Consider the following 225,095-nt stretch of genomic DNA (forward strand, 5'->3'; position numbering starts at 1 on the left):
TGAGGTCAGCCCCGACATTGAGCAGCTGACGGGAACCCCTCCGTTGGCGCTGGAAGACTACCTGCTGCAGCGTTGACCCGAGGAAAGCCGGCGCCGGCACTTTGCACCAATTGAGTCACGGCGGCTTCCGGAATGACCGGTTGGTATCTACGCTCAAAACATGGCTGAGCACAATCTCGATCATGTTTCCCGGTTCCTCGACGAATGCACTCTGGCCGGGCTCGATGAGAGCGAAACCGTTCCCGCAGCCGATCTATACGGCATGTACATCATTTGGTGCGAAAACGACGGCCGGGAACCCGCGGCCGCGCAGCATTTCCATGCCGCAGTCCGGGACTCGGGACTGCTTGAATCGACGCGGCGCTCGGAGCGGGTTTACGAGGGGGTGTTTCCCACCGGGCCGATTCCGATTCAGTACATTATGGAGACGGACAAGACTCCCGCACGCAACACCAATCCGTTTCCCTTTGCCGGCTGAGGTTGCCCCGTCGGCGGGAAGATGAGTCCTTCGACGAAGGGCACGGCGTGGCGGCTGGCCGCAGCGGGGTCCGGGATTGGGTAGCGTGGGCACCATGACTTCTTACAACAGACTCGGCACATCCGGCCTGACCGTTTCCACCGTGGGACTGGGCTGCAACAATCTTGGACGCCCCGGCACCCGCACCGAAGAACAGGCGGGGACCGACGCCGTCGTCAACGCGGCAATCGACGCCGGCATTACGCTTTTCGACGTCGCTGACAGCTACGGTGCGGTCCCCGGCCTGAGCGAGGAAATGCTGGGCAAGGCCCTGGGTGGCCGCCGCGACGACATTGTCCTGGCGACGAAGTTCGGCATGGATATGAAGGGCGCCAACGGCCGGGACTTTGATGCCCGCGGTTCGCGCCGGTACATCGTTAAGGCTGCGGAAGCTTCGCTGCGCCGCCTGGGCACGGACTGGATTGACCTTTACCAGTTTCACACCCCGGACCCGCTCACGCCGATCGAGGAGACCCTCGCGGCTTTGGATGACCTGGTCACCAGCGGCAAGGTGCGCTACATCGGCCACTCCAACCGTGCCGGCTGGGAGATTGCTGAAGCGGAATTCACGGCACGGATGGGCGGCTTCACACCCTTCATTTCGGCGCAGAACCACTACAACCTGTTGGACCGGCGCGCAGAGCTTGAGGTTGTTCCGGCTGCGGAAGCCTACGGTTTGGGCATTCTGCCGTACTTCCCGCTCGCCAACGGACTGCTGACGGGCAAGTACAGTTCCGGTAAGGCTCCCGAGGGCAGCCGGCTGACCCACTCCCGGCAGAACCTGCTGGAAAAGGCGGATCTGGACCAGCTCGCAGAATTCGGTACCTTCGCCAAGGACCGCGGACTGACCGAAGTTCAGGTGGCCTTCTCCTGGCTGGCTGCGCAGCCGGCAGTTTCTTCAGTCATCGCCGGTGCCACCTCGGTGGAGCAGGTCCAGCAAAACGCTGAAGCCGCCTCCTGGGAGCCGTCGGAGAAGGACCTGGAGGAGCTGGACCGGATCTTCCCGCGGACGCCGAAGGTTGCCTTGTTCTAGTTCTCGCATCCCGTCGCCTTGGGTGCGCCGGAGGATCCGGAACGGCGGCAACGAAAATCCCTCGCTCGCAGAGCTCGCCGGGATTATTAAAGCCGCCTAACCCGGACCTCCGGCGTCATGCACAGCCCTGCCCACCCCGGTCGTCCGGGCGGGGTCAATCAAGGCCTGTTCAGGTGCCGCAAGTTCGTGCGTCGTGTGGGCTGGTTTCGTTCACGGCCCTTGCTGGCCCGGAGTCGAATGACCCGGATCTACGGTATGCCCGGGTTCTCGGGGAACGAAGATCCGTATTTTGGCGCCGTCGTCCTGTACCAGCGCACCAGCGGGCTGCCCACGTACCGCACCTATGAGTACAAAGTCCCCAGCCGAACCCGCGAAATTCAGGGTGAGCACGACATACGCGGTTAGCCGGAAATCAGCGGGAAGCAGAAACCATGCTGCGAGCAGGACAGCTCCCCACACGATGCACGGCGCCAAGGCTGCGATCACGAAACTTCGGTGGCTGAGGTACGCCCGGCTTCCTGTGGTGAGGAAGGGGAAAGCCATCCCGTAAAAGGGCCGAATACCGGTCAGAACATGTATTGCAACGCCGTGGGTCGCTTCGTGAACTGCCATATAAACGAGGACGGAAATCGCGGTCACTGCGATGGTGCCCCAAAGACTCCAGCCAGAGGTGAGAGGCAGAGCGAACACCAGAGCTGCGGTGCCGGCAGCAAGGACAATGAGAAGGAAGAATGACTGGGTGGCGAGCTGGAACTTCCGCTCGTTTTTGATATCGATGGTCTGGTGGAGGAGATAACCAGTCGGGAGCGCTGAAATCCCGCGTGCCTTGGCCTGACCTGTCATGTCTGTCCTCCGAGTCCGTCTTCTCCATGCTTGCAGCCGTTGCCGCGAGTGCAGCACACTGCAGCGCCCGCGGCAAGAGAGACTGGGGCAGGGTCCAAGGTGCTCCGGAGGGCCGTGGCATGGATTGACAGTCGTCCGTCAAGGCATAATCCTGCTAAACGGCCGGTGGATGTCCCGGCATGACGCGATCAGCAAAGACCGTGAGGCGAAGGGGGGGCAGCGTGGGAACAATCTCCCTGGACCTGTTCATGAGCATCGACGGCGTGTATCAGGGCCCTGGCAGCGCTGACGAGGACCCGTCTGATGGCTTCACCCTGGGAGGCTGGCAGGCAGCCTATTCGGACGCCGAGTCGGGCCGTGCGATTATGGCCGGCATAAACCGGATGGACGCGCTGCTGCTTGGGAGAAGAACCTACGACATCTTCGCCGGCTACTGGCCGCAGCGCGGAACTTGGAACCCCATTGCCAAGAAGTTCAACTCCATGGCCAAGTACGTCGTGTCCCGGACAATGGACGACGCCGGCTGGCAGGGGACGGCGGTCCTCCCGGAAGTTGAACAGGCAGCCGGCCTCAAGGATAAGTATGAGGACATCCACGTAGTGGGCAGCGGTGCCCTCGCCGGGTCGCTGCTGGACTCCGGCATCCTCGATCGACTCAACCTCTTCATTTATCCCTTGACGTTGGGTACCGGCAAACGGATCTTCTCGGCAGGAAGGAGTGTGCCGGCGGCATTCACGTTGGCCGGGACACCGGAGGCCTTTCCTTCCGGGGTGCTCCGCCTGATCTACGATCGCTCAGGTACCCCAGTCACGGGGATTACTGCGGGGGAGTAGGTCCGCTCCTGGCAGCTCATGCGCCATGGTTGGGTGCCTGCTGAGCCACTGCTGCAGCCCATTGCGCAGCACGCTCCAGTTCACCGTCCAGCAGTGGACCTTCGTAGCCGTGGACCCGGAACGATATTGCCTTTTCCGATGTGCTGAATCCCAGGGAACGCATCTCATGTCTCGCTGCTTTGGCCGCGGAACCGGGAAGCCGCGGCTTGTCGACCCGGGTGTCGAAGGCCGCGGCAGGGGTCCCACCCACGGGCCGCTCCAGCTCGCTGAGCCACTCCCGGATGCCGCGGGACGGTTGGTGCGGAGCCGCATGGGACTTGACCGCTTCATCCCTGGTCCCCGGCCGGGTCATGGAGAAGGCGTGGGTCGGCCCTCCGACCACCACGAGGTCGTATCCGGCGGCCGATTCAGGCGCCTCATCGGTGTCCGTCACGGTGACGTCCGCACCGGCGGTCCTCAGCGCTTCCGCGACTGCGCGGGCCACCTGCTCCGTGTTCCCCCAAAGCGACTCATAGACCAGAAGTACCCGCACCATTGCCTCCAGCTGCTCAGTTCACATGCGGGTCGCGTCCAGCCGCCCGTCCCGGAGAGTGCACCACACAGCAGCAGCCGCGACAAGAGAGATAGGGTCGGGGCGGGCGATAACTAAGGCTGTGAGTTACGCGGCAGCCACAGCCGCCACGTGAAACTTCTTGCCGTTCACACGCTCGTGACGCAATTGCACCCCGGGTTGGATGTAAGGCGTCCGCCGGTGCACCGCCGCCGCTATGCGGGCTTGGTCGCTTTGCCGTCAAGCCAGAGGAGCTCGGTCTCATCTCGGTGGGGGCCATCGGTCCCAACATACTTCGCTTCGATCTCCGGACCCTTCTTGATGACGTGGACCAGCGCCATGCCGTGACCGCGGCCCAACCCGTAGTCTGTTTTGAGCCACTCCAGGATCTGCCCAGCCTTGATGTCGCTGTGGTCGAGTCCCTTTTGTTTCGCCACATCGAGCACCTGACGGGGAGTAAGCCCCGTCTTGTCCTCAATGGCGTCGAGGTACGCCTGGAATGACATCGGGTTCTCCTTCGACTGGATTCTGGGGCGTGCTGATTCCAGCGTAGGCGCGCTGCCCTTCTCGGGGCAGACCCGGGCATTAACGCATAAGCGCCGGACGGACCGGGTTAGGTGTACCCGGCCATTAGGTTGGTAGCAGGCGGCTGATGGGTGGTTTGCCTCCGAGTGCGCTGTGGCGTCGTTCATTGTTGTAGTGCTCGAGCCATGGCGCAAGTGCCGCTGCCCGCTCGTCGTTGCTGGTGAAGATCCGTCGGTAGGCCCATTCGGTGGCCAGGGTGCGGTTCAGGCGCTCCACCTTGCCGTTCTGCCAGGGGCAGTGCGGTTTGATGAACTTCTGCGTGATGCCGTAGGCGGCGCAGAGATCACGCAGCGAGTAGCGGTAGGCCCAGGCGTTGTCGGTCATCAAGCGCTCGATCCGTGTGATGCCGTGTGAAGCGAAGTAGGTGATGGCCCGTTCCAGGAACCCCGCGCAGGTGTTTCCTTTCTCGTCGGGCAGGATCTCGCTGTAGGCCAGCCGGGAGTGATCATCGATCACGGAGTGGACGTAGTCGTAGCCGACTTTGATCTGCTTGCGCGCGTTCGTGGAGCCCATTTGCCGCCCGTGGGCCTTCCAGCCGCCGCCGTCGGGGATCTTGCCGAGCTTTTTGACGTCCATGTGCACCAGCTCGCCGGGCGTTTCGCGCTCGTACCGCACGGCAGTGGCCTTCGATGAGCGGATCACCTCTCCGGTGATCGGGTCGCAGTCACGCAGGAAGGCCGTGCCATGGCGGCGAAGGATCCGGGATACCGTTCGCGCCGGGACGCCCAGCATCGGTCCGAGCACGTCGGGCCCGGCGCGATGCTCAGCGCGCGCGGAGAGGACCTTCTGCTCAGTGTCGGTGCTGGTGCGCGTTGGCATCGTGTGCGGCCGGGAGGATCGTGTGGCCAGCCCTGCTTCGCCTTCAGCGTCGTAGCGGTCGATCCAGGTCTTCACGCACTTGCGTGAGACACCCATAGCGGCCGCGATATGGGCCTGTTTCCAGCCAGACTGGTGGCGATGGACGATCAGCAGCCGGCCATAAACGGTCAAACGGGCATTACTGTGGGACACGAGAACCTCCGGGTTGGAGTGGGCCTTTGACAAGCCACATCCCATCCGGAGGTTCTCCTTCGTTCAACCAGACACGCCGTTACCAACGTCCTGGCCGGGTACAGTTAGGCGGCTTTAATAATCCTTGCGAGCTCTGCGAGTACAGGATTTTCGTTGCCGCCGTTCCGGTCCGCCCGGCGCGGGCACTACAGCGAAAGAATTAGGAAGCGGCCTGAGCCGGTTCCTTCTCCGCATGGAACTTCTTGCCGTTCACGCGTTCGGACGCACCGACGCGGTCCAGGTACGGTGTGATTCCGCCCAGGTGCATCGGCCAGCCGGCGCCCAGGATCATGCACAGGTCGATGTCCTCGGGACCCGCCACCACGCCTTCGTCCAGCATGCGGCCGATCTCATCCGCCAGGGCATCCTGTGTGCGCCGCAGGACCTCTTCGGAGGTGGACGGTGTGTTGCCGAAGGCCAGCATCGCCAGCGTTTCGGCCGGAATGTACGGCTTTCCGTCCTCATCCTTCTGCCAGAGCGACTTGATGCCGGCGTCGATGATCTTCTGCGAGTTCTCCGACAGCCAGAACCGCTCGCCAAACGCTGCGTGCAGGGATTCCTGCACGTGCTGTCCCACCGGCAGGCCCACCAGGGCCAGCAGGGTGAACGGGGACATCGGCAGGCCCATGGGGCGCAGTGCGTTGTCCGCCGTCGCGGCGTCGGTTCCTTCGTCGAAGACGGCGGTGATTTCGCCGAACATGCGGCCCAGGATCCGGTTGACCACAAACGCGGCGTCGTCCTTGACCAGCACGGCCGTCTTCTTCAGCGCCTTGGCCAGGACAAACGCAGTAGCCAGCACGGCGTCGTCGGTCTTGGGAGCACGCACGATTTCCAGCAGCGGCATGACAGCCACCGGGTTGAAGAAGTGGAAGCCCACCACGCGCTCCGGGTGCTGCAGGTCAGCGGCCATCTCCGTCACGGACAGTGACGAGGTGTTGGTGGCCAGGATGCACTCGGGGGAGACCACGGCCTCCACCTCGGCGAACACCTGCTTCTTGACCGAGAGTTCCTCGAACACGGCCTCGATCACGAAGTCTGCATCCGAGAACGCTTCCTTGGAGACAGAGCCCGAGACCAGAGCCTTGGTGCGGTTGGCGGCATCGGGGGAGATGCGTCCCTTGGCCAGGAGCTTGTCCACCTCGGCATGCACGTAGCCCACGCCCTTGTCCACGCGTGCCTGGTCAATGTCCGTCATGACAACGGGCACCTTCAGCTGCCGTGCGAACAGCAGCGCGAGCTGGCTGGCCATCAGGCCGGCACCCACCACGCCCACCTTGGAGACCGGACGGGCCAGCTTCTTGTCCGGAGCGCCGGCGGGGCGCTTGCCGCGCTTCTGGACCAGGTCCAGGAACGCGTACACGGTGGAGTGGAACTGTGGGGTCTGCATCAGTTCAGCCAGCGCTTCGCACTCGGCGTCGCGGGACTGCTCGGCGGTCCAGTTCTTGCCGGCCTCCAGCAGGTCCAGCACCTTCGCGGGAGCCGGGGCTGCGTTGGAGGTACGGGCTTCCACCACGGCACGGCCGTGTGCGACGGCGGCGTCCCAGGCTTCGGGGGTGGCGGACGGATCCGCGGCGTTCGGCCGGGAGACGGTTTCTTCACCGGTGATGACGCGGGCGGCCCACGCCAGGGACTGCTCCACGAAGTCGGCCGGTTCAAACAGTGCATCGGCGATGCCAAGCTTGAACGCCGCCGGTCCGGAGAGGGTGCGGTTGTTGCTCAGGGGGTTCTCGATCATGACCTTGACGGCGTTTTCGGGTCCGATCAGGCGCGGCAGGATGTAAACGCCGCCCCAGCCCGGAACCAGGCCGATGAAGGCTTCCGGCAGGGCGAGTGCCCCGGCGCCGGTGGAGACGGTGCGGTACTGGGACTGCAGGGCAATTTCCAGCCCCCCGCCCAGCGCCACGCCGTTGATGAACGCGAAGCTGGGCACGCCCAGGGTGTGCAGCTTGCCGTAAACCTCGTGGCCCAGGCGGGCCATGGCCAGCCCGTCCTCGTAGGAAGCCAGCTTCTGGGTGGCGGACAGGTCTGCGCCGGCCACCAGGTAGTGCGGCTTGCCGGTGACGCCGACGCCGACAATTTCGCCCGCATCGGCGCGCGCCTTCAAGGAATCCAGGACTTCGCCCAGTTCCAGCAGGGTGTTGGGGCCCAGCGTGGTGGGGCGGGTGTGGTCGACATCGTTGTCCAGGGTGATCAGCGCAAAGGTGCCGGCGCCGCCGGGCAGTGCGATGTCCGAAACGTAGGAGTGGGTGACAACCTCGGTGGGAAAGAGGCCGGCCAGCCGCTGGTAATCGCTTGCAGTCATTACTTTGTGGCCTCCGTGGACTCGGTGTCGGTGTTGTAGTCGGGATGGTTCGGGTTTTCCCAGATGATGGTCGCGCCCATGCCCAGGCCAATGCACATGGTGGTCATGCCGTAGCGCACGGTGGGATCTTCTTCGAACTGGCGGGCCAGCTGGTTCATCAGGCGCACGCCGGAGGAGGCCAGCGGGTGCCCGACGGCGATGGCGCCGCCGTAGCGGTTGACCCGGGGGTCGTCGTCGGCAATGCCGTAGAAGTCCAGGAAGGAGAGCACCTGGACGGCGAAGGCCTCGTTGATCTCGAACAGTCCGATGTCCTCGATGGACAAACCGGTCTGCTTCAGGACCTTCTCGGTGGCCGGTACGGGGCCGTAGCCCATGACCTCCGGTTCGACGCCGGCGAAGGCGTAGCCCACGAGGCGCATCTTGACCGGCAGGCCGAGTTCCTCGGCGGCGTCGGCGGAAGCGAGCAGCGCGGTGGTGGCGCCGTCGTTCAGGCCCGAGGCATTGCCGGCGGTGACGCGTCCGTGGGCGCGGAAGGGGGTGCGCAGCTCGGCGAGGTCCTCAACCGTGGTTCCGGGACGGGGTCCTTCATCCACGGTGTTCAGCGTCCAGCCCGTGCCGGGCTTCTTGGAGGCGACCGGCACCAGGTCCGGCTGGATCTGGTTGTTGGCGTAGGCCTTGGCGAGCCGTTCCTGGCTGGCGGCGGCGTACGCGTCGGTGCGTTCCTTGGTGATGTCCGGGAAGCGGTCGTGCAGGTTCTCGGCGGTGTTGCCCATGTTCAGGGCGGCCGGGTCCACGATCCGTTCGGTGACGAAGCGCGGGTTGGGATCCGCATCCTTGCCCATCGGGTGGTTGCCCATGTGCTCCACGCCGCCGGCGATGACGACGTCGTACGCGCCGAAGCCGATGCCCGAGGCCGTGGTGGTCACAGCCGTCATGGCACCCGCGCACATGCGGTCAATAGCGAATCCGGGGACGGACTGCGGCAGTCCCGCGAGCAGCGCGGCGGTGCGGCCGATGGTCAGGCCCTGGTCACCGGTCTGCGTGGTGGCGGCGATGGCCACCTCATCAATGCGTTCCGGAGGAAGCGAGGGGTTGCGGCGCATCAGTTCGCGGATGCACTTGACCACCAGGTCGTCGGCGCGCATTCCCGCGTACATGCCTTTTTCGCCGGCTTTTCCGAACGGGGTGCGTACTCCGTCAACGAAAACTACGTCCCTGATCTGCCGTGCTCGGCTTTGTGGGCTCACGTGCAACTCCTCTTTGAGATATGAAACGGAACACTGTCCGGTGACCGATGTTACTCGTCAGTAACATAGCCTGCAACCACCATCCCGTCGACACTACCGACATACCGGCGGCCGGCGTAACGGATGTCCTTGCCGCACCGAAATGTCCTCATCTGTAAGCGATCGGTTGCCGGCTCAGCATTCGTCCAGACTTTTCACGTATTATCGTCGGACTATGGATGACCCTCCCTCACATAAACCCTTGCCCCTCCACGCTCTGACCGGACTTCCGGCCACAACCAGAGAGGGGCGCCCCAATGTATGAGCTGATCATGCTCGCGGTTGGCCTCGTTCTTACGGTCGGCACCGGGTTGTTCGTTGCCTCGGAATTTTCGCTGGTCAATCTTGACCGCAATGACCTGGAGGCACGGCAGGCACAGGGCGAAAAACGCCTCGGCCCCACCATCAACGCCCTCAAGATCACGTCGACGCACCTCTCGAGTGCGCAGCTGGGCATCACGCTCACCACGCTGTTGACGGGCTACACCTTTGAACCGGCCATCAGCTCCCTGCTGCGTGAGCCGATGCTGGCGGTCGGAATACCGGAAGCAGTTGTCGGCGGAGCAGGTGCCGTTATCGGCATCTTCCTGGCCACGGTGTTCTCGATGATTATCGGCGAACTCGTGCCCAAGAACTTCGCTCTGGCCCTTCCGCTGGCGACCGCCAAGGTGGTTATTCCGTTCCAGACCCTGTTCACCACGGTGTTCAAGCCTGTCATTCTGCTGTTCAACAACACCGCCAACGCGATCATCCGGTCCTTCGGCATTGAGCCCAAGGAAGAGCTTTCCGGTGCCCGGAGCGCCGAGGAACTGAGCTCCCTGGTCCGCCGCTCCGCGCTGGAAGGCGTCCTGGACCTGGACCATGCACAGCTGCTCAGCCGCACCCTGCGGTTCTCGGACCACACGGCGGCCGACGTCATGACTCCCCGGGTCCGGATGCGTTCGGTCGCAGCAACCGACACGGCCGAACAGGTCATCGAGGCAGCCGTTTCCACCGGTTACTCCCGGTTCCCGGTGATCGGCCGCGACTCGGACGACATCCTGGGCGTGCTGCACGTCAAGCAGGCCTTCGCCGTCGCGCTTCCCGAACGCAGCGGCATCACCGCCGGAGACCTCATGGTTGAAGCCCTCCGGGTGCCCGAATCCATGGGCGTGGACTCCCTCCTCGGGCTGCTGCGCCAGCAGGGCCTGCAGGTGGCGGTGGTCTCCGACGAGCACGGCGGAACCGCCGGCATCGTGACCCTGGAAGACCTCGTTGAGGAAATAGTCGGCGAACTGGAAGATGAACATGACCGCGCCCGCGTCGGCGTCGTCCGCTCCGGCCGCTCGCTCACCTTCGACGCGTCGCTGCGCCCGGACGAGCTGCGGGACCGCACCGGCGTCGTCGTGCCCGACGGCGAGGAATACGACACGCTCGCCGGCTTTGTCACCGACCGTCTGGACCGGATTCCGGAACTCGGCGACGAGGTAGCGCTCAAGAACGGTGTCCTGCGCGTGGAACGCGTGGTCGGAACCCATGTGGAGCGCCTGCGCTTCACCCCCACGGAGGGATCGCTGCCAAGCACCCACGACCAGATCATTGATGAGCTTACGAAGGACCTGGCATGAGCGAATATCTTCCCGGAATCATCTGGCTGTTTGTTCTCCTGATCGTCAACGCCTTCTTTGTCGGCGCGGAGTTTGCGGTCATCTCCGCCCGGCGCTCCCAAATCGAACCCAAGGCGGAAGCCGGATCCAAGGCAGCCAAGACCACCCTGTGGGCGATGGAACACGCCACGCTGATGCTCGCCACGAGCCAGCTCGGCATTACCGTCTGCTCGCTGGTCATCCTGAACGTCTCGGAACCGGCGATTCACCACCTGCTGGAAATCCCGCTGGGCCTGACCTCGCTGTCCGGTGAGGCCATTGGCATCATTGCGTTTGTGGTGGCGCTGCTGCTGGTGACGTTCCTGCACGTGGTTATTGGCGAGATGGTCCCCAAGAACATCTCCTTCTCCGTTCCCACCCGCGCCGCACTCATTCTGGCTCCTCCGCTGGTGATGGTGGCCCGGATCTTCAAACCGGTCATCTGGTCGCTGAACGGGATCGCCAACGGCGTCCTGCGCCTGTTCAAGGTGGAACCGAAGGACGAGGCCACCAGCGCCTACACCATGGATGAAGTGGCCACCATTGTGGAGCAGTCCACCCGCGAGGGAATGCTGGCCGACGCCAGCGGCACCCTCAGCGCGGCCTTCGAATTCACCAACAAGACCGTTGCCGATGTTGAGGTGCCGATTGACCGGATGGTGCTCCTGCCGGAAACCGCCACGCCCGCCGACATTCAGGAGGCGGTGAGCCGCCACGGCTACTCCCGCTACATCCTCACGGACGACGACGGTGACCCCAGCGGCTACCTGCACCTCAAGGACGTCATGGACCTGACCAAACCGGAGAAGTTCGCCGCTCCGGTACCTGCCAAGCGCATCCGCCGGCTGGCGTCGGCCTTTGTCGGCAGTGAGCTTGAAGACGCCCTGGCCATCATGCGCCGCACGGGTGCCCACGTGGCGCGGGTGTTCGACGCCGAGGGCAACACCACCGGTGTCCTGTTCCTGGAGGACATCATCGAAGAACTGGTGGGTGAGGTGCAGGACGCCACCACCGTGTAGCGTCCGGTATCCCAGCCAACAGGTTCCTGACACCGACACCGACACCGACCGACATGGATCTGATGCCGCCGGCCGCCTTCCCGGGCAGCCGGCGGCATCGGTGTTTAACGCACCGCAGCCGCAAGCGAAAGCATCTGTGGGGAAGTCCCGGTCCGGTGCGGAGCAGCCACCACTGGCATCCCGGGGCATAAAATCTGAGGATGCCGGAAACCGCAGACGTGATGGGATCCATCCTGGAAGTGTTGAGCTGGGCGGGTCTCGCCGCAGGCCTTCCGCTGGTGCTTATTGGCTGGATCATCGGCAGGCGCAGATGCGTATGGATCAGCACCACGGCCGAAGTCTTTGAAGCCGGAGGATTCAAGGGCCTTCGGTGGTCCGATGGCGAAGGAAGCCCCCGCCAGTCCCTGCACACCGCCGAACAGACCCGCGGGCTGGAGCCGGGAACGGAAGTTGCCCTGCACTATGACGCCTGCCACCCAGGCAAATGGGGCCTCGAAGAGCCCCGAAAGGAAAACCCTGTGCTCATTGTGGGGTGGACGCTGGGTGCGGTCGGCATAGCCAGCACGCTGGGAGGCTTCATCCTGATGCTCTTGTGATGCGGCCTTTCAAGGGCTGACCGCTCCTGCGCCTTCTGCTGCTGGAACTTATCCCCGGCGCTTAAACAGGCATCTGTTAGGCTCCCGAGCCATGGGCCCACGCACCGACATTGGCGGGTGGACGGCAATATGAACAGAGGCGGTGACCTGCAGTGAGTGAGCACCTGAGCAATAAGACCTCGCGTGCGAGGGATAAAAACGACTCGCCGGCGATCTGGTTCTTCGTGGCAGCGGTCTTCATTATCACGCTTCCGCAGATGGCCACCGGCGAGTGGCTTCCCCTGTGGGTTTCCATGGCCGCGGGTGTCCTGCTTACGTCTCTGGGATTTTGGTCTATGGCCCGTGGGCGGCGGGGCTGATAGGGATCAGGCGCGGTGAGGACTACTACGCGCTGCCGCAGCTCGCTCAACGGTACGACGCCGACACGCAGGGCCGCGCCGACCTGCCGTTTTATCTCGCCCTGGTCCGTGAACTGACCCCAGCCTCGGTGGCCGACGTCGGCGCCGGAACCGGACTGTTCTGCAGTCTTCTGGCAGGTTCCAACGTGAGGCTGACGATCACCGGCGTGGAGCCGCAGCAAACCATGCTCGATGTTGCCCGCCGGCAGCCGCTGGCAGACCGGGTTCAATGGATCCGCGGCACGGCTGCGGACCTGCCGAGGGACTCTTTCGGCCTGCTCTTCATGACCGGACACGTGGCCCAGTACTTTCTGGACGATGCCGCCTGGGCGGAGGTCCTGCGGCAGATTGTCCGGTCCTCGGTCCGACAGAAGACCACTATGGCCGGCGACCTTGTTACCCATGTGGACGAATGGACCATCGGAGAACAAGCCTTCACCACGCGCGAAACCCTCCGGTTTCCGGACGATGCCGCAATCCACCGTGGACTCGATGCTGCCTGCCTGGCGATCGAATGCTCCTGGGGCAACTGGGATGGTTCTCCCGTCACGGCGGAAAGCCCCGAACGGATCATCATGGCGCGGACTGTCTGATCTCCCAATCGCCGTCGTCCGTTTCGGCCGAAGACCCCAGGCTCATTAGAATGGATCGGTTCCCGCCCCGCCCAACGTTCAGAATTTTGGAGTCTGCTTTGTCCCGAGGAAAACACCATCCGCCGCGGCCCAAACCGGCCAACAGCGAAGGGATGCTGATTGCCAATGACCTGAAAAAGGACCGCGGCTGGACGGACATGCAGATCAAGACCTTCCTGCCCGAACCGGACCAGACCGCGCGCAACCCGTTTTCCCGCAAGGCCGCTCCCATGAAGCTGTACGCGCTGGAACGCGTCGAGGCCATCGAAGCCACGCCCGAATATCAAAAAGCACGGGAAGCATCACGGACCCGGCAGATTGCTGCCCGCACCCGTGCGCTGGCGAAAAAGAAGGAAGCCGTTGCCGCGGCTCAGGCACTGGAACTGACCATCGTTCCGGAACCCTGGCAGGAAATGCAGGACAAGGCGATTGCCCATTTCAACAGCAGGCTTCGCCGCAGCCAGTCCCCGGCCAGCCGAAGCACCTCCAAGGCTCGGTTGGACCGGCTGACCGTGAATTACCTGCGGCACAAGCAGACCTCCTATGAGGAGGAGCTGAAGGAGTTCAAGGGAGTCGTCGGCGTGGGGGAGGCTTACCTCGTCGTCCGCAACCGGATCCTGGACCTCATTGCGGACACCTACCCGCTGCTCCGCGATGAGTGCGAGCGGCAGAAGTTCGAAGCCCCTGAGCTGCCCGACGGCGTGCAGTTGCCGGACGGCCTCCAACTGCCGAATCCCACGCGCTAAGCGGACTGCCTCCACATTGACCCGTCCTCCAGCGGACCTGACTGCTTCTTGGCCCGCGCGCTCGGTTTGGATTCTTCGTGCAGATAACGGGGCCTGCTGAAATCTCTCGTGCAGATCCGGGGCTCAAAAGGCGTCAACCGGCTAGTTTGGGCCCGGGAGCTGCACGAAGGATCGGTGGACCCTGGGTTTGGGCCCGGGAGCTGCACGAAGGATCGGTGGACCCTGGGTTTGGCGCCGGGAGCCGCACGAAGAATCGCTGGACCCCGGCGGCCTGCACGGTCACGCGCTAAGCGGAAAGCAGGCTTATCATTTAGTTCCGCGGCCCAGAACTCGGTAATCTGAAAATGATGAGTATTGCTGAGTCCTCCCCACAAACCGCCCGTCCCGCCGGCAAGGACCTGAGCTCCAACGGCATGGTTCGTGTGCGCGGAGCGCAGGAAAACAACCTGCGCAATGTCGACGTCGAGATCCCGCGCGACGCGATCGTCGCCTTCACGGGGGTGTCCGGCTCCGGCAAGTCTTCACTGGCGTTCGGCACCATTTACGCCGAGGCCCAGCGCCGCTACTTCGAGTCCGTGGCGCCCTATGCGCGGCGCCTGCTCTCCCAGGGGCACACACCCAAGGTGGAGGAAATCACGGGGCTGCCTCCCGCCGTCGCGCTCCAGCAGCGCCGCGGCACCCCCAGCTCCCGTTCCACCGTGGGGACGCTGACCACCCTCTCCAACTCCATGCGCATGCTCTTCTCCCGCGGGGGCACCTACCCGGCGGATGCTGAACCGGGCAGCCTGGACTCGGACGCATTCTCACCCAATACGGCCGCCGGCGCCTGCCGGGAATGCTCGGGTCTGGGCATCGCCCACACCGTCACCGAGGACTCCCTGGTGCCGAACCCGAACCTGAGCATCCGCGACGGCGCCATTGCCGCCTGGCCCGGCGCCTGGCAGGGTAAAAACCTGCGCGACATCCTCATTCAGCTGGGCTACGACGTCGACGTGCCGTGGAAGAAGCTGCCCAAGAAGGACCGCGACTGGATCCTGTTCACCGAGGAACAGCCGGTCGTGATGATTACCCCGCAGCGTGACCGGGTCGCCAAGCCGTACAAGGGCCGGTTCTGGAGCGCCAAGTCCTACGTGATGCATACCCTGGCGGACTCCGGCAGTGAGCAGATGCGCAAGCGCGTGCTGGAATACATGGTGTCCGGCCCCTGCCCGGTCTGCGGCGGAGCGGGCCTGCGTCCCGAAGCGCTCGCCGTTACGTTTGCCGGGCGGAACATCGCCGAGCTGAACGGTGCCACCCTGGGCGAGCTGGCTGAAATCATCCGGCCGACGGCGGAGCTCAAGGCCGCGGGCACCGCGTCGCGGGCAGCAGCTTCCAACGAGGACACCGAAGTTGCCGTCACGATCACCCGCGACCTGCTGTCCCGGCTTAAGATCCTGATCGACCTGGGCCTGGGCTACCTGAGTCTGTCCCGGTCCACGCCCACCCTGTCACCGGGCGAGATGCAGCGTCTGCGCATCGCGACCCAGCTGCGCTCAGGGCTCTTCGGTGTTATTTACGTCCTGGATGAGCCGTCCGCCGGTCTGCACCCGGCCGACGCCGAACCCTTGCTGGCCGTGCTGCAGGAACTGAAGGAAGCCGGCAACTCGGTGTTCGTCGTCGAGCACAACATGGACGTGGTCCGCAGCGCGGAATGGATTGTGGACGTGGGGCCGCAGGCCGGCGACGGCGGCGGCACCGTCCTCTACAGCGGTCCTGTGGCGGGACTGGCGGACGTGGAAGAAAGCGCCACCCGCCCGTTCCTGTTCCGCGAGGCCGAGGAACCGGCCTCCGCGGGCCGCACTCCGGAGCGGTGGCTGAACCTCAAGGGCATCAGCCGGCACAACCTGAACGAACTCGACGCCGAGATTCCGCTGGGCGTCCTCACCGCGGTGACCGGCGTCTCCGGTTCCGGCAAATCCACCCTGGTCAGCCAGGTGCTGGCCGAAACCGTCGGCGTGCACGTCAACGGATCCGCCGCGACGGCTGCCGACCGGGCGGACGATCCGGATGCGGAAACGGAGGACGACGTCGATCCCGGCGCCACAGTGCGCGACATTGCCGGCCTGGAGCACCTGGACCGCCTGGTCAAGGTGGACCAGCGCCCCATCGGCCGCACGCCGCGCTCCAACCTGGCCACCTACACCGGACTGTTTGACGCCGTGCGCAAGCTCTACGCCGGCACTGACGAGGCCAAGGCGCGCGGCTACACCGCCGGCCGCTTCTCCTTCAACGTGGCCAGCGGACGCTGCCCCACCTGCCAGGGCGAAGGCTTCCTCGCCGTCGAGCTGTTGTTCCTGCCCGGCACTTACGGTCCCTGCCCGCAGTGCCACGGTGCGCGCTACAACGAGGAAACCCTCGAAGTCACCTACCGCGGCAAGACCATCGCCGACGTGTTGGACATGCGGGTGGAAACAGCTGCGGAGTTCCTCGCCGATGTTCCGGCGGCGGCGCGGAGCCTGCAGACCCTGCTCGACGTCGGCCTCGGCTACCTGCGTCTGGGCCAGCCGGCCACCGAGCTCTCCGGCGGCGAGGCCCAGCGCATCAAGCTCGCCACCGAGCTGCAGCGTGCCCGCCGCGGGCATACCCTGTACCTGCTCGACGAGCCCACCACCGGCCTGCATCCCCAGGACGTGCGCCTGCTGCTGGCGCAGCTGAACCGCCTCGTGGACAGCGGGAACACAGTGGTGGTGGTGGAACACTCCATGAACGTGGTGGCTGCCGCCGACTGGGTGATCGACATGGGACCCTCCGGCGGCGACGACGGCGGCCGGATCATCTGTGCGGGCACGCCGGCCGAGGTCGCCGCGTGCGATGCCAGCCGCACCGCTCCGTACCTCACTGCGGCGCTCAAGACGCTGGGATAGGCCTCAGGGGAGAGACGGACGTCTTCTGGCGCGTTTGGGGCCATGAAATATCCCGTGGATACCGCTAGAAACACGGCGGCGCTGATCAGATAGAAGTACCGGTTCTCTTCGGAATCGGACACTCCTGCCAGCAGCAGCCAGTTGATCGCCAGGACTGAAAATAGCACCGTAGAAAGCCTTTTGCCCCTGCTCCGTATCCGTCAGCAGCACCTTCTGCCGGACATGGGCATAAGGCGCCAGGACATATTGCACCAGGTCCCTGCCCAGTCCCGTGCGCTGGAATTTCGGATCAACCAGGACGTCCTGCAGATAACAGATCGAGTGCCCCTCGGAGATGACGCGGGCCAGACCAAGGGCAGCGGCCAGGTTGTCAGGTTCCTTGGTGTAGGCGCTCCAGCCCACTGCGTCGTATAGCCGCACGACGGCGTCAAGGGGCAGATCGCACCCGGCAACGTACTCGAGCGTCTGGTTTTCCACAGTGGATACCCGTTTCAATACCCCCCCATATCGTTCTTATCGCAAATGCGAAAGGGGTCCAGCCTAATCGCAGCAAATATTTTTTCCAATTTCCCAGTGTGGAGGTCAGCATTCTTCCCCCAATCCAGACACGCCGAACTTTTATCCCATCTCCCTTTCGCTCAAGCATTTGTGCCAGGGGATCAAGCCGGTTCGGCTCCGTATCGGTGAATTCGCACCGAACATGTTCGCGCCGGTTACGCTTACATCCCGCCAAGTCGCTTGATATTTTTGCTCCAGATAAAAGCAGGAATGAGCCCTATTGGGATTGATATGTCTGCTGCTCTATGCCTAGGGTGGAATTACTTCCGAAATACGGAAGGTTCTACTAAGCCAATATTCGGATGGAGTTAGTGTGCCGAAACAACCAATCGGGGAAAAGTTAGCCGCAAAAGCGGATGCTGCCTCACTGTTGGTACGCGTGGCACTTGCTGGGGCCTTGTCAATCGGACTTGTATCGTGCAGTGGCGACACCAGCGACCAGGCTGACGACGCGTCAACTCCTACCATCGCTCAGGCGACACCAGAGGCTGAACCCAGTCCTTCTGGGTCAGAGAATCTTATTACTGACCCCGTTGAGTATTACCGGGAAGACCCCAACAGAACGCCGGCCGTTGTTCGGGCATCTGAACTGATCGGTCAGTTTTCTGGGGTAGGTACACAAGATTTCACTGAGTTAGCTACAACGGAGTACAGCAACGTAACCATATTTGTGACGTGCGCCAACGACGCACCTTATGAAGTTCGATCAGGAACAGAAACCGATGCCGAGCAGTACTCGTACGGTAGCGATAGCTGCGGCCCGGGCTTTTTCAATCACGGAACAATTCCGTTCGACAAGGGCCCGATCGTGAGCTTACGCGTTGAAGTCCCTGAAGACACGGAATACACCCTAACGGTCTACGGCGGGCTGCCCTAGACCGATACGCGTTTTGTAGGCACGTTTCATTGGTGAATCCCGTGCCCGTTCTTTTGATGTGTTTGATCGCGGTGTTGTTGGTTATCTGGAGCCGCTCGTACGAAGTCAGCAGATTTCCTGGTCCTTTGGTGAAGGTGGACCAGCGGCCTATCGGCCGCACGCCCCGCTCCAATTTGGCCATCGACACGTCTGTTTGATGCCGTGCGCAAGCTCTTTGCCGGCACGGGCGAGACCACGGCGCCCGGTACAACGAGGAAACCCTCGAAGTCACCTACCGCGGCAAGAACATTGCCGACGTGTTGGCCATGCGGGTGGGAACTGCTGCCGAGTTCCTCGCCGATATTCCGTCAGCTGCACGGAACCTGCAGACCCTGCTCGATGTCGGTCTGGGTTACCTTCGCCTGGGCCAGTCGGCCACTGAACTCTCCGGGGGCGAGGCCCAGCGCATCAAGCTGGCCACCGAGCTGCAGCGCGCCCGCCGCGGCCACCCTGTACCTGCTGGACGAGCCCACCACCGGCCTGCACCCCCAGGATGTGCGGTTGCTGCGGGCATAGCTGAACCGGCTCGTGGACACCGGGAACACCGTGGTGGTGGAACACTCCATGAACGTGCCGCGGACTGGGTCATCGACATGGGACCCTCCGGCGGCGACGCCGGGTTAGGCTGTGACGTGCTTACCGACCCGCAGGATTTCCCTGCCACCACCCTGCTTCACGGCATCCGGCTTAGCGTGTTGACCGACGCCGACGCTCCCGCTCTCGCAGCTGCCTACCGGCGAAACCGGAACTATCTGGCGCCGTGGGAACCGCTGCGCCCGGACGCCTTCTTCACCGGGGAAGGCCAGCGCTCCGTCATCGAAGCCAAGCTGGCGCTGTTTCAGGCGGGGAGTGAAGTGCCCTGGGTCCTTGCCGATGGTGAACGGGTCATCGGAACCATCACACTGACCGGTATTGTCCGCGGACCGTTCCTCTCCGCGAATCTCGGCTACTGGATCGACGGGGAATACGCCAGACGGGGCCTTGGCACCGCGGCCGTGACCGCCGTCGTCGAAACGGCACGGGAACGTTTGGGCCTGCACCGGATCCAGGCCGCGACCCTGCTGCACAACGCCGCGTCACAGCGGATTCTGGACAAATCCGGGTTCGCGCAGATCGGTCTTGCTCCCCGATATCTGAAAATTGCCGGCCGATGGCAGGACCACCTTCTGTTCCAGCGGATCCTCGAGGCGGCCAAGTGATCCCGGCACTCCGGCCCGCGTTGATCACCACGCCCCGACTGGTGCTGGAACCGCTGGGTGTCCAGCATGCAGCGGAAATGGCTGACGTGCTCGCGGGAACGGCCCTTTACCGGTACATCGGCGGCGCGGCACCGACAGCGGAGGAACTGGCACGACGGTACGCCGCCCAAACCGTTGGCGGATCACCGGACAGGCGGGAGATCTGGCTGAACTGGATCATCCGGGACAACGGTGCGGCGTGCGGCTTTGTTCAAGCGACGGTGTCGCAGGAAATGGACGGGCCGACGTCGTATGTTGCGTGGGTGGTGGGCGAGTCGTTCCAAGGCAGGGGCACAGCCACGGCGGCAGCCCGGGCGATGCTGGGCTGGCTTCGGATTCATACCCCCGGACCGGTCGCCGCGTTCATTCATCCCGAAAACCACGCCTCAGCGGCCGTCGCGCGGAAACTTGGGCTTGCAGCAACCGGGCTGATCGATGAGGACGGCGAGGAACGCTGGGACGACGGCGCAATGCGCACTCATTAATGGAGCCGGCAGAAAAGCGCAATATGTTCAACGGCTTCAGCACCGTCATCGGTGGAAATCAGCGGGTCTTTTCGTTGCGCCTGTTCCCGAAGTGCACCGACACCTGCAAGGGTGCCTGAGGGGGACACCGCACGCACTATGAGGAGTTGTTGACAATGCTGTTTCCATTCACTCGACGGCTGGGTGCTGCCACCGCAGTTACCGCCGCCATCGCACTGACATTCGTTTCAATGGCCCCGGCTGCCGCCAAGCCCCCGCACCATGGCGGCAAGGACCAGACAACCACCGTCACGGTCCTGGGCACTTCGGACCTGCACGGCTACATCGAGAACTGGGATTACTTCAAGAACGGCGAGTACGACGACGCCGCCTCCAACGACGTCGGACTGGCCAAGATCTCCACCCTGGTGGACACGGTCCGGGCCGACCGTGGGAAAGCATCCACCCTGCTGATCGACGCGGGCGACACTATCCAGGGCACCTCGCTGACCGACTACTTTGCCAACACTGAACCGATTACCGAGACCGGGGAAATCCACCCAATAGCTGCGGCCATGAATGCGATGGATTATGACGCAGCAGCACTGGGCAACCATGAATTCAATTACGGGCTGGATCTGCTGAGGAAGTTTGAAAGCCAGCTGGACTTCCCGCTGCTCGGAGCAAATGCAGTGGATGCTCAGTCCGGAAAGCCGGCATTCACGCCGTACATCATCAAAACGGTGAAGACAAAGGGCAGCAAGCCCGTGAAGGTCGGCATCCTGGGCCTCACCAACCCCGGGGTGGCCATTTGGGACAAAAACAATGTCGACGGAAAGCTCACGTTCCCGGGAATTGTGGAACAGGCACAGAAATACGTGCCGAAAATGAAGGCACGCGGTGCGGACGTCGTGGTGGTCAGCGCCCACTCCGGAACCTCGGGAACCTCCTCCTACGGCTCCGAGCTGCCCCTGGAGAACGCGTCCACGCAGCTGGCCGAAACAGTCCCCGGCATCGACGCCGTCCTGGTGGGACACGCCCATCAGGAAATCCCGGAACGCTTCGTCACCAACAAGACCACCGGAGACCAGGTGCTGCTGACCGAGCCGCTGAACTGGGGCATGCGCCTGTCCGTCATGGACTTTGAATTAAAAAAGGTGCGCGGCCAATGGGACGTGACCTCGGCGTCGGCGTCTCTGCTGAATGCCAACACCGTTGAGGCGGATCCCGAAATTTCCAACCTCGTGGCCGAACAGCACCAACGGGTCATTGACTACGTCAATACGCCCATCGGAACGGCCACCGAGTCCATGCCTGCGGCAGAGTCGCGCTACCGCGACACGGCTGTCATGGACTTCGTGAACTCCGTTCAGGCCCAAGCGGTGGACCGGGCGCTCGACGGCGGCCCCAGCGCCGATCTGCCGGTGCTCTCGCTGGTGGCGCCCTTCAGCCGCACCGCGGAAATCCCTGCCGGTCCGGTGACCATCCGCGATCTGGCCGGGCTGTATGTCTTCCCGAACACCCTCTTCGGTGTCGAGATGACGGGTGCTCAGATCAAGGACTACCTGGAGTATTCGGCGAAGTACTTCGTCCAGACGGCGCCGGGTGCCGCAGTGGATCCCGCCACTCTGACCAACGCAGACGGCACCCCGGACTACAACTACGACATGATGTCCGGCGTTGATTATGACATCGACATCAGCCGCCCGGTGGGGGAGCGCATCGTCAACCTGAGCTTCAACGGTGCTCCGGTGGATCCGGCGCAGCGGTTTGCGGTAGCTACGAATAACTACCGGCAGTCCGGCGGCGGCAACTTCCCGCACATCTCCACCGCGCCGGTACTGGTGAACCAGCAGACGGAAATCCGCCAGCTGCTCATCGACTACGTGGTGGCCCAGGGAACCGTTGACCCGGCGGACTTCGCCGAGAACAACTGGCGCCTGGTGCGCGATGGGGTGCCCGTGTTCGACTAAGCCGCCGGGAATCTGATCTCAGCCGGCGTCGCTCTGCTCCAACCAGGACTTGAACCTGGAGTACAGCTGAGGGGTGTCCTGTTCCACGGCATCGGCTGTGGCGCCGGTCAGTCCCGACAGCCGGACACTAAACATGCATTCCCGTTCGCCCATCGGCGTGATCAGGTACTCCAGCTCACCGGCGGGCTCATTAGCCACCCGGTCATCCCATCGGGCATCAAAGGTCAGGACCAGCCGGTACGGGGCGTCGGCCACCTCGACTGACCCGACGATGAGGTTGTTGCCGTCCGCGTGCAGGGCATAATCACTTCCCGGCTCCATGGTTCCGCGCAGGCTGGAATTCCACATCCAGCTGCGCGGAACATTGGAGGCCGTCAGTGCACGCCACACGTCCTCGGGCGGGGAGGCCAAAGCCGTGGAGTAAATGGTTTCTGTGGATGCGGCGGAGGGCATGACGGCAAACCTTTCCAATCAGTAAGGGATTCCCAATTTGCAGGGGGCCTGAATCGGAGACCGGCGGAAAGGAGCGCAGTAACCTAATCGGGTGCGCTGAGACTAAGCCAGCGGGCCGCCTGGCACCAGCGCAGTATGCCGGATTGTTATGCCGGTTGTTACCGATGGCATGCGGTGCGCTAGCGCAGCAGAGAGCTGTCGGTGAGATTCTCGACCGGCTCCTGGCAATGCCGCCGGTGGAGGTGCCGACAATCCGGACCCGGGCTCCCGTGGTCAGCGCCGCGTTTTTGTTATTCGAGGGCAGGCACGGCGACATACTAGCCGCGGGTCATCTCCCCGGCGGCATTCCGTCAAAGATAACCGCATATACCTGCTTCCTCATAAATACAAAAGATGTCCGCACCAAATCGGAACCAATATTTCGCAAATGTCTCATTATGAAGGCTTGCATTCATCCCGGAATCCAAACAGGCCTTACCTTTATCCCGTCTCACTTTCACTCGCGTATTTGTACTAAGGGGATCACTTGACCAGGAAAAACAGGTGCGGAAATTTGCGGCAGGCGGCTGTGCTGGCCGTCAGCAGTGCGCTTCTGCTCACTCCCATGGCTGCTGTTGCGGCCCCGTCCCACGAACCGGCTCCAGGCAGCGGCACCGTTTCAGGTGCCCCGGACGCTGAGGGGCAGATGTCCCGGATCGATGACCGGCCTGACCAGGCTGCCGATGAGCGGCGGGCGCTGAACCAGCAGGCGGTGGAAAAGGTTATCCGCGGCGAGGCCCAGCCCAAGACCCGCGGCGGCTCACAGTCCGTGCAGGTGGCCCCGGGGCAATGGGCCGAGTACGGACTTGAAGACAGCGACCAGATCCTGTCCTTCCTCATCGGCTTCGGCGACCAGTCCGATCCGCGTTTCCCGAATTCTGCACCGGGACCTTCACAGAACCAAATTCCCGAACCGGACCGGAGCGCGGACAACTCGACCTATTGGGAGCCGAAGTTCGACCGCGAGCATTATCAGGACATGTTCTTCGATCCGCAGGAAGAGTCCATGAAGACCCTCTTCGAGGAGCTTTCCAGCGGCCGGTACACGGTGGACGGTGACGTCAGCGATTGGGTGACTGTGCCCTACAGCTCGGCCAGCTACGGCGAGACCGAGAGCCAGACGGACATGACCCGCTTCGTGCAGGACGCTGCAGACGCCTGGTACGACGCCCAGCTCGAGGCCGGCAAGTCGGCAGCCGATATCGAGACGTATTTGGCCACGTTCGATCAGTGGGACCGCTACGACTACAACAACAACGGCAACTTCGACGAGCCCGACGGCTACATTGACCACTTCCAGGCAATCCATGCCGGCGAGGGCGAAGAAGCCGGTGCGCCGTCGTCGGCCATCTGGTCCCACCGCTGGTCCGTGGGACAGGCGGGGCGCGGCACCCAGGGGCCGGCAATGAATCTCTACGGCGGCATCAGGATCGGCGATTCCAGCCTGTGGATCCGGGACTACACCACCGAGCCCGAAAACGGCGGACTGGGTGTTTTCGCCCACGAGTATGCCCACGACCTGGGCCTGCCGGACCTTTATGACACCGCCGGCGGTGACAACGGCACCGGCTTCTGGACTCTCATGAGTTCCGGATCGTGGCTGGGCCACGGCGACGGTTCCATTGGCACCACACCAAACCACATGGGCGCCTGGGAGAAACTGCAGCTCGGCTGGCTCGACTATGACGTTGCCGCCACCGGAAAGAAATCCACGCACATGCTCGGCCCGTCCTACCACGCGACCAAGAAGCAGCAGGCGCTGGTGGTCACGCTGCCTCGTGATGCGCAGGGCAACGGCCGGTATTACATCGCGGAGAATCGCCAGTACATCGGTTATGACACAACGCTGAAAACCGGCCCGTACAACTTTGGCTGGGCAGTCAGTGCGCCGGACACGGTGGAGCACTATCCGTACCAAAACGGGCTGCTGATCACCTACTGGAACGCCGGACAGCGCAACAACAACACCGCACAGCATCCCGGTGCGGGCCTGGTGCTTCCCGTGGATTCACATCCCCAGAGCCTGGTCTGGTCCGACGGCGCCTTTGCCCGCAACCGAATCCAGAGCTTTGATGCGACCTTCGGCAAGGAAGCGACCGACCCGATCAGCCTGCACCGCGAGACGGCGGCCGGCATGACCACACTCAACGTTCCGTCCCGGCCCGGCGTCGCCGTCTTCGATGACACCAACCCGAATGCCTACTACGATCCGGCCAACCCCCAGGCCAGCGTGGTGGTGGCCGGAACCGGCACCAAGATCCAGGTCATCCAGAGCAATCCCAAGGGAATGATGACCGTACGGGTTAACTAGGCGAAGACCGACGCAGCGACGACCAAGTAGGCGACGCGGCGCATCTGAGCCGGTAATGCAAAGGGCGTGGTCGGGGAATCCCGGGCCGCGCCCTTTGCCTTGCCGCGGGTTGCCGAAGCGGTCCGCCTGGTCCTACCGTGAACCCGCGGTGTCCTTTTCCTTCTCCACCAGCGGATCCGGATCCAGGAAGGCCACGGTGAGCACAGCGGCCGTCTGCTCCACCTGCCATTCCCGGGCGCCGAGGTTTCTCAGCGCTGAGCTGATGGTGTCCAGGTTGATCTGTGCCGGGGGACGCCAGGCGACGCGTCGGAGGGTATCCGGGGTCAGGAGATTCTCGATCGGCAGATTCAGCTGCTCGGCGACTGCTGCCAGGCGCGGCTTTGCCGTTTGGAGGCGGGCTGCTGCCTCCGGATCATTCTTGGCCCAGACCCGTGGAGGCGGCGGCGCATGGGTCGGGATGTGCAGCGGCGGCAGGTCTGTGGTGGACCGGGCTGCCGAAATGCAGCGCAGCCAGCGCGGTGCTTCCTTCTGCGCGGCTCGTCCGTGAAAGCCCGGAGTGCCCAGCAGCTGCGGAACCGTGGTGGGCATGGCCCGTGCCGCGGCCACAATGGCCGAGTCGGGAATGAGCCGGCCCGGTGCGGTGTCGCGGTTCTCTGCCAGGTGCTCGCGTTCGGTCCACAGTTCGCGGACTGCGGCCAGCTGCCGGCGGTCGCGCAGCTGGTGCATGCCGCTGGTGCGCCGCCACGGGTCCACGCGGGGGGCCGACGGCGGTGCGGTGCGGATGGCTTCAAACTCCTGTTCCGCGAAGGCGAGCTTCCCGGCGTCGTCGAGCACCTTGATGAGCTCAATCCGCAGTTCCGCGAGCACCTCAACGTCCAGGGCTGCGTAGCGCAGCCACGGTTCCGGCAGCGGGCGGGTGGACCAGTCGGCTGCCGAATGCTCCTTGGCCAGGGTGAAGCCGAGCAGGTTTTCGATGACGGCGGCCAGGCCGACGCGCGGCAGTCCCGCCAACCGTGCGGCGAGTTCCGTGTCGAAGAGCTTGTCGGGCCACATGCCCAGTTCGGACAGGCAGGGCAGGTCCTGGGTGGCGGCATGCAGGATCCATTCCACGCCCTGCAGTGCATCGTTGATGATGTCCAGATTGTCGAACGGTTCCGGATCGATCAGCCAGGTGCCGGAGCCTTCCCGGCGGATCTGGACCAAAAAGGCGCGCTGCCCGTAACGGAAGCCTGAGGCTCGTTCGGCGTCGACGCCGGCAGGTCCCGTGCCGGCCGCGAGTGCCTTGGCCGCCCGTTCCAGTCCGCGGGGCGTGTCAATGACGAGCGGCACCCCGTCCTTGGGTGCTTCCAGCAGCGGGAGCGCATCCGGCTCGGCGTTCGGGTCAGTGGAAGTGGTGTGCGTGGGGGAGCCGGGTATCTGCGCGGTCATAAGGACTCCAGTCTATCGAGTCCAGCGGTGCCGCAGTGACACACAGCGCCTCCGACCGGTTCGCCGGGCTCGATCAGGGCGTGTCGCCCTAGCTTCGGCGCACCCGGGGCAGCGGAGTCACGCCCTCGGGCAGGGGAGGGAGGCCGGCGAACGTGCAGACCATGTCCGACCAGGCCTCCAAATGTGCTTGGACGTCAGCGGCATCCGGAGTCCAGGAGGCACGCAGCTCAATATCGATGGCGTCGCCTCGTCCGGCCAGCGTTCCGTAGCTTTCCGAGAGGATGCGGGTGGCCGTTCCGCCGGCGTTGGAATATCCGGCATGGTGTTCCTGCAGGGCTTCCACCAGCCAGGTCCAGGCGACGGAGCCAACAAGTTCGTCGTTGCCCATATCCGGTTCCAGCTCGGCTCGGATGTAGGTCACGATTCGGAAGGTTCCGTTCCACACATCGGACCCCTCGGGGTCATGCAGCAGGATGAAGCGGCCTGCCGCCAGCTCGGTCTGCTCCGGAACGACGATTCCGGACGGCCCGTGGCCGAGTCCTTCGTCGCGTGCCAGCGGGCCGCTTGCCAGGACCTCGGCACCGAGCGACACCGCGAACGGCGCCAGCCGGGCCGGCGCCGGAATCTCGTTCAGGTGCAGCTCAGGACGGCACTGCGCACGCCGCAGGGAACCGAGGGCTTTCAGGAAGTCTGGGGGTACTTGTGATAAGTCACCGATTGCACTCACCTTCGCAGACTACGGGTGCGGGTCTGCGGCGGAGGTTGAGGCTCGCCGAAGTATCCCTTTTGTTACCTGCCCAGCTTCTTACGAGATCCAGCCTAGGCCGGGGGCTCCTGCTGCGGGAGGGTCCCGTGGTTTGACCGCCGGCCCGGAGAATTCTTTCTCACGAAATGCACCAACCCCGCGATGGCGGCAACAATCAGGACAACGATGACCAAGACTGTTATGTGCCAGAGCTGGATGGAATCCATGGTGTTCCTGCTTTCGCTGATCCGTGGGGCCGCGTTTCGTCCCACAGTAGCCCACGGCCGGTGCCGGGCCCTGCAGGCGGAGCCCGGCACCGGCCGGGGCAGGAATGCCGGCTCTAACCGGCCGGCAGCGTCCCGGGAGCCTCGGGGTCCGCAGCAACCTCGCGGGCAATCGCTTCAGCGAAGGCATCGACGTCGGCTTCAGAGGTATCGAAGGTGCACATCCAGCGCACCTCGCCGGTCGCCTGGTCCCAGTCGTAGAACCGGAACGAGGAGCGCAGGCGGTCCGCAACGCCGGCCGGCAGTTTGGCGAAGACAGCGTTGGACTCGGTGGGCTGGGTCAGCTCCACGCCGTCGATCTTCTCCACCGCTGCGCGCAGCCGCTGCGCCATGGCGTTGGCGTGGGAAGCCGACCGCAGCCACAAGTCGTCTTCATACAGCGTGACGAACTGGGCGGAAATAAAGCGCATCTTGGAGGCCAGCTGCATGTTCATCTTGCGCAGGTAATCCAGGCCGGGGGAGGCCTCCGGGTTCAGCGACACTATGCACTCGCCGTACATCATGCCGTTCTTGGTGCCGCCCAGGGACAGGATGTCCACACCGGCGTCGGTGGTCATGGCGCCCATGCCCACACCCAGCGCTGCGGCGGCATTGCCCAGCCGGGCACCGTCCATGTGCAGGAGCATGCCGTGCTTGTGGCAGTGCTCGGCGATGGCGGTGATTTCCTCCACCGTGTACAGGGTGCCGAGTTCGGTGGACTGCGTGATGGACACGGCCAGCGGCTGGGCACGGTGCTCATCACCCCAGCCCCAGGCTTCCTGGTCAATCAGCTCGGGCGTCAGCTTGCCGTCCGCGGCGGGGATCTGCAGCAGCTTCATGCCGCCGATCCGTTCGGGCGCGCCGTTTTCATCCACATTGATGTGGGCGGTGGAGGCACAAATGACGGCGCCCCAGCGCGGCAGCAGCGACTGCAGGGCAGTCACGTTGGCGCCGGTGCCGTTGAACACGGGGAAGGCACGCATCTGCGAGCCGAAGTGGAAGGCCAGCACCTCGCGGAGCTTGGCCGTGTAGACGTCTTCACCGTAGGCCACCTGATGGCCCTGATTCGCGGCGGTCAGTGCGTCCAGGATCTCGGGATGGACTCCGGAGTAGTTGTCGGAGGCAAACGCGCGGATGGATATGTCATGCAGGGGGGAAATGTTGGTCACAGTGTCCAGTATCTCTTACGGGGTGTTCGGTTTTTGTCCGGGGCTCAGAACCCCGGCTCAGGACTGCGGAACCAGCGAGATGCGCTGTCCGTTCAGCTGCGCGGCATCCTGGCAAAAGAGCCCGACAGCGGCGTCGGCCAGAGCCTGCACGTCGGTGTAGGTGCTGAAATCCCTGTCCGGTTCGGCCGAGCGCATGGCGTCGTCCACGAGGGCCTTGACCACGAACACGACGGCGGCCGAGTGCTGCGGCTGAGCGTTTTCCTTGGCGCCGGACTGCGCGCGGCGGAAGCCCTGCGCAATCGCCTGCACCCAGGCTTCTGCCGCGGCCTTGGCTGCGGCGTACCCGGCGCCTCCGGCGGTGGGGGAGTCCACGGAGGTGGAGGAAACGATGGCGAGCCTGCCGTCGTCGGACGCTGCCAGCTGGTCATAGAAACTGCGGCTGACGTTGCGCAGGGTCTGCAGGATGTTGGTCTGCAGGAAATCCCAGTCATCTTCCTTCTGGCCGGTTATGCCGCCGCCGCCGCGCCAGCCGCCCACCAGATGGATAAGCCCGTCGATGCCGCCGTACATTTCCTGCAGATCCTGGGAGAGGGCGTCCACGTCGCCGGGACGGGAAAGGTCGCAGGTGCGCAGATCGGCGTCGAGCAGGTCAAAGAGGGTGTTTTCGAGCCGGGCGGCGTCGCGGCCCACGGCCACTACCTTCGCTCCGGCCGCTTCCAGCGCTTTACAGACGGCGACGCCGGAGGCGGAAGCTGCGCCGGCCACCAGAACGGTACGGCCCCGCATGGACTGGTCAGAGGCGGACGTTCCGGTGGCCGGCGTTGTGCTCATTTAGTTCGAACTCCCTGTGATTCCCGACGTGGACTCGATGACCGGGGCCATCTTTTTGGACAGCGCTTCGTAGAACATGGACAGCGGAAATTCGTCGTCCAGCACCTGGTCGGTGAGCCCGCGCGGCGGCCCGTCCAGCGGCAGGGCGTCCGGACCCTTGGCCCAAACGGAGGCCGGGTTCGGCGTCAGCGTAGCGGACACCAGATCGTAGGCGGCAAACCAGTGGGCGGTCTTCGGCCGGTCAATGGAGCGCCAGTAGAGGTCCTCGATGTTCGCACCCAGGCGGACAACGACGTCGGCCACGTCTTCCCAGTCGATGCTCAGTTTGCCGTCGGTCCAGTGCAGGACGTGGTTCTGGTGCATCCAGGCGAACAGCAGCTGCCCTCCGAGGCCGTCATAATTGCGCACCCGGTTGCCTGTAATGGCGAACCGGAAGATCCGGTCAAAGATCACCGCGTACTGCACCAGCGTGGCATGTTTGCGGGCTTCCGGGGAAGCGTCCTCGTCCTTTTCGATCTTCACGGCTTCACGGAAGGCCGTGAGGTCGCAGCGCAGTTCCTCCAGGGAGTAGAGGAAGTACGGCATGCGCTGCTTGATCATGAACGGATCAAAGGGGAGGTCGCCGCGCATATGGGTGCGGTCGTGGATCAGGTCCCACATGACAAAGGTGTCCTGCGCCAGCTTCTGGTCATCCAGCAGCGCAGCGGCATCCGCCGGCAGCTGCAGCGAGGTGATCTCCGCTGCGGCGCGCAGGACCCGGCGGAAACGGGCGGCCTCACGGTCGGCGAAGATGGCACCCCAGGTGAAGGTGGGGGTCTCCCGGACGGCCACGGATTCGGGGAAGAGTACCGCGGAGTTCGTGTCGTAGCCGGGGGTGAAGTCCAGGAAGCGGATCGGCACGAAGAGCTTGTTGGAGTACTCGCCGGCCTCCAGCTCGCCGATGAACTCCGGCCAGACAACCTCGATCAGCACTGCCTCCACGAAGCGGTTGGTGGAGCCGTTCTGCGTGTACATGGGGAACAGGACCAAGTGCTGCAGGCCGTCCGTGCGGTCCAACTGCGGGGCGAATGCGAGCAGGGAATCCAGGAAGTCCGGTTCGCCCAGACCATCGGCAACCCAGCGCCCAAGGTCACTGACCACCAGGGCCAGGTATTCGGCGTCGTGCTCGAAGGCCGGGGCCAGTGCTTCCACGGCGGCGGCGATCACGGCAATGAGTTCTTCGGCTGCACTGCGGTTTTCCGGATCGACCGAGCCGTTCTTGTTCTGCAGCGGCTGCAGGTCGGTGGCGGCTTGCTTCAGTGCCTGCCAGGCCTCGGAGTTTTCCGGTGCACTCCCGGCGGGAACTGTGGCAAAGCCGGGGTGGGAAAGCGAGGGGTACGCGTGGACAGACATGGCTGCGACCTTCCGAAGGGAGGCCGCCCCGAATCAGTGGAGCGGCGGTGAAGTATTCCGTCGAGCATACTCACGAAAAACTAACGCTTACGCTGATTCGGTCCATAGATAAGCATGTCTTAGGCTCAAGCTGCTGCTGCACTGTGATGACCGTAACGTGTGCTGCGGGTCACAGCCTGTTTAGTTGTTCGAAGCAGGCTCCAGATTCACGGCGCCGTCCCGGATGACGACCTGCCGATCCGGGCACACCCGCTCCGTAAGGACAACCTCCTGGCCGGACGGGAACCGGACGGTGGTGTCACCCTCGGTGCAGCCGTATCCAAGGATGTGGACTCCGCCGTCCGATTCGACGGTGAAGTCCTGGTCTCCGGTGGACACAGTGACGTCTTCGGCCCCCTCGTTGCTGAAACTCAGGTCACCGTCCGAGGTGCATCCGGTGAGGGCGGCGGCCAAAGCCACCACGAAGAGCGTGCCAGCCCCAAGTTGCTTCACATATCTCATCGCGTCCTCCGCCGGCTCGAATTAATCCGTTTGGCAGCGAGCCTATACCCGGGTTTTGGTTTTCGCGCGGCAAACCGGTGCACCTGGTGTCCGGCCACCCGCCGAGTTTATGGGCGATGGTCGGAATGAGGATCGGCAGGTTGATGCACAGATGGAGGAGCATGCATGCCGGGAGATTCCGGTCAGCCGGAACGGCCGATCCCGCTGAGGGAAGCCATCTTGGCGCTGACCAGTTCACGCGCTGATGAATGAACGCCCGGACTAGTAACCGCGGCTGTTGGGGGATTCCGTACCGATGACGGTCAGCGACACCTCGGGGTGGTTCTTTTCCACCCGGCGCAGCGCCCAGATGTCGTTGAAGACAGCCACATGCGCGCCGTCCGTCCGCACCAGGACCTCGGCGCCGTGCACGTTGGACAGGATCTCGGCTGCGTCGGCAGTGGTGATCCTGGCCAGCGAGTAGGAGAGCTGCTCGTAGCGCATGGGGGCGTTGAAGTCCTGCGTCATGCGGTCCTCCACCACCTCGAACTGCATGGGGCCCACGGCGGCCAGCACGGGAGCCTGGTCTCCGCGCCGGTCCGAACGGAGCACCTGGATGATGCCTTCGTGCTCGAGCTGGTCAATGCCGCGACGGAACTGCTTGTAGCGGCTGGGGTCCTTGGACCGGGCCACGCGGAAGTGCTCGGGGCTGAAGAACGGAATCGGCGGGTACTCCACCGGCTCCTCCACATACAGGCTGTCGCCCACGCGCAGGGCGGAGGCATTGACGAGCCCGACGACGTCGCCCGGGTAGGCCTGGTCGATCACTTCGCGCTCACGGCCGAACAGGTGCTGGGCGTACTTGGTAGCGAAGGTCTTGCCGGTGTTGGAATGCGTCACCACCATGCCGCGCTCAAAGATGCCGGAGCAGACGCGGATGAAGGCGACGTGGTCGCGGTGGGCCTTGTTCATTCCGGCCTGGACCTTGAACACAAAGCCGGAGAAGGGGGCCTCGACCGGGCGCAGGCCGCCGTCCTTGTCTTCGCGCGGTCCTGCAGACGGTGCTAGATCCACCAGTGCGTCCAGGATCTGCTTCACGCCGAAGTTCAGTGCGGCGGAAGAGAACAGGATGGGGGTGGCCTTGGCGTCAAGGAACGCCTGCCGGTCAAAGTCGCGCCCGTCAATGACCAGCTCGGCTTCGCCCAGGGAGTCCTCCCACACGTCGCCTTCGCGGGCGAGGGCGTCTTCGGGGCTGAGGTGTTCTTCCTTGGCCAGCGAGGCGCCGGAGTTCTGCCGTTCGAAGTGGACGTATTCGTCCTTCTGCAGGTCCCAGACGCCGCGGAAGTCGCCGGCAATGCCAACGGCCCAGGTCAGGGGCATGGGGGTGAGTCCGGTGCGTTCGGTGATCTCGTCCATGAGGGCCAGGGGATCCAGGCCCGGGCGGTCCCACTTGTTGATCACGGTGATGATCGGCAGGTTGCGGGCGCGGCAGACCTCGAACAGCTTCATGGTCTGTGTTTCCAGGCCCTTGGCTGCGTCCACCAGCATGACGGCGCAGTCGACGGCGGCCAGCACACGGTAGGTGTCCTCGGAGAAGTCGGCGTGCCCCGGGGTGTCGAGCAGGTTGATGACCGTGTCCCGGTACGCGAACTGCAGTGCCGTGGAGCTGATGGAGATGCCGCGGTCCTTTTCCATCTGCATCCAGTCGGAGACCGTCTCGCGGCGGTTTTCCTTGCCGTTGGTGGCGCCTGCCGTGCCGATCACGCGGGCGTGCAGGGCCAGCGCCTCGGTCAGTGTGGACTTACCGGCGTCGGGGTGCGAGATCACGGCGAAGGTGCGGCGGCGGGTGGACTCGCGGACAATCGCCGCAGTCGCTTTGCCGGCCGGACTGGTGGTGGCGCTGACGGTGGGCTGAACCTGTAAGGACACTCCGCTGCTTTCACATGTGGTGGGATGCGGCCGCAGGGCTGGACACTCGCGGCTGTGCTGCCAGCAATGACAGCCTTTCCATTCTAGCCGTTCGTCCCCTGCCCTCCGGACGGCTGGAAAGCGTAAGGATGTGACGGACGCCTGGAATTCGAAGCCCGGTCATCCCCTCGGCCTCAGGCGAGGGTGGCGGACAGTGCGCGCTGAAGCCATGCCCGGTACGCGGGAACAGTCCACCCTGCGTCGGTGACCAGCGTGCGGTATGTCTGGGGATGACCCAGGGACCAGATGACGGCGGCAGCATCGGCGTCGGAGATCCCGGAGGTTAGCCCGCCGCGGGTGCGCAGGGCACCCGCGGCTTCTGAATACCGGGTCAGCCGCTGCAGAGCGCGGTCCTTCTGCAGCTCCCGGACCACCGGGTCCACTGCTGCGGCCTGGGCAATCACGTCCAGAACCGGACCAATGCGGTCATGAACATCCATAAACCAATCGGCGAGGACGGTGATCAGCGCGTCGAAATCTTCGGCTTCCGCTGTGCGCCTGCGCATCAGCTCCAGCACGCTCATCCGGGTGGGACCCGAGGCCGCCGCGTCCAGTACCGCTGACAGCACCGCGGCCTTGTTGCCCACCGAGTTGTAGACCGTCTGAATGGCAACACCACTTTCACGGGCAATCGCGTCGAGGGTTGTTGCCACGTATCCCTGCCGGATGAAGAGGTTGGAGGCGGTGGAGACGATGTGCGTCCGCGTCTGGGCTGCCTGTACGGTGCGCCGGCTGCTCCTCGGGGCAGCGGATCGGTTGCCGGCTGCGTCGGCGGCAACCGGTGCAGCACCGGGCCGGGGGTCAGCCGGGCCTGATTCAGGACGGGAAGAAACCATGTGATTAGACTATCCTTCCAGTGACTGGAACGTTATTCTTGTTTCATCCGCAGGAAGTCTCATTAGGAAGGGTCCTGCCGGGCAAGGGAGTCAGTTATGAACCCGGATATCCAGGATGTCGCCATCGTTGGCGGAGGGCAGGCAGCACTTGCCACCGGCTACCATCTGCAGAACTCCGGACTGCGTTTCAGCATTTTGGAACAGTCCGGCAGGGTGGGGAACAGCTGGCGCAGCCGGTGGGACTCCCTGCAGCTGTTCACCCCTGCCCGGTACAGCGCACTTCCCGGCTTGCCGTTCCCCGCACCCGGAGGGAGCTATCCGGCCAAGGACCAGTTCGCCGATTACCTCGAAAGCTATGCGCAGCGGTTCCGCCTGCCGGTCCGGACAGATCTCCACGTCGAGTCGGTGCGCCGGGCCGGCGGACAGTTCGAGGTCCGCACCAGTGAAGGAACGCTCCATGCCCGCACTGTGGTGGCGGCACCGGGGCACACCACCATTCCGCGGATCCCTGCACTGGCAGAAAAGCTGGATCCAGGAATCACGCAGCTGCACAGTTCCCGCTACCACGGGCCGGGCGCTCTGCCGGCAGGCGACGTCGTCGTGGTTGGTGCCGGAACGTCAGGGGCCCAGATTGCGCTGGAACTTGCCGGTGCCCGTCCCGCAGGAACCGTGTATCTGGCCGGTTCCCCCACCGCGCACATTCCCGACGCCGTGTTCCGGTTCGCCGGGCCGGTGTACTGGCGGCTGGTGAACTCGCTGCTGACTCTCGACACCAAACCCGGGCGCAAAGCCGCCGCCGGATTCCATGACCGGGGTTCGCCCCTCATTCAGGTGTCCATGCGCGACGTCGAGCGCGCAGGAGTCGTCCGGCTTCCGCGCTTCACGGGGGTGGCGGACGGGCAACCTATGTTCAACGGCGGCGACGCATCAGCCGACGCCGGAAACCGGGACCGAAGCCGGGACCGAAGCTGGGCTGGAACCGCGAAGCCGCACAACGTCCGAACCATCATCTGGGCGACGGGGTATCGCCCGGAGTTCGATTGGATCGAGGATCTTCCCCGGGACGCGTACGGCTGGCCGGCCACCGTGCGGGGTGCCGTGCCGGAGCTGCCAGGACTCTATTTTGTGGGTATGCCGTTCCAATACGCGCTGACGTCCGGCCTAATCGGAGGCATGGGGCGTGACGCGGCGCATGTCGTGGCACAGCTTCGGGCGCCGAAGGGCTAAACCTGGTGCCGGGGCCGACAGCCTTCCCTGTCTAGCCTTCCTGTCTAGCCTTCTTGTCTAGCCGTTCGGTGCCCGCTCCCCGGCGGGGGTGGAGCTGACGCCTGGTGCGCATACCGATGGTCTGGTGCCGTCCTCGCCGTCATGACTTAGTGTGGTTTGCGACACCATCGACCCGGCGCCTGCAACGGTCCGGTTCCCGCCTTCCATCGACGAAAGGCCTGTTCCCATGGCTGAAGCATTCATTATTGACGCAGTGCGCACCCCTGTTGGCCGGCGCAACGGAGGGCTGAGCAAAATCCATCCCGCTGACATGGCCGCCCATGTGATTGCCGAGACCGTCCGGCGCACCGGGATTGATTCCGCGGAGTTTGACGAGGTAATCCTGGGGGCCATTGACCAGGTGGGACCGCAGGCCATGGATATTGCCCGGACCGCCTGGCTTGCCGCCGGGCTGTCCGAACGTGTCCCGGGAACCACTGTGGAACGCCAATGCGGTTCAGGGCAGCAGGCTGTGTCCTATGCGGCCCAGGCGGTGATGAGCGGAACCAGCGACCTGGTCCTGGCCGGAGGTGTTCAGAGCATGTCCTCCGTTCCCATCGGCTTCGCGAATACGGCCGCGCGCGAACTGGGCTTTCCCGATCCCTTCACCGGGTCCACCGGGTGGGCCGAGCGGTACGGAGATCAAAAGGTCTCCCAGTTCATCGGCGCCGAGATGATGGCGGACAAGTGGGGCCTCACCCGCGCCGAAATGGAGGACTTCGCCGTCGAATCCCACGTTCGGGCGCTCGCCGCCCAGTCCCAGGGCCGGTTTGACCGTGAGATCCTGCCACTGAATGGAATCAGCGCTGACGAAGGGCCGCGGGAACCGAACCGCGCCAAGATCGAGTCCCTGGCGCCGCTGTCCGAGGGCGGCCGCCTCACGGCCGCCACGTCGTCGCAGATTTCCGACGCCGCCGCTGTGCTGCTGCTGGCCTCGGAGGACGCGGTGCGCCGCTATGGGCTCAAGCCCCGCGCCCGCATCCATTCCATTTCGGCCCGCGGCGACGATCCGATCATGATGCTCAGTGCCCCCATCGAAGCGACCCGGCATGCCCTGGGCCGCGCCGGCATGAGCCTGGAGGAGATCGACCTGCTGGAAATCAACGAGGCTTTTGCCTCGGTGGTGCTGGCCTGGCAGCGGGAACTCGATGTGGACCTGGACAAGGTGAATGTCAACGGCGGCGGCATCTCCCTGGGACACCCGATCGGTGCCACCGGCGCGCGGATCATGACCACCCTGCTGCACGAACTGGAACGCACGGGCGGCCGCTACGGACTGCAGACCATGTGCGAAGGCGGCGGGCAGGCCAACGTCACCATCATCGAACGGCTGGACGAGAACTTCCGGCTGTAGCGCGGCGTTTCTGCAGGAGGTTTTTCACCAGTGCGTCAACAAGGCAGGCCGCGGCAGCGCCGGCACCATAGGCCGGCAGGTCCCAGGGATTAAACGTGGTGCCAAACACCAGCCGCAGCGGCGGCCACTGCTCGCCCCACTGCGCCGGCCAGGGGGTGAGCTGGAACAGTTCAATACCCGCACAGAGCACGACGGCGGCAACGGCCACCGTGGTGCAGCGTGCCCGGGGTGCCGCGAAGGCCAGCACCAGGTAAATCAGCACGGCATATAGGACTCCCCCCGCGGCGTCGCCGGCTGTACCGGCCAGTCCCGTGCGCGCCCACAGCCCGGCGGCAACCGTTGCGGCTACTGCGGCAGCCAAGGAAACCCGCCGCACGGCCACCCGGCGCGGAGACGGTCGGGGCGGGGAAGGTGCTCGGTGAAGGGAGGGCATACCCGCAGGCTACCGCGCTCAGCTGCAGCGGTTCGTCCGTTTGGGGTGCCGCAACCTCAGACCAGCCCGGCAGACCAGCGCAGCCGCAGGCTCTCTTCCAGCTCCTGCTCGGCGATCCGCCGGGCTATCTCGGCCAGCTGATCCTGAAGCAGGGGAATCCAGCGGTTCTCCACGGCACGCTGGCGGGTCCGGGTGGCAAGCAGCTCGCTGGAGACCAGGAGCAGTGCCCTTTCGGCGCTCGCCGCCGCCACCGCGGACTGCAGGGCTTCCCGATGCGCTGCGGCGGCAAAAGCCAGGGCCGAACTCCCGCCCGTCGGCGACGATTCGGGCAGCAGGCACTCGGCACCCTGCGGATAGGAGATGCCCATGGCCCCGCCCCACCGGACCGTCACCCTGGCGGTCCCGTCCGGCGCTGCCTCCATGATCCGGTCATCACCGTCCAAACCGGCGGCGCGCTGCAACCACACCGCAGCCCGGCGAGCCTGCTCCTGCCAGGCCAGGCGGGCGGCATCCGCCTCTTCCTGGAGTCCGTCGATGGCGAGCCGCAGGATGCGCTGCTTGCGGTCCAGCAGCTCGGCTCCGCGGGTGGCTGTGGCCAGGCGGCGCTCGACGTCGGCCTTGTCGGCCCTGCTGCCGCTGCTGCGGAAACCGCTCATGGCCGGAACCCTCCCGCAACCGTGCTCACGACCGGGCACCGCCTTCGGGGACCGGCAGATACTTGTCCAGGAACTCGGCGGACAGCATGTTCAGTTCCCGCCGCGGCAGCAGCGACAAAGCCTGCCAGGCGCGCTCCATGGTTTCATCGAACGTCCGCAGCTCGTCCCTGCCCTGGTTGAGCAGGTCATGCTCCACCACGTTGCGGAACTCAATGTAGGCATTGTCGGTCTCGCTGAGAGCCGCTGTGCCCACCAGCTCGGCCAGCTCCGCGGCCGACCGGGCGCGGGCCATCGCAGAGAGGATCTGGGCGGCGACGTCGAGGTGATCCTCCCGGGTACGGCCCTTCCCGGCGCCGCTGCGCATCAGGCGGGACAGCGATGAGAGTTCATCCACCGGGGGGTAGATGCCCCGTGCATCGACGTCCGGATCCAGGACCACCTGACCTTCGGTGATGTATCCGGTGAGGTCGGGAACGGGATGGGTGATGTCTCCGGCCGGCATCGTCAGCACCGGCACAATGGTCACCGAACCCTCCCTGCCCTGAACCCGGCCGCAGCGCTCATAGAGGGTCGCCAGATCGCTGTACAAGTAGCCGGGATAGCCCCGGCGGGCAGGAATCTCCCGCCGGGCAGCGGAAACTTCGCGGACCGCTTCGGCGTAGCTGGTCATGTCCGACATGACCACCAGCACGTCCGAACCGTGGTCGTAGGCGAGGGATTCGGCCACGGTCAGGGCAATGCGCGGAGTCAGGATGCGTTCGATCACCGGATCATCGGCCGCGTTCAGCAGCAGCACCAGTTCACCGGCGGCGGAGCGTTCCTCCAACCGGTCCCGGATGAAGGCGATGTCCGCGTGCGTCATGCCCATGGCAGCAAACACCACACGGAACGCCCGGCCGGAGGAGGTGGTGGCCTGCGCGGCAATCTGCGTAGCCAGGGTGAGGTGCGGCAGGCCGGGAACCGAGAAGATCGGCAGCTTCTGCCCGCGCACCAGCGTGGTGAGGGCGTCGATGGCAGAGATGCCCGTGAGCACCGGATCCTGGGGAGGCTCGCGGTACACGGGGTTCAGCGGCCAGCCGCCCACCGGCGTCGGCGTTCCTCCCGTCACCGGGGGGCCGCCGTCGAGCGGTTCACCGCGCCCGTTGCACACCCGCCCCAGCCAGCCGGGACCCGCAGGCACCGCCAGCGGACGGCCGGAGAAACGGACCTCAATGCCGCCCAGTGACATGCCCTCGGTGCCCTCGAGCACCTGCAGGGTGGTTTCATCCCCGTCCACTTCCAGCACCAGGCCGTGCCGCTCGGGCTGCCCCGAGACCGCCACGGTGGCGAACTCGTCCCAGCCCACCCCGGCGGCGTCACCCAGCACCAGCAGCGGCCCGCGCAGCTCCCGCACGTCGCTGTGCCCGACGCGGGGGACAGACAGAGGGTCAGCCAGGGGCGACCCCGGGCCGGCGCCGGCAGGGTCGGGACCCTTAGCAGGCACCGGGTTCGCTGTGCCGTCATGTGCCGCCATCGGTGCCTCCTGAAGATTCCGTGCCGACTTTTGCGCGGTCCTGTCCGGCTCCGCCGAGTTGCTCCAGCTGGCGCAGAAACTCGCGCCCCTGCGCCCAAACGCCGTCGGCATCGGTGGGTCCGGTTGTCTCGCGCAGCCGCAGTACGGGCGTGAAGTCCACGCGTTCGACGTCGGCAGCCGGAACCCCGCGCGCCACCAGTGCCTGGCACGCATCCACCACGTCCAGCACAATCTGCAGCAGGGCCGAACCCTTCTCTGCCGAGGAGTAGCCGTCATTGGGGCTGAGCGCGTTCTGCAGCAGCACGCCGTCGCGCACCAGCCGCCCGCCCAGCAGCACCATCTGTTCATGCCCCGGAAGCGAAGCGGTGCCGATGATCTCGGCCAGCGCAGTGAGCCGGTCCGCCTCGGAGAGCAGCAGAGTGGCCGAAGCCCGGCGCTGGGCCCACAGCGGATCTCCGTTGGCTGTGTGCCAGCGGGCCAAAGCCTCCGCATCACGGGAGAAGGAACCCCGCCAGCTGACAGCCGGATAGTGCCGGGAGTAGGCAAGGTCGCGGTCCAGCACCCACAGCGAACGCACGAAGCGCTGGGTGTCGGTGGTCACCGGTTCGCTCATGTCTCCGCCGGGAGGGGAGACAGCGCCGATGACGGTGACCGACGCCGTCGCACCGCCCAGCGTGCGCACCCGGGCCGCCCGCTCGTAGAAGGCGGACAGTTCGCTCGCCAGTGAGGCGGGATACCCTTCCTCAGCGGGGAGGTCGCCGTTGCGGTTGGCGAACTCGCGCAGGGCTTCGGCCCACCGGGAGGTGGAGTCGGCAATGACGACGGCGTCGTACCCCATGTCGCGGAAGAATTCGGCCACGGTGACCCCGCTGGCAATGGAAGCCTCACGGGCCATCATGGGCATGTTGGAGGTGTTGGCTATGATCACGGTCCGGTCGATGAGTTTGCCTCCGGTCCGGGGATCGTCCAGATCGGAGAGCCCGTCCAGCACATCGGCCATTTCATTGCCGCGCTCGCCGCAGCCCACATAGACAATGACGTCGGCGTCGGACCACTTGGCGATCTGTTGCAGGGTGAGGGTCTTGCCCGTGCCGAAGCCGCCGGGGACGGCGGCTGCCGAGCCGCGGGGGAGAGGGAAGAGCAGATCGAGGACCCGCTGTCCCGTGTGCAGGGGCAACGCCTCGGTCAGGCGCTCGCCGAAGGGCCGGGCGGTGTGCACCGGCCACTGCTGGGCGAGAGGAACATCGACGCCGTCCACGCGTGCCACCGGATCCAGGGGATGAACGGGGCCGTCAGCGAGCCACTGGACAACGCCGGCGACGGCGGGAGGCACCATGACGCGGAACTCCACCGTCCCCACCCCGGGGACGGTGCCGATGATCTGCCCCGGCTGCACGGTATCGCCGACAGCCACCGAGGCGGTGAACTCCCATTCGGTTTCCAGTACTGCCGGATCTTCAGCGGAGGCCTGCCGGTCCTGGGTCAGCCACAGGGGAGCGGAGGAGAGCGGGCGCAGCAGCCCGTCAAACACCGTTCCCAGCAGTCCCGGCCCCAGCAGTCCGGAAAGCTGGTGGCCGGACCGTTCGGCCCGGTCGCCGGACTTCAGGCCGCCGGTGTATTCATACGCCTGAAGCGTGGCATTCTCACCGTTGATCGCCACTACCTGGGCGGAAATCCGCTCCGGACCGATGGCCACAATTTCCAGCATGGACAACCCCTGCAGCCCGGTGATCTCCACCAGCGGGCCGCTGACCCGGGTGATGGTACCTGTCTCGAGGCCGGAACTGCTGCCGGCGGTGCTCACTCTGCGTCCCATAACCGGTGCACCTCCCCGGCATGGTTCTCCAGCGCCTGTTCGGCCAGCGCGGGCAGCGAGAAGTCCAGGTGCCGGGACCCTGCCGCTGCCGTGACGCCTCCCTTATAGCTCTCGGTGACTGAGGCCATGGGCCCCAGGATGCTGTCAGCGCGTTCGGTGAGGATCCTTAGCATCCGCGGATACCGGGGATCGCTTCGCAGCTCCTGGACCTGCTGCTGAACATGCCGGATCAGTTCGGTGCGCAGGGACTCCTGCTGGGCCAGGACGGTGCGCCGTGCTTGCCGCCGGATGCGGGCGGACCGTCCGGCCGCCTCTGTGTGTGCGGCTTCGGCACCCTGCCGTTCAGCGGTCTTCCGGATCTCTTCCGCTTCCGCCCGTGCGGTGCTGAGAATTGATTCGGATTCGCTCCGGGCGTCCTCGGCCAAACGGCTTGCCTCGGTGTCTGCCCGGCGCCGCAGGGCATAACGGACCGGCTCAAGGGATGCTTCGGATCCGGAGGGCAGTCGGCTCATCAGGGCATCACCGCAGTCAGGGGCGCGGTGGGCAGGTTGCGCTCGTCCACCAGGATGGATGCGGCGCCGGGTGTCAGGATCACGGCCGAAACGGTGTCCGGCAGGCCGGACCAGGCAGCTCTGACCTGTTCGGCACCCGTTGCCGGATAGAGGACGGCACCGGCAAGCCGGAAACCCTGAAGCAGCGCCGGCTCACCAAGGGCAGCCACCGTTCCCGAGTCGTTCATGCCTGCCCGATCAGGATGATCGAGATGATCAGGCCGTAAATGGCGATGCCTTCCGCCAGCCCCACCACCACCATCGCCCGGCCGAAGATTTCAGGCCGTTCACTCATGGCCGCCAGTGCCGCCGATCCGGTGTACGCCACCGCGATGGCTGCACCAATGGACGAGCCGGCGACGGCGATGGCGGCGCCGATCAAAGCGGCACCGCTGCTGTCGCTTCCCTCAGTGGCCATGGCGACGGCGGTGGACGCGGAGCCGCCGTCGCCCACTCCGGCAGTGGCCGGTGCGGCGTTCAGCGCCGCGGCGAAGAGGGCCAGCGCCCCGGCCATCAGCAGGGCGTTGAGGCCCAGAAGCGCCTTGATGCCGGTGCGTCTGTTGCGGCGCATCAGCGCTACTGCTCCGACGGCGAGCAGGACTACGAGGATAAGGACCAGCGGAAGGCCGGCAAACCAGGGGCTCATGGGTGGTGCCTTTCAACTGGTGCTGAAACTTCAGCGGTGACGGAAGGGTCGTTGGTTTCGGGATTCCAGGGCCGGAACCGCCGTCCCTCCTCCTGGAAGACGCGGGAGAACAGTTCGTAATACTCCAGCCTGAGGGCCTGGATGCCGGCTACCAGGCCTTCGAGGGCGAAGGTGAGGGCGTTGCCGATAATAAAAACCAGGATGGCCAAGACGGCCCGCCAGTCCGGAGCCCACAAAGCGGAGGTGGCCTGCCACACCACCATCATGAGGGCGGCATGGGTGAGGCCGAAGGCCGCCAGCCGGGCGAAGGACACCAGGTTGGAGCCCAGCTGGACCACGCTGTCCACCAGCTCGACGCTGGCCTGCAGTCCGCCCGTCGCTCCGCCGCCGGACTCGGTAAACAGGCCAATGAACATGAGAATGAGGGCAAGCAGGGCAGCCACCCCGGCGATCACGAGAATGAGGGGGCTGGACGCGAGCAGGCCCCAGGCCACCAGTCCGACGGCGGCAAACAGCAGGGCTCCCGCCAGTCCGGACCGTGCGTACAGGGCGTAACCCCAGCCGCCCTCACGGACCCTGTTGATGGTGCCCAGGGCATAGGACCCGGCCAGCAGGACCGCCCCCAGCACCACAGCGGCAACCAGGAGCGGAATGGGTTCGTCCAGCGGGTCCAGCCACAGCACCGGAATCACCCCTGTGGGCCCGAAAAACTCGCCGTAGAGGAAACCGAAGAACACGGCAGCCAGTCCTGCACCGGTGATGAAGAGCCAGGTCCGCCGGAACCGTTCCAGCCAGGGAACCTTCAGGAACCGGATCATCAGCCCGGCGATGACCAGCAGGGCGCCCTGCCCGGCGTCCCCGAACATCATGCCGAACATGACCACGTACGCCACGCCGGCAATCCGGGCCGGGTCCAGGTCCGCGTACGGAACCGTGGTGTAGGTGTCCACGAGCAGGCGGGACAGGGCCGGCACCTGGCGGCGGCGCGGTTCGTCGCCGGTCAGCAGCGTGGGCGGCTGCGCTCCCTGCGGCCTCCTAATGACGACGGCGGAAGCTCCGTGCGGTTCCAGTGCCGACTGAAGGTCCGGGAGTGCCCGGGACGGCGACCAACCCACCAGGGCTGCCACGGGACCGTGGACGACGGCGGCTTCCGCTGCCCGGTTGTACTCTTCCGGTCCCGTCCCGGGTTCATACGGCAGGTCAAGTTCGACCGCTTCGCTGCGGGCCACCTCAGTCAGCATTTCAAGCCGGGCCTCCAGCGGGGCAACGAGTGCCACCCGCTCCATCCGCACCGGACTCAGGGTTTCACGCCACGGCATCGAGCACCTCGCTGGTTCCGGCGTTCACTGCGGCAGCAGCCAGTGCAGCCCGCACCCGCCAGGCATCGACGGCCAGTACGGCCATGGCTCCCAGGACGACGTCCGGTCCGGGCAAGCCGGCCCGCAGCAGACGGAACCCGTCCGTTTCCACCCGTGCCGCCAGCAGGGCTTCGGCACGCCAGAGTTCGGTGGGGATCTGCAGTGCATCCAGCGCCTGCGCCGGTCCGGGGGGAAGAGCGTCGCGCAGGGCGTCAGGGGTGTCGGCCCGCACCCAGCCGGTTCCGATCAGCGGCCGCAGCAGTGACAGCAGCCGCTCTCCGGGGGAGGACCTGTCGACAAAGACCAGCCGGGCGCTGATCAGGGCACCCGTTGAGGCTGCCCAGGAGCGCGCTGACGGAGCCTCATTGGCAAGCCGGCGCAGCCAGACGACAGTGAGGACGTCCGACAGTGCGGCGTCGGAGCCCGGATCTCCCCACGGCGAAGACGCCAGGGCGGAAAGCAGTTCTTCGACACTGGCTGCTGTCCGGAGCCGCGGCCATGCTGTTGCCAGTCCGCCAAGGTCAAAAGGTTCGAACTGTTCACCGGTCCCTGCGCCCTGCAAGGTTTGTTCCCGTCGCAGCTGCAGCTCCAGGGACACAATGTTGTCGGCTTCGAACACAGCAGCGGCGGAACGAACCAGCCGTGCGCCTCCGGCAGGGAGCCAGCCGGCAAGGACCCTCAGCTGCCACAACACAGTCCGGCGGGTGGCACGCTGTGCCTCGGCGAGCGTCGAAACATCTTCCAGTTCATCGGCATAAGCCGTTTCGGCAAGGCGGTCGAGGGCGGACTGCAACCCTCCCGCCGCAGCTATTCCGCGGCAGGTTCCCGCCCCCGCACGGCGCTGCGCCATGGATCTGGCACGAACTGAGGCCGCAACCCAATCAGATCTCATAGTGCTGCACCCGTGCCGGGCTGCTCATCCGGGCCGCCGCCCTGCTCTGTGCCGAAGCCGAGTTCCGGGCCTGAACCGAGCAGATCACTCACAAGGTCCGCCACAATGGCAGCGGCCAGTGCAGGCACGCGGGACTCACCCCGGCGCTTCAATTCTGCTGCCTCTTCTGCTGCCTTTCGAAGCATCTCCTCGTCGGCGGTTTCAGCCTCGCGGGAGACCGCTGCGGCGGCGTTGGCCCGCACTGCACCGCTGTCCATACGGGCTTGCTCAACCATGGCGGCGGCCTGTGTCCTTGCCTGCGCAACCGTATCCGCTGCCCGCGCCGTCGCGTCGTCGATCAGCATTCCGCCGTCGCGGATGGTCGGAACGAGGGCCTCAAAGACCGGGACAAGCTCGGCAGCAGGTCCCTGGTCATCGCCGGCGGGCACTCCGGAAGGACCTGCAGGCCCGGGTGCTCCCACGGGACGGAACCGGTCAAGCAAACTGCTGCGTGCCATTTTGCACCTCCTGGGAAGCGATTCGCCTATCCGCCGGAAGTGCCGGCGCCGTCTTCGGTGGCTGCGGCTTCGGACGCCTCGCCGTGCCGCACAATGTCTCCGTCGGTAAAGAGGATTCCGCGGGCGATTTCGCGCCACAGCGGGGTCCTGCGCAGCAGGAATTCCAGTTCCATGCTGAAGTGCTTGAACTCTTCACCCAGGGAATCGTGCATAATGGCGCGGGACTCTGCATCGGGCTCGACAGCCATGCGCTGCACGTACCAGCCGATGGCTTCAGCCTCTTCGCTCAGGCTGGCGCACATCCTGGCGAAGGTCCTGGTTTCTGCGGGAAGTTCCGATGGCGGCTCGTGATACTGCTCTGTGCCCATGCTCGTCTCCTGATGCGGCCCGGTTAATGCCCCGGTTCCGGCGAGGTTCGCGTGATCGTGCCCTGTCCTTCGAGGTTACGGTTGGGTCTGCGGGGAAACAATGGTGGACCCTTCGGGCTCCTTGGAAGGCATGCAAAAGGCCCGGATGCAGCGTGCATCCGGGCCTTTGGGGAAGCGCTGTTCGGGTCAGGCAAGCCGGCCGTAGGCGGAGGCGAAGTGCACCAGCGGATCTGCCTCGTCATCGGCCGAGGCGCGGCGGCCCATCGCCACCACTTCACCCACCACCAGTTGGTGGGTGGCCGCCGTCGTGACCTGCGTGGTGCGGACCTCGAACCAGGCGATGCACCCCTCGATGACGGCGGCTCCGGTGACCGGCCCGCGGCCGTAGTCCACCTGGCTGAGCAGCCCTTCCAGCGGGGATCCCGGACTGGCCAGCCAGTTGGCCGTGCCGCGCTGGCTGGCGGAGAGCAGGCTCAGCGCCCAGGTGCCGCTGTCAACCACGGCCTCGGCAATCCGCGAGTCGGCATACAGGCTCACCAGCAGCGTGGGCGGGTCGTAGGAAACCGATAGGAATCCGCTCACCGTTGCCGCGTAGTCCCGGCCCCGCAGCCGGGTGGATACAACAGCCACGCCGGACGCAATATCGGCACTCAGCAGCCGGTAGCTGTCGATCGCCTCATCGGGAACATCCGGGGAAGGAACCAGCTCTCCCGGGAAAACGCCGTGCTCCACAGCCCGGCTACTTGGCGTCGTCTCCGGAGGCGGAATCCGACGGAACCAGCTTCACGGAAACAGAGTTGATGCAAAAGCGCTGGTCGGTGGGCGTATCAAAGCCTTCGCCCTCGAACAGGTGGCCCATGTGAGAGTCACAGTTGGCGCAACGAACCTCGATGCGGTCCATTCCCATGCTGCGGTCATGGAGATAGCGGACCTTGCCTTCGGAGAGCGGGGCAAAGAAGGACGGCCAGCCGCAGTGCGAGTCGAACTTCTCGCTAGAGGTAAACAGTTCGCTTCCGCACGCGCGGCACTGGTAAACACCGGCAGTCTTGGTATCCCAGTACTCCCCGGTGTACGGGCGCTCGGTTCCGGCCTTCCGGAGGACCTGGTACTCCTCGGGTGTCAGTTCCTCACGCCACTGATCATCGGTCTTTTGTACGGGCACGGTTCCGGTGGTCTCTTCATTCATATCCGGGTCAACGCTTAAGAGTCGCCAATAAATCCCGAGCCCGAGTAGAGGTGCAGCACCGGCACCCCCAGACGGTCCTGGGCTTCGTTTGCCCAGTCAGTCCGGAACGTATCCTCCACGGCGTGCGGGGTGGTGATGACAACAACCTGCTGGGCGTCCGAGGCTTTGGCGGCGGCAACCACGGCCTGGACCGGGTCCTCGCCTGTCACCGAGCCGGTCGCTTCCAGGTCCGACGACGCCAGCAGTGCCAACGACTCGCTCAGCTCCACTTCGGCAGCCTTCGTTTCCTGGTCCTTGGTGGGCTTTTCACCCGTCAGGTCGCGGAACGCTGCGGAAAACTGCAGCAGGCTCAGGTTGTCCAGCACATCAATGAGCAGGTTGCGACCGGTATCGGCAGGCACCAGCACCTCAAAACGGGCGGGGTTGTCCTGAACCAGATACCGCAGGTTGGTTATGTCCGCTTCATTGAGGGACTCTTCGGTCAGCACCACGATAGTTGCAGTCATGCGGCCAGCTTAGCCGCATGACTCCGGGCGGCGTCACAGGTCGGCCGGGGTGTGGCGGCAGCAACACTTCGCGTCGCGGCGGCATGGCATAGCCACAGCCCACGAATCCGTCGGTAAGAATGGAGGTATGCCTATCTCCATCCCCGTGCTTCCGTTCCCGGCTGTTTCCAACGTTCCCGCTCCGGCAACCGGGCTATCCGCACCGTGGATCAAGTGGACGGCGTTCGGCGCCGGGGTCGGCGCGGCGGCAACCACTGCACTTTTTGCCGCAACGTCGGGTCTGGGCGTCTATTTTGCCCGCCAGGTGGTCACCCCGCGGCGCACCCGGGATGCCAACCTGGAGATCCTCGCCGTGTTCGACTCGGAGCACGGCAAGCAGATCATTCTGCCCGCTAATGAGGACACCACGGTGGACGGAACCTACAGCCTGTACTTTGACGGCGGGGCCGGCCACGCACGGATTGGAGCCATCCGCTCCTACGTGCCGCGCGAGGGCACGGTGCAGCGCGACGTTGAAGAAATCTACAGCGGCGATCTCGCCAAAGCCGTGCGCGGCTGGTGGAGCGGTTCGATCTATCCCTCGCCGTCGGCCGTCGGCCTGGCAGAGGAGGAAGTGAATGTCCCCGTCGACGGGGGCATGGCACCCGCCTGGCTCGTTCGGGCAGACCCGGATGCCACCACCTGGGCCATCATGGTGCACGGCCGCGGCGCGCAGCGGACCGAATGCCTGCGGGCGGTGCGCACCGCCCACGCGGCTGGACTGACGAGCCTGCTCATTTCGTACCGGAACGACGGCGAAGCTCCCTATGCGTCCGACGGCCGGTACGGTCTGGGCCTCACGGAATGGCACGACGTCGAAGCCGCCATCCGCTACGCCCTGGCCCACGGCGCGAAGGATGTTGTTCTGTTCGGGTGGTCGATGGGAGGAGCCATCAGCCTGCAGGCCGCCGATCGTTCTCCGTTGAGCCGGCATATCCGCGCCCTGGTACTGGATGGTCCGGTCATCAACTGGGTTGACGTGCTGGCCCACCATGCCCGTCTCAACCGAATCCCGGCGCAGGCCGGACGGCTGGGACAGTGGCTGATTTCCAATGCGGCGGGCCGGGCGCTGACCGGGCTGGCTGCTCCGCTGGACCTGAAGAGCATGGACTGGGTGACCCGAGCCGAAGAAATCCGCATCCCCACCTTGATCCTGCACAGTAAGGATGATGACTTTGTGCCCTACGGGCCGTCAGCGGAGCTGGCGGAAAAGAACGCGGACGTCATTACATTTGAGCCTTTCACCCAGGCCGGCCACACCAAGGAGTACAACGTGGACCCCGAACGGTGGGAGACCACGGTCCTGGTCTGGCTGAACAACACTCTGGGCCGCACGCGGCATCCGGCCGTGCGCCGGTCGGAGGCATAAGGGCGGGCTGACTGCGGCGGGAATCGCAACTGCTCCTGGCTACAGTGGCCACGGCAGGACGGTGAGTGACGGCCATTCCCGGATCCAGCGCCCGGTCTTTGCCAGATAAACGTTCTTGGGAGCCAAAACCGGGTTCGGCACAATTCTGCGAGCAAACAGATCGGCGTACCCGTGCGGCGCGTATGTGGTGAGGCTGCCGTCGCGGGAGGCGGTCACGCCAAAGCAGCACGTCTTCGCGGCGAAGTGGTCGATCGCGTCGGTGGCGCTGGTGAACGGCGCGGCGGGGACACCGAAGTGCTCCTCGTACCAGAGGTGCACCCGGGCTTCGTTGCGGACCTCGACTTCCGCGGGAACGTCCCGAAAGAGCTGCCGGGCACGCCGGATTACCGCGTCCTCAGCTGCGTAGGAAGTGTCGTCGCCAAAGTAGAAAAGGTCATAGTCGCGGATGCCGGCACCCGGATCCCTGCCGTCGAGCACATTCCAGACAGTTTGAAACAACGCCCCGGCCGTTAACCACCAGTCGCTTACGCCCAGCCGCGGAGCCAGCTCGAGGATTTGCCGGTTGACCGGGTTCTCTTGAATACAGCTCAAAAAGCGTTGCTGATCAGTCACCACCTCATCCTGCCCTGAATCGGACAGGATCGCGGTGAAGGAAGCAGGGTGTCATCAGGTAGGTTCAGACGCAGACAGACATCTACGGGGGACATGCGAATGCTGGACAGCGACAACACCGCAACGCCGGCGGACTTCTTCCGCGCCTGGAACCAGGGTGAGCACCCGGATTTGTACGAGATCGAGAATGAAGCCCTGGACCGTGAAGGGCTTGTCTGGGCGGAATTGGCGCGGCTGGCTCCCTGGGAAGACCGCACCATTCTGGACCTCGGCTGCGGCACTGGTTTCTGGCTTCCGCGCTACGCCGAACAGGCAGCAACCGTGATCGGAGTGGAGCCGGACCCCGAGCTGCTCGGGGCCGCGCGGTCCAGGCCCGGCGGAGCCTCCGTTCTCCACGGTTCCGCGGAGCACATCCCGCTGCCTGACGCCTCGGTGGACGTTGTCCACGCCCGGTTCGCCTACTTCTTTCCCTCGCCGCACAACAACTGCTCGGCCGGGCTCGAGGAAGTGCTGAGGGTGCTGCGTCCGGGCGGCGCGCTGGTGGTGATCGACAACGACCAGCTCGAGGGCGACTTCGCCATCCTGCTCGAGGCTGCCAACGCCTCAGCAGGTCAGGGCGACGGCGATTACATCAGCAAATGGTGGGCTGAACGCGGCGCGTCCACTACGCGGGTGATGAGCAGCTGGACCTTCGATCAGCCGCAGGATCTCGTAGACGTCATCAGCATGGAGTTCCCCAACGGGACTTCCGATGACTGGTTAAGCTCCGATCCGCAGCGCCGTCGGCTCAGCTGCGGCTACGCGCTGCACCACCTTCGGAAGCACTAGCTCAGGAAAGCACGGAAGCAGCCGCCGGCTGATTCAGTCGATCTTCTGGTAGGACAAAACCTCTGGTCTCCAGCTAATGCCGGCGGCGTCAAAGAACCCGCTCAGCGACCGGGTCGCCTGCCCCATCTCAAACGAGAAGCGTCCTCCCTGTGCCAGTTCCTCCGCTATGGCATTTTCTGCGTCCTTGCCGGATCCGCCGGTGAACACCAGAGCCCCGCAATCGGAAGTGCTGATCTCGACAGCCGGCGTGGACCAGGAACGACGGCCCATGGGATTGCCATCATCGGCTACGGCACCAGTTACAGTGCATTCGATTCGATCCCGATGGCCGTCGTCGTAGGCGCCCAGAGCCCACGCTCCAACCGAACTCAACAAGATGACGACCGCCAATATGGATACGGTTCCCCAGAAAAGCAGGTTGCTCAAGAACGATCTCGGCGGCTTTTTTGGCAGATCCGCTGATGCAGTAGCCGGTGCCAGCTCTTTCAGCCGTCTCGTTCTTCTTTCACCCAATGCGCCGGTTCCCCCATACTCATGTGGCCTGTTTAGTGCAAGAGAAGCATAACCGGTTCCGTCATGACCCCGCCGTACCGATCGGCGCAGCGACGGCATGCGTGAGCCGGATCAGATCAAAGGGTGAGAGTCCAATCTGCAGACCGCGGCGGCCGCCGGACACATAGACGGTGTCCAGCAGTTCCACGCGGTTGTCGATTCCCGCACGGGAGGGATGCTTCTGTCCCAGCGGTGAAATTCCTCCCACCACGTAGCCCGTCCGCTTCTCCGCTTCGTGCCGGTCTGCCATCACGGCCTTGCGCGCCCCCATCAGCGCGGCGAATTTCTTCAGGTCCAGGTTCAGCGCGACCGGCACCATGGCTACTGCCAGCCGGCCGCCCAGATCCACCATCAGCGTTTTGTAGACGGCCTCCGGCGGCAGCTCGAGCTTCTCCGCTGCTTCCAAGCCGTAGGAGGGGGCGCCGTCGTCGTGCTCATAGTGACGCACCGTGTACGGAACATTGGCTTCGTCCAGCAGCCGGGTGGCCGGCGTCGCGCCCTTGCCCGCATGTTTATCCGGATGCTTGCCCGAATGCTTGTCCCGGTTCCCTGCCATCGCTCCGGCCTTCCTGTCGGCGACTGACGCTGCCTGTGCAGTGCTGCCCTGCTTAGCCCTGGTTGAGCTTTTCGTGCTCGGCCAGGCGGCGCTTGATACGTCCCAGCATGGCTGACATGCCGCGCATGCGCAGCGGTGTAATGGCGCGCGTAAGGCCCAGACGGTCAGGAACATCCGCAGGGACGGCGAGGATCTGCTGTGCCGGCAGCCCGTTCAGGCCTTCATACAGCACGCTGGCGAAGCCGCGAGTGGTGGGAGCCTCCGGCGGTGCCTTGAAGAACAGGGACACCAAATGCTCGGGGGAGTCGTCCACGTCCAGGCTGAGGAACACTGGCGACTGGCACTCGATCACCTGTTCCAACAGTTCGGGACGGTCGGCGATCTCGGCAGGCAGGTCAGGCAGGCTGCGGGAGAACTCCAGCAGCAGCTCCAGCCGCTCGGCCTCTTCCAGGGCCTGAAAATCGTCAACAATCTCCGCCAGAGAATCCGGGATGGCGGTTTCGGGGGTGGTGCTCATGGGGGTAATCTCTCTGCGTTTTCGAAGGATATGGATCGGCGGGGATCAGCGGGGCGCGTTGCCGGGCTCTTCGCCGCGGGCGATCGGCACACGCACGGCGTTGCCCCACTCGGTCCATGATCCGTCGTAGTTGCGCACGGAATCGAAGCCAAGCAGGTGCTTGAGGACAAACCAGGTGTGGCTGGAACGTTCGCCGATGCGGCAGTAGGCCACGACGTCGTCGCCCTCCCGCAGCCCGGCGCCGTCCTTATAGAGGGCTTCGAGTTCTTCGCGGGGCCGGAACGTGCCGTCGTCGGCGGCGGCCTTGCCCCACGGCACGGATTTGGCGGTCGGGATGTGGCCGCCCTTCATGGCACCCTCGTCCATGTAATCGGGCATGTGGGTGCGTTCGCCGGTGTATTCGGCGGGGGAGCGGACGTCGATCAGCGGTCCCTTGCCCAGGTGGCCGACGACGTCGGGCAGGAAGGCGCGGATTTTTGCGTCGTTGCGCTCCACCACGGGGTAGTCTGTGGCGTCCACGATGACCTTGTCCGTGGTCATCGGCCGGCCCTCGGCAACCCACTTGTCCCGGCCGCCGTCGACCAGGCGGACATCTTCGTGGCCAAAGAGGGTGAAGACCCAGAGAGCATAAGCGGCCCACCAGTTACTCTTGTCGCCGTAGATCACCACGGTGGAGTCGCGGGTGATGCCCTTGCGGGACATTAGCTGGGCGAATGCTTCACCGTCGACGAAGTCACGGGTGTCTGCGTCGTTGAGGTCGGTGTGCCAATCGATTTTCCGCGCGCCCGGGATATGGCCCATCTCATACAGCAGGATGTCCTCATTGGATTCAAGAACCACCAGGCCTTCGGCATCCAGGTTCTCGGCCAGCCACTGCGTGGACACCAGGCGCTCGGGGTGGGCATATTCGGAAAACTTGGATGCGGTGTCAGGGGCAATCGACATGTACGCGGCCTCTTTCGGGTTCTGTATGTCTGCTGCCGGACGCGAAAGCGGCGGCACGGGCTTACCTCTAGCCTAACGATGTGCGGGGACGAAAACTTCCTGCAGGCTGGGCGAACTCTCGCCGGACGGTGTCCGGAGGCTGGCCGACGGTGTCCGGACTCTCGTCGGCCGCCGAAACAGGGCGTCCTGTAACCGGCCCCAACGCACTGTTGGCGTATCGTTGCATCGGCGGCATTTTGTCGGCGGCAGGCCTGGTACCACTGTCCGCATCACCGCGGGACCATTGACAGCTATTTACATCGGATGGACGGAATTGCGCACAGTGGCACAAGCGGAGCACCTTGCAGAGCGGACTCCCCAGGTCTCGACCGACGAACTGCTGAAGGGGTTCTTTCCCTCGCCCCGGTTCGGTGAAGTTTCCTTCGACAGTTACCGTCCGGATCCCGCCCAGCCGTCCCAGGCAAAGGCTGTCAGCGCCATGCGGGACTTCGCTGTCGCCGTCGACGTGCCCGAGCCCACCGGCCTGCGGAAGCTTTTTGGCGCACGGAAGCCCGACTCCAAGGCCGGTTTTTACCTCGACGGCGGTTTCGGCGTCGGCAAGACCCATCTGCTCGCCTCACTGTGGCACGCTGTTGAGGGTCCGAAAGCCTTTGGAACCTTCGTGGAGTACACCAACTTGGTGGGCGCCCTCTCGTTCCGCAAAACCGTTGATGCCCTGAGCACCTACAAACTGGTCTGCATTGACGAATTCGAACTGGATGATCCGGGCGACACCGTCCTGATGTCGCGTTTGATGCGGGAACTGGCCGACGCCGGCGTCAAGCTTGCCGCCACGTCCAACACGCTGCCGGGATCCCTCGGCGAAGGCCGTTTTGCCGCCGTCGACTTCCAGCGTGAGATCCAGGTCCTGGCAGATCAGTTCGACGTCGTCCGCATTGACGGCGAAGACTACCGGCACCGCGGGCTGCCGCAGTCTCCGGACCCTGTGAGCGAAAGCGAACTCGAGAGTAGAGTGGCTGCGGAGTTCAGCGGCAAGGTTGTGGCGGACGATGATTTCACCACCCTCATCAACCACCTTTCCACCGTTCACCCGAGCCGCTACCGCACGCTGATCGAGGGTGTGGATGCTGTTGCCTGGCACAACGTCACCACCATTACCGAGCAGTCCGTCGCCCTGCGGTTCGTGGTGCTGGCTGACCGGTTGTATGACAAAGACGTTCCGATCCTTGCCAGCGGTGTTCCGTTTGACCAGCTGTTTACAGAGGAAATGATGAACGGCGGTTACATGAAGAAGTACTTCCGGGCCGTTTCCCGGCTCACTGCGCTGGCCCGCGAAGGCCAGACCGGAGAAGCCGCCTAACCGCTTGGCCATGGTTTGACAGCGGGGTTGACCGGACGGTGCGGTCGGGGGACGTCCTTCTTCTGAAACGTCCTTATACTGTGTCCCATGACACATGCTGCTGCCTCGCGGGCAGCGGGGTTCACGCGGTTCACCACGGAATCCCTGCCAGAGACGCGACGTATTTCCCAGTGGGAGAGGCACAACGCACGTGCGCTGGTGGGGCTGACGGCCCAGACCGATCCCGGAGCGGATTTCCGCGCCACCGAGCTGACCCTTGCGCTGCCCCGCTTGCAGCTTGCTCACGTCACCGGTTCGGCGCACCGGGTTGCCCGCCGCCCTGTCCACATCGCGAGGACCCCGGCCCACGGAGCCGTTGCCTATTTTGCCCTCCGCGGGACCGGTCAGTTCCTGCACGCGGAGGGCTGCGAAACTGTTGCTCCCGGGCAGGGCATCATCGTGGATGCGGACCAGCCGTTTGAACGCGGGTTCGCTCAGGGATTGGCGGAGCTGGCGGTCAAGGTTCCCAGGGTTGCCCTCACCCGTGCTGTCGGGTCCCCAAACCTGCCTCGTCCGATTACTTTCGAGTTTGCCGGCACCTCCAATCCTGCCGCGGCCGCTCTGGCCCGGCTGCTTGGCGCTGCCATTGCCGGCAGATCGGCGGACTGGGAGTTCCTGGAGGAGGGAATCCTCGGCCGGTTTGCCGATCTGCTGGTCGGCGGGTCTGCCCGGGACCATCTCGGCGTAGCTGAGCAGTTCATCCGAACACACTATCGGCGCCCTGAACTCTCGGCCGCAGGCATCGCGGCGGCGGCAGGGATCTCCGAGCGCCAGCTTTCCCGCCTTTTCTCGCTGGCCGGGCGGACCGTTCCGCAGAGCATCCTCGCCGCACGCCTCAAGGAAGCGCATCGGCTGCTGGGCTCAGCCGAAGCCGTGCACCTCTCCATCGCCGACGTCGCGGTCCGCTGCGGGTTTTCCTCCCATGCCCAGTTTTCACGCAGTTACCGTGCCGGTTTCGGGGTGCCGCCGCTGCCTCATCGCCGCGAGCTGCTGGCCTGATATTGGTGTCGCGTCCAGCGGGACTGGGGACGGACTGGGGACGGGGGACTGGGGGACGATGGGGAGGATGGGCGGACCATTCTTGACGGTTTCCGCCGTCACAGCCGGTGCAGCCCACGGGTAATGCTGATTCGGGCAAGATGAAGGGAAAGCTGCCGGCAGCGTTGCCGGCCCGGAGCTCAAGGAGTATCCATGGTTGTTTTCCATGACGGCGTTGCGGGGACCCAAACACCGGAAGGAAACGTAGTAGAAACCGATGTGTTGATCGTTGGTTCGGGTCCGGCCGGTTCATCCGCCGCCCTGTTCCTGTCTTCGCTGGGGGTCCCGAACATCATGATCACCAAGTACCGCTGGACCGCGAACACTCCCCGGGCCCACATCACGAACCAGAGAACCATGGAGATCTTTCGGGACCTCGGGATCGAGGAGCAGGTCCTGGCTGATGCCACGCCCCACCACATGATTGGCGACACCGTCTTCTGCACGTCCCTCGCCGGCGAAGAGATTGGGCGCATCCTCACCTGGGGCAACCACCCAACGCGGCACGCCGAGTACGAGCTGGCCTCGCCGTCGCTGAATTGCGACATTCCTCAAACGCTCCTGGAGCCGATCCTGGTCCGCAACGCCACCATGCGCGGCACGCAGGCCCAGTTCTCCACCGAGTACCTCTCCCACAGTCAGGACAAGGACGGAGTCTCCGTGCGCGTCCTCAACCGTCTGACCGGCCACGAGTACACCATCCGCACCAAGTACCTGATTGGAGCCGATGGCGCCAGGTCGAAAGTTGCAGCGGATATCGGCCTCCCGATGGAGGGACAGATGGATATCGCGGGCTCGATGAATATTACGTTCAAGGCCGATCTGGCCCAGCTCGTGGGACACCGCCCCTCCGTTCTCTACTGGGTGATCCAGCCCGGCTCCAATATTGGCGGCATCGGCGCGGGCCTGGTGCGCATGGTCCGGCCGTGGAACGAATGGCTGGTCGTGTGGGGCTTCGACATCACGCAGGGCACCCCTGAGGTCTCGGACGAGGACGCCCTGGAAATAGTGCGGAACTTGATCGGCGTGCCGGATCTGGACGCCGAGATCACCGGCATCTCCCTGTGGGGCAACAACGAGCAGTACGCCACTTCGCTGCAGTCCGGCAGGGTGTTCTGCGCCGGCGATGCCGTTCACAAACATCCTCCCAGCAACGGCCTGGGCTCGAACACCTCCATTCAGGATTCCTACAACTTGGCCTGGAAGCTCGCAGCCGTCCTGAACGGGCAGGCCGAAGCATCCCTATTGGACACGTACACATCAGAACGAGCTGGGGTGGCCAAGCAGATTGTCACGCGTGCCAATCAATCAGGCCGTGAGTTCGTCAAGCTTTTCGAAGCGCTCGGACTCACTGAGGCGGTAACGGAGGCTCAGATGCACGCCGCCATCGAGTCCCGCAAGGAGAACAGCCCGGCCGGCGTCGCCAAGCGGGCAGCTGTCCGGGAGGCCATGGAAATCAAGAACTACGAATTCAATGCCCACGGGGTGGAACTTGGTCAGCACTACCGTTCCGGCGCCGTCGTGACGGAGAGCAGCGAGGGAGAGCGGCCTGCCGCAGCCCGCGACCCGGAACTCTATTACGAGCCGTCGACCTACCCTGGCGTCCGTTTGCCGCACGCCTGGGTTGGCGACTGGCAGCGGAAGCTGTCCACCCACGATTTAGCCGTCTACGGCAAATTCACGCTGTTCACGGGGATCGCCGGTGAGGAGTGGGCCAACGCTGCCCGAAAGGTCTCCGGCCAGCTCGGAATCGACGTAGAGACTGTGGTGATCGGACCCGGCCGGGAAGTCACCGACCTGTACTTCGACTGGGAACGGCTGCGCGGGGTGGACGAGGACGGTGCGGTGCTGGTTCGGCCGGACAAGCATGTGGGCTGGCGGGCGCAGCGTCTGCCGGATAATCCGGAAGCGGCGCTCCGTGGCGCTGTGTCTCACATCCTGGGCCGCGGGGGCGAGGTATGAACCTCACCTTCGAGCATACGACGCTGGGGCAGCGGGTCCTGTTTGGATCCGGCCGGGCGGCGGAGAACCTTGCCGCTGAGGTTGCACGGTTTGGTGCGACAAAAGTCATGGTCATCACATCGGAATCCCATCTGTCGATGGCACGGAAGGTTGCTGCCGGGATTGACGTCACGCTGTGGCATACCGACGTCGTCATGCATGTGCCGGTGGAAACGGCCGAAGCTGCGCGGGCCGCGGCCGGCGGTGCGGAGATCGATCTGCTCATCTGTATCGGGGGCGGGTCCACCACCGGACTTGCGAAGGCTGTCGCGCTGTCCACCGGGATTCCCATCATCGCAGTTCCCACGACGTACGCCGGGTCCGAGGCCACCAACGTGTGGGGCCTGACCGAAGCCGGCCGCAAGACCACCGGGGTGGACAACCGGGTCCTGCCGGCCACCGTGGTGTATGACGCCGCGTTGACCCTCGAGCTGCCGGTGGACATGTCGGTGGCGTCCGGATTGAACGCGGTGGCCCACTGCATCGACTCGCTCTGGGGCCCGCGGGCGGACCCCATCAATGCGGCTCTGGCGGTAGAGGGCATTCGGGCTCTGGCCGAGGGGCTCCGGCTGATCAAGGCGGATCCGTCGGCTGTGACCGGCCGGGAACAGACCCTCTACGGGGCGTACCTGGCCGCGGTCTCCTTCGCCTCCGCGGGGTCCGGGATGCACCACAAAATCTGCCATGTGCTCGGCGGGACGTTCAACCTGCCCCATGCGCAGACCCATGCCGCCGTGCTTCCCTATGTGCTGGCCTTCAACGCCCCGGCAGCGCCAGAGGCTGAGGCTCGCACGGCTGCAGCCTTGGGGTCGGACACGGCCATCGAAGGGCTTCAGCTCCTGTGCGGTGAACTCGACGCCCCCAACGCGTTGAAGGACTACGGCTTTGCCCTCGAGGGCGTCGCGGAGGCTGTCGAGCTTGCCCTGCCTGCCATCCCGGCAGGCAACCCCCGGCCGGTATCCGCTGCGAACCTGACCGAGCTGCTGACCGGGGCGCTGAACGGCGCTGACCCCACGAACCTCACGTACACGTAAGGAGATACGGATATGACCCGCAACGATACCGGGGCGACCAATAGCTCTGATTTCCGGATGAACGCCCGGCAGAGTGTGAACGCCCCTCAACAGATGAGTGCACAGCAACGGATGGAACAGGAGCTTGTGGACCGGGTGGTGGGGTCCTTCGAGAACTGCGGCAACGAACGGCTGAAGCAGGTGATGCAGTCCCTCACTCAACATTTGCACGGGTTCATCCGGGATGTGCGGCTGACAGAGGATGAGTGGAACGCCGCCATCGCCTTCCTTACCGCCGCGGGTCAGATTACCGACGATAAACGTCAGGAATTTGTCCTGCTGTCCGATGTACTGGGCGCCTCGATGCAGGTTATCGCCGTCAACAACGAGTCCTACAAAGACGCCACTGAGGCCACCGTTTTTGGACCGTTCTTTGTCGAAGACGCTCCGGAAATCTCCCATGGCGGCGACATCGCCGGCGATGCCGCCGGCCAGCCCTGCTGGGTCGAGGGGACTGTCAGGGACACCGACGGCAACCCGGTCCCCGGGGCAAGGATTGAGGTGTGGGAGGCCGACGAGGATGGTCTCTACGACGTTCAGTACTCAGACAAGCGGGTAGCAGGGCGGGCCCACTTATACGCGGATGATCAAGGACAGTACGCGTTCTGGGGTCTGACCCCCACTCCGTATCCAATACCCAATGATGGGCCGGTGGGCAGGCTGCTCGACTCTGTGGGCCGGTCACCCGTCAGGGCCTCCCATCTCCACTTCATGGTCACTGCCCCCGGTCTGCGGACGCTCATCACGCACATATTCGTCGAAGGTGACCCGCAGCTGGAGATCGGTGACTCCGTGTTCGGCGTCAAGGACTCCCTGATCAAGAAGTTCGAAGTCCAGGAAGCCGAGGTCCCCACCCCGGATGGCCGGGATGTGGGCTCCACCGGCTGGGCACGAACACGGTTCGACGTGGTTCTTGCCCCGGCCTCGGTCTGACACTCCGACTTGTTCTGCCGGGTATTGATCTGTTCTGCCGGGTATTGATCAGTGCCCGGCAGGCTGGGGCCCGGTGGCCTTATGGCCTGGAGACGATCCCGTCACCTGGCGGAAATAACGCCGGAGAGCGTCGACGGAGTCGTCGTTGACGTGGTGGTCAGGATCGTCGTACACCGTCAGCTCCACCGTGGCCCCGAGGGAACGGAAGGCCAGCCCTGTGGCTTCGACACGGTGCAGCGGAACCCACGAGTCGTTGCGGGCGGTAAACATCCGTACCGTCAGGTCGGCCATGGTGAACCGGTCGGAAACGGCCCAATCCCGTTCGGACGGGCCGAGGTACCCGCCGGTGTGCAGCACTGCTCCGGCCAGATTCGGCTGATTCCGTAAGAGATACTCGGAGAGCAGGCACGCACCCTGGGAGAATCCAAACACCACCACGGGCGGACCATCCCGGCGGCCCCGCACACCGTCCAAGTGCGTCCTGACGGTCTCCAATGCATCATCCAACGCCGGTTGATTCTCATTGAGGGCTGCCAGGAAGCTCTGTGGGTACCAGCTTTGGTCATGGGCAGCCGGCAACAGCCACGCCACATCGGGCAGGTCCACACGGTCGGCAACCTCCATCATGAACTCCGGCGCCTGACCCCGGCCGTGGACCCCGTAGACAACCAGGCCGGCTTGCTCCACCGGGGCCCCGTAGCTAACGGGGCTCTGCAACAGATGCTGGTTGGTTTGCACGCCTGGCTTAGTCTTCGTCTGTGGTGACGGGCTCGAGCTGAGACATAATGTGCTCACGCTCATGCTCAAACTGCGGGGGAAGCATGAAAGCGCGACCCAGTTCCTCGGGTGACTCATCGCAGTCCCAGCCACCGTCGTCGTGCGTGACAGCGAGCTCGAACAGCGCGCCACCGGGGGAGCGGACGTAGTGGGATTTGAAGTAGGTCCGGTCCTTCAACTCCGAAATATCGGTGTATCCGGCACCCTCTATTTCAAACTTCGCCCGTTCCTGGTTAGCCAGCGTGTCCAGATTCCAGGCGAAGTGGTGATACGTTCCGGCCCCGTAGCGCCAGGTACCCTGTTCATCCGTTCGGTTTCCGGTGAGCTCGATCCAGTTGCCGTAGTCGTCCTTGCCGACTTGGAAGCGCGCCCGCTCGCCCTCCTCCAGGATCTGTCCCCTGGCAAAGAACGCCTCGTTGCCGAAGTCGACCATGCGTTCTGCGTCGTAGACATGAATGCCGACGCCGTGGATACCGTGGATTGCCGCCTCAGGAGTTACACCATGGCCGGTGAACCCCCGGCGGGGATCCCCTGCGCTACCTACGAGCTGGTATTCGATCCCGGACGGATGACGAAATGCCACCCGCCGTTCCCCGAAGAGCTCGATCTGTTCATTCTCCACCCCGTGGGCGGTGAGCCGGCTGGCCCAGAAATCCAACGAATCGGCGGGGACCGAGAGCAGTACCTCCCGGGCCTGATTGGTTCCGCGGGTGCCATAGATCCCGTGCTGGGCCCACGGGAACGTGGTCACCACCGAAGAGGGATCTCCGTCGGCATTGGAGTAGTAGAGGTGGTAGACGGGGGTGGAGCCGTCATACAGCACGGTCTTCTTGATAAAGCGCATGCCGAGGATCCTGGTGTGGAAGTCCACGTCTTCCTGGGCCCTGCCCACAGAGAGGGTCACATGGTGGGAGCCGACGAGATATGTCATGGGAGATCCGCCTTGTCTTTACGAGGTTGCAAGGACCACCGACATACGGGTTTGTCCGGATCCAAACCTGCATATCGGTGGTATCAGCGAGACACTTGTTGTGCCCTGAGTCCCACCAACCTCGTCCGGGCGCTATCAATATCTCCCACTTCCGCCAAACCCACAAGAAGGGCGAAGGAAGCCGATGCCCGACGACCACCGTCCGCGGAACCCTCCGCACGGTCGGCAGCGGCGGGGCCCGGTTAACGACGAAGGTCCTGGCACCGCCTCGCGGCGGGACCAGGACCCTCTGTCGTGCTCTTGAACTTATACGGCCGGAGGAGTTGGTCCGGGTTCGGTTCCCGTGGCGGGACCCTGCTTGCGGTCAACCTTGTCCACCGCTTCAGAGGCCTTGTTCTGGAAGCCATCGATCTTGTCCGAGTACTTTCGACCGGTCTTCTCGTCGACAAATTTCCCCGCGTGACCGATGCCGCCCTTGATCTTGTCGGCATTCTCGCCCACAAGCTCGGTAGCCTTGTCCTTCAGCTCTCCGGCCTTGCCCTTGAGCCCGTCAAATACAGACACGGACCACCTCCTTTCACTGGGGAAACCAGACGTTTCCCGTTCACCGTCAATGATAAGCCCGCTGAGTATAAGGACCAAGGAGTGCAGCCTTGGAATTCTGGGGACTTCTCTGGACCCTAAGCCGGCGGAACCCGGTGGAGTCGGAGGGGATGGAAATACGTATTCCTCAGCGGTGCCTGGAAGGGATCCACGTAAGTTGGCGGTATGAACCAGGGGGCACCCCGCAGGACGCTGATCCGCCACTTTCCCCGATGGATCAAGTGATGGTGGAACCCGCAGAGCATTACACCGTTGTCGGTTCCGGTGGAGCCTCCATGCGAGTAATAGGAGATGTGGTGGGCTTCGCACCATGGTGCTGGTGCGGTGCATCCCGGGAACGCGCATCCGCGGTCACGGGCAACCAGCGCTCTTCTCAGGTAGGGAGGAAAGTAGCGGGATGCCGTTCCAACGTCGAGGATTCTGCTCTCCCCGCTCAGGACCACCGGGATGATGTCCGCATCACAGGCGATCCGGCGGATCTGGCAGACAGGGACGGGCCCCGCAAAAGTCAGCATCCCGCCCTCCGGTGTCCTCTGCGGCGCTGTCCTTGGCCTGTCCGAGCCTCCCGTTCCGGTCCCGTTCAGGCTCTCGCTCAGCAGGTCGTAGGGAATGACCGCCATAACCTGCGGCTTGGATCCGCCATTGTTGGGGAGCTGGCCCATGGACAGAGCCATCGCACAGGATGCGACCAAACCGTCCAGGCACTTCTGCGGATAACTGCGGGTGTCCGGCGGGACCGCGCGTTCCTTGCCTTCGAGGTCCACACAGGTGCCACCAGCGGGCTCCGGCGTGCCGACCCGCGGATTCGTTCCGGGCGACAGTGCAGTCATCAGTGTTTCAAATTGGTCCTCTGTGGCATAAATGTCCAGCCGGCGCAGTCCGCGGCAGTTGCGGCGAATAAACAATCCCTGCAATTCGGCCTTCTGTTGCTCGGTGGGCTGTGTGCCGTCCGGATCGAGGTGATTGACCCAGGCGTTGGCGACGACATTGAGGGCGTCAAGGTCTTGGCTGGCAGCAACGTCAGTCAGGCCTGTCTCCATGGCTGTCCGGTCCTCGACCGTGCCGCAGCCCTGGACGCGTTTCATCGCCAGGCTGACAAGTTGTGCTGCCTCGCCCGAGAGGCGCCCGCTTGTTGCTGCCTCTGCCAGGACGGAAAACTCCGGGTCTATGCGCTGGCCGGCTATGCCGGTCGAGGAGGTGAGCGAAGAACCCAGACGGATTCTCCGCCATGCTTCACGGCGACTAATCCGAAGCCGATGGCACAAATATTCAGCCGTGCTCTTATATTCCTGTTGGAGCTCCCCTGACGAGTCGGCCCAGGAATCGGTGGTCTCGGTCGAAATGCGTGCACGTTCGAGGGCCGCAGCGGCCATTATCTGCAGGTGATCCACCAAGCGGGACAGTTCCTCAGTGTCCGCAGCAATGGACACAAGTTCTGCGGAGGACAGCAGGGGTGCTTGTTTGTTGAAAGCCGAGACAACGGCGCGGACGGCAGGAAGGAAATTGTTGAGTCCAGCGCCCGGTGTGCGGATGCCGGCGGAAAATGTGCCGGGGGAGGGGTTCGGGGAGAGCTCGGCGGAGAGGTCGGGGGATAGGCGGTTCGGCGCATCGTTCCGGGGAAAGGCCGCTGAATCGCCGTGTGGTGCCCGGTCTCGCAGATCATCTTCCATAACTCAAGAATCGCAGTGTGGACCGGGCCGTTCGAAAGTGTTTCCGATTTTTGTGGATACAAATCTGTTTCCCACAGCAAGCCGCAACCTGTGGAGGAGATTCTAATCCCGGAGTGGAACCGACAGGATGAAGTCGACAGTTAAACGCAGAAGGAGCAGACCAAATAAATGGCCTGCTCCTTCTGTTTCGCCGCTCCAAAGAGCAGCTGTTCGAGCGGACGACGGGATTCGAACCCGCGACATCCACCTTGGCAAGGTGGTGCTCTAGCCAGCTGAGCTACGTCCGCAAAACAAGACAACCGAGGTTGTCCGTGCGCGATACTGGGATCGAACCAGTGACCTCTTCCGTGTCAGGGAAGCGCGCTACCGCTGCGCCAATCGCGCTTGAAGCATCGGAACTCCCGGGGAAGAAACGATGCGGTCAAGAGAGCGGACGACGGGATTCGAACCCGCGACATCCACCTTGGCAAGGTGGTGCTCTAGCCAGCTGAGCTACGTCCGCAAAAAACACAGTTGTGCGCCAAAACGCCAAACTGTAGTGCGCGATACTGGGATCGAACCAGTGACCTCTTCCGTGTCAGGGAAGCGCGCTACCGCTGCGCCAATCGCGCCCAAAGGGCTTGCAAATCCTCTGTGGAGGTGGGGACGGGATTCGAACCCGCGTATACGGCTTTGCAGGCCGCTGCCTCGCCTCTCGGCCACCCCACCGTGACCGCTGCGTGAGCATAGGCCGACCGGTCAGAATCAACCGGTTTGTACAGTGACTTGCGAGCGGACGACGGGATTCGAACCCGCGACATCCACCTTGGCAAGGTGGTGCTCTAGCCAGCTGAGCTACGTCCGCATGCTGTAAAAGCCGGGGTATTTGACCTCGAATCGCTTTCGCTTTTCGCGGCGAACTCCCGCTTTCCAACGAAGAAAAACTCTATAGGACTATTCGTGGTTCGTCCAATCGGGTCAGATTTGCGCCCAGGCGGCGTACGGAATCGAATCACTGCCGTCGTCGCAGGTGGGGACGGTGGATACGAGGGGTACATGTACTGCAAGTGTCGGCCAGGTTGGTTCGGCCAGGGTGGTTAGGCAGGTCCACGGGAGGTGTCTCCATCGGTCCAGGTGTACGACGGCGGGGGGCCAGGAGTACATTTGCCCAGCCTTAATCCTGTCCGTCTCAGGTCCGTTGAGCCCCGGTTTGGCCCCAGCACCGATCTGGGCTAGCATCTTTAGACGTTGCGGTTCTGAAAACGGGACGCAGCAAGGGGGCGATTGGCGCAGTGGTAGCGCGCTTCGTTCACACCGAAGAGGTCACTGGTTCGAACCCAGTATCGCCCACCAAGTACTGCAAAAGAGGTCCCCGCCCGGGGGCCTCTTTTGTTATGTCCAGGCAGCCTCCTGCAGCAGATTTGGTTCAAGCCAGCCGGTGTCGTTGCCCGCCTCACGGCCGCCTCCCGTGTCCCGGAGGGGCCCGCGAACTTCTGTCAGTGCGGGATGGCAAACTGAAGATATGACTGAACCAGCACTGGCACATTCGACAGAATTCGGGCGGATGTACTCCCGATCCCTCACTGATCCGCCTGCGGTACCGTCCATCACCACGGTCATCGCCCAAGGATCCACCTCTCTGGACGGGTGGCACGGGCACATGGCCGCCACCGCCGTCGTCAAGGATCCCCGGCTCGCGGCGAGCCTCGGCAATCCCGGTGCCCTGCGCGGCGTTGTGAAGGAAGCTGCGCGCGCGTCGGAGCGTTACCGCGACCAGGCAGCGGAACGTGGAACCCGGGTGCATTACTACTGTGAGCAGGTTTCCCTGCGCGCCCTGAACCTCCCGCATGAGCTTGAAGCGGCACGAACCGCCCTCCAGGAACACGGAGAGCATCAGTTCGCAGACCGGTTCGATGAGTGGTGGGACCTGTATCAGGTGGAACCGCTCGCTCCGGAAATCACCGTGTGGAATGACGAAGTGGGCTACGCCGGAACACTGGACCTGGTGGCCCGCATTAACGGACGCCTCTGCCTGATTGACTACAAGACCAAGAACACCGACCGCGACGGGCAGGTCAAGCCGCTGGATGACAAGGTGGTCATGCAGCTCGTGGCCGGCATGAAGGCCAAGGAGTCCCTGGTGGATGCCGGTAAGGGCGTCTGGGAGCCGTGGGCTTACGGTGAGGACCCGCTGCTGCTCGGCGTCGCCGTCGGGCAGACGGAAGTCCGCCCCATGCGCGCCAACCCGGCCGTTCTGCCGCAGCACTGGTTCAAGTTCTGTGCGCTGCGGCGTCTGTGGCAAACCTCGTACGACGTCGCTGCCGCCGGACGCGCGCTCCTGCCCATTGCGCCGCCGGCAGTGGGAGCCCACGCCGTCCGGGCGCCCCAGACCTCGCCCAGATAGGCCGTGCGCCCGGATCCGGACGCACGGGGGCGCGGTGACACGCCCGGCACAACTAGACTGGTTACCTGAGCAACACATCAGTCAGCAGTGCAGTAACAGTAAGGAACGAAACCTAGATGGCAATCCTGAACATCCGGATTATCGGCGACCCCGTCCTGCGGACCCCTGCCGAGGAGGTCACGGACTTCGGGCCGGAGCTGGCCAAGCTCGTCGCCGACATGGAAGAAACCATGGAGGATGTTGAAGGCGCCGGTCTTGCCGCGCCCCAGGTGGGCGTCAGCCTCCGGGTGTTCACCTACCGGATCGATGGTCAGTCCGGACACGTCGTCAACCCCGTCCTGGAACTGAGCGAGGATCGCCAGGAAGACCAGATGGAGGGCTGCCTCTCCATCCCCGGCCTGGGCTACCCCGTCCCACGCAGCCGCTGGACCCGCGTCACCGGCGTGGACAAGGACGGCAACCCCGTCACGCTCGAGGGCGAGGGAATGCTTGCCCGCGCCTTCCAGCATGAAACCGACCATCTGGACGGCGTGCTGTACATCGACCGGCTCGAGGGCGAAAACCGCAAGAAGGCCTTGCGTGCCATTCGCCAGGCGGACTATGACGCCATTGCCGGACGCACGACGGCGGAGCGCGCCCAGACCGTTGGCTCAGCCTTCGGTGCCGGAGCGTCCTTTGGCGGCGGCGGCACCTTTGGCGCCGGCGCAGGCACCCGCGGAAAGGCCTGACGGCCCGTGGCCATGCGCGTACTTTTCGCCGGCACCCCGTCCGTCGCCGTCCCGTCCCTGGACGCTCTGCTGGAAGCCGGTTTCGACGTCGTCGCCGTGCTGACCCGGCCCGATGCACCTCTGGGCCGCAAGCGCACCCTTACCCCGTCGCCGGTAGCCGCCCGCGCCGAGGAACTGGGCCTGCCGGTGATCCGCGCAGCAAAGATTGACGACGACGCCGTTGCCGCCATCCGTGCCGCCAACCCCGACGTTGCCGCGATTGTTGCCTACGGCGGACTTATTCCCGAGCGGGCACTGACCATCCCCGAACACGGCTGGATCAACCTGCACTTCTCCCTGCTTCCGGCGTGGCGCGGCGCAGCCCCGGTGCAGCACGCCGTCATTAACGGCGACGACGTCACCGGCGCCTCGACCTTCCTGCTGGAAAAGGGCCTGGACACCGGGCCCGTGTACGGCCAGCTGACCGAGACACTGCACCCGGAGGACACCAGCGGTGCCCTGCTGGAACGGCTTTCGCACAGCGGTGCCGTGCTGCTTGCGCAGACGCTCAGCGCCATCGAAGCCGGCACCGCGCACGCCGTGCCGCAGTCCGGGGACATCACCCTTGCCCCCAAACTGACGATCGACGACGCACGGGTGGACTGGAGCCAGCCGGCCCTGGCCATCCGCCGCCGGATCAACGGCGTCACGCCGGAACCGGGAGCCTGGACCACCTGGGACGGTGCCCGCTTCAAGATCGGCTCGGCGGTGCTGCGCCCCGATATTACCGATCTGGCCCCCGGCCAGGTCCGCTTCAGCGGCGGCGCGCAGGCAGCAGCCGTTGTTGGCACCGGTTCGTCCGGCCTGGAACTGGCGCAGGTTCAGCCCGCCGGCAAGAAGATGATGCCGGGGGCCGATTGGGCCCGCGGCCTGGCCAACCGTGAGGACGTGGTCTTCGAATGACCCCCCAGAGCAGCACCCCGCAGAACAACACGCCCTCAGCCCGTTCAGCCCAGGGCAACAAGGCACGCAACGAAAAGGGGCACGAACGCAGCCGACCCTCCGTGCGCAGCTACACCAAACAGGCGCCGGGCCAGCGCACCCGCGCGGCGGATCCGGCGCGCCTGGTGGCCTTCGAGGTGCTCCGCGCCGTTTCCGAGGACGACGCGTACGCCAACCTCGTGCTGCCCAAGAGCATTCGCAAGCACCAGCTGGACAAGCGCGACGCCGGTTTCGCCACCGAACTGGCCTACGGCGCCCTGCGCGGCCAGGGAACCTATGACGCCATCCTGGCCAAGTGCGTGGACCGTCCGCTGGAGAAGCTGGACCCCGCCGTGCTGGATGCCCTGCGGATCGGTGCGCATCAGCTGCTGGCCATGCGCGTCCCTGCTCATGCGGCCTTGGACCAGACCGTGGGTCTGGCCCGCGCCGTCATCGGTGCCGGACCGTCAGCACTCATCAACGCCGTGCTGCGCAAGGTGGCAGCACGCGACCTGGACACCTGGCTCGAAGAACTTACCCGCAATGAAACGGACGCTACCAAGCGCGCCGCCATTGAACACAGCCACCCCGAGTGGATTGTCCGCGCCCTGCGCCAGTCCCTGGTGGCCCACGGCCGCAGCGTCGAGGAAATTACTGACCTGCTGCAGGCGGACAACGACGCTCCCGTAGTGAACCTTGTCGCCCTCCCCGGACTCGGCAGCCTGGACGAAGCCCGCGAAGCCGGAGCCGTGGACGGCGAACTCGTGGTGGACTCGGCCCTCTACTCGGCCGGCGACGTCGGACGCCTGGACTCCGTCCGCGCCGGCACCACCCGGGTCCAGGATGCCGGCTCCCAACTGGTGGCACGCGCCCTGGCGGCGGTGGACATCGGTGACCGGACCGCCGACGGCAGCCGCGACGGCGAGCAGTGGCTGGATCTCTGCGCCGGACCCGGCGGCAAGGCGGCTTTGCTGGCGGCCCTGGCCAATGAGAAGGGTGCCATCCTGCTGGCCAATGAGCCGGCGGCCCATCGCGCCAAGCTGGTCCGACAGGCGCTGGAGGCCGTGCCGGGGGAGGTCTGGGACGTGCGCACCGGAGACGGACGCAGCATCGCCGAGCAGTACCCGGAGACCTTCGACCGCATCCTCGTGGACGCACCGTGCACGGGTCTGGGCGCACTGCGCCGACGGCCGGAATCGCGGTGGCGCCGCAAGCCCACGGATGTGGGGGAGCTGGGTGCGTTGCAGCGTGAACTGCTGACCGCAGCGGTGGACGCCGTGAAGCCCGGCGGCGTGGTGGGCTACGTGACCTGCTCGCCGCACCCGGCGGAGACCACCGCCGTCGTCGCCGATGTGCTGCGGCTGCGCAACGACCTGGAACTGCTGGACGCCGGTGCCGCGCTGGACAACGCCAGCCTGACGGGGAATCTGGGCGCCGGACATGAACTGACCGCGCAGCTGTGGCCGCACATCCACCAGACCGATGCGATGTTCCTGGCCCTCATCCGCCGCAAGGTCTAACCCGTCCTCTAAAGGAGAACCATGAGCACGTGCTGCATCAACCCGAGCATCCTCTCGGCCGACTTCGTCAACCTGCAGGCTGAACTCGAGCGGATCAGCACCGCCGATGCCGTCCATGTGGACGTGATGGACAACCATTTCGTCCCGAACCTGACCATCGGGCTGCCCGTGGTGGAACGGATCCAGCAAGTGTCGGCGCTGCCGTTGGACGCGCATCTGATGATTTCCGACGCCGACCGCTGGGCCCCCCTGTACGCGGAACTGGGACTGGCATCGGTGACGTTCCATGTGGAGGCCGCCGCGGCCCCGATCAAACTGGCACGGGACATCCGGGACCGCGGCGCCAAGGCAGGCATGGCGCTGCGCCCGGCCACCCCGGTGGAACCGTATCTGGACATGCTTTCGGAGCTGGACATGCTGCTGATCATGACCGTGGAGCCGGGATTCGGCGGGCAGAAGTTTCTGGACGTCACGCTGCCCAAGATCCGCCGTGCCGCAGACGCCGTTCGAGGCTCGAACCTGCCGGTGGCCATCCAGGTGGACGGCGGAATTTCCGCGGACACCATTGAGCGCGCTGCGGAGGCCGGTGCGAACGTCTTCGTCGCCGGATCGGCCGTCTACGGAAGCGGCGATCCGAATGATGCCATCAGCAAGCTGCGCGCCGCCGCGGAGGCCGTTTCGCGCTAACGGCTCGTACCGACGTCGTGCGCCTTCCCGCGCTATGTGACGAATATTACTTTAAGCTTCACGCAAATTTCGCGAGTGTTCCGTGCGGCTGTGTAACAATGGGTCTTATCAATCGTGCTCCGGGGTCGGTGTAATTCCGAACCGGCGGTTATAGTCCGCGACCCGCACTGCAGCTCCCCAGCCTGGGGAAATGCAGTGCGGTTGAACTGGTGAAATTCCAGTACCGACAGTTAAAGTCTGGATGGGAGAAGCACGTGCAGTTTGTTGAACCGACGGTTAACGTCCCCTCAAGCGGGGACCCAGCTGTCGATGCACCGTACTGTCGTACCCCCGGAGCCGCCGCTCACGGATAGGAACGACATGGATTTATTGCGGTGGCTCTTTGAAGCTCAGGTGCCGGTGGGATCTTCATCCCTGCTGGTCCGCGAGGTCGTAGGCAATGTTTTCGGGCTCCTCAGCGCCCTCGGCGGCATGCGCCGCAAAGTCTGGGCCTGGCCGGTGGGCATCATCGGCAACGCTCTTCTGCTCACCGTCTTCCTTGGATCGCTCTTTGGCGACGCCGACTCGGCAACGCTGCTGGGTCAGGCCGGACGCCAAATCATGTTCATCGCGGTGTCTGTCTACGGCTGGCGCCGCTGGCAGCAAAGCCGCAACGACGGCGGCACCGCGGTCACGCCGCAGTGGGCCTCCGGCAAAGAACGTCTGGGCCTGGTGGCAGCCCTGCTGATCGGAACGGTCGCCCTCACTCCGGTCTTTGCCCGGCTCGGATCCTATGAGCCGGTGTGGGCCGACGCTTGGACCTTTGTGGGATCCCTCCTCGCCACCTATGGCATGGCCAAGGGCTGGGTCGAGTTCTGGCTGATCTGGGTGGCAGTGGACATTGTGGGAGTGCCGCTGCTGTTCAGTGCCGGTTACTACGCCACGGCCTTCATGTACGTGTTCTATGGCATCTTCACGCTGATCGGGTTCTTTGTCTGGGCTAAAGCCAAAAAGGACGAGAAGCCCGAAGTTGAGACGGTGATGCCGGATCCCAGGGTGATGCGGTGACCGGCGCGGGCAGGGACGCTGGCGGGATCGCGGCCTCCGGCGCCGAAGAACGCAGCGCGGCCGAACGCAGCGCCATGGCTCTCGCACTGGACCTGGCCCGAAAAGGCGTCCGCGGCGCCAACCCCCTGGTTGGCGCGGTCATCCTCGACTCCGCGGGGGCAGTCCTGAGCAGCGGCTTCCACCGCGGTGCCGGGACCCCGCATGCGGAAGCCGCTGCCCTCGCCAACGCCGCCGCACAGGGTGTGGATGTCTCCGGGGCAACCATGGTTGTCACCCTCGAGCCATGCAACCACACCGGCCGGACGGGACCCTGCTCGCAGGCGATCATCAAGGCCGGCATCTCGCGGGTGGTGTACGCCGCAGCCGATTCCACCGCTGAAGCGGCCGGCGGAGCCGCCGCGCTGGCCGATGCAGGCATCACGGTGCGCGGCGGCCTCATGGCGGCCGAATCAGGGGACCTCAATCACCGCTGGATCCGTGCCGCACAGGAAAAACGGCCCTTCGTGACGGTGAAAACCGCACAGAGCCTGGACGGCCGGACGGCAGCCGAAGACGGCACCAGCCAGTGGATCACCGGCACCGCGGCCCGCGCCGACGGACACGTGATCCGCTCCCGGGCGGACGCCGTCGTCGTCGGGACCGGCACCGTGCTGGCAGACAATCCGCGACTGACCGCACGGAACGCCGAAGGCGAGGATGCCGGGCAGCAGCCGCTGCGGGTGGCAGTGGGACGCCGGCCCGTTCCGGCAGACGCGGCCGTCCGCGGAACCGACGGACGATTCCTGCAGCTTCCGCAGCACGATCCGGCGGAAATCTGCCGTGAGCTGCACGGGCGCGGGGTGCGCCACCTCATGATCGAAGGCGGTGCCACGGTGGCCGGCGCCTTCCTGCGTGCCGGGCTGGCGGACGAACTGGTCGCCTACGTCGCGCCCGTCCTGCTGGGAGCCGGCACTCCGGCCTTCGCCAACCTCGGCGTGCACACCATCGCCGATGCCTCCCGCTGGCGCTGGGATGAGACCGACGGCGGTGCCGCCCGGCTGGTGGGCACCGACCTGCGGCTGCGGCTTGTTCCCCTGCTGGCCGGAAGGATCCCAGCCGCCGGACCTCCCACCCCCGAACTTCCCACCTCCGAACAACACACCCCCGAACTTCCCACCACCGAACAACCGTAAGGACGATTCGTGTTTACCGGAATTGTGGCTGAACAGGGCAGCGTTGTATCCCTGGACCGGAATACCGCTGATGATTCCGCAGTGCTTGTCATCAGCGCTTCCGTAACCGGCGAAGGCCTTGAGCTGGGCGGATCCATCGCCGTGAACGGCGTCTGCCTGACGGCCACGGCCCTGGACGGCGACCGGATTTCCCTGGACGTCATGGGTGAAACCCTGGACCGGACCACCACGGGCACGCTACAACCGGGAACCAAAGTGAACCTGGAACGCTGTGTGCCCGCCGGCGGACGGTTGGATGGCCATGTGGTGCAGGGTCACGTGGACGGTGTCGGGAAACTTCTGGAACGGGAGAACCTCGGCAACTGGGACCGGCTGCGCTTCGCGGTGCCGGCGCAGCTGGCACGCTATATCGCCGAGAAGGGGTCGATTGCCGTGGATGGCGTTTCGCTCACCGTCACTGAAGTCAGCGACGCCGGCGACCCGCAGCAGTGGTTTGAGGTCGGGCTGATTCCGACCACTCTGGCAGAGACCGGCCTGGGGGCACTGGAGCCCGGGGCGGCGGTGAACCTGGAAGTGGACGTGCTGGCCAAGTATGCAGAGCGGCTGCTGGCCTTCGCCAACCCGAAGAAACCTGCCCACGCTGCGGAAGGAGACGGCGCATGAGCATCCGGACCAAGCATGCGGAAACAGCCGTTCCGCAGGACATGATCCTGTTGGACGGCATTCCCGCCGCGATTGAAGCCCTCGGCGCCGGACGGGCCGTCGTCGTCGTGGATGATGAGGACCGCGAGAATGAGGGCGACATCGTCTTTGCCGCCCAGCACGCCACGCCCGAACTGATGGGATGGACGGTCCGTTACACCTCCGGCGTGATTTGCGTGCCGCTGCCCGGGTCCTACGCGGACCGGCTGAACCTGCCGCCCATGACCGCCGTGAATGAGGACGCCAAGGGCACCGCCTACACGGTGTCCTGCGACGCCGCCGTTGGCGTGACTACCGGCATCAGCGCTGCAGACCGGGCCACCACGTCCCGGGTGCTCGCGGATCCGGGCGCGTCGGCCTCCGATCTCCACCGTCCCGGACACGTGTTTCCGCTTCGCGCGCACGACGACGGCGTCCGCGGCCGCCGCGGGCATACCGAGGCGGCGGTGGAGCTGGCCCGGCTGGCAAACTGCAGCCCCGTGGGCGTGATTGCCGAACTCGTCCACGACGAAGGATCCATGATGCGGTTGCCGGCGCTGCGCGCGTTTGCCGACACGCACGAGCTGCCGCTGATCTCCATCGACGATTTGGTGGCGTACCTTCACAGTCAGGCCCGGCCGATTGGGGATAGCGCAGATAACGCGGAGGACCGGCGGTGAACGCGGCTGAGAACCTGTCAGCCGGCGTCGTACCCGGTCCCGAAGTCCACCTGCCGACACCCTATGGCGACTTCATGGCCCAGGCTTGGACCGATCAGCGCACCGGGGCAGAGCATATGAGTGTTTCCGCGCCCGGATCGGGCATTCAGCAGGACGCCGCCGGCGCCGATGCCGGCGGGAGCCCCGTGGCGCCGCTGGTCAGGCTGCATTCCGAATGCCTGACCGGTGACGTTTTCGGTTCCTACCGCTGCGACTGCGGCGAGCAGCTGGAACAGGCGCTGGAGCTGATTCACCTGCACGGCGGCACAGTGATCTACCTGCGCGGGCACGAGGGTCGGGGGATTGGCCTGGCCAACAAGCTGCGCGCCTATGCCCTGCAGGAAGCCGGCGCTGACACAGTGGAAGCCAATGAACAGCTGGGTCTGCCCGTGGACGCACGCGACTACCAGGCGGCCGCTGAGATTCTGCATGAACTGGGCCTGAACCGGATCCGGCTGCTGAGCAACAATCCGACCAAACGCGACCGGCTGCATCAGTACGGCATCACTGTGGCGGCGATGGTGCCCTCGGAGGTGCCCATCCGGGCCGAAAACGAGCGTTACCTGCAAACCAAGCGGGACCGGATGAACCACCGGCTGACCCTGCTGCGCACCCAGCCGGTCCAGCAGGGCTAACCGCACCTACCAGGACCGAACTTCACCACAAGAGCCTCGCAACCATTCTCACCATCAGGAGAAAGCATCATGAGCGGACACGGCGCACCGGACAATGACCTCAGCAACATCAAGGCGAAGGGCCTGGATATCCGGGTGGCCATCGTGGCCGCCAGCTGGCACACCGAAATCATGGACGGACTGATCAACGGCGCCCTGCGTGCCGTGGAGGATGCCGGGCTGCTGCCGAAACTGATCAGGGTTCCGGGAAGCTTCGAGCTTCCCGTTGCCGCGGCCCGCCTGGCACCGCACTTTGATGCAGTGGTGGCCCTCGGCGTCGTCATCCGTGGCGGCACACCGCACTTTGACTACGTGTGCTCAGCTGCGACCACCGGGCTGACCGACGTCAGCATCGGCACCGGCACTCCGATCGGCTTCGGCGTGCTGACCTGCGACACCGAACAGCAGGGCCTGGACCGGGCAGGACTGCCGGGCTCGTCCGAGGACAAGGGATATGAGGCGGTGGCGGCAGCCGTGAACACCGTGGCAGCCCTGCGCGGCGCCGGGGTCTAGGACTTCAGCGGTCTAAGACTTAGCGGTCGAGGAAACGGGGGTCCAGGGGCGCGGGGCCGCCCGTATTTCACGATGCTGCAGAAGGCTTTGGACGGAAGATCAGCACCGGGCACCGCGCATGGTTGACGACTTGATGCGAGACCGCGCCGAGATGCAGGCCTTCGAATCCGCCGTACCCGCGTGCGCCGACAACAACAAGATCTGCCTCCCTGGCGGCGTCTACTATTGCCGCGGCGGGTGAGCTGTTGTGAACAACCTGGCCCGTGGCGGACGCGCCCTTGTCTGCCGCGAATTCCAGCGCCTGGGCATTCAGCTTGCCGGCGTCTTCCTCGGGAGCAGGTGCGACGGCCAGTCCACCCACAGCAGTCTCCAACACCTCCGGATACCATGCAAACGGCGCCTTGCTCCAGACCGTGATCAGCTGGAGCCGGCCGTTGCGCAGACGCGCCTCATCAGCGGCCCAGTGCAAGGCAAGCTTTGAGTCGGGCGAGCCGTCAACGCCAACAACAATGGTGAACGGGCTGCTATCGGTCATCTGTTCTGTACCTTTCGTCGGCCTCACTGAGCATCGTAGACCGGCGTCGGCGCGGTGGTCAGGGGCGATGCTGTTTCCGCTGCCCAGGATCCGGAAAACGGGTGCGGGAAGGCCGGGCTGTCCGCAGGAAGAACACGCTCATGCCGACATCCAGCCGTTCGCCCTCCGGACCGTTCGCCCTCCGCGCCGTAGGACAGGGTGGAGCTTCGTCCGGCGGCCAGGCGGCGGGACCCCGCGGGTTGGTGCGCCGCGGCACGCATGTGCATGTGGCGCTGTAGGCTCGGCTGATGTCTTTTGGCCGAGCATTTTCGTTCTTGTGGGGTGCAAACACCGCCTCGAACCTGGCTGACGGGCTGGCCTTTGTGTCCATTCCGCTATTGGCGGCATCCCTGACCGATGATCCGCGCTGGGTGGCGGGACTTGCCACGGTGTACGCCCTGGTGCGGCTGCTCGCCGCGCTGCCCATAGGGGTATGGGTTGACCGTGCCGATCGGCGCAGGATCCTGGTGGCCGTAAATCTTTTGCGCGGCGTCGCGGTGGCAGCACTCGCGCTGTGCGTCCACTTCGGGGTTGGCGGGCTGCTCCTGCTGTACCTGGCGTTTGCAATCATCGGCACCCTGGAAAGTGCCGCTGACAACGCCACCGTGTCACTGGTTCCCGGCATTGTCGGGGAGCGGAACCTGGACCGGGCCAACGGCCGCATCTCGGCGTCACAGATTGTCGCTGACGAATTCGCCGGCCCGCCCCTGGGAGGGTTCCTGTTTGCCTTCGCTGCGGCGGCACCGATTTTTGCCATGGCCGGGCTGTGGGCCGCAGCGGGTTTCCTGGCGCTGGCGCTTCCCAAACGCCCGGCAGCGCCACCCGCCACCACACCGTTCGAACGGACTGGGGTGTGGAAGGAAGCTGCCGCGGGCACCCGGTGGCTGGCGTGGCACCGCACGGTCGGAGGACTCGCGCTGATTGGCGCTCTGGCGAGCGTCGGCTACATGCTGCCGTTCTCAGTGCTGGTCCTCTTCGCGCAGCAGCAGCTCGGCGTCAACACTGCAGGCTATGGAATGATTCTGGCGACCTCGGCACTGGGCGGTTTGGCCGGATCTTTTGCGGCACCCCGGATGCGCGGAAGGTTCGGCTATCGGTGGACGATCGCCGCGAGTCTCCTTCTGGGCGCCGGTTCCCTGACCGCGTTGGCTGCCACGCACAGCGGCGTGGTGGCCGCTCTGCTGCTGGCCGTCTATATCTTTCATGCCGTGGTGTGGGGGATCTGCGCCACGTCGCTCCGGCAGCGTCTTGTGCCGGACGAATTGAGAGGAAGAGTCAACGCGTCTTCGCGGGTGCTGGGTTTGCTCGGACTCGCCCTTGGGTCAGCGCTTGGCGGCGTGCTGGCAGCCGGAAATATTGCCCTGCCGGCACTGGCTGGAGGTCTGGTGTTTCTGGCGTGCTCACTTGTCGCTGCGTACCTGTTCCGCGACCTCGGGCGGACAGGCTTCCCTACGAAAAGCGAGGAACTAGTCCCTGGCGCGCGCGTTCCAGTAAATCCGCGGCCAGGGGCTGGTTGTGGAAACGTGCCAGCGGAGCAGACCCCTGGCGCATCACCGTAATGACGAGTTGATATACCGCGTCCAAAACATCCGGGTCGCTGAGCAGCTTCTGCAAGGTAGCCAGATCCGGGACCCGGACCGTCTGCACCCCGGCTACAGCCCGGTAACGTCCCGTTGTAATGACCTGCGGGCTGAGACCTGCCCTCAGGAGGGCATGAACGAGGGTCGTTCGGCTGAAGTTTGGGGCGGCATTGAGGAAGCTTGGATAGAGGACAGTGCTGGGAGTGACTTCTTCGAACACCCGGAGGATTTCCAATCGACCCGCACTTAGTGCCAGTAAACGGCGCCACCCCGGCGCACGATTGGTCGAGGGCAGTGCAGAGACAGACCACAAAAAGGATTGCGATTCTGTCGGACTCGGTATTGCTCCTCCGATCAGCGCGGCCGTGGCGTCGGCCAGAAGCTCGTAGGTGTCCGTCCTAAGTAGCGATTCAAATTTTGCCTGTCCGCCTGTGTTCTCCGCTGCGACGGATGGGGGTGAAGTGACTGCCCCACGCCGCGCCCGTTCCCAGGGCAAGGCCAAAGAGCTTCCGGGCGAGATGGTGACGTTGACATCCCTGTCACCGCCCGGCCGATTAGTCAGCAGTTTGTTCCGCAGCGGTCTGATTTCCTGTACGTGCTGAATAGCAGCAAGCTCCAGCTCGTCCAATTGTTCCGGCAGACAGGGGGCGAAACGGACCGTAACAGCATCGCTCCAACGCCGGCGGTGTGCAGCAAGCCGTGTGCGGGTGGACACTGATTGGCCGACGTAAGAGTAGCCGTCAGCAAAGTCGATCCAGTAAATGCCCACTGACGGGCTTGTCTTTGCAAAGTACAAGGCGAGAGAACCTCTGTCTTCAATGACGTGCTCACTGAATCTCAGACCTGGAAGGGGGCGAAGTCGGTTCATGAACGAAGGCTATACCGGCATTCCGACATGGTCCTGTTCCGGCAGGGCCTTCGCCGTAGGATGCAATCATGAGTTTTTCCCGCTTGGTACCGAATCTTGAAACCAAGGGCACCTCCAGAAACGCCCAGGGTCTCGGTCGGACCGCCGGCCAGTATGAACCGCTGCTGCTGCACCCGGTCCGGCAGATAGGGGAACGCACCCTGGATTTCCGCCGGCAGGTCGCGCTCATAACCATCATCAACCGCACCCCGGATTCGTTTTACGACGCCGGACGCACCTTTGCGCTGGACGCCGCGGTGGGTGCGGCGGTGAACGACGGCGCCGACTGGGTGGACATCGGCGGTGTCCCCTTTGCCCCCGGACCGGCCGTGGAAGCGGCAGAGGAAGTCGCCCGGGTGGTCCCCGTCATCGAAGCGGTCCGGGCACGCAACTCTTCGGGTCCTTCCAAGCTGCGGGTCTGGTGGACGAACTGTGCCTGACGATCAGTCCCCTTCTTGCGGCGGGCAGCGCTCTGCGCATTACGTCCGGGGCGCCCGAGGCTGTGCCGCCGAGTCGCCTGGAACTGGCACATGTCCTCCGCGGCGGCGACACCCTTCTCCTGCGGTACCGCAGTGAACCGCCCGCCTGACGCCGCCGGGGGACCGGCCGCCCTCGACGAAGCCACCCGAGCCCGCGTACAGCGCCGAACCTTGACGGTGGTCATCATGAGTCAGGTCCTCGGCGGGGCAGGGCTGGCCGCCGGCGTCACGGTCGGTGCGCTGCTGGCGCAGGAGATGCTGGGATCGGACGGCCTCGCCGGTCTGCCCGCCGGACTTTTTACCCTGGGCTCCGCGCTGACCGCTTATCTCGTGGGACGGGTTACCCAGCGATCAGGCCGGCGAGTGGGGCTCGGGGCTGGTTTCGCCGCGGGCGCGGCCGGTGCCTTGGGAGTGGTCCTGGCCGCGGTCGTCGGCAGTCCGGCGCTGCTGTTCGGCGCCCTCTTCGTCTATGGAGCGGGCACCGCCACCAACCTGCAGGCCCGCTATGCGGGCACTGATCTGGCGCTGCCGGCGCGGCGCGGCCAGGCGATCAGCATTGCCATGGTCTCCACCACGCTCGGCGCGGTGGCCGGGCCAAACCTGGTCACGCCCATGGGCCGCTTCGCCGTCGGCCTGGGCATCCCTGCCCTGGCGGGTCCCTTCCTGCTGGCCGGTGCAGCGTACCTGGCAGCCGGCGTCGTACTGCTGGTGCTGCTGCGCCCCGATCCGTTCCTCCTCGCCCGCAGGCTGAATGCGAAGGAAGCCGACGACGACGCTGCAGCCGCGGGTGCCGGTGCGCCGGTTCCGACGCCGGCGAGACCGGGAAACGGAGTGTACGTGGGCGCAGCCGTGATGGTGCTGACCCAAATCGCGATGGTGGCCATCATGACCATGACGCCGGTGCACATGCGGTTCCACCATCACAGCCTGGCCGACGTCGGCCTCGTGATTGGCATTCACATTGGGGCGATGTATCTGCCGTCCCTGGTGACCGGCGTGCTGGTGGACCGGGTGGGCCGGCTTCCCATGGCGGCGGCTGCGGGCGGAACCCTGCTGCTCGCCGGTGTCACGGCAGCCCTGGCGCCGGGGGAATCGCTGGGGCTGCTGATCCTTGCCCTCGCATTGCTGGGCCTTGGCTGGAATTTTGGCCTCATCGCCGGCACCGCGCTGGTGGTCGATAACACCGCAGCCGAAATCCGTCCGCAGGTGCAGGGCAGAATCGACGTCCTGGTGGCGCTGGCAGGAGCAGGCGGAGGCATGCTGTCAGGCGTCGTCATGGCCGGTACCGGCTACGCCGCGCTGGCGTTGTCCGGCGGCATTCTGGCACTGCTGCTCATTCCGGTGCTGCTGTGGGCACGGCGTTCAGCGGTGGTGGCTGCCCCGGGCCGGTAAAGAAGGTGATCAGCGGATGGGCCCTGAATTTGGATCATCTTCGACGCGCGATGTAACCACGGACTCGCTGGCATGCTGGCTTGTTGGGTTGCCTGGAGCGAAGCCGAACATTCGTGACTGGACGGACGCTGAGTCGAGGAGGGGAGCCGCAACTCTCGACCGCCAGTTCCGGACACCAGACAGCAGCCGAATCAGGATAAGCACCCCGAGCGCCCAGCCAAGTGAACTGGTCCACCCGCCAAGATTCTGCTCAGTCAGCAGATCGATGACCATGAGGAGCGGTAATGCTCCCAACAGCAGGACCGTGGCGGCTGTCAGCAGACGCGAGAGATTTGGGGGCATAAGCTCACTCTAGAGCGTCAATGACGATCGGGGGACCGGGGACGGTTTTGTCTGACAGCTCTACCGGAGAGCGTCCCGCAGCGACCCCGCGATGGCGTTGAGCCAACGGTCTGCCCGGGGCAATTTGTCCTTCATTCCTTCGTCCCACCACCGGCGGAAAACAGGATCCGAGTCCGCGGCGGCCTTCATGATGGTTTCGGAATTCCTTTGGCGGCGGAGCGCCAGGTCAACGATCTGGCTCCTCTGCACGTCATCCATCCCATAGGCATCAGCGAAAATCCTGACCCGGCGTGGGACGTCGACGTCGGAGAGCGCAGGTCCGCGATCCTGTGGATGGCAGAGAGGCGCCCACCAGTACAGGGCGTTGACGACGTCGGCCACCCGGGTTGTGGGTTTGGCCAGATCAAAATCGATCAAGGCCACCGGCATGCTGTCGCGAAAGACGACGTTTCCCGGACAATAGTCCTGATGAGCCACGAGTTCCGGCTTCTCAAACAGGGGCTCTATCGCCGGGTGCGGGGATCCGGGAATCGTCCCGAAGACGGCATCGGTGGGAGGGATCCAACCCTCGGCGGCGTCATGCGCCCGGCGAATCAGCCGGGCAAGCGCCGCCAGCTGCTCGTCCCCTACAGCCCAGTCCGGAAGCGGTTCCATGGGCACGTCACCCTCGACGTAGCTCAAAACCTCCCGACCTTTTGGATCGTACCCATGAGGAATGGGTGCTCCCGTGAAGCCGCGGTCCCTAAGGTGCGAAAGAAACGCATGAATGGTGGCGGTTTGGGGCCGGGCCGGCCGGTGAACAGTGTCCCTAATCCGGTAGACCTCGGTCCAGCCGTCCCCTTCGAGCAGCACCTCGTCGGCCGTACCCTGGTTCTCGGTCACAGGTGCCTCCGCTTTGCCGTCATTGGTTCAACTTCTGTACGAATGCTGCGGCACCTTCGCCGGAGAAGTCCCGTCTATCAACCGGGCGGCCGGAGACTGCCATCAAAAGTGCCAACGCGCTTCCTAGGACCGCTGGGCCGGAACCGTGCTCAAACCCCGAATCGGAAGCCTGCAAACGGAATCCGGCGGCACGTTCCTTGCCGCCGCCCATGGAGATGCCGGTTTTGAGCTGATAACTCAGTGCCTCCTCGGTCGATTCTCGCGGGTAGCGATGCACGAGCCCCAGAGGTCTCCGAATGTCCTCACCGTGCACGATGGCTTCAACAAGCCGGGTTGCCAGTGCAGCAGGCGGCGTTTTGGTTGCCTGCCGGATGCGGCGGAACTCGGCCAGTGTTGCTTCCGGGCTGGCGGCACGTTCCCGGATGATGCCGCGTGCGTTGGCTCCGTCAAAACTGAATTTCGCGGCAACCATTTGACGGACAAAGGCGAGGCGAGTTGTCTTCGCTGTATCGACAAGGTGGGCTACGACGTCGTGAATGTCCCAACCGGGGCAGAGAGACGGCTGCGCCCATTGTTCCGGGGTGAGCGACTCGAGATCGCTGATGAGGGACTGGCGTTCGTTGTGGACAATTCGCCACACCACCGCAGCTGTTGGTCTGGAAGACGTTGGTCCGGAAGGCATGGGGACATACAACCACGAGTCGACACCTGTGTGCGTCGTCTAGTGGCTACTGCTGATCCAATGAACAGGAATGTCGAGGTCGGAGGGCAGAAGCGTGGAGGGGCCGGGGGGAACTCGCTGAAGGGGTGCGGGGGCTGACTATGACTTTCGCGCCTCAAGCAGGCACGTGCTCCGCGCGTTTTCGGGGGCTCGGATAGATCGGCATGAAACATCATGCTCACCATGTCGTCCATTAGGGTGTGTCCAAGCGATAAACAGAACACATTTAGAGATAGGTCCAGGAATGGCTAAAACGCCCGAGATGTCCGCCGCCATGCCCGAAAAGCTTCTTCGTCCGCGGGCGGCTAATGTGTGGGGCGCCGTTGCTTTGGTCTTTCTCCCGGCATTCGTAGTGCTATTCGTCGGCTGGGAAATAAGCGACGCCGTAGGCGGCAGCCGCGACCTGGTGGACAATCTGGGACTTGTGGTGATGTTTGCGGGGGTAGCAAACGTTATCCGCGTGGTGATTTCCAACAAGCAGGAACTCTGCCGCCGCATCGCTGAGAATCTGAGCCAGGAACACGCGATCACGGTGCTGTACCCGTCACTGTTGATCGACACGGGTAGGTTCAGCGGAGGGTTGACGCGACGTAAGGTTCAGGCCGTCGATGAGTATCGCCGGCCGTTGCTCGTCACGTTGAGCTTGGACGACACCGGAACAAAAGTCATCCCCACATTCCACGACGTGGACGGGCATCCGGTACGCGGGCGCTGACCCCTGCTCGGCTAGCAGGAGTCCTGCATTGCTGTGTCTTACTCCAGGCCGTAGACGCGGACCGGATCCCGCTCGAGGATGCGGTCGCGCATTTCGATCTTGAGGACTTCCAGATGAGCCAGTTCGGCGGCTGATTTGTCCGGCTTGGCCGTCAGCTCGATGAACTCATCCGTTACAATACCGTCATCCAACAGCACGCACGTGACCTGAGCCTCGCCGGAACTCACCTCGAAGACGTAGCGGGCAAGAGTATTGCCACGCTCCGGGCGGGCCAGTTCCGGAAGCACTGAGTAACGGTCTCCGGTGACCGCACGGGTCACAAGCTCGAACGCATCCCGGGCGCCGGGACCGGCAAACGGGGTCCGCACCCTGATGTCGCGGCGCTCAACCCGGCCGTTTGCACTGCGCGCGGCGAGCTCAGGCAGCGCCCGTCCCAAAGCGGCGAAGGCGTGCGCCACGCCGCCCGGGAAGCCCGGTCCGTGGTACTTCATGCAGTCGGCAAAGGTGAAGTCCAGCTGCACGCCGTCCTCCCACAAGGTGAGAGTCCGGGCCGGGTTGGGGATCGGCGTCGGGACGGGACGCTCGGGTGTGGAGTAGTTGCTCATTCTGCTGCCTTGGGTTCAATGCTGGGCGTAAGTGCTAAGGGCCATCAATTCTACCTAACCGTTAGCAGGGATTTCGGCACTGTCCTGCACATCTCCGACGGACAGGAAGGCAGGACCAGACTCCTAATCCAAAAGGACCTCAGCACTGTTGTCGGGTCCACCGCCGTCAGGCACTGTGGAGCCCCGCCTACCTGAAACGGAGAGCATCATGGCAACAAGAATCACCTTCGTCATCGACAACCCCACTGATCCCGACGCCTTCGAATCCGCATACAAAGGCGTTAAAAACAGCGCGAAGCAGCTGCCGAAGCTGCACCGGTACGAGGCCTGCCCACCGGACCCTGGACCTGTACTTCGACAGCTACGACGACTCATCAGCCGCAGTGACGACCACGGCGGCTGCAGACTTGTTCGGTCAATTGACCGCCACCGAGACACCTTTTAAAGCATTGTTTTCCGACATCGAAGAAAACTAACGCGGGGTAGCCGCGGCTAGGAGGGGACCGGCGTCGGCCTAGGCTGCGGTGTCTTTGATGACGGTGTAGGAAGCGACAGCGTTGGGTGCCTGCATGCCCGGAGCCTGGTCATCGGAGTGCGAGGCCTTGAAGGAATCCGATTTCAGCCACGCGAAGAAGTCTTCCTTGGAGTCGAACTCCATGGTGGACAGGTAGGTGTTGCTCTTTCCCTCGGGACGCATCAGCGTGCTGCGGCCCAATCCCGGGACGCCTTCAAGGTTCGTCATGCTGTCGATGAAGGCCTTTTCGAAGGCCTCAGCCGTTTCCGGACCAACTTCCAGGGTATTTACGACTACGTACATGTGTGTCCTTCCAACGGTGTGAGCACCGGACAAGGCTGCCCGGCATTGCAATTATACCGACACCTTGTCAGTAAGTACCGCAGGTCCTTTCCAGGCGCACCGAATCGTCGTGGCTCCGGGGGCTTGAAGGGACTTGAGTGAGGACGCTGGACAAGCGGTCCCGGCACCCGGAGACTACTAACACTCCGACAGCCGGCCCCATGAAAAGGATGATTCCATGCCCACCAAGATCACGTTCATCATCGACAATCCTGCCAGCCCGGACGCATTCGAGACCGCCTACAAGGGCATTGCGGACAGTGCCAAACAGCTTCCCAAGCTGCGGAGGTTCGAGGGCGGAAAGGTCTGGCCGAAGGAGGACGGCTCGCCGACACCCGCCCACCGGACACTGGACCTGTACTTTGACAGCTATGAGGATGCCTCGGCTGCAGTGACAGTGCCTCCGTTCGCGGAACTGATCGGTCAGCTCAAGGAAACCGGGACCACCTTCAAGGCGCTGTTCTCAGCGGTGGAAGAAGGGTAGCGACGCGCAGCCCGGCGACTAGAGGCTGTTGCCTTCGTTCTTCGCAGCGGCGGCCTCCCGGGCAGCGAGCCGCCGCCTGAGGTTAAAACCCACTGAAAAATAGGGCGATCGTCCCGCCAACTGCACCGGCAAGTAATAGGGAAACCGAGGTTAAAAAGGTGCTTAGGTTTGGATGCTCGGATCGGCGGATCCAGAAATCAAGCACTGCCCCCAGCACCCCAGCCCCAGCCGGAGCACGCCATCGGCAAGCCCCACGCCATCGGCAAGCCCCACGCCGTCGCGAACCTCTGCCCGCTCCCCGCGAGTACAACCGCGGCTCCCGTGCCGTCCGCACCGATCCATGCCGCACCGGCGACGCTGACCGCGGAGGATGTGCAAAGAATCATCGCAGACTACCATCAGAACAGTGCTGACTTGGCGCACACGGTTTTCGACAACGGGGATGGCACATTCGAGGTGAAGGTAACTTCGCGTTCCATAGCTGCACAGGGAGGGACCGGCACAACTTGCCTTTATGTCGTGGAACAGAGCGGAAGCTTCGCGCTCAAGTAGGGTCCGGCGGGACGGTGCCCGCGTGCCGCGCGCGGTCTACATGTGCGCCCGCAGCTGAGGTTCTGCCCTGCAGGCTGAAGCTCACCGTAACTCCGCTGGCTTTAGGTATTGAGCTGTTTCAGGAACGACTTTAAAATTCTTTTGCGGGGATGGCCTCGGTCTTACATAAAATCTGTAAGGGGCAAATCCAATGGCTGACTTTTTTACGGCCCAGCCGGGCGAGACAGCGGCTCCATTGCCGCCGGGGCCCATCCTGTGCACCGGATCGGCAGGTATGCGGCGCGTTCACCGCTTTTTCCTTTGGGCCTACGACGAGGCACCCGGCCTGGTACGGTCCACCGATACCGGCGATACCGCTCGCGCCGCATACGTTGGAGAAGTACTTGGAAACTTCGACGGAGTGCTTCACATCCACCACGAGGGCGAGGACCTGCTCATGTATCCCCCACTGGCTGGTCGGGCACCGGGGTGCGCACTGCACATAGCCCAGATGCTGGAGCACCACCGACAGGTGGGGGAGCGGCTTGACCGCATCGAACCGGTCCGTCAACGCTGGATGGAGACGGCGGGTGCGGAGGACAGCGAGGAACTCGCTGACCTCTATGAGGGCCTGTCCGCTCTGCTTAAAGTGCACCTGCGCCGCGAAGTCACTGAGGTGATGCCTGTTGTGGACCGGGTGCTGAGCGAAAAGGAAATGGACGCGGTCGGCCAGCACGGGATTGAACAGTTCGACAAGAAGTTCTTGGTGGGCTACCTCGGCATGATGATGGCTACGAATCCTCTGGATGACCAGAAGGCCTTCTTCAAGGAAATCCCCGCGCCGGTCCGTCTTGCCTACCGCCTCGTCGGGCGCAGAATGTATCGGCGACAGTATTCGACACTTTTTCCCGGACGAAAAATCCCGGAGACACTTTAAGCCTGCGGGACCTGCCGATTTATGTGCCTAGCCGGGGCGGTGCCGCGCCAGTGTTGAGCCGGGCCACCTGCAGGGTGAGGTGGTAGCGTTCGGCCAGATTGGGTGCCAGCAGGGCGGCCTCTGCGTAGAGTCGCGCAGCTTGTCCCGTATCGCCGGCGCGCTCGTGCAGGTACGCCCGCGCCGCGGTGTGCCGGGGGAGTGCGGGATCCAAATCCGCCAGCGCTGCGAGTCCGGCGCGCGGTCCGTCCGCTTCTCCGACGGCGACGGCGCGGTTCAGCTGGGCTATCGGGCTGCCGGTGAGCCGGACCAGTTCGTCATACCACCCCACGATCTGCGGCCAGTCCGTTTCCTCCGCCGTCAGCGCGTCCGCGTGCAGGGCGGCGACTGCAGCCTGCGCCTGGTATTCGCCCAGCCGGTCCCGGGCCAGCGCCCGCTGCAGGATCTCCACCCCTTCGGAGATCAGGTCGGTGTCCCAGCGGCCGCGGTCCTGCTCGGCCAGCGGCACAAGCCTCCCGCCGTCGTCAGTCCGCGCCGGGCGGCGGGCGTGATGAAGGAGCATCAGAGCCAGCAGGCCGTGGACCTCGGGATGGTCGATGCCGGCGGCCAACTGCCGGGTCAGCCGGATGGATTCGGCGGCCAGGTCAATGTCGCCGGAGTAGCCCTCATTGAATACCAAATACAGGGTGCGAAGCACGGCGGCCACGTTGCCGGGCGAGTCGAGTCGGACCCCGGCAACGGTGCGCTTGGCCCGGCTGATCCGCTGCGCCATGGTCGCCTCGCCCACCAGATACGCGGCGGCGATCTGCCGGGTAGTCAGCCCGCCCACCGCCCGCAGGGTCAGCGCCACAGCCGACGGCGGAGAGAGGGACGGGTGCGCGCAGAGAAAATACAGCTGCAGCGTGTCGTCGCTTTCGCCCGCGTGGCCCGGTCCGGGCTCGGCGGCGACGGTGAGTTCACGACGACGCCGGGCGGTCTCGGCGCGGGCCGCGTCCAGGAACTTCCGCCACGCGGTGGTGACGAGCCAAGCCTTCGGGTTCCGCGGCCGGTTGTCCGGCCAGCAGCGCAGGGCTTCGATCAGGGCGTCCTGCACCGCGTCCTCGGCCGCCGCGAAATCGGCTCCGCGGCGGACGAGGACGGCGATGACCTGCGGAGTGAGCATGCGGACCAGACGCTCGTCCACCGTGCCGGACTCCATGGTGTCTCCCATGGATCCTCCCTCCCCGGCCTGCCTATTCCGTGATGGTGATGGGCGAGCCCAGGAACGGCCGCAGCTCGATCCACTCCTGCAGTGGCTGTCCGCCGGAGGCGGGGGCGGCGGATAGTTCTCCCGCGAGTTCGACGGCGCGGTCATAGTCGTCCACGTCGATCACCATCCAGCCGGCAATCAGGTCCTTGGTTTCCGCGAACGGGCCGTCTGTCACCGGCGGCCGGCCCTCGCCGTCGTAGCGTACGAAGGTGCCCTCGGGTGCGACGGCCTGCCCGTCGATGTACTCGCCGTTGGCCTGCAACCGATCGGCGAAGTCCTGCATGAACTGCATATGGGCTGAGACTTCCTCGGGCGTCCACTGGTCCATCGGCACGTCATTCAGGGGTGCCGGCGCGCCGCGGTAATGCTTGAGCAACAGATATTTGGCCATGACGGTCTCCTTGGTCTTTGGCGACACCGGGTCGCCAACAACACTGCCATTGTGGCTGTTCTTAATGCTGGGACGGAACCGGGGTGGGAAACTCGACATGGGTTCGCGGATTTGTGGCCGGCTCTGCAGGTTGCAGCGGAGCCTAGGCAGCTGCTCCCGGCGGGCATAGCGTCGATAAGCGTGAGTGAAGTTTCGCTGCCGCTGCGTCTGGCCCGGGCAGTGGGCACCAGCCCGGTCGCTGATCGCGTTGCCGCCGCGCAGGAGTTCCTCTACAAGCCTCTCCTCGAGTGGGCGTGGAAAAGCCCGTTCCATACCGGTGTCCTGGGCCACTGGATCCATCCGCCGCTCACGGATCTGACGCTTGGCTGCTGGGGCAGCGCGTCCATCCTCGACGTAGCCGGCGGAGCCCAGTCACGGCACGGTGCCACCGTCCTGATAGGCGCGGGGCTGGCCGCGGCCGTACCCACCGCTATCGCCGGTGCCAGCGACTGGGCCGGAATGGCTGGTGACGCGCGTCGAATCGGCGTCGTTCATGCCCTGGGTACCGACGTGGCAGTGTTTGCCAACCTCGGATCCCTGATTGCCCTGACATGCGGCCAGCACGGGCTGGGTGTGGCCCTGGCCCTCGCGGGCAATGCGGTTCTGGCGGGTTCCGGGTTCCTGGGAGGACATTTGGTGCTCAACCGCGGCACGGCCCGTCGGGTACCTGCCGACGTCTGACGGGTTTTCGAGCGGGACCGGGCCTCAAGGCAGAGAACTCAGGAACGCCGCCGCATCCGCTGCCACATGTTCCGGGCATTCCCACAAGACCAAGTGGGCGACATCGGGATAGACCTTCAGTTCTGCGCCTTGGATTCTGACGTCCAAGGTGTCCTGGTCATCGCAGGGCAGCAGGCCGTCCTGCCCGCCCCACAGGATCAGCGTGGGAACGGAGATGGCTCCCGACTCGGGTCGGCGGATCTGCCGTGTACAAGCCGTGCAGGCTGAGCTTCCACGCGTGCGCGGGCATGTTCACACCGTCCCGCACCCGGTCCTCGATAAATCATGGGGGAACCTCTTGGACGAGGGGAAACATGGCCAGGAAACCGCGCACCCAGTCCTCGGCGACGGGATCAGTCAGGCCGTCGACGTCGTCGGCGAAAGGGGCCGGCCCTGGAGGGTTCGGGGAGCGCCCACCAGCACGAGCGCCGCCACCCGGTCGGGGTACGCAACAGCCAGTTGCTGGGCAGCATAGCCGTCGCTCGGGGAGCCAAGGACCGACGCCGTAGAAACCTCAAGTGCATCTAGAACTGCTGCGGCATCCTCTGCCTGCTCCGCCAGTCAGTATCCGACCTGCGGTTTCTCGGCATCGCCCTGGCCGCGGAGGGCCGGAGCATAGACCCGGAAGTCGGTCAGCCCGGGCACCATCCGGTCGAAGCTCCGGCGGGATTCAGCCCATGCGTGCAGCAGCAAGACCGGTGGTGCCTCGGTGTCGCCCTGGACGAGGCACGGCACCCTGATGCCGGTGTGGAGTTTGAGATTCCGGACCTCGGATTCCACAGCTCAGGGTAGGCCGTGGCGTAGTGCGGATTCGAGTAGAACTTCGTTTCCGGGATGAATTACCTGGCCATCTGCGCACGGCTTGAAGCAACGGGGCCTGCAGGGTGTCCTGGGCCACCGCAAACCAGGACACTGGCTACCTTCGGTGTGAGTGCCCGATTCGAAGTCGTCGATGGATTGGTCATTCCCGTGGTGATCATCGGCGGGGCTAGGTGGGGCGGCATTCCTTCACAACAGGGGCAGAACGGGGCCTCGGCATAAATGAGCGCAGAAAGCCAAAGACATCGTGATAGATGCTTCCAAGATACCGAGATACTACCTATGCGGTGTAACACGCACTCGACGACTAACCAGTTATAGAACGCGCAATCGGGAGGGCGTAGGGCGGTTCCCCCTGACTACCCCAACCAAGAGGAATCTGTCGGCACCGGAAGGGATTGAAACCTTCTCCACCCAAACTGAGTCTCGAACCGACGGGACGCCGTTCCCGTGGCTTGTCAGATCAAGCACCATCAAAACCCCTAAACCGGCGGAAGAAACTGCGTAGCCAGCCGCTTGAGCAGAATACTTTCGGCGAATAGATTCGCGACCAGCATCTTCGATCTCGCGTTTGATTTCAATACTAAAGCGGTTCAGATATGTAGAAACAGTCAGGTCGGCACGTCCGGATCCGACGTCCGATTCTTCGAACCGGACCCCCGGTCGGAGCGGCGTTCCCTGCAGAAATTCACCTAGATCGCGCTGAAGGTAGTTCTCGGTATATGTCTTCCCAGCCGGATGAGGGTATAAATACTCGGTGCGCGGCCCTAGGGTGCGCCGGCCGATATCAGCACGCGAAGCCATGAACTGGAAGATTAATTCAGCCAAACCGAGAAACTCAATTTCAGTTTTACCATTGAAGTCCGGGCTATCCGACAAAGCTATTCGTGTTGAAGCGAGGAGGTCATCAATGAGAGGATCGGTTGCTAATTGTGAAGCTAGCCTACGCTCGGCATAGTCCCGCTCGAGTTGTGCAGCTAAGTCTGGCTGTTGCTCAACAAGGTGGACGATAGCTGGAGCACTAGAAACTCCAAGGCCCATTGTAAGATTCGGAGCGATCTCTAATGCTTTTCCCAGGCAATCGCCTCCCTCATCGGGCGACTCGTTCCGCACCGCCGTAAGAAATTCCCTGAGAACGGCCGAAGCGGTTTCTTCTGTTGTGGGCTCGGATGCTAGGTCTTCGAGGTGCGCGAGAAGCCCTTCGCGTCTGATGAACGCCGCGTGTATGACAGGCTGAATCACCATTCTGAGGCCGGATGCGGAATTCAAGACTGTAATTGAGCGATCAGCTCGGTAGGCGCTCAACACCCGTTCCATTGCTTGAGCCGGCTGAAGCCAGGATGCGCGGTGTAAGTCCTGCACACATTCTTTGAGCATTCTCGCCACGGAGAACCACTCCACCTCTGCGCGTCCGCGGCTCTGAAGCCAATCGCGAACACCGAGTCCGGTCATTAGAGCAGCTCTACGATCTACCACGAGACTCAATGCATCAACCGCCTCGTTCACGCGGTTTACGGCATCGACACTCCCGAACGACAGGACTGCATCCAGAACTCTTCGGTACATGGATGCATCGTCTTGGGATTCCACAACTCGTTCGGCCGCAAGGAAATTGTCGCGGCCCGCGGTCAAATGCGTCCTAACATCGACATGATTGGAAGCGCTAAGAGAATCACGTAGCTCCGCTAGGCCCAGTTCAAACAGAGCGGCACCCCGTGTCTCTTCCACATCTGTCAGGAGCAGCAGCACGTTTCGGGAGCGGCTTTGCCCCCATACCTCATCAGCAATACCCAAAAGTCGTGGAACTCGCTCGAGGAGTTCCGGTGAATCATCTGTAGTTAGGTCCAGCAATACGTCCACAACCCGGAGTTCGCGTGCTGCGCCCGCGAGAGCAATTCTGGTGGCCGTTTCCAAGTAGTTGTAGGCTTGGAAGCCCGAGCCGGTATTACGGAGCGACTCAAATCTCTCAAGCAGCTTGCGTAGTACGCGGTCGCCCTCTGCCGCCAGAATCCCTGGGCAATTAAGAAAAACATCCGAGGCGTCCGTGAAAACCAAGTTCCAAGCAGTTTCAGTTAATTCCCGCATAGCGAGCCTAACTAATGGCAGCGACTCTGCTTTTCCGTTCCTTACGCACGCCTCAGCGAGGGCAATGAGCTCGGGTAAGGGCGCCGAGGAAAGCTTAGAGGCTTCTTCATCCCAGTTTTCTGCAGCGGACTGCCTGAGAATCCGGTCGCCATAGGCAGAAATCGACTCGACCGTAAGTTCCTCTGGGACACACTCATTGGCAAGAGACTCAAACAAACCCATGGCTATGACATCACTTGCAAAGTCACCACAACGTGCCATCACCGGTCGCAAGGTAAATCTGGTCCTCAGCGACAGCATCTCTTACAGCATCTGGTTTTGCAGTCGTGATTATCACTTGAAGACCCGGCAACTCACGTTGTAAGCGGTTCAGCTCCCTAAGTAGGGTACGTTCGTCTTCGGTTTTTAGTTCATGCGACCCTGGAGAGTCCAAAAGTATCAAGCCTGGGTGCGTCCCATTGCCTCGAATCGCGCCGATCCTAAGCAAGGCAACTAGGAGGGCCACACGTAAACGTACTCGCTCACCACCGGAGGTATTGCCGAAGGTATCGGGAACCCCGGCAGTGGTTACTTTGAGTCCGCCGCTTCTGTTGAGTTCAACGGAGTCGAGGTTTTTTATGCCGAAACTCCTTCCAAGTTTCGCCACTTCTTCGTTGAGTTCAACAAACATTGCGTTGGCAGCCTCTCGGGTGCCGTCCTCAAGTACCTTGACTGTGGCTTTCAGCACTGAGGTCGTATCAGAGGTTCTGGTACTTGAATCTTTTCCAGACGGGATCGAAGAAATTGCACCTTCGATGCGGGCCAGCGCAAGCTCAGTATCGCGCCTTTTCGCAGTGGTACGAGACTGGCTCGCATGAGCAAACTCGGCGGTGAGCCGGGTCAGGAGGTCCTCCACCTCCTGGAGCACGCTCGATGCTTCCGCCGCGGCTGCTTCGGCCGCAACTTCAGCTGTGAGTAGTGCGTCAAGGGCAGTGACGGCCTCATCCCCGCCGTCTGCATCTTCGACGGTAGCCTCCACCTCGTCCTCAGCATCAATGGCAGGGTGATCCTCCGACAGAGGCAGGGCGGATGTGCATACGGCACACTTGTGCTCATCTTGCTCGATTGCGATCCGTCTGGAATCTATACTCCCTTCGCACCGTGGACAGTGCTTGGGGCTGAGACCCTGAAACAATAATGCGGCAATCTCTGACTCGAGTATGTCAGTTGACCGCCGCTGTTCGGCCTGTCGATCAGCTCTAGCCTCCGCCAGTATCTGATTCAGCTCCCGAGCACCCGCGGCCGCCGCAACGTAGCGACGTTCAGCCGTCCTGAGCTCCCCTTCAATGGCGGCGATAGACCGTCCGGAGGATGCCTCTTTATCGATGGAATCAAGCGAGGCCTGGTACGCGGCCTTCTGAGATTGTAAGTCGGCAAGACGGCTAACCAATACTTCTGCGTCTTCGGTTTCGCGCCTTGAAGTGTTTCTCTCATCTTGGCTGATTTGATTCAGAAGAACCTTCGTACGTATCTCGTCTGATAACAAGGGAACGTCGCAGAATAACTGCAGGATTCTCGCCGGCAGGCCAGCCATGGCGATATCCCCCAAGAGGACATCCGATCCTGCATCAGGGAGGTATATTGCCCCAAAGTAAGTGGGCCACTTATGCACTTGAGGCCTACCTTCAGAGCTTTTTGGGAACTTCTGCCAGTTTGTTATGGGCTGCAACCCGAACCTGTCAAGCATGAGCGCTGACTGGAATTCCGCGAAGTCCACCTCATTTAGGTCCCGGGCTAGTAGTCGGCATCCACCAATCATTTGGCCCTGTACTAGTGATTCCTCGATCTCTTCATTGGAGCCCCCCGAGATCACAGTCGCGGCGAATGTTCTGCCATCCTTGCTCTCTAACTTCACCGCCATCGGTACTGAATTTAGGTCGTATTCAACGGTGACATTTCTCAGCCACGGCTTGACATCGGTCCGAAGCCGTCGAGGTGAACCCCTTAGCGCCCAAGTAATAAGCTCCAAAACAGTGCTTTTCCCCTTAAGATTCGACTCGGTGACAAGCGCTGTCACGCCTGAGCCGAAACTAAAGTCGGCCTCAAAAGGGCCGGGTGAACTGATGTTTTCCTTCACACCATCAAATCTGACCCGACGGATTCGCAGCGATCGGAGCGGCGCTGGAGTTGAAGTGAGCTTTATGTCAAAACTGTCCAGGACGGAATCAACGGTGTCACTCGAGAGCTTCGCCCTGTTAGCTATGTCTTGTCGTATGGGGCCGGGGCCGGTTCTTTGAGGTGTCTTCATCCTACGTCCTTTATCGTTCCGTCAAGCCTTAAATCAGATAGGCGGTTCCGTGCACGGTCGGTAATGCTCGGAATTCGGAAACCATGAGGGGTGTTCAAATATTCTTCCTGAAGATATTGCCGGTCTTTTAATTGCGTCGCACCGATTCCGTCCGCTAAGGCAACTACCAGTTTTGAGCGGGCGCTATACCAGTCAAGGGCAGGATATTTCTGCGCGGTCTCGGAAACCTTGGCCCGTCCCTGCTCCAGCAAGTAGTAATCATGCTGAGTTATATGGCCAGGTGCTCCTCGTAGCCGGCGAACAACCAAATCCGCTTGCCTTAGAATCGCCAAGGCATCATCTAACTGCTCGTATGCGCCAAATAGATAACGCAGCATCGGATACCGTCGAAGTTCGGGTTCTTCGCTATCCAAGATTTGTTCAGCGAGCATCAGTAATGTTGGATCGCGGTCGCCGTTTTCGAAATCGTTAAGAAGCTCATTGGCTAAGTAATCGGGATTTCGTACCCAAAAATCCAGCTTCTGCAGCCTGATCTGTGTCCGCACGACCCCGACAGCGGTACTGAGTGCAGGTTCTGTGGGGGCTTCGGCCAATGGCTCTGCTGCAGCGTCCAGAAGCATAAGAATGCGGATGGCGTCCTGCATGCGCGTTGTGCGGCCACCGGTCAACGTAATCATTCCCTCTCGAACAGCCACTAGCAGTCAAAAGGCGAGCCTAGTTCAGACTTGAGAAATCGGTTATAGCAACACGCAGGAATCAAGGAGATCAACTCATGAATAGAATTGAGGCTGTTGCTTAGTGCATCCGCAAAAGACTGTCCGCGCGACGAATAGCTACATTCCGCGCCTCAGCGGAGCCGTGCCGAGGTGGGAGTAGTCGGCCGAGCCGCCGATCATTGGAAAGGTCGTGAATTACGTACCTGGTCTCCATGTATGTACGGCGACTGTGCAAGCTTCCCGGCAACCAAGATTAGGTTTGCTCCCAACTCAGCGACGTGCGGGATCCGTCCCCGTCACACCCCGCCCCACGATTCCGTCACATACCGTGCCACCGCGTACCCTTGACTCTGTGAAAACCTTCGAAGACCTCTTTGCCGAGCTGAGCCGGAAAGTTCAGGACCGCCCCGCCGGGTCACGCACCGTGGCCGAATTCGAGTCGGGCGTGCATGGCATCGGTAAGAAGGTTGTTGAGGAGGCCGCCGAAGTGTGGATGGCCGCCGAATACGAATCTGATGCCGAATGCGCCGAAGAAATCTCTCAGCTGCTCTACCACCTCCAGGTCCTGATGCTCGCCAAAGGCCTGACCCTGCAGGACGTCTACAAGCATCTCTAGCCGCGCGCTGACCCTTCAGCGTGTGGCCCGCCGGTCGAATTACTCCCGTCAAGCAGTGACAAACTTCCAGCGAAAGATGCAACCATGCTCCGCGTAGCCGTACCCAACAAGGGCGCCCTGTCCGAATCCGCCTCCGCCATGCTCAACGAGGCGGGCTACCGCCAGCGCCGCGATACCCGCGAACTGGTCATGGTGGACCCGGACAACGACGTCGAATTCTTCTTTCTCCGCCCCCGCGACATTGCCGTTTACGTAGGCGCCGGCACGCTCGACGTCGGCCTCACCGGCCGCGACCTCTTCCTTGACGCCCAGGTGGACGCGGAGGAACTGATGAGCCTCGGCTTCGGAGCCTCGACCTTCCGCTTCGCCGGTCCGGTGGGGGACTTCACCACCATTGACCAGCTCGAAGGCAAGCGCGTGGCCACCAGCTACGACGGCCTGCTGCGCGCCTACCTGGCCGAACGCGACATCACCGCGTCCGTGGTCCGGCTCGACGGCGCCGTGGAATCCTCCGTGCGCCTCGGCGTCGCGGACGCCATTGCCGACGTCGTCGAAACCGGCACCACCCTCCGCGCCGCCGGCATGGAAATCTTCGGCGAGCCCATCCTGAAGTCCGAGGCCGTGCTGATCGGCCGCAAGGACGCCGAGCACCCGGCCGGGCTGGACGTGCTGATCCGCCGCCTGCGCGGGGTTTTGGTGGCCCGGCAGTACGTGATGATGGACTACGACGTGCGCCGAGAGCTCCTCGACGAAGCCGCCGCCCGCACCCCCGGCCTGGAATCACCCACCGTTTCCCCGCTGCAGGACTCCGACTGGGTGGCCGTGCGCTCCATGGTCAAGCGCACCGACACCAACCGGATCATGGACGAGCTGTACGACATTGGCGCCCGCGCCATCCTCGTCAGCACCATTCACGCCTGCCGAATCTAGGGGAGAACACCATGAGTGTTGCCATCCGCGTCATCCCCTGCCTGGACGTCGACGCCGGCCGCGTGGTCAAGGGCATCAACTTTGAGGGCCTGCGCGACGCCGGGGATCCGGTGGAACTCGCGCACCGGTATGACAAGGCCGGCGCCGACGAGCTGACCTTCCTGGACGTCACCGCGTCCTCGGGCAACCGGGACAACGTGTTCGACGTCGTCTCCCGGACAGCGGAGGAAGTGTTCATTCCGCTGACGGTCGGCGGGGGAGTGCGCGGCATTGCGGACGTGGATAAGCTGCTGCGCTCCGGTGCGGACAAGGCCTCCATCAACTCCGCCGCTGTGGCCCGCCCGGATGTCATCGACGAAATCACCCGCCACTTCGGTTCGCAGGTGCTGGTGCTCTCCGTGGACGCCCGGCGCACGCACGACGGCGCCACGCCGTCGGGATTTGAAATCACCACCCACGGCGGCCGCCGGGGCACCGGGATCGACGCCGTCGCCTGGGCCCGCGAGGCAGCGGACCGCGGCGTGGGGGAGATCCTGCTGAACTCCATCGACGCCGACGGCACCCGTGAGGGCTTCGACATCGAGATGATCAAGGCCGTGCGTGCCGCGGTGAAGGTTCCGCTGATCGCCTCCGGGGGAGCCGGCAAGCCGGAGCACTTCCCAGCCGCCGTGATCGCCGGTGCGGACGCGGTTTTGGCTGCGTCGGTGTTCCACTTCGGGCCCGACCATGCCATCGCCGACGTTAAGCAGGCCATCCGCGAGGCCGGGTTCCCGGTCCGCTAGGACGCTCACAATAAGAAGCATCCCCGACAGCTAGGGTGGCAGCATGGGGATGTATACACGCTCAAGCGTGCTGAGCGTGGGCTCTGCAGTGCTGGTGCTGGCAGGGGCAGTGGTCTGCGCCCTGCCGGCCCTGTGGCTTGGGATCAATCTTGGGTATTACCCCAGCCGGATGGTGTGCACGCCGGAAACCGGTTACGGCTCCGGCTGCTACGAGGGGGGAATGGAGATTGCATTCGTGGTCTTTTCCTTTGTGTGGCTGCCCTGTGCCGGCGTCTCGTTGTATGCGACTCTGCGGTTCCGGCAGGTCGGCACGTGGGTCCGTAGATGGTGGCCGTTTTTGGCCTTCTCAGTCCTGACGGTCCTCTTCGTCGCCGCCGGCATCTTTTCTGCGCTGAGTGGCCCGTATGCCTATTTCTAATCCGGCTTTTTTGGCGCCCACTTTCGGGATGGGCGGAGGACGCGGCGAAACCGCGGGGTGCAGTGGAAATAAACGGAGCCACACCGGACTTGTGTCTTAAGTGCCCTACGGCACTGTTCCCCCAAAGCATGGAGAAATATGACTACCGCACGCGCTTACGCTGCCACCTCGCCTACCGATGACCTGGTTCCCACCACCATTGAACGGCGCGACGTCGGTGCCCACGACGTCCTGATCGACATCGCCTACGCCGGTGTCTGCCACTCCGACATCCACACCGTCCGCGGCGAATGGGGACCCATCGCGTACCCGCAGGTGGTGGGGCACGAAATCGTCGGCACCGTTGCCGAGGTCGGCTCCGACGTCACCAAGCACAAAGTTGGCGACCGCGTGGGCGTTGGCTGCATGGTCAACTCCTGCCGCGAGTGTGAAAACTGCCAGGCCGGCATGGAGAACTACTGCCTCAACGGCAACATCGGCACCTACGCGAGCAAGGATGTGGACGGCAGCATCACCCAGGGCGGCTACGCCACCTCCGTGGTGGTCAACGACGACTTCGTCCTCAGCGTCCCGGAGAGCATTCCGTACGAAGCGGCAGCTCCGCTGCTCTGCGCCGGCATCACCACATACTCGCCCCTGATGCACTGGAACGCCGGCCCCGGCAAGCGAGTCGCCGTCGTCGGCATGGGCGGACTGGGCCACATGGCAGTTAAGATCGCCGTCGCCATGGGCGCCGACGTCACCGTCCTGTCACAGACCCTCAGCAAGCAGGAGGACGGCCTGCGGTTTGGTGCAAAGGACTACTTCGCCACCAGCGACGAGAGCACCTTTGAGAAGTTGTCCAACACCTTCGACCTGATCATCAACACGGTCAGCGCGCCGATTGACCTGCAGCAGTACCTCTCGCTGCTGCGCCTGGACGGCACCATGGTCAGTGTCGGCGCCCCGCCGGAGCCCCTGCCCATCTCTGTCTTCGCCCTGATGGGCAAGCGACGCTCCTACGCCGCCTCGAACATCGGCGGCATCCGCGAAACCCAGGAAATGCTGGACTTCTGCGCCGAGCACAACATTGCCCCGGAAATTGAACTGATCGACGCCGCCGAGATCAACACCGCCTACGAGCGCGTGCTGAAGTCCGACGTTCGGTACCGCTTCGTCATTGACGCGGCAACTATCTAGGTTTCATAGCCCTTAGCCGGGATAAGGCGCCTCACCGGTGGGTGGGGCGCCTCAGCGGTATCTTGGGGCGCGGTTATCAATGCTGTCTGGCTGGCCGCTTCCATCCCTCCCTCTGCGGTGACAGTGCCGGCAGGCGCCGCAGAATTGGGGACACAACACGCGGGGATGCTTTCCTGCGCGCCGTCGGTTGGGGGTGCGCGGTAATCTGCGGGGCATGACTTACGACATCTTGGCCTTTGACCCGAACAGCGTGACGGACGAGGACTTCCCCGCCTGGTGGAACAAACAATCAGAATGGTCCGAGGATCATTCCTACGACGACGCAGCCGTGACAACGCCATCCTTGAGGGAGTTTTACGGCGACCTTATTCAAACGTTTCCACCGATGAACGGACCCGGCTCCCCGACGGATGAAGAATTTGACGCGGATCCCGAGCTGGAGGTCCGGGTGACCGATTACTCCATCGGGACAACCGTGGTTTACGGGGCCTTCGCCTGGAGCCAGGAATCCGCGGCCAGGCCCCTCTTCACGTCTCTGGCGGCAAAGCACGGCGTCGCAGTCGCTCTGGTCAGCGACGGCGACGCGATCCTTCGCCCGCCCGCCGAAAGATCCGGGAGCTGACGGCACGGACGAGCACGTGAGTGTCCGTGCCGTGAAGGCACCGGTAACGCCGTCTCGCCTGAGGCAAAGTCGACGCTAGATCCCGATATCGGCGCTTTCCAGAAGCGCGACGGCGTCCGGCTGGCCCTCGAACATCACGAGTGCCTGCTTGGTGCGGCCATGGGCGTGCATGAGCAGCTCGCAGGGCTCGCCGATGATGGCCACGGACACGGGAGCGCGCTTGGCGACGTGCCGGGGACCGTCCGGACGCACCAGGACAATGCCGAGGTCCACTCCGCGGTACAGCAGGGCCGCACGCTTGATCAGGTCCGCCCACAGGGCATCGGAATAGTCGGGGTCCAATGCCCGCGGAGCCCAGCGGTCTCCGGCGCGGCGCACGTCTTCGGTGTGGATGAAGTACTCCACGAGATTGGCGCTGTTGTCCACGGCCTTCAGATGCATGGGGGACAGGCGCGGAGGACCGGCGCGGAAGGCGCGGACCAGCTTGGCGTACCCCTCGGTGGTGGAAGCCCTGGCAGCCATTTCCTCCATGGCCTTGTCCGTTTTCTTGGCAAAGGGCTTCAGGAAAAACCCCAGCGCGGCGGCGGGCTTGTGCTCGCGCAGATACAGGTGGGCGGCCAAGTCCTTGGTCAGCCAGCCTTCGCACAAAGTGGGCGCTTGAGGACCGGCCGCAAGCAACGTTTCGGCCAGGACTTCACGGGAAGGTTGTACGTATCGCATCACTGCTGAAACTAGCACGTTCGGCGGTTTTTGGCGCGGGCGACGGGCCCGGAGAGTGGGCTGCACCCAAACACACTAGAATCGGTACGATGCCTTCCTCAATCTCTTCCTCAGACTTCCCGTCCGCGCCCGGCCTCGATCCCGCGATCAGTGCAGCACTGAAGCGCGACGACGCCGGACTGGTGGCCGCCGTCGTCCAGCAGCACGACACCGGTGAGGTGCTAATGCTCGGCTGGATGGACGACGAGGCGCTGCACCGCACCCTGACCACGGGACGGGTGACCTTCTGGTCCCGCTCACGCCAGGAATACTGGCGCAAGGGCGACACATCCGGGCATGTCCAATGGGTCAAATCCGTGGCCCTGGACTGCGACGGCGATGCCCTCCTGGTCCGCGTGGACCAGGTGGGGGCCGCGTGCCACACCGGAACGCACACCTGCTTTGACGGCCGGGAGCTCCCCGTTCTGGCCGCGACCGACGCCGCCAGCTGACCCGGAAAGAAACCAGACACATGCAGGATCTTGGAGTTATCCGTCCCGGCCTTGAGGAATTCCGGGCCCTGGCCGCTGAACACCGCGTGGTTCCGGTGCACCTGAGCGTGCTGGCCGACGCCCACACACCCATCGGCATCTATCGCAAGCTCACCGCGGGCGCGCCGGGAACCTTCCTGATGGAATCCGCTGCCGCCGGCGGAGTCTGGTCCCGGTACTCCTTTATTGGCGCCTCCTCCCGCGCCACGCTGACCACGCACGACGGCGAAACGCACTGGCTCGGCGAGCCGCCGACCGGGGTGCCGCTGGACGGAAACCCCGTGGAAGCCGTGGCCCGCACCATTGACCTGCTGCAGACCGAGCGGCTGGACGGCGTGCCGCCGTTCACCTCCGGGCTGGTGGGGTTTGTCGGCTGGGAAACCGTTCGGCACTGGGAAAAACTGCCCAACCCTCCTGTGGATGACCTGGACCTGCCGGAACTGGCCATGAACCTGGTCTCGGACATGGCCATCCACGACAACTCCAACGGCACCGTCATGCTGGTGGCCAACGCCATCAACATGGACGGCTCCGACGAGCGCGTGGACGAAGCTTGGCACGACGCCGTGGCGCGCGTAAATTCCATGCTGCAGCGGCTGGCTGAACCCACCCCGCAGCCGGTCTCCGTGCTGAACGGCGGAAGCGTGGACACCTCCACCCTCACCGACGGCGTCAAGGAATCCTGGCCCAAACCCGAGTACACCAAGGCGGTGCAGCGGGGCAAGGAAGCCATCGTGGACGGCGAAGTGTTCCAGGTGGTCATTTCGCGGCGCTTCGAACTGGACTGCGCGTCGGACCCGCTGGACGTGTACCGGGTGCTGCGCAACACCAACCCGAGCCCGTACATGTACCTGTTCAACTTCGAGGACTCCCGCGGCAACCCGTTCGCCGTCGTCGGCTCCTCGCCCGAAGCCCTGGTGACAGTGACGGGCAGCGAAGTCATCACCCATCCCATCGCCGGCTCCCGGCCGCGCGGCAAGACCACCGAACTGGACCGTGCCCTGGCCGAGGAACTGCTGGCGGACGAAAAGGAACGCGCCGAACACCTGATGCTGGTGGATCTGGCCCGCAACGACCTTTCCAAGGTGTGCGCTCCCGGCAGCGTGGACGTCACGCAGTTCATGGAGGTGGAGCGGTTCAGCCACATCATGCACCTGGTCTCCACCGTGGTCGGTGAACTCGCGCCTCAGCGCAGTGCCTATGACGTGCTGGCTGCAACCTTCCCGGCCGGAACCCTGTCCGGCGCCCCCAAGCCCCGCGCCCTGCGCCTGCTGGACGAGCTGGAGCCGCACCGCCGCGGCATTTACGGCGGCGTTGTCGGCTACCTGGACTTCGCCGGAGACATGGACATGGCCATCGCCATCCGCTCGGCACTGCTGCGCGACGGCAAAGCTTTTGTCCAGGCGGGCGGCGGCATCGTGGCGGACTCCGACCTGGAAGCCGAGGCCCAGGAAACAGTCAACAAGGCGGCCGCGCCGCTGCGCGCTGCCCTGATTGCCCGGAGCCTGGAAACCGTCGCCGCCGCACCAAGCTTCTCCCACCCCCAATCCTCAGAGCAGGAAGTACCGCAGTGAGCACATCCACCAAACGGTGGCAGCGCAAGGGAACCGTCATCATGGCGGCGGTGCTCTTTGGCATCGCAGCCTTTGCCACCACCACGCGCACATGGCTGAACGTCCAGCTGCCCGCGACGGCCGTCCAGACCCCGGACCTGGCCGTTTCAGGATCCGATGCCGCCACCGCGGTGACGGCCTTCGCCGTCGTCGCCATTACGGCAGGCCTGGCAGCCTCGATTGCCGGGTCCGTGGCCCGCTGGATCGTCAGCGTGATCCTGGTGGTCTCGGGTATCGGTGTGGCTGCCGCCAGCTGGACCGTCATCAGCGATCCCGCCCAGGGCGCCGCCGGAGCCATCGGACAGGCGATCGGTGTCAGCGGAGCAGCCGGCACCGTGGTTACGCTCACGGGCATGCCGTGGGCGGCATTGGTATCAGGTGTCCTGATCGCGCTCACCGGCGTCTGGCTGGCTATCGCCAGCCGCAGCTGGAAGTCCTCGCGCCGTTACGCACCGGTACCTGCTGCCGGCACGACGACGGACCCCGCCGACTCCGCAAGCACGGTGACGGACCCCGCTTCGCCCGACGCCGGAAACAGTGACGAGGGCCCGGAGCCGGTTGATGAAATCGACAGCTGGGACCGGCTGACGCGCGGGGATGACCCCACGAACTACCGCTGAACCACAGTCCCGCCAGACCGGCGCCCGCCGGAATCGTTAAAGCACCGCAACACGTGAAAGAGTTTCCGCCAGTCAATGGCAGAATGGAAACTGATTCGTACAGAGGAGATTTACCATGAGCTCAAACGCCACCCGCAGCAACGTTGACGCCAAGCCCGAAAATGAAGCCGAGCGCCACGCCAGCATCCACGATGAAACCATCGGCCACGGCAACACCCCCGCAGCCTGGACCTGTGTCCTGATCATGATCGTCGGCGCCGGAATCTCCAGCGTTGGCTTCATCATTGCCAGCGTGCTGTGGTTCTGCATCGGCCTGGGCGTCATCGCGCTCGGCCTGGTGGTTGGCTTCATCATGAAGAAGGCCGGCTACGGCGTGGGCGGCTCGAAGCTCTCCAACAGCGGCCACTAAATCATGAGCGTCCTGGACGACATCATTGCCGGCGTCGCCGAGGACCTCGACGCACGCCGGCAAGCCGTTCCGCTGGAACAGATGCGGGAGCGTGCCCATGCGGCTGCTCCCGCACTGGACGCCTTTGCTGCCCTGGGCGGCAATGACAACCCCCGCGGCGAACTCCGGGTTATCGCCGAGGTTAAGCGCAGCAGCCCCTCCAAGGGTGCCCTCGCCGAGATTACCGATCCGGCCGCCCTGGCGGCCAGTTACGAAGACGGCGGCGCAGCGGTCATCAGCGTGCTCACGGAACAGCGGCGCTTCGGCGGTTCGCTGGCCGATTTTGACGCCGTCCGTGCCGCAGTGCGGATCCCGCTGCTGCGCAAGGACTTCACCGTTGACGAGTACCAGATCTGGGAAGCCCGTGCCCACGGCGCCGACTTGGTGCTGCTCATCGTGGCAGCCCTTGACGATGCCCAGCTCAAGGATTTCCTGGCGCTCACGCATGAGCTGGGGATGAACGCCCTGGTGGAGACACATACCGCGCAGGAAGTTGAACGCGCCGTCGCCGTCGGTGCCCGAATCGTAGGCGTGAACGTGCGCAACCTGAAAACCCTGGACGTTGACCGTACGGTCTTCGCGCCGCTGGCCGGCAGCATCCCCGCCGCAGCGCTCGTGATCGCCGAATCCGGAGTCCGCGACACCGCCGACGTCGAGCAGTACGCCGCCGACGGCGCCAACGCCGTCCTGGTGGGGGAGGCCCTGGTGCGCCACGATGATCCTGCGGCCACCATCGCCGACTTCGCCCAAGCCGGCCGCAGGGCCATCGCCGCCCGGCAGATCCACGGCAAAGGCTGACGGCAGGCTGACAGAGCAACACATTCCCTGTCCGGGCGGTCCGCCGTCCGGACCAAAGCAGGACAGGAACCAGCCCCATGACCGGGAATCCGGACCAGACCGGCGCAGCGCAGACCAACGCAGCGTCAACAGCCCCTTCCACTGCCCCCGCTGAGGATGCCCAGCGCGCCGCGGCCGGAACCGTCACGGAAGAGGTGGCTGAAGCGTTCCTGAACGTTCACGGTTCGCTGCGCCACGCCTCCGGACCGTATTTCGGCGAGTACGGCGGACGATGGATGCCGGAATCCCTGATTGCCGCACTGGATGAGCTGGAAGACACCTTCGAGAAGGCCAAGGCCGATCCGGAGTTCCGCGCTCAGATTGCTGACCTGAACAAGAACTACTCCGGCCGTCCGTCCCTGCTCACCGAAGCCAAGCGCTTCGCCGAGCACGCCGGCGGCGTCCGGATCTTCCTCAAGCGCGAAGACCTGAACCACACCGGTTCCCACAAGATCAACAACGTCCTGGGCCAGGCCCTGCTGGCCAAGCGGATGGGCAAGACCCGCCTCATCGCCGAAACCGGAGCCGGCCAGCACGGTGTGGCCAGCGCGACCGCGGCCGCCCTGCTGGGCCTGGAGTGCGTGGTGTACATGGGCGCCGAGGACTGCCGCCGCCAGGCCCTGAACGTGGCCCGGATGGAACTGCTCGGCGCCACTGTGATCCCGGTGAGCCACGGCTCGGCCACCCTGAAGGACGCCATCAACGAAGCGCTGCGTGACTGGGTCGCCAACGTGGACAACACCCACTACCTGCTGGGCACCGCCGCCGGAGCGCACCCGTTCCCGGCCATGGTCCGCTACTTCCACGAAGTCATCGGTGAAGAAGCCCGTGCTCAAATGCTGGAACAAACCGGCCGGCTGCCCGACGCCGTGTGCGCCTGCATTGGGGGCGGCTCCAACGCCATCGGCATTTTCCACGGCTTCCTGGATGACCCCGACGTAAAGATCTACGGGTTTGAGGCCGGCGGCGACGGCGTGGAAACCGGCCGCCACGCCGCCACCATTACCCTGGGCCGCCCGGGCGTGCTGCATGGCGCCCGCTCCTACCTGATGCAGGACGAAGACGGCCAGACCGTGGAGTCCCACTCGATCTCCGCCGGCCTGGACTACCCCGGCGTGGGACCGGAACACTCCTACCTCTCCGACATTGGCCGGGTTTCCTACGAGCCCATCACCGACAGAGAAGCAATGGATGCCTTCCAGCTGCTCTGCCGCACCGAAGGCATCATTCCGGCGATTGAGTCCGCACACGCGCTGGCCGGCGCCATCAAGGTGGGCCAGCGGCTGGCCGCCGAAGGCGATCCGTCGGAAAAGCTTGTGCTCGTAAACCTCTCCGGCCGCGGTGACAAGGACGTGGCCACCGCCGCTGAATGGTTCAACCTGCTGGATGACAAATCGGCCGAAGCTGAAATCGGCAAAGAAGGGGAACAGCTGTGAGCACTGCAGTCGACAACACCTCCGGCTCGGGCACCGCTGCCCTCAGCAAGTCCGCGGCGGCCATTGACCGCGCCGCCGCCGACGGGCGCGCCGCGCTGATCGGCTATCTGCCCGCGGGCTACCCCAGCGTGCAGGACACCATCGACGCAGGAATTGCCCTGGCCCGCAACGGGGCTGACCTGATCGAAATCGGCATTCCGTACTCCGACCCGGTCATGGACGGCCACGTCATCCAGGCCGCCACCACCGAAGCGCTGGCCTCCGGCTTCCGTGTCAGCCAGGTGTTCGACGTCGTCGCCGGCATCACCGCAGCCACGGACGCCGCCGTGCTGGTCATGACGTACTGGAACCCCGTGGTCCGCCTCGGTGTGGACGAATTCTCCCGCCGGCTGGCCGAAGCCGGGGGAGCGGGGCTGATTACCCCTGACCTGGTCCCCGACGAGGCCTCCGAATGGATGGCAGCCTCGGACAAGTACGGGCTGGACCGGGTCTTCCTGGTGGCGCCGTCGTCTACTCCCCAACGCATGAAAAGCACCGTTGCGGCCAGCCGCGGCTTCGTCTACGCCGTATCCATCATGGGTGTCACCGGCGCGCGCACTTCAGTCAGCACGGCCGCCAAAGACGTGGTGTCCGCCGCCCGTGCCGCCGGCGCACAGCGCGTCTGCGTGGGCCTGGGCGTCTCCAACTCCAGCCACGTCCGCGAAATCGGAGCCTATGCCGACGGCGTGATCGTGGGCACCGCACTGGTGGCCGCACTGCGCGACGGCGGTGTCCCCGCCGTGGCGGACCTGACCCGCGAACTCAGCACCGGAACCCGAAAGAGCAGCTAATGAACCTGATGTCCGTGACGGCTCCGGCCAGCATTCCCAGCCCGCCCGCGGACTTCAGCAGCTTCTCGCTGGGTCCCCTGACCATCCACACGTATGCCCTGTGCATCCTGGCCGGCATCATCCTGGCACTGTGGATGACATCAGTGCGCTGGAAGCGTCGGGGACTGCCCGAAGAGGCCGTATGGGACATCGCCATCTGGGCGATCCCGTTCGGCATCATCGGCGGCCGGCTCTACCACGTCGTCTCCTCACCGGCGGCTTATTTCGGCGCGAACGGTGACCTGTCCCTCATCCCGCAGATTTGGCGGGGCGGGCTGGGGATCTGGGGTGCCGTGGCCCTTGGCGCCGTCGGAGCCTGGATTGGGTGCCGGCGGGCCGGCATCAAGCTCTCCACCTTCGCCGACGTCGGCGTTCCCGGGCTGCTGCTGGCACAGGCCGTAGGCCGCTGGGGGAACTGGTTCAACCAGGAACTCTTCGGCAGCCCCACCGACGTGCCGTGGGGACTGGAAATCGATGCGAACAATCCCAACTTCCCGGACGGGACAGCCCCGGGAACCCTTTTCCACCCCACCTTCCTCTACGAATCCCTCTGGTGCCTGGCCGGGGTGGCCCTGCTGCTTGCCCTGGACAAACGTTTCCGGCTGCGCGGCGGGCGGCTGTTCTGGATTTACGCCGCGTATTACACCCTGGGCCGGCTGTGGATCGAGATCCTGCGCATCGACGACGCCGAAATGATTACGTTCTTCGGCGTCACACAACGGTTGAACGTGTGGACCAGTATCGGGCTCCTCATCTTCTCCGTGGGGATGTTCATTTCCCTGACAATCCGCGCCGGAAAAGGGAAGGAAGGGTCCCTGTACCTTCCCGGGCATGAGCCGGAACCCGCCGTCGCCGAACGTGAGGCAGATAACAACACGGAAACGGAATCTTCGGATTCCGGAACCGGGGCATCATCGCAACCGACGCGTGCTAATCTCGCAGAGACAAAAAACGAGGACGTAGATTCTCGCAAGCCCGGGACACCGGGTACTGCCAAGTAGCACCGGCCCGGGTCACCCTCGCGGCGGGTGCTGATGCCACATTGCCGTGGCTGCCCGGACAGGGCCGCGGGAACCACACCGCACACCTGTCCGTGATTCATCGAGACACCGCGGATCGTTTATGCCTTCCGCCGTGGGGCCAGCGTTGTCCCCTCCCACCGCGCAATCAGGGGGAAGGACTTACCTCTCATGACCGAACAGTTTCCGCCCGGCGGCACAGGTGCACCTGCGCCCTCGCCGTTCACCCGCTTCGCCGGCTTTCCGGCCGATTCCGGGTTGTACCGCGCCGAGAACGAAAAGGACGCGTGCGGACTGGCTGTCATTGCCACGCTGCGGGGGGAGCCGGGCCATGACATTGTCGACGCCGCCCTCACCGCCCTCCGCAACCTGGAGCACCGCGGCGCCGTGGGCGCCGATGAAGGCACCGGCGACGGTGCCGGCCTGCTGACCCAGGTTCCGGACGAATTCTTCCGTGCCGTCACCGGATTCGAACTTCCTGCGCCGGGCACCTACGCCGTGGGCACCGCGTTTCTTCCCACCGAAGCCCGCGAGCAGGACACCGCCCGCGCCGGTGTCGAAGCCATGGCCGAGTCCGAGGGCCTGACCGTCCTGGGCTGGCGCGAAGTGCCCGTAGTCGCTGACCTCGTGGGCGCCATGTCCCGGGCCTGCATGCCGCACTTCGTCCAGGTGTTCCTGGCACCGGCCGACGGCGATGCCTCCGACCTGGACGCCCGCGCCTTCCGCGTACGGAAGCGGTCGCAGAACAAGTTTGGCGTCTACTTCCCCTCCCTGTCCTCCAAGACCATGGTCTACAAGGGCATGCTCACCACCGCGCAGCTGGAACCCTTCTACCCGGATCTGTCCGACCCGCGCTTCAAGACGAAGCTGGGCATTGTCCACTCCCGGTTCTCCACGAACACGTTCCCGTCCTGGCCGCTGGCCCAGCCGTTCCGCACCATTGCGCACAACGGTGAAATCAACACGGTCAAGGGCAACCGGAACTGGATGCGCGCCCGGCAGTCCCAGCTGAAGAGCCCGCTGCTGGGGGAAACCCCCGAAGAGTTGTTCCCCATCTGTACCCCCGGCGCCTCGGATTCCGCGTCCTTTGACGAGGTCGCTGAGCTGCTGATGCTCTCCGGCCGGCCGATCACCCACGCCATCATGATGATGATCCCGGAGGCCTGGGAAAACCACGCCACCATGGATCCGGCCCGACGTGCCTTCTACCAGTACCACTCCATGCTGATGGAACCGTGGGACGGACCCGCAGCAGTCTCCTTCACCGACGGCAACCAGGTGGGAGCCGTCCTGGACCGCAACGGCCTGCGCCCGGCCCGCTACTGGGTGACCGAGGACGGACTGGTGGTGCTCGCCTCCGAGGTGGGCGTGGTGGACATTGATCCGGCCAAGGTGGTCCGCAAGGGACGCGTTTCCCCGGGCAAGATGTTCCTGGTGGATACCGAAGCCGGCCGCCTCATCGAGGACTCCGAAATCAAGGCCGAAATGGCGGCTGCCAATCCGTGGGCCGAGTGGGTCCGGGAAAACCAGGTGACCCTGGAAGAGCTGCCCGAGCGCGAGCACGTGCTGCACACCAAGGCGTCCATCAACCGGCGTCAGCGCACCTTCGGCTACACGCAGGAAGAACTGCGCATCCTGCTGGGCCCGATGGCCCGCACGGGTGCCGAACCCCTGGGAGCCATGGGTTCGGACACACCCATCGCCGTGCTCTCCCAGCGCCCCCGGCTGCTCTTTGACTACTTTGTGCAGTCCTTCGCCCAGGTCACCAACCCGCCGCTGGATTCCATCCGCGAGGAACTGGTCACCTCCATGCGCGCCTCCATCGGACCGGTGGGGAACCTGCTGGCCCCCGGCCAGGTCCGCACCCACCAGGTGGCCCTGAACTTCCCGGTCATCAACAATGACCAGCTGGCGAAGATCGCCAAGCTGACCAACGCCGACGGCGAGAAGATCGCGCTGAAGGTCCGCGGCCTGTACCGGCCGCAGGGCGGCGAGGCCGAACTGCGTGCCCGGATCGCCGAAATCTGCGAGAAGGTCTCCGGCGCCGTCAACCGCGGCATCGAATACATCGTGCTGTCGGACCGGGACTCCAGTGCACAATGGGCGCCCATCCCGTCGCTGCTGCTGCTCTCCGCCGTGCACCACCACCTGCTCAAGAGCGCCAACCGCACCAAGATCTCCCTGCTGGTGGAAGCCGGCGATGTCCGCGAAGTCCACCACGTGGCAGTGCTCATGGGCTACGGCGCCTCGGCCGTGAACCCGTACCTGGCGATGGAAAGCTGCGAGGAACTGGTCCGCAACGGCGACATCACCGGTGTCACCGGTGAAGAGGCCGTCACCAACCTGATCAAGGGCCTGGGCAAGGGCGTTCTGAAGATCATGTCCAAAATGGGCATCTCCACCGTCGCTTCCTACTGCGGCGCGCAGACGTTCGAGGCCCTGGGCCTGGGCCAGGAACTGGTGGATGAATTCTTCCACGGCACCCAGACCCAGCTCGGCGGCGTCGGCCTGGACGTCATTGCCGCGGAAGCTGCCGCCAGGCATGCCAGCGCCTACCCCGACGACGAAATCGAGGACCCGCACCGGCCGCTGGAGAACGGCGGCGAATACCAGTGGCGCCGTGAGGGTCCGCCGCACCTGTTCAACCCGGAAACCGTGTTTCGCCTCCAGCACGCCACCCGTGAACGCCGCTATGACGTGTTCAAGGCGTACACCAACGGCGTGGATGACCAGTCCAGGAACCTCATGACCCTGCGCGGCCTGCTGGAATTCCGGACGGGGGAGCGGCCCGCCGTTCCGCTGGAGGAAGTGGAATCCGTCGCCAGCATCGTCAGGCGTTTCTCCACCGGTGCCATGAGCTACGGGTCCATCTCGCAGGAAGCCCACGAGACCCTGGCCATTGCAATGAACCGGCTCGGCGGCAAGTCCAACACCGGCGAGGGCGGCGAGGACCCCGAGCGGCTGCTGGATCCGGAGCGCCGCTCCGCCATCAAGCAGGTTGCCTCGGGCCGTTTCGGCGTGACCAGCCTGTACCTCACCAACGCCGAGGACATCCAGATCAAGATGGCGCAGGGCGCCAAGCCCGGTGAAGGCGGCCAGCTGATGGCGCAGAAGGTGTACCCGTGGGTGGCCCGCACCCGGCACTCCACGCCCGGCGTCGGCCTCATTTCCCCGCCGCCGCACCACGACATTTATTCCATCGAGGACCTGGCGCAGCTGATCTACGACCTCAAGCGCTCCAACCCGAGCGCCCGGGTCCACGTCAAGCTCGTCTCGGAAGCCGGAATCGGCACCGTGGCGGCCGGCGTGACCAAGGCCAAGGCCGACGTCGTCCTCGTCTCCGGGCACGACGGCGGCACCGGTGCCTCGCCGCTGAACTCGCTCAAGCACGCCGGCGCTCCTTGGGAACTGGGGCTCGCCGAGACACAGCAGACGCTGATGCTCAACGGCCTGCGCGACCGCGTGGTGGTGCAGGTGGACGGACAGCTCAAGACCGGGCGCGACGTAGTGATTGCCGCGCTGCTGGGCGGTGAGGAGTTCGGTTTCGCCACCGCTCCGCTGGTGGTCTCCGGCTGCGTCATGATGCGCGTCTGCCACCTGGACACCTGTCCGGTGGGCGTAGCCACGCAAAACCCCGAACTGCGGGCACGGTTCTCCGGCAAGCCGGAATTCGTGGTGAACTTCTTCGAGTTCCTGGCTGAGGAAGTGCGGGAAATCCTGGCGGAACTTGGCTTCCGTTCCCTCGAGGAAGCCATCGGGCACACCGAGTTGCTGGACACCAAGGCGGCGGTGGATCACTGGAAGGCCGACGGGCTGGACCTGGAGCCGATCCTGCGCGGCGCCGACGTCGTCGAGCCCGGCACGCCGATGCGCAACATGGTTCCGCAAAACCATGACCTGGACTCGCACTTCGACAACAAGCTGATCGAGATGAGCGCCGACGCCCTGGCGAACCGCAACCCGGTGCGCATTACGCTCGATGTGGTGAACACCGACCGTTCGGTGGGAACCATGCTCGGGCACACCGTCACCAAGACGTTCGGCATCGACACCCTGGCCACCGACACCATCGACGTGACACTCACCGGCCAGGCCGGGCAGTCGCTCGGCGCGTTCCTGCCGGCCGGCATCACCCTGCGGCTGCTCGGAGACTCGAACGACTACGTGGGCAAGGGCCTTTCCGGCGGACGGATTATTGTCCGGCCGGACCGCGCCAACGTCTTCGACGCCGCCCGCAACGTCATTGCCGGCAACGTGATCGGCTACGGCGCCACCAGCGGCGAAATGTTCCTGCGCGGCCAGGTGGGCGAACGCTTCCTGGTCCGCAACTCCGGAGCCACCGCGGTGGTGGAGGGAATCGGAGACCACGGCTGCGAATACATGACCGGGGGACAGGCCCTGATCCTGGGTCCCACGGGACGCAACTTCGGCGCCGGCATGTCCGGCGGCACCGCGTACCTGCTGGACCTGCGGTCCGAACGGATGAACAAGGACGCCCTGGAAAAGGGCGAACTGCGGCTGGAGCCGCTGGACGCCGAGGACGCCGACATTGTCCGCGGCCTGTTGATCCGGCACGTGGAAGAAACCGAATCGGCACTGGCGGCCGCCCTGCTGGAGGACTTCCCCGGCACGGTTGGCCGCATGACCAAGGTGCTGCCGCGTGACTTCGCTGCTGTGCTGGACGCCCGTGCCTCCGCGGTCGAAGCGGGTCTTGACCCCGACGGCGCCGAAGCATGGACTCGAATCTTGGAGGTAACCGGTGGCTGACCCACGCGGATTCTTGAAAGTACGCGACCGCGAGACGCAGCCGCGCCGGCCCGTTCCCGTCCGCATCATGGACTGGAAAGAGGTCTACGAAGCGCAGGAGAAGGGCGTCCTGAAGGCACAGGCCGGGCGCTGCATGGACTGCGGCATTCCGTTCTGCCATCAGGGCTGCCCGCTGGGAAATCTCATTCCGGAATGGAATGACCTGATGTGGCGGGGCAAGGGCCGCGAGGCCGTTGAACGGCTGCACGCCACCAACAACTTCCCGGAGTTCACCGGGAGGCTGTGCCCGGCGCCCTGCGAAGCGTCCTGCGTGCTGGGCATCAACCAGCCGGCGGTGACGATCAAGCAGGTTGAGGTATCAATCATCGACCAGGCCTTCGACGAAAACTGGGTGACCCCGCACGCTCCCGAGCGGCTCACGGACAAAACCATCGCCGTCGTCGGCTCCGGGCCGGCCGGCCTGGCCGTTGCCCAGCAGCTCACCCGTGCCGGACACACCGTGGCCGTGTACGAGCGCGATGACAAAATTGGCGGCCTGCTGCGCTACGGCATTCCCGACTTCAAGATGGAAAAGCTGCAGATTGACCGCCGGCTGGACCAGATGCGGGCGGAGGGCACCCGCTTCCGCACCGGCGTCGAAGTGGGCCGGGACATCAGCTGGGAACAGCTGCGCCGGCGGTACGACGCCGTGGTGGTGGCCACCGGAGCCACCGTGCCCCGCGACCTGCCCATCCCGGGCCGCGAACTGAACGGCGTGCACTTCGCCATGGAATACCTGGTGCAGGCCAACCGTGCCGTGGCCGGGGAACGGGTGAAGAGCTCCATTTCCGCGGAGGGCAAGCACGTGGTGATCCTGGGCGGCGGCGACACCGGCGCGGACTGCCTGGGTACTGCGCATCGCCAGCAGGCAGCATCAGTGACCACCCTGGCGATTGGCAAGCAGCCGCCGGCCGAGCGGGCCGCGCACCAGCCGTGGCCGATGTACCCCACGCTGTTTGAGACTGCCAGCGCGCACGAGGAAGGCGGTGAGCGCACGTATCTGGCCTCCACCGTGGAATTCGTGGGTGAGGCCGGTCAGCTGACCGGCGTACGGATTGCTGAAACGGAATTTGTGGACGGCAGAAGAGTGCCCAAGGCCGGCACCGAACGGGTTATTCCGGCGGACCTGGTGTTCCTCTCGCTGGGCTTCACCGGTCCGGAGCCGGCCGGGCTGGCCGAGCAGGTGAACACCGAGTTCGACGAGCGTTCCAATGTGGCGCGCGACGGCTACTACATGACAAATACGCCGGGTGTGTTTGCCGCCGGAGACGCCGGCCGCGGACAGTCGCTGATTGTATGGGCGATTGCCGAAGGCCGGGCCTGTGCGGCCGCCGTGGACCAGTGGCTGACGGGTTCCACCCGGCTCCCGGCACCGGTGGCGCCGAACGACCGGGCCATCTCGCCCCTGTAGGCCGTCACCTGGCCTGGGGGAGGGCAGCCAGGGCGCGGACCGTCAGCGCCAGCAGATCCTCGTCATCCAGCCGCACCCATGATTCCAGTGCGACGGTGGCTGCTGCCCACATGACGGCCACTTCCACGCGGGCGCTCAATTCGTCCCTCCCGCCGAGCTGCCGAAGGTAGGCGGAGGTCATCTCGGCGAGGAGGGACTGGTTGTACTCGGCCGCACTTGCGCGCAGGACGCGGTCCTCGCGCATCAGCCGGCGAAGGGTGCGGTATTCGCCCCGCCTGGCTTCGTATTCCGTCGCCGCCTGCAGCAGGGACTGATGGAGGGCTTGGCGGGGCGGGGTGCTGCGGCTGCGGAACTCGAAATCCGCTTCCATGTTGTCCAGCGCGAGCCGCGTGTTGTGGAACAGTGCGGCGTCCTTGGTGTCGAAGTAGCGGAAGAAGGAACTGCGGGAAACTCCCGCCGCCTCCACGATTTGGTCCACGGTGACAGCCGCGAAGCCTCTTTCGGCGAACAGCTCCCATGCCGTTGCCACGAGGTGGGCCTGAACGAGGGCCTTCTTGCGCTCCCTCAGGCCGCGGGGCTCCGGCGAGTTCTCCGACAAGCTTTGCGACATGATGCTCCTGACAATGGCTGGCTGGTGATCCGGCCTTAAAGCCTACAAGGATGCCGGCAAAGAAGTTCCCCCGGGGCTGACAGCGGTCTGCCGGAGTGCCAGCGGGGAAAGCCAGCGGCAGCATGAGACAAGAAACACGGGCAACTGTATCCGAGGAGACAGGCCCAGCGGCTCTTCTCCATGCGTAATTCGCGCAGGACGACTAGGCTGGAAGCTATGAGACGTGCAAAAATTGTGGCCACATTCGGCCCAGCAATCGCCAGCTACGAAAACACCCTCGCGGTTCTGAGCGCAGGGGTGGACGTAGCCCGCATGAACATGAGCCACGGAGATCACGACGTACACAATTCCGTGTACGAGAACGTGCGCCGCGCTTCGGAGGAACTTGGCAAGCCGGTTGGCATCTTTGCCGACCTGCAGGGTCCCAAGATCCGCCTTGGCCGCTTCATGGATGGCCCGCATTACCTGAACAAGGGCGATGTCTTCACGATCACCATTGAAGATGTCCCGGGGACCAAGGAGATTGTCTCCACCACGCACAAGGGACTGCCGAACGACGTCAACGTGGGGGACACCCTGCTGATCGACGACGGCAAGGTTTCCGTCCGTGCCACCGCCGTGGATGACACAAAGGTGGTCACTGAAGTGACCGTTCCCGGCCCCGTGTCCAACAACAAGGGCCTGAATCTGCCGGGTGTGGCAGTGAGCGTGCCTGCCATGAGCGACAAAGATGAGGCAGACCTGCGCTGGGCCATCCGCCGCGGCGTGGACATGGTTGCCCTGTCCTTCGTCCGGAACGCCATTGACGTGCGCCGCGTCCACGAAATCATGGACGAGGAAGGCCGCCGGGTTCCGGTCATCGCCAAGATCGAGAAGCCCCAGGCCGTAGCTGCCATCGAGGAGATCATTGATGCGTTCGACGCCATCATGGTTGCCCGTGGCGATCTCGGCGTGGAACTTCCCCTCGAAGATGTTCCCCTGGTGCAGAAAAACGCCATTGAGCTGGCCCGCCGCTGGGCGAAGCCGGTCATCGTGGCCACCCAGGTGCTGGAATCCATGATCGACAGCCCCCGGCCCACCCGCGCCGAAGCCTCCGACTGCGCCAACGCCGTTCTCGACGGTGCCGACGCCGTGATGCTCTCGGGCGAAACCTCCGTGGGCAAGTACCCGATCGAGACCGTGACCACCATGGCACGCATCATCGAGTCCACCGAAGAGCACGGCCTGAACCGTGTACCGGCCCTGGGATCCAAGCCGCGCACCCGCGGTGGCGCCATCACGCGTGCCGCCGTCGAGATCGCCGACCAGCTGGATGCGAAGTTCGTGTGCACCTTCACCCAGTCGGGCGATTCGGCCCGCCGGCTTTCGCGGCTGCGCCCCAAGAAGCCGGTGCTGGCTTTCACCCCCGTGGAAGAGACCTACCGCTACATGAGCCTCTTCTGGGGTATCCAGCCGATGCTGGTGGAGTTCGCTGAGAACACCGACCAGATGACCGCCCAGGTGGACCGGACGCTGTTCGAGAATGACTTGGTGGATATCGACGACATCGTGGTGATCGCAGCCGGTTCGCCTCCCGGACAGGCAGGTTCCACCAACTCGATCAAGGTCCACAAGGCAGGGGACATTGCCGACGCAGGGCAGCGCCTCGAGGGCCAGATGCGGGTCAAGGAAAAGGTTGGCCCGTGGCCGATCAAGAACTCCAACAAGGGCAAGGCCAAGTCCATCTAACTCGGACTTCGCTTTCGTTCCATCAAGCTGCCCGGCCGGGTCCTCCGGCCGGGCAGCTTTTTACAAATTGCGTATCCAACAGCATCCATCCATATCCAGTTTTGCGGATATGCCGTCCTGGCACGAAAAACCCGCGTGCTCACCTTTCAACCTGACCCTGAACACGCGGTAACACCAAAAGAATCTCCGACACCGGGGGGACCTGCATTCTTTTCTCTGCAGCTGCGGCCTCATATCGTCCGTCGGGCATGGCCCTTCCTAAGCGCGCCGGGTGATGATTCTAAGTACGATCTGAGAGCGGAGAAGCCATGAGCTACTGGGATAATTTTTGGGACATCATTTGGTGGGTCTTCACCGTGACAGTCCTCTTTGCTTATCTGTTTACCCTCTTTGCGGTGATCAGCGACTTGTTTCGTGACCGCGGGCTGAGCGGCTGGGCCAAAGCTGTCTGGGTCATCTTTTTGGTATTGTTTCCGTTCCTCACGGTTCTCGTTTATCTGATCGCCCGTGGCAGGGGGATGAATGAACGGGCCAAGAGGGAGTCGCAGGAATTGCAGAAATCCACGGAGGAATACATCCGCCGGGTTGCCTCCAGCCCCAGCGACGAAATCTCCAAGGCCAAGGACCTGCTTGATGCCGGTGCCATCACCCCGGAGGAATTCGAAACCATCAAGGGTCGGGCGTTGGCAGCGGCCTGATGCAGAGCGCAAAAAACCCCGCCCGACGACGTCGGGCGGGGTTTTCTGCTGTGGCGCGTTTACCGGAGGAAGCCTTAGTTGACCTGGTTGATGATGGTCTCGGCGACTTCGCGCATGCTTAGCCGGCGGTCCATGGACGTCTTCTGGATCCAGCGGAACGCCTCGGGTTCCGTAAGGCCCATCTTGGTAGTCAGCAGCGACTTGGCGCGCTCCACCAGCTTGCGGGTGGCGAACTGCTCCTTGAGGTCGCTGACCTCTTCCTCGAGGGCCTTGATTTCCTCGTGGCGGGACAGCGCAATCTCGATCGCCGGAATTAGGTCAGCGGGGGTGAAGGGCTTGACGACGTAGGCCATGGCGCCTGCTTCGCGGGCGCGCTCCACAAGTTCCTTCTGGCTGAAGGCCGTCAGCAGGACCACCGGAGCGATGCGTGCTTTGACGATCTGCTCAGCTGCCGTGATGCCGTCCATGACGGGCATCTTGACGTCCATCAGGACCAGGTCGGGCTTCAGTTCCGTGGCGAGGGCAACAGCCTTCTCGCCGTTGTCGGCTTCGCCAACGACGTCGTACCCCTCGCCGGTGAGGATCTCCACGATATCGAGGCGGATCAACGTCTCGTCTTCGGCGACAATGACGCGCCGCGCCGGCGTGTTGGACGGGGCGGGCTCGGTGGACTCAGACACAGGTGCTCCTCAGGATGCGGTTGGACTGCCGTGTGCGAACTGACAGTTCACACAAATAGCCTATCCGCATGTAGAGTAGATTCGCGCCCAACACGGAATGTGAACTTTGTGATTCACACCGCAGGGCTGGCCCGAATGGCGGAATTGGCAGACGCGCTGCACTCAAAATGCAGTATCGAGAGGTGTGTGGGTTCGAGTCCCACTTCGGGCACCAAAGGAAAACGTCGAGACATCGTTCACGGATAGTCGCGGCATAGGTAACACCCCGGTCTTCGGACCGGGGTGTTTTCTTTTGCGCCGGACCGCTTGTTCTCTGCGGCGGCGTTCCATCATGGCGTGGCGATTCCAACAGGACCTTCTTTCCGCGACGCGCCGGGCGTCAGGTCTTCCTTCGCTCTCAGAGCCAGTGTGCTGACCTCGCGGAGATGCTCCTCCATGGCCTGTGCTGCCCCGGCCCCGTCCCTTGCAGCAACCGCTTCAAAGATTTTGCGGTGGCCCGCTATCGAGATCCTGCGCCCCTGTGCGTGTTCGTGCGACAGCCGCCGCAGGTCCTCCGTCCACCCACCGGTCATCGTGCAGAGCGTGACCAGGAGCGGATTCTGCGCGGCGTGGGCGAGCAGGGTGTGGAATCGCACGTCCAAGGCAATGGACTCGGGCGCGGACAGGTTTTCGTTACTGCGCAGCAGGACATCTTCGAGCGACAGAAGGTTGGAGTCCGCGGCTCGCAGCGCCGCCAGTTCGGCAATGCGGGGTTCCACGAGGTCGCGTAGTTCCAATGCATTTTCGAGTTCAGCATCCAACGGGCCAAATCGCTCATAGAGGTCGGAGACAACCTGCTGCTGCGCCATGACCACGCTGCCGCTGCCCTGGCGCCGTTCAATGAGGTTTTTCGATTCCAGTTCAAACATTGCCTGCCGCAGGGATGCCCTGGATACGCCCATTGACGCAGCCAGCTCCCTTTCCGGCGGCAGCTTGTCACCGGGCTGCAGCTCTCCGCCACTGATCAGATTCTCCAAATGGGCAGCCAATTCGGTGCTGATGCTACGTGACCGCCTCACCAGAGGGGGGATGTTCATTTTGTGACTCCGTCCTCTTTTGTCAGATCAATATGGACCAATGGACGGACCAATTACAAGGGATGGTGCCGTGCGTCGGTCTCATGTTTCCAGCTCGTAAAAGGGTCGTGACGCTTTGGTTTAACCGGAGAATACGGCGAATTCCTCACTTAAGCTCAAATTCATCAGTTGGTCAGACCAATTATTTTGGTTCATACCGTTCGCTTGGAGAGGATGCTCGTGCCCACCATCACCACCGCACAATTCCCGGTCCTGCAGCCGGACAGCGGCATCGTTTCGGGTGCCGCGTACCTTCCGGCATTGCCCGCAAATGTCCTGTGGGGCCGCCTGCCGTCCCGCGGAGATGCACCCGTTCTCACCGTTGCGCCCGGACAGACAATTGTTGTCGACACCATCAGCCACGAAGGAATGATGAGTGACCAGGGGAGCGATCCCATGGGGTACTTCCGGCACCACGGCGTCCCGGCTGAGCAGATCCTCAGCGACACCGTTGACGTGGCTGGCCGGGTAGCCCGCAGCGATGCAGACGGACCCCACATAGTTACCGGACCCATTGCGGTTGCCGGCGCCCTGCCGGGAGACCTGCTGGCAGTTCGGATCGACAAGCTGAGCATGCGCGTCCCGTACGGAGTCATTTCCACCCGCCACGCCAAGGGAGTGCTCAGCGGCGACAGCAGCATGGACGGCACCTACAGCCAGTTTTGTTCCGTCGAGGAACGGTCCGGCTCCTGGTGCGGCACCATGCCCCTGCACCCGGAAGCCGGTGCGGAGCGGGCCGCCTTTCCCCTGGCGCCATTTCTTGGAATCATGGGCGTCGCCGTTGACTCTGACATCCGCGCCCATTCAGTGCCCCCGGGCCTGCACGGCGGCAACATCGACATCAAGCTGCTGACAGAAGGTGCAACTCTCTACCTTCCGGTGCAGGTCCCGGAGGCGCTGTTCTATATCGGCGACCCGCACTACGCACAGGGAAATGGCGAAGTTGCCCTGACCGCCCTGGAAGCCCCCCTGCGCGCCACGCTGACGGTTCAGCTCGTTCCGGCCGCGGAGATCAGTTCCGTGCTCGGAGGCGTCGCCGGCCCGTTCGCCACCGCCGGAGACCTGCTCGTACCGACCGGTCTTGACGAGGATCTGAACGTGGCCCTCCGCCACTGCGTCACCAACGGGATAGAGCTGCTGACCGGACTGTTCGGGATGGAACGAAGACTCGCATACCTGTATCTCAGCGCTGCGGCAGACTTCCAGATCTCCCAAGCAGTGGACCAGGTACGGGGCGTTCACGGACAAATCAGGGTCTCAGACTTTCCCGCCCTGTCCCGCACCCCGCTGGGGAGAACCCTGCTGGGCCCACTCGCATGACACCCACGACACCCACCATAAGGAGCACCATGAAAACCATGAAAACGGGCATCATCGCCGGACTGTCAGTCAGCGCGATGGTGCTCCTGGCCGGTTGCACGGGCGAGACCCAGGCCGCCGCCGGGGATGACCGGATTGTAAAAGTCGCCACGCAGCGCCAGCCGCACCTTTTCGCCGCCTACGCCTATGAGCAGTTCGCCCCGGAAGGGGTGACTATCGAGGTTGTGCCAATGTCCAACTCAACCGATGAGAAGAACGCGCTCCTCTCCGGTGACGTCGACTTTGCCCTGCTGGGTGTGCCAACGATTATTGCCGGGGCGGCCCAGGGCGAGGAGATTGAATTGATCGCGTCCGGGGCCGACGGCGGCAGCGGCATTATCGGCAAGCCCGGGATCGCCTCAACCGCGGACCTTCGAGGAAAGAAAATCGGATACGTGCCCGGATCTTCTCAAGAGATTGTCCTGCGGCTGACCTTGAAAGCCGAAGGGATCGATCCAGACACCGATGTGGAAATGATCAACATCGGCTATGCGGAGATGGCCGATGCACTCAGCAGGGGTGACATCGATGCCTTCTCCGGCGCAGAAGTCGGCGCGTCCATCGCCAAACTGGCCGGCGCCGTCTCGGTGACGTCTCCGTATGAAACCGGAATCGGAAAGGTCAACATCGGGTTGGCCACCAACACCGGGGTGATGGACTCTGACGCCGAACTGGTTGAAGCGATGGTGGAAACCCACATCAAGGCAACCAACCACCTGCTCGATGACAAGCAGGCGTGGGTGGGCGGCGTGCAGAGCCAATTCACCTTCGACCAGGAGGTGCTGGACAGCGCTGTGGAGAACATCTGGCTCAGGTCATCCCTGGACGATGAGTACATCAGCCAGGTGGAGGAACTGGCCCGGCAAATGGTCGCCATCGGCAGCATCGATTCCGCACCAGTGATCACTGACTATCTCCACACCCAGTTCCTTGATGCTTCTGCAACAGCGGGTACCCCGTGACCGCGGCAACGTCAGGTCCGGCTGCGGCCGGCGGGACGATAGCTGCTTCGTATTCCCCGGCAGGGGATGGCCACGGCAGTGGCACGGCTGCCGTAGCCGTCAGTGCGGCACAGTCGGGCAGCCCGCGTCCCCGGCGCAACTGGTCAGTCCTGCGGCAGGTGCTCGTGGCCATGCCGGCACCGATATTGCTTGTCCTTCTGTGGGACCTGGGCGTACGCCAGGGCTGGACCCTGCCGCTGGACATCAGAATGGCACAGGTTCCATCACCCGGTGCCGTTGCCGTAAGGCTGGCCGATGTGGCGGTGGGCGGAATCATCAACGATCCCTTCAGCGGAGAGCTGCTCCGCCACACGCAGGCAAGCGTTGTCAGGGTCTTCTCTGGTTTTGGCCTCGCAATGCTGGTTGCGATTCCCCTGGGTGTCCTGATGGGACGTTCAAAGCTGATGTCGCAGCTGCTGGAACCGACGCTTAACCTGATCCGTCCCATTCCAGTTACGGCATGGGTTCCGCTGGCCTTGATCATTATCGGCATCGGTGACCGGTCCACCATCTTCTTGGTGTTTCTCTCAGCCGTGTTTCCGATCCTCCTGAACACCATCTCGGCCGTGCAGCATGTGCCTGTTCGGCTGCTGGAAGCTGCAGCAATGCTGGGAACACCAAAGGTGCAGGCTCTCTATAAGGTCGTCATCCCGGCGGCGGTGCCCGGGATGATCAGCGGCCTCAGGGTGGCGCTTGGTTTGGCCTGGGTGGTGCTGGTGGTCGGTGAGACGACGGGCATCACCGTGGGCCTGGGAGCAATGATCACCGAGGCAAAGGAAGTGTCAAAAACCGACCTTATTGTCGCGGGCATGGTCTTTATCGGCCTCCTGGGATTCCTCAGCGACCGCCTGCTGGTCGGACTGGTGAAAGCAGTGTCCCGCCGTCGGCCCATTCTCAACAACACTCCCTGACGAAAAGAAAGCCGAGCAACCCCATGCGCATTGAATCATTTCCACGAACCAGCCGCCCGGGATCGATCTCCATCCGAAATGTGGGCAAACGGTACGGTGATGGCCCTTACGCCATGAAAGGCACAGACCTGGACATCGAATCCGGACAGTTCATTGCGATAGTGGGTGCCAGCGGCTGCGGCAAGAGCACCCTCATGCGCCTCATTGCTGGATTCGAGCAGGTCACCGACGGCCTTATTCAAGTGGAAGGACGGCCGGTCACCGGACCGGGTCCGGACCGTGGCGTTGTCTTCCAAGACTATGGATTGTTCCCGTGGCTGACGGTCAAGGAGAACATTGCCTACGGCCCAAAACAACAGCACCATCCGTCATCGGTAGTGAAGGAACGCACCCGGGAGTTTACCGAAATGGTTGGCCTGTCCAGGGTTGCGGATTCTTTCCCGCATCAGCTTTCCGGAGGAATGCAGCAGCGTGTTGCCATTGCCCGGGTTTTGGCGAACCAGCCCTCGGTGCTGCTCATGGACGAACCATTTGGTGCGCTGGACGCGCTAACCCGGGAACAGCTCCAAAACGAGCTCTCCAGGATCCACCGCACGGTCGGCACAACCGTTGTCTTCATTACGCACAGTATCGAGGAAGCCGTGTATCTGGCAGACCGGGTGGTGGTCATGTCGGGGGGTTCATCTCACGGAATACCCGGGCACATTAAGAAAATCATCGACATTCCGATGTCCGGAGACCGCGACGTCACGTCGGCGGAATTCAATGACTATAAACGGGAAATCTCTCGGCTGGTGCATGAACAGACCACCGTCGCCGCAGCCTGACATTCCGAGGAGAGGAACCATTCCCATGACGGCATCCGCGCCCGCCACCCGCCCCTACACGCTCTCAGGTTCACCGGCCCCGGAAGAGTTGCTGCAAGCATTCGACGCTTATGAAACCGCGTTGATGGCCAATGATCTGGAGGTGCTTGACGAACTCTTCGCACCGGATAATCTGCTCGGACCCGGGGTACCAACCATCCGCGGCGACGCCGGAGGACTGCTCTTGGGCCACGATGCCATCCGTGACTTCCGCCTTTACCGGGGCGGAGCGCCGGCTCGCACGCTGGTGGACGTCACGGTGCAAATGGCGGATCCCCGCACGGCACTTATTGTCGCCGTCACAGAGGCCTGCGGAGGCGGGCGGGGGCAGCAGACGCAGCTGTGGCACCGTCGAGATGCGGGGTGGATGATTGTGGCGGCCCATGTTAGTTCTCCGGCCCTGCCCATCGACTCAACCATTTGGCGGACCGTTGGCACGCCACTGGTCCGCCCGACGGGCAGGGGACAGCTGGAGGGAATGACGGTGGCCGCGAAGGATCTGTTTGCCGTTGCCGGTCATCCCATCGGTGCCGGAAGCGAGGCTTGGGTCCGGGACGCAGCGCCTGAGCCCTGTTCGGCCGCTGCCGTCACCGTACTCACTGACGCCGGTGCATCGATCCGCGGCATAGCCCGCACGGACGAATTTGCCTACAGCCTGGCAGGTATGAACACCCACTACGGCACGCCGCCCAACCCGAAGGCACCCGGCCGCATCAGCGGAGGGTCCTCGTCCGGGTCCGCCAGCGCCGTTTCGACGGGGCAGGCCCATTTGGGGCTGGGAAGTGACACGGGCGGATCTATCCGGGTGCCGGCCTCCTATCAGGGGCTGTTCGGTATCAGGACGACGCACGGAGCGGTATCGCTGGACGGTGTAATGCCGCTCGCGCCGTCCTTTGACACGGTCGGGTGGATGACGCGCGATGCCGAGTCAATGGAAAAGGCTGGAAAGGTGTTGCTGCCTCCGGTGCCGGCCGACGCCGGAACTGCGTTGACCGGTGCGTTGAGCATGCCGTCACTCACCGCCGTCGCCGACCGGCCCACCCAAGAAGCGCTGGCCGCCATGCTGTCAGATTGGACGCACCTGGAGGATCGCGGAGTCCCGGTGCTGGAGGAATCCGCCTTTGATGCCCAGGTACTGCCGCGGTGGCTCAGCATCTTCCAAACCGTGCAAGGCTTTGAGGCGTGGCAGGCCCACGGCTCCTGGGTCAGCCGGAACATGGTGTCATTGGGTGCGGATGTTGCAGGGCGGTTCCGGACAGCATCCACGATATCCCGCGAACAATACCAACTGGCCCGCGCCGAAGCTGCGGCTGCAAAGCAGCAGATTCGCGAACTTGTGGGTACCCGGGTCCTGATCCTGCCCTCGGCGTCATCGGCCGCTCCGAAACTCAACACTGGGTCAAAACTCAAGGCTGAAGCCGGCGCCCCGTGTCCGCTCGAGAACCAGATCCAACAGGCGAGGACCGCCACCATGCAGCTGACCTGTCTGGCAGGGCTTGCAGGGTTGCCCGCCGTGAGCATGCCTCTTCGGACCGTCGACGGCCTGCCGCGGGGTGCCTGTCTTGTCGGGCCAGCGGGCAGCGACCTTGCCCTCCTGCGATTGGCCGTCCTGCTCAGCGAATTGGGACTCCTTGCACGGTGACTGCTGCGGATAGGAGCAGTCGTATCCTCCGGAACGCAAAAAAGTTTGACAGGACAAAGTCCCGAGGGCAGAGTGTGGGTGTGGCGTCGGTCACATCCATAGCCAGATCGGGCGGTGCTCCCCGCCTAGACAGGAAGGCCGGCGGATACAGTGCCTCACGAAGTGCTCACCATCGGACGGATCAGCGTTGATATCTACCCGCAGGACATTGGGGTGGATCTGGCGGATGTCACCTCCTTTGCCAAGTACCTTGGCGGTTCACCATCCAATGTTGCGGTCGCTGCGGCCCGGCACGGGCGCAGGGCTGCCGTCATCACCCGGACCGGCGCCGATCCTTTCGGTAAGTATCTGCACGGGGAACTGTTGAAGTTCGGCGTTGATGACACGTACGTCACTGCCGTTCCGGAGCTGCAAACCCCCGTGACTTTCTGCGCGATCATGCCGCCGGAGAACTTTCCCCTATATTTCTACGGCCGGTTTCCTACGGCGCCTGATTTGCAGATCACGGCCGAAGAAGTGGATACGGGCATCGTACGGGACGCGGGTATCTTTTGGTCCACGGTTACAGGGCTGTGCCAGGAACCCAGTCGGGCGGCACATTTGGCCGCGCACCGAGCCCGGCCAAGGGAAGCGCTGGGACCGGAACAACACACGGTACTGGATCTGGACTACCGACCGATGTTCTGGTCCTCCGAGGATGAAGCCCGAGAACAGATCATCCGCATCCTGCCGTATGTCACCGTTGCGGTGGGCAATACCAAGGAATGCTCGGTTGCGGTGGGCGAAGGAACACCCGATGAGCAGGCTGACAGCCTGCTGGCTGAAGGCGTTGCGTTGGCGGTGGTCAAACTGGGTGCGGACGGTGTCTTGGCAAAGACCCCAACGGAGCGCGTGGTTTCCCCGCCCGTTCCTATGGAGACAGTAAACGGGCTTGGCGCCGGGGACGCCTTCGGCGGCGCATTGTGCCACGGCCTGCTGGCGGGGTGGCCCCTGGCCGCAGTGCTTGAGTACGCCAACGCGTCAGGTGCTCTGGTGGCGTCGCGGATTTCCTGCGCGGATGCCATGCCCACGCCCACCGAAGTTCTCGAGCTTTTGACCGAACGCGGCCGGATGCTGCCTGAACTCCTGGAGGCATCCACGTGAATGGCTTCGATGACAACCCGCGACGCTACGAGCACCTGACGCGCCTCAGGCTGGAGGACCCCGCGGCCCTCAGTCGTGCGGCTGCCGAACGTCTGCCCCATCCGGGACCGCAGCTGGGGAAACAGAACTTCATCGTTGCCGCCGACCATCCTGCCCGCGGTGCCCTCGCAGTAGGTAAGCGATCCATGGCGATGGCAGACCGCCATGACCTCCTAGACCGGCTGCAGTCCGCTTTGGCCCATCCGGCAGTTGACGGTGTGCTGGCCACTCCCGACATCATGGATGACCTGCTCCTGCTGGGTGCTTTGGACGGGAAACTGCTGTTCGGCTCCATGAACCGGGGCGGGCTGGCTGGTTCCGTGAATGAACCGGATGACCGCTTCACGGGCCACACCGCCGCCGCGCTGCAGGCGCTGGGCGCCACCGGGGGCAAAATGCTGGTCCGCATCTGCCTGGGTGACCCTGCAACGGTGAGCACGCTGGAATCAACAGCGAAAACCATCGACAGTCTCGCGGAGCGGCGGCTGGTGGCGATGGTGGAACCGTTCATGTCCGTGTGGGATCACGGCCGCCTGCGCAACGACCTGACCGCGGACGCCGTCATCACCTCCATTGCCATCGCCTCGGGACTGGGTTCCACCAGCGCTTATACCTGGCTGAAACTGCCCGTGGTCCCGGAGATGGAACGGGTTCTGGCCGCCACCACCATGCCTGCCGTCCTGCTGGGCGGAGACCCGTCCGGGTCTCCGCAGGACACCTTCGACCGCTGGCAGGCGGCCTTGAAACTGCCCGGCGTCCAAGGCCTGACAGTGGGCCGGACCCTGCTGTACCCCAAGAGCGGAGACGTGCATGAGGCCGTGGCCGCGGCGGCGTCGCTGCTGAACAACCATCCTGACCCGAGCAGTCACCCCGACCGGTACACCGGCCCCGAACAGGAAGTGCCCGCACCATGAAAACGCACCGCATGACCGTGGCCCAGGCAGTGGTCGAATTCCTGGGCAAACAGTACGTTGTGGACAGCATCGGGGGTGTGGACCACCGCGAGCGCCTGATCCCGGGCATGTTCGGCATCTTCGGCCACGGCAACGTTGCCGGGGTGGGCCAGGCACTGAAACAGGCACAGGTGCGGGACCCGGCGCTGATGCCGTACTACCAGGGCCGCAACGAGCAGGCGATGGTGCACCAGGCCGTGGGGTACACCCGGCACACCCGGCGGCGGGCCACCTACGCCGTGACCAGCTCCATTGGGCCGGGGGCCACCAACATGCTCACCGGAGCGGCCGTGGCCACCACCAACCGGCTCCCCGTGCTGCTCCTCCCGGCAGACACCTTCGCCACCCGGGCCGCGGATCCCGTGCTCCAGCAACTGGAGCGCCCCGACGCCTATGACATCACCGTCAATGACGCCTTCCGCCCGCTGTCCCGGTACTTTGACCGGGTGGTCCGGCCGGAACAGCTCTACTCAGCCTTCCTCAACGGCCTGCGGATCCTGACGGATCCTGCCGACACCGGCGCTGTCACTATTTCGCTGCCCCAGGATGTCCAGGCCGAGGCACTGGACGTTCCCGCAGAATTCCTCGCGGAGCGGGAATGGCGGATCCGCCGCCCTGAGCCCGACGAGGACGACATTCGTCGCGCCGCCCAGCGGATCCGCTCAGCCCGGCGCCCGCTGATCATCGCGGGAGGCGGAGTGCTGTACGCGTTCGCCACTGCTCAACTGGCACGGCTGGCCGACCTCACAGGCATACCGGTTGCCTACACCCAGGCCGGCGCCGGATCGCTGCCCTGGGACGCTCCGTACTGCCTGGGAGCGGTGGGTTCCACCGGCACGACGGCGGCCAACGCCGTCGCACGCGACGCGGACCTGATCATTGGCATCGGCACCCGCTACGAGGACTTCACCACGGCCTCGCGCACGGCTTTTCAAAATCCGGATGTGTCGTTCGTGAACATCAACGTGGCACCGCTGGATGCTTACAAGCAGGGCACCGCCCTGCCAATCGTCGCCGATGCCCGCAAGGCGCTGCTTCGCCTGACGGAGGCCTTGTCCGGCTACCGCATCGGCGCGGACCTGGAACAGCTGGTGGCAACCGAAAAAGAGCGCTGGAACGCCACTGTGGATGAAGCATTCACCACACGGCACGCCCCGTTGCCCAGCCAAAACGAAATCATCGGCGCCGTTCGCCGCGCTACCGATGCACGCGACGTCGTCGTCTGTGCTGCCGGATCCCTGCCCGGCGACCTGCACAAAATGTGGCGCGTTGCCGACCCCTTCGGTTATCACGTGGAATACGCCTTCTCGACCATGGGCTATGAGATACCCGGCGGACTGGGAGTAAAGCGCGCCGCCATTGACGAGGCGCGGCGTGCCGGGAACGGCGAGTCCCCGCGCGACGTCGTCGTCATGGTCGGTGACGGCTCCTACCTGATGATGCACACCGAACTAGTCACGGCCGTCGCTGAGGGCATCAAGCTCATAACCGTCCTGATCCAGAACCACGGATACGCCTCCATTGGGGCGCTCTCCGAGTCGCTCGGCTCGCAGCGGTTCGGTACCAGTTACCGGACGCTGGATCCAGCGCACCATACCTTCGACGACGGCGAGGTGCTGCCCGTCGATCTTGCGGCAAATGCCCGATCGCTGGGCGTCCGGGTGATCCGGGTGGAGCCCGGTGACAATGCGGTGGCCGATCTGGAGACTGCCGTGGCCAAAGCCAAGGCCGAACCCGAGGGCAGCGGGCCGGTGCTGATCCACGTCGAGTCCGACCCGCTGATCGATGCTCCCGATTCCGAATCCTGGTGGGACGTCCCCGTCGCCGGTGCCTCCGAACTGGAGTCCACCCGGGATGCCCGGCGCACCTATCTCCGGCACAAGGCCGCCCAGAAACCGCTGATCGGCAACCCCAGGACAGGACCGGCACATGACTGAGAACAAGCTCATCATCGGAACCGCTCCGGATTCCTGGGGCGTCTGGTTTGCCCGGGATCCCCGGCAGGCCCCGTGGCAGCGTTTCCTGGATGAAGCGGCCGAAGCCGGTTACCGGTGGATTGAACTGGGACCGTACGGCTATCTGCCCGCCGACCCCGTGCGGCTGGCCGATGAACTGGCGCAGCGCGGCCTGCAGGTCTCCGCCGGAACCGTCTTCACGGCCTTTCACCGCGGCGCCGATCAGTGGGAGCAGGCGTGGGAACCGGCTCGCCGCGTCGCCGAACTCACGGCAGCCATGGGCGGGCGGCACCTGGTGGTGATTCCGGCGATGTGGCGCGACGACGTTACCGGCGAAGCGATCGAGAGTTCCGACCTTTCGCCGGAACAGCTCCAGGACCTGTTTCTCGGCCACAACCGGCTGGGAAAGGTGCTGGCCGAAGATTACGGCCTGCAGCAGCAGTTCCACCCACACGCCGACTCGCACGTATGTGCGCAGCCGGACATTGAACGCTTCCTGCAGGAAACCGATCCCGCACTGGTGTCCCTGTGCCTGGACACCGGGCACGCGCAGTACGGAGATGCGGACAGCGTGGAGCTGATGGCGAACTATCCGGAGCGCATCGGCTACCTGCACCTGAAACAGGTGGATCCTCAGGTCCTGGACAGGGTCCGCCGGGAGAACCTGACCTGGGCGGCGGCAAACCTGGCCGGGGTCATGAGTGAACCACCGGGGGGACTGCCCGATCTGTCCCTGGTCATCGCGGCGGCCGAGGAGCTGAACCGGCCGCTGTTCGGGATCGTGGAGCAGGACATGTACCCGGTGGCCAATCTGGATGTACCCCTGCCGATCGCCCGCCGGACCCGCAACTACCTGCTTTCCTGCGGTTCCCGCACCCGAGTTTCCTAGCTTCGCCTTTCCCAACTTCCGCAACCAGCTCCGCATTGCTTAAGGAGGCTCCTATGAGCCGGAATCTCAGCGTTGCCGTCATCGGCGCAGGACGCATGGGCGTTGACCACATTCAACGCCTGGCTCGGCGCACCCATGGGGCGGAGGTGAGCGCCGTCGTCGACATCGATGCTGACCGGGCAGCCGCCGCAGCCGCCGGTATTCCCGGTGCCGTTGCCCTGACCGACATCCGCGCTGCGCTTGAGGACCCGCGCACGGATGCTGTGCTGATCGCAACGCCAGGCTTTCTGCATGAGGACGCACTGCACGCCGCGCTCGCCCGGGACATCCCCATCCTCTGCGAGAAACCGCTGACCCCGGATTCGGCGTCAGCATGGCGGGTGCTGCAGGCGGAGGAAAAGCTGGGCCGGAAACGAATCCAGGTGGGCTTCATGCGCCGCTATGACGCCGAGTATGCGCATCTGGCCGAGCTGATCCGCAGCGGGGAGCTGGGCGAGTTGCTGATGCTGCACCATCAGCACCGCAACCCCGCCACGCCGCCCGGGTTCACCAACGAAATGCTGATCAACGACTCCGTGGTGCACGAGTTTGACGCAGTTCGGTTCTTTAGCGCGGACGAGATTACGTCGGTGCAGGTGCGCAGCGGCAAGAGCACCAGCAGCGCTCCGGCGGGTATGAAGGACCCGCAGCAGGTGATGATGGAAACCACGTCGGGCGTGCTGGCCGACGTGGAGATCTATGTCAATGCCCAGTACGGCTACGAGGTGGGCACCCAGGCGGTGTTCGAGCAGGGAGTGGTGCGGATTGGAAACGACACCGGCCCGTACCTGAGCACCCGGGGCCGTTGGGGCGGCATGGTTTTGCCGGGGTTTGCGGAGCGGTTCAGCACCGCCTACGACCGCGAAATCCAGGCCTGGGTGGACGCTGCGCTGCAGGGGGACATCGGCGGGCCGAGTGCCTGGGACGGATATGCCGCGGCGGCATGCTGCGAAGCCGGCGTCGAAGCGCAGAAAACCGGCCGGACGGTCGCCGTTGAGCTTCACGAACAGCCGCTGCTGTACCAGGACTGATCACGGCGCCGGTGCGTTGCCAGTTGAAAAGGAGTGCGGACAACGACGATTGCCCTGGGACCAACGCCGTTCAGGAGCTGAACGGGAGCCGCGGGTCCATGGCCTGTCCGTCCCATGTTTTCCGGATCCAGCCGTGGTGCGGATCGTCGCTGATCAGCCACTCCCGCACCCGGCCCGGCCCGGCCATGATGTTGAGGTAGTAGAGGTCGTACCCCGGCGCCGCCATGGCCGGACCGTGCCAGCCGTAGGGGACGAGCACAACATCGCCGCTGCGGACCTCGGCCTTGACATCGATGGGTCTTTCATCGGACGCGTAGACGCGCGCATAGCCCACCGCGTCAACGTTGTCCGGAACGGGTGAACCCGCGGCAGGCCGCGTTTCAAAGTAGTAAATCTCCTCCAGCGAATTCTCCCCGTCCTTCTCCTCGTCATGCTTGTGCGGGGGATATGAGGACCAGTTGCCGGCAGGGGTGAGGACTTCGCAGACAATGAAGCGGTCCGCTTCAAGAGCGGCCGGCGTGCCGAAGTTGTGCACCTGACGGGAGCAGCTGCCCGATCCCCGCAGCTCCACCGGTGTTTCCCCGGCAGTCACCAGCCGGACCGGATACCTTTCCTGCGCCGGGGCGAGCGCCACGGCCACCCGCCCGCCGTTTTCGGAGGACACCGTCAACGGCGTCCGCACCCCCGAATAGAGCACATCGGTGGCACCGGCAAAAACCGAGCTTCTGCCCCGCAGCGGATACTCGGTTCCATCAGCGAGGACCGTAAAGGCTCCCACAAGCGGGATGACCAACCGCTCTTCATTCTCCGCCGGCAGCGACACGGACTCCCCGGGCGCCAGTTCCGTGACCTTGATCCCGGTGTATGCCCACCCCGGAATCCTGGCGGCGCTGTCGGTTGCCCCCAGCGAAACCTGCCACCCGCCGTCGTTGGCGGAACCAACCGGATAAACCCAAGGTGTGTGCGACATTCGAATCTCTTTTCCGGGGCGCGTGCCTCTAGCGTTGAACCAGAGTCATCTCGAAACTGTAGGAATCGGCACGATACACATGGCGTCCGGTTTCCACATTGCGTCCGGCATCATCCACCGCCGTGCGCTCCATGGTCACCAGTGCGGCACCGGGCTCCGTGTCCAGCAGCTTCGCCTGACGTGAGTCGGCAACCGTGGCCCCGATGCGCTGGGTGGCCAGCCGAAAGTTCACTCCGGCATCCCGCAGCAGCTGGTAGAGCCCCTGCCCCCGGAGCGCCCGCTCGGTGAGTTCGGTGATGTCATCGCGCACCCAGTTCTCCATCAGGGCCAGCGGCTTGCCGCCGACGGTGCGCAGCCGGGTGAAATGGTAGGTCCGGACATCCGCCGGCAGCTCCAGGGTTGCAGCGATTGCCGGGCCTGCCGGACCATGCCGGAAGTCGAGGACCTGGGTCGCGGGCTTTTGGTCCGATCCCTGCAGATCGTCGAACAGGCTGGTCAGCTCCAAATGCCGGCGCACCTGATTGGACACCACCTGGGTGCCCACGCCGCGTTTGCGGACCAGCAGTCCGGCGCGGACCAGCTCGTCCATCGCCTTGCGCATGGTGGGTCGGGAAAGGTTGAGCTTGCCGGCCAGCTCGATTTCCGTGTCCAGCCGGGAACCGAATTCCAGGACGCCGGTGCGGATCGCCGCTTCAATGCCCTGGACCACCTGATGGTAGAGAGGTACGGAGGAGGACCTGTCAATTGGAATATGAAGCTCCGCACCCATTGCTGCACCTCGGCGCTTCCCCGGCCAGAGCCGCATCATGTTAGGACAAAAGCATATTCCCGACGAGTGTAACAGTGGTCACCTCGATGCAACCCGAGCCCCGGTACTTCAGATCCGTCGCTGACAGGAGCGGGCTGGGAAAGAAGTAAATGTCCTGACAAATGATTGACATGGTCATGCTTGTCGATATATTGGACTCCGAAGTGCCGAAGCGGGGGAGGCCCCTCCGGCTGCAGGCTTGCCGGTTACCGGGCCGGGCCACGAAGACAAAGGAGACACTCGTGTCACATCAACTTTCCCTGCGCACACTGGCAGCATCGATGCTGCTGGTTCCCGCGCTGGCACTGGCAGGGTGCTCCAGCTCAGGCGGGCGAACTCCCGAAGCGGACAGCGGCAACGGCGGAGGCGACGTCGCCGGAACCGACCGCATCAAAGTTGCCCTGATCACCCATGCCGGTCCAGGCGACACGTTCTGGGACATCGTGCGAAAGGGGGCCGAGGAAGCATCGCAGAAGGACAATGTAGAACTTCTGTACAGCTCGGATCCTGAAGGCGGCCGGCAGGCCCAGCTCATCGAGCAGGCCGTGGAGCAGGGTGTGGACGGAATTGCCGTCACCCTGGCCAAGCCCGACGCCGTGGCCTCGGCCCTGAAAAAGGCGGAAGCCGCGGGGATTCCAGTGGTGAGCCTGAATTCCGGAGAAGACCGGTCCGCCGAACTCGGCGCTTTTACCCACTTCGGTTCCAATGAGCAGCTTGCCGGAGAAGCGGTGGGACAGCAGCTGGCGTCGGACGGGTACGTGCATCCGATCTGCGTGATTCACGAGCAGGGCAACGTGGGACATGAAAGCCGCTGTGCAGGCGTGAAGACCAAGGTGCCGGGCACTGAAATCCTGTACGTCCAGGGAACCGACATGACACAGGTTGAGTCCACCGTGACAGCCAAGCTGCAGGCCACGAAGGATGCCGACGTCGTCGTGGGCCTGGGCGCGCCGTATACGCTCACCATCCTGAAATCCGTGGAGACTTCCGGCAGCGAGGCCAAGGTGGCCTCCTTCGACCTTAACCCCGACCTTGCCGAGCGCATCGTTGACGGGGAAATCATCTTCACCGTTGACCAGCAGCCCTGGCTGCAGGGCTACGGGGCGGTTGACGCACTGTGGCAGAACGCCCGCGGAGGATTCGAGCTCGGCGGCGGCCAGCCGGTGCTCACCGGACCCACGATCATCGATTCCTCGAACGCCGAGCAGGTCGCAGCCTTCGCCGCAGACGGCATCCGCTGATGCGCCGATCCGGCCCGGCGCCGGCTGCGGCCCCCGGAGATGATGAAAGTGAATTCGAATGACGGCTGATACAGTCACCCCCGCCGCACCGGCAGAAGACGAGCGGGTTGCCTCCAAGAGCAGAATGGCCAAGCTGCTGGGACGCCCGGAAATCGGTGCGCTGGTGGGCGCCATTGCCCTGTTCGCCTTCTTCTCCGTGGTTGCGCCGGTGTTCCTGCAGCCCGGCTCCATCGCCACCGTCCTGTACGGCGCCTCCACCATCGGCATCATGGCGGTGGGCGTCTCGCTGCTGATGATCGGCGGCGAGTTTGACCTGTCCACCGGTGTGGCCGTTATCAGTTCGGCCCTGATGGCATCGCTCTTCAGCTGGTACTTCTCCATGAACGTGTGGGTGGGGGTGGCACTTGCTCTGGTGATGTCACTGACCGTCGGTTTCATCAACGGGTGGATCCTGGTCAAAACCAAGCTCCCGTCCTTCATCGTCACCCTCGCAACGTTCCTGATGCTCACCGGCCTCAACCTGGGCCTGACCCGGGCCATCGGCGGAAGCGTTTCCTCCCCGTCCATCTCCACCATGGACGGCTTCGACTCGGCCAAGGCAGTGTTCGCTTCCTCCGTCACTCTGGGCGGCGTGGAGGTTCGGATTACCGTCTTCATCTGGATTGCCCTGGTTGCCGCGGCGTCCTGGATCCTGCTGCGCACCCGTGTGGGCAACTGGATCTTCGCGTCCGGCGGTGACGCCTACGCCGCGCGCGCCGTCGGTGTTCCCGTGGTGAAGACCAAGATCGGGCTCTTCATGGGTGTTGGCTTCTGCGCCTGGATCCTGGGGATGCACAACCTGTTTGCGTTTTCGATCGTGCAGTCCGGTGAAGGCATCGGCAACGAATTCCTCTACATCATTGCTGCCGTGATCGGCGGATGCCTCCTGACCGGCGGCTACGGATCCGCCATTGGCGGCGCCATCGGAGCGTTTATTTTCGGCATGGCCAACAAGGGCATCGTGTACGCGGAATGGAATCCGGACTGGTTCAAGTTCTTCCTGGGCCTCATGCTGCTGCTGGCCACCATGGTGAACATGGTGGTTAAGCGCCGGGCCGAACAAAGCTAGGAACGGAGACAACACATGGACAGCAGGAAAAACCAGGCCGACGGCGGTGGGGACGCAGCATCTCCGTCGCCCCTGCTGCGGCTCGACAAGGTGGGCAAGCACTACGGCAACATCATTGCCCTGCACGACGTCACCATGGACGTGGACGCCGGAAAGGTCACCTGCGTGCTTGGCGACAACGGCGCGGGCAAGTCCACCCTGATCAAAATCATTGCCGGACTGCATCCGCACGATGAAGGAACGTTCACCGCGCTGGGCGAGGAACGACGGTTCACCTCTCCGCGCTCCGCGCTGGATCTGGGCATTGCCGCCGTCTACCAGGACCTGGCCGTGGTCTCCCTGATGCCGATCTGGCGCAACTTCTTCCTCGGGTCGGAGCTGACCACCGGCTCCGGACCGTTCAAACGGCTCGATGTTGCCAAGATGAAGGAGATCACCAAAAAGGAACTGCAGGAGATGGGCATTGACCTGCGGGACGTGGAGCAGCCCGTGGGCCAGTTGTCCGGCGGCGAGCGCCAGTGCGTGGCCATCGCCCGTGCCGTGTATTTCGGGGCGAAGGTGCTCATCCTCGACGAACCGACGGCAGCCCTGGGCGTCAAGCAGTCCGGGGTGGTCCTGCGTTACATCCTGCAGGCACGGGACCGCGGACTCGGCGTCATCTTCATTACCCACAACCCGCACCATGCCTATCCCGTGGGAGACCGCTTCCTGTTGCTCAAGCGCGGCAAGTCGATTGGCTATTACGCCAAGATGGACGTCACCCTGGACCAGCTGACCGCCCAGATGGCCGGCGGGGAGGAGCTCGAAGAACTGGCTCAGGAGCTGGAGGCGCTGGGCAGCCACCGCGACGTCGTTGCCGAGGTGGAAGCCGAAGTCGGCGGACCGCTGCGCAACTGATTTCAGGCTGCAGGCGCCGGGCTTCGTTCAGTTCCGCCGAAGGCCGGTTACGCATACCTGTCAAAGGAGTCCAGCAGCCGCTGGACGGATCCGCCAAGGTTCCACTCGGCACCGAGCCGCTCCAGCTCCGCCCGGTCATCGCCGGTGACCGGCTTTAGCTTCGCCCCGGCCTCCTTCACACCGGGCAGGGACAGGTCACGGACCACCCGGACCACGTCCGGTGCAACCTCCAGATACCCTGCCGCCTTGGCGAGCTTGGACCGCATCGGTGCCGAGAGGGAACTGTCCGGGTCCTCGGCCGCAGCGAGCAAAGCGTCAAGGGCGCCGTATTCACCCAGCAGCGAGGCCGCGGTCTTTTCGCCGATTCCCGCGACGCCCGGCAGGCCGTCGGAGGCGTCTCCGCGCAGAGTGGCATAGTCGGCGTACTGCTGCGGCAGCACCCGGTACTTGGCGACGATCGAGGCTTCGGTGAGCACGTCGAGGTTTTTCATGCCCCGGGCCGTGTAGATCACGCGCACATCGCGTTCGTCGTCGATGACCTGGAACAGGTCCCGGTCTCCGGTGACCACGTCCACGGGCAGGTCCGCGGTGCTCGCGTAGGTGCCGATCACGTCGTCGGCCTCATGTTCCGGAGCGCCCACGACGGCAATGCCGGCAAGTGCCAGCGTTCGGCGGATCATGGGGATCTGTGCCTCCAGCGGGTCCGGCACCGTCTCGACGTCGGGCGCGTCAGCGACCACCTGGGCAACCCGGTGCGCCTTGTAGGTGGGCAGCAGGTCCACGCGCCACTGGGGACGCCAGTCATCATCCCAGCAGGCGATCAGATGCGTCGCCCCATAGTCGTTGGTGAGCCGCGCGATCATGTCCAGCAGGCCGCGCACGGCATTCACCGGCGTCCCGTCGTTGCGGCGGATCGTGTCCGGAAGCCCGTAGAAGGCGCGGAAGTACAGGGAGGCGGTGTCAAGCAGCATCAGGCGCTGGTTCATACGCCGATCCTTGCACGGACCGGCGCGGAACCGGTAGGAAGCCCTAAGATGACCCCCATGATCTTCAGCGCAGGCATTCTGCTGTACCGCCGTGCCCAGGCAGCCAGCGGCGGCCCCGGTTCGCTGGAAGTGTGGCTTGGGCATATGGGCGGACCGTTCTGGGCCCGCAAGGATGAGCATGCATGGTCGATACCCAAGGGCGAATATCTTCCCTCCGAGGATCCGCTGGCTGCAGCTCTTCGGGAATTCGGCGAGGAAATGGGTATGCCGGCGCCCGAGGCGGACTATGTTCTGCTGGGCACTTTCCGGCAATCCGCCAAGAAGACCATCACGGTGTTCACGGCTGAGACCGCCTTTTCCCCTGAGCGGATTCTCAGCAACACGTTTGCGCTGGAATGGCCGCCGGGATCGGGTGCTGTCCGGGAGTACCCGGAGATTGACGACGCCGGCTGGTTCAGAGAGTCCGCGGCCCGCACCAGGATTGTCAAAGGACAGCTGCAGGTCCTGGACGCTCTGAAGGTTCGTCTGGACGGGTTCCGCTGACCGCTTGTCAGCGGATCCGCGTCAGATATGGCAGGTCGACGCCGTCTGCGGCGGTTGACCGTTTCGGCGCCGATACGGCGCGGATACTCTCGAAAGAAGCAGGGCTGAAGCACAACTTCAGCAAGAGCATCAGTCCGCCTTCCGGAGGTGCGTTCCATGCCAGCACATACAGCAACCAATGATTCTCGCAATCCTCCTGAGCCCCGCTCACGCGGCATCGGGTTCTATGCTTCCCCCCGCACATGGCTTCTGCCGCTGCTGGTGCTCCTGCTTCTCGGCGGAACCGGTACCGCACTGTATATTGGCGGGCTCGGCAGTCCGGGGGATCATCTGAAGCACTTCCCCGTTGCAGTGGTGAACCAGGACAAAGGAACGGATACGCCGGACGGCGGCCGCGAGGATCTGGGCCAGAACATCACGGACCAGATGAAGCAGGGATTTGGCAGCTCGGACCAAATCGAGCTGCGGGTACTGTCCTGGGACGAGGCACAGGATCAGATGCGCAAGGGACAGATCCACGGGGCAGTGGTGATTCCCGAGTCCTTCTCAGCGGATGCCACCGGCCTGGTCTCCGGTTCGCTCAGCGCCGAAGAGGTGTCCCGGCCCACGGTCACCGTCTACACCAATCCCCAGGCTGGGCCGCTGGCCAGCAGTCTGGCTACTGGCGCTATAGATCCCGCCCTGGAGCAGGCCAACCGGGGACTGGGGGAGCAGCTCACCGAATCCGCGGAGGAAGCCCAGACGCAGGCGCAGGCTGAACTGGAACGTGAACTGCAGCAGCTGGGCACGGCGCTGCCCTCCCAGCTCGAGCAGCAGCTGTCCCCGAAGATCGGCGGCACCTCAGCCGATCTTCTGGCGGACCCGATTGCCGTGAAGACCAGCGTCTACTCTCCGCCGCCGGAGGGTGCTGCATTGGGGATGGGAGCGTTCTTCTACTCCGTCCTGCTCATGGTGGTGGGCGTCAGCGGTTCGGTGGCCCTGCATTTCCTGCTTGACGCCCGGCTGGGGGTGGCGCCAATCGAGCTGGGTCCCCGTTTCACCCTCGGACCGCAGCGGCGCCCGGCCCGCTGGGTAACCTTCCTGGTGAAGTGGGGCATTGTGGTCCTAGCTGCCCTTCCTACCGCAGGGTTGATGATGTGGGTGGCCTCCGCCGTCGGAATGCCCATACCGCACGGCGGCCTGTTCTTCCTCACCACATGGCTTTCCATCGTGACGGTTTCCGCGGTGACCTTCGCGCTGATCGGCGTGTTCGGCAGCGCGGGCATGATCCTGTCCCTGATCTACGTGGTGTTCATGGGCCTGCCCTCGGCCAGCGGCGTGGTGCCGCTGGAAGCCCTGCCAGGGTTCTTCCGGTTCATTGCGCGCGGGGAGCCGCTCTACCAGATGACCATGGCCAACCGGGCCGTCCTCTACTTCGACGCGGATGCCAGTGCCGGGGTTCAGAGCGGAATCATCGGGATGCTCATTATCATTCTCATCGCCGTGGTGGTGGCACTGGTGTTCTCGGCGATCTACGACAAGATGCTGGGCCAGCGAGGCGCACGGTTGGTCGGAGCGGCGTCACGCTCCTGAAGCGGGCGGCGATAAACAGCATATGTACGCGGGGATCGACGGCGCTCGCCGTCGACGCGGCACGCGTGTGTCCCGAATCTAGGGCATGATTCAGGGCATGTAGACCGCGGAGGGCTGGGTGAGGAAGTCACCCGGGTGGGTTACGGGTGCGGAGAGCATGCCGGCCGAGGAGTCAATGAGGAAGTAACCGACGCCGGTCCAGTTGGCCTTTTCCGCCCCGTCCTGGATGCGTGCCTCGTACTCGGCGGATACTCCCAGCACCATGTTGCCCAGGATCCAAGAGCGCCCGTACCGCGTAGTCGGCGCCAGCTTTCCGGTAGCCGCTTCCAGGCGCCTAATCAAGTCCTCGGTCAAGGGGTTGGCAATGACAGATCCTGCTAGCACCTCGTGCATGGACGGTACCGCCCGCAGTTGGTAGACGAAGCGCGCCCGCCAGCTCGGCACCGGCAGCGACCCCAGATGCTCGACCCACGGCAGGATCAGGCAGGCCAGCAGCTCCGGAAGAGCAGGGTTTGGATTTAGCGCGGCCGCCAGTTCGGCCCGTCGGCGGCTCGTGTCCGCGGTGTGCCGGGTGACCAGGGCACGGATGAGCTCCTCCCGGCCACCGAAGTGGTAGGCGACGGCGGAATGGTTGGCAGTGCCGGCATGTTCGGCAATCCGCCGGTTGGAGACGGCGTCGATCCCGTACTGGGCAAAGAGTTCCTCGGCAGCGTCAAGGAGAGCCTCCCGTGCCTTGTCTCCGTGCTGTCCCATGGGGGTGCCTCATCTCCCGCTCCGATAACGAGCGTCTTTGCCGCGGTGGCGAGTCGATTACCAATTTTACGCCACGTGGCGTAATTTTGACGAGTTGGTCTAACTGACCGCGTACGCATCAAACGGTTCGCACGCCACTCGCACCACCATCGAACCACAGCACAGGAGCACGAGCTTGAGTCATATTTCCCCCACGTCCAGCGACCATCCGCCGGATGCGGTGTCCGCGGCGGAAGACAGCGACCCGGCAAAGGATGCGCAGGCCCTCGAAGCAGCGGCTCTGAAACGCGCCAAGGCGGAAAGGATCGGGCGCTATGTCGCCATGTTCCTAATGCCGCTTTTGATGGTGTCAATGCTGGTGGGCGGTTACCTTGCCGCGATGCATGCTCCCACTCCGCACAACATGCCCATTGCCGTCAGCGGCACAGCCCAGCAGGCCGGCTCCTTCGCTGACGCGATGGAAGCCGCAAACGCCGACGCCGTCGACGTCCGTGTTGTCGACTCCGCTGATGAGGCCCGCAAGCTGGTGCTGGACCGTGAGGTTTCCGGCGCGGTATCGCTGACCGACGCCGCTGCCACCGTCTACACCGCAGGCGCTGCGGGTGCATCCCAAACGGGAACGGTAACGGCCCTTCTCGCGCCGCAGGTGCTGGCCCAGGGTCTGACCCTGACCTCCGAGGACCTCGCTCCGCTGCCGGACAATGACATGGCCGGACTGGGTGCCATGTTCATGACCACGGCCCTGATGCTCGCCGGCTACATGCCTCTAAGCCTGGTCCTCTCCAACTCCCCGGAACTGTTGCGCTTCCGCCGCTTCGTACCGCTGCTGGCCGGCTGGTCGGCGCTCATCGCCGCACTGGTGTGGACCGTCGTCGGCCCCGTTATGGGTGTTGTCGAGGGGCACACTGCTGCCGTCCTTGGCATCTGCTGGCTGTCGGTTTTCGCGGTGGGCAGCGTCCAGCTGTTCCTGACCCGCATCTTCGGCCCGATGGCCGTGCTGGTGGGCATGCTGTTCCTGATGGTCCTGGGCGTTCCCGCCTCCAACATGAGCATGTCGGTACACACCATGCCCGGGCTGTATCCGATCCTGCACAGCTTCCTTCCCGCCGCCGCCACCGGCGAGTCGCTGCGGTCGGTTCTCTACTTCGGCGGAGACGGAGCCGGGGGCCACCTGGCGGTGCTGGTCATTGGCGCCGTGGCGGCGTTGCTGCTCACCCTGGGCCTTGATGCACTGAAGAAGCGCCGCAAGCCGGATGCAAAGCCGCTGGCCGTCAATGTGGCCTCGCTGCACGGCGGGCCGCGCCCGAAGAGCCGCGTCTGGCGCTACGTCACCCTGGCATTCTTCCCGCTGGTCATGGTGTCGATGATGCTCACCATGATGCTGGGTGCCATGTACCAGCCGACTCCGCGCGACATGCCCGTCGCCATTGTCGGCGCGACCGCCGAGCAGGCGGAACAGGCCGCGTCCGGACTCGAGGAGAACATGTCGGGGCTGTTTGAACTGACAGCGCTGGATTCCGCGGACGATGCACGCGAGCAAGTGGGGGACCGCACCGTTGTTGCAGCGTATGTGCTGCCCTCCGCGGAGAACCCCACGGCAACACTGTTGACCAACCAGGCTGCGGGCATCAGCGCGCAGCAGGTGGTCGACCGGGTGTTTGCCCAGGTTGCGGCCGGACAGCAGATGGAGTTGGTCACTGAGGATGTTGCTCCGCTGGCCTCCGAGGACTCCATGGGCATGGCCACCATGTATCTGGCCATGGGCTGGATCATGGCAGGCTTCATGATCATTGTGGTGGGTGCCACGGCCCAGCCCGCAAGCCGTCCGCTGCGCCGGCTGCTGCCGATTGTCGCGGGTTGGGCGGTGGGCTACTCGGCCCTCCTCTGGGTAATTGCGGCTGTCTTTGTCGGCGCCATTGACGGCCACTTCTGGCAGCTGTGGGCGGTCGGTGCGGCTGCGATCTTCTGCGTGGCCATGTTCACCGCTGTCTTTGAGCGCTTGATCGGCATGCTAGCCATCCTTCCGGTGATCGGAATCCTGACGTTCCTGGGCGTCCCGGCTTCCGGTGCGGCAATGTCCATCTACATGGAACCGGAGATCTTCCGCTTCCTGCATGAAGTGCTGCCGATGCCGGCAGCCGTGGAGTCCATCCGCTCCATCCTGTACTTCGGCGGCGACACCGTCTGGTCCCACCTGCTGACCCTTGGTATCTGGGGAGCGGCCTCACTGACAGTCGTGGCCGTCATCGACCGTCTCAAGCCGCCGTGCACTGAGGCCTGGCCGGTGGACGAGGTTCCGGCTCCGGCTGCTCCGGCTGCTCCGGGGGCTTCGGCAGCTGCGGCAGAAGACAAAGCCGACGAGTTGGAGTTTGCCGCGGTGTAATCCGTTGCAGTTGCCGGTGCCCGTCATGGAGTGCCGGTAACCCGGGGGCCGCTGCTAATGCAGCGGCCCTCTTTGCATTGCCTGGAAAAACAGTTCCAAAGAATGCTGAAAACTCCCTTGACCGCATGGATGTTAGCGTTCACAATTGCAGCCAGGGCGCCAAGCCCGCGCAGCGATGATGGTGCATTTGCTCCTGGCTGCGGTCCATTCCCAGGAGGCAGCAGTGTTCAAGAAAACCTTAATGACAGCCCTGGCCGTCTCGGCCCTTGCCCTGTCCGCGTGCGGCGCATCCTCGGATTCGGCCGGCGGATCCGAAGACGGCATCACCATGGGATTCGCCCAGGTGGGTGCCGAGAGCGGGTGGCGCACCGCCAACACCAAGTCAGTCCAGGATGCCGCGGAAGCCGCCGGCGTCGATCTCAAATTCACTGATGCGCAGCAGAAACAGGAAAACCAAATCAAGGCCATCCGTTCCTACATCCAGCAGAAAGTCGATGTCATCGCCTTCTCGCCGGTTGTCGAATCCGGATGGGACACCGTCCTGAAAGAAGCCAAGGACGCGAACATTCCCGTGATCCTGACTGACCGGGCCGTGGATTCCGCCGACACCACCCTGTACGCAACCTTCCTGGGCTCCGACTTCGTTGAAGAGGGCAAGAAGGCCGGCGAATGGCTGGTGGAGGATTCCGCCGCAGTTGACGGTCCGGTGAACATCGTGGAACTGCAGGGCACCACCGGTGCAGCCCCGGCTCTCGACCGCAAGGAAGGCTTCGAAAAGGCGATTGCCGCCAATCCGAATCTTCAGATTGTGCAGTCCCAGACGGGCGACTTCACCCGCAGCGGCGGCAAGCAGGTGATGGAGGCCTTCCTCAAGAACACCCCTGACATCGACGTTGTCTATGCCCACAACGATGACATGGGACTCGGTGCGATCGAGGCGATTGAGGCTGCCGGCAAGGTGCCCGGCAAGGACATCAAGATCATCACGGTGGACGCGGTCAAGGATGGAATGACGGCCCTCTCTGAGGGCAAGATCAACTACATCGTCGAGTGCAACCCGCTGCTGGGGGAGCAGCTGATGGATCTGGCCGCGAAGGTTGTGGCGGGCGAGGAAGTGCCGGAACGGGTCGTGACGGAAGAGACCGCCTTCACGCAGGAACAGGCTAAGGAGGCCCTCCCCAACCGGAAGTACTGATCCGGATTCCGGGTGCAGCAGATCCTTTACGGAGACAACCATCAGGAGGAGTGCGGTGAGCCGGTGCTCACCGCACTCCGGCACAGAAAAGACGCGCGCATGAATGAGATCGTTCCCGTCGTCGAGATGCGCGGCATCTCCATCGAATTTCCCGGCGTCAAAGCCCTCGACGGAGTGGATTTCCGGCTCTTTCCGGGCGAAGTGCACGCTCTCCTGGGAGAAAACGGTGCCGGCAAATCGACGCTGATCAAAGCCTTGACGGGCGTTTATCCGATCGACGGCGGATCGATTACCGTCGCGGGCATGCCCCGGAGCTTTGCCAACCCCGGCGAAGCCCAGGAGTCCGGGATCAGCACCGTCTACCAAGAAGTGAATCTCTGCCCCAATCTGTCGGTCGAAGAGAACATCCTCCTGGGACGGGAACCGCGCAGGCGCGGAGGCATCAACTGGAAGGAGGTGCGGGTCCGGGCGCGCGGCGTGCTGGCCGAACTCCAGCTTGGCCACATCGATCCCGGTTCCATTCTGTCCGCCCACTCGCTGGCGGTTCAGCAGCTCGTGGCGATCGCCCGGTCCGTCCAGGTCGAGGCGAAAGTGCTCATCCTCGATGAACCGACCTCCAGCCTGGATGCCGAGGAAGTGCAACAGCTTTTCAGTGTTGTCCGCACCCTGAGGGACCGGGGCGTGGGCATTCTGTTCGTTTCCCATTTCCTGGAGCAGGTGTATGAGATTTCGGACCGGATGACAGTTCTGCGAAACGGGCGGCTCGTGGGGGAGTACCCGACCCGGGATCTGCCGCGGATGGAGCTGATCTCCAAGATGATCGGCAAGGACATGCTGGTCCTTGAAGAACTCGATCATGCCGAAGCTCACCGCGCATCCGGAGAGCAGCCCGTTGAGCCGCTGCTGCAGACGGAGAACCTTGGCCGGAAGGGATCGGTGGAGAACATCACCATCACCGTGGACCCGGGACAGATTCTCGGTCTGGCCGGCCTGCTGGGTTCCGGACGGACCGAAACTGCCAGGCTTCTCTTTGGGGCGGACCGTGCTGACCAGGGCGAACTGCGCATCAACGGCACCAGCCGCACCCTACGAAGCCCCCGCGCAGCCATCGATGCCGGCATTGGATTTTCCTCTGAGAACCGCAAGGAAGAAGGTCTCATCAGCGATTTGTCCGTCAAAGACAACCTGGTGCTGGCCATGCAGGCCAGCAAGGGCTGGCTGAGACGGATTCCCGCGCATCTGCAGGACCAGTTATCCGAGAAATTCATCCAGACCCTCGACATCCGTCCCGCCAACAAAGACGCACTGATCCGCAACCTCAGCGGCGGCAACCAGCAAAAGGTGTTGCTAGCCCGCTGGCTGATCACCAATCCGAAGCTGCTGATCCTGGACGAGCCCACCCGCGGCATCGACATCGGCGCCAAAACCTCCATTCAAATACTCATCAGCAACCTGGCTGCCGAGGGAATGTCGATCATCTTCATTTCCGCCGAGCTCGAGGAAGTGCTTCGCCTCAGCGACTCCATTGCCGTCCTCCGGGACCGGCGGATGGTGGCCGACCTGCCCAATGACGGAGTCACGATGGAGGATGTCATGACCATCATCGCCGGCACAGGGGCGGCGGCATGAACGCGGTTTTCCGGCACCGGCTCACCTGGCCCGCGCTGGCCCTGATACTGCTGCTGCTCCTCAACCAGGCTTTCCGTTCCGATTTCTTTTCGATCAGGGTTCAGGACGGCCACCTCTACGGCAGCCTGATAGACATCCTGCGCAACGGCGCACCCACGCTCCTCATCGCCCTGGGCATGACGCTGGTCATCGCCTCGCGCGGAATCGACCTCTCAGTGGGTGCAGTGGCCGCCATCGCCGGCGCCGTCTCCTGCACCTACATCTACAACTCGCCTGAGCCAGCCTCCCTCCAAACGGCTGCCGTCGCCGTGGCAATTGCCGTCGCTGCCGGCCTGGCCCTGGGCCTGTGGAACGGTTTCCTGGTCTCGGTGATCGGTATTCAACCGATCATCGCAACACTGGTCCTCATGACCGCGGGACGCGGAATGGCCCAACTCGTGACCGGCGGGCAGATCATCTCGGTGTCGAATGAGCCCTACCAGGCAATCGGCGCCGGATACTTCCTGGCCCTGCCGATTTCCATCCTCATTGCCGCCGCAGCGTTCGCTGTCGCCGGGCTGCTGACACGGCGGACCGCACTGGGAACACTCATCGAAGCGGTGGGAATCAACCCGGCTGCCAGCCGGCTGGCCGGCATCCGGGCCCGCAGCATCACCTGGATCGTCTACATCTTCAGCGGCTTCTGTGCCGCGGTTGCGGGATTGATGATCAGCTCCAACGTCACTGCAGCTGACGCGAACAACGCCGGACTCTTCATTGAAATGGATGCCATCCTCGCCGTCGTCATCGGAGGTACATCACTGGCCGGCGGCCGCTACAGCCTGGTGGGCACCCTGATCGGCGCGCTGATCATCCAAACCCTGACAACCACCGTCTACACCCTGGGCATACCGCCCGAGGTAACGCTGGTTTTCAAGGCCCTGGTGGTGATCATTGTGTGCCTGCTGCAGTCCGCCAAAGCCCGGACCATGCTCCAAAGACGCAAACAACCGGTACTGATGGCTCCCTCCCAAACCAAGGCGGCGCTCTAATGTCCGTGCTTACCAGTCCGCCCGCCCCCGCCACGCTCTCCCGCGCCGGCCGGCTGCGGGGCAAAGCCCGCTATGCTCCCACGGCGGCAACCATCGGCCTGTTCCTGGCCATGTTTGCCGCCGGAGCCGTCATGTATCCGGGGTTCCTCTCGGGGCAGGTTTTCCTGAACCTGCTGATCGACAACACCTTCCTGATTGTTCTCGCCGTCGGCATGACCTTCGTCATCCTCACCGGCGGGATCGACCTGTCGGTGGGATCGGTGGTGGCACTTTCCATGATGATTGCCGCAGCCCTCCTGCGGCAGGGATGGAATCCGTTCGCAACCATCGCCGTCGTTCTCTTGGTCGGAGCGGTCTTTGGGCTCCTGATGGGGCTGGTCATCCAGGTGTTCGAGATTCAACCCTTCATTGTCACCCTGGCGGGGCTGTTCCTTGCCCGGGGCCTTTGTTACGTGATCAGCCTGGACTCCATCACCGTCACTGATCCGTTTTTCACCTCCATGGCGCAGGCACGGATCCGGCTGCCGGGCGGATTGTTCGTCTCACCCGGAGTGATCATTGCCCTGCTGGTGGTTGCCGCCGCGGTATACGTCCTGCACCGTACCCGGTTTGGGCGAACCGTTTATGCGGTGGGCGGCAATGAGTCGTCCGCCGTGCTCATGGGGCTGGCCGTGCCGCGGACCAAAGTGCTGGTTTATACGATCAGCGGCCTGTGCTCGGCCACTGCGGGGATTCTCTTTTCCTTCTACAGCCTTTCCGGGTACAGCCTTGCGGCGACCGGCATGGAGCTGGACGCCATTGCCGCCGTTGTTGTCGGCGGGACCCTGCTGACCGGCGGCTACGGCTACGTTATCGGCTCACTCGCGGGGGTCCTGGTCCTGGGCATCGTGCAAACGTTCATCTCTTACGAAGGCACCTTGAGTTCGTGGTGGACCCGCATTGCCATCGGGGCCCTGCTGCTGCTGTTCATCCTGCTGCAAAAGCTCTTCTCCCGGAAAATAAAGCTCGGCTAGCGTGGGGATCGTCCGACGCCGCAGCCGCCTTTCCGCCTTCGTCGCCGCTTAGCTTTGCGGGGGCATGGCGTCATATAAATAGCGGACCGGCGCCGGCAGTGCCACGATATGGGAATGTCTGCGAATCCCGGCACCACAGCCCCCCAACAATCCCGGACCAGCGAAGAGCGCAGCGCGCGCGTGGCGGTCACGGTCTTTCCCCTGCTTATCCTTGCCGGGGGAGCGGTGGCCCTGTTCTTTCCGGCACCGTTCACCGGTCTCTCGGCGTTCGTCAACCCGGCGTTGATGGTGATCATGTTCGGCATGGGCCTGACGCTGACGCTCCCGGACTTTGCCCTGGTGGTCCGGCAGCCGCTGCCCGTGTTCCTCGGTGTCGTCGCCCAGTTTGTGATCATGCCGCTGCTGGGCGCCGGGATCGCCTGGGCCCTGCAGCTGAGTCCGGAACTGGCAGCCGGTGTGATCCTCGTCGGCTGCGCCCCCGGAGGCACCGCATCAAATGTGGTGACCTACCTTGCGAAAGGCAACGTGGCCCTGTCGGTCGCGATGACCTCGGTGTCGACCCTGCTGGCACCCCTGTTCACCCCGTTGCTGGCGCTGTGGCTGGCCGGGCGGTACATGGCTGTCGACGCCGGCTCCATGGCTTTGTCCATTGTCCAGATTGTGCTCATTCCCGTGGTGCTGGGACTGGTGATCCGCTACGCGGTGCCCCGCCTGGTGGACCGCGTCCTGCCGGTCCTGCCGTGGATTTCCGTTCTGGCCATCACCTTTGTGGTCCTTGCCGTGGTGGCTGGAAGTGCCGCTGCGATCGTTACCGCCGGCTGGCTGATCCTGCTGGCGGTCATCCTGCACAACGGGCTGGGTCTCGGGCTGGGGTACGGCACAGCGAAATTGTTCCGGCAGCCCATCGCCTCCCGGCGCACCATGGCCGTTGAAGTGGGCATGCAGAACTCGGGTCTGGCCGCCGGTTTGGCCAAGCAGTACTTCACTCCCGAGGCTGCCCTTCCTGCCGCTGTCTTCTCGGTCTGGCACAATGTTTCCGGTGCGTTGATGGCGGCCTTCTGGCGGAGCAGGCACTCAGCCTGATCCCGGGGTATCGTTTCCGGTGCCTGAGCCGCTAGGGTGATGCCGTCCCGGCACTTCCAGGAAAGCAGATAACCATGGCTTCCAAGACCATCGTGATCACCGGTGGGTCCGACGGCGTGGGGGCGGCTGCCGCACGGCGGCTTGCCCGGGACGGCCACCATGTTGTGGTGGTGGGGCGCTCTCCCGAGAAGTCAGCGGCAGTGGCCAAGGAAACCGGCGGCGAATTCCTGCTGGCTGATTTTTCCGACCTTAACCAGGTGCGAAACCTGGCATCGGAGCTGCTGCAGCGGTACCCCCGCATCGATGTGCTGGCCAACAATGCCGGGGCCATCTTCGGGAAGGAGCGCCAGGTTACCGGAGACGGACATGAGATCACGTTCCAGGTGAACTATCTGGCTCCGTTCCTTCTCACCCGTCTGCTGACCGACCGGTTGCTGGAGTCAGGGGGAACGGTCATCAACACCTCAAGCATCGCGAACCGGCTCTTCGCCCGCGTGGATCTGGACGACCTGGAGTCGGAGAAGAACTACAACCCCCGCAGGGCCTACGGAAACAGCAAGCTGGAGCAGATCCTTTTCACTCAGGAATTCGACCGGCGGTACCGCTCCCACGGTGCCACCTCCACGGCGTTTCATCCAGGCAACATTGCGTCCAGCTTCTCCGGCGTGCCGGCTTCGGCCATGCACGCGCTCTATCACACCCCGCTGAAGCACCTGTTCCTCAGCAGCCCGGAGAAGGGTGCCGGGACGCTGGTGTTCCTGGCGGAGGGAACACCCGGTGAGGACTATCCCACGGGCAGGTACTTCGAGCGGTCCAAGGTTGCGCGCCCGAATCGGCAGGCACGGGACGGCGCGCTGGCACTGGGGTTGTGGAACCGGTCCGTGGCAATGCTCGAGTCCAGAGCGTGATTCCCGGCGCGGTCGTTCTTTCAGCCACCGGAACGTGGCTGCTGCTGCGCCCGGCAACGGTGCGCTGACGGGCAGCTGCCTCCCTGAGCGAACACTCGGTCAGCAGGAAGCCAGCCGGCGCGCGGAGTTCTCATCCAGGATCAGGTCCGTCACCAGGCCAGCCCGCAGCGCACCCAGCAGGCTGGTGGTCTTGGCTTCACCTGCAACCACGCAGATGCGGCGCGGGACCTGCCGCAACTGGCCCAGTTCCGGTCCGGTGCTGCGGGCATTGAGGCTAATTCCATCCCAGGTCCCGTCGGCGCGGTAGAACATGGTGGCGACGTCACCCACCACACCTTCGGCCAGCAAATCCTCGAGATCTTCTTCATCGAGGTAGGCACCGTTGTAGACATGGCTGGGAACACCCGCCTCCATGGACCCGACGCCGAAGATGGCGGTGTTCATCCTGGCCTGCAGGTCCAGCACCCGCTTCACCGGGCGTTCCCGCCACATGGCTTCCTTGGTTTCCGTGTGGTCGAAAAACGCCGGCACCGGGAACTGCACCACGCGTGCGCCGTAGGCATGGCCGAACCGCTGCAGGATTTCACTGGCGTAGGTGATGCCCGACGTGCGGAAATTGCCGGCACCGTTCATCTGCACAATTGTGCTGTCATGTGTGTCCTTGATGGACAGGTGCTGGCTGACCGCCGTCAGCGTGGAACCCCACGCGACGCCCACGATGGCGTCCGAATCGATCAGGGGATTGATGAGATGGGCCGCCTGAACGGCAACGCGCTGCAGGGTTTGGGCAGGGGAGACACCCTCCACCACCGGCACCACCTTGGCGTGGATGCCGAAGCGTGAACTGATCTCCCTCTCCAGTGCCGGAGCCCGGTCCGCAGCGCTCTTGATCTTGATTTCCACCAGTCCGGTGCTGCGGGCATGGGCGAGCAGGCGCGAAACCGTGGAACGTGAGATCCGCAGCTCGCGGGCGATCGCCTCCATCGTCAGGTTCTGCAGGTAGTACATCTGCGCCGCCCGCAGGGCGTCCCGGTCACGGCCCTCCTTCTCCGGAGGGGCGGAAGGTTCTCCGGGCCTTGCGGCGGATCGGTTGGTGACACCAATGTTCACTTGTAGTCCATCCAAACCGCAGAGATCCTCATATATCCATTATGGCAGGGTGCACGTTTGTGCATCGGGTCGATTCAGCAGCCCTCGGGCTTCGAGCATGGATGGATATGGCAAAGCCGCCACAGAAGCGTTTGGAGATAGTCGTGGACAATTCCGTGAATCCCGCTAAGGGAAAGACCGCCGCCCGTCCGGTGGTTCAGCAGTTGAAGGACCGCCCCCGGGCCTCAGTGCTGATCGTCGGCGGTGGCATCAATGGCGTAGGCACATTCCGTGACCTGTCGCTGCAGGGCGTGGACGTAGCCCTCGTGGAACGCGGGGACTACTGCCAGGGCGCCTCGGGCGCCTCATCGCACATGATCCACGGCGGCATCCGCTACCTGGAAAACGGCGAGTTCCGTCTCGTGCACGAGTCCGTCGTCGAGCGCAATGCGCTGCTCCGACTGGCCCCGCACTACGTGAAGCCGCTGCAGACCACCATCCCGATCACCAGCACCTTCTCGGGCATCACCGCAGCCCCGCTGCGCTTCCTGACGCACAAGCAGGGCAAGCACACCGAGCGCGGCGCCGTGCTCATCAAAGCCGGTCTGCTGATGTATGACTTCTTCTCCCGCGGCGGCCGTGTTGCCCCGCGCCACAACTTTGTCGGCAAGAAGAAGTCCCTGCAGGAACTGCCCAAGCTGCGCTCCGACGTTAAATACACCGCCACGTACTTCGACGCTTCGGTCCACAACCCCGAGCGCCTGACCCTGGATGTACTGCGCGACGGCCTCGAAGCCAACAAGCAGTCCCGCGCCAGCAACTACGTCTCCGCCGTGGGCACCACGGACGCCGGCACGCTGCTGCGCGACGAACTGACCGGTGAAGAATTCCTGTTCGAAGCCGACGTCGTCATCAACGCCACCGGTGCCTGGGTGGACGAGACCAACGACTCCTTCGGCAAGCGCACCTCCTTCATGGGCGGCACCAAGGGCTCACACATCGTCCTGGACCACCCGGAGCTGCTCGAGGCCTGCAACGGCCGCGAACTGTTCTTTGAGCACACCGACGGCCGCATCGTCCTCATCTACCCGATGGGTGACCGCGTGCTGGTGGGCACCACGGACATCGATGCCGACATCACCGAGGACTCCATCTGCACCGACGAGGAGATCGAGTACTTCTTCGAGCTCGTCGCCCATGTGTTCCCGAGCATCGACGTGCGCCGCGACCACATCGTCTACACCTTCTCCGGCGTCCGTCCGCTGCCCAAGCACGATGACACGCAGCCGGGCTTCGTTTCCCGCGACTACCGCATCGAGAAGCGCAGCGACAAGCGCGGAGACAAGAATGTCACCACCCTGTCCCTCGTGGGCGGCAAGTGGACCACGTTCCGCGCCCTGTCCGAGAACCTGGCCTCCGAGGCCATGACCGCTCTGGGCATGCCGCGCAAGACGACGACGTCGGAACTGGCGATCGGCGGCGGCAAGGGTTTCCCGCGCACCGAGGCCGAGGAACGCCTGTGGGTGAACCGCACCGCCAGCGAGGTTGCGGACCGCGACCGCGTCCGCGTGCTGCTGACCCGCTACGGCACCCGCGCCACCGACGTCCTCGAGTTCCTGGCCCAGGGCGGGGACCAGCTGTTGGCCTCCACCCCCGAGCTGAGCACCCGCGAGCTGACCTACATGGTGGAAAACGAGCAGATTACCCGTCTGTCCGACATCCTTATCCGCCGCACGTCGCTGGCTTTCCGCGGCCTAGTGACCGAGGAAATGCTCAACGAGCTGGCAGACCTGCTGGCTCCGCAGCTGGGCTGGGATGACGAAACGGCCCGCACCCAGGTGCAGGCGACACGCGACCTGCTGGTGAACATGCACGGCATGAAGATCGCAGCTGCGGTCTAAGTCGACTGCGGCAGCACAAAGGGCCGGCCGGAGCATCTGCTCCGGCCGGCCCTTTGGCGTCTCTCGGTCCCACTCCCTGGGGTGAGCTCGTCAGCGACGCCGCGGGCGTAGGTGGAGAGCCGCTAGAGCGTCGAGGCCACGAAGATCTGGGCCGGGCCGGCGAGGGTGGCCGTCACGGGCTCCCCGGCATACAAGATCTTTGCTTCCGGCTCCATATCCGCCGTGACCTCATCCACGGTGACAGAAACGGGATCCGTCGCTGCCAGCAGCACGCTGAAGGGTCCCACCCGGACGGGCTTTGGATCCTCGTCTACGACCACCCGCCGCAGGTCCAGATCCTCGCTCCACAGCGGAATGCGCTGCTCGCCCTCGCCAACCTCGAACACAGGAAGGGCAGAAGGCTGGGATTGTTCGGTGCACGTCAGCTGCTGCAGTTCGTAGAGATCCACGTGCTCTTTGGTCAAGCCGGCGTGCAGCGCATTATCGGAGACACCAGTAACGACCACGGCCTGGCCGGACAGATAGGTATGCAGGCACCCGGGAGGGATTACGGTTGCCTGCCCGGGATCCAGCTCGATCAGTTTCATGCAGATGGCCAGCAGGATGCCCCGGTCGTGTGGGAAAAGCTGCTGCAGCCGGCGTACTGCTGCGGCCGCCTCGGCGGCCGGTCCGTCACTGGGCCGGATTCGGTCCACGGCTTCGACTGTTTCCCGCAGTGCAGCCGTGGTTTCGTGAGGCGACATGCGGAATATGGAGTGGATGGCGGTCTCATGGCGGAAGGAAAGGTAGGAACGCAGCCAGGGCAATTCCAACCCGGATGCGATGGCCTGAAGCTCCTCGGTGCTCCGTTCCCCGGCAAGCACGCGCAGGGGAGTGAGGGCTACCGCGATCTCATACTTAGGGCTGCTGTCCTTGTAGTTACGGTTTCCAGCGTTCAGCGGCACGCCCCGGGCCTGTTCCCGTACGAAACCCGTCAGCGCCTGCTCCCAATGCGGGTGCAGCATGATCGGCGGCGGAACACACGCGTCCAAGACCTGGAGGCGGAAAGGAAACGGAGAGCCGGTTTCGTTTTCCGGATGGGGGACTCTGACCGGCTGGTCGGCAAACCGCTCGAGCGTTTGCCGAAAGGTCGCGGGATCCCACTCAATCAGCAGGCCGCGGGAAGGCAGGGGGGAAGGTCGGCGAACGGGTGCTACGGACCTCGAGAAGGAGGAATCAGCACGCACGACAGGCACTTGCATCACCAAGGTGGAACAGGGGACAGATCGAATAGGGCCGGAGGGTCCGACATGGACACAACCTATCTTTAAATTGTAGACGTTCCCGCCGCAGAATGCAGGCCGGCCGGGGGAGAATGAACGCCGTTCCACGGGACGCTGGCTGTGACCCAGCCCAGATCTACCACGTCCGTGGAACACTCGCCTGCACGCAGCTGGACTACGTGGCCACGCTCTGGACCGGCCGCAGGTTGGAACCCAACCGGGACCATGCCCTCGAGGTGCTTGCCGGCAGTGGCCGCCAACCGCGCCGCGGCTCAGGTGCAGGCAGACCAGGCCGCGGACGAGACCGCGCACCCCTAAAACGGGGACGCTTCAGGTTCAGGGGCAGCGCACCACACGGCGTCGATCATGTCCGAGGCTGCCTGCTCCGAAATATTCAGGGCCAGGGACACCTCGGTCAACAGCGGCTGGCGTGCATGCCGAAGCATCTCCCGTTCGGCTTGGGAGAGCCCGTTCAGGTTGCTGCGCAGCATCAGATTTCGCACGACGGCGGCAATCACCAGGGGGTCGCCCGTGGCCAGCTTCTCGGTATTGTCCTTGAACCGCCGGGACCACTGATGGTCCTCTTCATCGGCTGGGCTCCGAAGAACCGAGAACAGCGTGTCCAGACCGCTTTGATTCAGGACGGGCCGCAGGCCGACACGTTCAATCTGGTCCAATGGAACCCACACCATCAGGTGGGAGGCCTGCACCTCAAGAACCATGCAGTCTTTCTGCAGCCGCGGGTGGGTTTGGAAAGAGCTGACCACTGCTGGGCCGTGATGGGGATGGACCAAAACCTGGCCCTTGGAAAATGACAATTGGCACCTCCGGCAGAAGCTGAAGGCCCGGCTCAAATGCCCCGCAGGCCCGAATAAGTCGGCGGGACGATTGTCTCAACGGTTCACCGGGAGAGTGGCGGCGAACAAACCTGAATGCGCGGATACAGCTGAACCGTACGGACGGAGCCGCCGCATCCGCGAGCCTGGCGCTGGTTCCATTTTACTCCGACCGGTGCCCCTCCTGCCGAGCCCCGAGGTTAGTGCGGGGTGTGCGGCGGGCAAAAAAGTGTCCTGGCGCAGCGGGATGACGCAGCATGACACGGGACGTGGTGGCCGAAGGAATAGAACAGGGACCAATGCGTTTGTATGGACTGTTCATATGATTTCCAGGCAAAGGTTTCTTCCCACATGAGTACAGACATCAGCAGCGAAAATCTTGTTCCCGAATACGTTCTGGACCGCACCAGCCTCGACACGCTCTTCACCGAAGCACGGACGGCGAATGCCTTCACCGAAGAGCCCGTCACGGACGAGCAGCTGCGAGCCATTTATGAACTGACGAAATTCGGGCCTACCTCCATGAACATCCAGCCTATGCGCATCACATGGGTGAAGTCGGCTGAGGCGCGGGACAAGCTGGTGCGGCACATGGCCGAGGGAAACCAGGCTAAGACGGCTGCGGCTCCGATGGTGGCTGTACTGAGCTTTGATACCGAGTGGCACGAGCAGTTCCCCGTGTTCTTCCCGCATGCTGCTGAGCGGAAGGCGATGTTTGACGGCAAGGATGAGCTCCGTGCGGTGATGGGCAACAACAACGGCCACATGCAGGCGGCCTACTTCATCATGGCCGTTCGCTCCGTTGGGCTGGCTGCCGGCCCCATGGGTGCCTTTGACGCCGCCGGAATCGACGCCGAATTCCATGCCGGAAAGAACCGGCGGACGTTCATGGTGGTCAACATCGGCAAGCCCGGCGAGAACGCCTGGTTCCCCCGCCTGCCGCGTCTGGACTACGACTTCGCTACGGCCACGGTCTAAGCGCACCCGGCGCTCAATAACGACGACGACGGCGGCTTGGCCGTCGTCGTCGTTTTTTGCCGTCGTCGCTTTTCACCAAGTTTGGTGTCCTGCACCACAAAATTAGTTGACTATGGGCAATTACTTATATAGTTGACCTAAATCAACTACTAGCAGGAGCCTGATGTCCCCCGAAGAGCGTCCCCCCATCACCACGCCGACAAAAAAAGCGGGGAAAACGAAAGCGCCCAAGCGCACGGTTTCGCCTGACGGCAGCATGACCCATAAGCAGGTGCTGGAATCGCTGTCCGGACTCCTGCTCGGCATGTTCGTCTCGATTCTGGCCGGCACGGTGGTGTCCACCTCGCTGCCGCTCATCATCTCGGACCTTGACGGCAACCAGTCCGCCTACACCTGGGTGGTGACGGGAACCCTGCTGGCCACCACCGTGTCCACGCCGCTGTGGGGCAAGTTTGCCGACCTTTTCAACCGCAAGCTGCTCATCCAGCTCGCGCTCGGCATCTTTGTGCTGGGTTCGGCGCTGGCCGGTTTCTCCCAGGACACCAACACCCTCATTGCCTTCCGCGTGCTGCAGGGGCTGGGTGCCGGCGGTTTGGCCGCACTGAGCCAAATCATCATGGCCGACATCATCAGCCCGCGTGACCGCGGCAAGTACGCCGGTCTCTTCGGTGCCGTGATGGCAGTGGGAACTGTGGGCGGCCCTCTCCTCGGAGGCCTCGTGACCGATGCCTTTGGTTGGCGCTGGAACTTCTTCATTGCGCTTCCGGTGGCGATTGCCGCGATCATTCTGCTGCAGCGCACGCTGCACCTGCCCACGCACCCCAAGCGCAAGGTTCACATCGACTACCTCGGCGCCGTGCTCATCGCCGGCGGTGTGTCGCTGCTGATGATCTGGGTAACGCTGGCAGGAACCCAGTTCGGCTGGATGTCACTGGCCTCCTTCCTGATGGTTGCGGGTTCCGCGCTGCTGCTGGTTGCCGCTGTGCTGGTGGAATTCAAGTCCCCCGAGCCGATCATCCCGCTCACGATGTTCAAGAACCGCACCTTCACCCTGTCCGTCGTGGCAAGCATCTCCGTGGGTGTCTCCATGTTCGGCACCTCCGTGTTCCTGGCCCAGTACATGCAGCTGGCCCGCGGTGCCACACCCACAGAGTCGGGCCTGCTCACCATCCCCATGATGGCCGGCCTCCTGATCTCTTCCACCCTCTTCGGTACGGTCATCAGCCGCACCGGCAAGTGGAAGGCCGTCATGATTTCCGGTGCTGTGCTCACTCTGGTGGGCTCCGTCCTGCTGAGCACCCTGGCTTATGACACCAACCTGGTGCTGGTGGGCATCTACATGGCAGTGCTGGGCGCAGGCCTGGGCATGCTCATGCAGAACCTGGTGCTGGTGGTCCAGAACTCCATTGAGGTCAAGAACCTCGGCGTGGCCACCAGTGCTGTCACCTTCTTCCGCAGTCTCGGCGGAACTGTCGGTGTCTCAGTCCTCGGCTCGGTGCTGGGAACCATTGTGTCGTCCGAAATCAAGGACGGCATCGGTGCGCTGGCACCGGCTGATCAGGCTGCTGCCGCCGTTGCACTGGGCAGCGGAACCATTCCCAAGGTGTCTGAGCTGCCGGACGCCATTGCCGTCCTGGTGGAAAGCGCCTACGGCGTAGGCGTCGGCTCGGTCTTCCTCTACAGCGTTCCGCTGGCCGCCATCACGCTGCTCGCCGTGATCTTTATTCCGAACGCCAAGCTCGGACGGCAGAATGCCGTGCAGCTGAAGAAGGCCGCTGCTGCCGCGGCTCCCGCCAAGCAGGATTCCGAACCTGCTCCCTCAGCAGCCGAGCTCGCCCTGGCCGATGTGGCGACGGGTGCCGTGGCTCTCGTGGATCCGGTCTCGCCGATCAGGACGGCGAATCCGGAGCGTCAGTCGAAGTGACAGCCCAGGAGCTGAGCCGGACAAAGGCTCTGCATGAGGTTGAGGAAAACCTCAGGCTTCTCACTGAGACAGTTCGAAGCCGCATGCGGGATGCCGCCAAGGGGATCGACCCGAGCCTGCCCCTGTTCGGCCTCAAATTGCTGCAGCTGCTCAAGCGGGAGGGTCCTCTGCATTCCGGGGCAGCCGCTGACCTGCTGATGGTGGACAAAAGCGTCATCAGCAGGCAGTCACGCCAGCTCGAAGAACTGGGACTGATCGATGTGCAGACCGACCCCCGGGACGGCCGCGCCCGCGTGCTCGTGCTGGCACCGGCCGCCGAGGAACGGGTGGGTGCCGTTCAAACGGGCATCATGCTGGACAGCCACATCCTGGATTCCTGGTCTGCAGAAGAGCTGCATCAGTTTGCCGGATACCTGTCCCGGCTGCGCAGCCCGGAGAGCCTGGCAGACGCGAGCTAAGGCCAAGCATCTTCTCACACAGAGGAAGCACCTCGACAAACAAACAAGCCGGACCCTACGGGGTCCGGCTTGCTTTGTCTCGGCTTGTTCTATCTACGGGTTGCTCTTCTGTTCGGGTGGCTCTTTGTCCGGGCTTGGAGTTCGGCGCCGGAGGACGGCCGCTCCTACTCCGCAGGACGCTCGGAGCCGCTCTGGGGTGCTTCCGGACCATTGGCGTTCTGGTTTCTCTTGCGGCCGCGGGATGACAGCATCGAGAAAGCGGTGCTCAGCACAAAGAATTCGCTCACGAAGCCCATGGGACTGCTCGGCAGGGGAGCAAACTGATGGAACAGCACCAACGCTGAAACCATAAGGATGATGGGATGTGCCCGGAGGATCCATTCCGCGGGCACCTCACGCGGCCAGGGAAAGAAACCTTCGTCGGCAGCGGTGTCGGCGCGGGATGTCTTCATGGGTCTATCTTGCCAGATTCAGGCCGGAGGCTTATGTTTCCTGCCATGGCTATCGCACGCACCCCCACCACTGTCATTGACTGCCCGGACCCTGCGGCACTCGCTGCCTTCTACGGCGCATTGCTGGATTGGAAGGTGAACCTGCATCAGGATGAATTCGACGGCGGCTGGACTGACATTACCGATGTCACCGGACAGCGCTATTGTTTCCAGCAGGTGGAGAATTACACGGCGCCGGTCTGGCCGGAGCAGGACATTCCGCAGCAGGTGCACATCGACGTGGATGTGGATGACCTGGATGAAGCCGAGGCTGCGGTGCTGCAGCTCGGAGCCACCAAGCATCCGCACCAGCCCGGCACGAGCTTCCGGGTTTTCCTGGATCCGGCCGGGCACCCGTTTTGCCTCTGCCAGGCATAGCGGCAATTGTTCTGGATGTTGCGAATGCGTTCAACAGTGAGACAAAACCCCCGGATTTAGCCCGAAACCCTGTTTATTCATCTGATGGAAAGGATAATGGAAGCTAAGTCGGTCGACAGTTATACGGGCTTTGCGGCAGTTAGTGCCACAGACGCCGGATAACCGAGGCAGGGGGCGAAGATATGACCGCAGAATGGCTTGTCTTCATCACTAGTCTGGTGTCGTTGCTGGCATGGCCAGCGGCCGTTGTGGTGCTTCTCTTTCTCTACAGAAAACCAGTCATCAGCCTTGTCCTGGCACTATCAGAACGGATAGCGGAGCTAAAGGAAGTATCTTCACCCCTGGGCGGCGTCAAGTTTTTCCGCGAGCAGGTCGAGGAAACCATCGTGACGCTGACGGAAGGGGCCGCGGAGGCGTCCTCCGCGAAGTGGGGTGTCCGGGCGTCCGCCTCAACGTCCGCCGGAAGTGCCGGCGAGGTGGCTCCACAAGTCGCCCAGAGCGGTGACCATGATAATCCGGAGGGTCATGGTTTAAGCGTCCGGCGGGAGCTGACGCACCAGGCCGGGGCCGGAGCGCGTGGGTCAACCGACCGGCGGCCCGTTGCGTACGCCGAGATGGCCGCCAACTGGATTGATGCCATCGAGCGGATGAAGCAGGCAGACTCCAGTGAAGCCACGCTGAAGGCCGGAACCTCACAATGGGCGGCGTGGGTCAATAGGCTGCAAGATATCGCAGATCTCGTTTCCCCGGCGGCTGCCGTCAAAGAAGCTTATTCCGAGGTGGAGTTTGCCGCGCAGGCGTGGGTGAAACTGAAAGAACCGAATGCGTCATTGAAAGGTTCTGACCTGATCCGGGCACTGCGGAATGCCGGCACACCCAGATACATCGCTGACAGCGTCGGCCAGCTCCGCTTGCTTCGGAACTTCCTGGCGCACAACGGAGAGTTCATCAGTCCATCCATGGACATCCGTGAATACGCCTCCATTGCGTGGACGCTGATTGAAGGGTTCCAATCGCTGCAGCAGGACTAGCGTTACCGGACGCCCGCGTACTGTTTGGAAGCGCTCCGGGCGGCCAGCCTGGCATACGCACCGCCCGCCGCCCGTAGCTCGGCCGGGGTGCCGCGCTCAACGATCCGTCCGGCGTCGAGCACCACCACCTGGTCCGCGTTCTCCACAGTGGACAGCCGGTGCGCGATGGTGAGCGTGGTCCGTCCGGCGGCCAGCCGCTCCAGGGCTGCCTGCACCTGTGCCTCAGTCGTGTTGTCCAGCGCCGAGGTGGCCTCGTCCAGCACCAGTACCGGCGGATTGCGCAGGATGGTGCGGGCAATGGCCAGACGCTGTTGCTCGCCTCCGGAGAAACGGTGCCCGCGGGCGCCAACCAGGGTATCCAGCCCTTCGGGCAAGGTACCAATGGAGTCCGCGATTTGGGCTGCCGCCAGTGCTTGCCAGAGCTGCTCATCCGTAGCTTCGGGAGCGGCCAGGAGCAGGTTTTCCCGGACGGACGCATGGATCAGGTAGGTCTCCTGGGACACCACGCCGACAATCCGGGCAAGATCGCCGGGCGCAATCTCCCGCAGGTCCACGCCGTCGATAGTGACCCGGCCGGAGCCGACATCGTTGAGCCGGGGCAGAAGCGACGCCAGGGTGCTCTTGCCGGAACCTGTGGCCCCAACGACGGCCGTGGCGGTGCCCGGCGCAAGCGTCAGGTCAATGCCGCGCAGAACGTCAGTGCCGTCCCCGGTGTCTTCCCCCGTGTCTTCCCCCGTGCCGCCGTCGTACGCAAACCGCACGCCCTCGAACCGGACGTCGCCGCGCACGGCGGAAGGGTCCAACCGGACCGGATGCTCCGGCGCCTTGATGGCCGGAACCAAATCCAGATACTCGAAGATCCGGGAAAAGAACGCCAGCGCGGTCACCCACTGCACCCCGATGTTCAGCAGGCCCATTACCGGCCGGAAGATGGTGCCCTGCAGTGCGGTGAACGCGACCAGGGTGCCGATGGTCATCCCGCCACTCGTGGCAGGAAAGCCTGCGGCGAGGTAGATGACGGCGGGAATGGCCGCGAAGACAATCTGCATGGTGGCCATCCGCCAGCGTCCGGCCAGCTGGCTGCGCAGTTCCAGGCCCACGAGTTTCTCTGACCGGGCGGTGAAGCGTTCGGCGTCGCGAGGGATGGTGCCCAGGGTCTTGGCCAGCCGGACGCCGGAAACGGAGAGGCCTTCCTCCACCTGCGTGTGCAGGGCAGCGAGTTCGCGCTGGCGTTCATCGGTGACCTCGCGCCGGATTTTCGCGACGCGGCGGGACAGCCAGATGGCCGGCGGCAGCACGATCAGCGAGATCAGGCTCAGCCCGGGGGAGAGGGCCACCATGGCCACTGCGGTGGCGATCGCCGTCGTGAGGTTGGAGGCAACACCGGTGGCGGTGGTGGTGACCACTGACTGCATGCCGGAGATGTCGTGCGTGAGCCGGGATTGGACTTCGCCGCCGCGGGTGCGGGTAAAGAAGCCCATCGACTGGGCCTGGAGATGGGTGAAGAGATTCACGCGCAGGGTATGCATGACGCGCTGGCCCATGGCCGTGGCCATCCAGGTCTGCACCACCCCGATTGCCGACGTGACGGCCGCGACGCCCACCATGGCGGCGGTGAGTTGGGCCAGCAGGCGGGTGTTGCCGTTGGGCAGGGCATCGTCAATGACGGCACGCACCAGGAACGGCTGGGCCAGGCCCACCACTGAAGCTGCAGTGATCAGCAGTACGACGACGGCGATGGTCGTCTTGTGCGGCGCGAACAGGGCCGCAATGCGGGGGAGTGAGACGGGGTGTTGTTTGAGCTGCTTTTTGTCCGCCGGGTTGAGCTTCGCCGGTCCGCGGCCTCCGCGGCCGCCTCCGCCGTCGACGCCGGGGCTCTCGATTCCAGATATAGCCAAAAGGTCCTCCTGATGCTGCCGGTGTTGTGCGGCAGCCAATACAGAGGTTACCTCACTATGTGGTTACCACGAAATGGGTAGACTGGATGCATGACTAACACCTCCGCCGATCCGGCGGCCCTGGGAGACCTGATGCATGCCGCATTCCGCGGGCTTCGAAAGCGCTGGATGCTCCAGCTTGCCCCGTTCGATCTGACGCCGCACCAGTTTCGTGCTCTGAACGTCGTGGCGCGGGCGGGGGAGATCGCTCCGGGCGGGAAAGGGGAGGGGGGAGTGAAAGCGGAGCCTGGTTTGGAAACCGAACCGGGACTGCGGTTGAAGGAGCTTGCCGAGCGGCTGAGGATCGCACCGCGGTCGGCCACCGAGGTGGTGGATCAGCTGGCTGCCAAGGGTTTGGTGGAACGGGCGGCGCATCCGACGGACCGGCGGGCAACGCTGCTGTCCCTGACTGACGAAGGGGCGCAGCTGAGAAAGCAGGTGCTGGCGGACCGCAAGCGTGAGGCTGACGAGTTCTTCTCCGTGCTGGAGCCGGCCGATCGTGCCGAGTTGGGGCGGATTCTGGGGGAACTCGTGCCGGAGCGTGGATAAAGACGGCGTGGCGGAAGGAAGGGCACGCTGTGTCTGGGGACCTTCGCCAATCTTGCGGAAAACTTGAGCTGATCGTGAGGCCGCCGTGCGACGATCAGGGCCTGCGGGAAGTAGAGACCCCTGCAGGTTGTGGTGCCGTTAGTCACATATGGCATCCGCGCGGGGAGGCTCCGTTTGAGACCCGGAACCCCTCCCCGCGGAACCACAAGGCTAATTATCCCTTGCAGGCATTTATATGCCTGTGCATGAATTTTTGCAGACGTGGATGTTCTGTTAGATTGCGGACGGGAATCAAAAAACGCTTTCTCTGGCGCCCCCGTCACTGGAATCTCACCGGTGATCGGCATTGTCTCAAAAAGGTCTCAACTTCCATGCGTAAATCAACCCGCATTTGTTCCACCGCTTCCGATGAACAGGATGCCAAACCCGTTCCGGCTGCCGGTGTCGAGTTCCGGTTCCTGCAAAGACCCCGGCGTCTTACGCGGCAGCGATGAGCCGATCCGCCCTCAAGCGAATGTTCCGTCCGGCGAAGTCATCGCCCGGGACGGAGTTCCTTGCCTGCTTTGCGCCGGACATCCATGAGGTTCCAACTGATCCTGGTGCAGGCAGCCGCCTACTGATCACGATGGTGCTGCCCGCGGCGGCATTGTCTATGGCAGGCGTCGTATGAATAGTCACAATCAACTCGAATCAGGTGCAGGATAATCAAGGCAGCAAGAAATTCCGTGAGCCCGGACATGGTTCTGCGGAGAAACAACGTGCGGGTGCTGGGACGTTCGGACGGGCCGGCACTGGTGCTGGTGCAGGGGTTCGGCTGTGACCAGGTGATCTGGGACCGGATCCTGCCCGAATTCACTGACGCCTACAAGGTTGTGCTGCTGGATCACGTGGGTACCGGCGGGGCCGTGTCTGCCGCGTACGATCCGGACAAATATTCCTCGCTGACGGGCTACCTGGGCGACTTGTTGGAGGTCCTGGACGCCCTGGAACTGGAAAACGCCACGGTGGTGGGTCACAGCGTCGCCGGCATGATGGCCTTGGCCGCATCCGTGGAAAGCCGGCGGATCGGGCGGCTGGTTCTGCTGTGCGCCACTGCCTGTTATCTCAACCATGACGGATACGAGGGCGGATTCGAACCGGAAAACGTGGAGGACGTGCTGCGGGCCATCGAAGCCAACTATCCGTTGTGGGCCGCTGCCGCGGCTCCGGGCATCACCGGGACTGAGCCCGGCTCCGGGCTGAGCGCGGACCTGGCCGAACGGATGTGCCGGCTGCGGCCCGAATACGTCCGGGATTTTCTGCAGATGTCCTTTGCGGCGGATGTCCGGCCGTTGCTGGAGCGGGTGTCCGCTCCGGCGCTGATCCTTCAAACGCTGGCAGATCCGTTGACTCCGGAAGCCGCCTCCAGCTACCTCCACGAGCATCTGCCCGGCAGCACGCTGATGCCACTGGACATCCGCGGGAACATGCCGCATCTGAACGCCCCTCGCCAAACGGCGTCGGCCATTCTGGCCTACATCGAAAGCGACCCTCGTGGATAACAGCTATGAGGCGCATTTCCACGCTGCTGCGTCCGGATATCTCGTCCTGGCAACAGACGGCACGATCCTGGACGTCAACCGGACATTGGTCTCCTGGACCGGGCATTCCCGTGACGGGCTGATCGGCGGCAACATTGTGGACCTGCTGCCGGTTGGGGACCGGTTTCTCTTCGCTTCCCATGCAGCGCCCCAGCTGGCCGTATCCGGGTGTTTCAACGAAATGGCAGTGGAGCTGCTTTCCGCTGACGGGAAACGGATCCCTGCCCTTCTCTCCGGGGTCCGCTCCGAGGGAGACGACGGCTGGCTGGACCGCATTTCCGTCTTTAACGCCTCTGAGCGCCGATCCTATGAGCAGGAATTGATTGCCGCCCTGCGTAAGGCGGAGGCTGCAGAAGCGTCGCGTGCCGCAGTGGAGGCTGAACTTCGGGAAAATCAAAGGGAACTCGAGGAAAAGGACCGCATTCTGGAGGCCAATCTGGCGGAGAGTAGGAAGCGTGAGGCCCTGCTGGCCACCGTCCTGGACACTGCCGACGTCGGGCTGCTTGTCCTGGGTGAACAGGGGGAGGTGCTTCTCACCAACGCCCACCTGGCGTCCGTCTGGCGCGCGGCCGTAGGAAATGCCTCCGTTGCCGAGATGGAGCAGTTGGTTTACCGGCCGGACCGGGAGACGTTGGTTCCAACTCCGGAACAGCCGTTCCATCGGGCTGCTGACGGGGAGTCCTTCTCCAATGAAGTGATTTGGTTGGCCCCTGGCAGCGATAAACAAATGGCCGTCGACATCTCGGCCCGTCCGATCAGAACCGACGGCATTGTCTCCGGATCGGTGCTCGCCTTCAATGACGTCACCCGGCTGGTCCAAGCAGTGGCGGCGCAGGAGGAGTTTGTGGCCAGTGTTTCCCACGAGCTGCGCACCCCGCTGACCTCGATCCTGGGATACCTCGACCTTGCCCTCGAGGACGAAACCCTGTCTCCGCATGTCAGCACCGCTCTGGGGGTGGCGCTGCGCAATTCCGAACGGCTGCTGAGCCTGGTCTCCGATCTGTTGTCAGTGGCCTCCGGGAGCAAGAAGATGGAACGCCGGCCGGTGAACCTGGCCGAGATCGTGCGCGCGGGCCTGATGTCCGTGACGCCCAAGGCCCGGGCCAATGCGGTGGTGCTGGAAGAGGATCTTCCTGCGTGCCTCACAGCGGAGGTGGATCCGCAGCGGCTGGCGCAGGTGGTCGACAACCTGCTCTCCAACGCGGTGAAATATTCGCCCGGCGGCGGCACGGTCAGCGTCCATCTCCGGCAGGAACGAGAATCGATCCGTCTCACTGTTTCCGATACCGGTATCGGGATGAGTCCGGCCGAGCGGGAGCAGGTGTTCACTAAATTCTTCCGGAGCCGAAGGGCGGTGGCTTCGGCGGTTCCCGGCGTTGGGCTGGGCTTGGTGATTACCAAGAACATCGTGGAGGACCACGGCGGCGAGCTCACGTTCATCAGCGAACCCGGGCGGGGCTCCACATTCTCCGTCACCCTGCCTGTGAGGTGACTTGCGGAAGACTGCGATTCCGTTTTGTATACCCTAGGGGGTATGTGCCATGCTGGTGGGGGGACGCAGCGTCCTGAAACAAGCGAATTGGAGTTGGCAAGAATGTGCAGAGCAGTCACCTGCCGGAAGTGCGGCAAAACCACCTGGGCGGGTTGCGGAAACCACGTGGATCAGGTCATGCGCGGCGTGGCAAAAAACGATCGCTGTACCTGTTCCACAGCCAAGACCGGGAAAGCGGCTCCGGCCGCGGAAAAGTCCGGTGCAGGCTGGCTCAGAAAACTGTTCGGCCGCTAATCGCAGTGCAGGCTAAACCGGGTCCGGCGCGGTTGCCGCGCCGACCGGGCCGCCGGTTTCAGGGAGCCGGGCTTCGACCCGTCAGAATGGCGGGATGAATATCAGTCCGGAAACTCCGCCCTGGCCGGCCATCGACCCGTCATACGGGGACGTGATCCTTCGCCGGTTTCAGGATGAGGACGCCGCCATGGCGATGAAACTTGCCACCGACCCCTACGTACCCACGGTGGGAACCCTGCCGGCCAACGCGACTCAGGACGAAGCCCTCGCGTGGGTCGAACGGCAGCGGCAGCACCACATCCGCGGAACGGGGTTGGCCTTCTCCATTGCCGACGCCGCGACCAATCATTGCCTGGGTCAGATCGGACTGTGGCTCCGAGAGTTGGGCGCGGGCCGCGCCCAGGCCGGCTATGCAGTCAGCCCGGACGCCCGCGGCCGCGGCGTGGCCGCCGATGCGTTGGAAGCGCTGCAGGATTTCGCCTGGACCATTCCCGACCTGCACCGGATTGAGCTGTATATCGAACCCTGGAACACGGCCTCCGTCCGCACTGCGGAAAACGCCGGTTTCTCCTGTGAGGGGCTGCTCCGCAGCCATCAGGAAATTGCCGGAACGCGGCGGGACATGCTCCTCTATGCCAGTGTCCGGCAGGCAGCGCAGTAGAGAGCACCACCATTACCACGGAGCCAGCTCGGTTTTCGGGTCCAAGGGCCCGCGGCCGGACAGCCAGGCCATGAGCATTCGCCGGTCATCGGCTGGCAACTCGGACGTCGGAGTCCGTCAGCTGGTCCACGCTGCGCAGGAGACGCTCATGAGCCTCCCTGCACAGTTCCGACGCGCGCTGAGGATTCTCGTCCAGGTTCATGGAGCCGTCTGCTCTTTGGCGCTCTTGGTGATGTGATGGGCAGGTTCATACCCGATGAGCCAGTGCAGGCCGTACCGGTCAATTACTTGGCCGTCCGAGGCGCCCCACGGCTTGGGGGTCAGCGGGTCCACAATCCGGCCGGTGTCGGCCAGTTGGTCAAACCAATCATGCAGGAGTGCCGGCTCAGCAGTCCCGAGCAGTGAGAGCATCAACCCCTCAAGCTGAACGCTCTGTTCCTGCCTGCCGGCGTCTGCCCCGGCCAGCGTGACAATGCCGTTAAGAACACCATGGGCGATGGCATCGGGTGGGCCGCCGGTGCCGAAGTCCCCGTTCGTGTGCAGGGAAAGCTCCCCGCCGAACACTCCCTCGTAAAAGGTCAGGGCTTCTCGTGCAGTCCCCGGGAAAAGGATAAAGACCATGGGTGTCGTCATGCCGCTGAGGGTACATGATCGATGTCCGGTTGGGAGCGGGGTCCGGGGCCGCCATGGCGTGCGCACGATCGTAAGGCGCAGCGCGATGGAGCCGGCGCAGGTGATTGGAACGGTACCGGCTTACGGGCAGACTTGGACCACGCTCACTTTCCGTGTTCAGAGGGGTTCCCATGGTTCATGGTTCAACATCTGTTGCCGGCGATCCGCACGGACCGCGGCCACGGTTCCGCGTCTCCCGGGAGGATCTGCGGGCGTCCCTCTGGTTCTGGCCCAGTTGCGCCTCGCTGGCGGCCCTGGTCCTTACCCTTCTGCTGATGCCGGTGCGCCCGGGCGATGACGTGGCCTGGGCGCGGTGGATCTGGCCCGCCGACGTCGACGCCGCGTCCAGCCTGCTGCAGACCGTCGCCACCAGCGTGATGACGGCCGCGACCGTCACCTTTTCCCTGACGGTGGTGGCGCTCCAGCTGGCCTCGCAGCAGTTCTCGCCCCGGCTGCTCAGGGAATTCGCCCGCGACGCGCTCACCCAGACCGTGCTGGGCGTGCTGCTGGGGACGTTCCTGGTTAGCATCACCGGCCTGCACGGGATGGATGCCAACCGGCCTGTGCCGGTGCTGGTGGTTGGCCTGGTGTATGCGCTGGGGATTGCTTCCGGGATTGTGCTGCTGCTGTTTATCGGGCACATTGCCCGGTCCCTGCGGGTGGACACCATGATGCGCACCGCCCACCAGGACTGCCTGGCGGTCCTTCGGGATACCTATCCGGCGTCCGAAACAGGTGAAGTGCAGGAGTTTGACCAGCCTGCGGGAGGCACACTTGTTCCCGGCGGGCGCAGCGGGATCATCCAGAGGATCGACCAGCAGCCGCTGATGAAAGTCCTGAAGGATCGGAGGCTGGCCATGCGGATCATGGTTCAGCCGGGTGACCACGTTACGGTTGGCTCCCCGGTGGCACGGGTCTGGGCCGACGACGGCGGGGCGGTGCCGCTGAGTGCCGTGCAGAAGTCCCTGGCAGAGGCCCTGGACATCGGCTACGAGCGTACGCCGGAACAGGATGCCGCCCTGGGCCTGCGGCAACTGACCGACATAGCCGTGAAGGCCATTTCGCCCAGTATCAATGACCCCATCACCGCGGCCCACGCCACCGGGTACTGCGCAGACCTGCTGGTGGATCTGCAGCGGCGCCGGCTGGGTCCCGAGGCCCACCGGGATGAGAACGGCGTGCTCCGTCTGGTGACCACGGGCCGGGACTACCGGTATTTTCTGGACCTTGTCTGCGGACCGATCCGCCGTTTCGCCCATTCGGAGCCCCTTGTGCTCACCGCGGTGCTGCGGCTCCTGCGCGACTGTGCCGCCACCGCCGTCAACGAATCGCAGCGCGAAGAAATCCACCGACAGAATGCCCTGGTGCTCGAGACCCCGCACGACCGGATGGTGGCGGCTGACGGCGAGGAGATCGGTGACATGGGACGCCGGGTGGAGGAAGCGCTCAGAGGGAACCTGGAGGCGGCCTTCGCCGACCGGGCGGGAGAGACCCGCTCGGTGTAGCCGCGTGCTCAGGGAGGTCCAGGTTCAGCAGAAACCCAAGGTGGCCAGCGGAGCCCTAGGCTCGGCGCCTGTCCACAGGCACCAGACCGACGTCGGCGCATCCCCGTGCCAGGCCCTCGATGCCGAAGGCGCTGAGGGGACTGGCCACACCCGGGGTCAGGTCCTGACGGTCGCGCAGCTGTTCAGCTCCCCAGGCAATCAGCTCGCCGGTCAGCGTGTACACATTGGGGCCCGTGAGCTGTACGGCGGACAGCAGTTCCCCGTCCGTTCCCGTCACGGTGGCCACCACCTGTGTACGGGTTTTTGCCCGCCTGGCACTGTCCGGTCCACCCGGTTTCCCGGCGATCGGTGCCGTCAGTTTTTCCATGATGCGGCGGCCCCGGGCGGACTGCGCAATGGCAGGGGAGGCTGCGGACATCAGGCTTATGGCCCGGCTGAACGGGGAAAACCAGCCGTTGTAAACCGATACGCTGTCCAGTTGGGGAAACGCATCGGGCAGGAAAAGAACTTCCGTGCCCGGGACCAGCAATCCCGTTTTATGTCCCCGGCGCGTTTCAATCACCGGAAAAGTATGGACGTCTGCCGCCGTCCGCACTTCGACCATGCGTCCGTTCACGAAGCGCACCGCCGGCAGGAACAGTCCGTCGCGCAGCGTGCTGCGGGTGCCGTAGCTCAGTCCAGGACGCAGCGATCCCGAAGTGAAGTATCCGACGTCGAGCTTCCGTCCGGCGTCCCCCGCCTGCTGCGCTGCCAGGGCGCCGGCAAGGATTCCCGGGACATAGTCATACCCGAAGGCAGGCACCAGCACTGCGCCGGTTTTCTCCGCCTGCTGCCCGAACCGGTCCTGCAGCGTGCGGACAAATCCCACCTCTCCCGTGGTGTCGATGTAGCGGGCGCCGGCCTGCACAGCCGCTTCGGCAACCCCCAGGCCGAACCGCTCGAAGGGGCCCACAGTACTGATCAGCACATCGCCTTGTTCCAGCAGCCGGCGGATGCTGCCCGCGTCGCCTGCGTCTGCAGCAGCGAAGTCCAAGCCGGCGTGTTTCCGGGCCAACCCGGAAAGTGCGGCGGTATTGCGCCCGGCCAGAAGCGGACGCATACCCCGTCGCAGCAGTGCGTCCAGCACCAGGCCGCCGGTATAACCCGTGGCGCCGAACAGGACGATGCGCCCGCTCATGATGCGGGCTGCGAAGTTGGGAGGGCAGGGACCTCTGGAATCGTCATGCCGCCAAGCATACGCAGCCGACGTTTCAGCGGGACCCTGGCTCGGCCGACTGCCGGTATGCCAGAACCGCCAGTAGCCGCCAGTGCCCGCCGGTGGTCGGCCGAAGGCGGCTCACAGGCGATACTTGACCCTGACACAGTGGCAGACGGGAGAACTGAAACATGTTATCCATCGGAGCGTTCGCGCAAATCGGCCAAGTGACCCACCGCATGCTGCGGCACTGGGACACAGCCGGGCTGCTCGTGCCCGCCCACGTGGATGAGTTCAGCGGGTACCGCTCCTACGATCCGGCAGAGCTGGAACAGCTGCACCGGATTGTCGCCCTTCGCCAGCTCGGCTTCGGTCTGGAGGACATCTCCTCCATCCTCGACGCCGGTGTCGACGCTGGCCGGATAGCGGATATGCTCCGCATCCGGCGAGCCGAGGTGGAACGCGAGCAGCGGACGGCCTCTGCCCGGCTCGTCGACGTCGAGCGCAGGCTCCACCTCATTGAAAAGGAACGTGCCATGTCACAGATCGAGATCGTTCAGAAATCCCTGCCCGCCGTCCGCCTGGCAGCCCGCGCTGCCGTGGTTGCCGAACAGCCGGAGGTGGCCGGCGTCGTCGGCCCGCTTTTTGATGCGGTCGGGGAGGTGCTGACCTCTGCCGGGGTCTCCCTGGACCAGCCGATTGCCCAGTATGAGACGGGCGATAACGGCCTGCGCATCGTTGCCGGGTATGCCATCACCGCGGCCGTGCCCGACGGCGTGGAGGTGGTGGATTTGCCATGGGTGCCGGTCGCCATCTGCGGTGTGCATCTTGGCGCCATGGACCGGATCCAAGAAAGCTGGCAGTCCGTCCACACCGAAATGATGGCCCGCGGCTTCGCTCCGTCCGGTCCGTGCCGCGAGGTCTACGTCCGCGCTGTGTCCGATGACCAATCGGACTGGGTGACTGAGTTGCAGCAGCCGGTCGTCGGAGCCTAGGCAGCACCGCCTGCTGAACGTGGAGCGGTCAGACGTTGTAGATCTTCCCGGCCGTAATTCCGCCGTCCACGACAAACTCGGCTCCGGTGCAGAAGCTGGATTCGTCGCTGGCGAGGAACACGACCACGCTGGTGACTTCCTCGGGAGCAGCCGGGCGGGTCAGCGTGGTTTCGGTGAAGTCGATCGGCTTCTGCTCGCCCATCACCGCCGTCATCGGGGTCTGGATCGATCCTGGGTGGACCGAGTTGACCCGGACGCGGGAGCCGGCCAGCTCCATGGCGGCCGACTTGGTGAGGCCCCGAACGCCGAACTTCGACGCCGTGTATCCGTGCATGCCGGCAATGCCTTCCAATCCGGCGGTGGAGGAAATGTTGATGATGGATGACGGAGCGGAAGCCTTCAACGCCTCTACTGACGCCGTTATGCCCAGGAACGGCCCGGTGAGATTAATGTCCAGGACCCGCTGCCAGCGCTCCGCCGGATACTGGCCGAGCGCCCCGCCGTCCAGGATGCCGGCATTGTTCACAAGGACATTGAGCCGGCCGAAGGCTTCCAAAGTGGCGGCGACGGCAGTGGCCCAGTCCTCGGCGCTGGTGACGTTCAAATGGATGTAGCGGGCTGCATCGCCCAGTTCCGCGGCCAGTGCGGTCCCGGCGTCGTCGTTGATATCCGCAATCATGACCTTGGCGCCCTCGCGCACGAAAGCGCGGGCGTGCGAGGCGCCCATGCCGCTTGCGGCTCCGGTGATGAGGGCAACTTTGTCTTTGAGGCGATCGCTCATGTTGGCATCCTTCGCGTATTGGGGAACCAACTGAGCCGGGTCAGTCGGGCCGAACAGCAGTAAGGGAGAACGGATGGCCTGCGGGATCGAGGAGCACCCGCCACTGTTCGGGAGCCGGCCGATGTTCAGCGGGCTTTGCGCCCAACACTACTGCTGCGTCGGTTGCTGCGTCCACGTCTTCCACTGCGATATCAAGATGCATCTGCCGGCGCTGGACTCGGGTATCTGCCGTTGAACACGCTGTGCCAAGTGGGACTGATGGCCTGTTCACCAGAGCGTGGTGGCCGGCATCAGCCGGACTTCTGATGCCTGGGCGGCTAAAGACTTTCGGCCCAGAACGTTGATGTGGACGTTCCGACCCTCCCGCGGGAGGTCTCCCGCTTGTAACGTCGAAAGAGCGTAAACGGCCCACGACGGCGCCCGCGGATGGCGTTCACCCCGTTTCCAAGGTCCCCTTTACGGGCCACCACATTCCGGGACACGGAACACTCCGGGACTCCACCAGGGAGCAGCAATGAGACTGGAACCACGGCAGCCGAGCATCAAAGGGCCGCCCGATATGTTCACCGGCGACGTTTGGTTCGAAGTCATCGCCGCACCCCAACCCGCGCCGTCGCGCATGCGGGTGAATTCCGTCCACTTCGCCCCCGGAGCCCGGACCGCCTGGCATGTGCACGCCGTCGGACAGACCGTGCACGTGACCGAGGGCTACGGCCTGATCCAGTCACGCGGCGGCGAGGTGATTCGGATGCGCCCCGGCGACACCGTCTACACCCCGCCGGGGGAGTGGCACTGGCACGGCGCCGCTCCCGACACTCTTATGACGCATCTGGCCATGTGGGAGGCGCCGGAGGAAGGCGCCGAATCGGAATGGGGAGACCTGGTCACCGACGAGGAATACGGCTCCCGCACGTAAACGGCAGGAACGCTGCCACTGAAAGGAAACCCGATGGAATACGTCACCCTGAACAATGACGTGATTATGCCGATCCTTGGCTTCGGTGTGTACCAAATCCCGCCGGACAAGACCGAAGCGGCGGTGACCAATGCCCTCAATGCCGGCTACCGCTCACTGGACACGGCTGCCGCCTACCAAAACGAGGACGCCGTGGGACGCGCAGTGCGGAAGAGCGGCATCCCGCGCAACGAACTGTTCATCACCACCAAACTGTGGATCCAGGACAACGGCGAAGCCACCACAATGCAGGCCTTCGAAACCTCGCTGCGCAACCTGGGCATGGAATATGTTGACCTCTATCTGATCCACCAGCCGTTCGGCGACGTCTACGGCGAATGGCGGACCATGGAAGAGATTTTCAACGACGGAGGTGCCCGGGCCATCGGCGTCTCCAACTTCGGGCCGGACCGGCTGCTGGACCTGATCCTCCACAACAACGTCACTCCGGCCGTGAACCAGATCGAAACAAACCCGTTCTTCCAGCGGGCGGTGGAGAACGAGCTGATGCATACGCACGGCGTCCAACATGAATCCTGGGCCCCGTTCGCGGAGGGGAAGAACAACCTCTTCGAGAACTCGACGCTTGCCGCCATCAGCTCCCAGCACGGGAAGTCCGTTGCACAGGTGGTGCTGCGCTGGCTGATCCAGCGCGAGATTGTGGTGATCCCCAAAACTGTGCAGGCAGACCGGATGGCAGCGAATATGGACGTGTTCGATTTTGAACTGAGTCCTCAGGAAATGGCTGCCATCGCGGACCTCGATACGGGGAAGACCCAGTTCTTCGACCACAGCGACCCGGAGGCCGTCAGCCAGCTCAGCGGCGTGAAGATGGAGTAATCCCTGCCAGCGCAATCCGCAGCTCGCTGCAAAGTTCCGCCAGGGCCTGCGGGGTGCTGCGGCAGAGCCGGGGAAACGCCAGATACCCGTGCGGCATCCCCACATAGGTGGTGACACGGACCGGAACGCCGGCGGCGCGCAGAGCTTCGGCGTAGCGCAGCCCGTCGTCACGGATCGGATCATGCTCAGCGACCTGGATCAGCGCCGGCGGCAGCCCGCTGTGGTCTGTGGCAAGGAGTGGCGAGGCGTAGGGATCGCTGCGGTCGCCGTCGTCGGGCACGTAGTGGCTGCGGAACGCGAGGACATCCTTCTTGGTGAGCACCGGCGCATCCGCGTTTTCTTCCAGCGAGGCACTGCCCAGGGTCAGATCGGTGGCGGGATAGATCAGACCCTGAAAAGTGATCGGCGGCCCCGACCTGTCCCGGGCCATCAGTGTCAGGACAGCGGCGAGATTTCCCCCGGCGCTGTCCCCGACTACGGCGATCCGGCTTGCATCCGCCTGCCACTGCGGCGCACGGGCGGCCACATCCACCAGGGCCGCATAACAATCCTCGGCAGCAGCGGGCCAGGGGTGAGTGGGGGCCAGTCGGTAATCAAGGGAGACGACGACGGCGCCGGCCCCCTTCGCGATGTTGCTGCCCAGCCAGTCGTAGGTGTTCAGGGTTCCGCTGGTCCAGCCGCCGCCGTGAATGAGGACCACCAGCGGCAGCGGGCCCCTGGCGCCGTGCGGGCGGTAAATCCGCACCGGGATCCGGCCCTCGGCTCCCATGGCCGCGTCGTCGGTGACGTCAACGCCCGCTGCGAGACCGCCCAGCACCCAGTCCAGCACCGGATTGTGTTCAACGCTGCGCTGCTGATCTGCGAGGATCTGCTCCTCGCTTTTTCCGGACACTGAAATCCTCCCCAGCACCCGTCCCATCAGCCGCACCCGCAAATCAAGCTTCGCCATGCCCGCGCCTTTCCTGAAGTTGGCAACCGGTCCGGTTGCGACTGGCTTGAATATACAGATCAGGCCCGGGGTTCGGGTATCCCCAGATGGCCTGTGAGGTTCAGGTCCAAAACCCGCCGGTCGTGATAGAAATTGTCTTCGTTCAGATGCGTAATGCTGCCGGGGGACAGCCGGAACTTCACGTAGCCGGCTGCGGTGAGGGGGAGCCTAATCCAGGCGGCAATGAGGTAAGTGGCTGAACCGCCGTGGGTCACAACAATGGTGTCCCGGGCCCCGGCGGCGAGAATCCGGTCCAGGGCCGAGTAGACGCGCCCCGCCCACACATGTCGCGTCTCGGACCCTTCCACACCGTCCTGGTGCTGCATGCGGTTCCCCTGAGCTGGCGGGGGAAGGTGGGAGACGGAACCAGCCGGCGTCCCTTCGGCCGCTCCGTAGGACTGTTCACGAAGGTCCGGGTCGAAGATGATCTCCAAGTCCAGCAGTCCGCTGATGGTTTCCGCCGTCTGCCGTGTCCGGCGGAGATCCGAGCTGAAGAGCATCGTCCCGCCGTTGTCGCCGGGCAGGTAATCGGGCAGGAGGTTCCGCAGCGAGGCCGCTACCCGGCGGGCATCCTCCACACCCCGTGGAGTCAGCGTGGAGTCATGCCAGCCGCCAACAATGTTCTCGACGTGGTGCGTCGCCTCCGGATGGGTAACGATGTACACGTTGCGCATCGTGCTCAGGCTGACTTGGCACACGAGGCGCACAGGCGCCGGTGTGACACGTCCTCCGCCCGTGCAACCAGCAGCGACGGGCCCTTGTACTCCCACGTGCGGTGCACAATTTGGCACCAGCCCGTGTGGAAGACGGATCCTGTCTCCGTGTAGAACACCTCACCCTCTTTTCGGGCCGGTGGCGGTACCAGGTAGGTGCCGGGTGGTCGTCCTGCAGACAGTTCATTTTTCCCCATGCCCGAACTGTATGTGCCCGCACCGACAGGTCCATTCGACACTCCGGAAACGGACTGTTTCGGTGTCCCAGACCGGCGAAAGGCGGTTACTCCTCCGGCACAGCCTTGCCCGTCAGGGCATCCCATGCGATACTGCCCAGCCAGTACGAGGACATGAAGCCGGTCGTAACCACGGCGTCCAGCCCGGCGTCGGGCAGGATGTCCAGCGCCGCTTGCAACACCGCTGCATTCGCAGTTGGAGAGGGCCGATCCGCCGGCTCCAGGTGAAGGTGCGAAGGGTCCAAGTTTGCGTTCTTGGTCACCTTTACGCCGTGCGTCAGCGATATTCAGAAATTTGAGCAGCTTCACCCTATAGTCTGGCCTGTTGTCCCTACCGCCCACTTCGGCTACCGGGGCCGGGGTGTTCCCGGGCTCGGAGGGGTGGAATGAACCCCCACGAACAGAACAGAAGGATGAAGATGGATCAAGAGCGCATGAATGTTGAATCGTTCAACCTCGACCACCGTCTTGTGGCGGCACCCTACGTCCGGGTTGCCGACACAAAGCAGCTTCCGGGCGGTGACGTGATTACCAAGTTTGATGTCCGGTTCACCCAGCCCAATGCGGCCCACCTCGAAATGGACGCCGTGCACTCCCTGGAGCATCTTTTCGCCGAGCATTCGCGGAACCATTCAGACAAGGTGATTGATTTCTCTCCGATGGGCTGCCAAACGGGCTTCTATCTGATGATGCAGGGTGCTCCGGCCTTTGATGAGGTTGCTGCTCTGATCGAGGTGACGTTGAACGACGTTCTGCGCGCGGATTCAGTGCCTGCGGCCAATGAGGTTCAGTGCGGCTGGGGCGCCAACCACTCCCTTGAAGCGGCGCAGGCGGCGGCATCGGGCTTCCTTGCGGAACGCGCCGGCTGGGACGTGGTGTACGCGTGAGTTCAGCTGCATTTGTCATCCTCGTAGCAATGGAAGACGAGCTTGCTCCCTTCCTTGAACGCGCCGAGGATGTGGGTCCGGCCCGGCAGATCGGAAATGCGATTCACCGCGATGCTGTTCTGGCCGGCCATCCCGTAGTACTCGTTCGAACCGGCATCGGCCTTGTTAACGCCGCCGGAGCAGCAACCTCTGCAATTCTTGAAGCGCAGCGTGCCGGCGGAAACAATGACCGTCCGGTCGTGATCAGTGCGGGCAGCGCCGGCGGGTTGGGAGCCGGTGTTCGTGTGGGCGACGTCGTGGTGGGATCCCACTACATCAATGTGGACGCCGACGCACGCGCCTTCGGCTACAAGCTCGGCCAAGTGCCGGGAATGCCTGAAATCTACCCGGCACCTGAGTCGCTGACCGAATCCATTCGCCTGGCCCAGTCCGGCGGAACCATTCCGATGCACCATGGCCTGATCGTCTCCAGTTACAACTTTGTCACTCCGGCCAGGGCTGAACTGATTACCGGTAGTTTCCCGGGTGCGCTGGCAACGGACATGGAGTCCTCTGCGATTGCCCAGACGTGCTTCGTTTTTGGTGTGCCGTTCATTTCTGTCCGCGGCATCTCCGACCTGTGCGGCCCAGCAGCGGAGGATGATTTCCGGGATCAGGTGGATGATGCAGCAACCCAGTCGGCCAACGTGGTGACCTCCTCGCTGGACGCCCTGGCAGGGGTGGCCGGCGCCTACCAGCCGGCCTAGCGCGGAGGGTTGGGGCATTTCCCTCCGGTTTGGGAAATCCCTGCCGTTGCGGACCGGCCGTTTTTTCCCAAACCGGCCGCTTTTTCCCAAAGCGGAGGGATCTCGCCGGGCGCCCTCCGGGGATCCCTCCGCGGGCGCCCTCCGCCGAGCGGACCTACAGCATCCGCGGGGGAGCGCCGGCCAGGAATCCCTGAATATCTTCCACCACCTGCGGAAAGAACGTGCCGTAGTTCTTCTCCGTCACGTATCCGATGTGCGGCGTCGCCAGGACATTGGGCAGGTCGCGGAACGGAGACGCCGCCGGCAGCGGTTCCTCCTCAAAAACGTCCAACCCGGCGCCGGCAATCCGCCCCTGCATCAGCGCATCGAGAAGTGCGGTCCGGTCGACAATGGCGGCACGCGAGGTGTTGACCAGATGCGCCGTGGGTTTCATCAGGGCCAGCTCAGGGGCACCGAGCAGACCCCGCGTGCGCTCGCTGAGCACCAAGTGGATGGAGACGACGTCGGCTTCAGCGAGCAGTTCCTCCTTGGAGGCCGCAAGTCTCGCACCTGTTGCCTCGGCCCGTTCGGCAGTCAGGTTGGCGCTCCATGCGATCACATCCATGCCAAACGCCGTTCCCACGCGGGCAACCTGCGAACCGATCTTGCCCAGGCCCAGCAGCCCGAGGGTGGCGCCCTGCAGATCGGTGCCGACGCTGTGCTGCCACGGGCCGCGGTTCCGCAGGGCCGTCGCCTCGGGAACCAGATGCCGGGCGAGTCCCAGGATCAGGGCCCAGGTCAGCTCCGCCGGGGGAGTGGAGTTGCTTGCCGTTCCGCAGACAGTCACGCCCTGCCTCCGGGCCGCTTCCAGGTCGATGGACGCGTTGCGCATCCCGGTGGTGACCAGCAGCTTCAGCCGGGGGAGCCGCGCCAGCAAACTGGCGGGAAAGGGCGTGCGTTCGCGCATGAGGACGACGACGTCGAACCCGGCCAGGCGCTCTGCCACGGCATCCTCGCCGATGAGGTGGTCCGGAAACACGGTCAGTTCCATCTGCCCGCCGAGGCTCGTCCAATCGGCGAAGCGGGTGGCGGCGTGCTGATAGTCGTCAAGTACTGCACATTTCGTAGGCATGCATTTCCCCTGCTGAAGCTTCTGAAGATGAACCACCATGATCATGCCTTGTTCCGGCCCTGATGCGCAGTCACCGGCCGTAACGTGGTTCGCGCACAACCGGCGTGACGTCATGCAACCGGAGCCGCTTGTGACCTGCATCATGCCTCCCGTACAGTAGCCCTACCGGTGTTTTCGACTATAGAACGCGGTGTTCAACTATCGAACACTCACCTAGGTTGAACTGAGGGCCGGCCACAACAGACACAAAGAAGTGAGGACACCCGTGCAGTTTCACCACCACGGCTACGTATCCGGAGACCCCCGCGTGCAGCCGGCCGCCGGCGTCGGCCTTGACCGCCCCGAGGAACTTCCGGATCAGGTTGACGTACTGATCGTCGGTTCCGGCCCCGCCGGTATGCTGACCGCCGCGCAGTTGTCCCAGTTTCCAAACATCACCACCCGGATCGTGGAGCGCCGCGACGGGCGCCTGGCGATCGGCCAGGCAGACGGCATTCAGGCCCGCAGCGTCGAGACTTTCCAGGCCTTTGGCTTCGCGGAGGAAATCATTGCCGAGGCCTACCGGATCACGGAGATGTGCTTCTGGCGCCCGGACCCCGAGGACCCCTCGCGCATTGTCCGCTCCGGCCGTGCCCTCGATGACGAATCAGGCATCAGCGAGTTCCCCCACCTGATCGTGAACCAGGCCCGCGTGCTGGACTACTTTGCCCGGGTCATGGCCAACGCCCCCACCCGCATGAAGCCGGATTACGGCTTCGAGTTTGTGGGCCTCGAGGTCGACGACGACGCCGAGTATCCGGTCACCGTGACCCTCCTGCACACCGCGGGTCCGGCGGAAGGCACCGAACGCACGGTGAAGGCCAAGTATGTGGTGGGCTCCGACGGTGCCCGCAGCAAGGTCCGCTCCGCCATCGGCAGCACCATGGCCGGCGACCAGGCCAACCACGCCTGGGGCGTGATGGACGTTCTCGCCAACACCGACTTCCCGGACATCCGCACCAAGTGCGCCATCCAGTCCTCCAACGGCGGCTCCATCCTGCTCATTCCGCGCGAAGGCGGTCACCTGTTCCGCATGTACGTAGACCTGGGTGTGGTGCCCGAGGATGACAACGGTGCGGTCCGCAAGACCACCATCGAGCAAATCATCTCCCAGGCCAACGGCATCATGGCGCCGTACACGCTGGACGTCCGCAATGTTGCCTGGCACAGCGTCTACGAGGTGGGCCACCGTCTCACCGACCGGTTCGACGACGTCCTGCCTGCCGACGTCGGCACCCGCACCCCGCGCGTGTTCATCACCGGCGATGCCTGCCACACGCACAGTGCCAAGGCCGGCCAGGGCATGAACGTCTCCATGCAGGACGGCTTCAACATCGGCTGGAAGCTGGGCCACGTGCTCGACGGCCGCAGCCCGGAGGCCCTGCTCTCCACCTACTCGGCCGAGCGCCAGGTGGTGGCCAAGGACCTTATCGACTTCGATAAGGAATGGTCCACTCTGATGGCCAAGCGGCCCGAGGAGTTTGAAAACCCTTCGGACCTCGAGGACTTTTATGTGCGCACCGCCGAGTTCCCCGCCGGTTTCATGACCGAGTACACGCCGTCGATGCTCATTGCCGAAGCCGAGCACCAGGACCTGGCCGCCGGCTTCCCCATCGGCAAGCGCTTCAAGTCCGCAACCGTGCGGCGCGTGTCGGACACCAACCCCGTTCACCTGGGTCACCAGGCCAAAGCGGATGGCCGCTGGCGCATCTACGTCTTCGCCGACCCGGCGCAGGCCGGAGCTCCGTCGCCGGTCACCGATCTGGCCCACTGGCTGGACACGGCTCCCGAATCGCCGCTGGCAGCCACTCCCGAGGGTGCGGACCGCGACGCCTGGTTCGACGTGAAAGTCATTTACCAGCAGGACCACACCGGCATTGACCTCAATGCGGTGCCGGCAGTATTCAAGCCCGAGGTTGGCCCGTATCAGCTCACGGACCTCGCCAAGGTCTACGGCGCTGATCCCAAGGCGGACATATTCGAGGAACGCGGCCTGGACCGCGGCGGCGTGGTGGTGGTGGTGCGCCCGGACCAGTACGTGGCCAACGTGCTGCCGCTGACCGCGACGGCAGAGCTCGGGGAGTTCTTCGCTCCGTTGCTGCCGGCCCGGGAGTCACAGCTCTAATTCGATCCAACGCAGGACGACGGCGGCGCGCGGGTGCCGCCGTCGTCCTGCGTTAAGGTGTGGGCGCAGGCACCGCCGCAGTGGCAGACTGGGCACCATGGACACCCCAACTGATTCGATTGAACCGGACTTCGAGGCCGCGGCCGTTCTCTGGGATGCCTACGCCGCAGCCAACCCTGAACAGGCCGCTGCCGACAGCCAATACAACGTGGAAACCTTCGGCGACTCGCCGAAGCTTGCCGACGAGCTGCTCGCTCTGGTGCTCGACGGCAGCAAGACCGCCACGTCTTCGCTGGTTGCGGAGTACGCGGAGGACGGGGACCAGTTGCCGCGCATCGGCATCCACTGGATCGTCTGCGACAGCACCGGCGCCCCGCGGGCCATTCTGCGGACCACGGAACTTCGCCTGGGCACGTTCCGCGACGTCGATGAGGCATTTGCACGCGACGAAGGCGAGGACGATCGCAGCCTGGAGTCCTGGCGGCGCGAACACCGCAGGTATTGGGAGCGCACGTCGGCCGCGCGGGGAATCAGCTGGTCCGAGTCCGACGAACTGGTGCTTGAGCGGTTCAAGGTGGTCTGGCGGGCTGACGCCTAAGCCTGCCCGGAGCCTTAGCCGGTAAGCGGTCTGCGCTGCTTCGCTAAGAGGATGCGTGCCCTGCGGCGGCGGTGACTCTGCGTGCGTGCATAGACCCTTGCCCTGTCACTGGAGAGGGCAAGGATCAGCAGGATGTCGAACGAATAACCGAGCAGGTTCGAGCCAAGGGTGAAGGCCGAGCCGGAGAACACCGCGGCAACCTGCAGGATGATGGCGCCCGAACTGAGGAACATCGCCGTCACCCGTGCAGCGTTGCTGCCGCGCAGGATAAACACCGCCAGCGCGGCCTCCACACAGGCGAACACCGCCAGGGTGACGCTTGCCGGTGCGTAGGCACTGCCCAGATTTGCGAGTTCGGAGCTTTGCTCGCCCAACACTTCGTTCACCAGTGTGCTGACCCAGGGTACTTCGGTGACCCGCGCCAGGAACGGGGCAGCCACCGTCAACGCAGCGAGTCCGCGCAGGAACACCAGTCCGGCGCCGAAGATTACCGGCGGGGGCCGCCGGATGCGGCGGCCCTCCGTCCCGGACTGAGCGGAGAACACAGGGTTAGGTGAGGGTGGGGAATTGCCGGACGCGGCACCGCCTGCGGGTGTCTGAGGCAGTGCGGTGAGATTCGTGACGGGCAGGTCGCCGTCGGTGACGATCGAATCGCCGCCTCCGTTGCGGGAGTGGTACCCCGTGGAGAAATTCTTGATGACGTTCACCGACACCTCGGGGAAAGCCTGCTGCATCGAGGAGACCAGATAATCCCGTTCGGCATCAATGTTCTCGCCGACCCGGTGCGTGACTTGCAGAGTGAACAGGGACAGCCCCACGGCACGGTCAAAGGACGCGGCCCCCAGCCAGTCCGTCGCGATGCCTCCGGGCAGCAACCACCCTTCGGGGCACCGCCAGAACCGGACGTGGTGACGCTGCCGCGGATTGCCGTTGACCTCCTGCTGATAGGCAAAGTCCTGTTGCCGTCCGAACAACAGCAGTGGGCTTACCGGCGCCTGGAGATAGCTGCGGTGCAGCAGCGTGGAGGTAACAATCCGCCAACTGCTGGTCAGGGTCACCGGATCCGCGAGGACCCAGCCCGTCCGCTCCAGTGCTGTGCGCAGCTGCTGCTCGCTGCCCAAAAAGGCCAGGTTGACGGCGTCCCCGAACAGGCCGGCGCTGGTACGGGTGCGGCCCATGAAATAGTCCGGGATGAAGATCTGCGTCAGTACCCGGTCCACGCGGGGCAACACCAGATAGGCGAGGACAACCCAAAACACCACGAGGAAACCGATATACCCCAGCTCAAGCGAGCCGCGCACCAGCAGCAGTCCGGCAAACCAGATGGAGGCGAGGCCGCTGAAGACGAAGAAGGCCCAGTCCAGGGCCGTCGCGGCACCGGACCCGGCGCCGCCGTCGTCGTCCGCTGCCCTTTTCATACGCAAAACCCTGTCCTGCCACCGCGGCGCGAGTCAATGAGTCGCGGTCGCTTTCCGGCGGGAACGGAGGATCCCGTCATAGCCTTTAAACCTGCAGCGGCGTTCCGGTCTCTTCCTCCAAGGCCTGGAGCAGACTGTCCTGGAACTCGACGTCATGCACTGACGGGTGCGGCTGCCGCCGTCGCCGGTGGTACCAATACCCGCCGCTGGACAGCGCGTCGGGGTCCTCGCTGGAGGCGAGCCATTCCTGGGTTTGGTGGCCCAGTGCCAGATCGTCAGGCGCTCCGGGGCCGCCCATCTTGGTGGGAACCCAGCCGGGATCCACCGAGTTGCTGAGCAGATCCCGCCGCAGCCTGGCCAGCGCCGCGGAAAACGCAGTGACGTACAACTTGCTGTCCGCGTACGAACCGGCCGTCCGGCCCTGCCAGTCAACTCCGGCGAGTGAGGCGCGCCCGGCGTAGTGGTCGTTGCTGCTCAGGTAGACGTGCCGCTGCGGCCCGTCGAGCAGTGCGGTCAGAAGGTAGGGTGCAACAACATTCACGGGCATGACGGCCGTGCCGCGGGCCACCCCGGCGTTGTGAATAACGGAGTTCAGCGGGTTGCCGGCATTGAGTTCTGCGGCGGCAGGGCGCACCGCGTCCGGGTCGCTGAAGTCGGCAACGACGAGCTCCGCCCCGCGGTTGATCAGCGGCTCGAGCGCTGCCGCCCGCTCCTGGTTGCGGGCGTGAACAACGACGTCGTGCCCTGCCGCGAGCAGCGACTCCGCCGCTGATCTTCCAAGACCGTCCGCTGAACCCGTGACCAGGATCCTCACCGTGTTGCGCTCCCCGCAGGGATGGCTCGGCCAGCCGCCGTTCGCCTGTACCTCATGTAAGGGCCCTTCCCCTCGGATTATGTGTTTTGCTCGACCTTTCCTCCACGGTAAAGACCGGAGCTGGAATCAGCGAGGTCCTGCCCCCGATTTGCTGTTTTCACCGGGCAGCAGGGGTGTGGTCCGGAATGCCGGCGAACTCTGCGACGCAGGGGTGCCACGAGTTTGCCAGCGAGCCTGGCTTTCGCTATTTCCCAGGTCAGAGGCGTTGGTCTTCTGCTTTCTAGGTCAGCCCGAGTGTGAGGCGGCCGTTCATAACGCTGTTGGCGGTCATAACACTGTTGCGGGGGAACTTCGGCTCGGCTAGTTTGTCAGCAGCTTTTACAGCCCCGCAGGCGGTGTCCTTGAGCGTCAGCTATTAGGTTCGGTGTCTGCAGTCAATAACCCCAGAGAGGTGTCGGCCATGACCGAAACAGCCGCGGAAGTAATGACCGGACTCTATATCGGAGGAAAGCCGGTGGCGACGGAGGAAATGCTCCCTGTCGCTGATCCGGCCAAACCGGGTGCGGTCGCCGGATACGCGGCGGCTGCCACTGCGGAGCAGGTGGCGGATGCCGTCGCAGCGGCCAAGGCTGCGTTTCCGTCCTGGTCGGAGCTGTCGGCCCAGGAGCGTGCGGCGCAGATGGCTGAAGCCATCGCGGGGATCGCCGATCTGCGCGATGAAGACGCCGCCATCCTCTCTCAGGAAAACGGAAAAATCCGGATGGAGAGCTGGGTGGACACCCTGGTGTTCGAAATCCGCTGGCAGCTCGCACTTTCCCTGGCCGGCGAGGTGGAGTCAGGCATGGTCCTGGAACCGCAGCCGAACATTCCTGTGACCACCACCGTTGCCTACCAACCCCTGGGAGTGGTCACCGTCATCGTTCCGTTCAACTGGCCGGTGGCCATCTTGGGAGCCTCCCTTCCGCACGCGCTTCTGGCCGGCAACACGGTGATCGTCAAGCCGCCGCCCTCTGCGCCGCTGGCCACCACGCGGATCGTGCAGCGGGTAGCCGAGAAGCTGCCGCCGGGTGTGCTCAACGTGGTCACGGGGCGTGACAGTGAGATGACGGCACTGATCCAGAACGACGACGTGGCCAAGGTGTGCTTCACCGGCAGCGTCGGCGGCGGGAAGCGCATCATGGAGCTGGCGGCCAAGACGCTGACCCGGGTGACGCTGGAACTGGGCGGAAATGATGCGGCGATCATCCTCGATGATGCTGTTCTGGACGCCACGCACCTGGACCGGCTGTACGCAGCGGTCTTCGACTCAACGGGGCAGATCTGCATGAATGCGAAACGCGTCTATGTGCATCGATCGCGGATGGCGGAGCTGGTGGAGGGGCTCTCCGAACGTCTGGAAAATGTCGTGATCGGCTACGGCTTGGACGAGGGCACCACTATGGGTCCGCTGCACTCGCCGCGGCAAAAGGAGTTTGTTCAGACGCTGCTCGAAGAAGCCCGGGCCTCCGGCGCCGACGTGCGTGAATTCGGGGCTCTTCCCGGCGATGAGGAGCTGCAGGGCGGAAACTTCCTGCGTCCGGCGCTGGTCATCGACCCGGCGCCGGACCTTCGCGTGGTGACGGAGGAACAGTTCGGGCCGGTGATTCCCATCATTCCCTTTGACACTGTGGAGGAGGCGGTCGATGCCGCCAACGATTCCTGGGCTGGGTTGGGCGGCTCTGTGTGGACGGCCGACGCCGACCGGGCCAACGCAGTCGGCTCCCGTCTTGCCTGCGGTTATGTCTGGGTCAATGACCACGGAGCGACAAGGTTGGATCTTCGTGCTCCCTTTGGCGGCATGAAGCAGTCCGGCATGGGAAGGGAGCAAGGTATCCAGGGCGTGCGCGCGTTCCAGGACACCCGCTCGATTGCCCATTTGGGAGAGGTGGCGTCGCTCTAGTTTTGCTTCATGCCGCGCCATTGTTTTGCCGCGGGTGCGGAAGGGTGCCGCAGCTCCTGTCGGCGGAAGCTCCCAACAGGTAGTTGGCGTCAAAAGTCGGGTATTTGAAGGTCCTGAAAACGGTCAGTTTTGGGCCTTTTGGGGCTGTTTTCGGGACGGAAATGTCAGTGGCGGGTGAAAGCCTGAAGACATGGATCAGAACGGATCTTCTCGACGCGGATGCACTGGTGAATCGACCGGTACTGTTGGCGGCCTTGCGGGTGGCGGACAGGCTGTGGAGCCCGGCTTGTCGGTGTACGAGGCCGAGCCAGGTACTGCCGGGAGCCCTCCTGCCGAGCACGATCCCGCGCAGGTCTCGCACCTCGGCCCCACCTACCGTGAGGGGTTCACTGGGTCCCTGGCCCTGCAATCGGCTGACTCACTGACTCAGGACGAAGCCGGGGTGGTGTTGTCCCGGTTGGATGCCTTGATGCGGTGGGCTCAGGCCCAGCAAGCGAAGACGCTGCACCGGATGGAGACCGTCTTCCGCGATGACCTACTGGAAGACATTGGCCGAGAGGATCCGGGACTGACGTTCAGTCTTGCCGCGGAGGAAGCTGCCGCGATCCTATGCCTGCCCACCAACACCGCGAAGATGCTGATGAGTGACGCCGGACGGTTGTGTTCCACCCACATGGCAACCCTGGCCGGCCTGGAAGCGGGCACCCTCAGTTACGGGCATGTGCAGACGGTGCTGGACCAGTCCCAGAATGTCCCCGAGGCTGAGCTGGCGAGCTTTGAAAAGGATCTGTTGGCGGTTGCGGTGGCGGGTCAGACGTCGTCCCAGTTCCGGGTGAAGGCCCGCCGCATGCGGGAAACCACTTATCCGGAAACCATCAATGCCCGGCACAAGACAGCGTTTGAGCAGCGCCGGGTCTGTTTGGCACCGGATGAGGATGGGATGTCGTGGTTGTCGGCGTTGTTGCCGGCTGCTAGGGCCCAGCTGATTTATACGCAGCTGACGACCGCTGCGCGGGGTGAGCAGGCTGCCGGGGACCCCCGAAGAGTTGATGAGCTGCGGGCGGACATCCTCGCTGACCTCCTCGACGGTGGAGAGCGTGACGGCAGAGAGGGCGCGGATACGGTCGCGGATGCCGCCGCGGAATCACGCGACCGAGGTGCGAGCAGTACCCAGAGAGGCCCTGTTAATGCTGGCAGCGAGTCTGCCACCAGCGGCAGCAAGGCCCGGGCTCGCACCGAAATCCTGGTCCTCATCACCGCAGAAACTCTCTTCGGAGCTGACGAACAGCCCGCCGAGCTGCACGGGTACGGGCCCATCAGCCCGGAGACGGCCCGCAGGCTCGCCCGGCAGGCAGCACACTGGACAGCGGTGGAACGTCACCCGGGCACCGACGAGATTTTGCGGGTCGGACGGCGTCGGAAGGTTCCGGCGGGGCTGCAGCGGTGGCTCCGGGCCCGCGACGGAACCTGCCGGTTCCCCGGCTGCCGGACCAACGCCGTGATCTCTGAGCTCGACCACACCAAACCCTGGTCCCACGGCGGAACCACCGACCACGACAACTTGGAACACCTCTGCCGGCGGGACCACATGTTCAAAACCCGCGGCTTCTGGAAAGCCCGACAACACTCACCGGGAATCATCGAGTGGACGTCACCGGGAGGCCGAACTTACCGCACCGACCCTCACCTCAGCCTGGCCCCTAGCTTGACCTCAAGACAGGCGAACCGAGGCAACAGTCCCGCCCCTTGGCAACCAGAGAACCAAGTCGACCCGATAGGGCTAACTGTGTCCGGCATCGCGGACCCGCCAGACTACGAAGGCGATCCTCCACCCTTTTAGGGCCGGTCAGATTTTCCTTTAATAGAATCTGCACGCCGCATTCTTTCCCATGGGTCAGGAGTCACTATTGGTACGCTGCCCTCCATGACACATACCTTGCGTGAGTTGGAGCTTGCATTCCGTCAGTCCTGGGATCTGGATACCACGTGCCTTACGCCTGATGCACTCGTCGGGTGGGATTCCAAGAACCCGGCGTATGGCCAGTGCGGTCCGACGGCCCTCGTCGTCCAAGACCTGCTGGGTGGGGATCTTCTCATCGCCGACGTAACTGGCGGGAACGAAAAGTATGAAGTCCACTATTGGAACCGAATGCCGGGTGGCGTCGAAATAGACCTAACCCGTGAGCAATTCCTGCCTCACCACGAGATAGGAGAGCCACGTGTCGTGGCGAGGCCCGAGGGAGGCCCCCGCGCGTATCGCCAGGAGTACAAAACGCTTCGTGCAAGAGTGCTTTCCGCACTCGCAAGCTAATTACTGGGCCAAGACATGCAATAACTGCCAAGACGGCTGTTCACTCCCAAGACATGGCATATACCAATCGCGGAAGATCCTCGTATCGACAGTAGCGTTAGGCTATGTCTCTCCTCGTCCGTCCTTCGACCACGCTTCACGCGGCCTGGCTCGAGGCATACGAGGAATGGGGCGATGGGCTTCACGAGGATGGCTTCGGTCTGTGTGAGGCTGAAGAGGTTGGATCGCCCGAAGCATTCAGCGCATTCGTCAACCGGCTCCGTGCCCAGGAGGCGTCGGCTGGCGACGACGGGTGCACCTTTCGGTGGATCGTCCAGGCTGGCAAAGTCCTCGGCGGAATCGCTCTGCGCCACGAATCAACGCCGGATGTGGACGTGATTGGGCATGTGGGTTACGGGCTGCGGCCGTCAGCCAGGGGTCGTGGTCTCGCAGTTGCCGCGCTTCAGGAAATGCTGGCTGTCGCGAAGGCCCGCAGCATGAATCGAGTACTGCTTGCCTGTTTCGTGGACAACATAGCCTCGGTGAAGACCATAGAACGCTGCGGAGGCGTTCTGGATAGCATCGTTGCGACGAGTCAGGGAGAAGTTGGACGCTACGCAATCAAGCTTTCGCAGCCTTGATGAAGGAGGTCCGCCCATGAGCGCAGCTGATTTTTACACAGGCATCATTCCCGATGTGTACACCGCGTTGCGAGGTGCAACCTTTGAGGCAGGCCGTTATCTCGATTTCGTGGAGCAGACGGGTCAGCCGGCGCTCGAACTCGGGTGCGGCGACGACGGTCCTTTTCTCGAACTGGTGAGGATGGGTTTCGATATTGATGGGATTGATTCATCGCAGGACATGCTTGACCGCTGCCATGCTCGGGCAGCCGCTGAGAATCTGCGAATCACCACGTACCGCCAACTGATGCAGCATTTGAAGCTGCCGCGCACCTATCGGTCGATATACCTGGCCGGACCGACCTTCAATCTGCTTCCGGACGATGACGCTGCCATGCAGGCGCTCCAGGGGATTGCCGGCCACCTCCAAAAGGGCGGGGCAGCGATGGTGCCGCTGTGGATCCCGTGCCCCACTGCAATGGAGGATATCGGTCGGGCACGCGAAGCCACGGTTGTCGGCGGAGCAACTGCCCGTTACACGGTTGAGTCTGAGAAGTACGACGACGCACGCCGCACTCGCCGCACCCACACGCTCTACGAACTTGAAACGGGCAGCACGGTGGAGCGGGTGCGGCGGGAGTGGATCATTCACTGGCACACTCCTGAGGGGTTTACGGAACTCGCCCACGCTGCAGGGCTCGAGGTCACTTACGGAGATTTGGACCTGGACTCGGACGAATTCACGGCATACCTCACGCGGGCAGAGTCCGGTGTGTCTGCTGCTGCCTCCTGAAGGGCCAGAACAACCGCTGCCAACTGTTCAGCAGTCTCCGCAGGTGTACTCCCCATCGTAAAGACGACGTCGGTCGCCAACAGTCGGGTGCCGGCGTCGTCGTGCCATTCCGCAAGGAAATCATGCCCGGCGGATATCCAGTCCGTACCCTTGGATGCCAGCGATCGTCCCCGCAGTTCCGCCAGTGCCGCGGGTCGGTCAGGCGAGGGCAGGAGCAGAGCCACGGTGGGCACACCCGCCAAAGCCGCGGACACTCGGGCAAAACACGCCGCATCCATGTATGAGGTATGGCCTGCACCGAGCGCCAGGACAGAGTCCGGATAATCCTCAAGAACCCGGCGGACCGCATGCGCACGGGCAGGCTCCCACTCCCGCTCGGCCGCGACCCGGCCCAGATGCCGGCTGCGCTCCAGGAGCCGCCCGATGCTCCAGCCCACTTCTGCGTAATAGTGTTCACCGACGTCGTCGAGGTCCACAAACGGCCTTCCCAACCTAATCGCAACCAGCCCGCCGACGCTGGTCTTTCCCGCGGCAGCAGGGCCTATCAGGACAAGGGCAGGGGAGCGGGACATGACTCCGATCCTGCCACACGGGACAGGCGACGGGCACGAACCTCCGGTTAGGGTGGCGCCATGAATGGGGTAGCGGAAACCTATGAACGTTTCGGGGAGATTGAAGCCTGTGGGGTCTCACCCATTTATGAGGCTTGTGCCTTGGGTGTTGCGCAGGATCCTGAGGTTTGCACTCTGATTTGGTCGCTTCCACGCAGCAAGCGCCAGCCCAATCTGGTGAATGAGGGAATGGCTGGTCAGCAACTGGGCCGAGGTGGTTCCTGTGGTTCTGGCCCGTTCCCCAACCGGATGAGGACGCAGCATGTGAACTGGTCGGATACCTCCAGTGCAAGCCGGTGTGTGACCGCCTCGCCATAGACACGATCACCTACGCGGAAGACGTGGCGACGATCAGGACCGTCCTCCTCGGCCGATACACAGGCGTGTGAGTTCTGCGGATCTCTCTTGGGCCTCCGAAACCCAAAACCCATTCCTGTCGGAATAACGGACACTGAGATTTTTCACCTGGTCGGTGCCGGTGCCGTCGCAGCGCCGGTGTCACCGGCGTCATTGCGCCGGCGGTAGGCGGCTCGAATGTTGGCGGTAGGCGGCTCTTATGTTGGCCGACGCAAGTCCAATTAGGAAAACCAAAGCAACCCAGGTGTAACCGACACGATCGCCAGGTTGAACGATGAGTACGCTGATGACCGTGGCCGGGGCGGCCTCCACAGCCGAGAACAACCATTCTCTGAGAATCGCTCGATCAGTCTTAATCCACCACCCCCAGTTCACCCAAAGATTGACCAGTAACAGGGCTATGGCAATAGTGATGGCCCACAGCTGCTGGTTGGGAGCGCCGAGGAGCCCTCCTAAAAGCCATGGCGCAAGCAGAAACGGCACGGATAGCAAGGTCGCAACGTCGGCGAATATCGTTGCACTGGTCGGTCTGGTAGCAGGCTGAGCTTTAAAGCGCAGGTGCTTGGTGACGAGGACCGGCTGCAGCTCTTGGCCTTTCACATCGTAGCGGCCGGTAATGACGGCCACCGGCTCGACGCTGGGAACATTGAGCCGGCGCAGTTTGCGCAGCATGTGATATTCCTGCCGGGCCGCGTGCTCACTGGTTTCCTTGATCGCTATCAGCGAGCCGCCCATTCGTGCGAAGCGGACGACGTGGCGGGAAATACCCCGGGGCAGTGCCGCGAGGTTGTCTTTGGGCCAGTCTTCAAGGGGCAGGTGCCATGGCAGGTCCAGCAGCCCCGGGTCCATCGAGGCGGCGGTAATGTTCAGGGACGCGAGGGCCTTTTGCGGAGTCGGGGGATGAAGCCGGGGAAGTTTGCCCTGCTGATCCCAGTCCGTTGGCTCGTCACGCCATTTGGCGCCTGCGGGTTCGGTCATAAGCACATGCCTTTTATCGAACGTCCCGGTGAAACGGTGATGAGGTTAAAGCAGAAATGCGGTGGTCCCTTAAACGAGTTTAGATCAGTCGCAGGGGCCACCGCATATTCAGGGGAAGGATCAGGCGTGGTCCGCCAGGCGCTCACCATTGGCGGCGTCGAACAAGTGCACGTGGCCCTGCTGCGGGCGGACGTACAGGGTGGCGCCCTTCATCGGGGGACGGCGTCCGTCGACTCGAACCACCATGTCGCGGTCCGTGCTAGTGAAGTACCGCACCATGTCACGGCAAATGGCGGTCAAAGCAGGCTACAGGCTAGGGGAAACATTCAGGCTGCATCAAAAGCGGCGCTTCGCTCAATCAGAATGTTCTGCGCTGCGCTGCGCTTCGGGCTGTGGCCAGGGCTCCTCCGTCGCCCCCCCGGCTGATCGTTCTACGACGTCTTTTGCTGCTGTCCTTCGGATCATACGTGCCCGCTCCGGCCCGTCTAGCACAGCTCCGCAAGCTTCGCCAGCAGGCAAAAAACAACGGGGGAGAGGCCAACTGCTGGACCACCGCGCCGCTTGGTACGAGGCTGTAGGCACCCAGCCGGACGAAGCAGCAACGATCCAGCTGGTTTCTTACTTGCAGGTCAAAGCGCTTCGGGACCGGATTATGGCCGACATGATCAATCCCGCTGAGGACGAAGGCACCTACCGGGCTGTTTTCATGGGACAGCACCCCGAACGCCCGGACTGGTCACGGGTGGACGCGTGCGAGGTCCTGCTAGTCCAGCTGCTGGCCTACACGCCCGCCGCGGACCGTGCCCCGCTCTTTAGCGCTCTTGGTTGGCTGGCTTGGTACAAGGGGAAAGGGTCCTTAGCCGCGGCCTATCTGGCCAAGGCGCTGGAATCCGAACCGGGCTACAGGCTGGCGGAACTGCTGGACGAAATGCTTCGAACCGGCCTGCTGGCCAAAACGGCCACCAACGCCAGCACCGCCTACAAGAGAGGAAACCACAGCTAGGAGACAGAAGGGCGGGGCCGGAATCCCACGAACGGGGTTCCGGCCCTATTTCCATGCAGGCCGGTTCGCCCAGGTGCGCGGGCGGCGGCCTCCGCCGCACGCTCCCCCGGCCGCCGCCATGACACGCTGCGCGTCCACACCACCCAGCCCAGGAACAACCCCACGGATCCCGGAACAGTGGGCCGCACCAGAACCACTACCGCCAGGACTACAGCCAATGCACACACCGGACTTCATTCACACCAACGGCCTGAGCATCCCGCAGACCCCCGCACCTCGGCGCCCCTCTGACACTGCCGCCGAGGCCGGCATAGCCCACATCCTGGACGTCCAAAGGAACACAGCTCCAGGTTCAACGGATCTGTCGTGGATACCGGAGGAACACAGCCGGCTCTTGGAAGGCTGACATTCCAGAAGACGGAAGGACTGCCCGGCCGGGCGGCCCTTTTCCTTTTAAGGCCCTTCAGCGTTCCGGTCCCGCTTCTTTGTGCACTGAAATTCCATGGGGGAGCTGGCGGCGGCCTCCGCGGACAGCTCTCCCGCCGCCATTGCACGCCACACCGCCTAGTCTGGTCTCTACAAAGGCGAATAATCCCTGAGAGCATGGTGTTGGTGCTACTTCTAGGTACAAACTGCAGGTATCCCACGGGATGGGTAGCGGCAGCGAGTCCTTTCCTAACATGAGACCCAAGCCCACACGGCCGAGGCAGCACTCCAACGACCGGCTTCGGTATCCCTGTCGGCTCATACGAAGGAGTCCACATCATGTCTAACCCCAAACCTCAGGTTCTGGTTGGTGTCGTAACCGGAAGTACTGTTGCCTCGGTGGTCAAGGAAGCGGCAGCGTTCGCCGAGCAGTTCCGGGCAGATTTGATTTGCGCCAACGTAGACGACTCCAGCGACAAGGTTGAGGAACGGCCTGACGGTTCGGTGGTGTCTGTACCCATCAACCCGGACTTGCCTTTTGAAGAGACCGAGGTTTTTGATCCTGAGCTGCGTGCAGAGATCGCGGAAATCCTAGACTCACGGCCCGTGACATGGTCCGTCCGCGCGCTGGCGGGTGGCCCCGGGCAGGAGCTTGCCCGACTGGCAGGCGAGCTGGACGTGCTCATGATTGTGGTTGGAACACGCGAATCCGGTATCCGGGGTGAAGCTGAAAGGTTCCTCAACGGCTCCGTCGCGGTGCATCTCGCCCACCACCAACACCGCCCGGTTGTAATGGTCCCTCAACACCCGGTCATCGACGATGCTGACCTACCCTGGAAAAGGGAGAAATAAATCAAAAACGCTCATCCTGCTGCGCAGACAGCACACGGACGTTTTCAGCATCCCGACGTTTTCTCGATCAATGTCGTCACGCCATTCCAAAGGGATCCATGCAAACGCATCCCATAACCCAGGACTTCGCAATAAACCGTGAGGTTGAAACACACTCAGAACTTGCCGCTGACCGTGGCGGGCTCGCCTCCCCTCGCAGGAGCGAAGCATGAGTACCGGCACCCGCCCGTCCTACCTGCGCTGGGCAGCTATCGCACTCGTCTTTGTCGGCGGCGGATTCGGTGCCGCCAGCCGCGAGGGCCTTTCGCTTGTTATCCCCAACCTCGGCCAGGTACCGATCGCCATCCCGATCATCAACGTGGTCGGTGCATTTCTGCTCGGCTACCTCTACGAAGCCGTCACCCGTCTGGACAGTGCGCGCCCCACGGGCGCGAACCTCAAGCTGCTTCTGGGCACCGGATTCTGCGGCGGCTTTACTACCTACAGTTCCCTGGCCACGGACACCGCGGTGCTCTTCCGCGACGGACTGCCGGGCTCCGCGGTGGTCTACGCCCTCGCAACAGTAATCGTGGGTGCCTTTGCCACCTGGGCGGGAATCGCCATTGCGACCGCCGTCAATAACCGCAGCACAGGGCCGCGCAAAGATCAGCAGGAGGATGCGACATGACCCCCGGAATCTTCCTGTTGCTTGCCCTGGCCGGCGGTGTGGGCGCCGTGGTGCGGTTCATGCTGGACGGATTCATCCGAGCCCACCAAAAGTCATCCTTTGCGTGGGCGACGACGATCATCAACGTCTCCGGTTCCCTAGTGCTCGGCTTTCTCACCGGCCTCACCATCGAGCACCTGGTGTCAACCGATGTCAGCATCGTGATCGGCACCGGGTTCCTCGGCGGCTATACGACGTTCAGCACCGCGAGCTACGAGACGGTGCAGCTGATGAAAAAGGGCCGCTACGGTGCGTCATTTGTCAGCGGTATTGTCATGCTCGTGCTTTCCGTAGCCGCTGCTGTGATCGGCCTCTGGGCGGGCGTGGAGCTGTAGGACGGATCCCTTGCTCCGTAGGGGCCACGGTCTGAGCCGGGAGGAACACCACCGATTTTTTGCGGGCTGACATAACAGAAGGTGGAAGGACTGCCCAGCCGGGCGGTCCTTCCTTCCTTTAAGGCCTCTCAGCGGACGTCTCTAATCCAATAGCATTTGGTTTCCGCCCGGGGGCTCCAACCAGGAATCGGGCGTCCGCTGCGCGGCCGGCTCTTTGGCCCGGGGCCACCGTCGCAGAGCTCCGGACCCCCCGGACCTGATGTGTCTACGACGTTTTTTGCTGCTGTCCTTATGTTGTTGAGCGGGTGGTTCCGGGGCAGTTGTAGTGTCTGGGCTACCCAGGGGTGGTGGGTATGGCTGTTGCTGCTATGCCGGGCGCTTGTCGTTACGGCTTCGTAGGATTGGCCGCCTGCCGTTCCCGTGATGGCCCGACCGCTGATTGAGAGACACGACTGAAGCTCGCTGGATAAGGACACGACGGCGCGGTTATCTGCTGGCTTCTGACGGGACCCGTTTGTACTCCCAACGGATCGCGAACGATGAGAGCGCGCTGCTTGACCTGATCGCGGACATCGCACACCCAGGCCATCATTTGCCTGGCACGACGCAGACTTAACGTTCTCTGGGCCATGCTCCGCGACAACCTTCCCTATGAGCTCCAGCCAATCCCCGGTGCGCGTGCGGCGTGATGTATTGGAGGAAGGATCTCTCTTCCGTGGCTGAATGCCCGGTTCGATGCCACCCGGTGACGCTCGTGCACTGCCGTTCCGGCAAGGGGCTTAACTGGTGTTCTGAATAGGTGCAGCGAGCGATGCGTTGCTGTCCGGGGGTCTGACCATCCGGGGGTCTGACCATTCCGAAGATTTACGGAGATAGGTCTATTCGCCGTCTCCGACTGCGCCGCCGACATCAAGTGATTCCGAGAAAGTGATCTCAGGCATAGGTTCCGACGTACCGGTATAGGTCTGGCCTGAGTCGCCGGCACGCAAAATGGCAGGGTCACTATAGAACGACCTTTCACCGTCGTCGGGCGCAAAAACCGCGGCGACCGCGCCGGGCGTGAGTGCTGCGGCTGCGATCGCACCAGGTATCCGTGAAGGTGCGGCGTCCGCGGAGGAGCCAGGCACCAACTCAATTCGGATTGGTGTGCTCCTGCCGCCGTCGTTGGCTGCCATGTTGTCCTCCATCGTCTGGGTCGATGCTCGTACTCCGATGATCCTCCGCTGGGTATGGCAGTCAACAGAGCTCTGACCAGCATCAGTCGAAAGCTTTGTCCTCGTGGCAGGAGTGGGGCTGGGGCCAGCGAGAGCGGTTGACAACATCATTGAGACTCCTTCGGATGATGCGTCCCCGCTTCCGCAGCATCAACCGGCTCCGCCGGCTGCGGGTCCCAACAATCCTCTCCGGCGCTCCTTCGTCGCTTATTTCCTCCCATGATTCTTGGCCCCTAGCGCCTTCGGCGTTGAGCACTGCTTCGTCGGTCTGGATCAGCAATGAGGGCGCCGGCGTGTTGCCAACCGTCACTGAACAGGTTCACAGGCCTGTCAAAGGACGCACCATCTTGGCAGTCAACGGCCGAGCCCATGCCCTGGTGGGCCCGCCATGGCCAGTCGTACGAGAGCCCGGTTAGCGAATGGCGGGGTTCTGCCGGTGCGCGCAGGAGACCGTCATCTGCCGCTGAAGACGGGAAACTTGCTGTACCTCCCGTAGTCGGTGATGCGTTGGTGCCGCAGCGCATCCATGTCCTGCTCGGAGATCACAAAGTCGACTTCGGCGTTGCTCCTCATGTGCTCCGGGTTGGACGTCTTGGGCAGTGACACCGTCCCCAGCTGCAGCGTGTAGCGGATGCACAGCTGGGGAACGGTCACCGAGTATCGTTCAGCCATGGCGCTGACGTCCGTGTTCTTCAGCATTTCCCCGTGGGCAATGGGGGAGTAGGCCTCGATCAGGATGTCCTTTTCCGTGCAGTAGGCAATAAGTTCTTCCGGAGTGTTGCCCACGTGGACCAGCACCTGGTTGACCTGCGGCGCAACGGTGCAGACGGAAAGGATGTTCTCCAGGTCCTGCTGCTGAAAGTTGGAAACACCGATGGAGCGCAGCTTGCCTGCCTGCTGAGCTTCTTCGAGCGCACGCCAAGCTTCCCGGTTGCCCTCCGCGTAGGAGCCGCCGCGCCAGTCGTTCCAGGGCTGGGGGCTGTGGATGAGCATGAGGTCCAGATAATCCAGGCCCATCACGGCCAGAGATCCGTCGATTGCGGCCACCGCATCCGAATAGTCCTTGATCTCTGCCGCGAGCTTGCTGGACACGAACAGCTCTTCCCGCGGCGTTCCGCTGGAGCGGATTCCCTCCCCGACACCGCGCTCATTGCCGTACGCCTGAGCCGTATCGATATTGCGGTAGCCCAGCGATACGGCGTCCTTCACGGCCTGGGCCGCGCTGCCGTCCTCGATAAACCAGGTGCCCAGCCCCAGCTTTGGGATCGGTCGTCCGTCAGCCAGGATGTACGTCTCATTCAGGATCATTGGCCCTGCTCCTCCATGTTGGTGGAACTGCACGTTCTCCCCACGCCATGGTCCCGCAGCCGGATGCCGAGCGGAATGGTTGGCGGAAGCCGGCAACACCTGAACCTGAGATCAACCCGCGGAAATCAGCCCGTCACAACCGGCCGCCGGATCAACCTGCCAGGATCATCCCTGCCGCCCGCTCGGCGAGGTCTTCGTCAGAGTCAGACACCGCCGGACCGGGATGCAGTTCCTTGGGTTCCCAGTCGGCCAGGGCCTGGGTTCGGCCGATTTCGCGGCGCTGCCGGACACTGCGGCGACTTCGTGAACCAGCACTCCGGCGGCGGTGGTATTCCGGAATGGATTTAGGCGGACCGGGACATCGATGGACAGGACATTTCTGTCTGGCACATCTTCGGGCTGACGCACTTCCCGCGGGTGGAGGACTGGCCGATCATGCCCGTGGATACCACCGGTTTCAAGCCGTGGACCGAGGGGTTCTTTGACCGCTCGCCGGTGCTGGATGTGCCCGCACCGGAATCCGGCGGTCAATGCCACCGGTAAGCCGTGACGACGACGGCGGGGTGCGCGGGGCGTGGGGTGTGCAGCGGGCCCGGCACCCCGCGGGTCCGGGACTTCACACCCGGGCCTGCGTCGGGGCGGCCCTCGTCTCGGCCGTGCTGCCTCCACCGCCGCCGCGGGCACGACCTTCGGGATGTTGGCACTGATTGGCGGGGAACTGCTGGTGGCGCTTCTGGCTGCAACCCTCCTTCGTCGTCGGGCAGTGCCGCCGTGCGGGCCGGTGCCGTCCGCAGCCTGAAGCGGCCGCTCAGGTGCTGTCCTCTTCAACCTGCGAAGGAACCAGTGTTAGCTGGAGACACGGATTGAACCGATGTGCGGGCCGCCCTGGGCGGGAAGGAGATCGACATGACGGAGAAGCTCCACAAATTTGCGGATCTATATCGGAAATCCGGTCCCTGGTGCGTTGCCTATGTCGACGCCGGAGCCGGGGGCGTCGAAGGCATGGAAGCCGCAGAAGCCCGTCCCGGAAACGTCCGGAACGCCGCGGCCGCGCAAGGCGCTCCGCCCGCGGACCTGGCAGTCCTCGAAACCGCAGTGGACCCGGCCCGCGGCGTGCCCGGACCCGTGTCCCGGTTTGTCCTGGTCCGGGACGGCAACGTGGAGCTGAACGAGCTTTTGCCGGGGCCGCTGGTCACCCCGAAACAAATCCATGTGGGACCGGTGCCCGATCTGCTGCCGCTGTTCAAGCACCGCCCGGACGAGTTCCCATACCTTGTTGCCGATGTGTCCCGGGAGGGCGGGGAAATCCGGCTGGAGTACGTTGGCCGTCCCGGCGTCAGCGTGGAGGACGTTGCGGGCTCCACCGAGGACATCCACAAACTGTCCGCCGGCACGTGGGGGCAGGACAAGATGCAGCGCCGGACCGAAGAAGTCTGGCGCCGGAATGCGGACGAGGTGGCCGCGCAGATTGACCGCATAGTGGACGCCAGCGGGGTGCGGCTGATCGTGCTGGCCGGAGATGTCCGCGCCCGCGGCCTGGTCCAGGATCAACTGGCAGAGGCCCATAAGCCGCTGGTCAGCATGCTCGACTCCCACACCCGCACGGCGGGACCGCACCAGGACAGTTTCGAGGACCGGGTCCGGGAACTGATTGCGCTTCGATGGGCGGCCGAGCAGGACCAGATCATGGACCGCCTCGCCCTGCAGCAGGGGCAGGCCAATCCCGAATCGGCCGCGGGCATCGGCGCAGTGGTGCACGCACTCCAACAGGCTCAGGTGGACGTGCTGATCCTGAACGACAAGGCGCTCGCGGACCGGACGCTGCTGGCCCTCGGCGCCGAGCCATGGGTGGCAACGGCCGAGGAACAGGCCCTGGGGGCCGAAGTGCTGGGCAAGGTCCCGGCGTCGGCTGCGCTGCTGCGTGCGGCGTCCCTGACGGACGCGAGCCTGCTGCTTGTGCCTAACGGTGTGCTTCCGGGCGGCGGCGACGTCGCGGCTCTGCTGCGCTGGCAGACCGGCCCCAACGCTCCCGGAGGCAATGCATCCCTGCCGTAGGCGCTTCCTTCACCTCGTCTTCGGTGCGTACTACATCGGCAGGCTCCTGTTCCGCGGCAGCCAGTCGGGGTCATCTGCGTCCATCAGCCCCGAGACAGCATGATCGGGCGGAAAGTCTCGCCGGAATGCGTTCCGCCGGGCACCGGTACCGGCTTAGAAGACGCGCTCGGCCACGTTCACCCGGGAGGCGGACTTCAGCGCGGACTCGACCTTCGTCTTGGGCGTTGTGCCCGGAACCGAGGTCATCAGCTGGTCGTCGGGCGTTCCGGCATCCGCGAGGTAGAGGCGGGTGTAGCCCGAGGAGTCCGGCTCAAACCGCCAGCTGTCGGCAAGGGTGCCGGCGTCGACCACATCGTAGCCCAGCGCGTCGATGAGCGCCTCCGCCTCAGCCTTTGCGGCCGGATTGTCGGACGCAACGGGGAGTGCGGAGCGGTCTGCGGACCCGGAAGGGCGGGCCAGCAGCGGAATGTGGTGGGCCAGGATGTTATTGAAGGCCTTGACGTACTGCGCTCCGGGAAGCTGGCTCTGTACCAGTTCGCTCGTGGTCACCGTGCTGTCATCAAGCTCAGCAATGCGCCCGTCCCGGGACGGGTAGTAATTGCTGGTGTCCAGGACGATCTTGCCGTCCAGCAACCCGTCGGGAAGGCCGGAGACCGCGCTCAGCGGAATGGAAAGCACGACGGCGTCGCCGAGTTTCGCTGCGTCCTCCGCCGTTCCGGCCTGGGCCAGCGGGCCCAGTTCGGCGACCAGGTCCGTCAGCGTTTCGGGTCCCCGCGAGTTGGCAATGACAACGTTCATGCCCGCCGCAACCGCGAGCCGTGCGACCGCGGATCCGATGTTTCCGCTTCCGATAATTCCCAATGTTGCCACGATAAATCCCTTCGATGATGTTCGGCCTGACCGGCAGGGGTGAACTCCGCCAGTCCCTCAAGGAGACAACTGCGGCCGAGGTGGAGGAATTCCCCCCCCGGCGGCTCCATCCCGAAGGGGCTCACCTACGCGCCGGCGTCAACGTTTCCCGTCGGGCTGAAGGCACGGACCGGGCGCGGCCGTCGGAAGCCGACCGCCGTCAGGTAAATACCCAGCGACGCTTCCCAGATAATCTCCGGAAGGGTGGCCAGCGCAGAGGGAACCGAGGACTGTTCATAGGCACCGAAAAGCACGGCAAGGCCGGACAGCGACATGAGTGGACCGCCGATCAGGCCGAATAAAGCCATCGGCCGCGGCACCAGATGCGAGCGGTACATCAGGAACCCGAGCAGCAGCCCGTTTCCGATGCCCACCACGAACCCCGGTCCGAGCAGGAAGGTCCAGCCGTGCAGCGCCACCAGCGCCCGCGCTACGGGCAGGTACTCATCGGCGTCGGCGCCGGTGGTCTGCCGCAGCGTCACCACGGTGAGCACGCTGAGGATTCCGACGGCAATCAGGGCGCACTCCATGATCCGGGCCGCAACATAGCCGACTGCAGCGGTCTCGCTGTGCCGGCGGAGGACGGGAAACAGTACGACGGCGGTGCCGATGTTCGCGATGATCAGCACCAGTTCGCAGACGGCGCCGAGCAGGACCCGCGTATCGGCACCGGAACCGGTGACGTAGTCCGGGTCCGCGAGCAGCGGCGCATACAGCGCGGCCCCGGCAATGGCCGAGACGAAGGTGAGGAGAAAGAGGGACCCGGCGGTCCGGGCCGTGCGGTGAGAGGTCTGCATGACGCTCCTGTCAGCAAAGGTGTACCACGTACACCTGATGCGATGAACATAGGTGTATGTCGTACACTCTGTCAAGCATCGATTCTCGGAAGGCGGCTCTGTGGGACAGGTACCGAAGGCACGGCAGGAGGAACCGTCCGCCCGCCGCCAGCGCCTGAACCGGAGCGCCGTGCTGCGCGCCGGCGTCGTCCTGGCCGACCAGGTGGGGATCGACGGTTTCACCATGCGCACGTTGGCGGAGAAACTCGGTGTGGTGCCGATGGCGCTGTACAAGCATGTGGCGAACAAGCAGGAACTGCTCGAGGGCATGGTGGACCTGGTCTGGGCGGAGGTCACGGAGCCGGAGGGCGGGTACGGCTGGAAGCAGGCCATGCGGGACCGTGCTGTCTCCCTCCGGGCCGCACTGTTCAGGCACCGCTGGGCGGTGGGGCGGATGGAGGCGGCCGGCCGGCCGGGGCCGGAGAACCTGCGCCAACACAACGCGCTGCTGGGCTGCCTAAGGGAGAACGGATTCTCCTTCCGGACCACCGTCCACGTCACCAGCCTGCTGGACGCCTACGTGTACGGCTTCGCGCTGCAGCAGGAGACCCTGTCCTTCGAGACCCCGGAGGAGTCGGCCGAGGCCGCCGCTGCCACCCGCGATGCTGAGTCGGCGGAGGCTGCTGCCCGGTATCCGTACCTGCTCGAAGTGGTGGAGGAGCTGGCTAAGGAGGGCTACGACTACGACACCGAGTTCGCCGTCGGGCTGGACGTTCTGCTGGATGGCATCGAGGTTCTGCGGGGTTCCTGGCGCGACGGCTAGGTGCGGCCAGACGGCGAGCTCGGGCACGGGGTCCGTCTCCTGCCACTGCCACAGCTGCACCATGCCCTCTCCGAACGGACCATCCCGCAGCCAGGTGCGCGGCACGATGTTCCAGCCCAGGGTCTCCGACACCAGGTAGGCGGCTACCTCCCGGTGCGCCAGGAACCCGTCGGGAAAGTCCCACAGCGGCTTCTCGCCGGCTATCGGTTTGTAGACGACGGCCGCGCCGCCGATGCTGCCCAGAAAGGTGGCGTTCGACGCCGTCGTAATACAGCCGGTGAGCGTCAGCTCGGCGGCCACCAGATCGGGCGCCGGCATCAGGCTCGGGGAATGTGCAGGTGTGCCCGTCGACGTCGATCGGCTGGCCACAGATCACGCAGGTCGGACGCCCGGCGCCTACAACCTCCCGGATGCGCTTCGCGAAGGCCCGGGCGGTGCCCACCGGCATCCGCACGCGCAGCACCTCGGCCGGGTCGGTATCGTCGTCGTCCTCCTCGAGGAAGCCGTCGTCGTCCTCAGCAACCTCCTCAAGGGGGTGGGCCTCGATCACGATTTGCGCCGTCGTCGGATCCCAGCCCAGGCTCATCACGCCGGCGCGGAACTGTTCCTCAACCGCGTCGAGATCGTCATTGTCCACGAGCTCCAGGGGAGTGCTCGCGGGGACGGAGAAGGGGTCTAGGTAATGCCTGGTGGCCGATTCTAGGTGCTCGCCACCGACGCGAGAGCGCCGACGCCGGTGGGAGTCTGGCAACGTCGCCGTGAACGGGTATCCGATCCCGGCACAGCCGCGGCCCTGGGGCGGAGCTCCACAGGCTGGGGCGTTCATGTCATTGGGCACACTACCGAGAGGGAAGACCATGGCGTTTATCAGCGTCGGATCAGAGAACAGCACGCCAATCGAGTTGTATTACGAGGACCAGGGTGCGGGGCAGCCTGTCGTCCTGATTCACGGGTATCCGTTGAACGGACACAGCTGGGAGCATCAGACACGGGAGCTCCTGGCCAGCGGGTACCGGGTCATCACCTACGACCGGCGCGGCTTCGGCCAGTCATCGAAGGTCAGTGTCGGCTATGACTACGACACCTTTGCCGCCGACCTGAGCATCCTGCTGGAGGCCCTGGATCTGCAGGACGTCGTCCTGGTGGGCTTCTCGATGGGGACCGGCGAGCTCGCTCGCTATGTCGCCAAGTATGGCCACGAGCGGGTGGCCAAGCTTGCATTCCTCGCCTCGCTGGAGCCCTTCCTTGTTGCGCGTGAAGACAACCCCGAGGGCGTGCCGCAGGCGGTGTTCGATGGAATTGAAGCTGCGGCTAGGAGCGACCGGTACGCCTGGTACACGCAGTTCTTCTCGGACTTCTACAACCTCAACGAGAACCTCGGTACCCGGGTCAGCCAGGAAGCGGTGAGCGGCAGCTGGAACACCGCAATCTCCAGCGCCCCGGTGGCGGCCTACGCCGTCGTCTCTTCGTGGATCGAGGATTTTCGGCGTGATGTCGAAGCAGTGCGCCGGAGCGGGAAGCCGGTGTTGATCCTGCACGGCACTGCCGACCGTATCCTGCCCATCGACAACACGGCCCGCCGGTTCTCCCGGTCACTGCCCGCTGCTCACTACGTCGAGGTGGAGGGCGCCCCTCACGGGTTGCTCTGGACGCATGCCGACGACGTCAATGACGCCCTGCGCACCTTCCTAGGTTCGCCCGGGGACGGCTCCGCCACCGCTGAACCGGGCCATCCCACCACACACAAGACGAAAGTAGAGGTCAGTCATGGGTCCCGATGAGAAAGTCATCAACCAGGTATCCGCTCTGCGCGATACCGTTCACGACACCAGCCGCGCCGGGGGAGACATCCCGGCTGGCACCCCGTACCACCGGGTGCTCGACCGGAAAACCAAAGGACGCGGAATACCGCGTGGCATTCTTGCCATCGTGCTTCTTTTTGGAGGATTGCTGGGATTTGGTGCCGTCGCCGCGCAGATCAGCGGACAGATTGATCTCCTGCTTGGCCGAGACAGCATTGTCACTGGCGGCACGGAATTCACGACCGTTACGCTGGCTGCTACCTTCGCCTCGAGTGCGCTACTCATTCCGTGGAGCATGCTCATCCAGCGCTGGCTCTACGGTGTCAAGGGGCGCACGATGCATTCCGTTACCGGAGTGTTCCGAGCGGCAGTGCTGGGTCGGGCAGTACTCGTTCTTGTGCCCGTCTGGGCCGTTTATATGACCGTCCTGACTATTCTTCAGCCTGCCGTAATGACCGACTGGGCCGTAGGCGACCTCCTCTTCATGTTCGTGGTCACGGTCTTGATCGTGCCGCTGCAGACCGCGGGCGAAGAGTATGGGTTCAGGGGGCTGATCTTTCGCGTGGCTGCTAGCTGGGGGAGAAGCCCTCGCTCAGCCCTGGCCTTGGGGGTGGTCGTCTCTTCGGTGCTGTTCGCGACGATCCACCTGTCCACCGACATTTGGCTCAATCTTCAGTTCCTGGCCGTGGGCATCACCTTCGCGCTGATCACTTGGCGTACGGGTGGTCTTGAGACGTCAGTCGTGCTGCACGCGGCCAATAATTCTCTTGGCCTGATGTTGGCACTTGCGCTTCACGCCGACCTCAATGCGACGACAGATCGCTCTTCCGGGGTGGGTTCCATGGCTTTCCTTATCCCCGTGGTCCTGTTGGCGGTAATCACCGGGGTGATCTGGTACCGCACGCGGCATACCGGCCCTGCGCTCACCCCGGCACTTTGATGCAGCGTTAGTTCCCCGCGCCAGAGCGACAGGCGCAGGGCAGCAATCCTGATAAGGAGCAGTGTTATGACTGACCGTATGAAAGCAGTTGTGCTCGCCCGCTTCGGTGGAGCCGGTGGTCTCGAACTGCGCTCCATCCCCGTGCCGACGATGGAGCGCCGCCGGGTGCGCTGCCACCCAAACGAACCCACGTGGCTCCTGGCTTCGCCGGGTGAACAACGCAGCTGAGGAGCTCACGATGCACGTTTTTCCGTTCTTGGACAAGTCCTCGCCTGAGGCTTGGGGCCCAGCTTGGGGCGGTCAGGGAGGTCGTCGCGACGACCGCACGGGAGAACGAGGTGCCCCTGGGCGTTGTGGAGCAGATGAATCTCAGGATTTCCCAGCTCAACGGCTGTGCGTTCTGCGTCCACGTCCACCACCGGCGGGCTCTCCGGGCCGGTGTGCCCGCGGAGCAGCTTGCACAGCTCCGGTGTGGAGGGACACGCCCCGGTTTGATGCTGTGGAGCGGGCGGCCCTGCTCGTCGGGGAGACGATCACGCTTCTGCCCGAGCCATCGATCAGGGATCGCGATCTCCTCGCTGCACTTGCCGTGCTGAGTGAAGGCGCCTTCGCGGCAATCGAGTGGTCAGCGATCCTCATCAACACCTACAACCGTCCCTCCATCGCCTCCCATCACCCCGTGCCCGGGGCGAAGCGCCCCCTCAGCCACCAACAGGAGCAGCCATGACCCACGACGCTCTGAACTCCCTGGGACACCGCACCGTCCCCGGCCCTCCCCCCGATCTCGGAGAGCGCCTCACCCCGCGGAACGTGCCGTTGGGCGGGCCGCGGGCCATGACCGTGCGCCGCACCCTGCCGCAGCGGACCCGGTCCCTCATCGGTCCGTGGTGTTTCGTCGACCACTTCGGTCCCGACGACGTCTCCGCCAACGGCGGCATGGCCGTGCCCCGCCACCCCCACACCGGTCTTGCGACCGTGACCCTTCTGTTCTCCGGGCAGGTCCTGCACCGCGACTCGACCGGGTTCACCAACACTGTGCGCCCTGGGGAGGTGAATCTCATGATCGCGGGCCGGGGCATCTCCCACTCCGAGTTCTCCACCCCGGACACCACCCGCCTGCACGGGATCCAGCTCTGGTATGCCCTGCCGGACGACCTCCGCCACGGGCCACCGGAAGCCCAGCATCATGTCCCCACGCCGGAGATCAGGCCCGGGGGTACCGTGCGCACATATGTCGGGCGCATCGCAGGCGCCTGCTCACCGATCGACACCCGGACGCCGGCTCACGCCGCCGAAGCCCTCATCAACCCCGGTGAAAGCCTCGACCTGCCGCTGGACCCGAACTGCGAGCACGGACTTCTTCTCGATACCGATTCGGTCTCCCTCACGGCGTGGGAAGCAGACGGTGTCGAGGCCTCTGCGCGAACCGCACTGTCGCCCGGCGCGCTCCTCGCCGGAATATTGCGCTTCTTTATCCTTACTCCAGGCACGCGCGTACAGGCCAAGGGCCGCCTGCTCCCTGAAGCTGAAGCCCAGCCCGTTGAGTGCCATCTGGCTTGCCCCCCCTCTAGGTGTACCCGGCCATTAGGTTGGTAGCAGGCGGCTGATGGGTGGTTTGCCTCCGAGTGCGCTGTGGCGTCGTTCATTGTTGTAGTGCTCGAGCCATGGCGCAAGTGCCGCTGCCCGCTCGTCGTTGCTGGTGAAGATCCGTCGGTAGGCCCATTCGGTGGCCAGGGTGCGGTTCAGGCGCTCCACCTTGCCGTTCTGCCAGGGGCAGTGCGGTTTGATGAACTTCTGCGTGATGCCGTAGGCGGCGCAGAGATCACGCAGCGAGTAGCGGTAGGCCCAGGCGTTGTCGGTCATCAAGCGCTCGATCCGTGTGATGCCGTGTGAAGCGAAGTAGGTGATGGCCCGTTCCAGGAACCCCGCGCAGGTGTTTCCTTTCTCGTCGGGCAGGATCTCGCTGTAGGCCAGCCGGGAGTGATCATCGATCACGGAGTGGACGTAGTCGTAGCCGACTTTGATCTGCTTGCGCGCGTTCGTGGAACCCATCTGCCGCCCGTGGGCCTTCCAGCCGCCGCCGTCGGGGATCTTGCCGAGCTTTTTGACGTCCATGTGCACCAGCTCGCCGGGCCGTTCGCGCTCGTACCGCACCGCAGTGGCCTTCGATGAGCGGATCACCTCTCCGGTGATCGGGTCGCAGTCACGCAGGAAGGCCGTGCCATGGCGGCGAAGGATCCGGGATACCGTTCGCGCCGGGACGCCCAGCATCGGTCCGAGCACGTCGGGCCCGGCGCGATGCTCAGCGCGCGCGGAGAGGACCTTCTGCTCAGTGTCGGTGCTGGTGCGCGTTGGCATCGTGTGCGGCCGGGAGGATCGTGTGGCCAGCCCTGCTTCGCCTTCAGCGTCGTAGCGGTCGATCCAGGTCTTCACGCACTTGCGTGAGACACCCATAGCGGCCGCGATATGGGCCTGTTTCCAGCCAGACTGGTGGCGATGGACGATCAGCAGCCGGCCATAAACGGTCAAACGGGCATTACTGTGGGACACGAGAACCTCCGGGTTGGAGTGGGCCTTTGACAAGCCACATCCCATCCGGAGGTTCTCCTTCGTTCAACCAGACACGCCGTTACCAACGTCCTGGCCGGGTACATCTAGGGGCGGTATGTACTTGATCGATCAGCCGACCCTTGCGCGGCCCGTCGCACTGCCGCGAGATGGGCTGGGCGGACCCTGTCGACGGCGTCGTCGACGTCCCGATGCGTCGTGAGCCATCTCGCAACGTAGGGGCAGACCGCCACCAGGCGATACCCCTCCTGGACGCTGGTTCTCAGGGCAGTGCGGGTGAGGACGCTGGCCAGGCCCCGCCCGTCGAACTGCTCGTCGATCACGGTGTGGTAGAAGATGCGCTGCCGCGATGGACCCTCGTCATGGTGGGTATACATCGAGAACCCCGCGGAGACGCCCCCTACCAGAATGTCGAAACGGCTCTCTTCAGAGTTGTTGCGCACCTCGACGGGCTGGGTCTGAGTCGTGCTGCGTTCACTTTCGGTTGTCATTGCTGTCCTCTCGCTCGTGTACGGGGTCTGATCTGGGCATTGGGTAGTTCAGGTGCGGGCAGCGCACCCGAGGGCTCGGAGGGGTATGGGCCGAAGCGCACCGGTCCCGGTGCAGGACCCGGCTCGGCGCCGATTTCGCGCTGCCATTGGGTGCGGTAGGCGACGATCTCGGCGTGGCTGCGGGCCACGAAGTTCCACCACAGGACGATGTCCTCGTCGAAGGGTGGGCCACCCACGATCACGACGCGGACGCCTGGTCCGGGCCTGGCGTGCAAGCGCACGCCAGGCAGCCCGGCGGGGAGATAGTGCAGCGCTCGTCGCAACCGTCAAAGCGGTAGGCGACGGCAGGCCTCCCGCGTCACGCGGAAGGCCTGCCGTCATCGTTCGCCTGGGCTAGGAAACCGGAGCCAGCACCGGGTAGTCCGTGTAGCCGGCGGCGCCGTCGGTGTAGACGGTGGCCTGGTCCAGCTCGTTCAGCGGCAGGTCTTCCTGCCAGCGGCGGGCCAGGTCCGGGTTGGCCATGACCGGGCGGCCGACGACGGCGGCATCGGCCAGGTCCTCTTCGAGCAGCATGATCGCGTCATTGCGTGTGGTGACGGTGCCGAAGCCGGTGTTCATCAGCACCGGTCCGGCGAAGCGGCGGCGCAGGCCCTGGATCATCTCGTCGGCCGGGTCCTTGTGCAGGATGGACAGGTAGGCTGGCTTGAGGTCGGCGATGCCGTCCACGAGGGCGGTGTAAGTGGCGGTCACATCGGCGCGGTCGGTTTCCAGCACGCCCTGGATGTTGTGTTCCGGGGAGATGCGGATGGCGGTGTGCTCGGCGCCGATGGCCTCGGCCACCGCGCGGAAGGCTTCGATGACCATGCGTGCACGGTTCTGCGGCGATCCGCCGTAGGAGTCGGTGCGTGTATTGGAGACGGGGGAGAGGAATTCCTGCAGCAGGTACCCGTTGGCACCGTGCAGCTCCACGCCGTCGAATCCTGCCAACATGGCGTTGCGGGCGGCGGAGACGAAGTCGGCAACGACGCCGGGGAGTTCGGCTTCGGTGAGGGCGTGGGGGACGGGGTAGGGCTGCTTGCCGTCGTAGGTGTGGGCCATGCCTTCGAGGGCGATGGCGCTGGGGGCTTGGGGCTGGTGTCCGCCGTTGATGTTCTCGTGCGCGACGCGCCCGGAGTGCATCAGCTGGGCGACAATCCGGCCGCCGGCGGCGTGGACGGAGTCGGTGACGCGCTTCCAGCCGGCGACGTGCTCCTCGGTGACCAGGCCGGGCATGAGGGGGTTGCCCTGGCCGGGGAAGGAGGGGTAGATGCCGTCAGTAATGATCAGGCCCAGGGAGGCGCGCTGGCGGTAGTGCTCGACCATAATGTCGGTGGGCACGCCGTTGCGGTCGGCGCGCACGCGGGACATCGGTGCCATGACGAGGCGGTTGGGCAGTTCCATGGTGCCGACGGTCAGCGGGGTAAACAGTTTCACTGGGAAGGGGTTCTTTCTGTCGCTCGCATCAGGGCCGGAAAATGCCCTGAGCTGTAGTTCGTATCTCCAGCGACAACGGAGGGCGGGTCCGGCGGTATTCCGCGAAGCGAGCGAAGTCACACCGGAACCATCTACACCACTGCGAAAACTCCGAACACCAGCGGCACGCCCACAAAAAGTCCCAGGAAAACGACGACGGCGGCCCGCCCCTTGGCGTTTCCTACGTTCACCGTCATCCCGGTGCCCGAACCGGATCTTTTGGGCACCAGAATGTGGGGATCATCAGGGTTGTTGTAAAGGCCGCCCACTGTCCACTGCTTGTCCTCTTCCTGCTCTTGCGCCGTCGGCATGACCCCGCTCTTCAACGCCGACCGGCGCGCCCAGCGGGACGACAAGGTGTATGCAACGAAGACGACGGCGAGAATCAGGGCAAGCAGGATCAGTACCGGACCCATGGGAAGCGCGTCCGGGTTTCTCCAACCGGCCACCGACAGTAAGCCAACCAAGGCTGCTGTCAGGGCGGATACTCCGCCCATGGTCGCAACGGTGCCGCGGATCATCCCCTCCCGCCGCCACAGCTCCCAGGCGGTGGCATCTTGGCTCGGGGGAACCATCAGCGGGACGGCGGCGGCGATCAGGACCAGAAAGACGCTTGTGCCGGCTCCGATGAGGAGAGGCGCGAACACTGATCCGAAGGACTTGTCAGCCCAGGCGTCCGGCGTCCCGCCCGCTCCCCAGTGGGTTGGGATGGTCTCCGGCAGCGACTCATAAATCATGGCACCGTATGCGAAGCACGGGATGAGAATTAGGGCAGCCGCGGCATGGATCAACCAGACGCCGGCGCGGTTGCGGGGAATTTTGACATCGGTTTCGGCTTCCACAGTTTCACCCTAATCGAAATCACGAACAGAGGCCGAAATTTCCGGTACTGGTCTGAGCATAGAATGATTAGCTGTAGTGGGCATATCTTGCGTGCAATATTTAGCCTTTGGGGCGTGTAACCCGGACAGGTAGATCAGAATGTTGAATGGCGCCATTATGGCTGCGGCCCTCATGTTTGTTTCTGCACTTGTCTGGTGGATGCGGAAGCATCCCAACCGCGCTAAGGAACATCCGGAACGGTTGCGGATGCCCAAGCTGACTGCGATCTTCGGTTGGATATGCGCGACGTTCGGGCTGCTGACGGGCCTCTGGGCTTATTCCTACCCCCAAAGCCCTCTCGACGCCCGGATCGCGTCTGTGGGGATGTTTGTGGGCGGATTGATCTTCGTCGTCATGTATCGCAACTTCTATGTGGCTGCCGGCAAATATGAAGTGGCCTTTAGGAGTTTGCTGCTGGGCAGGGAACATGTTCTTCCCTACAGTGACATAGCTGATTACCGCCTGCAGACGGCGAAAGGACACTCGTATCTGACAATTAAGTCCGTCCACGGAGTGAAACTCAGGCTGAATCCGAGCTCTTTCAATGTGAGTCCGTTGATGAAAGCCATTGACTATCATCGCGCGACAGGCCAATGGCCCGTCCGTGCCGAATCACCACGGTCCTGAATGTGTTGTCGGACGGGATTTCCGCGCTGGTGACCTCTACCGTCATGCCTGCCAGTTCCTTCAGCTGTGCGGCGGTCAACCGGGCACCAAACGCGGATCCGCCCGGCTGCAGAAAGCGGGCAGCAGCCAAAGATCCAACCGGAACCGGGTCGTAGCCGATCCGGTCCACGACCGCCGAGACGAGCGCGACGGCGTCCGGCCGGTTCCCCGCCACCGCCAGGCCCAGCCGCTCCGGATGCCCGGCGGGACGGCGGTCCGGCTCCAGGCTGGAGTACCCGGTGTGGTTGAAGGTTTTGACGACGGCGGCGCCAGGGAACATCTCCTGCACCACCACTGATGAACTCAAACCCCCTGCCTCGAACGCAGGAATCTCCCCGTCCACCGGCGGCCAGTAGTTCATCGCATCCACCACCACCTTGCCTTCCAGCAGGGCCGGATCCACCAGGCGCAGCCGGTGCAACGGCAGCGCGAGGATCACCAGGCCAGCCTCGGCCACGGCGTCCCTGGTCCACTTTGGCTCCGCGCCAGGGGTAATGATGCCTGCCATCAGTGCCAGGGTCTGCGGATCACCGGAGGCGGAGAGCGAAACCCGGTACCCGGCGTCGAGCAGGGAACGGGCGACGGCGGTGCCCGCTTTTCCTGCGCCCACCACCGCAATGTGCAGGTGCTCAGAGGCGGCTGCAGGGGTTTGATCCAAGGAAGTGTCCGGGGTGTCTGCCGGTGAAGAGGTCATGCCTGCGGCAACACGCGCTCCGCCGCCGTCATTCCCGAAACGGTCCGGGTCAGCTGCGGAAGGAGCCGTCAGTCGGCAAGACGCTCCGGGCGCTGCCGGCTAGCGGTCACCCACCGGCTCCTTCCAACCGCCGCGGTGTGTCATCGACGGAGGCACCGGCTCCGGCGCCCGCCACACGACGATCAGCAGCGTTGCAATGGGCCCAAGCAGCAGCGAAACGAGGAACCAGATCCACCGGGAGCGGTTCTTCTGTTCGGCGAGACCGGCGTTGATCAGGGCCACCGTGAACCAGAACGTTCCTGAGCTTACGTAAGTTTCCATCGTGCCACCCAACCACAACCGGCGGAGTTCTGCATGGATGTTGCGCGGCCCCTGGCCGCGTTGTCCCGTCCGCTAGATTGGTCGCATGACTTCAGTGGGGGCTGTGCTCGAGATATCCGAATTATCCGTGGGGTACGGCGGTGCGCCGGTGTGCGGCCCGATCACGGCCCGGGCGGAGGCCGGCGAAATCCTGGGTGTGGTGGGATTCAACGGGGCCGGCAAATCCACCGCGGCGCGCACTATCGCCGGAAAGCAGCCGATGCTCGACGGCGAGGTGCGGGTGCACGGCCTGCCGGTCAATGAAGACGCACTTCCGTTCCGCCGCCAGGTCGCATCACTGTTCGATGAGGATGCCTTCTTTCCCTCCCTCTCGCTGCGCGAGCACCTCCAGCTGGTTGCCCGCGGACACTCCGTTCCGGACCCGGATAAAGCGGTGAACGCCGAACTGGACTTCTTTGCCCTGCAGGAGCGCGCCGACGCCGTTCCCGCCTCCGTCTCTTCCGGGCAGCGGCGCCGCCTGTTGCTGGCCTCCGCCCTGATCCGTCCTTCTTCGCTGCTGATCCTGGACGAACCCGAGCAGCGCCTTGACCCGGTCATGCGCGAACGATTGGGGGAGCGGATCACAGCCTACGCCGACGGCGGGGGCACGGTTTTGCTGGTCACTCACGACCCGGCGCTGCTCCTGGCCACTGCCGACCGGTGCCTGCTGATTGACGACGACGTCCGCGAGATTGCGCCCGACCGCGCCGCTTCCGAAATCGCGGGACGCTAACGATGACGTCCGGAGCCGCCATCAGAACGGCACCGACAGTTTTCGATCCTGTTCGCTTCACGCGGCAGGCATCCCGCGCTTACACCAGGGGCCGTAGCCGGATCCGGGACGTCTTCGTTGATGTCTACACAGCTCTCCTGACTGCGGGAACGATCGGAGCACTCGCGGCGGGACTGGTCCTGGCGCTGCGCGAGCAGGTAGCCCTGGCCTGGTCCGCGGACTCGGCGGGGCGCACACTGGTGGACCCGCCGTCGTTCTCCCTGCCCGACGGCGCGGCACCGACCGTGCTGCTGTTCGCCGCGTTGGCGGCGGTCATGGTGGTGGCCCGAAAACTGGGTCCCGCCGCGGTCAGCGGACCCGAAGGGTACTGGTGGCTGAGCCTGCCATTGGACCGACGGCGCATGGTGTCCGGACGGCTGATCCGCCGCCTGGTCCTGGTCTGGGCAGGAGCGTCTGTACTGTATCTGCCGTTCGGCTTCGTCACGGATCTTGCAGCCAGCGTGCGGGGACAATTCGGAGCAGCCGCGGTGTTTGGCCTGGCTGCTGTCTGCGCGGTGCTGCTCGCGCTCCTGCGGCAGGTAGGGGCAGGACCTGCCGCACCTGGGGGACCGGCAACTGCTAAACAGACGATGCCGGTCAGGACCGCGCCCGGGCTGGCCCGGCGAATGGTCTCGGGCCCGCTGCCCGGTCTGATGCTGCTGGCGGTGCTGAGCTTTGTTCCGCGGCAGGCCGCAGCAGGCCTGTGGGGACCTGCGCTCCTTACTTTGGCTGCCGCCGTCGCGCTGTGGATGGTCGGCCGGCCCCGGTTGGGGGACATTCCGGGCCGGGATCTCATCCGCGGCGGCGCGGTGTCAGGGCATGCCGGGTCAGCGGTGTATCTCATGGACCCGAACGAGGTGGCGCGTGCGCTGTCCGCCGATCCCGGCGTCGTCGTTTCCTCACGCGCCGGCCGCTGGTATGCGAAGGGCGGCCGGACGCCGTTTGGGGCGCTGCTGCGGGCCGATACCGCCGCCTTCCTGCGGACACCGGGTTTGTGGGTCCGCCCGGTGCTGCTGCTTTTGCTGTGTATGACTCTGCTGCTGACCGGTGGGAGGCAACCGGTTCCGGTGCAGCTGGCTCTGATCGCCGCCACGGTGTTTGCGGTGGTTCCGGCGCTGGGTGCGCTGGCGCGGCGGACCGCGATCATGCCGGGACTGGATTTGCTGCTGCCGCTGTCGCTGAGCGTGGTGCGGCTGAGCCGGACGGCTTTGCCCGCAGCTGCCCTTGCACTGTGGTCCGCGCTGTTTTGCGCCGTGCTGGTGCTGCTGGGTGCCGGCAGCCCGGAGTTGATTGCCCTGGGTGCGCTGGCAGGTGTGGGGTTTGGTGCGTCGGCCGTACGGGGAGCGTACCGGGTCCAGCCGGACTGGACGGCTCCGCCAGTGGACACCGTGTTCGGTCCGGTGCCTACGGCTCAGACCGGAGCCATGATCCGGGGTTTGGACACCACGCTGCTGGCGCTGGTTCCGCTGCTGCTGGGCCTGTTCCTGGGTTATGCCCCCGGCGTGCTCCTGCTGGCACAGGCAGGGTTCTCCGCGGTGTGCGTTCTTATGGTGATGTACTCAAATCCGAAGTAGGCCCGAAAAGGGTCCAGGGCCTCTACGTCGCGACGGTTGTCAGGTCCGTAACTTCAGCTGTGGCGTTGTTCCGGACGGATTCCACGCCCTTCAGCGCCGATGCCTTGGACTTATAGCTTTCCGACGAAGCGATGACTTCGCCGTTTCCTGCCTTCAGGCGGAACCTGTACCCGCCGGCCTTGTCCTGATAGACCTCGAATTTTCCTGCCATGGCTGCCTCATTTGAATTCGGTTCCGGTGCTGCGTTTTTATGGCCATGCAGGGTGAACGATCCCTGCATGGCGAGGGGGCAGACGCCGGATCCATTTGGTTTCCGGCGCCGCGGCACCCGTCACACCGGCGGGTGAGGACCGCCGATCAAGGGACCTGTGAAGATGAGAACACGGCACTTTTAGCCTATGCCTGTTGTCGGGATTCGGCGGGGGAGAACACAAACCTTTCCTGAATGGACCCGTCTGTACGGGCCAACCTGTCGGGAGGGTATTCACGCCGCTAGAGTGGGCAACCACCTGCAGGACGAGTCGGGCCGATAACCCGCGCACAGCCCTGCGGTCGGATAGGGAGGAACATGCGAGCATGGTGGGTTGATCGTCCCGGCCCGCTGACCGGTCCACAGACCGGACGGCCGCTGGTTTACGGCGAGCGCCCGGATCCGGTACCGGGTCCCGGGGATGCTGAGCTCTTTCAGGAGCGCCGTCGGCTCAGCGTCACGGCAAACACCCGGCGGGCCCTGACGGACCTCGCAGCGGACCGGGTCTCCGGAGCCGCCGTCCTCCAAGTCGCCGCTTCACCGGCCGATGCCCGCTGAACCGCGGCCGGACGCCGTGCCGCAACCACCCGTGCCGCCACCGCCCCTGCCGCTGCCCGCCGCCGTAACACCCCTGCGCTATCAGGCCGTCATCTTTGACATGGACGGGGTGGTGACCGACACAGCTTCGGTGCACCGCGCAGTGTGGAAGGCGCTCTTCGACTCTGTGCTTGCCGATGAAAGAACCGGATCGGCCTCCGACGGTGACCCTTTTGAGGACAGTGACTACTACGCCTACGTTGATGGGCGCCCGCGCGAACAGGGGGTCCTGGGGTTCCTCCGCTCCCGGGGAGTGGATGTTCCCCTGGGCTCGCTGGACGATGCTCCGTGGTCCTGGACCGCCTACGGCCTGGGGTCGGCCAAAAATGCGCTGTTCCTGGCAGCACTTCAGCGCGATGGTGTTCGTGCCTATCCCGGAACGGTGGGTTTGCTGGACCGGCTGCGCACGGACCTGGTCCCGGTTGCCCTGGTCACGGCCAGCCGCAATGCCCAGGCCATTCTCGCGGCGGCGGGGCTCGAGGATAGGTTCGACGCCGTCATCGACGGTTCTGTTGCTGCGGATCTGCAGCTGGAAGGCAAGCCGGATCCCGCGACATTTCTCGAAGCCGCACGCAGGCTCGGCGTCAGCCCGTCGCAGGCGGTGGTCATTGAAGACTCCACCGCAGGCGTTGCGGCTGCGCGCAGCGGCGGTTTCGGACTGGTGGTCGGCATCGACCGGGCCAAGCAGCGCACCCAGCTGGAAGCCGCCGGGGCTGACCTGGTGCTCCGGGACCCCGGGGAGCTGGACATCGGCCTTGTGCTTTCCCACCCCTGGCAGCTGATCTATGACGGTTTTGATCCTTGGCACGAGGGGCACCGGGAGGCGCTGACAACGCTCGGCAACGGCCGGATGGGCACCCGTGGAACGGCACCTGAAACCGGGGCAGACACCATCCACTATCCCGGAACCTACGCTGCGGGCATCTTCAACCGCGTCCCGGAGGTCATCGGCGGCGAGACGGCGTGGAACGAGCACATGGTAAATCTGCCGAACTGGCTTCCACTTGACCTCCGCTTTGGCTCCGGGGGCTGGTGGTCCGAAGGCGGTCTGATCCTGCGGCGCGAGCACCGGACGCTGGACATGCAACGTGCCGTCCTGATCCGCCGGGTCCTTCTGGAGGACGGGAGCGGACGGCAGCTCGATGTTGTCCAGCAGCGGGTCGTGTCCATGGCATCTCCCGCACTCGCCGTACTGGAGACCACGGTGACCCCCCGCGGTTGGGACGGACCGGTGGAGTTCAGGACAGGGATTGACCACGACATCCGCAACGCGAACGTCGCCGAGGACGCCGCCTTGGGAAACCGCCACCTCAATACCCTTGCCGTTGATCTGCAGGCAGACACGGAAAGAGTCGAAGCTGAAACCACGCAAAGCCAGATCCGCATCGCCGTTGCCGTCCGGGTCACCTTCCGCACAGACATCCCGGTGGACAGCAGCCCTCTGCCCCGAGCGTCCGGGGCAGGGGCGGACTCTTCCCGTTGGCTGCAGCACCATCGCGGGGAGCTGCGCGTCGGAAGGCCTTTGAGTGTCCTTAAAACCGCCGTCGTCGTCACCTCCCATGACCGGGCCGTTTCCACGCCGGCCTCCGGAGCGCAGGCCGTGCTGGCACGCACCCCGGCAAACTTCACCGCCGTCCTTGCCGACCACCAGGCTGCCTGGCGCAGGCTGCTGCATTTGTTCAGCCTTGACCTGCACGCGGACGGCCAGACTCAGCTGGTCCTGAACCTGCATGTTTTCCACCTGTTGCAGGTACTCACCCCGATCACCGAGGAACTCGACGTGGGCGTGCCGGCCCGCGGACTGCACGGGGAAGGCTACCGGGGACACATTTTCTGGGATGACCTGTTTGTCCTGCCGCTGGTCACCTCGCGGCTGCCCTCCATCACGCGCTCGGTGCTGAACTACCGGTGGCGCCGTCTGAGCGCTGCCCGGGACACGGCCCGTGCGGCCGGGCTGGCCGGCGCGCTGTTCCCATGGCGCAGTGGCAGCGACGGAACCGAAGAAACGCCCCGGTGGCTGTACAACAAGTTTTCCCAGAAATGGATGCGGGACAATTCCCGGCTTCAGCGCCATGGGAGCCTGGCCGTCGCCTACAACGTCTGGCAATATTTCCAGGCCACGGAGGACCGGCAATGGCTGGTCAGCCGCGGAGCGGAGATCATCGTGGAGGTAGCCCGGATGATCGCGTCCATGGCCGAAACGGGGGAGGACGGACGGTTCCACCTGCACGGCGTGGTGGGGCCGGACGAGTACCACGACGGATATCCCGAGAACCCCGGCTCCGGAGTGGATGACAACGCGTACACCAACATCATGGCTGCCTGGCTGTGCGCCCTCCCGGCACGGATCCTCAAGGAGCTGCACGGTCAGGACAGCAAGTATCTGCGGAAGAAGCTGGGGATCAGCCAGGCTGAACTGGCGTTTTGGAAGCAGCTTGGCCGGCGGCTTTACGTCCCTTTCCATGACGGCATGATCAGTCAGTTCGAAGGCTACGGTCGACTCAAGGAGCTGGACTGGGACCATTACCGGCGGCGCTACGGCAACATCGAGCGGCTGGATCTGATCCTCGCGTCCGAGGGGGACAGCACCAACGGGTACAAGCTCTCCAAACAGGCCGATGTGCTGATGCTGCTCTACGTCCTGGGTGAAGAGGACCTGGTGCGCCTCCTGCGGCGGATGGATTACGACGTCGGGCCGGGACAGATCCGGGCAATGGTGGACTATTACCTGTCCCGGACGATCCACGGTTCCACGCTCAGCCGGGTTGCCCATGCCTCCGTCCTGTCCGCCTCCGACCCGGAACGCGCGTGGGACACGTTCAGGGACGCCCTGGACGCCGACCTTGACGATACCCAGGGCGGCACAACCCGAACCGGAGTGCACCTTGGTGCAATGGCCGGAACCATCGACGTTGTGCAGCGCAGTTTCGCGGGGCTGCGGATGGAGTCCGGGGACCTGGTCTTCACCCCCAGACTGCCCTCAGGGCTCCGGCGGGTGTCCTTCCGGGTTCGCTACCGGGGGGTGCTGCTGAAGATCAGCTTGGAACGCACCGTCCTGCGGGTATCCGCCGCTCCGGGCAACCTGCCCCCGGTCCGGATCCGGGTAGGGAATGCCCTGTTCCAGCTCCGTCCCGGCGGCAGCGTGGACATCCCGCTGGAGCCGGCCGGAGCGCCGATCTAAGAAGCGCTCTAGAAGAAAGGGTCATGAGGGGAGCTGTCTCGGCAATGGATCCTCCGGGCCGTCATCGCCGCTGATCCACTGTGCGAAGCGCGCACCGGGGTCCCCGCCGATGATCAGGAAGCGTGCGAAGAGGGTAAGCGGCACAGCGAGGAGCGAACCGACCGCTCCCAGCAGGGTTGTCCAGAGAACCACCGAGGCGAAGGTCAGTGTGACGCTCAGCCTTACTGATTCACCCACGAACCGGGGCTGGATCAGCACTTGGAGGGTGACGTTGACGATGCAGTAAATGGCCAGCACCAGTAGCCCCAGCCGCCGACCGCGACAGCGAGTACGACGGGAGGCACCACGCCAAGGACGAAACCAATATTGGGGATGTAGTTGGTAACGAACGCGAGCACCGCCCAGACGAATGGACCGGGTACGCCTAGGACCCAGAGGGCGAGTCCGTCAATCACCGCGACGATCAGCCCGAATATTGAGTTGACGAGGAAGTATCGGTTGGTTCCGGCGATGAACCGTTTGAATGCCTGTAGCCGCTGGCCGCTCGCCTCCGCGAGCTCCGCCGGGGGGTTCTGCCACCGTGCAGCATCCATCCCGAGGAACATCACGTAGGCGAAGACAAAAAAGACGGCCGTGCCCAGGCCCAAAAGCTGCGTGCCGGCGTTGAAAACGGTCGTCAGGAGTGCAGAGGGCTGGATTGCCCGCGTTATGTCGTCCATCGATACGGTGTTGAATCCGAGGCTTCGGAAAAACGACTCAAGTGTCTCGGCGCTCTCTTGCAGTTGGCCTGCGTAGTCGGCCAGGATGCGCGCGAATTGCCCCAGGGCCACAACGACCAGCACGGCCAGAACCAGCAGGATTCCCCACGCGATTGCCACGACGACGAGCGTGCCTACCCAGTTTGGGGTGCCGCGTCGATCCAACGGTTTTCGTGCGGGCAGAGCAATAATGACGAGCGCCGCGGCCAGCACCAGCGGTCCCAGGATCGATTGGCCTGCCCATACCGTCCAGCAGGCACCGCCCGCAACCGCCAGCGTCAGCAGAATCCGCGTTGGCCTGGCAAGTCCGGGTGGCCCGGGCGACTCACGATCACTCATGCGGCCTCATAGTTGTCAGGGAACGACGACGCTAAAGTCCGGGCTCCGCCGCTTCTTCCCGGCGGCCCCTACCACCACAGGTTGGCGCACAGGGCAATCTCCGTCTAGAGGCAACCTTGTATACCGGCACCTTGGGGACGGGAATCATTCCCCGCTCCGGATCAGCGCATGGTGTCGTTGCCACAAATCGGCGGTTCGGCTGGCTGCATCAATCATCTGCGGCAGCTCGGTCCCCAACGCATAATGAACCAATGGAACTCGATGAACTGCTCACAGCGTTGAACGCCGGCGAGACCATAACCGCCGGCTCGCCCCTGCATGAGGCCATGCACCATGCCAGCCAGGCCGCCCTGCGGATTACCGGCGAACTCAACAGCGGCTACCACGAACCGGAACAGGTGCGGGAGCTGCTTTCCCGGCTGACCGGTAAACCGGTGGACGAAACGGTTGCAATGTTCCCACCGTTTTCCGCGGATTTCGGCAGAAACATCACCCTGGGCAAACGGGTGTTCATTAATTCCGGCTGCCGGTTCCAGGACCAGGGCGGAATCAGCATCGGCGACGACTGCCTGATCGGCCACAACGCCGTCCTGGCGACGCTTAACCACGACCTGTCGCCCAGCCGGCGAGCGGACATGCATCCGGCGCCCATCACGATTGGCCGGAATGTCTGGCTTGGGTCCAACGTCACGGTGCTGCCGGGGGTGACCATCGGTAACGACGCCGTTGTGGCCGCAGGAGCCGTAGTCACGAAGGATGTGCCGGCCCGGTCTGTGGTGGTGGGATCCCCGGCCCGGGTGATCCGCAGCGTCGAGGACTAGCCGCGCCGTCATCGGGCGCACAAAGAAGAGGCGTCCGATACACTCTGGCCTAAATGACTGCGCTCCGGTTTGCTCCGGGCTTACCGGGGGATGACCATGGCGAAAATCGACAGTGCTTCACCTCGGCCTGCGCATTCGAACGGCCGTGCTCGCTGGAGGGGCCGCACTGCGGCGGCTTCCGCAATTCTGCTGTCACTGGGACTAGCCGGTTGCACTTCCTCGGAGCCTCCCGCAGCTGCAGAAACACCCGCCACCACGGCGACGACGGCGCCCACCGCCACAGCGGAGCCTGCCGCGGACGCCAAGCCGTCCCTGGGCGGGGAGGTCATCACCGATTCCTTCGGCAATCCCGACTTCTACGTCACCGTCGCCGGCGACACCCTGGCAACGGTGGCGGAGGTCTACGGTTTTTCCGAAGCGAAAGTTACCGGATTCAACGAACTCCAGCCGGGGACGCCGCTGGCGCCTGGCACCCGGCTCCGGCTGCTGCCAGCCGGCCCCGGCATCGGCGCCATGGGGGCCGCCACGGAGGACCCGAACGGGATCCCCACAAGCTACACCGTCGTACCCGGGGACACCTTGGCCGGGATCACCTACCGGTTCAACCTCACCAATGATCAGCTCGCGGAGGCAAACAAAGTGCCGTACGTGCATGAGGTGGGCAACATCTACTTCGTGGAACCAGAGCGCACCATCGCGCTGCAGAAGAACCCGGTGGACAGCCGCTCAGGGACAGGGGAAGCCGTGTGGAATTCTTGGGACCGCGGCGTCTTCTACACCACTGTCGACGGCGATTCCTTCGACAGCGTGGGCTACCAGTTCCGTGTCGGCACGTCCGAGCTGCTGCAGTACAACCCCTCGCTTGTTGAGAACGCACCGATTCCGGCCGGCACCACGCTCCAGCTGATTCCGGGTGAGCTGGCGGTCGACGGCGCCCGTGGAACGTTTACCGCGGATGCCGAGGGTGTTCCGCTGACCTACACCACCGTCCCCGGGGACACCGAAGACGGCATCTCGGCCCGGTTTGGTGTCACGGCTCTGTATGACGCCAACCGGGACACGACCGAGACCGTTCCCGTCTGGTACCAGTACGTAGACGGGATATCCGGTGAGCTTTTGCCCGGCCAGACCATCAGCCTGTCCCTGGACCAGCCGATCAACAAGCCGGGCGCCTGATCAGGCCGGATGAGCGGCTCATAAACAACTGAACGGTTTTGCCTGTTCCGGGTGCGTCAAGGGAAATTCGAGGGTCCCGGACCTACCGGAGAGTCTGCCCGGGTGTTGTCCTTGGAAGGGAGGGAAGCCAACCGCAGAAGGAGACACCATGCGTGGCGTAGTACTGCATGCCCCCGGAGATGTCCGCGTCGAGGACCGGGCTGATCCAGTGATTGAAGAACCGACCGACGCCGTGATCCGGCTGGCAGCGACCTGCATTTGCGGTTCGGACCTGTGGCCGTACCGGGGCGTTGAGGAGGCCCGGAGCGTCCCCATGGGACATGAATACATCGGCTGGGTGGAGGAGGTGGGATCCGAGGTGCGGACCATCAAGGCCGGGGACTTCGTCGTCGGCTCCTTCTGGGCCTCCGACAACACATGCGAAATCTGCCGGGCCGGCTACCAGAGCCGATGCATCAATGCCGTGCCGATGGGCATGATGGGAACCCAGGCGCAGTTCGCCCGGATTCCGCTGGCCGACGGCACCTTGGTGGCCACTCCGGAATCCCCACCGGCGGACCTGCTGCCCTCACTGCTGGCGGCCTCGGATGTACTGGGCACCGGCTGGTTCGGCGCCGTGGCTGCTGAGGCCGGCCCCGGCAAAACCGTCGCCGTGGTGGGGGACGGCGCCGTCGGCGTTTTGGCAGTCCTGGCCGCACGACAGCTCGGTGCCGAGCGGATTATCGCTTTTAGCCGGCACCCCGAACGCCAGCAGCTCGCCCGTGAATTCGGTGCCACCGATATCATCACCGAACGCGGCGACGCGGGGGTGGCCGCACTCAAGGACCTGACCAACGGGCTCGGCGCCCATTCGGTGGTGGAGGCCGTGGGCACGCAGGAGTCAATGATGCAGGCTGTGCGCTCCACCCGGCCGGGCGGCCACATGGGCTTTGTGGGCGTCTCCCATGACGTCGCTCTTCCCGGGCTGGAACTGTTCTTCGCCGAGATCCACATGCTCGGAGGCCCCGCCCCCGTGCGCCGCTTTCTGCCCGACCTCATCCAGCGGATCTGGGACCGGCAGATCGATCCGGGCCGGGTCTTCGACCTCACGCTTCCGCTGGCCGACGCCGCGGAGGGCTACCGGGCCATGGATGAGCGCCGCGCCGTCAAAGTACTGCTGACCCCCTAGGCGCGGGCGCGGGTACGCCCGGCAGTGCCGCCAGCTGCGCGCGTTCGGCATTGGTTATGAGGTTGTCCATGGATTCCCCCTGCGGTTCGTGGCCGTGTTTGCGATTTGTCAGTTGCTGTTGGTGCCAGCTTAGGGGCCGGCTTGCCCATTAATGCCGCAAGGTACTGGTGCTCAGTGGCGTGGGAGAACCGGCGCCGTCACCGTCGAACTGTGTGGTCAGGGCCTTAACCTTTCAGTCAGACGCTGCATGGCGCCGTTTCGGCAAAACCCATAGTCGCTACGCGTAGGCAGGAAAAGAGCCTTGACGAAAATGGATCATGGTTTTCGGGAGATGGCATTAACGTTCGCATTTCTGGACCACACCGTGTATGCAGTACACGTACAGATGTCAGGACAATCATTTTTTGGGGATGAAATGAACCGCGTAATGCCATCGAACACTGTTCATCGGGGAGCAGCTGCCCGTCCTGTGCAGCAGCACTCCAGCCCAACCACCCTGTGGTCCGTCCTGACCATGGAGCCGGAGCGTAAGGATTTGGGCGACGGAATAGTCCGCCACATGGTTGCCCCGCTGTCTTCCCAAATGCGGCTCGTAGGGGCGGGCCGGTTTCGTTTTTCGCGCAGCCTGGAATCCGACCATCCGGCCGTGCTCCTGCATGTGCGGGCCACCGACGACGTCGCTCAGCGCCTGTGGAAGTTTGCCCACGTGCTGGCGGCGGAAAGCGTTGCCAGTCTGGGTACCGTGAAGATCTCCAAGTCGCAGGGCATCGTCTATCCGCCACGGCCGGGCGAGCCGGTGCCTGAGCTGGTGGAAGCGACATTTGCACGGTTCGGTGGACCAAAGGGCTTGGAACTGGCAGCTGAGGTTTCTGAGGTGTCCTCGGATTTGGCTTTGTGGGCCGTCGACCGTTTTCCCGGCCTCACCATGCGCTCGATGCTGGCCGCCCTGCTTCTCTTCGACGCCGGCCACGCCATGATGCACGGACCCCGGTCCGCTGTTTGGCCCGACCGCAGAACTACAAGCTGGGACTACTTCTGGAACGCTCATCTGCACGCCTGCACGAGTTCTTTTGGCTCCCAGCCTGAGCGTGCGCGCAGGGCAATGATGGACCGGATAGCACCCCGGATTATGCCCACACATAGGGTGATGGCCGCGTTGGCCTCAGAGCCGGCTGTGGATATCTGGCGGAAGCGCTGGGCACGCGCCATCGATGAGTATTTGTATCGGGCGGACAAGCATCGCGTCAGTCGCAGCGCGCAGCAGCTGGCGATGGGGGCGAGCCAGCTGGCACTCAACCGGTTGGGCTTTTCGTTCCGGGAGCAGGCAGTTCTCGGCCTATATGCGCGTGCTTGGAGTAAGGACATTGAAGCGCTGTATTCCGGTGAGGCGTCCTCTCATACCCGCTGAAGTCAGGCGGGTAAGAAATGATGGTTTAGGCGGCACCGGTCTGTGTCCCGGATTTAGACGGGGGAGACTGGTCGGAGATCCGCTAAAGCTGGACGCGCCGCTGCTGCTTCGCGGCGTCTCGTACACTCTGCAGCAACCGGCCGCGCCATACCAGTAACCCGAGGATCGCTGCCGCTCCGAGGAACATTCCTGCCATCAGGCCCAGGCCCACGGCCGGGCCCCCGCCGCCCGTCTGTGGATCGGCGGTCAGAACCGCGGATATGGCGGCGAGCATTCCCGTGCCGGCGACCAGTGAGAGGACCAGGGCATCCACCCAGCGCGTCGTTCGGCTGGTTAGGAAGGCTCCGCGCCCGGAAAGCGTGAGTAGTCGCCAGATGCAGACCAGCGCCGCCTCGCCGCATGCGATGGCAACAACTGCCAGTGCGGTCAGGGGAGTCCGCAGATAGGCGACTTCGGGAAAACTGGCCGCCGCCTCCGCAGCAAGCATCGGAAGGACCACGACCTGCGCCGCCACCGCAACAGTGAGTACTGCGCCGATGAGGATCTTCAGTTCAGTGATTGCCGCTGGGCGCATTCAGGTCTCCGTGTATCGATAACCGATGGAAAGAAATCGTTGGCCGATGCTTGCACAAGCATGTACGGGGCACAAGAGCCGGATAACGAACGCTGGAGTCATCGACGGGTCAACCGGTTCCGGTGCCCGCCACGCAACAAGCAGGATGGCGCCGATGGGTCCAGGGTGAGTGTATTCGCGGAAATGAAGGCACCCGACGGCGGCTGCCGGGCGGCGAAAGTCCTAGGCGAACCGTGACCCCGCGGACATTGCGAGGTTGCGGAGGCCGGTGAAGTGCTCGGCTGTGCCCAGACGGTTCAGCAGGCGTGCCGCGCGGACCATGGCGTTTCCCCGCCGACGCCGGCTGGAGTCGTAGCGCTGCAGCCCGGCGGCAACACCGGGCGCCGAGCTGAGGGCATCGACCAGCGCAACCGCATCCAAAAGTGCCTCACAGGCGCCGCGGCCAAGGTTCGGCGCCATGGCGTGCGCGGCGTCGCCCAGCAGCGCCACGTTGCCGGACACATAGGAACGGAGCGGCGGAACGTCGAACAGCTCGCGGTAATCTATCGGGCTCCCGTCCAGCTTTCCAAGGACCCGGGCGACGTCCGGGTGCCACCCGCGGTACAGGCTGCGTAGCAGGTCGGTGCCCTGGGCGCCGAAGGCCTCCGGGGAACCCAGCGGGGGAAGGTCCGCGGAACGGAGGCAGGCAAACCAGTTAGTGCTAATGGCATCCAGCGGCGTAATGCCGAACAATCGGCCGCGCCCCCACGTCTCGGTGACCCCGCCGGCGGGGCCGGCAACAACGCCGCGGAAAGCCACCGTTCGCAGTGTCCGCGGTGGTGCCGCGTTGCAGGCGGTGCGCAGCCGGCTGGATATGCCGTCGGCGGCCACGACAACATCGGCGTGGGGCAGGGATGCAGGCCCGTTGACCGGCGTATTCCATTGGATAAGCCCGTCGGGAAGGTCCCCGGAGAGGGCATCCAGCAGGACGGTGCGAGGCACAAACCGAGCCGTCCGGTTGCGGCCCATGGTTGCGATCTTGCTTCCGTCGGGTTTCAGGATTCGAGCGCCGCGCTCTTCCATCGAACCGGCGAGGACGGCGTCACCGGCACCCAGCGATTCCAGTGCTCTTAGCGCCTCGGGCCACATGGCCAGCGCCGTTCCGCTGCCGGGCAGGTTTGCGCCGCGTTCGAGCACCTGGACCGACCATCCTGCCCGCAGCAGACCGCGGGCAGCAGCGGTTCCCGCGATGCCCGCTCCGACGATCAGTGCCGAGCCGCGCATGCCTTCTCCTCACCACTGGTTCTTGCGGTCCGCACGGGGCGCGGCTTCGGCGGAACGGTGATCCAGTTCATCCCGGAATTTACGCTGTCTGCTGTCTGCTGTCGACATCGGTTTCCAGTCCCGCTCCGGCCTTTTGAGGCCACCCGACCAATAATATGGGCGCCTAATCCAGCCGGATCAAATGCTCGTGATGTGCGGGTGCTGTTCTTGGAAGGGAGAGAATCCTGCCGAAGAAGAAGAGACCATGCGTGGCGTAGTAATGCATGCACCAGGAGATGTGCGCGTGGAGGATCGCCACCGACGTGGGAGCAACCTTCCTGGACGATTGAGGAGTAACCGGGTGAGGTCCGAGAAACTGAGTCAGGCGCCTTGCAGGGTGCGTTTGCGCGCATAGGCCCGTGCCGCGCGGACCCGGTCGCCGCAGCGGGTCGAGCACCATTGCCGCCGTGCGTGCGTGCGGAGGAAGAACCTGTCACACGAATCCGCTTCGCAGGGCGCGAGCTGTGCCGCCTGTTCGCCGCTGAGCAGTGCCGCGGCGTCGTCGGCGATGACCGCCATGACGTGCTCAACAACTTGGGTCACGGGGTGGTCAGCGGAACGGAGAAATCCTGTCGCGGGATCAAACCGCAGCAGCAATGTGCCCGGGGCGGAAGTGAGCGCGCGGTTCACGGCGTTCACGGCCGCTGCCGGGGGAGCCTCACCCGCCGTGAATGCAGTGAAGAGATCACGCAGGTCTGCACGCAGCGCTGCCAGCCGGCCCCGGCAGTGTTCGTACAGCACGGCGTCGGGCGCAATGAGTCCGTGAGCCTTCAGCCAGGCGACCGCCGCTTCAGGGGTAGCCAGCTCGTCATAGCTCTTACCTCCGGGCTGCAGGCCGGCGCTGTTGATCAACGCCAGGCAGGGATGTTCCTGCGCTCCCGGTGCGGCTGCGGGTACCGATTCAGACATGTTTCTCATGGTATCAGTTTCATTTAACCGTGAGATGCCTGTTATGGTCTTATCACGCTTAAAACCGCATGTTTCCATGAGGAGTTGGTATGCACCACGGTCGATCTTCCGGCACGGCGCCGTTCAAGTTATCCGTCCTGTCTGCAGGCGGCACAGGAGTGGGAATGACCGCTGAGGAAGGCCTGAAAGCGGTCATCTCACTCGCCCGTACCGCGGACCGCCGGGGCTATCACCGGTTCTGGATGTCTGAGCATCACGCGATGGGAGCAACCTCCGTGTCGTCGCCGCAGCTGATGGTTGCCCGGCTCATCGCCGAGACTGCAGCCGTCCGCCTCGGCGCCGGCGGAGTCATGCTGCCCAATCATTCCCCGCTGCTGATTGCCGAGCAGTTCGGGATGCTGGAGGCCCTCGCCCCGGGCCGGATTGACCTGGGCGTGGGGCGTGCGCCCGGAACGGACGGCGCCACGGCCGCGGCCTTGCGGCGGGGTGCAGACGCCAATGACGGATTCCCGCAGCAGGTCCTCGAACTGGAGGGATTCCTTCGGGACGAGTTCCCGTCCGACCACCCGTACCGGCACGTCCATGCGGTGCCCGGCCCCTGGCAGGCCAGGGAAAACCGGGTAACACCGTCCCCGGCCCTTCCGGAAATGTGGATCCTGGGTTCCTCTCCCTATTCGGCTCGGCTGGCCGGACAGCTCGGCCGGCCGTATGCCTTCGCCCTGCAGTTCGGCGACGCCGACATCGACACCGCTATGCAGCTGTACCGGGACAGCTTCCGACCCTCCGACGTACTCGCTGAGCCGCAGACCCTGGTGAGCGTGCCCGTGGCGATCAGCGACGACACGGCGGAAGCAAAACGGCAGGCGGCGACGTCGGCAATGGCGATGCTGCGGATGTTTAAGCGGGAAGGCTATCTTCTCCTGCCACCGGATGAGGTCGAGGCTTATGAGGCCACACTGCAGGAGCGGCAGATCCTCGACTCCTACACCAACCGCAGTTTCCACGGGAATGCCGCTGCCGTAGCCGACCGCCTGGAAGCTCTCTGGAAGCGCACCGGCGTCGATGAAGTGATGCTCGTTGTCGGCGGCCACTCGACCACACTCGACGAAGAAGGCATCAACCTCCTCGCCGACCACTACTCGCTGCCCCGACCGGATACGCTGCCGGCAGCAAGTTAGTACACCTGCTCAAAAATGTCAGCTATTCCCGCTCAACGATCCCAGGAGATCCCCATGACCACACCACGCCGCTCCCTGATTGTCATTGACGCCCAGCAGGAGTACTTCGACGACGGGCTGCTTCCGATCCAGTATCCGAACCGGGATGATTCGGTCGCCGTCATCCAGTCCGCTATCAAGGAGGCACGGGACGCCGGGGTACCGGTGGTGCTCGTGCAGCATGAACTTCCGGCAGAAGCCCCGGTGTTCGCCTCCGGCTCGCCGACCTGGCAGAACCACCCCGGCGTGGCTGCCCATGAAGGGGAAGCAACAAAGCGCATCAGCAAGCAGTTCTCCAGCATCTTCGCCGGCACGGACCTGGAATCCTGGCTGCGGGAGCAGGGGATCGACACCATTACCCTGGCTGGCTACATGACCAACAACTGTGTGATCGCTTCCGCTGCGGCCGCCGAGCCCCTCGGCTTCGCCGTCGAGGTCCTCTCCGACGCGACCGGAGCCATCGATCTGGCCAACGAGGCAGGCGCCGCACCGGCACGCCAGGTCCATGAAACCCTCATGGCACTGCTGCACTCCAACTGGGCTGCGGTCACCGACGCCGGGACCTGGGCAACGGCGCTGCGTACGGGGGAGCCGCTCGCCAAGAGCGACCTCGTCACCTCCGCTGCCCAGGGGCGCGGCGCCTAGGCATCATCGCCCGCATAACGACGACGGCTCCTCCACAGCGCGTGGGGGAGCCGTCGTCATTCGGTTCGGCTAGGGAACGGGAGCCAGTGTCGGGTAATCCGTGTGGCCGGCGGCGCCGTCG

General features: G+C 64.3%; 221 protein-coding genes, 8 tRNA genes, 8 pseudogenes and 1 riboswitch (1 of these 238 only partly in view). Of the genes and pseudogenes, 134 read left to right on the plus strand and 103 right to left on the minus strand.

Features of this window, described 5'->3' with window-relative positions:
- The 3 genes from MUG94_RS06940 to MUG94_RS06950 all read left to right on the plus strand — a co-directional run.
- A protein-coding gene (locus tag MUG94_RS06940; RefSeq protein WP_227908806.1) for an SDR family oxidoreductase crosses the window boundary here: on the plus strand, positions 1–76 show its 3' end. The gene continues 773 nt to the left of window position 1, outside the view; only the last 76 of its 849 coding nucleotides appear in the window; the start codon falls outside the window, past its left edge; the stop codon is at positions 74–76.
- An 84-nt stretch (positions 77–160) separates the two neighbouring features.
- The gene (locus tag MUG94_RS06945) at positions 161–478 is read left to right on the plus strand and encodes a primase-like DNA-binding domain-containing protein (RefSeq protein WP_227908804.1); all 318 of its coding nucleotides are present in this window, start codon (positions 161–163) and stop codon (positions 476–478) included.
- 94 nt (positions 479–572) lie between these two features.
- Complete coding sequence (locus MUG94_RS06950) at positions 573–1,550, plus strand: aldo/keto reductase (RefSeq protein WP_227908803.1); 978 nt, start codon at positions 573–575, stop codon at positions 1,548–1,550.
- Positions 1,551–1,760: 210 nt separating this feature from the next.
- On the opposite strand, the gene MUG94_RS06955 is transcribed toward MUG94_RS06950, so the two are convergent.
- Positions 1,761–2,393 carry a DUF3267 domain-containing protein gene (locus MUG94_RS06955; protein WP_227908801.1) on the minus strand — a complete coding sequence of 211 codons (633 nt, stop codon included), beginning with the start codon at positions 2,391–2,393 and terminating at the stop codon, positions 1,761–1,763.
- 221 nt (positions 2,394–2,614) lie between these two features.
- Here MUG94_RS06955 and MUG94_RS06960 point away from each other — a divergent pair, with 221 nt between their 5' ends.
- Positions 2,615–3,226, plus strand: a complete 612-nt coding sequence (locus MUG94_RS06960; RefSeq protein ID WP_227908800.1) for a dihydrofolate reductase family protein — start codon at positions 2,615–2,617, stop codon at positions 3,224–3,226.
- Positions 3,227–3,242: 16 nt separating this feature from the next.
- On the opposite strand, the gene MUG94_RS06965 is transcribed toward MUG94_RS06960, so the two are convergent.
- From MUG94_RS06965 to MUG94_RS06985, 5 genes are all read right to left on the minus strand, one after another.
- On the minus strand, positions 3,243–3,758 hold the full coding sequence (locus MUG94_RS06965) for a flavodoxin family protein (protein WP_227908798.1): 516 nt from the start codon (positions 3,756–3,758) through the stop codon (positions 3,243–3,245).
- 233 nt (positions 3,759–3,991) lie between these two features.
- Positions 3,992–4,282, minus strand: coding sequence for a DUF4287 domain-containing protein (locus MUG94_RS06970; RefSeq protein WP_227908795.1), 291 nt, complete (start codon positions 4,280–4,282; stop codon positions 3,992–3,994).
- A gap of 124 nt (positions 4,283–4,406) precedes the next feature.
- Positions 4,407–5,372 carry an IS481 family transposase gene (locus tag MUG94_RS06975; protein ID WP_247098843.1) on the minus strand — a complete coding sequence of 322 codons (966 nt, stop codon included), beginning with the start codon at positions 5,370–5,372 and terminating at the stop codon, positions 4,407–4,409.
- A gap of 199 nt (positions 5,373–5,571) precedes the next feature.
- Positions 5,572–7,713, minus strand: a complete 2,142-nt coding sequence (locus MUG94_RS06980; RefSeq protein WP_227908537.1) for a 3-hydroxyacyl-CoA dehydrogenase NAD-binding domain-containing protein — start codon at positions 7,711–7,713, stop codon at positions 5,572–5,574.
- Positions 7,713–8,960: a thiolase family protein gene (locus tag MUG94_RS06985; RefSeq protein ID WP_227908538.1), complete on the minus strand. Its 1,248-nt coding sequence runs from the start codon at positions 8,958–8,960 to the stop codon at positions 7,713–7,715. The genes MUG94_RS06980 and MUG94_RS06985 overlap by 1 nt, the downstream gene beginning before the upstream one ends.
- Positions 8,961–9,256: 296 nt before the next feature.
- Between MUG94_RS06985 and MUG94_RS06990 the strand changes: the two genes are divergently transcribed.
- The 7 genes from MUG94_RS06990 to uvrA all read left to right on the plus strand — a co-directional run bounded on the left by MUG94_RS06990 (position 9,257) and on the right by uvrA (position 16,918).
- The gene (locus MUG94_RS06990; RefSeq protein ID WP_207346612.1) at positions 9,257–10,606 is read left to right on the plus strand and encodes a hemolysin family protein; all 1,350 of its coding nucleotides are present in this window, start codon (positions 9,257–9,259) and stop codon (positions 10,604–10,606) included.
- Positions 10,603–11,643 carry a hemolysin family protein gene (locus MUG94_RS06995; RefSeq protein WP_227908539.1) on the plus strand — a complete coding sequence of 347 codons (1,041 nt, stop codon included), beginning with the start codon at positions 10,603–10,605 and terminating at the stop codon, positions 11,641–11,643. Before MUG94_RS06990 ends, MUG94_RS06995 begins: the two co-directional genes overlap by 4 nt.
- A 200-nt stretch (positions 11,644–11,843) precedes the next feature.
- Positions 11,844–12,239 (plus strand): hypothetical protein, encoded by a 396-nt coding sequence (locus tag MUG94_RS07000; protein WP_227889449.1) that lies wholly within the window; start codon positions 11,844–11,846, stop codon positions 12,237–12,239.
- A 152-nt stretch (positions 12,240–12,391) separates the two neighbouring features.
- The gene (locus MUG94_RS07005; protein WP_227908540.1) at positions 12,392–12,598 is read left to right on the plus strand and encodes a hypothetical protein; all 207 of its coding nucleotides are present in this window, start codon (positions 12,392–12,394) and stop codon (positions 12,596–12,598) included.
- Positions 12,568–13,230, plus strand: a complete 663-nt coding sequence (locus tag MUG94_RS07010) for a class I SAM-dependent methyltransferase (RefSeq protein WP_227908541.1) — start codon at positions 12,568–12,570, stop codon at positions 13,228–13,230. Before MUG94_RS07005 ends, MUG94_RS07010 begins: the two co-directional genes overlap by 31 nt.
- A gap of 98 nt (positions 13,231–13,328) precedes the next feature.
- Positions 13,329–14,015 carry a hypothetical protein gene (locus tag MUG94_RS07015; RefSeq protein ID WP_227908542.1) on the plus strand — a complete coding sequence of 229 codons (687 nt, stop codon included), beginning with the start codon at positions 13,329–13,331 and terminating at the stop codon, positions 14,013–14,015.
- A 347-nt stretch (positions 14,016–14,362) separates the two neighbouring features.
- Positions 14,363–16,918: an excinuclease ABC subunit UvrA gene (gene uvrA / locus MUG94_RS07020; protein ID WP_227908543.1), complete on the plus strand. Its 2,556-nt coding sequence runs from the start codon at positions 14,363–14,365 to the stop codon at positions 16,916–16,918.
- A gap of 3 nt (positions 16,919–16,921) precedes the next feature.
- Here the strand turns inward: uvrA and MUG94_RS07025 are convergent, their stop codons facing one another.
- A complete protein-coding gene (locus MUG94_RS07025; protein ID WP_227908544.1) occupies positions 16,922–17,395 on the minus strand; it encodes a GNAT family N-acetyltransferase in 474 nt (157 codons plus the stop codon).
- Positions 17,396–17,789: 394 nt separating this feature from the next.
- On the opposite strand from MUG94_RS07025, the gene MUG94_RS07030 reads away from it, so the two are divergent.
- The 5 genes and pseudogenes from MUG94_RS07030 (at position 17,790) to MUG94_RS07050 (ending at position 22,067) form a co-directional block, all read left to right on the plus strand.
- Positions 17,790–18,353: a hypothetical protein gene (locus MUG94_RS07030; RefSeq protein WP_227908545.1), complete on the plus strand. Its 564-nt coding sequence runs from the start codon at positions 17,790–17,792 to the stop codon at positions 18,351–18,353.
- A gap of 125 nt (positions 18,354–18,478) precedes the next feature.
- Positions 18,479–19,012, plus strand: a pseudogene (locus tag MUG94_RS07035) (ABC transporter); the annotation flags it as partial.
- The gene (locus MUG94_RS07040; RefSeq protein ID WP_341482174.1) at positions 18,986–19,591 is read left to right on the plus strand and encodes a GNAT family N-acetyltransferase; all 606 of its coding nucleotides are present in this window, start codon (positions 18,986–18,988) and stop codon (positions 19,589–19,591) included. The pseudogene MUG94_RS07035 and the gene MUG94_RS07040, both read left to right, overlap by 27 nt.
- Entirely contained in the window at positions 19,588–20,115 is a 528-nt protein-coding gene (locus MUG94_RS07045; RefSeq protein ID WP_227908546.1) for a GNAT family N-acetyltransferase, read from the plus strand. Before MUG94_RS07040 ends, MUG94_RS07045 begins: the two co-directional genes overlap by 4 nt.
- 155 nt (positions 20,116–20,270) lie before the next feature.
- Positions 20,271–22,067 (plus strand): bifunctional metallophosphatase/5'-nucleotidase, encoded by a 1,797-nt coding sequence (locus MUG94_RS07050; protein WP_227908547.1) that lies wholly within the window; start codon positions 20,271–20,273, stop codon positions 22,065–22,067.
- Positions 22,068–22,085: 18 nt separating this feature from the next.
- On the opposite strand, the gene MUG94_RS07055 is transcribed toward MUG94_RS07050, so the two are convergent.
- Positions 22,086–22,520, minus strand: coding sequence for an SRPBCC domain-containing protein (locus tag MUG94_RS07055; protein ID WP_227908548.1), 435 nt, complete (start codon positions 22,518–22,520; stop codon positions 22,086–22,088).
- Between the two features lie 553 nt (positions 22,521–23,073).
- Between MUG94_RS07055 and MUG94_RS07060 the strand changes: the two genes are divergently transcribed.
- Entirely contained in the window at positions 23,074–24,870 is a 1,797-nt protein-coding gene (locus tag MUG94_RS07060; RefSeq protein WP_247098844.1) for an immune inhibitor A domain-containing protein, read from the plus strand.
- Positions 24,871–25,002: 132 nt separating this feature from the next.
- Here the strand turns inward: MUG94_RS07060 and MUG94_RS07065 are convergent, their stop codons facing one another.
- The 9 genes from MUG94_RS07065 to MUG94_RS07105 all read right to left on the minus strand — a co-directional run bounded on the left by MUG94_RS07065 (position 25,003) and on the right by MUG94_RS07105 (position 33,982).
- Positions 25,003–26,298, minus strand: a complete 1,296-nt coding sequence (locus tag MUG94_RS07065; RefSeq protein WP_227908549.1) for an HRDC domain-containing protein — start codon at positions 26,296–26,298, stop codon at positions 25,003–25,005.
- Between the two features lie 88 nt (positions 26,299–26,386).
- Positions 26,387–27,016 carry a DUF3000 domain-containing protein gene (locus MUG94_RS07070; RefSeq protein WP_227908777.1) on the minus strand — a complete coding sequence of 210 codons (630 nt, stop codon included), beginning with the start codon at positions 27,014–27,016 and terminating at the stop codon, positions 26,387–26,389.
- Positions 27,017–27,117: 101 nt separating this feature from the next.
- Positions 27,118–27,270: a hypothetical protein gene (locus MUG94_RS07075; protein WP_227908550.1), complete on the minus strand. Its 153-nt coding sequence runs from the start codon at positions 27,268–27,270 to the stop codon at positions 27,118–27,120.
- Between the two features lie 113 nt (positions 27,271–27,383).
- Entirely contained in the window at positions 27,384–28,475 is a 1,092-nt protein-coding gene (locus tag MUG94_RS07080) for a threonine aldolase family protein (RefSeq protein ID WP_227908551.1), read from the minus strand.
- A 57-nt stretch (positions 28,476–28,532) separates the two neighbouring features.
- A complete protein-coding gene (locus tag MUG94_RS07085; protein ID WP_227908552.1) occupies positions 28,533–29,306 on the minus strand; it encodes an SDR family NAD(P)-dependent oxidoreductase in 774 nt (257 codons plus the stop codon).
- A complete protein-coding gene (locus tag MUG94_RS07090) occupies positions 29,307–30,698 on the minus strand; it encodes a DUF6421 family protein (RefSeq protein WP_227908553.1) in 1,392 nt (463 codons plus the stop codon).
- 180 nt (positions 30,699–30,878) lie between these two features.
- On the minus strand, positions 30,879–31,199 hold the full coding sequence (locus tag MUG94_RS07095) for a hypothetical protein (protein ID WP_227908554.1): 321 nt from the start codon (positions 31,197–31,199) through the stop codon (positions 30,879–30,881).
- Between the two features lie 261 nt (positions 31,200–31,460).
- Positions 31,461–33,041, minus strand: a complete 1,581-nt coding sequence (locus MUG94_RS07100) for a peptide chain release factor 3 (RefSeq protein ID WP_227889610.1) — start codon at positions 33,039–33,041, stop codon at positions 31,461–31,463.
- Positions 33,042–33,280: 239 nt separating this feature from the next.
- Positions 33,281–33,982, minus strand: a complete 702-nt coding sequence (locus tag MUG94_RS07105) for a TetR/AcrR family transcriptional regulator (protein WP_227908555.1) — start codon at positions 33,980–33,982, stop codon at positions 33,281–33,283.
- Positions 33,983–34,078: 96 nt separating this feature from the next.
- On the opposite strand from MUG94_RS07105, the gene MUG94_RS07110 reads away from it, so the two are divergent.
- Together MUG94_RS07110 and MUG94_RS07115 are read left to right on the plus strand one after the other, a co-directional pair.
- Positions 34,079–35,209 (plus strand): flavin-containing monooxygenase, encoded by a 1,131-nt coding sequence (locus MUG94_RS07110; RefSeq protein WP_227908556.1) that lies wholly within the window; start codon positions 34,079–34,081, stop codon positions 35,207–35,209.
- A 226-nt stretch (positions 35,210–35,435) separates the two neighbouring features.
- Positions 35,436–36,602 carry an acetyl-CoA C-acetyltransferase gene (locus MUG94_RS07115; protein ID WP_227908557.1) on the plus strand — a complete coding sequence of 389 codons (1,167 nt, stop codon included), beginning with the start codon at positions 35,436–35,438 and terminating at the stop codon, positions 36,600–36,602.
- Here the strand turns inward: MUG94_RS07115 and MUG94_RS07120 are convergent.
- The 14 genes from MUG94_RS07120 to MUG94_RS07185 all read right to left on the minus strand — a co-directional run bounded on the left by MUG94_RS07120 (position 36,568) and on the right by MUG94_RS07185 (position 47,024).
- Positions 36,568–37,035: a ribosomal maturation YjgA family protein gene (locus MUG94_RS07120; protein ID WP_227908558.1), complete on the minus strand. Its 468-nt coding sequence runs from the start codon at positions 37,033–37,035 to the stop codon at positions 36,568–36,570. The genes MUG94_RS07115 and MUG94_RS07120 overlap by 35 nt on opposite strands.
- A 56-nt stretch (positions 37,036–37,091) precedes the next feature.
- The gene (locus tag MUG94_RS07125; RefSeq protein WP_227908559.1) at positions 37,092–37,691 is read right to left on the minus strand and encodes a V-type ATP synthase subunit D; all 600 of its coding nucleotides are present in this window, start codon (positions 37,689–37,691) and stop codon (positions 37,092–37,094) included.
- 25 nt (positions 37,692–37,716) lie between these two features.
- The gene (locus MUG94_RS07130) at positions 37,717–39,204 is read right to left on the minus strand and encodes a V-type ATP synthase subunit B (RefSeq protein ID WP_227908560.1); all 1,488 of its coding nucleotides are present in this window, start codon (positions 39,202–39,204) and stop codon (positions 37,717–37,719) included.
- Positions 39,191–41,020, minus strand: a complete 1,830-nt coding sequence (locus tag MUG94_RS07135) for a V-type ATP synthase subunit A (protein WP_227908561.1) — start codon at positions 41,018–41,020, stop codon at positions 39,191–39,193. Before MUG94_RS07135 ends, MUG94_RS07130 begins: the two co-directional genes overlap by 14 nt.
- Entirely contained in the window at positions 41,005–41,532 is a 528-nt protein-coding gene (locus tag MUG94_RS07140; protein ID WP_227908562.1) for a hypothetical protein, read from the minus strand. The genes MUG94_RS07135 and MUG94_RS07140 overlap by 16 nt, the downstream gene beginning before the upstream one ends.
- On the minus strand, positions 41,532–41,759 hold the full coding sequence (locus MUG94_RS07145) for a hypothetical protein (protein ID WP_227889474.1): 228 nt from the start codon (positions 41,757–41,759) through the stop codon (positions 41,532–41,534). The genes MUG94_RS07140 and MUG94_RS07145 overlap by 1 nt, the downstream gene beginning before the upstream one ends.
- A complete protein-coding gene (locus tag MUG94_RS07150; protein WP_227908563.1) occupies positions 41,756–42,217 on the minus strand; it encodes an ATP synthase subunit C in 462 nt (153 codons plus the stop codon). The genes MUG94_RS07145 and MUG94_RS07150 overlap by 4 nt, the downstream gene beginning before the upstream one ends.
- The gene (locus MUG94_RS07155) at positions 42,214–43,536 is read right to left on the minus strand and encodes a V-type ATPase 116kDa subunit family protein (RefSeq protein WP_227908564.1); all 1,323 of its coding nucleotides are present in this window, start codon (positions 43,534–43,536) and stop codon (positions 42,214–42,216) included. The genes MUG94_RS07150 and MUG94_RS07155 overlap by 4 nt, the downstream gene beginning before the upstream one ends.
- Positions 43,523–44,425 (minus strand): hypothetical protein, encoded by a 903-nt coding sequence (locus tag MUG94_RS07160; RefSeq protein WP_227908565.1) that lies wholly within the window; start codon positions 44,423–44,425, stop codon positions 43,523–43,525. Before MUG94_RS07160 ends, MUG94_RS07155 begins: the two co-directional genes overlap by 14 nt.
- 38 nt (positions 44,426–44,463) lie before the next feature.
- Positions 44,464–44,964 (minus strand): F0F1 ATP synthase subunit B family protein, encoded by a 501-nt coding sequence (locus MUG94_RS07165; protein ID WP_227908566.1) that lies wholly within the window; start codon positions 44,962–44,964, stop codon positions 44,464–44,466.
- A gap of 26 nt (positions 44,965–44,990) precedes the next feature.
- Positions 44,991–45,332 carry a ferritin family protein gene (locus MUG94_RS07170; protein ID WP_227908567.1) on the minus strand — a complete coding sequence of 114 codons (342 nt, stop codon included), beginning with the start codon at positions 45,330–45,332 and terminating at the stop codon, positions 44,991–44,993.
- 186 nt (positions 45,333–45,518) lie between these two features.
- Positions 45,519–46,064, minus strand: a complete 546-nt coding sequence (locus MUG94_RS07175) for a flavin reductase family protein (RefSeq protein WP_227908568.1) — start codon at positions 46,062–46,064, stop codon at positions 45,519–45,521.
- A 7-nt stretch (positions 46,065–46,071) separates the two neighbouring features.
- Entirely contained in the window at positions 46,072–46,518 is a 447-nt protein-coding gene (gene msrB / locus MUG94_RS07180) for a peptide-methionine (R)-S-oxide reductase MsrB (protein ID WP_227908569.1), read from the minus strand.
- 14 nt (positions 46,519–46,532) lie between these two features.
- On the minus strand, positions 46,533–47,024 hold the full coding sequence (locus MUG94_RS07185; RefSeq protein WP_227908570.1) for a hypothetical protein: 492 nt from the start codon (positions 47,022–47,024) through the stop codon (positions 46,533–46,535).
- 127 nt (positions 47,025–47,151) lie between these two features.
- On the opposite strand from MUG94_RS07185, the gene MUG94_RS07190 reads away from it, so the two are divergent.
- Positions 47,152–48,432 carry an alpha/beta hydrolase family protein gene (locus MUG94_RS07190; protein ID WP_227908571.1) on the plus strand — a complete coding sequence of 427 codons (1,281 nt, stop codon included), beginning with the start codon at positions 47,152–47,154 and terminating at the stop codon, positions 48,430–48,432.
- 39 nt (positions 48,433–48,471) lie between these two features.
- Here MUG94_RS07190 and MUG94_RS07195 read toward each other — a convergent pair whose 3' ends face one another.
- On the minus strand, positions 48,472–49,044 hold the full coding sequence (locus tag MUG94_RS07195) for a nucleotidyltransferase family protein (RefSeq protein WP_227908572.1): 573 nt from the start codon (positions 49,042–49,044) through the stop codon (positions 48,472–48,474).
- A 99-nt stretch (positions 49,045–49,143) separates the two neighbouring features.
- Here MUG94_RS07195 and MUG94_RS07200 point away from each other — a divergent pair, with 99 nt between their 5' ends.
- Positions 49,144–49,872: a class I SAM-dependent methyltransferase gene (locus tag MUG94_RS07200; RefSeq protein ID WP_227908573.1), complete on the plus strand. Its 729-nt coding sequence runs from the start codon at positions 49,144–49,146 to the stop codon at positions 49,870–49,872.
- Between the two features lie 33 nt (positions 49,873–49,905).
- On the opposite strand, the gene MUG94_RS07205 is transcribed toward MUG94_RS07200, so the two are convergent.
- The 4 genes from MUG94_RS07205 to MUG94_RS07220 form a co-directional block, all read right to left on the minus strand.
- Complete coding sequence (locus MUG94_RS07205) at positions 49,906–50,298, minus strand: hypothetical protein (RefSeq protein ID WP_227908574.1); 393 nt, start codon at positions 50,296–50,298, stop codon at positions 49,906–49,908.
- 148 nt (positions 50,299–50,446) lie between these two features.
- On the minus strand, positions 50,447–50,980 hold the full coding sequence (ybaK, locus tag MUG94_RS07210; protein ID WP_227908575.1) for a Cys-tRNA(Pro) deacylase: 534 nt from the start codon (positions 50,978–50,980) through the stop codon (positions 50,447–50,449).
- A gap of 52 nt (positions 50,981–51,032) precedes the next feature.
- The gene (locus tag MUG94_RS07215; protein ID WP_227908576.1) at positions 51,033–51,497 is read right to left on the minus strand and encodes a SufE family protein; all 465 of its coding nucleotides are present in this window, start codon (positions 51,495–51,497) and stop codon (positions 51,033–51,035) included.
- Positions 51,498–51,542: 45 nt separating this feature from the next.
- Positions 51,543–52,442, minus strand: coding sequence for a sulfurtransferase (locus MUG94_RS07220; RefSeq protein WP_227908577.1), 900 nt, complete (start codon positions 52,440–52,442; stop codon positions 51,543–51,545).
- Positions 52,443–52,764: 322 nt separating this feature from the next.
- On the opposite strand from MUG94_RS07220, the gene zapE reads away from it, so the two are divergent.
- The 5 genes from zapE (at position 52,765) to MUG94_RS07245 (ending at position 58,886) form a co-directional block, all read left to right on the plus strand.
- On the plus strand, positions 52,765–53,802 hold the full coding sequence (zapE, locus tag MUG94_RS07225; RefSeq protein WP_227908578.1) for a cell division protein ZapE: 1,038 nt from the start codon (positions 52,765–52,767) through the stop codon (positions 53,800–53,802).
- A gap of 87 nt (positions 53,803–53,889) precedes the next feature.
- A complete protein-coding gene (locus tag MUG94_RS07230) occupies positions 53,890–54,840 on the plus strand; it encodes a helix-turn-helix domain-containing protein (protein WP_227908579.1) in 951 nt (316 codons plus the stop codon).
- Between the two features lie 192 nt (positions 54,841–55,032).
- On the plus strand, positions 55,033–56,841 hold the full coding sequence (locus MUG94_RS07235) for an FAD-dependent oxidoreductase (protein ID WP_227908580.1): 1,809 nt from the start codon (positions 55,033–55,035) through the stop codon (positions 56,839–56,841).
- A complete protein-coding gene (locus tag MUG94_RS07240; RefSeq protein ID WP_227908581.1) occupies positions 56,838–57,914 on the plus strand; it encodes a maleylacetate reductase in 1,077 nt (358 codons plus the stop codon). The genes MUG94_RS07235 and MUG94_RS07240 overlap by 4 nt, the downstream gene beginning before the upstream one ends.
- 111 nt (positions 57,915–58,025) lie before the next feature.
- On the plus strand, positions 58,026–58,886 hold the full coding sequence (locus MUG94_RS07245) for a dioxygenase family protein (protein ID WP_227908582.1): 861 nt from the start codon (positions 58,026–58,028) through the stop codon (positions 58,884–58,886).
- Positions 58,887–58,934: 48 nt separating this feature from the next.
- Here MUG94_RS07245 and MUG94_RS07250 read toward each other — a convergent pair whose 3' ends face one another.
- From MUG94_RS07250 to MUG94_RS07295, 10 genes are all read right to left on the minus strand, one after another.
- The gene (locus MUG94_RS07250; RefSeq protein WP_227908583.1) at positions 58,935–59,624 is read right to left on the minus strand and encodes an alpha/beta hydrolase; all 690 of its coding nucleotides are present in this window, start codon (positions 59,622–59,624) and stop codon (positions 58,935–58,937) included.
- Between the two features lie 7 nt (positions 59,625–59,631).
- Complete coding sequence (locus tag MUG94_RS07255; RefSeq protein ID WP_227908584.1) at positions 59,632–60,594, minus strand: VOC family protein; 963 nt, start codon at positions 60,592–60,594, stop codon at positions 59,632–59,634.
- Between the two features lie 306 nt (positions 60,595–60,900).
- Positions 60,901–61,158, minus strand: a complete 258-nt coding sequence (locus tag MUG94_RS07260; RefSeq protein WP_227889497.1) for an antitoxin — start codon at positions 61,156–61,158, stop codon at positions 60,901–60,903.
- 116 nt (positions 61,159–61,274) lie between these two features.
- Complete coding sequence (locus MUG94_RS07265) at positions 61,275–62,867, minus strand: HNH endonuclease signature motif containing protein (protein ID WP_227908585.1); 1,593 nt, start codon at positions 62,865–62,867, stop codon at positions 61,275–61,277.
- 213 nt (positions 62,868–63,080) lie between these two features.
- Positions 63,081–63,154 (minus strand) — tRNA-Gly (locus tag MUG94_RS07270).
- Between the two features lie 25 nt (positions 63,155–63,179).
- Positions 63,180–63,251 (minus strand) — tRNA-Val (locus MUG94_RS07275).
- 44 nt (positions 63,252–63,295) lie between these two features.
- Positions 63,296–63,369 (minus strand) — tRNA-Gly (locus tag MUG94_RS07280).
- 37 nt (positions 63,370–63,406) lie between these two features.
- Positions 63,407–63,478, minus strand: a tRNA-Val gene (locus MUG94_RS07285).
- Between the two features lie 23 nt (positions 63,479–63,501).
- Positions 63,502–63,575, minus strand: a tRNA-Cys gene (locus MUG94_RS07290).
- Positions 63,576–63,637: 62 nt separating this feature from the next.
- A tRNA-Gly gene (locus MUG94_RS07295) sits at positions 63,638–63,711 on the minus strand.
- A gap of 413 nt (positions 63,712–64,124) precedes the next feature.
- Between MUG94_RS07295 and MUG94_RS07300 the strand changes: the two genes are divergently transcribed.
- The 12 genes from MUG94_RS07300 (at position 64,125) to ribH (ending at position 73,951) form a co-directional block, all read left to right on the plus strand.
- A tRNA-Val gene (locus tag MUG94_RS07300) sits at positions 64,125–64,199 on the plus strand.
- 169 nt (positions 64,200–64,368) lie between these two features.
- Entirely contained in the window at positions 64,369–65,250 is an 882-nt protein-coding gene (locus MUG94_RS07305) for a cytochrome (RefSeq protein WP_227908586.1), read from the plus strand.
- A gap of 116 nt (positions 65,251–65,366) precedes the next feature.
- Positions 65,367–65,978 carry a peptide deformylase gene (def, locus tag MUG94_RS07310; protein ID WP_227889500.1) on the plus strand — a complete coding sequence of 204 codons (612 nt, stop codon included), beginning with the start codon at positions 65,367–65,369 and terminating at the stop codon, positions 65,976–65,978.
- Positions 65,979–65,990: 12 nt separating this feature from the next.
- A complete protein-coding gene (gene fmt / locus MUG94_RS07315; protein WP_227908779.1) occupies positions 65,991–66,920 on the plus strand; it encodes a methionyl-tRNA formyltransferase in 930 nt (309 codons plus the stop codon).
- Positions 66,917–68,458 carry an RsmB/NOP family class I SAM-dependent RNA methyltransferase gene (locus MUG94_RS07320; protein WP_227908587.1) on the plus strand — a complete coding sequence of 514 codons (1,542 nt, stop codon included), beginning with the start codon at positions 66,917–66,919 and terminating at the stop codon, positions 68,456–68,458. The genes fmt and MUG94_RS07320 overlap by 4 nt, the downstream gene beginning before the upstream one ends.
- Positions 68,459–68,479: 21 nt before the next feature.
- Positions 68,480–69,145 carry a ribulose-phosphate 3-epimerase gene (rpe, locus tag MUG94_RS07325; RefSeq protein WP_227908588.1) on the plus strand — a complete coding sequence of 222 codons (666 nt, stop codon included), beginning with the start codon at positions 68,480–68,482 and terminating at the stop codon, positions 69,143–69,145.
- A 111-nt stretch (positions 69,146–69,256) separates the two neighbouring features.
- A riboswitch (FMN riboswitch) is annotated at positions 69,257–69,402 on the plus strand.
- A gap of 103 nt (positions 69,403–69,505) precedes the next feature.
- Positions 69,506–70,192 (plus strand): nicotinamide riboside transporter PnuC, encoded by a 687-nt coding sequence (gene pnuC / locus MUG94_RS07330; RefSeq protein WP_227908589.1) that lies wholly within the window; start codon positions 69,506–69,508, stop codon positions 70,190–70,192.
- Positions 70,189–71,364, plus strand: coding sequence for a bifunctional diaminohydroxyphosphoribosylaminopyrimidine deaminase/5-amino-6-(5-phosphoribosylamino)uracil reductase RibD (ribD, locus tag MUG94_RS07335; protein ID WP_227908590.1), 1,176 nt, complete (start codon positions 70,189–70,191; stop codon positions 71,362–71,364). Before pnuC ends, ribD begins: the two co-directional genes overlap by 4 nt.
- Before the next feature lie 9 nt (positions 71,365–71,373).
- Complete coding sequence (locus MUG94_RS07340) at positions 71,374–72,027, plus strand: riboflavin synthase (protein ID WP_227908591.1); 654 nt, start codon at positions 71,374–71,376, stop codon at positions 72,025–72,027.
- A complete protein-coding gene (ribB, locus tag MUG94_RS07345; RefSeq protein WP_423724424.1) occupies positions 72,024–72,725 on the plus strand; it encodes a 3,4-dihydroxy-2-butanone-4-phosphate synthase in 702 nt (233 codons plus the stop codon). Before MUG94_RS07340 ends, ribB begins: the two co-directional genes overlap by 4 nt.
- The gene (gene ribA / locus MUG94_RS07350) at positions 72,722–73,399 is read left to right on the plus strand and encodes a GTP cyclohydrolase II (RefSeq protein ID WP_227908592.1); all 678 of its coding nucleotides are present in this window, start codon (positions 72,722–72,724) and stop codon (positions 73,397–73,399) included. Before ribB ends, ribA begins: the two co-directional genes overlap by 4 nt.
- Before the next feature lie 69 nt (positions 73,400–73,468).
- A complete protein-coding gene (gene ribH, locus MUG94_RS07355) occupies positions 73,469–73,951 on the plus strand; it encodes a 6,7-dimethyl-8-ribityllumazine synthase (RefSeq protein ID WP_227889507.1) in 483 nt (160 codons plus the stop codon).
- A 67-nt stretch (positions 73,952–74,018) separates the two neighbouring features.
- Here ribH and MUG94_RS07360 read toward each other — a convergent pair whose 3' ends face one another.
- Positions 74,019–74,486 carry a universal stress protein gene (locus tag MUG94_RS07360; protein WP_227908593.1) on the minus strand — a complete coding sequence of 156 codons (468 nt, stop codon included), beginning with the start codon at positions 74,484–74,486 and terminating at the stop codon, positions 74,019–74,021.
- 140 nt (positions 74,487–74,626) lie between these two features.
- Here MUG94_RS07360 and MUG94_RS07365 point away from each other — a divergent pair, with 140 nt between their 5' ends.
- Positions 74,627–74,764, plus strand: coding sequence for a hypothetical protein (locus tag MUG94_RS07365; RefSeq protein ID WP_227908594.1), 138 nt, complete (start codon positions 74,627–74,629; stop codon positions 74,762–74,764).
- A 9-nt stretch (positions 74,765–74,773) separates the two neighbouring features.
- On the plus strand, positions 74,774–76,084 hold the full coding sequence (locus MUG94_RS07370) for an MFS transporter (RefSeq protein WP_227908595.1): 1,311 nt from the start codon (positions 74,774–74,776) through the stop codon (positions 76,082–76,084).
- On the opposite strand, the gene MUG94_RS07375 is transcribed toward MUG94_RS07370, so the two are convergent.
- Positions 75,975–76,973: a GIY-YIG nuclease family protein gene (locus tag MUG94_RS07375; protein WP_227908596.1), complete on the minus strand. Its 999-nt coding sequence runs from the start codon at positions 76,971–76,973 to the stop codon at positions 75,975–75,977. The genes MUG94_RS07370 and MUG94_RS07375 overlap by 110 nt on opposite strands.
- Positions 76,974–77,041: 68 nt before the next feature.
- Here MUG94_RS07375 and MUG94_RS17280 point away from each other — a divergent pair, with 68 nt between their 5' ends.
- The gene (locus MUG94_RS17280) at positions 77,042–77,452 is read left to right on the plus strand and encodes a dihydropteroate synthase (RefSeq protein WP_341482172.1); all 411 of its coding nucleotides are present in this window, start codon (positions 77,042–77,044) and stop codon (positions 77,450–77,452) included.
- Positions 77,453–77,584: 132 nt separating this feature from the next.
- Positions 77,585–78,883, plus strand: a complete 1,299-nt coding sequence (locus MUG94_RS07385; RefSeq protein ID WP_227908599.1) for an MFS transporter — start codon at positions 77,585–77,587, stop codon at positions 78,881–78,883.
- 9 nt (positions 78,884–78,892) lie between these two features.
- Here MUG94_RS07385 and MUG94_RS07390 read toward each other — a convergent pair whose 3' ends face one another.
- Genes MUG94_RS07390 through MUG94_RS07400 form a run of 3 tightly spaced genes read right to left on the minus strand, consistent with a single transcriptional unit; the run spans position 78,893 to position 80,789 of the window.
- Positions 78,893–79,225: a hypothetical protein gene (locus tag MUG94_RS07390; protein ID WP_227908601.1), complete on the minus strand. Its 333-nt coding sequence runs from the start codon at positions 79,223–79,225 to the stop codon at positions 78,893–78,895.
- 60 nt (positions 79,226–79,285) lie between these two features.
- Positions 79,286–80,107: a phosphotransferase enzyme family protein gene (locus tag MUG94_RS07395; protein WP_227908603.1), complete on the minus strand. Its 822-nt coding sequence runs from the start codon at positions 80,105–80,107 to the stop codon at positions 79,286–79,288.
- Positions 80,108–80,126: 19 nt separating this feature from the next.
- The gene (locus tag MUG94_RS07400) at positions 80,127–80,789 is read right to left on the minus strand and encodes a maleylpyruvate isomerase family mycothiol-dependent enzyme (protein WP_227908605.1); all 663 of its coding nucleotides are present in this window, start codon (positions 80,787–80,789) and stop codon (positions 80,127–80,129) included.
- 283 nt (positions 80,790–81,072) lie between these two features.
- Between MUG94_RS07400 and MUG94_RS07405 the strand changes: the two genes are divergently transcribed.
- Complete coding sequence (locus MUG94_RS07405) at positions 81,073–81,543, plus strand: hypothetical protein (protein ID WP_227908607.1); 471 nt, start codon at positions 81,073–81,075, stop codon at positions 81,541–81,543.
- Between the two features lie 38 nt (positions 81,544–81,581).
- On the opposite strand, the gene MUG94_RS07410 is transcribed toward MUG94_RS07405, so the two are convergent.
- Both MUG94_RS07410 and MUG94_RS07415 read right to left on the minus strand, forming a co-directional pair.
- Positions 81,582–82,148, minus strand: a complete 567-nt coding sequence (locus MUG94_RS07410) for a hypothetical protein (RefSeq protein ID WP_227908608.1) — start codon at positions 82,146–82,148, stop codon at positions 81,582–81,584.
- Between the two features lie 514 nt (positions 82,149–82,662).
- Positions 82,663–82,965 (minus strand): antibiotic biosynthesis monooxygenase family protein, encoded by a 303-nt coding sequence (locus MUG94_RS07415; RefSeq protein WP_227908610.1) that lies wholly within the window; start codon positions 82,963–82,965, stop codon positions 82,663–82,665.
- Between the two features lie 217 nt (positions 82,966–83,182).
- Here MUG94_RS07415 and MUG94_RS07420 point away from each other — a divergent pair, with 217 nt between their 5' ends.
- Positions 83,183–83,488, plus strand: a complete 306-nt coding sequence (locus tag MUG94_RS07420) for an EthD domain-containing protein (protein ID WP_227889518.1) — start codon at positions 83,183–83,185, stop codon at positions 83,486–83,488.
- Between the two features lie 742 nt (positions 83,489–84,230).
- Positions 84,231–84,956, plus strand: a complete 726-nt coding sequence (locus MUG94_RS07425) for a hemerythrin domain-containing protein (RefSeq protein ID WP_227908611.1) — start codon at positions 84,231–84,233, stop codon at positions 84,954–84,956.
- A 19-nt stretch (positions 84,957–84,975) separates the two neighbouring features.
- Here the strand turns inward: MUG94_RS07425 and MUG94_RS07430 are convergent, their stop codons facing one another.
- Positions 84,976–86,163 carry an RNA polymerase sigma factor gene (locus tag MUG94_RS07430; protein WP_227908613.1) on the minus strand — a complete coding sequence of 396 codons (1,188 nt, stop codon included), beginning with the start codon at positions 86,161–86,163 and terminating at the stop codon, positions 84,976–84,978.
- A gap of 22 nt (positions 86,164–86,185) precedes the next feature.
- On the minus strand, positions 86,186–86,593 hold the full coding sequence (locus tag MUG94_RS07435; RefSeq protein ID WP_227908615.1) for a YciI family protein: 408 nt from the start codon (positions 86,591–86,593) through the stop codon (positions 86,186–86,188).
- Positions 86,594–86,773: 180 nt separating this feature from the next.
- Here MUG94_RS07435 and MUG94_RS07440 point away from each other — a divergent pair, with 180 nt between their 5' ends.
- Complete coding sequence (locus tag MUG94_RS07440; RefSeq protein WP_227908616.1) at positions 86,774–87,313, plus strand: (2Fe-2S)-binding protein; 540 nt, start codon at positions 86,774–86,776, stop codon at positions 87,311–87,313.
- A 600-nt stretch (positions 87,314–87,913) separates the two neighbouring features.
- Here the strand turns inward: MUG94_RS07440 and MUG94_RS07445 are convergent.
- The 4 genes from MUG94_RS07445 to MUG94_RS07460 all read right to left on the minus strand — a co-directional run bounded on the left by MUG94_RS07445 (position 87,914) and on the right by MUG94_RS07460 (position 93,187).
- The gene (locus MUG94_RS07445; RefSeq protein WP_227908618.1) at positions 87,914–88,132 is read right to left on the minus strand and encodes an alpha/beta fold hydrolase; all 219 of its coding nucleotides are present in this window, start codon (positions 88,130–88,132) and stop codon (positions 87,914–87,916) included.
- A gap of 354 nt (positions 88,133–88,486) precedes the next feature.
- Positions 88,487–90,478 carry an MCP four helix bundle domain-containing protein gene (locus MUG94_RS07450; protein ID WP_227908620.1) on the minus strand — a complete coding sequence of 664 codons (1,992 nt, stop codon included), beginning with the start codon at positions 90,476–90,478 and terminating at the stop codon, positions 88,487–88,489.
- 22 nt (positions 90,479–90,500) lie between these two features.
- Positions 90,501–92,372, minus strand: coding sequence for a hypothetical protein (locus MUG94_RS07455; RefSeq protein WP_227908621.1), 1,872 nt, complete (start codon positions 92,370–92,372; stop codon positions 90,501–90,503).
- Between the two features lie 167 nt (positions 92,373–92,539).
- Positions 92,540–93,187 (minus strand): hypothetical protein, encoded by a 648-nt coding sequence (locus tag MUG94_RS07460; protein WP_247098845.1) that lies wholly within the window; start codon positions 93,185–93,187, stop codon positions 92,540–92,542.
- A gap of 424 nt (positions 93,188–93,611) precedes the next feature.
- Between MUG94_RS07460 and MUG94_RS07465 the strand changes: the two genes are divergently transcribed.
- The 6 genes from MUG94_RS07465 to MUG94_RS07490 all read left to right on the plus strand — a co-directional run bounded on the left by MUG94_RS07465 (position 93,612) and on the right by MUG94_RS07490 (position 97,806).
- Positions 93,612–93,875, plus strand: coding sequence for a phosphoribosyl-ATP diphosphatase (locus MUG94_RS07465; RefSeq protein WP_146362223.1), 264 nt, complete (start codon positions 93,612–93,614; stop codon positions 93,873–93,875).
- A gap of 84 nt (positions 93,876–93,959) precedes the next feature.
- Positions 93,960–94,805: an ATP phosphoribosyltransferase gene (gene hisG, locus MUG94_RS07470; RefSeq protein WP_227908623.1), complete on the plus strand. Its 846-nt coding sequence runs from the start codon at positions 93,960–93,962 to the stop codon at positions 94,803–94,805.
- A gap of 11 nt (positions 94,806–94,816) precedes the next feature.
- Positions 94,817–95,587 (plus strand): imidazole glycerol phosphate synthase subunit HisF, encoded by a 771-nt coding sequence (hisF, locus tag MUG94_RS07475; protein WP_104054516.1) that lies wholly within the window; start codon positions 94,817–94,819, stop codon positions 95,585–95,587.
- Between the two features lie 43 nt (positions 95,588–95,630).
- Complete coding sequence (locus tag MUG94_RS07480; RefSeq protein ID WP_227908625.1) at positions 95,631–96,005, plus strand: hypothetical protein; 375 nt, start codon at positions 95,631–95,633, stop codon at positions 96,003–96,005.
- Between the two features lie 138 nt (positions 96,006–96,143).
- Complete coding sequence (locus MUG94_RS07485) at positions 96,144–97,184, plus strand: NAD(P)-dependent alcohol dehydrogenase (RefSeq protein ID WP_227908627.1); 1,041 nt, start codon at positions 96,144–96,146, stop codon at positions 97,182–97,184.
- Positions 97,185–97,398: 214 nt separating this feature from the next.
- On the plus strand, positions 97,399–97,806 hold the full coding sequence (locus MUG94_RS07490) for a hypothetical protein (protein ID WP_227908629.1): 408 nt from the start codon (positions 97,399–97,401) through the stop codon (positions 97,804–97,806).
- Positions 97,807–97,881: 75 nt separating this feature from the next.
- Here MUG94_RS07490 and MUG94_RS07495 read toward each other — a convergent pair whose 3' ends face one another.
- Positions 97,882–98,526 (minus strand): TIGR03085 family metal-binding protein, encoded by a 645-nt coding sequence (locus MUG94_RS07495; RefSeq protein WP_227908631.1) that lies wholly within the window; start codon positions 98,524–98,526, stop codon positions 97,882–97,884.
- Positions 98,527–98,615: 89 nt separating this feature from the next.
- Here MUG94_RS07495 and hisI point away from each other — a divergent pair, with 89 nt between their 5' ends.
- The 10 genes from hisI (at position 98,616) to MUG94_RS07545 (ending at position 112,115) form a co-directional block, all read left to right on the plus strand.
- A complete protein-coding gene (gene hisI, locus MUG94_RS07500; RefSeq protein WP_227908633.1) occupies positions 98,616–99,017 on the plus strand; it encodes a phosphoribosyl-AMP cyclohydrolase in 402 nt (133 codons plus the stop codon).
- 20 nt (positions 99,018–99,037) lie between these two features.
- On the plus strand, positions 99,038–100,630 hold the full coding sequence (locus MUG94_RS07505; RefSeq protein WP_227908634.1) for an anthranilate synthase component I: 1,593 nt from the start codon (positions 99,038–99,040) through the stop codon (positions 100,628–100,630).
- Positions 100,627–101,289: a Trp biosynthesis-associated membrane protein gene (locus MUG94_RS07510; RefSeq protein WP_227908635.1), complete on the plus strand. Its 663-nt coding sequence runs from the start codon at positions 100,627–100,629 to the stop codon at positions 101,287–101,289. The genes MUG94_RS07505 and MUG94_RS07510 overlap by 4 nt, the downstream gene beginning before the upstream one ends.
- A gap of 115 nt (positions 101,290–101,404) precedes the next feature.
- Positions 101,405–101,698, plus strand: coding sequence for an HGxxPAAW family protein (locus MUG94_RS07515; protein ID WP_227889533.1), 294 nt, complete (start codon positions 101,405–101,407; stop codon positions 101,696–101,698).
- Positions 101,699–101,701: 3 nt separating this feature from the next.
- Positions 101,702–102,535, plus strand: coding sequence for an indole-3-glycerol phosphate synthase TrpC (trpC, locus tag MUG94_RS07520; RefSeq protein ID WP_227908637.1), 834 nt, complete (start codon positions 101,702–101,704; stop codon positions 102,533–102,535).
- Positions 102,536–102,612: 77 nt separating this feature from the next.
- Positions 102,613–104,010: a tryptophan synthase subunit beta gene (gene trpB / locus MUG94_RS07525; RefSeq protein ID WP_227889535.1), complete on the plus strand. Its 1,398-nt coding sequence runs from the start codon at positions 102,613–102,615 to the stop codon at positions 104,008–104,010.
- The gene (trpA, locus tag MUG94_RS07530) at positions 104,007–104,840 is read left to right on the plus strand and encodes a tryptophan synthase subunit alpha (RefSeq protein ID WP_227889536.1); all 834 of its coding nucleotides are present in this window, start codon (positions 104,007–104,009) and stop codon (positions 104,838–104,840) included. The genes trpB and trpA overlap by 4 nt, the downstream gene beginning before the upstream one ends.
- The gene (lgt, locus tag MUG94_RS07535) at positions 104,840–105,880 is read left to right on the plus strand and encodes a prolipoprotein diacylglyceryl transferase (RefSeq protein WP_227908640.1); all 1,041 of its coding nucleotides are present in this window, start codon (positions 104,840–104,842) and stop codon (positions 105,878–105,880) included. Before trpA ends, lgt begins: the two co-directional genes overlap by 1 nt.
- A gap of 189 nt (positions 105,881–106,069) precedes the next feature.
- Positions 106,070–110,665: a glutamate synthase large subunit gene (gltB, locus tag MUG94_RS07540; RefSeq protein WP_227908643.1), complete on the plus strand. Its 4,596-nt coding sequence runs from the start codon at positions 106,070–106,072 to the stop codon at positions 110,663–110,665.
- The gene (locus MUG94_RS07545) at positions 110,658–112,115 is read left to right on the plus strand and encodes a glutamate synthase subunit beta (RefSeq protein ID WP_227908645.1); all 1,458 of its coding nucleotides are present in this window, start codon (positions 110,658–110,660) and stop codon (positions 112,113–112,115) included. The genes gltB and MUG94_RS07545 overlap by 8 nt, the downstream gene beginning before the upstream one ends.
- A gap of 4 nt (positions 112,116–112,119) precedes the next feature.
- Here the strand turns inward: MUG94_RS07545 and MUG94_RS07550 are convergent, their stop codons facing one another.
- Positions 112,120–112,725: a TetR family transcriptional regulator gene (locus tag MUG94_RS07550; RefSeq protein ID WP_227889540.1), complete on the minus strand. Its 606-nt coding sequence runs from the start codon at positions 112,723–112,725 to the stop codon at positions 112,120–112,122.
- Between the two features lie 216 nt (positions 112,726–112,941).
- Between MUG94_RS07550 and pyk the strand changes: the two genes are divergently transcribed.
- Complete coding sequence (pyk, locus tag MUG94_RS07555; RefSeq protein WP_227908646.1) at positions 112,942–114,453, plus strand: pyruvate kinase; 1,512 nt, start codon at positions 112,942–112,944, stop codon at positions 114,451–114,453.
- Positions 114,454–114,761: 308 nt separating this feature from the next.
- Positions 114,762–115,151 carry an SHOCT domain-containing protein gene (locus MUG94_RS07560; protein ID WP_227908648.1) on the plus strand — a complete coding sequence of 130 codons (390 nt, stop codon included), beginning with the start codon at positions 114,762–114,764 and terminating at the stop codon, positions 115,149–115,151.
- 74 nt (positions 115,152–115,225) lie between these two features.
- Here MUG94_RS07560 and MUG94_RS07565 read toward each other — a convergent pair whose 3' ends face one another.
- Positions 115,226–115,831, minus strand: coding sequence for an ANTAR domain-containing response regulator (locus MUG94_RS07565; protein ID WP_104054501.1), 606 nt, complete (start codon positions 115,829–115,831; stop codon positions 115,226–115,228).
- A 129-nt stretch (positions 115,832–115,960) separates the two neighbouring features.
- Here MUG94_RS07565 and MUG94_RS07570 point away from each other — a divergent pair.
- Positions 115,961–116,045 (plus strand) — tRNA-Leu (locus tag MUG94_RS07570).
- A 115-nt stretch (positions 116,046–116,160) separates the two neighbouring features.
- Here MUG94_RS07570 and MUG94_RS07575 read toward each other — a convergent pair.
- Positions 116,161–116,907, minus strand: a complete 747-nt coding sequence (locus MUG94_RS07575) for a FadR/GntR family transcriptional regulator (protein WP_227908651.1) — start codon at positions 116,905–116,907, stop codon at positions 116,161–116,163.
- 213 nt (positions 116,908–117,120) lie between these two features.
- Between MUG94_RS07575 and MUG94_RS07580 the strand changes: the two genes are divergently transcribed.
- The 10 genes from MUG94_RS07580 to MUG94_RS07625 all read left to right on the plus strand — a co-directional run bounded on the left by MUG94_RS07580 (position 117,121) and on the right by MUG94_RS07625 (position 128,774).
- On the plus strand, positions 117,121–118,266 hold the full coding sequence (locus MUG94_RS07580; protein WP_423724427.1) for an acetamidase/formamidase family protein: 1,146 nt from the start codon (positions 117,121–117,123) through the stop codon (positions 118,264–118,266).
- 29 nt (positions 118,267–118,295) lie between these two features.
- Positions 118,296–119,267, plus strand: a complete 972-nt coding sequence (locus MUG94_RS07585; protein WP_227908655.1) for an ABC transporter substrate-binding protein — start codon at positions 118,296–118,298, stop codon at positions 119,265–119,267.
- On the plus strand, positions 119,264–120,217 hold the full coding sequence (locus MUG94_RS07590; protein WP_227908656.1) for an ABC transporter permease: 954 nt from the start codon (positions 119,264–119,266) through the stop codon (positions 120,215–120,217). The genes MUG94_RS07585 and MUG94_RS07590 overlap by 4 nt, the downstream gene beginning before the upstream one ends.
- 113 nt (positions 120,218–120,330) lie before the next feature.
- On the plus strand, positions 120,331–121,044 hold the full coding sequence (locus MUG94_RS07595; protein ID WP_227908657.1) for an ABC transporter ATP-binding protein: 714 nt from the start codon (positions 120,331–120,333) through the stop codon (positions 121,042–121,044).
- A gap of 25 nt (positions 121,045–121,069) precedes the next feature.
- Positions 121,070–122,725, plus strand: coding sequence for an AtzH-like domain-containing protein (locus tag MUG94_RS07600; protein WP_227908659.1), 1,656 nt, complete (start codon positions 121,070–121,072; stop codon positions 122,723–122,725).
- 150 nt (positions 122,726–122,875) lie between these two features.
- Positions 122,876–123,868 (plus strand): 5-dehydro-2-deoxygluconokinase, encoded by a 993-nt coding sequence (gene iolC, locus MUG94_RS07605; protein ID WP_227908661.1) that lies wholly within the window; start codon positions 122,876–122,878, stop codon positions 123,866–123,868.
- The gene (locus MUG94_RS07610; protein ID WP_227908663.1) at positions 123,865–124,821 is read left to right on the plus strand and encodes a Cgl0159 family (beta/alpha)8-fold protein; all 957 of its coding nucleotides are present in this window, start codon (positions 123,865–123,867) and stop codon (positions 124,819–124,821) included. The genes iolC and MUG94_RS07610 overlap by 4 nt, the downstream gene beginning before the upstream one ends.
- Positions 124,822–124,832: 11 nt before the next feature.
- The gene (iolD, locus tag MUG94_RS07615) at positions 124,833–126,797 is read left to right on the plus strand and encodes a 3D-(3,5/4)-trihydroxycyclohexane-1,2-dione acylhydrolase (decyclizing) (RefSeq protein WP_227908781.1); all 1,965 of its coding nucleotides are present in this window, start codon (positions 124,833–124,835) and stop codon (positions 126,795–126,797) included.
- Positions 126,790–127,704: a sugar phosphate isomerase/epimerase family protein gene (locus tag MUG94_RS07620; protein ID WP_227908665.1), complete on the plus strand. Its 915-nt coding sequence runs from the start codon at positions 126,790–126,792 to the stop codon at positions 127,702–127,704. The genes iolD and MUG94_RS07620 overlap by 8 nt, the downstream gene beginning before the upstream one ends.
- A gap of 53 nt (positions 127,705–127,757) precedes the next feature.
- Positions 127,758–128,774 carry a Gfo/Idh/MocA family protein gene (locus MUG94_RS07625; protein WP_227908667.1) on the plus strand — a complete coding sequence of 339 codons (1,017 nt, stop codon included), beginning with the start codon at positions 127,758–127,760 and terminating at the stop codon, positions 128,772–128,774.
- Positions 128,775–128,844: 70 nt separating this feature from the next.
- Here the strand turns inward: MUG94_RS07625 and iolB are convergent, their stop codons facing one another.
- Both iolB and MUG94_RS07635 read right to left on the minus strand, forming a co-directional pair.
- Positions 128,845–129,744, minus strand: a complete 900-nt coding sequence (gene iolB, locus MUG94_RS07630) for a 5-deoxy-glucuronate isomerase (protein ID WP_227908669.1) — start codon at positions 129,742–129,744, stop codon at positions 128,845–128,847.
- 28 nt (positions 129,745–129,772) lie between these two features.
- The gene (locus MUG94_RS07635; RefSeq protein ID WP_227908670.1) at positions 129,773–130,513 is read right to left on the minus strand and encodes a GntR family transcriptional regulator; all 741 of its coding nucleotides are present in this window, start codon (positions 130,511–130,513) and stop codon (positions 129,773–129,775) included.
- A 320-nt stretch (positions 130,514–130,833) separates the two neighbouring features.
- Here MUG94_RS07635 and MUG94_RS07640 point away from each other — a divergent pair, with 320 nt between their 5' ends.
- From MUG94_RS07640 to MUG94_RS07650, 3 genes are read left to right on the plus strand one after another with little or no spacing between them, the layout of a single operon-like run.
- Positions 130,834–131,793, plus strand: a complete 960-nt coding sequence (locus MUG94_RS07640; RefSeq protein WP_227908783.1) for a substrate-binding domain-containing protein — start codon at positions 130,834–130,836, stop codon at positions 131,791–131,793.
- A 58-nt stretch (positions 131,794–131,851) separates the two neighbouring features.
- Positions 131,852–132,901 (plus strand): ABC transporter permease, encoded by a 1,050-nt coding sequence (locus MUG94_RS07645; protein ID WP_227908671.1) that lies wholly within the window; start codon positions 131,852–131,854, stop codon positions 132,899–132,901.
- Between the two features lie 15 nt (positions 132,902–132,916).
- A complete protein-coding gene (locus MUG94_RS07650) occupies positions 132,917–133,798 on the plus strand; it encodes an ATP-binding cassette domain-containing protein (RefSeq protein WP_227908673.1) in 882 nt (293 codons plus the stop codon).
- A gap of 47 nt (positions 133,799–133,845) precedes the next feature.
- Here the strand turns inward: MUG94_RS07650 and MUG94_RS07655 are convergent, their stop codons facing one another.
- Positions 133,846–134,784: a 5'-3' exonuclease gene (locus tag MUG94_RS07655; protein ID WP_227908675.1), complete on the minus strand. Its 939-nt coding sequence runs from the start codon at positions 134,782–134,784 to the stop codon at positions 133,846–133,848.
- A 57-nt stretch (positions 134,785–134,841) separates the two neighbouring features.
- On the opposite strand from MUG94_RS07655, the gene MUG94_RS07660 reads away from it, so the two are divergent.
- Together MUG94_RS07660 and MUG94_RS07665 are read left to right on the plus strand one after the other, a co-directional pair.
- Positions 134,842–135,327, plus strand: coding sequence for an NUDIX hydrolase (locus tag MUG94_RS07660; protein ID WP_423724428.1), 486 nt, complete (start codon positions 134,842–134,844; stop codon positions 135,325–135,327).
- A gap of 156 nt (positions 135,328–135,483) precedes the next feature.
- Positions 135,484–136,899 carry a YhgE/Pip domain-containing protein gene (locus MUG94_RS07665; protein WP_227908679.1) on the plus strand — a complete coding sequence of 472 codons (1,416 nt, stop codon included), beginning with the start codon at positions 135,484–135,486 and terminating at the stop codon, positions 136,897–136,899.
- A gap of 90 nt (positions 136,900–136,989) precedes the next feature.
- Here the strand turns inward: MUG94_RS07665 and MUG94_RS07670 are convergent, their stop codons facing one another.
- Positions 136,990–137,652, minus strand: a complete 663-nt coding sequence (locus MUG94_RS07670) for a TetR/AcrR family transcriptional regulator (protein WP_227908681.1) — start codon at positions 137,650–137,652, stop codon at positions 136,990–136,992.
- A gap of 175 nt (positions 137,653–137,827) precedes the next feature.
- Between MUG94_RS07670 and MUG94_RS07675 the strand changes: the two genes are divergently transcribed.
- The 7 genes from MUG94_RS07675 to MUG94_RS07705 all read left to right on the plus strand — a co-directional run bounded on the left by MUG94_RS07675 (position 137,828) and on the right by MUG94_RS07705 (position 146,894).
- On the plus strand, positions 137,828–140,035 hold the full coding sequence (locus tag MUG94_RS07675) for an ABC transporter permease (RefSeq protein WP_227908683.1): 2,208 nt from the start codon (positions 137,828–137,830) through the stop codon (positions 140,033–140,035).
- A gap of 241 nt (positions 140,036–140,276) precedes the next feature.
- Positions 140,277–141,230, plus strand: a complete 954-nt coding sequence (locus tag MUG94_RS07680; protein WP_227889551.1) for an ABC transporter substrate-binding protein — start codon at positions 140,277–140,279, stop codon at positions 141,228–141,230.
- A 99-nt stretch (positions 141,231–141,329) separates the two neighbouring features.
- A complete protein-coding gene (locus MUG94_RS07685; RefSeq protein WP_227889552.1) occupies positions 141,330–142,859 on the plus strand; it encodes a sugar ABC transporter ATP-binding protein in 1,530 nt (509 codons plus the stop codon).
- Positions 142,856–143,890, plus strand: coding sequence for an ABC transporter permease (locus MUG94_RS07690; protein ID WP_227908686.1), 1,035 nt, complete (start codon positions 142,856–142,858; stop codon positions 143,888–143,890). Before MUG94_RS07685 ends, MUG94_RS07690 begins: the two co-directional genes overlap by 4 nt.
- Positions 143,890–144,903, plus strand: coding sequence for a galactofuranose ABC transporter, permease protein YjfF (gene yjfF, locus MUG94_RS07695; RefSeq protein ID WP_227908688.1), 1,014 nt, complete (start codon positions 143,890–143,892; stop codon positions 144,901–144,903). The genes MUG94_RS07690 and yjfF overlap by 1 nt, the downstream gene beginning before the upstream one ends.
- A gap of 108 nt (positions 144,904–145,011) precedes the next feature.
- Entirely contained in the window at positions 145,012–145,986 is a 975-nt protein-coding gene (locus tag MUG94_RS07700) for a bile acid:sodium symporter family protein (RefSeq protein ID WP_423724430.1), read from the plus strand.
- Between the two features lie 74 nt (positions 145,987–146,060).
- The gene (locus tag MUG94_RS07705) at positions 146,061–146,894 is read left to right on the plus strand and encodes an SDR family NAD(P)-dependent oxidoreductase (protein ID WP_227908693.1); all 834 of its coding nucleotides are present in this window, start codon (positions 146,061–146,063) and stop codon (positions 146,892–146,894) included.
- Positions 146,895–146,993: 99 nt separating this feature from the next.
- On the opposite strand, the gene MUG94_RS07710 is transcribed toward MUG94_RS07705, so the two are convergent.
- The gene (locus tag MUG94_RS07710; protein WP_269438496.1) at positions 146,994–147,917 is read right to left on the minus strand and encodes a sugar-binding transcriptional regulator; all 924 of its coding nucleotides are present in this window, start codon (positions 147,915–147,917) and stop codon (positions 146,994–146,996) included.
- Between the two features lie 194 nt (positions 147,918–148,111).
- Here MUG94_RS07710 and MUG94_RS07715 point away from each other — a divergent pair, with 194 nt between their 5' ends.
- Positions 148,112–149,884 carry a glycerol-3-phosphate dehydrogenase/oxidase gene (locus tag MUG94_RS07715; protein WP_227889561.1) on the plus strand — a complete coding sequence of 591 codons (1,773 nt, stop codon included), beginning with the start codon at positions 148,112–148,114 and terminating at the stop codon, positions 149,882–149,884.
- Positions 149,885–150,006: 122 nt separating this feature from the next.
- Here the strand turns inward: MUG94_RS07715 and MUG94_RS07720 are convergent, their stop codons facing one another.
- Entirely contained in the window at positions 150,007–150,888 is an 882-nt protein-coding gene (locus MUG94_RS07720; RefSeq protein WP_341482173.1) for a cupin domain-containing protein, read from the minus strand.
- Between the two features lie 572 nt (positions 150,889–151,460).
- A complete protein-coding gene (locus MUG94_RS07725; RefSeq protein WP_341481623.1) occupies positions 151,461–152,000 on the minus strand; it encodes a CarD family transcriptional regulator in 540 nt (179 codons plus the stop codon).
- Positions 152,001–152,333: 333 nt separating this feature from the next.
- Between MUG94_RS07725 and MUG94_RS07730 the strand changes: the two genes are divergently transcribed.
- The 3 genes from MUG94_RS07730 to MUG94_RS07740 all read left to right on the plus strand — a co-directional run bounded on the left by MUG94_RS07730 (position 152,334) and on the right by MUG94_RS07740 (position 155,342).
- The gene (locus MUG94_RS07730; RefSeq protein ID WP_227889570.1) at positions 152,334–152,960 is read left to right on the plus strand and encodes a malonic semialdehyde reductase; all 627 of its coding nucleotides are present in this window, start codon (positions 152,334–152,336) and stop codon (positions 152,958–152,960) included.
- A 256-nt stretch (positions 152,961–153,216) separates the two neighbouring features.
- A complete protein-coding gene (locus MUG94_RS07735; RefSeq protein ID WP_227908701.1) occupies positions 153,217–154,884 on the plus strand; it encodes an MDR family MFS transporter in 1,668 nt (555 codons plus the stop codon).
- Complete coding sequence (locus MUG94_RS07740) at positions 154,881–155,342, plus strand: MarR family winged helix-turn-helix transcriptional regulator (protein ID WP_227908703.1); 462 nt, start codon at positions 154,881–154,883, stop codon at positions 155,340–155,342. Before MUG94_RS07735 ends, MUG94_RS07740 begins: the two co-directional genes overlap by 4 nt.
- Positions 155,343–155,506: 164 nt before the next feature.
- Here MUG94_RS07740 and MUG94_RS07745 read toward each other — a convergent pair whose 3' ends face one another.
- Entirely contained in the window at positions 155,507–155,794 is a 288-nt protein-coding gene (locus MUG94_RS07745) for a hypothetical protein (RefSeq protein WP_227889573.1), read from the minus strand.
- 45 nt (positions 155,795–155,839) lie between these two features.
- On the opposite strand from MUG94_RS07745, the gene MUG94_RS07750 reads away from it, so the two are divergent.
- Together MUG94_RS07750 and MUG94_RS07755 are read left to right on the plus strand one after the other, a co-directional pair.
- Positions 155,840–156,211 carry a VOC family protein gene (locus MUG94_RS07750; RefSeq protein WP_227908704.1) on the plus strand — a complete coding sequence of 124 codons (372 nt, stop codon included), beginning with the start codon at positions 155,840–155,842 and terminating at the stop codon, positions 156,209–156,211.
- Positions 156,212–156,393: 182 nt separating this feature from the next.
- On the plus strand, positions 156,394–157,242 hold the full coding sequence (locus tag MUG94_RS07755; protein ID WP_227908706.1) for an SPFH domain-containing protein: 849 nt from the start codon (positions 156,394–156,396) through the stop codon (positions 157,240–157,242).
- A 2-nt stretch (positions 157,243–157,244) separates the two neighbouring features.
- On the opposite strand, the gene MUG94_RS07760 is transcribed toward MUG94_RS07755, so the two are convergent.
- A complete protein-coding gene (locus MUG94_RS07760; RefSeq protein WP_227908785.1) occupies positions 157,245–159,134 on the minus strand; it encodes an ABC transporter ATP-binding protein in 1,890 nt (629 codons plus the stop codon).
- Between the two features lie 96 nt (positions 159,135–159,230).
- On the opposite strand from MUG94_RS07760, the gene MUG94_RS07765 reads away from it, so the two are divergent.
- The 5 genes from MUG94_RS07765 to MUG94_RS07785 all read left to right on the plus strand — a co-directional run bounded on the left by MUG94_RS07765 (position 159,231) and on the right by MUG94_RS07785 (position 163,755).
- The gene (locus MUG94_RS07765) at positions 159,231–159,728 is read left to right on the plus strand and encodes a MarR family winged helix-turn-helix transcriptional regulator (protein ID WP_227908709.1); all 498 of its coding nucleotides are present in this window, start codon (positions 159,231–159,233) and stop codon (positions 159,726–159,728) included.
- 725 nt (positions 159,729–160,453) lie between these two features.
- Positions 160,454–161,269, plus strand: coding sequence for an alpha/beta fold hydrolase (locus MUG94_RS07770; protein WP_227908710.1), 816 nt, complete (start codon positions 160,454–160,456; stop codon positions 161,267–161,269).
- Positions 161,262–162,800, plus strand: a complete 1,539-nt coding sequence (locus MUG94_RS07775; protein ID WP_227908712.1) for a PAS domain-containing sensor histidine kinase — start codon at positions 161,262–161,264, stop codon at positions 162,798–162,800. Before MUG94_RS07770 ends, MUG94_RS07775 begins: the two co-directional genes overlap by 8 nt.
- Positions 162,801–162,902: 102 nt before the next feature.
- Positions 162,903–163,094, plus strand: a complete 192-nt coding sequence (locus MUG94_RS17375; protein ID WP_227908786.1) for a DUF8730 family Cys-rich protein — start codon at positions 162,903–162,905, stop codon at positions 163,092–163,094.
- Positions 163,095–163,188: 94 nt separating this feature from the next.
- On the plus strand, positions 163,189–163,755 hold the full coding sequence (locus tag MUG94_RS07785) for a GNAT family N-acetyltransferase (RefSeq protein ID WP_227908713.1): 567 nt from the start codon (positions 163,189–163,191) through the stop codon (positions 163,753–163,755).
- A gap of 198 nt (positions 163,756–163,953) precedes the next feature.
- On the opposite strand, the gene MUG94_RS07790 is transcribed toward MUG94_RS07785, so the two are convergent.
- On the minus strand, positions 163,954–164,388 hold the full coding sequence (locus tag MUG94_RS07790; RefSeq protein WP_227908715.1) for a VOC family protein: 435 nt from the start codon (positions 164,386–164,388) through the stop codon (positions 163,954–163,956).
- Between the two features lie 170 nt (positions 164,389–164,558).
- On the opposite strand from MUG94_RS07790, the gene MUG94_RS07795 reads away from it, so the two are divergent.
- Positions 164,559–165,932 (plus strand): DUF2254 domain-containing protein, encoded by a 1,374-nt coding sequence (locus MUG94_RS07795; protein ID WP_227908716.1) that lies wholly within the window; start codon positions 164,559–164,561, stop codon positions 165,930–165,932.
- A 55-nt stretch (positions 165,933–165,987) separates the two neighbouring features.
- Here the strand turns inward: MUG94_RS07795 and MUG94_RS07800 are convergent, their stop codons facing one another.
- The gene (locus MUG94_RS07800) at positions 165,988–167,109 is read right to left on the minus strand and encodes a saccharopine dehydrogenase family protein (protein ID WP_227908718.1); all 1,122 of its coding nucleotides are present in this window, start codon (positions 167,107–167,109) and stop codon (positions 165,988–165,990) included.
- Positions 167,110–167,318: 209 nt separating this feature from the next.
- Between MUG94_RS07800 and MUG94_RS07805 the strand changes: the two genes are divergently transcribed.
- On the plus strand, positions 167,319–168,122 hold the full coding sequence (locus MUG94_RS07805) for a MerR family transcriptional regulator (protein WP_227908720.1): 804 nt from the start codon (positions 167,319–167,321) through the stop codon (positions 168,120–168,122).
- A 28-nt stretch (positions 168,123–168,150) separates the two neighbouring features.
- On the opposite strand, the gene MUG94_RS07810 is transcribed toward MUG94_RS07805, so the two are convergent.
- A complete protein-coding gene (locus MUG94_RS07810; protein WP_227908722.1) occupies positions 168,151–168,903 on the minus strand; it encodes a glucose 1-dehydrogenase in 753 nt (250 codons plus the stop codon).
- A gap of 40 nt (positions 168,904–168,943) precedes the next feature.
- Positions 168,944–169,315 (minus strand): VOC family protein, encoded by a 372-nt coding sequence (locus MUG94_RS17210; protein ID WP_227908724.1) that lies wholly within the window; start codon positions 169,313–169,315, stop codon positions 168,944–168,946.
- A 102-nt stretch (positions 169,316–169,417) separates the two neighbouring features.
- Between MUG94_RS17210 and MUG94_RS07820 the strand changes: the two genes are divergently transcribed.
- Together MUG94_RS07820 and MUG94_RS07825 are read left to right on the plus strand one after the other, a co-directional pair.
- On the plus strand, positions 169,418–169,819 hold the full coding sequence (locus tag MUG94_RS07820) for a (R)-mandelonitrile lyase (protein WP_227908726.1): 402 nt from the start codon (positions 169,418–169,420) through the stop codon (positions 169,817–169,819).
- 33 nt (positions 169,820–169,852) lie between these two features.
- Positions 169,853–170,698: an aldo/keto reductase gene (locus tag MUG94_RS07825; RefSeq protein WP_227908728.1), complete on the plus strand. Its 846-nt coding sequence runs from the start codon at positions 169,853–169,855 to the stop codon at positions 170,696–170,698.
- Here the strand turns inward: MUG94_RS07825 and MUG94_RS07830 are convergent.
- The 3 genes from MUG94_RS07830 to MUG94_RS17215 all read right to left on the minus strand — a co-directional run bounded on the left by MUG94_RS07830 (position 170,676) and on the right by MUG94_RS17215 (position 172,817).
- Positions 170,676–171,647 carry an alpha/beta hydrolase gene (locus MUG94_RS07830; protein ID WP_227908729.1) on the minus strand — a complete coding sequence of 324 codons (972 nt, stop codon included), beginning with the start codon at positions 171,645–171,647 and terminating at the stop codon, positions 170,676–170,678. The genes MUG94_RS07825 and MUG94_RS07830 overlap by 23 nt on opposite strands.
- 59 nt (positions 171,648–171,706) lie before the next feature.
- Complete coding sequence (locus MUG94_RS07835) at positions 171,707–172,360, minus strand: histidine phosphatase family protein (protein WP_227908731.1); 654 nt, start codon at positions 172,358–172,360, stop codon at positions 171,707–171,709.
- A 322-nt stretch (positions 172,361–172,682) separates the two neighbouring features.
- Positions 172,683–172,817: a hypothetical protein gene (locus MUG94_RS17215; RefSeq protein WP_269438490.1), complete on the minus strand. Its 135-nt coding sequence runs from the start codon at positions 172,815–172,817 to the stop codon at positions 172,683–172,685.
- 252 nt (positions 172,818–173,069) lie between these two features.
- Here MUG94_RS17215 and MUG94_RS07840 point away from each other — a divergent pair, with 252 nt between their 5' ends.
- On the plus strand, positions 173,070–173,522 hold the full coding sequence (locus tag MUG94_RS07840) for an S-ribosylhomocysteine lyase (RefSeq protein WP_231705250.1): 453 nt from the start codon (positions 173,070–173,072) through the stop codon (positions 173,520–173,522).
- A complete protein-coding gene (mtnN, locus tag MUG94_RS07845; RefSeq protein WP_227908733.1) occupies positions 173,519–174,268 on the plus strand; it encodes a 5'-methylthioadenosine/S-adenosylhomocysteine nucleosidase in 750 nt (249 codons plus the stop codon). Before MUG94_RS07840 ends, mtnN begins: the two co-directional genes overlap by 4 nt.
- A 154-nt stretch (positions 174,269–174,422) precedes the next feature.
- Here mtnN and MUG94_RS07850 read toward each other — a convergent pair whose 3' ends face one another.
- Positions 174,423–175,379 (minus strand): D-2-hydroxyacid dehydrogenase family protein, encoded by a 957-nt coding sequence (locus MUG94_RS07850; protein WP_227908737.1) that lies wholly within the window; start codon positions 175,377–175,379, stop codon positions 174,423–174,425.
- A gap of 265 nt (positions 175,380–175,644) precedes the next feature.
- Between MUG94_RS07850 and MUG94_RS07855 the strand changes: the two genes are divergently transcribed.
- Both MUG94_RS07855 and MUG94_RS07860 read left to right on the plus strand, forming a co-directional pair.
- Positions 175,645–177,543, plus strand: a complete 1,899-nt coding sequence (locus MUG94_RS07855; protein WP_227908787.1) for an FAD-binding monooxygenase — start codon at positions 175,645–175,647, stop codon at positions 177,541–177,543.
- Between the two features lie 97 nt (positions 177,544–177,640).
- The gene (locus MUG94_RS07860) at positions 177,641–178,141 is read left to right on the plus strand and encodes an ASCH domain-containing protein (protein ID WP_227908739.1); all 501 of its coding nucleotides are present in this window, start codon (positions 177,641–177,643) and stop codon (positions 178,139–178,141) included.
- A 14-nt stretch (positions 178,142–178,155) separates the two neighbouring features.
- Here MUG94_RS07860 and MUG94_RS07865 read toward each other — a convergent pair whose 3' ends face one another.
- A complete protein-coding gene (locus MUG94_RS07865) occupies positions 178,156–179,559 on the minus strand; it encodes an LssY C-terminal domain-containing protein (RefSeq protein WP_227908740.1) in 1,404 nt (467 codons plus the stop codon).
- Between the two features lie 85 nt (positions 179,560–179,644).
- A complete protein-coding gene (locus MUG94_RS07870) occupies positions 179,645–180,373 on the minus strand; it encodes an SDR family NAD(P)-dependent oxidoreductase (protein WP_227908742.1) in 729 nt (242 codons plus the stop codon).
- A 460-nt stretch (positions 180,374–180,833) separates the two neighbouring features.
- Here MUG94_RS07870 and MUG94_RS07875 point away from each other — a divergent pair, with 460 nt between their 5' ends.
- From MUG94_RS07875 to MUG94_RS07890, 5 genes are all read left to right on the plus strand, one after another.
- The gene (locus tag MUG94_RS07875; protein WP_227908743.1) at positions 180,834–182,312 is read left to right on the plus strand and encodes an aldehyde dehydrogenase family protein; all 1,479 of its coding nucleotides are present in this window, start codon (positions 180,834–180,836) and stop codon (positions 182,310–182,312) included.
- A 292-nt stretch (positions 182,313–182,604) separates the two neighbouring features.
- On the plus strand, positions 182,605–184,152 hold the full coding sequence (locus tag MUG94_RS07880) for an HNH endonuclease signature motif containing protein (RefSeq protein WP_227908788.1): 1,548 nt from the start codon (positions 182,605–182,607) through the stop codon (positions 184,150–184,152).
- Positions 184,153–184,236: 84 nt separating this feature from the next.
- Positions 184,237–184,623, plus strand: coding sequence for a YunG family protein (locus tag MUG94_RS17325; protein WP_423724433.1), 387 nt, complete (start codon positions 184,237–184,239; stop codon positions 184,621–184,623).
- Positions 184,624–184,727: 104 nt separating this feature from the next.
- Complete coding sequence (locus MUG94_RS07885; RefSeq protein ID WP_227908744.1) at positions 184,728–185,243, plus strand: GNAT family N-acetyltransferase; 516 nt, start codon at positions 184,728–184,730, stop codon at positions 185,241–185,243.
- Between the two features lie 16 nt (positions 185,244–185,259).
- The gene (locus MUG94_RS07890) at positions 185,260–186,015 is read left to right on the plus strand and encodes a class I SAM-dependent methyltransferase (protein ID WP_227908745.1); all 756 of its coding nucleotides are present in this window, start codon (positions 185,260–185,262) and stop codon (positions 186,013–186,015) included.
- Here the strand turns inward: MUG94_RS07890 and MUG94_RS07895 are convergent.
- The 3 genes and pseudogenes from MUG94_RS07895 to MUG94_RS07905 all read right to left on the minus strand — a co-directional run.
- Positions 185,931–186,587 (minus strand): shikimate kinase, encoded by a 657-nt coding sequence (locus tag MUG94_RS07895; RefSeq protein ID WP_227908747.1) that lies wholly within the window; start codon positions 186,585–186,587, stop codon positions 185,931–185,933. The two genes, MUG94_RS07890 and MUG94_RS07895, sit on opposite strands and share 85 nt — an antisense overlap.
- Before the next feature lie 945 nt (positions 186,588–187,532).
- Positions 187,533–187,961, minus strand: a pseudogene (locus tag MUG94_RS07900) (DUF4032 domain-containing protein); the annotation flags it as partial.
- Positions 187,962–188,081: 120 nt separating this feature from the next.
- Positions 188,082–188,216, minus strand: a pseudogene (locus MUG94_RS07905) (sugar ABC transporter ATP-binding protein); the annotation flags it as partial.
- 34 nt (positions 188,217–188,250) lie between these two features.
- On the opposite strand from MUG94_RS07905, the gene MUG94_RS07910 reads away from it, so the two are divergent.
- From MUG94_RS07910 to crcB, 4 genes are all read left to right on the plus strand, one after another.
- A complete protein-coding gene (locus MUG94_RS07910; RefSeq protein WP_227908790.1) occupies positions 188,251–188,964 on the plus strand; it encodes a DUF4192 family protein in 714 nt (237 codons plus the stop codon).
- 765 nt (positions 188,965–189,729) lie between these two features.
- Complete coding sequence (locus tag MUG94_RS07915; RefSeq protein WP_227908749.1) at positions 189,730–190,242, plus strand: universal stress protein; 513 nt, start codon at positions 189,730–189,732, stop codon at positions 190,240–190,242.
- Between the two features lie 208 nt (positions 190,243–190,450).
- Positions 190,451–190,909, plus strand: coding sequence for a fluoride efflux transporter FluC (locus MUG94_RS07920; RefSeq protein ID WP_227908751.1), 459 nt, complete (start codon positions 190,451–190,453; stop codon positions 190,907–190,909).
- Entirely contained in the window at positions 190,906–191,283 is a 378-nt protein-coding gene (gene crcB / locus MUG94_RS07925; protein WP_227908753.1) for a fluoride efflux transporter CrcB, read from the plus strand. Before MUG94_RS07920 ends, crcB begins: the two co-directional genes overlap by 4 nt.
- Positions 191,284–192,161: 878 nt before the next feature.
- Here crcB and MUG94_RS07930 read toward each other — a convergent pair.
- Both MUG94_RS07930 and MUG94_RS07935 read right to left on the minus strand, forming a co-directional pair.
- Entirely contained in the window at positions 192,162–192,458 is a 297-nt protein-coding gene (locus MUG94_RS07930; protein ID WP_227908755.1) for a hypothetical protein, read from the minus strand.
- 492 nt (positions 192,459–192,950) lie between these two features.
- On the minus strand, positions 192,951–193,805 hold the full coding sequence (locus MUG94_RS07935) for an aldo/keto reductase (protein ID WP_227889625.1): 855 nt from the start codon (positions 193,803–193,805) through the stop codon (positions 192,951–192,953).
- 294 nt (positions 193,806–194,099) lie between these two features.
- Between MUG94_RS07935 and MUG94_RS07940 the strand changes: the two are divergent.
- Positions 194,100–194,348, plus strand: a pseudogene (locus MUG94_RS07940) (copper amine oxidase); the annotation flags it as partial.
- Positions 194,349–194,711: 363 nt separating this feature from the next.
- Entirely contained in the window at positions 194,712–195,860 is a 1,149-nt protein-coding gene (locus tag MUG94_RS17220) for a baeRF2 domain-containing protein (protein WP_269438492.1), read from the plus strand.
- Between the two features lie 153 nt (positions 195,861–196,013).
- Here the strand turns inward: MUG94_RS17220 and MUG94_RS07950 are convergent, their stop codons facing one another.
- Positions 196,014–196,730 carry an NADPH-dependent F420 reductase gene (locus MUG94_RS07950; protein ID WP_227908757.1) on the minus strand — a complete coding sequence of 239 codons (717 nt, stop codon included), beginning with the start codon at positions 196,728–196,730 and terminating at the stop codon, positions 196,014–196,016.
- Positions 196,731–196,855: 125 nt separating this feature from the next.
- Complete coding sequence (locus MUG94_RS07955; protein ID WP_227908759.1) at positions 196,856–197,566, minus strand: DUF4386 domain-containing protein; 711 nt, start codon at positions 197,564–197,566, stop codon at positions 196,856–196,858.
- A gap of 100 nt (positions 197,567–197,666) precedes the next feature.
- On the opposite strand from MUG94_RS07955, the gene MUG94_RS07960 reads away from it, so the two are divergent.
- A complete protein-coding gene (locus MUG94_RS07960; RefSeq protein WP_227908760.1) occupies positions 197,667–198,368 on the plus strand; it encodes a TetR/AcrR family transcriptional regulator C-terminal domain-containing protein in 702 nt (233 codons plus the stop codon).
- Between the two features lie 27 nt (positions 198,369–198,395).
- On the opposite strand, the pseudogene MUG94_RS07965 reads toward MUG94_RS07960, so the two are convergent.
- Positions 198,396–198,686: pseudogene (locus tag MUG94_RS07965) on the minus strand (protein kinase family protein); the annotation flags it as partial.
- 4 nt (positions 198,687–198,690) lie between these two features.
- Positions 198,691–199,044: pseudogene (locus MUG94_RS07970) on the minus strand (DUF3090 family protein); the annotation flags it as partial.
- Between the two features lie 181 nt (positions 199,045–199,225).
- Between MUG94_RS07970 and MUG94_RS07975 the strand changes: the two are divergent.
- The 6 genes and pseudogenes from MUG94_RS07975 (at position 199,226) to MUG94_RS07995 (ending at position 202,706) form a co-directional block, all read left to right on the plus strand.
- A complete protein-coding gene (locus tag MUG94_RS07975) occupies positions 199,226–200,149 on the plus strand; it encodes an alpha/beta fold hydrolase (protein WP_227908766.1) in 924 nt (307 codons plus the stop codon).
- Positions 200,136–201,110, plus strand: a complete 975-nt coding sequence (locus tag MUG94_RS07980) for a CPBP family intramembrane glutamic endopeptidase (RefSeq protein ID WP_227908768.1) — start codon at positions 200,136–200,138, stop codon at positions 201,108–201,110. The genes MUG94_RS07975 and MUG94_RS07980 overlap by 14 nt, the downstream gene beginning before the upstream one ends.
- A 66-nt stretch (positions 201,111–201,176) precedes the next feature.
- Complete coding sequence (locus tag MUG94_RS07985) at positions 201,177–201,338, plus strand: hypothetical protein (RefSeq protein ID WP_227889638.1); 162 nt, start codon at positions 201,177–201,179, stop codon at positions 201,336–201,338.
- 110 nt (positions 201,339–201,448) lie between these two features.
- Positions 201,449–201,565, plus strand: a pseudogene (locus MUG94_RS17380) (carboxymuconolactone decarboxylase family protein); the annotation flags it as partial.
- 14 nt (positions 201,566–201,579) lie between these two features.
- A complete protein-coding gene (locus MUG94_RS07990) occupies positions 201,580–201,837 on the plus strand; it encodes a carboxymuconolactone decarboxylase family protein (RefSeq protein ID WP_227908770.1) in 258 nt (85 codons plus the stop codon).
- A complete protein-coding gene (locus MUG94_RS07995; RefSeq protein WP_227908771.1) occupies positions 201,834–202,706 on the plus strand; it encodes a pirin family protein in 873 nt (290 codons plus the stop codon). Before MUG94_RS07990 ends, MUG94_RS07995 begins: the two co-directional genes overlap by 4 nt.
- On the opposite strand, the gene MUG94_RS08000 is transcribed toward MUG94_RS07995, so the two are convergent.
- The 7 genes from MUG94_RS08000 to MUG94_RS08030 form a co-directional block, all read right to left on the minus strand.
- The gene (locus MUG94_RS08000) at positions 202,695–203,660 is read right to left on the minus strand and encodes an IS481 family transposase (RefSeq protein ID WP_247098827.1); all 966 of its coding nucleotides are present in this window, start codon (positions 203,658–203,660) and stop codon (positions 202,695–202,697) included. The genes MUG94_RS07995 and MUG94_RS08000 overlap by 12 nt on opposite strands.
- Positions 203,661–203,764: 104 nt before the next feature.
- Positions 203,765–204,169 carry a GNAT family N-acetyltransferase gene (locus MUG94_RS08005; protein ID WP_227907922.1) on the minus strand — a complete coding sequence of 135 codons (405 nt, stop codon included), beginning with the start codon at positions 204,167–204,169 and terminating at the stop codon, positions 203,765–203,767.
- Positions 204,166–204,450 carry a pirin-like C-terminal cupin domain-containing protein gene (locus tag MUG94_RS08010; protein WP_227907921.1) on the minus strand — a complete coding sequence of 95 codons (285 nt, stop codon included), beginning with the start codon at positions 204,448–204,450 and terminating at the stop codon, positions 204,166–204,168. The genes MUG94_RS08005 and MUG94_RS08010 overlap by 4 nt, the downstream gene beginning before the upstream one ends.
- Positions 204,451–204,562: 112 nt before the next feature.
- On the minus strand, positions 204,563–205,642 hold the full coding sequence (locus MUG94_RS08015; RefSeq protein WP_227907920.1) for an alkene reductase: 1,080 nt from the start codon (positions 205,640–205,642) through the stop codon (positions 204,563–204,565).
- A 131-nt stretch (positions 205,643–205,773) separates the two neighbouring features.
- On the minus strand, positions 205,774–206,523 hold the full coding sequence (locus MUG94_RS08020; RefSeq protein WP_227907919.1) for a DUF1648 domain-containing protein: 750 nt from the start codon (positions 206,521–206,523) through the stop codon (positions 205,774–205,776).
- Positions 206,524–207,104: 581 nt separating this feature from the next.
- Positions 207,105–207,887, minus strand: a complete 783-nt coding sequence (locus MUG94_RS08025) for an NADPH-dependent F420 reductase (RefSeq protein WP_247098848.1) — start codon at positions 207,885–207,887, stop codon at positions 207,105–207,107.
- Between the two features lie 135 nt (positions 207,888–208,022).
- Positions 208,023–208,244: a hypothetical protein gene (locus MUG94_RS08030; RefSeq protein WP_227907917.1), complete on the minus strand. Its 222-nt coding sequence runs from the start codon at positions 208,242–208,244 to the stop codon at positions 208,023–208,025.
- A gap of 85 nt (positions 208,245–208,329) precedes the next feature.
- On the opposite strand from MUG94_RS08030, the gene MUG94_RS08035 reads away from it, so the two are divergent.
- Both MUG94_RS08035 and MUG94_RS08040 read left to right on the plus strand, forming a co-directional pair.
- A complete protein-coding gene (locus MUG94_RS08035) occupies positions 208,330–209,016 on the plus strand; it encodes an ABC transporter ATP-binding protein (RefSeq protein WP_231704992.1) in 687 nt (228 codons plus the stop codon).
- A 2-nt stretch (positions 209,017–209,018) separates the two neighbouring features.
- The gene (locus MUG94_RS08040) at positions 209,019–210,629 is read left to right on the plus strand and encodes a DUF6297 family protein (protein ID WP_227907916.1); all 1,611 of its coding nucleotides are present in this window, start codon (positions 209,019–209,021) and stop codon (positions 210,627–210,629) included.
- 22 nt (positions 210,630–210,651) lie between these two features.
- Here the strand turns inward: MUG94_RS08040 and MUG94_RS08045 are convergent, their stop codons facing one another.
- A complete protein-coding gene (locus tag MUG94_RS08045; RefSeq protein WP_227907915.1) occupies positions 210,652–210,840 on the minus strand; it encodes a YegP family protein in 189 nt (62 codons plus the stop codon).
- A gap of 357 nt (positions 210,841–211,197) precedes the next feature.
- On the opposite strand from MUG94_RS08045, the gene MUG94_RS08050 reads away from it, so the two are divergent.
- Positions 211,198–211,437 carry a hypothetical protein gene (locus MUG94_RS08050; protein WP_227907914.1) on the plus strand — a complete coding sequence of 80 codons (240 nt, stop codon included), beginning with the start codon at positions 211,198–211,200 and terminating at the stop codon, positions 211,435–211,437.
- Between the two features lie 31 nt (positions 211,438–211,468).
- Complete coding sequence (locus MUG94_RS08055) at positions 211,469–214,657, plus strand: beta-phosphoglucomutase family hydrolase (RefSeq protein ID WP_227907913.1); 3,189 nt, start codon at positions 211,469–211,471, stop codon at positions 214,655–214,657.
- A gap of 21 nt (positions 214,658–214,678) precedes the next feature.
- Here MUG94_RS08055 and MUG94_RS08065 read toward each other — a convergent pair.
- Positions 214,679–215,754, minus strand: a pseudogene (locus tag MUG94_RS08065) (AI-2E family transporter).
- A 251-nt stretch (positions 215,755–216,005) separates the two neighbouring features.
- Here MUG94_RS08065 and MUG94_RS08070 point away from each other — a divergent pair.
- From MUG94_RS08070 to MUG94_RS08085, 4 genes are all read left to right on the plus strand, one after another.
- Positions 216,006–216,575, plus strand: a complete 570-nt coding sequence (locus MUG94_RS08070; protein WP_227907912.1) for a DapH/DapD/GlmU-related protein — start codon at positions 216,006–216,008, stop codon at positions 216,573–216,575.
- A 96-nt stretch (positions 216,576–216,671) separates the two neighbouring features.
- The gene (locus tag MUG94_RS08075; protein ID WP_227907911.1) at positions 216,672–217,751 is read left to right on the plus strand and encodes a lytic transglycosylase; all 1,080 of its coding nucleotides are present in this window, start codon (positions 216,672–216,674) and stop codon (positions 217,749–217,751) included.
- A 148-nt stretch (positions 217,752–217,899) separates the two neighbouring features.
- Entirely contained in the window at positions 217,900–218,919 is a 1,020-nt protein-coding gene (locus tag MUG94_RS08080) for a zinc-dependent alcohol dehydrogenase family protein (RefSeq protein WP_227907910.1), read from the plus strand.
- A 427-nt stretch (positions 218,920–219,346) separates the two neighbouring features.
- Positions 219,347–220,327: a lantibiotic dehydratase C-terminal domain-containing protein gene (locus MUG94_RS08085; protein ID WP_227907909.1), complete on the plus strand. Its 981-nt coding sequence runs from the start codon at positions 219,347–219,349 to the stop codon at positions 220,325–220,327.
- An 82-nt stretch (positions 220,328–220,409) separates the two neighbouring features.
- On the opposite strand, the gene MUG94_RS08090 is transcribed toward MUG94_RS08085, so the two are convergent.
- The 3 genes from MUG94_RS08090 to MUG94_RS08100 form a co-directional block, all read right to left on the minus strand.
- Complete coding sequence (locus MUG94_RS08090; RefSeq protein ID WP_227907908.1) at positions 220,410–220,901, minus strand: DUF2975 domain-containing protein; 492 nt, start codon at positions 220,899–220,901, stop codon at positions 220,410–220,412.
- A gap of 222 nt (positions 220,902–221,123) precedes the next feature.
- Positions 221,124–222,164: an FAD-dependent monooxygenase gene (locus MUG94_RS08095; RefSeq protein ID WP_227907907.1), complete on the minus strand. Its 1,041-nt coding sequence runs from the start codon at positions 222,162–222,164 to the stop codon at positions 221,124–221,126.
- A gap of 360 nt (positions 222,165–222,524) precedes the next feature.
- Positions 222,525–223,112, minus strand: coding sequence for a CGNR zinc finger domain-containing protein (locus tag MUG94_RS08100; protein WP_227907906.1), 588 nt, complete (start codon positions 223,110–223,112; stop codon positions 222,525–222,527).
- An 89-nt stretch (positions 223,113–223,201) separates the two neighbouring features.
- Here MUG94_RS08100 and MUG94_RS08105 point away from each other — a divergent pair, with 89 nt between their 5' ends.
- Both MUG94_RS08105 and MUG94_RS08110 read left to right on the plus strand, forming a co-directional pair.
- The gene (locus tag MUG94_RS08105) at positions 223,202–224,290 is read left to right on the plus strand and encodes an LLM class flavin-dependent oxidoreductase (RefSeq protein WP_227907905.1); all 1,089 of its coding nucleotides are present in this window, start codon (positions 223,202–223,204) and stop codon (positions 224,288–224,290) included.
- 54 nt (positions 224,291–224,344) lie between these two features.
- Complete coding sequence (locus tag MUG94_RS08110) at positions 224,345–224,974, plus strand: cysteine hydrolase family protein (RefSeq protein WP_227907904.1); 630 nt, start codon at positions 224,345–224,347, stop codon at positions 224,972–224,974.
- Positions 224,975–225,095: the final 121 nt, after the last annotated feature.

It is taken from the genome of Arthrobacter gengyunqii, assembly GCF_023022985.1.
Lineage (GTDB): Bacteria > Actinomycetota > Actinomycetes > Actinomycetales > Micrococcaceae > Arthrobacter_B > Arthrobacter_B gengyunqii.

Excerpts from the sequence above, each read along its gene's own strand:
- MUG94_RS07955 (WP_227908759.1), bottom strand. The coding sequence starts at position 197,566 with ATGCAGACCTCTCACCGCACGGCCCGGACCGCCGGGTCCCTCTTTCTC.
- MUG94_RS07575 (WP_227908651.1), bottom strand. The coding sequence starts at position 116,907 with ATGAACATCCCCCCTCTGGTGAGGCGGTCACGTAGCATCAGCACCGAA.
- MUG94_RS07230 (WP_227908579.1), top strand. The coding sequence starts at position 53,890 with ATGACACATGCTGCTGCCTCGCGGGCAGCGGGGTTCACGCGGTTCACC.
- MUG94_RS07095 (WP_227908554.1), bottom strand. The coding sequence starts at position 31,199 with ATGAGATATGTGAAGCAACTTGGGGCTGGCACGCTCTTCGTGGTGGCT.
- MUG94_RS07735 (WP_227908701.1), top strand. The coding sequence starts at position 153,217 with ATGACCCATAAGCAGGTGCTGGAATCGCTGTCCGGACTCCTGCTCGGC.
- MUG94_RS07800 (WP_227908718.1), bottom strand. The coding sequence starts at position 167,109 with ATGAGCGGGCGCATCGTCCTGTTCGGCGCCACGGGTTATACCGGCGGC.
- MUG94_RS08080 (WP_227907910.1), top strand. The coding sequence starts at position 217,900 with ATGCGTGGCGTAGTACTGCATGCCCCCGGAGATGTCCGCGTCGAGGAC.
- pyk (WP_227908646.1), top strand. The coding sequence starts at position 112,942 with ATGAGACGTGCAAAAATTGTGGCCACATTCGGCCCAGCAATCGCCAGC.
- MUG94_RS08040 (WP_227907916.1), top strand. The coding sequence starts at position 209,019 with ATGACGTCCGGAGCCGCCATCAGAACGGCACCGACAGTTTTCGATCCT.
- MUG94_RS08030 (WP_227907917.1), bottom strand. The coding sequence starts at position 208,244 with ATGGAAACTTACGTAAGCTCAGGAACGTTCTGGTTCACGGTGGCCCTG.
- MUG94_RS07110 (WP_227908556.1), top strand. The coding sequence starts at position 34,079 with ATGAACCCGGATATCCAGGATGTCGCCATCGTTGGCGGAGGGCAGGCA.
- MUG94_RS07745 (WP_227889573.1), bottom strand. The coding sequence starts at position 155,794 with ATGAAGACATCCCGCGCCGACACCGCTGCCGACGAAGGTTTCTTTCCC.
- MUG94_RS07885 (WP_227908744.1), top strand. The coding sequence starts at position 184,728 with ATGTCTCTCCTCGTCCGTCCTTCGACCACGCTTCACGCGGCCTGGCTC.
- MUG94_RS07390 (WP_227908601.1), bottom strand. The coding sequence starts at position 79,225 with ATGCCCCCAAATCTCTCGCGTCTGCTGACAGCCGCCACGGTCCTGCTG.
- MUG94_RS07320 (WP_227908587.1), top strand. The coding sequence starts at position 66,917 with ATGACCCCCCAGAGCAGCACCCCGCAGAACAACACGCCCTCAGCCCGT.
- MUG94_RS07790 (WP_227908715.1), bottom strand. The coding sequence starts at position 164,388 with ATGACGACACCCATGGTCTTTATCCTTTTCCCGGGGACTGCACGAGAA.
- MUG94_RS06970 (WP_227908795.1), bottom strand. The coding sequence starts at position 4,282 with ATGTCATTCCAGGCGTACCTCGACGCCATTGAGGACAAGACGGGGCTT.
- MUG94_RS07640 (WP_227908783.1), top strand. The coding sequence starts at position 130,834 with ATGCTGCTGGTTCCCGCGCTGGCACTGGCAGGGTGCTCCAGCTCAGGC.
- ribH (WP_227889507.1), top strand. The coding sequence starts at position 73,469 with ATGAGCGGACACGGCGCACCGGACAATGACCTCAGCAACATCAAGGCG.
- MUG94_RS07235 (WP_227908580.1), top strand. The coding sequence starts at position 55,033 with ATGGTTGTTTTCCATGACGGCGTTGCGGGGACCCAAACACCGGAAGGA.
- MUG94_RS07755 (WP_227908706.1), top strand. The coding sequence starts at position 156,394 with ATGACCGCAGAATGGCTTGTCTTCATCACTAGTCTGGTGTCGTTGCTG.
- MUG94_RS08095 (WP_227907907.1), bottom strand. The coding sequence starts at position 222,164 with ATGCGCGGCTCGGCACTGATCGTCGGAGCGGGCATCGCGGGAACCGCT.
- MUG94_RS07655 (WP_227908675.1), bottom strand. The coding sequence starts at position 134,784 with ATGAACCAGCGCCTGATGCTGCTTGACACCGCCTCCCTGTACTTCCGC.
- MUG94_RS07065 (WP_227908549.1), bottom strand. The coding sequence starts at position 26,298 with ATGACCGCGCAGATACCCGGCTCCCCCACGCACACCACTTCCACTGAC.
- MUG94_RS07165 (WP_227908566.1), bottom strand. The coding sequence starts at position 44,964 with ATGGCACGCAGCAGTTTGCTTGACCGGTTCCGTCCCGTGGGAGCACCC.
- MUG94_RS06945 (WP_227908804.1), top strand. The coding sequence starts at position 161 with ATGGCTGAGCACAATCTCGATCATGTTTCCCGGTTCCTCGACGAATGC.
- uvrA (WP_227908543.1), top strand. The coding sequence starts at position 14,363 with ATGAGTATTGCTGAGTCCTCCCCACAAACCGCCCGTCCCGCCGGCAAG.
- MUG94_RS07515 (WP_227889533.1), top strand. The coding sequence starts at position 101,405 with ATGAGCTCAAACGCCACCCGCAGCAACGTTGACGCCAAGCCCGAAAAT.
- MUG94_RS07620 (WP_227908665.1), top strand. The coding sequence starts at position 126,790 with ATGACTGAGAACAAGCTCATCATCGGAACCGCTCCGGATTCCTGGGGC.
- MUG94_RS07050 (WP_227908547.1), top strand. The coding sequence starts at position 20,271 with ATGCTGTTTCCATTCACTCGACGGCTGGGTGCTGCCACCGCAGTTACC.
- MUG94_RS07140 (WP_227908562.1), bottom strand. The coding sequence starts at position 41,532 with ATGAGCCGACTGCCCTCCGGATCCGAAGCATCCCTTGAGCCGGTCCGT.
- MUG94_RS07460 (WP_247098845.1), bottom strand. The coding sequence starts at position 93,187 with ATGCAGGACGCCATCCGCATTCTTATGCTTCTGGACGCTGCAGCAGAG.
- iolD (WP_227908781.1), top strand. The coding sequence starts at position 124,833 with ATGACCGTGGCCCAGGCAGTGGTCGAATTCCTGGGCAAACAGTACGTT.
- MUG94_RS07795 (WP_227908716.1), top strand. The coding sequence starts at position 164,559 with ATGGTTCATGGTTCAACATCTGTTGCCGGCGATCCGCACGGACCGCGG.
- MUG94_RS07860 (WP_227908739.1), top strand. The coding sequence starts at position 177,641 with ATGGACACCCCAACTGATTCGATTGAACCGGACTTCGAGGCCGCGGCC.
- MUG94_RS07805 (WP_227908720.1), top strand. The coding sequence starts at position 167,319 with ATGTTATCCATCGGAGCGTTCGCGCAAATCGGCCAAGTGACCCACCGC.
- MUG94_RS07145 (WP_227889474.1), bottom strand. The coding sequence starts at position 41,759 with ATGAACGACTCGGGAACGGTGGCTGCCCTTGGTGAGCCGGCGCTGCTT.
- hisI (WP_227908633.1), top strand. The coding sequence starts at position 98,616 with ATGCCTTCCTCAATCTCTTCCTCAGACTTCCCGTCCGCGCCCGGCCTC.
- MUG94_RS07185 (WP_227908570.1), bottom strand. The coding sequence starts at position 47,024 with ATGACTGCAACTATCGTGGTGCTGACCGAAGAGTCCCTCAATGAAGCG.
- MUG94_RS07665 (WP_227908679.1), top strand. The coding sequence starts at position 135,484 with ATGCCAGCACATACAGCAACCAATGATTCTCGCAATCCTCCTGAGCCC.
- rpe (WP_227908588.1), top strand. The coding sequence starts at position 68,480 with ATGAGCACGTGCTGCATCAACCCGAGCATCCTCTCGGCCGACTTCGTC.
- MUG94_RS07150 (WP_227908563.1), bottom strand. The coding sequence starts at position 42,217 with ATGAGCCCCTGGTTTGCCGGCCTTCCGCTGGTCCTTATCCTCGTAGTC.
- MUG94_RS07400 (WP_227908605.1), bottom strand. The coding sequence starts at position 80,789 with ATGCCTTCCGGACCAACGTCTTCCAGACCAACAGCTGCGGTGGTGTGG.
- MUG94_RS06980 (WP_227908537.1), bottom strand. The coding sequence starts at position 7,713 with ATGACTGCAAGCGATTACCAGCGGCTGGCCGGCCTCTTTCCCACCGAG.
- MUG94_RS07580 (WP_423724427.1), top strand. The coding sequence starts at position 117,121 with ATGCTCGTGCCCACCATCACCACCGCACAATTCCCGGTCCTGCAGCCG.
- MUG94_RS08070 (WP_227907912.1), top strand. The coding sequence starts at position 216,006 with ATGGAACTCGATGAACTGCTCACAGCGTTGAACGCCGGCGAGACCATA.
- MUG94_RS07220 (WP_227908577.1), bottom strand. The coding sequence starts at position 52,442 with ATGTCGATTGCCCCTGACACCGCATCCAAGTTTTCCGAATATGCCCAC.
- MUG94_RS07190 (WP_227908571.1), top strand. The coding sequence starts at position 47,152 with ATGCCTATCTCCATCCCCGTGCTTCCGTTCCCGGCTGTTTCCAACGTT.
- MUG94_RS07450 (WP_227908620.1), bottom strand. The coding sequence starts at position 90,478 with ATGGGTTTGTTTGAGTCTCTTGCCAATGAGTGTGTCCCAGAGGAACTT.
- ybaK (WP_227908575.1), bottom strand. The coding sequence starts at position 50,980 with ATGGCAGGGAACCGGGACAAGCATTCGGGCAAGCATCCGGATAAACAT.
- hisF (WP_104054516.1), top strand. The coding sequence starts at position 94,817 with ATGAGTGTTGCCATCCGCGTCATCCCCTGCCTGGACGTCGACGCCGGC.
- MUG94_RS07930 (WP_227908755.1), bottom strand. The coding sequence starts at position 192,458 with ATGGCAGCCAACGACGGCGGCAGGAGCACACCAATCCGAATTGAGTTG.
- MUG94_RS07360 (WP_227908593.1), bottom strand. The coding sequence starts at position 74,486 with ATGACCGATAGCAGCCCGTTCACCATTGTTGTTGGCGTTGACGGCTCG.
- MUG94_RS07765 (WP_227908709.1), top strand. The coding sequence starts at position 159,231 with ATGACTAACACCTCCGCCGATCCGGCGGCCCTGGGAGACCTGATGCAT.
- MUG94_RS08100 (WP_227907906.1), bottom strand. The coding sequence starts at position 223,112 with ATGTCTGAATCGGTACCCGCAGCCGCACCGGGAGCGCAGGAACATCCC.
- lgt (WP_227908640.1), top strand. The coding sequence starts at position 104,840 with ATGAACCTGATGTCCGTGACGGCTCCGGCCAGCATTCCCAGCCCGCCC.
- MUG94_RS07125 (WP_227908559.1), bottom strand. The coding sequence starts at position 37,691 with ATGAGCGGTTTCCGCAGCAGCGGCAGCAGGGCCGACAAGGCCGACGTC.
- MUG94_RS07705 (WP_227908693.1), top strand. The coding sequence starts at position 146,061 with ATGGCTTCCAAGACCATCGTGATCACCGGTGGGTCCGACGGCGTGGGG.
- MUG94_RS07490 (WP_227908629.1), top strand. The coding sequence starts at position 97,399 with ATGACTTACGACATCTTGGCCTTTGACCCGAACAGCGTGACGGACGAG.
- MUG94_RS07730 (WP_227889570.1), top strand. The coding sequence starts at position 152,334 with ATGAGTACAGACATCAGCAGCGAAAATCTTGTTCCCGAATACGTTCTG.
- MUG94_RS07170 (WP_227908567.1), bottom strand. The coding sequence starts at position 45,332 with ATGGGCACAGAGCAGTATCACGAGCCGCCATCGGAACTTCCCGCAGAA.
- MUG94_RS17325 (WP_423724433.1), top strand. The coding sequence starts at position 184,237 with ATGACACATACCTTGCGTGAGTTGGAGCTTGCATTCCGTCAGTCCTGG.
- MUG94_RS07830 (WP_227908729.1), bottom strand. The coding sequence starts at position 171,647 with ATGGCGAAGCTTGATTTGCGGGTGCGGCTGATGGGACGGGTGCTGGGG.
- MUG94_RS07895 (WP_227908747.1), bottom strand. The coding sequence starts at position 186,587 with ATGTCCCGCTCCCCTGCCCTTGTCCTGATAGGCCCTGCTGCCGCGGGA.
- trpB (WP_227889535.1), top strand. The coding sequence starts at position 102,613 with ATGACCGGGAATCCGGACCAGACCGGCGCAGCGCAGACCAACGCAGCG.
- MUG94_RS07670 (WP_227908681.1), bottom strand. The coding sequence starts at position 137,652 with ATGGGACAGCACGGAGACAAGGCACGGGAGGCTCTCCTTGACGCTGCC.
- MUG94_RS07305 (WP_227908586.1), top strand. The coding sequence starts at position 64,369 with ATGACTGAACCAGCACTGGCACATTCGACAGAATTCGGGCGGATGTAC.
- MUG94_RS07985 (WP_227889638.1), top strand. The coding sequence starts at position 201,177 with ATGACTGACCGTATGAAAGCAGTTGTGCTCGCCCGCTTCGGTGGAGCC.
- ribB (WP_423724424.1), top strand. The coding sequence starts at position 72,024 with ATGAGCATCCGGACCAAGCATGCGGAAACAGCCGTTCCGCAGGACATG.
- MUG94_RS07265 (WP_227908585.1), bottom strand. The coding sequence starts at position 62,867 with ATGGAAGATGATCTGCGAGACCGGGCACCACACGGCGATTCAGCGGCC.
- fmt (WP_227908779.1), top strand. The coding sequence starts at position 65,991 with ATGCGCGTACTTTTCGCCGGCACCCCGTCCGTCGCCGTCCCGTCCCTG.
- MUG94_RS07700 (WP_423724430.1), top strand. The coding sequence starts at position 145,012 with ATGGGAATGTCTGCGAATCCCGGCACCACAGCCCCCCAACAATCCCGG.
- MUG94_RS07160 (WP_227908565.1), bottom strand. The coding sequence starts at position 44,425 with ATGGCGCAGCGCCGTGCGGGGGCGGGAACCTGCCGCGGAATAGCTGCG.
- MUG94_RS07075 (WP_227908550.1), bottom strand. The coding sequence starts at position 27,270 with ATGGATTCCATCCAGCTCTGGCACATAACAGTCTTGGTCATCGTTGTC.
- MUG94_RS07920 (WP_227908751.1), top strand. The coding sequence starts at position 190,451 with ATGAGTACCGGCACCCGCCCGTCCTACCTGCGCTGGGCAGCTATCGCA.
- yjfF (WP_227908688.1), top strand. The coding sequence starts at position 143,890 with ATGTCCGTGCTTACCAGTCCGCCCGCCCCCGCCACGCTCTCCCGCGCC.
- MUG94_RS07365 (WP_227908594.1), top strand. The coding sequence starts at position 74,627 with ATGCCGACATCCAGCCGTTCGCCCTCCGGACCGTTCGCCCTCCGCGCC.
- MUG94_RS08045 (WP_227907915.1), bottom strand. The coding sequence starts at position 210,840 with ATGGCAGGAAAATTCGAGGTCTATCAGGACAAGGCCGGCGGGTACAGG.
- crcB (WP_227908753.1), top strand. The coding sequence starts at position 190,906 with ATGACCCCCGGAATCTTCCTGTTGCTTGCCCTGGCCGGCGGTGTGGGC.
- trpC (WP_227908637.1), top strand. The coding sequence starts at position 101,702 with ATGAGCGTCCTGGACGACATCATTGCCGGCGTCGCCGAGGACCTCGAC.
- MUG94_RS07370 (WP_227908595.1), top strand. The coding sequence starts at position 74,774 with ATGTCTTTTGGCCGAGCATTTTCGTTCTTGTGGGGTGCAAACACCGCC.
- MUG94_RS17375 (WP_227908786.1), top strand. The coding sequence starts at position 162,903 with ATGTGCAGAGCAGTCACCTGCCGGAAGTGCGGCAAAACCACCTGGGCG.
- MUG94_RS07000 (WP_227889449.1), top strand. The coding sequence starts at position 11,844 with ATGCCGGAAACCGCAGACGTGATGGGATCCATCCTGGAAGTGTTGAGC.
- MUG94_RS08085 (WP_227907909.1), top strand. The coding sequence starts at position 219,347 with ATGCCATCGAACACTGTTCATCGGGGAGCAGCTGCCCGTCCTGTGCAG.
- MUG94_RS07120 (WP_227908558.1), bottom strand. The coding sequence starts at position 37,035 with ATGCCCTCCCTTCACCGAGCACCTTCCCCGCCCCGACCGTCTCCGCGC.
- MUG94_RS08105 (WP_227907905.1), top strand. The coding sequence starts at position 223,202 with ATGCACCACGGTCGATCTTCCGGCACGGCGCCGTTCAAGTTATCCGTC.
- MUG94_RS07040 (WP_341482174.1), top strand. The coding sequence starts at position 18,986 with ATGGGACCCTCCGGCGGCGACGCCGGGTTAGGCTGTGACGTGCTTACC.
- MUG94_RS08050 (WP_227907914.1), top strand. The coding sequence starts at position 211,198 with ATGCGAGCATGGTGGGTTGATCGTCCCGGCCCGCTGACCGGTCCACAG.
- MUG94_RS17220 (WP_269438492.1), top strand. The coding sequence starts at position 194,712 with ATGACGGAGAAGCTCCACAAATTTGCGGATCTATATCGGAAATCCGGT.
- MUG94_RS07495 (WP_227908631.1), bottom strand. The coding sequence starts at position 98,526 with ATGCGATACGTACAACCTTCCCGTGAAGTCCTGGCCGAAACGTTGCTT.
- MUG94_RS07155 (WP_227908564.1), bottom strand. The coding sequence starts at position 43,536 with ATGCCGTGGCGTGAAACCCTGAGTCCGGTGCGGATGGAGCGGGTGGCA.
- MUG94_RS17280 (WP_341482172.1), top strand. The coding sequence starts at position 77,042 with ATGAGTTTTTCCCGCTTGGTACCGAATCTTGAAACCAAGGGCACCTCC.
- MUG94_RS07850 (WP_227908737.1), bottom strand. The coding sequence starts at position 175,379 with ATGCCTACGAAATGTGCAGTACTTGACGACTATCAGCACGCCGCCACC.
- MUG94_RS07130 (WP_227908560.1), bottom strand. The coding sequence starts at position 39,204 with ATGGCGGCACATGACGGCACAGCGAACCCGGTGCCTGCTAAGGGTCCC.
- MUG94_RS07055 (WP_227908548.1), bottom strand. The coding sequence starts at position 22,520 with ATGCCCTCCGCCGCATCCACAGAAACCATTTACTCCACGGCTTTGGCC.
- MUG94_RS07825 (WP_227908728.1), top strand. The coding sequence starts at position 169,853 with ATGGAATACGTCACCCTGAACAATGACGTGATTATGCCGATCCTTGGC.
- MUG94_RS07750 (WP_227908704.1), top strand. The coding sequence starts at position 155,840 with ATGGCTATCGCACGCACCCCCACCACTGTCATTGACTGCCCGGACCCT.
- MUG94_RS07600 (WP_227908659.1), top strand. The coding sequence starts at position 121,070 with ATGACGGCATCCGCGCCCGCCACCCGCCCCTACACGCTCTCAGGTTCA.
- msrB (WP_227908569.1), bottom strand. The coding sequence starts at position 46,518 with ATGAATGAAGAGACCACCGGAACCGTGCCCGTACAAAAGACCGATGAT.
- def (WP_227889500.1), top strand. The coding sequence starts at position 65,367 with ATGGCAATCCTGAACATCCGGATTATCGGCGACCCCGTCCTGCGGACC.
- MUG94_RS07550 (WP_227889540.1), bottom strand. The coding sequence starts at position 112,725 with ATGTCGCAAAGCTTGTCGGAGAACTCGCCGGAGCCCCGCGGCCTGAGG.
- MUG94_RS07690 (WP_227908686.1), top strand. The coding sequence starts at position 142,856 with ATGAACGCGGTTTTCCGGCACCGGCTCACCTGGCCCGCGCTGGCCCTG.
- MUG94_RS06950 (WP_227908803.1), top strand. The coding sequence starts at position 573 with ATGACTTCTTACAACAGACTCGGCACATCCGGCCTGACCGTTTCCACC.
- MUG94_RS06995 (WP_227908539.1), top strand. The coding sequence starts at position 10,603 with ATGAGCGAATATCTTCCCGGAATCATCTGGCTGTTTGTTCTCCTGATC.
- MUG94_RS07915 (WP_227908749.1), top strand. The coding sequence starts at position 189,730 with ATGTCTAACCCCAAACCTCAGGTTCTGGTTGGTGTCGTAACCGGAAGT.
- MUG94_RS07420 (WP_227889518.1), top strand. The coding sequence starts at position 83,183 with ATGCCCACCAAGATCACGTTCATCATCGACAATCCTGCCAGCCCGGAC.
- MUG94_RS07215 (WP_227908576.1), bottom strand. The coding sequence starts at position 51,497 with ATGAGCACCACCCCCGAAACCGCCATCCCGGATTCTCTGGCGGAGATT.
- MUG94_RS07245 (WP_227908582.1), top strand. The coding sequence starts at position 58,026 with ATGGAACAGGAGCTTGTGGACCGGGTGGTGGGGTCCTTCGAGAACTGC.
- MUG94_RS07560 (WP_227908648.1), top strand. The coding sequence starts at position 114,762 with ATGAGCTACTGGGATAATTTTTGGGACATCATTTGGTGGGTCTTCACC.
- MUG94_RS07980 (WP_227908768.1), top strand. The coding sequence starts at position 200,136 with ATGGGTCCCGATGAGAAAGTCATCAACCAGGTATCCGCTCTGCGCGAT.
- MUG94_RS07625 (WP_227908667.1), top strand. The coding sequence starts at position 127,758 with ATGAGCCGGAATCTCAGCGTTGCCGTCATCGGCGCAGGACGCATGGGC.
- MUG94_RS07680 (WP_227889551.1), top strand. The coding sequence starts at position 140,277 with ATGACAGCCCTGGCCGTCTCGGCCCTTGCCCTGTCCGCGTGCGGCGCA.
- MUG94_RS07685 (WP_227889552.1), top strand. The coding sequence starts at position 141,330 with ATGAATGAGATCGTTCCCGTCGTCGAGATGCGCGGCATCTCCATCGAA.
- MUG94_RS07435 (WP_227908615.1), bottom strand. The coding sequence starts at position 86,593 with ATGGCCAAATATCTGTTGCTCAAGCATTACCGCGGCGCGCCGGCACCC.
- MUG94_RS07635 (WP_227908670.1), bottom strand. The coding sequence starts at position 130,513 with ATGGGTGCGGAGCTTCATATTCCAATTGACAGGTCCTCCTCCGTACCT.
- MUG94_RS07425 (WP_227908611.1), top strand. The coding sequence starts at position 84,231 with ATGGCTGACTTTTTTACGGCCCAGCCGGGCGAGACAGCGGCTCCATTG.
- MUG94_RS07485 (WP_227908627.1), top strand. The coding sequence starts at position 96,144 with ATGACTACCGCACGCGCTTACGCTGCCACCTCGCCTACCGATGACCTG.
- MUG94_RS07480 (WP_227908625.1), top strand. The coding sequence starts at position 95,631 with ATGGGGATGTATACACGCTCAAGCGTGCTGAGCGTGGGCTCTGCAGTG.
- MUG94_RS07105 (WP_227908555.1), bottom strand. The coding sequence starts at position 33,982 with ATGGTTTCTTCCCGTCCTGAATCAGGCCCGGCTGACCCCCGGCCCGGT.
- MUG94_RS07875 (WP_227908743.1), top strand. The coding sequence starts at position 180,834 with ATGACCGAAACAGCCGCGGAAGTAATGACCGGACTCTATATCGGAGGA.
- MUG94_RS07660 (WP_423724428.1), top strand. The coding sequence starts at position 134,842 with ATGATCTTCAGCGCAGGCATTCTGCTGTACCGCCGTGCCCAGGCAGCC.
- MUG94_RS07810 (WP_227908722.1), bottom strand. The coding sequence starts at position 168,903 with ATGAGCGATCGCCTCAAAGACAAAGTTGCCCTCATCACCGGAGCCGCA.
- pnuC (WP_227908589.1), top strand. The coding sequence starts at position 69,506 with ATGGATTTATTGCGGTGGCTCTTTGAAGCTCAGGTGCCGGTGGGATCT.
- MUG94_RS07890 (WP_227908745.1), top strand. The coding sequence starts at position 185,260 with ATGAGCGCAGCTGATTTTTACACAGGCATCATTCCCGATGTGTACACC.
- MUG94_RS07995 (WP_227908771.1), top strand. The coding sequence starts at position 201,834 with ATGACCCACGACGCTCTGAACTCCCTGGGACACCGCACCGTCCCCGGC.
- MUG94_RS06990 (WP_207346612.1), top strand. The coding sequence starts at position 9,257 with ATGTATGAGCTGATCATGCTCGCGGTTGGCCTCGTTCTTACGGTCGGC.
- MUG94_RS07090 (WP_227908553.1), bottom strand. The coding sequence starts at position 30,698 with ATGTCTGTCCACGCGTACCCCTCGCTTTCCCACCCCGGCTTTGCCACA.
- MUG94_RS07975 (WP_227908766.1), top strand. The coding sequence starts at position 199,226 with ATGGCGTTTATCAGCGTCGGATCAGAGAACAGCACGCCAATCGAGTTG.
- MUG94_RS07410 (WP_227908608.1), bottom strand. The coding sequence starts at position 82,148 with ATGAGCAACTACTCCACACCCGAGCGTCCCGTCCCGACGCCGATCCCC.
- MUG94_RS08005 (WP_227907922.1), bottom strand. The coding sequence starts at position 204,169 with ATGACAACCGAAAGTGAACGCAGCACGACTCAGACCCAGCCCGTCGAG.
- MUG94_RS06955 (WP_227908801.1), bottom strand. The coding sequence starts at position 2,393 with ATGACAGGTCAGGCCAAGGCACGCGGGATTTCAGCGCTCCCGACTGGT.
- MUG94_RS07200 (WP_227908573.1), top strand. The coding sequence starts at position 49,144 with ATGCTGGACAGCGACAACACCGCAACGCCGGCGGACTTCTTCCGCGCC.
- MUG94_RS07720 (WP_341482173.1), bottom strand. The coding sequence starts at position 150,888 with ATGCTGCACCCGCATTGGGAGCAGGCGCTGACGGGTTTCGTACGGGAA.
- MUG94_RS07430 (WP_227908613.1), bottom strand. The coding sequence starts at position 86,163 with ATGGGAGACACCATGGAGTCCGGCACGGTGGACGAGCGTCTGGTCCGC.
- MUG94_RS08035 (WP_231704992.1), top strand. The coding sequence starts at position 208,330 with ATGACTTCAGTGGGGGCTGTGCTCGAGATATCCGAATTATCCGTGGGG.
- MUG94_RS07085 (WP_227908552.1), bottom strand. The coding sequence starts at position 29,306 with ATGAGCACAACGCCGGCCACCGGAACGTCCGCCTCTGACCAGTCCATG.
- MUG94_RS07255 (WP_227908584.1), bottom strand. The coding sequence starts at position 60,594 with ATGACATATCTCGTCGGCTCCCACCATGTGACCCTCTCTGTGGGCAGG.
- gltB (WP_227908643.1), top strand. The coding sequence starts at position 106,070 with ATGACCGAACAGTTTCCGCCCGGCGGCACAGGTGCACCTGCGCCCTCG.
- MUG94_RS07715 (WP_227889561.1), top strand. The coding sequence starts at position 148,112 with ATGGCAAAGCCGCCACAGAAGCGTTTGGAGATAGTCGTGGACAATTCC.
- MUG94_RS07375 (WP_227908596.1), bottom strand. The coding sequence starts at position 76,973 with ATGAACCGACTTCGCCCCCTTCCAGGTCTGAGATTCAGTGAGCACGTC.
- MUG94_RS08110 (WP_227907904.1), top strand. The coding sequence starts at position 224,345 with ATGACCACACCACGCCGCTCCCTGATTGTCATTGACGCCCAGCAGGAG.
- MUG94_RS07135 (WP_227908561.1), bottom strand. The coding sequence starts at position 41,020 with ATGGGACGCAGAGTGAGCACCGCCGGCAGCAGTTCCGGCCTCGAGACA.
- MUG94_RS08075 (WP_227907911.1), top strand. The coding sequence starts at position 216,672 with ATGGCGAAAATCGACAGTGCTTCACCTCGGCCTGCGCATTCGAACGGC.
- MUG94_RS07585 (WP_227908655.1), top strand. The coding sequence starts at position 118,296 with ATGAAAACCATGAAAACGGGCATCATCGCCGGACTGTCAGTCAGCGCG.
- MUG94_RS07785 (WP_227908713.1), top strand. The coding sequence starts at position 163,189 with ATGAATATCAGTCCGGAAACTCCGCCCTGGCCGGCCATCGACCCGTCA.
- MUG94_RS07645 (WP_227908671.1), top strand. The coding sequence starts at position 131,852 with ATGACGGCTGATACAGTCACCCCCGCCGCACCGGCAGAAGACGAGCGG.
- MUG94_RS07505 (WP_227908634.1), top strand. The coding sequence starts at position 99,038 with ATGCAGGATCTTGGAGTTATCCGTCCCGGCCTTGAGGAATTCCGGGCC.
- hisG (WP_227908623.1), top strand. The coding sequence starts at position 93,960 with ATGCTCCGCGTAGCCGTACCCAACAAGGGCGCCCTGTCCGAATCCGCC.
- MUG94_RS07415 (WP_227908610.1), bottom strand. The coding sequence starts at position 82,965 with ATGTACGTAGTCGTAAATACCCTGGAAGTTGGTCCGGAAACGGCTGAG.
- iolB (WP_227908669.1), bottom strand. The coding sequence starts at position 129,744 with ATGTCGCACACACCTTGGGTTTATCCGGTTGGTTCCGCCAACGACGGC.
- MUG94_RS07240 (WP_227908581.1), top strand. The coding sequence starts at position 56,838 with ATGAACCTCACCTTCGAGCATACGACGCTGGGGCAGCGGGTCCTGTTT.
- MUG94_RS07865 (WP_227908740.1), bottom strand. The coding sequence starts at position 179,559 with ATGAAAAGGGCAGCGGACGACGACGGCGGCGCCGGGTCCGGTGCCGCG.
- MUG94_RS07840 (WP_231705250.1), top strand. The coding sequence starts at position 173,070 with ATGAATGTTGAATCGTTCAACCTCGACCACCGTCTTGTGGCGGCACCC.
- MUG94_RS07935 (WP_227889625.1), bottom strand. The coding sequence starts at position 193,805 with ATGATCCTGAATGAGACGTACATCCTGGCTGACGGACGACCGATCCCA.
- MUG94_RS07115 (WP_227908557.1), top strand. The coding sequence starts at position 35,436 with ATGGCTGAAGCATTCATTATTGACGCAGTGCGCACCCCTGTTGGCCGG.
- MUG94_RS08090 (WP_227907908.1), bottom strand. The coding sequence starts at position 220,901 with ATGCGCCCAGCGGCAATCACTGAACTGAAGATCCTCATCGGCGCAGTA.
- MUG94_RS07595 (WP_227908657.1), top strand. The coding sequence starts at position 120,331 with ATGAAAGGCACAGACCTGGACATCGAATCCGGACAGTTCATTGCGATA.
- MUG94_RS07650 (WP_227908673.1), top strand. The coding sequence starts at position 132,917 with ATGGACAGCAGGAAAAACCAGGCCGACGGCGGTGGGGACGCAGCATCT.
- MUG94_RS07820 (WP_227908726.1), top strand. The coding sequence starts at position 169,418 with ATGAGACTGGAACCACGGCAGCCGAGCATCAAAGGGCCGCCCGATATG.
- MUG94_RS07835 (WP_227908731.1), bottom strand. The coding sequence starts at position 172,360 with ATGCGCAACGTGTACATCGTTACCCATCCGGAGGCGACGCACCACGTC.
- MUG94_RS07405 (WP_227908607.1), top strand. The coding sequence starts at position 81,073 with ATGGCTAAAACGCCCGAGATGTCCGCCGCCATGCCCGAAAAGCTTCTT.
- MUG94_RS07910 (WP_227908790.1), top strand. The coding sequence starts at position 188,251 with ATGGCGGTCAAAGCAGGCTACAGGCTAGGGGAAACATTCAGGCTGCAT.